We start from the raw sequence: 189557 nt of genomic DNA on the forward strand, positions 1-189557 counted from the left end.
GCATAGAGAGGTGGTCGCCGGTGCGGACCGTTGACGGGCGTACTGATCAGGTAGTGGTTGTCGGTGCCGGTCTCGGCGGGCTGGCCTGCGCGCTGCACCTGGCCGGCAGCGGACGCCAGGTGACCGTGCTGGAACGCGAGCCGGTGCCGGGCGGGCGGGCCGGTCGGCTCAGCGTCGACGGCTACGAGTTCGACACCGGACCCACGGTGCTCACCATGCCCGACCTGATCGCCGAGGCGCTGGCCGCGGTCGGCGAGGAGCTGACCGACTGGCTCGATCTGATGCCGCTCGATCCGGCCTACCGTGCCTACTACCCGGACGGCTCCACGCTCGATGTGCTCACCGACACGGCTGCGATGGCGGCGGAGATCTCCCGGGTCTGCGGGCCTCGGGAGGCCGACGGCTACCTGCGGTTCGTCGACTTCGCCCGGAACCTGTGGCGCCTGGAACGGGCCGATTTCATCGAGCGCAATCTCGACGCCCCGACCGACCTACTCACCGGCAACCTGCTCAAACTGGTCGCCACGGGCGCCTTCCGGCGGCTGCAAACCAAGATCGACCAGTTCTTCCGCGACCCGCGTACCCGGCGGATCTTCTCCTTCCAGGCGATGTACGCCGGGCTCGCCCCGCACGACGCGCTGGCCATCTACGCGGTCATCGCGTACCTCGACTCGGTGGCCGGGGTCTTCTTCCCGCGCGGCGGCATCCACGCGGTCTCCCGAGGACTGGCCGGTGCCGCCGAGAAGCACGGCGTGAAGATCCGGTACGGCACCACGGTCGACCGGGTGGAAACCGCGAACGGCCGGGCGACCGGAGTGGTGACCGCCGACGGGGAGTTCGTACCCGCCGACGCCGTGGTCCTCAATCCGGACCTTCCGGTGGCCTACCGCGACCTGCTGCCGCCAGCCCGGCAGCGCCGGCTCACCTACTCACCCTCGTGTGTCGTGCTGCACGTCGGCTCGACCCAGGGATACCGACGCATCGCCCATCACAACATCCACTTCGGGCGGGCCTGGCAGGGCACCTTCGACGAGGTCATCCGCCAGGGAAACCTGATGTCCGACCCATCCCTGCTGGTCACCAACCCGAGCCGGACGGATCCGGCGGTGGCGCCGACCGATCGGCACACCTACTACGTGCTGGCTCCGGTGCCGAACCTCGAACGGGCGCCGTTCGACTGGCGCGGCGACCTCACCGCCCGGTACACCGATCAGCTCATCACCACTCTGGAGGAGCGCGGCTACGTCGGCTTCGGCGCGGGCGCCGAGGTGCTGCGGGCGATCACCCCGGCGGACTGGGCCGAGCAGGGCATGGCGGCCGGTACGCCGTTCGCCTCCGCACACACCCTGTTCCAGACCGGCCCGTTCCGGCCGTCCAATCTGCACCGCTCGCTGTCCAACGTGGTCTTCGTCGGCTCGGGCACCCAACCCGGCGTCGGCGTACCGATGGTGCTCATCTCTGGCAAGCTTGCCGCGGCCCGGATCACCGGGAAGCAGCAGTGAGCTCGACCAGCGAAGCGGTGCCGAGCCCTGCGGTCAGGAACGGAGGAGCGCGTTGATGCCGCAGTCCCGGGAGAGCCACCTCGTCGAGTTGGTCGACGACAGCGGCCGGCCGGTCGGGGAGGCCACGGTGGCCGCCGCCCACCAGCCGCCTGGTCAACTGCACCGGGCGTTCTCCGTCCTACTCGTCGCGCCCGACGGCCGGGTGCTGCTTCAGCGCCGCGCCGCGACGAAGACCCGCTTCCCGTTGCGCTGGGCGAACTCCTGCTGCGGCCACCCCCAGCCGGGTGAGACCCTGGCCGAGGCCGCCAACCGGCGACTGACGGAGGAGTTGGGTGCCGACCCGGTGCCGCTGCGCGAGATCGGCGTCTACGTCTACCGTGCCGAGGACCCGGCCACCGGGCGGGTCGAGGTGGAGTACGACCACGTCCTGTGCGGCGAGTTCCACACCGACGGGTCACTACGCCCGGAGCCGACCGAGGTGGCGGAGCTGCGCTGGGTCGAGCCGGACCAACTGGCCGCCGCGCTGCACCACGATCCCGACGCCTACGCCCCGTGGCTGAGTGGCGTACTGGATCGACTCCTGCAACTGCCCGGGCAGCCGGACGACGACGCGCCGGAGCGGCCAGGTGGCCGATGAGGCGCTGAGCGCGGGCATCGTCGCCCGCCGCCTGGGGGTCGCGGTGACCACGCTACGTACCTGGCACCAACGGTACGGCCTCGGGCCCAGCCACCATGTTCCGGGCCATCACCGGCGCTACACACCGGCCGACCTGGCCCGGCTAGAGGTGATGCGACGACTCACCGCCGAAGGGGTAAGCCCCGCCGAGGCGGCCCGATGGGCCCGGCAGGCACCCGACAGCCTCGCCTCCGTCGGCACCGCCGACCCGCGCCGGGCACGCGACGGCGGCGGTACGACCATCCCCGTCGGGCGTGCCGGACCGGCGGCCCGGGGGCTGGCCCGTGCCGCGATGCGGCTGGACGCCGACGCCATCAGCGAGGCGGTCGCCCAGGCCCTCGCCGCCGACGGCGTGGTGACGACCTGGGATCGGCTGCTGCGTCCGCTGCTCGTGGGTATCGGCGAGCGGCACGCCGCCACCGGCGCGCTGGTCGAGGTCGAGCATCTGGTGACCCGCTGCGTATCGACGGCGTTGGGCTCGGTGGCATCCGCCAACCCTGCCTGCGGGCCGCCACGCGTGCTGCTCTCCTGCGCCGACGAGGAGCAGCACAGCCTGCCGCTGGAGGCCCTGGCCGCAGCGCTGGCCGAGGCCGGCGTCGGCTACCGGATGCTCGGTGCCCGGGTGCCGGTGGCGGCACTGCTCGCCGCGATCGCCCGGACCGGACCGGCCGCGGTCGTGCTCTGGTCGCACACTCCGGCCACCGCCGATCCGGCCCAACTCACCGCTCTGCTGACCACGCCGAGCCGACCGCTGCTGGTGCTCGCGGCCGGTCCGGGCTGGCAGGCCCGGACCCTGCCGGTCGGGGTAGTCAGCCCGGCCGACCTGACGGAGGCACTATCCCTCACCGTCGCCCTGCTCGACTCGCTGGACCGCCCGGCCGCCTCCTGACCGCTCGTCGGGGACCGGCAGCCTCACCCATCGACGCCGGACCCCGCATCGGCACGGAGGGCGCTCACGTCCTGACCCGCCGTCCATCGACTCAAATCGGGTGAACTAGCGTCGGGGGGTCCGCGTACCCCGAACCCCTCTCGGGAGCGAACGATGCGCCACCCCGCTCTGCTGGCTTTCCTGGTCGTCCTGCTCGTCGCCGGTTGCGGCGGCGACAGCGGCGGCACCCCGGAGGCCACCGCACCCACCAGTCCGCCGCCCTCGGCCGCCCTTCCGCCGGAGGCGTCCCCGTCCCCGTCGCCGACCCGCACCGTGCCGCCGAAGCCACGGCTACGACCGCTGCCGAAGAAGCTGCCGGCCGGCCTGGTCCGCACCACCGGCTCCGAGAAGGTGGCCCTCACCTTCGACGACGGGCCGAGCCCGGCCTGGACGCCGAAGGTGCTCGACCAGTTGAAGGCGGCCAAGGTGAAGGCCACCTTCTGCGTGGTCGGCTCACAGGTCCGTAAGCATCCGGCCCTGCTCCGGCGGATCGTCCGGGAGGGGCACCAGCTCTGCAACCACAGCTGGAACCACGATCTCGACCTGGCCCGACGGCCGGTTGCCGAGATCCGCGCCGACCTGGCCCGCACGAACAAGGAGATCCGGCGGGCGGTGCCGGACGCGGAGGTGCCGTTCTACCGACAGCCCGGCGGCCGGTGGACCGCCGAGGTGGTGAAGGTCGCCAAGCAGCTCGACATGCGCTCACTGCACTGGACCGTCGACCCGCAGGACTGGGCCAAGCCGACCGCGGCCACCATCGCGAAGCGGGTGAAGCGGGCCGCCCGTCCCGGTGCGGTGGTCCTGCTGCACGACGGCGGCGGCGACCGGGCGGCGACCCTCGCGGCCTGCGCCAAATTGATCAAAGGGCTGAAGCGCGACCACGGCGTCGCGAAGATCGCCTAGAGACGGCTTCCAGCTGCGGGTTTCCGGCGCGTTGTGGCTGCCGCCATACCGGTTTGGCCGACCGGTGCGCCATCACGTATGCTTTCGAAGCCTCCGGCGGGGCCGGATGGGAGCAAGACCGTTCAGCGTTGCGAGTATGCAATGATGGCGGGGCCGCCCTCATCGTCTAGCGGCCCAGGACGCCGCCCTTTCAAGGCGGTAGCACGGGTTCGAATCCCGTTGGGGGCACGGTTCGGCTCAGGTCGAATGCAACACCAGCAAGGTCCTGTGGAGCAGTTGGAGTGCTCGCCGCCCTGTCAAGGCGGAGGTCGCGGGTTCAAGTCCCGTCAGGACCGCAAGCGCTGACGCCGCGCCATCGCGCGGCGTTCTGCGTATCGGGCATGTGACCCGTCCCAGCGGTGATCCCGCCGGTTGGGTAGCATGGTCCGAGCACCACGGCCAGGTAGCTCAGTTGGTACGAGCGTCCGACTGAAAATCGGAAGGTCGGCGGTTCGACCCCGCCCCTGGCCACATAGCCTTTCGCCGGGCTATTGCAACGCCGATCAGCGGAAACGCCGGTCGGCGTTTTGCTTTGTGCCCAGAGATCCCGCCTGTCCGGTGCAACCCTCGTTGACCCCGAGATCCCTCTGACGACCGACTCTTGTTGCGCGGGGATTGCACGGACAGACCTTGCTACTCACGCAAGCGTCCATGGTCCCGACGCTGCCCAAGTCCCTCACCCGTCGTCCACGAGGGAAGCCAGTAGTGATGCTGAAACTACTCTCCGTAGCTGACGCTCGCGCTGGCTCGAACTCTCGCTCGCGCTCTGTAGTTACAAACCCAGCCTCCAAATGTAAGTTTTCGCCTCGAGGCTTTAGATGTGACCTCGAGTGCTGGGTAGACTTGCTAGAGGTACGACGGCGGGAGTATCAGGACCACCTGCTGCGGACCAGCATGACCGGCAAGTTCGATCCGTGGATCCGGTTCTTCTCCGAGGCAGTACGAGCACAGGCCGTCCTGGCTGTTGACCGCATCGACGCTCTGCTCGACTGGAAGCAGCACGCGCTTGACCGCCTCAGAGAGGCGAATGTTCGCGGCGTCGCAGCCAGGATCGTCGAGGATCTGATCGGTTACCCCATGCTCACCCCGACCACTGCAGCCCAGATGTACAGCGTCTCCTACCCAGCTGTGAACACTGCCATCCGTCGGCTAGAGCACCTCGGAATCCTCCAAGAGCGGACGGGGCGTCGTTACGCTCGCGTCTTCGCCGCCAAGGACGTACTCCGAATCATCGATGCTCGATAGCCCGCCAGGCAGTCGAGTGAACCCGGCACGCCACCCGCCATCCTGACTCTGCAGGCTGGAGCGGCCTGGTCGCCGCCTTCGAGCTCTCGACCAGTGAGAGGGTTTCGCACCGGCGTCGGAGCAAGAAGTATGGCTTCATGCCGCTGAACATCTGGTGGTCTGATCGTCCTGCCGAGAGGTTCTGGATGGAGATCACCGACCGGGACCTACTCGGAGACGACCTCACAGCCCCCCGCTTCGACGGCAGTGGCAAGGAGAACTGGTCCTACGCCCTGGTTTCGGAGACTCGAACAGGCGACGTCGTCTTTCACTACCACTTGCCGCACGGGAGTCCTCCTGCTGCTCGTTCTTCGCCTTCACCGTCTCCCGACCCGACCCGACGTCACTGACCATGGACGTCCGCGTACCGGCCGGGTACGTCGACGTGCTCGACGGCCTCGCCGACCGGGCCGCCGTCGTGCGGCGGCGACGGGGATGATCAGGTCCTAGCCGTCCTGCTGCCGGTGCGGTGGTGTCACACCGCTCTGGATCGCCTCCCACACGCTGCGGCCCGCCTGGAGCAGCGTCTCGCCCGCCCGCTCGGCGAACTGCCGCCCGGACGTCGGACCGTGGTCAGGCGGCTCGTGCTCCGGCGGCGCAGTCCCGTCGTCCGGCTCCCGGCCCTGGTCCCGGTCGTCGGGCCCGCCTCCGGTCGTCCGGTCGCTGACCGCGCCGATGGCACCCACCTGCTGCCCCAGGTCGTCGGTCGCACCGCCGGGCGGTCCACCCACCGGTCCCGCCCGTTCGGCTGCCCGACCCGACGGCTCGGCCTCCGGCGCACCGACCGGCCCCCCGGGCCGGGCGAGCGGACCACCCGGCGTAGCGGCGGGCCGGGCGAGCGGACCACCCGGCGTAGCGGCGGGCCGGGCGAGCGGACCATCGGCCGGGGCGGCGGTCGGCGGCAGCGGCCCGGTCCGTCGCAGGGCGGGGTCCGGGCGCCCCACCGCCTGACCGGCGGCAGGTCCGACAGCGGCAGCCAGCTGCTCACCCGCGCCGGCCGCCGTTTCCGCCGCGCGGTCCACCTCCTCCAATGCGACGCTCGCGGAACGGGCGAGCGCGTCGATGACCTGCGGGTTCCGGTCGATCGTGGTGAGCGCGCGGTCGAGGATCGTCACCAGCTTCTCCAGGCGTACCTTCAGCAGGGCCTGCGCCTCCACGCCCTCGATGTCGAGTTCGACCCCCTCGACGTGTACGCGGATACCGGCGTCGAGCTGGAGCAGTCCGGCGAGCCGGGCACGCAGCGACAGGTCGGCGTCCAACTGGTCCACGGAGAGCTGGATCGACCTGACCGAGACGTTGGGCACGTCGAGCAGTACGTCCGGCTCGGGCTCGCCACCACCGACTGGACCGGGCGACCGCCCGGCTTCGCTGTCTGTCATGTTCCCGCTCCACCTCACCGTCGCATCACCCGGCGACGTTCCCGCCGCGCATACCCGCTCTGCGGACGGCCATCCCGGTGCGCCGCGCCGCCACCAACCCGAACTAGATCGACATCCGTGAGTACTGCGATCACCAGGCGGGACGTGCATCCGAGAAAGCTGCGCATCCGGGCATGAGCCGGTATGGTCCGGGCCCATGGGACAGGGGATGGCCGAACCTGCCAACATCCAGCAGGATCTTGAGCGGTTCGCACTCCGCAGCACCCTGTTCGTTCCCGTCTCGGCCGAACGTGCGTACGACGTCTTCACCGGCCGGATCGCCGACTGGTGGGTCATGGAGTACACCTGGTCCGGCCCCGCCCTCCTGGCTGAGTTGGGCATGGAGCCCCGCCCCGGCGGGATGCTCTACGAGATCGGCCCCTACGGATTCCGCAACGACTGGGGGCGGGTGCTCACCTGGGATCCGCCGCGCCGCCTGGTGTTCACCTGGCAGATCGGTGCGGATCGCGCACCGGTGCCCGATCCGGCGCGGGCCAGCGAGGTCGAGGTGCTCTTCACGCCCACCGAATCCGGCACCCTCGTCGAGGTGGCGCACCGGCACTTCGACCGGCACGGCACGGCCGCCGAGGGATACCGGCGAGCCCTGACCGCCGGCTGGCACGAGTTGCTCTCCCGCTACGCGGCGACACTGATCCACTCACCGGCATGAGCGCCACACCGGGCACCGCGACCGACCCGTGCGGTCAGGCCGCCCGGTGCCGCAGCGTCGCCACGGTCGAGCCGGCCAAGGTGAGCAGACACTCGGGCAGCAGCCCGTCGGCAGCCGCCGCGCCGAACAGCGCCCGGCCGGTGTCGAGGTCGTCGTTGGCGTACGCGCTGACGAAGCGGGCCACCCACCGGGCGTCGTACCTGGCCTGGTCGATGCCGGGAAAGTCGAGCGCGCAGACGCCGGGCGGCACCGGATCGCCGACCATCGTCGCGGCCAGGCACCACGCCACGTCGTACGCGCCGGCCAGGCCGTCCCGGTCGACCACCTCGTCGAAGGTACCCACCACGGCGTCGGTGTCCCCGGCGAGAGCCGAGTTGAGGATGGCGGTGGCATCCTCGAACATTTGCTGTGGCGAGTCGGTCACGGAACGCACAGTACGAGTACCGGTCAAGGAACCCACGGCGATTACTCTCCGCTCATGGTGGAGGCGACCTGCGGATAGGCCGGGCTCCACGGTCCCGCCGCCGGTCACGGCACGCTAGTCTGCGCAGCGGACCTTCGCCCGAGGAAGGACGACCATGCACATGTCGCGCGGCTCGCGTACGGCCATCCTGGCTGTCTGCGCCACGGTCCTGCTCGCCACCAGCGCCTGCGGGGATGACCAGCCCGAAGAGGCGACCACCCAACAGGTGCGCCTCTACGGCACGGACGGCAACATGCTCAACTCGTACCCGGAAGAGTTGAAGGATCGTGCCAACCTGGTCGACGGGATGAAGGGCACCACGCCGCTCACACCGCTGCCGGACAACTTCAAGAACCGGCTACGGTCCGTGGACCCTGAGCTGACCGACTACCTCTACGCCGCCGAGGCGTACGACGCGGTGGTGATCAGCGCGCTCGCCGCACAGCTCGCCGGGTCGACCGAACCCACGGCCATCGCCAAGCAGATCGTGGGCGTCACCAACGGCGGCACCAGCTGCACCTCGGTGAACCAGTGTCTGCGGCTGGCCCGGCAGGGCACCGACATCGAGTACCGCAGCGTGTCGATCACCCGGGCCGGCTTCACGGACGCGGGCGAACCGGCCACCGCCAGTTACGCCACCCTGCACTTCGACGGTCAGCAGCTCAACGACGCCAAGACGGAGTTCGTCGGCGCCGGTGACGAGTCGGCGGCCAGCAAGAAGTCCCCGCCGAAGCCCAAGAAGCAGACCGGCGTTTCCAGCGCGGAGACCGGCGCACCCCTGGTCCTCGGTGGCCTGTTGCCCAAGACCGGTGACCTGGCGCTGGCCAACCCGCCGCTCGCGGCCGGTGCGGCGCTGGCGCTCAAGGAGGTCAACGCCGCTGGCGGGGTGCTCGGCGAGGACGTGGTGTGGATCGACGGTGACGACGGCACCAACCCGGCCGTGGCCAAGGCGACGGTGGCCAGCCACGTCGAGGCGGGCGTACACGTGATCATCGGTGCTGGCGGTTCGGGTATCTCCGCGGCCGTGCTGCCGGACGTGGTGGAGGCCGGGCTGATCCTGTTCTCGCCGTCGAACACGGCGGCCAGCCTGACCGACGCCGACGACAAGGGTCTCTACTTCCGCACCGCGCCGCCGGACAGCCTCCAGGGGCGGGCGCTGGCCGACGTCATCCTCCGGGACGGCCCGCAGAAGATCGCGCTCGTGGCGCGTCAGGACTCCTACGGCGAGGGTCTCCGGGAGGTCGTCCGGGCCGAGCTGGAGCGGGCCGGATTCGGCGGCGACAAGGTCAAGCTGCTCGGCTACGAGCCGGTCGAGGACGCCGAGGCCACTCCGATCAACTTCGCCGAGGGCGCCAAGCAGATCAAGGAGTTCGGTGCCGACGCGGTGCTGATCATCGGCTTCAGCGAGTCCGCCGCGGTGATCCGGGCGCTCGCCGACGCAGAGGTGCCGCTGGCGGCGCTGGCCGCCTCCTGAGCCACCCCTGACGCGGACGGCCGCACCGTGTGACGGTGCGGCCGTCGCTGCTGTGCGGGGGTAGCTCAGCGCCCGCGTCGCCGTTCCAGGAACTCGGTCATCCGGCGCTGCTTCTCCTCGTCGGTGAAGAGGACCGCCTGACTGACCAGGTCCAGCTGCGGATGCGCGCTGGCCGGAGCGTCGACGGCGAGCTTGGTGAGCCGCAGCGCCAAGGCCGACCCCTTGGCCATCTCGTCGATCAGGGCGTGGGCCGTCGGCAGCAGTTCCTCCGGTGCGGCCACCACCCGGTTGACCAGCCCGATCCGCAGCGCCTCCGCCGCGTCCACCCGCCGGCCGGTGAACAGCAGTTCCTTGGCCAGGGTCTCGCCGACCAGCGCGGGCAGCCGGTGCGTGGCGCCAGCGCCGGCCAGGATGCCGAGCCGCACCTCCGGCTGGCCGAAGACCGCCCGCTCCGAGCAGACCCGAAGATCACAGGCGTACGCCAGTTCGGCACCGCCGCCCAGCGCCGGGCCGTCGATCGCCGCCACGGTGGGCATCGGCAGCGCCCGGATCCGGGCGAAGGCGGCCGAGTTGATCGCGGCCAGTGCGTCCAGCCGCCCGCGTTCCCGCAGTTGGGCGATGTCGGCCCCACCGGCGAAGATCCCGTCGGTGCCACCGGTCAGCAACAGCATCCGGGGGCGGGCCTCCAACTCGGCGCAGACCTCGTGCAGGGCCGCGATCAGGTCCGCGTCGATGGCGTTGCGTTTCTCCGGCCGATCCAGCGTGACCACCAGCCGGTCCGGCTGTTCCTCGACCCGCAGCCCGCTCATCGGGTCACCGCCGACGCAGAGCCCTCGGTCGGCGTGTCGCCAGCGGGCACGACCGGTTCGGTGCCGCCGGAGCGCACCCCGTCGGTCCAGCGGTAGAAGCCGTGCCCGGACTTCTTCCCCAGCCGCCCGGCGGCGACCAGTTCCGTCAGCAGCGGCGGCGGAGCGAAGCGATCGCCGTACGCGGCCTGCAACGTACGCGCGATGTCCAGGCGCACGTCCAGCCCGACCAGGTCGGTCAACTCCAACGGGCCGATGGGGTGCCGGTAGCCGAGCACCATCGCCTTGTCGATGTCGGCGGGGCTGGCGACCCCGTCGGCGACCATCCGGATCGCCTCCAGGCCGAGGGTCACGCCGAGCCGCGACGTGGCGAAACCGGGCATGTCGCGTACCACGACGGGATCCTTGCCCAGCCGACCGGCGAGCGTGACGGCCGCGTCCGTGGTCTGTACGGCGGTGGCCGGCCCGACCACGATCTCCAGCAGGGCCATCGCCCAGACCGGGTTGAAGAAGTGCAGCCCACAGAACCGTTCCGGCCGGGTCAGTCCGGCCGCGAGGTCGGCGATCGGGATGCTGGAGGTGTTGCTGCCCAGCAGCGCCGGACGCAGCGCCTCCGCCTCGGCGAGCACGGCCCGCTTGAGGTCGGCCCGTTCCGGTACCGCCTCCACGACGACGTCCGGTTCCGGTGCGACCTCGGCCAGCCCGGCCCGTAGCGTGATCCGGGCCTGGTTTGCTGCGGCCTGCTCCGCGGTGAGCTTGCCGCGTTGCGCGGCCCGCTCCCAGAGATCGGCGAGCCGCCGCAGGGCCGCGTCACCGCGCGCCCGGTCGACCTCGACCAGCTCCACGTCGTGACCGCTGCCGGCGGCCACGTACGCGATGCCGAGTCCCATCGTGCCGGCACCTACCACCACGAACCGTTCAGTCATCGCGACACCACCGCACAGTGAGAATGGGCCCTTCGCTGACGCCGCTGGCACACGGGGTAGCCGCTACGCCGGGTGCCAGCCCGTACGCTCGCTCAGTCATGCTGCGACCCTATGCAGCACCGACCCTGGTCTCATGCGTGGGGGCGGACGGGATCGGGTAAGACGCCGACAGCCAAGGGAAGGACGAGCAGATGAGCCAGGCACCGGAGACCGCGAGCGGCGCGGGCGCCCAGGAGATAGTCGAGACGCGTGGCGACGAGCGCGTCGAACTGCTGCGTGCCGACACCAACAACGACGGCCGCACCGACGTGTGGGTGGTCGACACGGACGGGGACGGCAAGGCCGACCTGTTCCAGTTCGACACCGACGGGGACGGCAAGGTGGACGTGACGATGGTCGACATCCACCAGGACGGCCAGCCGAACGGGGTGGTCGACGGCGACGGAGGGCTCCCCCCGGAGCAGCTTCCGCCAACCATCCGAGTCTGAGCAGTAAGGAAGGGCCCCCTGTTATCGCCTCCGGTATAGCAGGGGGCCCCTGTTAACCGCCCGAGCCGCGTTAACCGCCGAGCAGCCTTAACGCCCAGCTGGCTCAGGCGGTCATCCGCAAGGTGGCGAGATAGTACGGGGCGTCGCGGTCGTCCACGTCGACCAACCGCCACGGGGAACCGTGCACCAGTTCGGCGAGTTCCTCCGGCGAGCAGACCAGGTAGTCGAACCAGGGGGTACCCAGTTCGCGGTAGCGCAGCCGCAGCCGCAGTTGCCCGCCCAGGCGGCCCCGTTGCCGGTTGTGCTCGTGGTATGTGGTGTGCACCGGGTCCCGGGTGCCGTACGGATTGGTGCCGTGGGCGATCACCTGCGCGCCGGGGCGGGCCAGCTCCGCCAGCGCGGCGAGGAACGCCGGGGCCCGTTCCCGTCCCTCGATCAGCCCCAGGTTGTTGCCGAGCAGCAGGAAGGTGTCGTAGCGCCGCCCGCTGGTGGCGTGCTCGTCGACGGTGGCGTGCACCAGGTCGCGTACGCCCCGGCGGCGGCACACCTGCAACGCGCCGACCGACGTGTCCAGCCCGGTGACCGGTACGCCCCGTTCCTGGAGCAGCAGCGCGATCCGTCCGGCCCCGACCCCGACATCCAGTGTCGCGCCGCGTACCCGGTCCACCGCCCGATGATCGTGCGGCTGCCAGTGCTCCGGCCCGTCGAGGTAGTGAGCGGCCGGTGCGCCGTTGACCAGCCCGTCGTCGCGCTCGATGATCTCGATGACCGGGCGGGGCAGGCGCCCACCGGCCAGCGGCCGGGGACCGATCCCGGTCGCCACCGCCAGCGCGTCGCGCAGCAGTTCCCCGAAGACGTCACCGATCCGTGGCTCTGCCGTCACGTCCTTCACGCTATCCGGCCACTCAGCTGGCCGCACCGCCCGTATCCTGTCGGCGTGACCATGTTGGACCGCCTATCAGCGGAGAAGTACATCCTCCTGACGACGTTCCGCAAGGACGGTCGCGCGGTGCCGACCCCGGTCTGGGCGGTTCGTGACGGTGACGCCCTGGCGGTGTGGTCGGCGGCCGACGCCGGCAAGGTGAAGCGGATCCGCCGCAGCGGGAACGTCACGGTGGCCCCCTGCGACGTACGCGGCAGGCCGCACGGCGAGGCGGTGCCCGCCCGCGCGACCCTCTACGATCCCGGCGCGACCAACCGCATCCGTGGCCTGATCAAGCAGAAGTACCGGGTGATCGGTCGGCTGACCCTGCTCGGCAGTCGGCTGCGCCGGGGCGAGGGCGGCACGGTGGGCATCCGGGTTGAGTTGACCGATTGAGAACGCCCGGTCCGGGCATGACAAAGGGCGGCGGATTTCTCCGCCGCCCTTTGTTTGAAGCTCTGCTATCCGACGTGGTCAGTCCCCCTGGCGCTGCTGCGGGATCTGCCCCTGCAGTAGCGCCCTGACCTCAGACTCGCGGTATCGGCGGTGGCCGCCGAGCGTCCGGATGGCGCTCAACTTGCCTGCCTTTGCCCAACGGGTCACCGTCTTCGGGTCGACACGGAACATCGACGCCACCTCGGCCGGTGTGAGTAGCGGCTCTGGTTCGTGCGTTCGCGATGCCATCGGTCACTCCTCCACATGTATAGACATCGGCCGGGGTCCCGCCGGCCGACGCGTCTCCCATGGTCCGGCTAGTCCCCGATGTCCGACATGGGCCGAACGGCCGAACGTCCGTAGACGGACGGATGAACCATGCCCGATTTATACGACTTTTCTATCCCAGACAGTAACTTATTCGGACTCATGATCACGGTTCGTGATGCGTCAACTACGAGTTCATCTCGTGTTGAGCATGAGGATTCAGGACACTCATGTCCCAGGCGTCAGTTACAACGCTCCAGGAGCTGTACCGCACGCCAGCGGGCAACGAGCTTGTCGTACGCCGCTGACGCCTCCTCCGCCTCACCGCGGGACAACCCGGCCAGTCCGGCCGCGACCAGTTCCGGCGAGTCGTCCTCGGCCAGTGTCTCGTCCGAGAGCAAGTCGACCAGCCCGCCGTAGTCCAGCTCCACCACCGAACGCGGGTGGAACTCCTCAAGCCACCGGGCGGCCTCCTCGACCGCCTCGGTGATCGGCGCGTCGCCGACCGACTTGCGCAGCACCGCCAGCGCCCGCGACGAGCGACGGCGAGCCTTGGAGATCTCCGTCCGGAAACGCAGCGAGCGCCGGTCCGGCGCGGTCACGTGGTTGCGCTCGTCCGCCTCGAAGAGCACGAACCAGCGCAACGGCACGCCCCAGGTCGCGATCTGCTCGTGCACCCGGGGAACCCCGTGCTCCAGCACCCGGGCGCCACTACGCCAGTCCTCCACCACCGCCTTGGCCTGCCCGGCGAGCACCGGCGGCACGAAGGCGTCGGCCAACACCGGGGGTACGCCGTCCCGCGCGCTCAGCGCCGCCTCAGCCACCCGGATGCGCAGGTTCCACGGGCACACCAGCAGGGTTTCGTCGGTCTCCAGCACGTACGCCTCGTCCGGCAAGTCAGGCAGCCGGGTCCAGCCGGCGCCCAACGCCTCGATGACGGAGTTCCGCTGCCGGCCGGGCCCCTCGACCGGCGCGATCGCCCGCCCCTGTTCGACGTAACGCCGCCAGTAGGTCTGGCGATCTCGGTCGAAGGCGGTCAGCGGCTCGTACACGCGCAGGTATGAAGCGAAGAGCGACGGCACGGCGCGATCCTCCCACGAGCGGCAAGCCGAGCGGTGCTCGGCGTCGCCGAGCCACGCGGCGCGGCGCGTGATCAAGCTGGGCGAAGCCCGCCGACGGACCCTCGACCGACGACCCTCGCGGGGGCGGAACGGACCGCCCGCAGGGCGGGACGGCGACTACTCGGGAGAGCGGCGCGACGGGCTCCAATACTAGGCTCGCAACACCGGCAGCATCCCCGCCGACGTTGACCAGGTCCGCGCCCCACAAGGGTGCCCACCGACACAGGAGCCAGTCATGGGCGTATTCGCCACCACGGACGACCCGGAGTCCACGGGTCACGAACAGGTCGTGTTCTGCCAGGACAAGCAGACCGGTCTGAAGGCGATCATAGGCATCTACTCCACCGCGCTGGGCCCCGCGCTCGGCGGTACCCGTTTCTACCCGTACGACAGCGAGGAGGCCGCCCTCGCCGACGTGCTCGACCTGTCCCGCGGCATGGCGTACAAGAACGCCCTCGCTGGCCTGGACCTGGGCGGCGGTAAGGCGGTCATCTGGGGCGACCCCGAGCAGATCAAGAGCGAGGCGCTGCTGCGCGCCTACGGCCGCTTCGTGGAGTCGCTCGGCGGGCGCTACTACACCGCCTGCGACGTCGGCACCTACGTGCCGGACATGGACGTGATCGCTCGGGAGACCCGGTACGTCACCGGCCGCAGTGTCGAGCACGGCGGGGCGGGTGACTCCTCCATCCTCACCGCCTGGGGCGTGTTCCAGGGGATGCGGGCGGCGGCCGAGCATGTCTGGGGCGTACCGACCCTGCACGGCCGCCGGGTCGGCGTCGCCGGGCTGGGCAAGGTCGGCAAGTACCTCGTCGGCCACCTGTTGGAGGACGGGGCCGAGGTGGTCGCCACCGACGTCAACCCCCGGGCGCTGGAGTGGGCGCGCACCACCCACCCGCAGATCCACCTCGTCGACGACGTCACCGCGCTGGTCTCCGCCGACATCGACGTGTACGCGCCGTGCGCCCTCGGCGGCGCGCTGGACGACGACACGGTGGTGACTCTGCGGGCCAAGGTGGTGGCCGGGGCGGCCAACAACCAGCTCGCCCACTCCGGCGTGGAGAAGCTGCTCGCCGACCGGGGCATCCTCTACGCCCCCGACTACGTGGTGAACGCCGGCGGCGTGATCCAGGTCGCGGACGAGATCGAGGGCTTCGACTTCGAGCGGGCCAAGCTGCGCGCCACCCGGATCTACGACACCACGCGCGAGATCCTCCGGCTCGCCGACACCGACGGCGTACCACCGGCCGTGGCAGCGGACCGGCTGGCCGAACGGCGGATGGCCGAGATCGGCCGACTGCGCACGATTCACCTTCGCTGACGACGCGCCTCGGGGGCGGGCCGATAGTCCCGCCCCCGGCGACAGCCGGTGCGGTGATACGGCGTTTTGTGGCGCTTCGCCCTATGTCACGACCGTTCTCCGTGTCGTCCCTTACCCGGTACAATGGGTGACGACCCGACGACCGCAACGCGCGGTCATGGTCATAGGTAACCCGAGGTGCCGAACGATGGCATCCCCATGTACCGTAAGAGCCACGAGAGATGCCTGACGTCATCGGGGCCCGCCTTCGGGCTGCCCCGCATTCTGTGCGAGGGGGTCGAGCCATGGGGCGCGGCCGTGCTAAGGCCAAGCAGACAAAGGTGGCGCGGGAGTTGAAGTACCACTCCCCGAACACCGACCTCGCCGCCTTGCAGCGAGAACTCGGCGGCGGCGGCAAGTCGGACCGCAACTTCGACGACGACTACAAAGAGTACGTCGACGACGACGAGGACCACTCCGACGACGACCCGGACAACTGGGTCCGCCCGACCCGCTGACCCCCGGTCACATCTGAGCACGCGGTGACATCCGCGTGCTCACGTATGTGCCCGCTACGCAGCGGTGTCGCAGCACCTGGCGAGTCGAGGGCCCACCATGGCCGGACGATGCTCCGGCGGTGTGGCGGGCCCTCGACACCGACTGGTCAGCGGGGACGGTTGTTCCAGTTGTAGAACGTCGGGATGTTCTCGAAGTGGTTCCAGGCGCAGACCGCGGTGGCCCCGTCGCCACCCGCCACCTCCGCCCGGAGCTGACGCGCCACCTCGGCCTCGTGGAGCAGGGCGTTGAGCCCGGCAGCGGCCTCCCGCACCCGGTCGGCGACCCGTTCGGGGCCGTCTCCCGTCACGATCTCAGGCTCCCGACGACTGGTGATCTCGGGCATGCTCCAACACTCCCTCCAGTAGGCGGATCTTGCTGTTGCGGCAGTGCTCGGTCTCCGTACCGTCAAAGCGCCCCAGCTCGAAGTAGCGGTTGGCCGCGTGGCCGCCGCCACAGAAACCGAAATACGGGCAGGAGGCGCGACACGCCTCCACGCCGTCGATGAACTCGCCGACCCAGCCGGTGCCCTGCGCGTTCGCCAGGATGGTGTGCAGCGGGGTAGTGAGCACGTTTCCGCTGGAGAAGTCGCCGTACCGGGGATCGGTGAAGCCGGCCAGCTCGGGTGAGAGCACCACGACCGAGCCGTCGTAGGCCACCGTCGGTATCGGGTCGAGCCGATCGGGCAGCAGGTCGCCCGCCGTGCCGTCCAGCACCGCTGCGGCGTACCGCAACGACCATTCCACCTCCCGCAGGTGGATCCGGGGATTCCGCCGCCAGGCCGCGACCAGCTCGGCCCAGAACCCGGTCACCACCGGGGCGTCGTGGGCGTTGTCCCGGGTGTTGACTCCCTCGGTCTCCTCGATGTTGACACCGAGCACCTCACACCCGAGGTCGAGGAAGTAGTCGTACAACTCGGTGGCCCGGCCCGGTGACGGGTCGCCGACCACCGCGAGGGCTGAGAACGGCAGCCCGTGCCGACGCAACGCGGTCACCCCCCGGACGATCCGGTCGTACGCCGGTTGGCCCGCCCGGGTGACCCGCTCGCCGTTGCGTTCCCGTGGCCCGTCCACGCTCACGCTCACCCGCATCCGGTGCCGGGCGAAGAACTCACACCAGGCGTCGTCGATCAGGGTGGCGTTGGTTTGGACGTGGTGCTCCACCTCGGGCCCGAAGGGTGCCATCAACGCCGCCAGCCGCTCCCGACCGGCGGCCAGCGGCTCCCCACCGTGCCAGACCACGGAGAACCGGTCGCTGACCGCCCAGCGGTTCACCGACGCGGCCACCGCCTCGGCCACCGCGACCGGCATCTGTCGGTCCGCCGCCCGAAACGGCAGATAGCAGTACGCGCAGTCGAGGTTGCAGAGGGTGGTGGGCTGCATCACGACGTACGACGGGACGGTGGCCAGGCCGCGCATCCCGTCCAATGACCGTCCCCGCGCAGCCATCGCCCTCCTCCGTGCGGTCTTGGGCTGCCAGGCGCGACCCGGCACGGGCGCGCCCCACAGCTTTCGAGGGTGCCCTTCAGGCTAGGCGGCAACGGCCACTCGGGTGAAGCCCTGATCAGGTAATCGGACAATCACGGCAAAGTGATCAGCCTCGGGTGTGCTGGCCGACCATCTGCACCTCGCCCGTGCCCTCGATGACCTCGCCGGCCTGCCAGGCGTCGACGCCCCGGCCGGTGAGCGTGGCCAGCGCGCGGTCGGCGTCCTCCGCCGACACGATCGCGAACATGCCGACGCCCATGTTGAACGTCGCCTCCATCTCCGGGTCCTCGATCCGGCCCTTGGACTGGATCAGGTCGAAGATGGGCTGCGGCTTCCACGTCGACCGGTTGACCACGGCATCCACGTGCTCCGGCAGGATCCGCACCAGGTTGCCGGGGATGCCGCCACCGGTGACGTGGGCGAAGGCGCGCACGTCGGCCTCGGCGATCAGCTTGAGGCAGTCCTGTGCGTAGATCTTGGTTGGGGTGAGCAGCTCCTCGCCGAGGGTGCGCTGCCGACCGAAGTCGTCGATCACCACGTCCAGTCGCATCCGCCCCGCGCCGAGCAGCACGTGGCGGACCAGGGAGTACCCGTTCGAGTGCAGGCCGGAGGAACGCATCGCGATCACCACGTCGCCGACCTCAACCCGCCCGGAGCTGAGGATCTCGCTCTCCTCCACCACGCCGACGCCGGTGGCGGAGATGTCGTACTCGTCGGGACGCAGCACGCCCGGGTGCTCGGCGGTCTCCCCGCCCAGCAACGCGCAGCCCGCGTACCGGCAGCCGTCGGCGATGCCGGCGCCGATCTCGGCGACCTTGTCCGGCACCACCTCGCCGGTGGCGATGTAGTCCAGCAGGAACAGCGGCTCCGCCCCGCAGGCCACCAGGTCGTCGACGACCATCGCGACCAGGTCGATGCCGACCGTGTCGTGGATGTCCATCTGCTGGGCGATCACCAGCTTGGTGCCGACGCCGTCGGTGGAGGAGGCCAGGATCGGGTTCTTGTACTTCGAGGTGTCCAGCCGGAACAGGCCGGCGAAGCCACCGAGGTCACCCATCACCTCCGGCCTGCGGGTCTGCTTCACCTTCGACTTGAGCAGCTCCACGGCACGGTCGCCCGCCTCGATGGACACTCCGGCGTCCGCGTACGAGACCGAGCGTTTGCGCGCCGGGCGGCCGGAACCGGCCGTCCAGGGCTGACGGTCCCCGCCAGCGCCGCTCGGGCTGCTTCCTGCGCCGCTGCGCTCGGACACGTGCGTCACGGTTCTCCCCTTAGTGGTTCTCGGCTGTCGCGTCGACGGTGACCGACGCCGCAGCCGGGTGGTGCTACGGGCGGTGTGTGGTCGCCGACGGTGTGAGGTCGCCGAAACTGCTGTCGAGTGGCGGGACGAGTTGCTCGGCCGGTTCGATGTCGTCGGCCGTACCGTTGGCGACCCGGCGGCCGATTCCTTCGAGCACGTGCTTGCCGATCGAGTTGCCGACGGGCAGCTCGATCGGATACTCCCCGTCGAAACAGGCCCGGCAGAGCCGGGTCTTCGGCTGCTCGGTCGCGGCGATCAGACCGGGCAGCGAGACGTAGCCCAGCGTGTCCGCCCCGATGGAGCGCCGGATGCCGTCGTTGTCGAGGCCGTTGGCGAGCAGTTCGGCACGGGTGGCGAAGTCGATGCCGTAGAAGCAGGGCCAGGAGACCGGTGGCGAGGAGATGCGTACGTGCACCTCCACCGCACCCGCCTCGCGCAGCATCCGAACGATCGCCCGCTGGGTGTTGCCACGGACGATGGAGTCGTCGACCACCACCAGGCGCTTGCCCCGTACGTTCTCCCGCAGCGGGTTGAGCTTGAGCCGGATGCCGAGCTGACGCAGGGTCTGCGACGGCTGGATGAAGGTACGCCCGACGTACGGGTTCTTCATCAGGCCGGCGCCGTAGGTGATGCCGGACTCCTCGGCGTAGCCGATAGCTGCCGGCGTGCCCGATTCGGGCACCGGGATCACCAGGTCGGCGTCGACCGGGTGCTCCTTGGCCAGTTGACGCCCGATCTGCATCCGGGCGGCGTGCACGTTGCGACCGGCGATGGTGGCGTCCGGCCGCGCGATGTAGACGTATTCGAAGAGGCAGCCCTTGGGCTCAGGGGCCCCGAACCGGCTGGACCTCAGCCCTTCCGCGTCGATCGCGATCAGCTCACCCGGCTCGACCTCGCGGACCACGCTGGCGCCGACGATGTCCAACGCCGCCGTCTCACTGGCCACCACCCAGCCGCGCTCCAGCCGGCCGAGCACCAGCGGGCGTACGCCATGCGAGTCACGGGCGGCGTAGAGGGTCGACTCGTCCATGAAGACGAAGCTGAACGCGCCGCGCAGTCGCGGCAGGACCTCCAGCGCGGCGGCCTCGACCGACAGATCGGGCCGGCTGGCCAGCAACGTGGTGACGAGTGAGGTGTCGTTGGTGGACCCGTCGGAGCTCAGCCCACGCTCGGCCACCTCACGCTGCAACTCGGTGGTGTTGACCAGGTTTCCGTTGTGGGCCAGCGCGATCGTCGTGCCCGACGTGGTCGCCCGGATGGTCGGCTGGGCGTTCTCCCAGGTCGAGGCGCCGGTCGTGGAGTAACGCGTGTGCCCGATGGCGACATGCCCGCGCAGGCTGGCCAAGGTCGGCTCGTCGAACACCTGGGCCACCAGGCCGAGGTCCTTGTAGACCACCACGCCGGAGCCGTCGCTGACCGCGATGCCGGCCGCCTCCTGACCTCGGTGCTGCAAGGCGTAGAGACCGAAGTAGGTCAGGTTGGCGACCTCCTCCCCGGGGGCCCAGACGCCGAAGACACCGCAGGCGTCCTGGGGACCGGGTCGTTGGGGATCAAGGTCGTGGCTCAGCCGGCCGTCGCCTCGGGGCACCTGCCGCTCCCTCTTGCTGGTCTGGACTGGCCTGACGGACCCACGGGGTTGTTCCGCACTCCTCGGCCGGGACCACACTGTCGTCGCCTGACAGTGTACGCGAATCCATGTCGCCACATACAGTCACACTGTCACCGCTTTGTGTCATCCAGTCTCACCTGTCACTCCAGTTCGAGCGGCAGATACCCGGACAGGTCCGCACGCGTACCGCTCGCCTTGACGCGACCCTCCGTGACCGCCCGCGCCCAATCGAGTCGCCCCGTCGCCAACCTGAGCCAGGTTTCCGGATCCATCTCCACCGTGTTCGCCGGAGTACCGCGGGTGTGTCGCGGCCCCGGAACGCACTGAACTGCACCGTAAGGTGGGACACGCACCTCCACCGATCGGCCGGGCACACGGTCCGCGAGGAGGGTCAACATGGCCCTGACCGCCGCGCGGAGCACCGTCCGTTCGGGCGTACGCCCCTCATCGAACGCCGACAGCGCCGCCGAGATCGAGGCGGACTTAATGTACGGAGAGGACACGACGGGACGATACGGCGTGACCGCTCTGGCCGTCACGCTGGCCCTGGGTCGCGCCGATCCAGCCAGACAAGGCATAGTTGCCGACGGCGTATTCGTACCGTGATGTTCCCGCCCGACAACCGCCGGGTCAGGGGAGGTCAGTCCGGAAGGCGGTGGACGTGTCAACACACCGACGAGCCTGGCACAAGCGGGCCGGTGTGGTCGTGGCGCTGACGATCAGCGCCCTGCTCGCCGTCCCAGCCACACCCGCCATCGCCGCCCCCAGCGTGAACAACGTGTCCGCCTCCCCGAGCAGGGTCGAGGCCGGTAAGACCACAGTCGTTCGCTACTCGATCCGCGTCACAGACGATAATCCCGCCGACGTCACGGTGAGCTCCAACAACCCCAAGCTCACCTGCGTCGACGGATGCAGCCAGGGTGGCCTGAACGAGAACGGCAACTTCCAGGCGACCTTCCAGCTGGCGGGGGACGCGGCCGACGGGCAGGCCACGATCACGGTCAAGGCCGTGGACGCCACCGGCGAACAGAGCCGGAGCACGAATGTCACCCTGGTCGGCGCGGCAGCCCCGCCGCCACCGCCGACGACGCAGGCACCGCAGACGGTGCGGTCGATCTCCGGCAAGGTCGTCAACCAGGGTGGCGAGGCGGTCTCCGGCGCGTACGTCCTGCTCAAGGACAGCGCCGGCAAGCAACGCGAGACCAACACCAACGGGGACGGCAACTTCCGGTTCACCGGCAGCACCGACAACCCGATCGCTCCCGGGCGGATCGACATCGGCGCGAGCGCGAACAACCAGACGGGACTCGTGAGCTTCACCGCCAACGCCGGGCAGAGCATCACCGGACGACGGATCACCCTCCCGATCGCGGCCGCCTCGGAGAGCCCGAGCGCCAGCCCGTCGGCGAGCGAGTCGGCGGTGCCGACCGAGGACCCCTTCGAGGAAGAGGTCGGCGACGAGGAGGAGACTCCCGCCGACAGCCCCATCGCCCAGGCGCCCACGTCCAATGAGGACTCCGGCGGCTTCGGCAACTGGCTGCTGATCCTGCTGGGCGGCCTGTTCGTGGCCGTCGGTGTCGGCACGATCGTGCTGCTCTGGATGAAGCGCAAGGAGAACGAGGACGGCGAGCCCGACGGTGATGTTCCCGCCGGTGCTCCGGCCGGCGCGGTCCCGGCGGCCCGCGGCTCCTTCGCCGGTGCGGACGACCAGACCAGGGTGGTGAACCGGGTGGGCGCCGCGCCGGACCCGACAATGGTCGGCGGCCCCGGACTGGCAAACGCGCCGACGATGATGCACCAGCCGGTCGTGGACGACGTGCCGCCGGACCCGTACGGCGCACCGCCGCAGCCCTACGGTGCCGCGAGTGGGCCGGGCGGCTGGTCCGGTGCTGGTGGCGGCTACGGCGACGAGCCGGGCGGTTACGGCGCATCCGGCTACGGCAACGCCCCCTCGTCGGGTGGCGGCTACGGCAACGCTCCGTCCTCCGGCAGCGGGTACGGAACCGGCCCGTCGTCCGGCGGTGGCTACGGCAGCCGCGACTACGGCGCCGGCAACGCCGGCCCGGACTACCCCCCGGCCGGTGGAGCCGCCGGCTACGGCGACCGGTACGACGAGCCGACCGGCCGCTACAAGGGCGAGGAGACCACCTACCCGGCTCCCGCCGACCCGTACGCCACCGGCATGTACCAGCCGGAGGCCGCGCCGGGCTACGGCCAGGGCGAGCCGGGCGGATACGGGCGAGGTGAGGCCGGCTACGGCCAGAGTGATCCGACCCGGGGCTACGGCCAAGGCGAGCCGGCCGGCTACGGCCAGAGCGAACCGACCCGCGGCTACGGCGATGGTGAGCCGGGCGGCGGCTACGGACAGGCCGACCCGAACCACGGCTACCCTCCGGCTCAGTCCGGCGGTGGCTACGGCGCGGCACCGGGCGGCGGATACGGCCAGGAGTCCGGGCATCAGCGCGGCGGCTACGACAACACCAGCTACGACAGCTCGTACGGTCAGGGCGGGTACGGCGGCCCGGCCGGCGGGTACGGCCAGGACGCGCCCGGACATGGTGGCTACGACCAGGGCGGTTACGGAACCGACCCGGCCGGAGGCGGCTACGGCCAGGAGCCGCCACGCCAGCGCGGCTACGACGGTGGCTACGACCAGGGTGGCTACGGCCAGGGCGGCGGATACGGCGACCCGGCACAGGCCGGCCATGCTCGGCCCGACGCCGCACCCCAGGACCGCAGCGGTCGTCGCCTGGACTGGCTGGACGACTAGTCGGACGCAAGGCGGCAGTGGGTGAACGCCCGCTGCCGCACATCGCGCCGGGCGCGACAGTCGGCTGTGGACAGCAGTGGTCAGGCTGCGGTGAAGACGCCCTGACGGAGCAGCGGAACGACGGTGGAGGCGTCGAGGCGTACCGCGATCTCGACGTCCTCGGCGAAGCCGCCCTCGATCAGCTCCCGACCGGAGACACAGCCACGGATCGCCGCCGGTACGTCCGGAATGCTGGCCAGCGCGGCCAGTGCCACGGCCGCCTCCACGGAGAGACCACCGGGTGCACCGGAGAGGGCGTCGAGCACGCTGGCCGCACCGAGCTGGTCCTCCACCGACGGGCGCAACGAGCCGTCCGCCCACCGCTCACCGGCGGCCACCACGCCGATCGGGGCGGTCGTCGAGCCGTACCCCTGGTCGATCAGCCAACGCCCGACGGCGCGGGCGTTGCGCAGGTTGGCCGCGACCACCGGTAGCCCGGTGGCGCTGGCGGCGGCGCTGATGGCCGACCCGTTGGGCGACGGCAGCACCAGGTCAAGCACCACCGGTGCCTGGCTCAGCGCGGCTGGCGACAGCGACCACGGGTGTTCGCGGGTGACCTGTCGGCGGCCGGTCGCGGCCACCGCACCGACCCGACGCGCGTAGGCGGCGGCCTGCTCACCCCAGGGAAAGGGGTGTACGCGCATGCCCCGCCCCACCGCGACCTCGACGGTGGTGGTGAACGACAACACGTCCACCACCACCAGTGCCGCGCAGACCCGGCCGAGTTCGGCCGCGCCCGCCAGCCCCCAGTCGAACCGGACGCCCGATCCGGGTTGGGCGAACACGGCCGCGGCCAACGCCTCAGCGCTCGTCGGGCTGCTCGGTGTCACCGTGCTGCGGAGCCTCCACCCCGGCGGAGCTGACCGGCGGGGCCGGGTCGGCGGTCTCGGCCGACTCGACACGTTCGGTACGCACCGGCGGGACGGCCCGACCAGCCGACCGGTCCGGCGTCTGCTCGGTCGTCTCCGGGGCCGACTCGGCCTGCTCGCCGTCGACGGCCTGCTCGCCGTCGACGGCCTGCTCGTCGTCGGTGGCTGGCTCGTCGGTCGGTGCCAGTCCGGTCGACTCGACGGCGAAGCCGGTCGGCTCGACGGCACTGTCGGTCGGCGAGTCGGCGTCCAGGTCGGTGGTCGGCACGTCGACGACGTCCTCGACCTCCGCCGGTGCGGTCACCTCGAACGGCTGCACGCCGCCGAAGAGGGCCGGCAGCGTGCCGGTGTGCGCCTCGCGCAACTCGTCCAGGCCGATCCGGAACTGACCGTGCACCTCCAGCGCACCGCCCGTCGGGTCGGTGACGCCGATCAGCTCCCACGGCACGCCGTGCTCACCGCAGAGCGCGGTGAACGCCTTCTCGTGGCCGCGTGGCACCGAGACGAGCACCCGACCGGCGGACTCGCTGAACAGGAACACGAACGGCATCGAGGTGCCCTCGAAACGCTCCGGCACCGCGATCCGGGCCCCGACGCCGTGCCGCAGGCAGGACTCCACCAGGCTCTGGGCGAGACCGCCGTCGGAGAGGTCGTGCGCGGAGCTGAGGTGCCCGACCCGGGCGGCGTCGGCCAGCAGACCGGCGAGTTGCTTCTCCCGCGCCAGGTCGACCTGCGGGGGTACCCCACCGAGGTGCTGGTGGGTCACCCAGGCCCACTCCGAGCCGGAGAGTTCCACGTGCGTCTCGCCGAGCAGGAAGATCTGATCGTGGTCGCCGCCGGGACGCGGCACGAAGCCGGACGCCACCCGGTCGGCCACGTTGTCCAGCACGCCGAGCACACCGACGACCGGCGTCGGGTGGATGGCCGCCGCCCCGGTCTGGTTGTAGAAGCTGACGTTGCCGCCGGTCACCGGGATGCCCAGTTCGGCGCAGCCGTCGGCCAGGCCGCGTACGGCCTCGGCGAACTGCCACATCACGCCCGGGTCCTCCGGCGAGCCGAAGTTCAGGCAGTCGGTGACCGCGATCGGGGTCGCGCCGGTGACCGCCACGTTCCGGTACGCCTCGGCCAGCGCCAGCTTGGCGCCCTGGTACGGGTCGAGCCGGGCGTACCGGCCGTTGCCGTCCACCGACAGCGCCACGCCCAGCCCGGTGCGCTCGTCGATGCGGATCACGCCCGAGTCCTCCGGCTGGGCGAGCACGGTGTTGCCCAGCACGTAGCGGTCGTACTGCTCGGTCACCCAGGTCTTGTCGCAGAGGTTGGGTGACGCGATCATGCGCAGCACGGTCTCGCGCAGCGTGTCCGGGTCGTTCGGCCGGGGCAGCGTCTCCGCCCGGTCGGCCTGGAGCAGGATCAGGTCCGCCGGCTCGCGCATCGGACGGGCGTAGACCGGCCCGTCGTCCACCAGCGAGCCCGGCGGTACGTCCACCACCAGGTGGTCCCGCCAGGTGATGCGCAGCCGACCCGGCGCACCGTCCGGCTCCGGGGCGGTCACCTCGCCGATCGCGGTGGCCCAGACGCCCCACTTCTCGGCCGTCTTGAGCACCGCCTCCAGCTTCTCCGGCGCGACGACCAGCAGCATCCGCTCCTGGGACTCGCTGGCCAGGATCTCGTGCGGCTCCATCGAGGGCTCGCGCAGCGGTACCCGCTCCAGCCACACCCGCATGCCGGTGCCGGCGGAGGCCGCCGTCTCGGTCAGGGCGCAGGTCAGACCGGCGCCACCGAGGTCCTGGATGCCGACGACCAGCTCGGCGTCGTACAGCTCCAGGCATGCCTCGATCAGCAGCTTCTCCATGAACGGGTCGCCCACCTGCACCGACGGGCGGCGCTTCTCGCTGCCCTCGGTGAAGGTCGCGCTGGCGAGCACCGACACGCCGCCGATGCCGTCCCGGCCGGTCTTGGCGCCCATCAGCACCACCACGTTGCCGGGGCCGGTGGCGTCCTTCTTCTGGAGCCGCTCGACCGGCAGCACGCCGAGGCAGAGCGCGTTGACCAGCGGGTTGCCCTGGTAGCAGGGGTCGAAGACCACCTCACCACCGATGTTGGGCAGGCCGAGGCAGTTGCCGTAACCACCGACACCGGCGACCACACCGGGCAGCACCCGGGCGGTGTCGGGGTGGTCGGCGGCACCGAAGCGCAGCGGGTCCATCACCGCCACCGGACGCGCGCCCATGGCGAGGATGTCGCGGACGATGCCGCCGACACCGGTCGCCGCACCCTGGTACGGCTCGACGAAGCTCGGGTGGTTGTGCGACTCGACCTTGAAGGTCACGGCGAGTTCGTCGGAGATCCGTACGACACCGGCGTTCTCGCCGATGCCGGCGAGCAGCCGGTCGCTCGGTGGCGCCTTCTCGCCGAACTGCCGCAGGTGCACCTTGCTGGACTTGTAGGAGCAGTGCTCGCTCCACATGATCGAGTACATCGCCAGCTCGGACTGGGTCGGCCGGCGGCCCAGGATCTGCCGGATGCGGTCGTACTCGTCGTCGCGGAGCCCCAGTTCGGCGTACGGCTGGAGTTCTTCCGGGGTGCTGGCGGCACGGGGCACGGTGTCTGTCCCATCGGCCCAGTCGGTGGCCTCCGCGACGGCGGCGTGCCGGGCCGGGGCGGCCGACGGAACGGCAGCCGCCTGCGACTGCGCCGGGACCGCCTCCGGGTCCTCCCGTACCGGGTCCGGATGCGTGGTCATGACGTCTCCTTGTTGCGCTCGCCGCCCGACGGGCGGGTGAGCCGACCGATGATCCCGCCGCGGACGGTCACGCCGGGGCCCCCACCAGGTGCTTCAGCACCGAGGTGAAGAAGCCGAGGCCGTCGAGGGAGGGGCCGGTGAGCGCCTCCACCGCGTGCTCGGGATGCGGCATGATGCCGACCACGTTGCCGGCCTGGTTGGTGATCGCGGCGATGTCCCGCTGCGACCCGTTGGGGTTGCCGCCGACGTAGCGCGCGACGACCCGACCCTCGGCCTCAAGCGCGTCCAGCGTGGCCGGGTCGGCGACGTAGCAACCCTCGCCGTTCTTGACCGGGATCAGCACCTCCTGACCCGGCTGGAACGCGTTCGTCCAGGCGGTGCCGGTCGCCTCGATGCGCAGGATCTGATCGCGGTTACGGAAGTGCAGGTGCTGGTTGCGGGTGAGCGCCCCGGGCAGCAGGTGGGCCTCGCAGAGGATCTGGAAGCCGTTGCAGATGCCCAGCACGGGCATACCCGCACCGGCGGCGTCGACCACCTTCTCCATCACCGGCGCGAACCGGGCGATGGCACCGCAACGCAGGTAGTCGCCGTAGGAGAAGCCACCGGGCAGGACGACCGCGTCCACCCCGTGCAACTCCGGCTCACCGTGCCAGAGGCGGACCGGTTCGGCACCGGCGATCCGTACGGCTCGGGCCGCGTCCCCGTCGTCCAGCGAACCGGGGAACGTCACCACACCGATCCGGGCGGTCACGGCCGGGCTTCCACGGGCTCGTCGGCCTCGACCAGGCGGACCGTGAAGTCCTCGATGACCGGGTTCGCGAGCAGCTTGTCGGCGATCTCCCGGGCCCGGTCCAGGTCCGGTTCACCGGTGAAGTCGATCTCGATCCGCCTGCCGATCCGTACCGAGGCGACGTCGTTGACGCCGAGCCGGGGCAGCGCGTTTGCGACGGCCTGGCCCTGAGGATCGAGGATCTCGGGCTTGAGCATGACGTCGACGACGACGCGAGGCACTGGGCACTCCTGACTGTGTACGCAGTTGGGTGCCGACCCACAACGGGCGAGCGCAGCCAGCCTACCTGGCAGATGCCGCGCCAGCCGCACCGGCCGGACGCCGCCGGAGTGCCGCTCGACCCTACCCGCACGGGCCGAACGCCACCGATACGGGTTCGTTGCGATCTCGATACGGCTTCGTTGCCGGCTGACCCCGGTCGGCCCGGTTCACGACCAGCGCAGCGGGACGCGCCACCGGTCGCGCGTCCGACCGGCCACGGGAAATCCAACTGTTACATCGAGTTGTTCCAATGAACCTCTTGTGAAACACCCCACCGGGCCCTACCGTACATCGTCAGATGTCGATTTGACGACGTCACTGGTGGCGGATAACCCCCGTCCGCCACCACAGGTCGGCCCGGCGAACCCGGGTCCTGTGCACCCCGAAGGAGCCCTCCGATGCGCATCAGATCTCTGATCGCGGTCTTCGCCACCGCCATGGCCGGCGTGCTCGGCGCCAGCTCCGGCGCCGTCGCCTCGCCCGTCACCCCCTACATCATCGGCGGCGGCACCGTCTCCTCCGCGCCATGGGCCGCTGCGGTCTTCAGCAACGGCTCGTTCACCTGCTCCGGCACGATCATCGCGCCGCAGTGGGTGCTCACCGCGCGGCACTGCCTCGGCGGCACGATGTCGGTGCGGGTCGGCAGCGTCTACCGCTCCTCCGGCGGCGTCACCCGCACGGTCAGCGCCACCTACGGTCGGTACGACCTGGCGCTGATGCGGCTGTCCAGTTCCGTGAGCACCAGTTACGTCACGCTGGCCTCCAGCAACCCGCCGGTCAACTCGACGAACTCGATCTACGGCTGGGGCATGACCTGCTACAGCGGCTGCTCGGCGTCGACCCAGCTCAAGACCGCGAGCGTCCGGGTCACCAGCACGAACGTGAGCGACGCGTACGGCGGGCAGGCGATCCGGAGCACCCGGATCAACGGCAACGCGTGGCGCGGCGACTCGGGCGGCCCGCAGTTCTACAACGGTCAGCAGGTCGGGGTGGCCTCCACCGCCGACGGCCAGAGCATCCAGAACTACGGCAGCGTCGCATACAACCGTGCCTGGATCCGCTCCGTTTCCGGCGTCTGACGGTTAGCGCCCCCGGCGGCGCGGATGGTGGGCCCTGCGCCCGCCGTCCGCGCCGCGCGGTTTTTCATCATCCGAGTAGGTGAACAGGGCTCACGATGTGTCGTAGCTGCGCCTGCCAGCATCGGAAACGTGCTGGTCGTGACGACGGATCTACTTCCCGGCTATGAGATCCGCCAGATCCTCGGCGAGGTGGTCTCCTCCATGGCCAGGACGCGCAACCCGTACCGCGAAGGGGTGAAGAACCTGCGCGGTGGCGCGTACGACCCGATGGCGCCGGACAACCTCACCCGCTGGCGTACCGACTCGGTCGCCCGCCTCGGCGAGGAGGCCCGGCGGCTCGGCGCGAACGCCGTGGTGGGGATGCGGTTCGACAGCCGCGACTGCGGCGAGATGTGGATGGAGATCTGCGCCTACGGCACCGCCGTGATCGTGGTGCCCAAAGTGCCCGACGTCATGCCTCCCGACCAGCCCCTGGTGGCCGCGGAAACCGCCCAGGACCCGGCCTTCGCCGAGGAACCCGGCGCCATCGCCGAACCGGCGAGCGCACCCAACCTCTCCACCGCCGCCGAGACCCCCACCCGCGACTAACCCCCCACCACCACCCCCATTGCCGTGTTGATCAAGAAGTTTTCGCCTTCTCACCCGGCGTGGCGCGACCAAAACTTCTTGATCAACGCGGCAATGGGGGTGGGGTGGGGTGGGGTTAGAGGATGGGGGGTGGGGAGTAGGTGGCGGCGTGGGGGTGGGACTGGACGATCTTGGCGATTCTCGCGGTGACTGCCTGGATCTGGGCGGGGGCGGCGCCGACGAAGGCGGCCCGGTCGGCGACCAGGGCGTCGATCTCGGCGCGGGTGAGGTTGAGGCGGGTGTCGGCGGCGAGGCGGTCGAAGAGGTCGTTGTCGGGGGTGCCCTTCTCGCGCATGGCCAGCGCCACCGCGACCGCGTGCTCCTTGATCGCCTCGTGGGCGGTTTCCCGGCCCACCCCCCGACGGACGGCTGCCACCAGGATCTTCGTGGTGGCCAGGAACGGTAGGAACCGCTCCAACTCCCGGTTGATCACCGCCGGGTACGCGCCGAACTCGTCCAGCACGGTGAGGAACGTCTGGAACAGCCCGTCGGCGGCGAAGAAGGCGTCCGGCAGGGCCACCCGGCGCACCACCGAGCACGAGACGTCCCCCTCGTTCCACTGGTCACCGGCCAGCTCGCCGACCATCGACAGGTAGCCCCGGATGATCACCGCGAAGCCGTTGACCCGCTCGGACGAGCGGGTGTTCATCTTGTGCGGCATCGCGCTGGAGCCGACCTGGCCCGGCTTGAACCCTTCGGTCGCCAGCTCCTGACCGACCATCAACCGGATCGTGGTGGCCAGCGACGACGGTGCCGCGGCGGTCTGCGCCAACGCGGCGAGCACGTCGAAGTCGAGCGACCGGGGGTAAACCTGCCCGACGCTGCTCAGCACCCGACTGAAGCCCAGGTGCTCGGCGACCCGACGCTCCAACTCGGCGACCTTGTCCGCGTCACCGTCGAACAGGTCGAGCTGGTCGGCGGCGGTACCCACCGGCCCCTTGATGCCCCGCAGCGGGTACCGGGCGATCAGGTCCTCCAACCGCTCGTACGCGATCATCAGCTCCTCGGCGGCCGACGCGAAGCGCTTGCCCAGCGTGGTGGCCTGCGCCGCCACGTTGTGCGACCGCCCGGCCATCACCACGTCGGCGTACTCGTGGGCGTGCCCGGCCAGCCGGGCCAGCGTCGCCACCACCCGGTCCCGGATCAGCTCCAACGAGCGGCGCACCTGGAGCTGCTCGACGTTCTCGGTGAGGTCCCGGGAGGTCATCCCCTTGTGCACGTGCTCGTGCCCGGCGAGCGCGCTGAACTCCTCGATCCGGGCCTTCACGTCGTGCCGGGTGACCCGCTCCCGCTGCGCGATCGAGGCCAGGTCCACCTCGTCGAGCACCCGCTCGTACGCCTCGACCACCCCGTCCGGCACCGGCACCCCGAGGTCACGCTGGGCCCGGAGCACAGCCAGCCAGAGCCGGCGTTCCAGGCGTACCTTCTCCTCCGGCGACCAGAGGGCGACCAGCTCGGGCGAGGCGTACCGGTGGGCGAGCACGTTCGGGATCGTCGTCACGGGCACATTCTTCCGTACGCGCCCACGGCCGGGCACATCGTGGGTTCCGCGCCAGGGCGCCTCCATCGCCGGGGTCAGGACCGTCTCGTTGTTGCGATCCTCGCCCGCTCCGGAGAGCGGGTGCAGCCCCGTCGCATAGCGGCGGGTTTGCGCGCGTAGAGCGACTCGTTGCGATCCTCACCCGCTCCGGAGAGCGGGTGCAGCGGTTTCCGACCTGGAAATATAGCTTGTGGTCGCTGACGAACGAGTCCACTCGCCAACCCATATGCCCGCTTTGCCGACAAATTTCATGTCGGGACCTCCCAGGGGTTCGTGCACACCGGAGGTTCCTAGATCATTAAGGACCCGGTGTCGCGCTACTGATCAATGCGTCGTGCGCATGTTGAAGCAGAGCAAAGGGCCCGAAGCGAAGACAGCAGACCCCGGCCGCATGACGGAGCGTGAACAAGCCCCTGCCACCGCTTCCGCAGAGCTACCCGCCGGCCGGAAGGGGAAGCGGTGCACCGGCGGGAAAAGGTTTACGGCTGGTGGTCAGCGTTCCAGGATGGCGGTGACGCCCTGGCCACCGGCGGCGCAGATGGAGATGAGGCCGCGTCCGCTGCCCTTGGTGGCGAGCAGCTTGGCCAGGGTGGCGACGATCCGACCGCCGGTGGCCGCGAACGGGTGACCGGCGGCCAGCGAGGAGCCGTTCACGTTGAGCTTGTCGGTGTCGATGGCACCGAGCGGGGCGTCCAGGCCGAGCCGCTCCTTGCAGAACTCCGGTGACTCCCAGGCCGCCAGGGTCGCCAGCACCTGGGAGGCGAACGCCTCGTGGATCTCGTAGTAGTCGAAGTCCTGGAGGGTGAGCCCGGCCCGGGTGAGCAGCCGGGGCACCGCGTACGCGGGTGCCATCAGCAGACCCTCGTCGCCGTGCACGAAGTCCACCGCGCCCGTCTCCGACCAGGAGAACCAGGCCAGCACCGGCAGGTTGTGCTCCCGTGCCCACTCCTCGCTGGCCAGCAGCACGGTGGAGGCGCCGTCGGTCAACGGTGACGAGTTGCCGGCGGTCATGGTGGCGCGCTCGGCGTCCGGCCCCTTCGCGCCGAAGACCGGACGCAGCGCGCCCAACTTCTCCAGGGTGGTGTCCGGCCGGAGGTTCTGGTCGCGGGTCAGCCCCAGGTAGGGGGTCATCAGGTCGTCGAAGAACCCCCGGTCGTACGCGGCGGCGAGCCGCTGGTGCGAGCGCAGGGCCAGTTCGTCCTGCGCCTGCCGGTCGATGTTCCAGCGCAGCGCGGTCTGGGCGGCGTGCTCACCCATGGACAGGCCGGTGCGCGGCTCGGCGTTACGGGGGATCTCCGGCTTGAACGGCTGGGCCGGGCGCAGCTTCGCGGCGATTTTCAGCCGCTCGCCGAGGGTCCGGGCCGAGTTGAGCTTGAGCAGCGTGCGACGCATGTCCTCGTTGACGGCGAGCGGCGCGTCGGAGGTGGTGTCGACGCCACCGGCGATGCCGACGTCGAGCTGCCCGAGGGCGATCTTGTTGGCGACGAGGATGACCGCCTCCAGGCCGGTGCCGCAGGCCTGCTGGATGTCGTACGCCGGGGTACGCGGGTCGAGCTTCGAGCCGAGCACCACCTCGCGGGTCAGGTTGAAGTCCTTCGAGTGCTTGAGCACGGCCCCGGCGACGACCTCGCCGACCCGCTGCCCGGCCAGGCCGAACCGGGCGATCAGCCCGTCCAGTGCCGCGCCGAGCATGTCGGCGTTGGAGGCGCTGGCGTAACGCGAGTTGGAGCGGGCGAAGGGGATCCGGTTGCCGCCGATGACCGCGACCCGTCGAACGTTCTGCACGATCCGTCTCCTCGAAGTCTCGCCCGCAGTTTCACCTGGTTGGCACCAGGATGGGCGGGAGATGGTTCGCCGCCCTACTGCCAGTCTCTCTTACTCGCCAGTAGGCTACGCCTATGACCGACAGGTATGCGAGCTTCGTCCAGTCAAGTGCCGGGCGGGCGCTGGTCAAGCGCCTCGGGCTGCCCGATCCGCCGCGACTGCGCCGGCACACGCCCGGCGAGCCGATCCTGCCCGGGCTGGTCCTGCTCGGTGCCGCCGAGGGCGGGCGGCTCACCGAACCGGTCGGAAAGGCGCTGGCCGCCGCCGGGCTCGCCCTGCGCGATCCGGCCACCGCCGTGCCCGATCCGGCCACCGGTCGTACGCCGGAGAGCGCCGCCCTCGTCTTCGACGCTACCGGCATCACCGACTCGACCCAGCTGCGTCAGCTGTACGACTTCTTCCACCCGCAGGCTCGGGCCGTGCAGCCCAGCGGCCGGGTGATCGTGCTGGGCACGCCACCGGCGGAGTGCGGCACGCCGCGTGAGGCGACCGCCCAGCGGGCGTTGGAGGGGCTGACCCGCAGCATCGGCAAGGAGTTCGGCCGGGGCATCACCGCGCAGCTGGTGTACGTCACCCGGGAGGCGGACGCGGGCACCTGGACCAGCCTGGAGGCGACCCTGCGGTTCCTGCTGTCCGGTCGCTCCGCGTACGTATCGGGGCAGGTGATCCGGGTCGGTGCCGGCCAGGCCACCGCACCGGCCGACTGGGAACGCCCGCTGGACGGGCAGGTGGTGCTGGTCACCGGCGCCGCCCGGGGCATCGGCGCGGCGTTGGCCCGGGTGCTGGCCCGCGACGGCGCGACGGTGCTGGCGCTGGACATCCCGGCCGCCGGGGACGCGCTGGCCGCGGTGGCCAACGAGATCGGCGGCAGCGCCATCCAGCTCGACCTGACCGCCGCCGACGCGCCGAGCCGCCTCGCCGAGCACCTGGCCAGTCGGCACGGCCGGGTGGACGTGGTGGTGCACAACGCCGGCATCACCCGGGACAAGACCCTCGGCCGGATGGACGCCGACCGGTGGGACCAGGTCATCGACGTCAACCTGTCCAGCCAGGAGCGGATCAACGACCTGCTGCTGGAGCGGGGGCTGATCCCGGCGGGTGGACGGCTCATCGGTGTCTCCTCGATCGCCGGGATCGCCGGCAACCGGGGCCAGACCAACTACGCCACCAGTAAGGCCGGGGTCATCGGGCTGGTCGAATCGCTCGCCCCGGCGCTGCGGGAGCGGCAGATCAGCGTCAACGCGGTCGCGCCCGGATTCATCGAGACCCGGCTGACCGCCCGGATCCCGTTGATGCTGCGGGAGGCCGGACGCCGGATGAACAGCCTCGCGCAGGGCGGGCTGCCGGTGGACGTCGCGGAGACCATCGGTTGGCTGGCCTGGCCGGCGTCCGGCGCGGTCAGCGGCAACGTGGTCCGGGTCTGCGGCCAGAGCCTGCTGGGGGCGTGATGGCCGGACGCAGGAACGGCGAGGAACCGGCCGACGACCTGTCGGTCGGCGAGCTGATCGACGGTCCGACCGAGCCCCTGACACCCGAGATGTTGAACGCCGCCCGGCTTCAGGAGCCGGCCGAGCGGGCCCGGGTGGAGCTGCCGAGGCTGCCAGCGGCCGGTCCGTTGTACCGTCGTGCGCTGCTGAACGCGCTGCCCGGGGTGCGTGGCCGACGTGCTGTCGGGGTGCCGGCGGTCGAGTTGGCCGTGGGCGCGGTGGCGGTGGATCCGGAGCGGCTGGCCGACTACGACCGGGTCTGCGGGTTCCGGCTGGCCGACCGGCTGCCCGCCACCTTCCCCCACGTCATGGGCTTTCCGTTGGCGTTGCGCCTGATCACCATGCCGGAGTTCCCGATCCCGCTGACCGGGGTGGTGCACGTCGGCAACCGGATCACAGTGCGTCGGCCGGTCACCGTCACCGACCGGCTGGACTTCACCACCTGGGCGGAGAACCTGCGCCCACACGACCGGGGTCGGCAGGTGGACGTCGTACTCGTCGGGTCGATCGACGGCGAGGAGGTGTGGCGCGGCGTCTCGACGTACCTCGGGCGGGAGCGCACCTCTGGCGGCGGTGAGCGGCGCGACCCGGCCGACCGCCCCGCGCCACCGGCCGTCACCGCCCGCTGGCAGGTCACGCCCCGGGTGGGTACGGACTACGCGAGGGTCTCCGGCGACCACAACCCGATCCACACCTCACGGCTGGGGGCCCGGCTGCTCGGTTTTCCCCGGCCCATCGCCCACGGCATGTGGAGCAAGGCGCGGTGTCTCGCGGCGTTGGAGAGCCGCCTGCCGGACAGCTACACGGTGGACGTGGCGTTCAAGCTGCCGGTGCCGCTGCCCAGCACGGTGGCTTTCGGCGCCACGGCGGCCCCACCCGGCTGGGATTTCCACCTGCATGACCGGCGTGGTCGCCCACATCTGGTGGGCACCATCAGGTGAGCGGGGCCGGGCACTTGCCCGGCCCTCTCTTTTGGGCTAGGTTCTTCTCAGCTTGAGATGTTCTCTGAATGAGAGTGATTGAACGTGAACGAGCAGGAGTTCCTCGCCGCCTACGACCCGGGTGCCTACCCGTCGGTCGCGGTCACCGTCGACGTCGTCGCCCTGACCATTCGCGACGGCGTTCTGCACCTGCTGCTGATCCGGCGCGGCGAGCAGCCGTACGCCGGGCGCTGGGCGCTCCCCGGCGGATTCGTCCGGCCGGACGAGGACCTGTCCGCAGCCGCCCGGCGGGAGCTGGCCGAGGAGACCGGTCTCGACGGCGAGCCACTGCGCCGCGTCCACGTCGAGCAACTGGCCTCCTACGGTGCGCCCGACCGTGACCCCCGGATGCGGGTCGTCTCGGTCGCCCACCTCGCCTTCGCTCCCGACCTGCCGGACGCGACGGCCGGCACCGACGCCGCCGAGGCGACCTGGGTGCCGGTCACCGAGCTGGACAACCGCCAACTCGCCTTCGACCACGGCCAGATCGTCACCGACGGGCTGGAGCGGGCCCGTTCCAAGCTGGAGTACACCCCGCTGGCCACCCGGTTCCTCGCACCCGAGTTCACCATCGCCGAGCTGCGGGCGGTCTACGAGACGGTCTGGGGGGATCAGCTGCACGCCGGCAACTTCCACCGCAAGGTGCTCTCGGTGCCGGGGTTCGTGGAGAGCACCGGCGCCAGCACCGAGCGCGGCGGCAGCCGGGGCGGCCCCCGGTCCCGGCTCTACCGCGCCGGGGACGCCCGGCTGCTGCACCCCGCGCTGCTGCGCCCGGCGCGGGAGGAGGCGGTGCGATGACCACCGACGAGGCGATCCGCCTGGTCACCACCGCCCGCGACGACGACGAGCTGTTCGGCGTCGACGCGCCGGAGCGGCGCTACCGGGAACTCGTCGTCGCCCTGCACCCCGACCGGCTGGGTTGGGTGGGTCCGGGGATCCGAGCCGCCGCGATCGACGCGTTCCACCGGGTCACCACCCGCTGGCGGGCCCGGCGGGTGACCGTGCTGCGCGGTTACCGGTGCACTCGGCCCGCGTACTCCGGTGATCTCGCCGACCTGTACGACGTCGGCGCGGACCGGCTACTCAAGCTGCCCCGGGACGCGGCCGACAACGACCTGATGGCCCGCGAGCAACGTGCCCTGCGCACGCTCGCCGAGCGGGCGGACCCGCGCTGGCTGCCGTATGTGCCCCGGCTGGTCGACACCTTCACCCACCGCGACGCCGACACCGGGGCGGAGCGACGGGTCACCGTGCTCGGCACCGCGCCCGGTCTGCACAGCCTGGTCGAGGTGAAACAGGCGTACCCGGAAGGGCTCGACGCCCGTGACGTGGCGTGGATGTGGCGACGGCTGCTGGTCGCCCTCGGCCTGGCACACCGGGCGGGCCTGGTGCACGGTGCGGTGCTGCCGTCGCACGTGCTCATCGACCCCGACGCCCACGGCCTGGTGCTGGTCGACTGGTGCTTCTCCACCGAGCCCGGCGACACCGTGCCGGCGATGGTGCCCGATCACGACACCTGGTATCCGCAGGAGGTCCTCGACCGTGGCCCGGCCGGGCCGGGCACCGACATCTTCATGGCCACCCGCTGCATGACCTGGCTGATGAGCCGCCGCGCGCCGCGTCAACTGCTCGACTTCGCCCAGGGCTGTCGGCAGCGGTTCCTGCGGTTCCGCCCCGACGACGCCTGGCTGCTGCTGCGCGAACTCGACGAGGTGCTGCACCGGCTCTACGGACCGCGCACCTTCCGACCCTTCACCCTCAACCCCTAAGGAGGCTGCCATGGGCAGCGGAGCATGGTCCACCGATGTGTACGACGCCGCCGACCGGTACCGCCGGGCCACCGGCACCAGTGCCTTCTCCTACAGCGACAGCGGAGCCCGGGTGGTGCACCCCGCGCTGGATCCGCGCGGCGTGGTGCGGGAGAGCCGGGACAGCGCGGAACACCCGCACGCCACCCCCGTCGCGGTCCTCTTCGACGTGACCGGCTCGATGGGGCACGTACCCCGCGTTCTCCAGGCCAAGCTGCCGCAGCTGCTGGGGCTGCTGCTCCGACAGGGGTACGCCCGCGACCCGCAGATCATGTTCGGCGCGATCGGGGACGCCACCTGTGACCGGGTGCCGTTGCAGGTGGGGCAGTTCGAATCCGACAACCGGATGGACGACGACCTCGGCCGGATCGTGTTGGAGGGCGGCGGTGGCGGCCAGATGCAGGAGTCGTACGAGTTGGCGCTCTACTTCATGGCTCGGCACACGGTCACCGACAGCTGGGAGAAGCGCGGCCGGCGCGGCTACCTCTTCGTCATCGGCGACGAGCTGGCGTACCCGAAGGTGAAGTCCGGCGAGGTGGCCCGGCTCATCGACGACGACCTGCGCGAGGACGTGCCGTTGCGGCGGATCGTCGACGAGGTCACCCGCCGGTGGGACACCTACTACCTGCTGCCCAGCGGCAGCCACTACTCGGGCAACCGCAAGGTGCTCGACTTCTGGCGCGACCTGCTCGGCCAGCAGGCGCTGGAACTGGACGACCTGAACGCGGTCTGCGAGACCATCGCGCTCACCATCGGTCTCGGCGAGCAGGCCATCGATCTCGACCAGGGTCTGCGGGACCTGGACCGGGCCGGTTCGGCCGCCACCGGCACCGTCTCGAAGGCGCTCGCCCGGTTGACCGGACGGTCCCGGACCGAGGTGTCGAGGCTGCCCGCCAACCGGACCAGCGGTCGCGGAGTCATCCGGCTGTGAACGGCGTACGGGTGACCCCGCGGCACGTGATCGTGGTCGACCTCGGGTACGGCGACGCGGGTAAGGGCACGGTCGTGGACTGGCTCTGCGCCACCCGGCCGGTGCGGACGGTGGTGCGGTTCAACGGGGGTGCGCAGGCGGCACACAACGTCGTGCTGCGCGACGGCCGACACCACACGTTCGCCCAGTTCGGGGCCGGCACCTTCCATCCCGGGGTGCGGACCCACCTGTCCCGGCACGTGGTGGTGGACCCGCTGGCGCTGGCCGTCGAGGCGGACCACCTCGCCACCGTCGGGGTGCCCGACGCGTTCGACCGGTTGACCGTGGCCGGGGAGGCCCTGCTGGCCACCCCGTACCACCGGGCCGCGAACCGGGCCCGGGAGCTGGCCCGTGGAGCCGACCGGCACGGTTCCTGCGGGCTGGGGGTGGGCGAGGCCGTCGCGTACGGTCTCGCCCACCCCGACCAGGCGCCCCGGGTGGCGGACTGCCGCGACCCGGAGCTGTTGCGCCGTCGGCTGACCGCGCTACGCGACCGGCTCAGCGCCGAACTCGGCCCGCTGGACGCCCCGCCGGTCGCCGACTGCCTGCCCGCGTACCTGGCCTTCGCCGAACGGGTGGAGATCGTCGACCGGAGTTGGCTCGCCGGGGAACTGCGGGCCGGGACGTGCGTCTTCGAGGGCGCGCAGGGGGTGCTGCTGGACGAGTGGCACGGCTTCCACCCGTACACGACGTGGAGCACCACCACCACCGCGAACGCCGAAGGGCTGCTGGCCGAGGCCGGTCTGGCGGGGTCGGCGACCCGGCTCGGCGTGCTCCGGACGGTCACCCCCCGACACGGCCCGGGACCGTTGGTCACCGAGGACCCGACGCTCGGGCTGGCCGAACCGCACAACGCGACGAACCCGTGGCAGGGCCGCTTCCGGTTCGGTCACTTCGACGCCGTGGCCCACGGGTACGCCCTGGCGGCCACCGGTGGGGTCGACGGCCTCGCGCTGACCCACCTCGATCTCGTCGACCAGGGTCTCGACCTGCGGATCTGCCGCCGCTACACCGATCTGGACACGCTGCTGCCGGGCCCACCCGGAGACCTTGACCGGCAGGCCGCGCTCACCGCCCGCCTACTGCGGACCAGACCGGTGTACGACGATCCGCCGCCCGCCGACTGGCCCACGGCCGTGGCGCAGGCGTTGGGCGTGCCCGTCGTGCTCACCTCCCACGGGCCGACGGCACAGGACAAGCGGGTACGCGGCGGCCTGCTCGACTCCGTGCACCCAGCCGACGGTGCGGCGGCCCGACCGACCAGGGCAATAGGCGTAAGACCCCATTAGCGGCGATCCGTCCGTCCCGCCCCGACGTGTCCGCCCGACCGCGAGCATGGATCCATGGAGGCCGCCCTCGACCTGCTCCGGCACACGCTCACCTCACCGTGGGTGTATCTGCTGCTGCTCGGGCTCACCGCGGTCGACGCGGTCCTTCCGCTGGTGCCGGCCGAGGCGGCGGTCATCACCGTCACCGTCCTCGCCACCGGAGGGGAGCCCAACCTGGTGATGGTGCTCGTGGCGACCACGCTCGGCGCGGTGCTCGGTGACCATGCCTCCTACGCCATCGGGCGAGGCGGCGGATCGCGGCCGCTCGACCGCTCCCCGGCCGACAGCCGACGTCGGGCCGGATCGCAGTGGGCGCGACGGGCGGTGTGCCGACACGGCGGCGTCATCCTGACCTCCGCCCGGTTCCTGCCCGGCGGGCGGACGGCGGTCACCCTGACCATGGGCGCGGTGCGCTACCCACTGCGCCCGTTCCTGCTGTACGACCTGGTCGGTGCCGCGACGTGGGCGCTCTACTGCGTGCTGCTCGGCCTCTTCGGCGGGCTCGCCTTCGAACGCGAACCCCTGTACGGGATCCTGACCGGGATCGGCCTGTCGATCGTGGTCACCGTGCTGTTGCAGGTGGCACGCCACCTGCGGCGTCGCGCCAACCGACCCTGAGGCTCGGGTGTGGTCACCGCTCGGGCGGGTGCCAGGTGACGCCGTGCAGCAGTTGCTCCGCGCCGAGCCAGGCGACGTTCATCATCCGGGTGGCGGTCTTCTCCGGGTCGGCCTCCGGATGAGCGGCCAGCCAGTCGGCCAGTGACTCGCTGGCACCGACCAACGCGTACGCGACGAGCTCCAGTTCGCCACCGGTCACCTCGTGCCCCTCGGCTCGCAGCGCGTGGTCGAGCATCCCGGCGACCACCTCCACCAGTCGGGCCCGCATCACGGCCAACTCCTGGGCGAAGGGCTGCTCGGCTCGGGCCTGCCGGTAGAGCACCGCCCAGCCGTCCCGGTGCGCGCCGACGAAGCCGAAGAACGCCCGCAACGCGCGCCAGAGCCGCTCGTCGGCGGGTAGATCCGGGGCGGCGGCACCGGCGATGGCCTCCATCATCCGGGTGCTCTCCCGGTGCAGGCAGGCGACGAAGAGTTCCTCCTTGGTGCCCAGGTACGCGTACACCATGGGTTTGGAGATGCCGGCCACCTCGGCGATCTCGTCCATGCTGGCGCCGTGGTAGCCGCGTCGGGAGAAGACCCGCACCGCGGAGTCGAGCATCTGTTGCTCCCGTACGGCACGCGGGAGGCGCTTGAAGGCGGGACCGGTGGACACCTTGCGAGCATACCTACCCATGCGTAGGGTTACGCACGAGTAGCCATTGTCCGAGAGGTGCTTTGCCATGACTGACTTCGACCCGGCCAACTTCGCCGACCTCGGCCCGAAGGAGTTCGCCCAGCTCGTCAAGAAGACTCCGGATAGCAAGTTGGCCGAGGTGATGTCGGGCGACCTGCGCGGCAAGATCCTCGACGAGATCTTCGGGCGGATGCCGCAGTTGTTCCGCGCCGACCGGGCCGGCTCCACCAACGCGGTGATCCACTGGAACATCACCGGTGCTCCCGACGGCGGCAACGACACCTACGAAGAGGTCATCGCCGACGGCACCTGCACGGTCAACCAGCCCCCGCAGCACGACCCCCGGCTGAGCCTGACCCTGGGCCCGGTCGAGTTCCTGAAGATCGTCTCCGGCAGCGCCAACCCGGTCATGATGTTCATGACCGGCAAGCTCAAGGCCAAGGGTGACCTGGGCCTGGCCGCCAACATCGCGAACCTCTTCGACATCCCCAAGGCCTGACATGGTCGAGTTCTCGCTCGACCTGAACGAGGAACAGCGGGATCTGCGTGACTGGGTGCACGGCTTCGCCCGCGAGGTCGTGCGCCCGGCCGCGGCCGAGTGGGACACCCGTGAGGAGACGCCCTGGCCGATCATCCAGGAGGCGGCGAAGGTCGGGCTCTACGGCTTCGAGTTCCTCGCCACCTGCTGGGCCGACCCCACCGGGCTGTCCCTGCCGATCGCCAGCGAGGAACTGTTCTGGGGCGACGCCGGCATCGGGTTGAGCATCTTCGGCACCTCCCTCGCGGTCGCCGCCATCTACGGCTCGGGCACCCCGGACCAACTCGTCGAATGGGTGCCGCAGTGCTTCGGTGACGCCGACTCCCCGGCCGTCGCCGCCTTCTGCACCACCGAGCCGGAGGCCGGCTCCGACGTCGCCGCCATGCGTACCCGGGCCACCTACGACGAGGCCACCGACGAGTGGGTGTTGCGCGGGCAGAAGGCGTACGCCACCAACGGTGGGATCGCCGGGGTGCACGTGGTGACCGCCTCGGTCGAACCCGAACTGGGCTCGCGCGGACAGGCCGCGTTCGTCGTACCGCCGGGCACCCAGGGGCTCAACGCCACCCGCAAGCTGCGCAAGCTCGGCCTGCGCGCCTCGCACACCGCCGACGTCTTCCTCGACGACGTCCGGGTGCCGGGCCGCTGCCTGCTCGGCGGCAAGGAGGCGCTGGACGAACGCCTGGCCCGCGCCCGCTCCGGGCAGCGCGCCTCCGGGCAGGCCGCGATGCGTACGTTCGAGCTGTCCCGACCCACCGTCGGCGCGCAGGCGCTCGGCGTGGCCCGAGCCGCCTACGAGTACGCCCTGGACTACGCGAAGGAGCGGGTCCAGTTCGGTCGGCCGATCATCACCAACCAGGCCGTCGCGTTCACGCTGGCCGACATGCGGATGGAGATCGACGCCGCTCGCCTGCTGGTGTGGCGGGCCTCCTGGATGGGCCGCAACAACCGGCCGTTCACCGCCGGTGAGGGCTCGATGTCCAAGCTCAAGGCGGGCGAGGTGGCCGTCTCGGTGACCGAGAAGGCGGTCCAGATGCTCGGTGGTGCCGGTTTCCTGCGGGACCACCCGGTCGAGCGCTGGTACCGCGACGCCAAGATCTACACCATCTTCGAGGGCACCTCGGAGATCCAGCGACTGGTCATCTCCCGGGCGATCTCCGGGATGCAGATCCGCTGACCGCCGGGAGGTACGCGGGCATGGACCTGCCGTTCATCGTCACCACGCTGACTCGGCGGGGCCTGCTCGCCCCGGGCCGCCCCATCCGCGTCGCCTCCCAGCTCAACGCATTGCGGAAATGGGGCTGGAGCCTCGCCGGTGAGCTGCGCCAGGCGGCGGCCCGGGATCCGGGCCGGGTCGCGGTGATCGACGACCGGGGCAACGAGCTGACGTACGCCGAACTGCTCGACCGGTCCATGCGGCTGGCCCGCGCGCTGCGCGCCGGACTCGGCGTCCAGCCCGGCGACCGGGTCGCCGTGCTCTGCCGCAACCACCCCGGCCTGATCGAGACCGTCGTCGCCGCCACCCTGCTGGGCGCCGACGCCGTGCTGGCCAACACCGGGCTCTCCCCGGCGCAGTTGGAGACCGTGGCGCAGGAACAACGGCTGCGGGTTCTGGTGCACGACGACGAGTTCACCGAACAGACCCTCGGGCTGCCGGCGGAGCTGCACCGTCTCGACGAGCAGGCCCGCGAGGACCTGATCGCCACCGCCCTCCCCGGCGAACTCCACCCGCCCGAGCGGGACGGCAGGATCATCGTGCTCACCTCGGGCACCACCGGTGCGCCGAAGGGTGCCCGACGGCCCACCCCGAACGGCTTCGGCCCGCTGGTGTCCATCATCGACCGCATCCCGCTGCACGTACGGGACCGGGTGCTGATCGCCGCGCCCATCTTCCACACCTGGGGGTACGCCGCCCTCCAGGTCTGCTTCGCCCTGCGGGCCACCATCGTGCTGCACCGTCGCTTCGACCCGGCCGCCACGCTGCGCGACCTGACCCGGCACCGCTGTCAGGCACTGTTCGCGGTGCCGGTGATGCTGCAACGGCTGATGGAGACGCCACCACCGGAACCCCGGCCGCCGCTGAAGGTGGTCGCCGTGAGCGGCTCCGCGCTGCCCGGCGGTCTACCGGCGGCGTTCATGGACACCTACGGTGACGTGCTCTACAACCTGTACGGCTCGACCGAGGCATCCTGGGCCTCCATCGCCACCCCGGCCGACCTGCGCCAGGCGCCCACCACCGCCGGGCGGCCACCACACGGCACCCGACTGGAGATCCGCGACGACGACGGTCGACCGGTCACCGTCGGCCGGGTCGGTCGGATCCTCGTCGGCAACGAGATGCTCTTCGAGGGCTACACCTCCGGAGCCGACCGGGAACGCCACGACGGCCTGCTGGACACCGGCGACCTCGGCCGGATCAACCCCGACGGGCTGCTCTTCGTCGACGGCCGGGCGGACGACATGATCGTCTCCGGCGGCGAGAACGTCTTCCCCGCCGAAGTGGAACAGCTGCTCACCCAGCTCCCCCAGGTACGCGAGGCCGCCGTCATCGGCGTACCGGACGCCGACTACGGCCAACGCCTCGCCGCGTTCGTCGGGCTGTATCCCGGCGAGAGACTCGACGCCGAGGCGATCCGCGAGTACGTCCGGCGTTATCTCGCCCGGTTCTCCGTGCCCCGCGACATCGTCTTCGTCAAGTACCTGCCCCGTAACGCCACCGGCAAGGTGCTCACCCGCGAGCTGCGCCGCTACATCGGCTGAGTACCGCGCTGGTGGTAGGCGGCCGTCGGGACTACCGCGACGGGTTGACCCGAGGATCAAACCCGCACCGGATGATTCGCCGCGCCACCGTCCCTAGCGTGTTGGTCGGTGTCCCGGTACGTCGGCGGTGTCGCGGCGAGGTCCAAGCGGCGATCTGGCAAGACGGAATCGGGCCTGGATACCGGTTCGCCGTCTCCCGGCCCGATCCGCCCGCCGCTGTCGCCGGTGGGCGGCCCGGACGACGTTTCCGGACACCGCATCAGGTGGCACCCTGCCCTGCCCGGTGCTACACGGGGGCACCGGGCAGGGTGCCGCATCCGTCGCATCGAGAAGGGTCTGTGCGTGTCAACGGGGAACTGGCTGGACGCCAGGGCGGGCGGAGCACGGTTGTCGAGGCGGGGCGTACTGGTCGGGGGTGGCCTGCTGGTCGGGGGTGGCCTGCTGCTCGCCGGTTGTGGCGGCCGGGAGCGTCCGTCCATCGAGAGCAGGGACGTCGGCTCCGACAGGGACCGGAACAAGCGCCGGCTACGGGAGATCCTCGACCGGCAGACCGAGGCGGTGAAGAACAAGGACGAGAAGGCGTACCTCGCCGACCTGGACAGCTCCAACAGCGACCTGGTCGAGCACGAGCGGATGGTGTTCGCCAACCTGCGCCAGTTCGAGTTCGCCGAGTTCGGCTACAACACCCGTCGGGTGGCCGCCCACGGCGACTACACCTTCGGGCCGGTGTTCCGGATCACCCAGTTGACCGCAGACGAGAGCCCGGTGGGTGCGGCACCGGCAGAGACCTTCCGGTACCGGCTTGCGCCGAAGGACGGCCGGCTGGTGATCGCCGAGATCACGCCGGCGAGCCCGGGTGACCAGAAGGACGCGCTGCTCAGCGGTCCGCCGGCCGACGAGGCGTGGAACATGACCCCGCTGCGGGTGGTGCAGGCCGCCGACAACGTCTGGTTGGTCGGCGACGACAGCGTGCCGGATCTGGAAAAGTTCGCCGCAGCCGCAGCCGCCGAAGCGGCCATCGTGAGAAGGCTGTGGGAGGGCCGGGCCCGCTTCCCCGGCGACGTGATGTACCTGACCCGGGACGACGACAACTATCGGCGGTGGTTCAGCCTCGGCAAGTCGTCGAACTTCCTGCCGGAGATCAGCGGCTTCCAGACGTCACGGACAGGTGTCCGCCAGAACGGCCAGGTCTACTCGGACCAACGCGCCGGCGCCGCCATCTTGATCAATCTGAAGAACATCAGGGACTACTACTCGGGTGAGGACCCCCGGGTCACCATGCACCACGAACTGGCGCACTCGGTGACCGCTCAGCTGCGGGCCACGCCCTCCATCATCTCGGACCTGGGTTCGCCGACCTGGGCGGTCGAGGGCTTCGCCACCTGGGCGACCGGCGTGCGATGGCCGTCGGAGGCGAGCAGATACCGCAGCCAGCTGAGGAACGGCCTGGGCTCGTTCAAGGGCCTGCCGTCCTCGAAGGACTTCTACGGCGCGAAGCGCAGCTTGAACTACCTGTTGGGCTGGTCGGTCTTCGCCTACATCGCCCAGATCAAGGGGCGGGAGGCGGCCGTCGAGTTCTACGCCCAGGTCATCCCGCTCAATGACACGCTGGAGCCGTTCGTGGAGCTACCGATCTTCGACGGCATCTGCGAACGGACGCTCGGCACCTCGGCGGGCGCCTTCCTGGAGGGTTGGCAGCGTTTCGTGCGCAGGGGGGCAGGGGCATGACCGGTCCCGCCGTCTCGCCACCCGGTGGCACCACACCGTCCGACCCGCCACCCGGTTCGCCGGCTGGCCTCCCCGCGACGACGCGGGTACGGAGCTGGCGCCGGGTGCTCATGGTCGCGGCGATCGTCGGTTTGCTCGGCGCACTGGTCGCCGGGGTCGGTGCCTACCTGCCCAGCAACCGGTATCAGGCCACCGCGACCACCGTGCCCTGCCGCCGCGTCGTCTGTATCCCGGTCCTCAAGGCCAGTGCCGTGATCGACGCGCTGAAGGCCAAGGGACACCCCTGTGAGCAGGAGCGGGACCACCACTGGAAATGCGAACTGATGGTCGGCACCCTCACCTTCGAGACCACGATCGAGGAGGTCGAGGGGTTGATCTCCGACGTGAGCGTGCTGGTCGTACGCCCGCCCGACGAGGAGCCGACGGAGGCGGTCATGGACTACCTGCTGTGGCTCGCGGCACTGCCCTACACCGCCGACGAGGCGCTGACCGAGGAGATCAACGACTGGGTGGTCGATCGGATCGAGGCCGACGAGGACGCCGAGGCGGAGATCGGTGGCTACAACTATTACGTCGTCACGAGCAATCCGGGGTCCATCCGCCTCCGGGTCATCGGAGCCCTGCGATGAACCAACGACCACCCGTGCACTACTCACCCGACGGCAGGTACTGGTGGGACGGCATCGCCTGGCGTCCGGTCGCCTCCGGCATTCCGGCTCCGCCTGCGCCACCGGCCGCCGGCCCGTCCACCCAGTCTGTTCCGCCCGCGCCACCGGCCGCCGGCCCGTCCAGTCAATCTGTTCAGCCCGCACCGCCCGTGCCGCCGGTCCCACCTCCCCCGCCGGTCCAGCCCGCGATGCCGGTTCCCGGGCCCCCGATGCCGATTTGGCCTCCGGTCCGGTCCACCGGCCCAGGCAAAGCGGTGACCGTGCTGGTGACCGTCGCCGCGCTGCTGGCCGGCATGCTCGGTGGCGGCGCCGTCGGGGCGCTGGCTGGCACAGTCACCGGCACACCGCCGGGCAGCAGCGAGCCACCGCCGATGCCCGAGAACTTCCCCGAGGGGGACAACCGTTACCTGCCGGGCGTCACCGTCACGCTGATCGCGAAGCAGTGGCTGGAGCGGGCAAACTCGTGGACCTGCGCGGCGGAACCGGACCCCGACCTGGAGCGCGGCAAGTACGAGACCCGGTGCGAGGCACCGGGCGCGGACATCTCTGTTTACGCCGTCATCAATCATGACGACGACGCGAAGGTGACGGGCATCTGGGTCGCCTGCCGCTACCGCACCGGCTCGCGGATGTGCCGCAGCCTCTTCGAGAAGTTCGCCGACGCACTCCTGCAGTCGCAGCGAGAGTTGATCAAGCCGGCCACCGAATGGGCGAAGAAGAACGTCGACCGGGACAGCGCAGCCGTCTTCGGTGGCATCCGGATGGAGATATCCCTGTCGCCGCACGAGATGCAGGCCACCCCGTGGGTGTGAGTCCGGCCGACCGGCGCACCCCCGGCATCAGCCTGGCCGATGCTGGGGTGTCACCAGGCCGGTCTCGTACGCGAGCACGACCGCCTGCGCCCGGCTCGCCAGGTCGAGCTTGCCCATGGTCCGGTTCAGATGGGTCTTCACCGTGGCCTCGGAGATGACGAGATGCTCGGCGATCTCGGTGTTCGACATGCCGCGGCCCACCATCTGGAGCACCTCGCGTTCCCGCGCGGTCAACGCGCGCAGCTCCCGCTTCGGCGCGGGCACCGGGCCGGGCTCGGGCAGCGGCCGGTTCACGTACGTCTCGACCAGCCGCCGCAGGATGCTCGGCGCGAACAGCATCGTTCCGGTCGCCACCGCGTTCACCGCGTCGACCAGCCGCTCCGGTGGCGTGTCCTTCAACAGGAAACCGGACGCCCCGGCGCGCAGCGCCTCGTAGACGTACTCGTCCAAATCGAACGTGGTCAGGATGAGCACCTTCGGAGCCCGATCGGCCGCCGACGTGACGATCCGTTCGGTGGCGGCGATGCCGCCCATCCCCGGCATCCGCACGTCCATCAGGACGACATCTGGTGCGGTGCTCGCGGCCAGCCGGACCGCCTCCTCCCCACTGCCGGCCTCGCCCACCACGGCGATTCCGGGCGTTGCCCGCAACAGTGCGGCGAGCCCGCTGCGGATGAGGACCTGGTCGTCCACCACGAGCACCCGAGTCATCCGCTCATTGTGGACGACGGTGCGAACCGGCATCGTCACCGCCGGTCGGCACCTCGGCGTGGGACTCCGGCGGCGACGGCGTGGGCAGGGTCAGCTGGACGGTGAAGCCGCGCTCGTCCTGCTCGACCCGCACCGTGCCGCCGTACTGCCGGGCGCGCTCGGCCATCCCGAGCAGACCGCGACCCCCGCCGGTCGTCGCCGGGCGCGGCAACCGGCGGGGCCGGTGCCGGGGCCCCTCGTCGGCCACGGTGGCGACGAACCGGTCAGCCTGGTGGTCGAGGGTGACGGTGGTCGCGCCACCCGAGTGGTTCAGGACGTTCGTCAGCGCCTCCTGGAGGAACCGGAACGCGCACAGGTCGGGGCCGGGCGGCAGGGCGCGGGGGATGCCGGTCACCACGGTCCGGACGGGCACCCCGGCGGCCCGGATCCGGGCGATCAGGTCGTCGAGGCGGGCCAGCCCCGGCGCGGGCTGCTCCGGCTCGGGCCGGTCGGTCATCTCGGGCTGCCCCGGGCGCAGGACACCCAGCATGCCGCGCATCTCGGTGAGTGCCTCGCCGACGGTGTCCACCACGGTACGCAACGCCGAACGCGCGGTCGGCGGGTCGGAGGTCAGGACGTACCAGGCGAGCCCCGCCTGGACTGACACCACCGACAGGTGATGCGCGACGACGTCGTGCAGGTCCCGGGCGATCCGCAGCCGCTCGTCGCTCACCGCCCGCCGGGCCAGTTCCTGCCGGTCACGGCGCAACTCCTCGGTCAACGCCGCGAGTTGCTGACCACGCTCGTTGAGACGCCGGGCCGCGCTGCCCAGATAGCAGACGACCGCCGGCCACACCAGACTCTGCGTGAGCGCGGCGAGGAGCGAGCCCTGCCGGTCGAGCAGACCGCCGTACATCCAGACCACGGCTGGCGCCGACGCGGCGGCGACGGTCGGGCCGGTCGGCCGGACGGCGGCGACCGTGTAGAGCGCCAGCAGAGCACCGGAGCTGTTCACCACCGGGTGGTAGCCCAGGGTGATGTATCCCGCCCAGACCGTGCAGAACAGCAACAGTACGGTCACCGGCGCCCGGCGGCGACCCACCAGGGTCAGGGTCGCCAGGCAGGTCAGCGTCCACGCCAGGACGTCGAAGTCGCGGTACAGCCCGGTGGAGTCACCGGCTCCGATACCGAGGCTGACCGCGCCGGTGGCCGCCGCGAGCGTGCCGTCGAGCAGCCACGGATGGCGGCCACCGAGCCTCCGCAGGCGCGCGTACGCCGTCGACCACCGCCCCCCGGCCGACGGCGGGTGCGGTGGTCCGCCCTCCACCGGGTCGCCTGGAAACCCCTCGTGGCGCTGCCGCATCCGGGCACGGTAACCGGTTCCGGTCACCTGCTCGCCTACACCGGTCACCCGGCGGGAGGGGGCCGGGTTGCTCGGTACGCCGGGCCACGCGTTTGTTAGGAAGGGCCCCCTGCTCTACCGGAGGCGTTAATAAGGTGCCCTTCCTTTCCCGATGGCGGCGGCTACGCCGCTGACGCGGTCGGCGAGGAGGCCCAGGGCGCCGACGGCCCGGTCGACCGGGTCGTCGCCGGATCCGCCGAGCGCCTTCGAGCGCTGGAAGGCCGCTTTGACCTCGGCCCAGCGGGCGGCCTGCTCCGGGGTCAGCCGGCCGCGCAGCTCGGCGAGCTTGAGCAGGTTCGCCTCCGCGCCCGCTGCCAAGGTCTGCGCCTCACCCAGGTAGTGGTCGTCGATGATCGCCTCCAGTTCCTCGTCGGTGAGCACCGGGACGATCCGCTCGGCGAGCTTGTTCATGTTCCGGTACGACCCCTGGAGCTGGAACGGCGGTTCGGTGCGGGCATCGTCGGACTGCGCCGCCGAGGCGATGTACGCCTGGTTGTTGGCCAGCACCACCTGCTGCACCCGCAGCAGCTTGCGCAGCACCGAGACGACCTGCTCCAGTTCCACCGGCTCGTACGGATGGGACAGCTGGTCGGCGCGGGCCGACTCGTCGCCACGGGCCATCCGCACCAGCAGCTCCAGGTCGGCGCGGTCCCGGCCGGAGAGCGGTGCCAGCAGCGGATTCGAGGTCAACGCGTTCTCGATGTAGCTGAGCGCGAAGACCTCCTCCCGGCCGGAGAGCACGTCGCCGAGGTTCCACACGTCGGCCCGGTTGGCCAGCATGTCCGGCACCCGGAAACGTCGCCCCGACTCGGTGTAGGGGTTGCCCGCCATGCAGACCGCGAACCGCTTGCCGCGCAGGTCGTACGTGCGGGTGCGGCCCTCCCACACCCCCTCCATCCGGCGCTGCCCGTCGCAGAGCGAGATGAACTTCTGCAACAGCTCCGGGTTGGTGTGCTGGATGTCGTCCAGGTAGAGCAGCACGTTGTTGCCCAGTTCCAGCGCGAAGGAGATCTTCTCGACCTCCTGCCGCGCGGTGGCGTCGGGCGCTTCCGCCGGGTCCAGCGAGGTGACCTTCGAGCCCAGAGCCGGCCCGTTGACCTTGACGAAGACGAGGCCGAGCCGACTGGCCACGTACTCCATCAGGGTGGTCTTGCCGTAGCCGGGCGGTGAGATCAACAGCAGCAGGCCCGACTGGTCGACCCGCTTGCCGTCGCCGGTCGCGCCGAGCTGACGGGCCAGGTTGTCACCGATCAGCGGCAGGTACACCTCGTCGAGCAGCCGGTTGCGGACGAAGGCGTTCATCACCTTCGGCCGGTACTCGTCCAGCCGCAGCCGGTCCCGTTCGACCTCGACCAGCGCGTTGCGTCGCCGCTGGTAGTCCCGGTACGCCGGCACCAGTTCGGTGCGGAACGCCCGGGTCCGGGACAGCGTCTCGTCGAGTCGTACGTCCAGCGTGGAGCCCTCGATGCGCGGGTGGGCGCCGAGCAGGCCGCCGACCGTCTCCGTCATCGTCGCCGCGCTGTCCTCACGGGCCAGGTCGGGGCCGCACAGCTCGACGGCGATCGCCTCCGGCAGGTCGTAACCGGACAGGTCACCCTCGGCGGTGGCCAGGAAGGCGGTCAGCCACGCCTCGATCAGCTGGTACCGACCGGCCAGGTCGTCACCGAGCGCCCGGAGATCCTCGTCGAACTCCCGCGAGGAGCGCGACTGCGGGCCGCCCAGCGCCCGGCGGAACCGGTCCAGCAGCGTACGCGCGCCGCTGCCGGTGACGAACCGTACCGGCGGTGCGGCGAGTTCCTGGAACAGGTACTCACCGGCGAGCGCGGTGCCACCGGGCGGCACCGGAATCCCGGCGTCGCGCAGGAACACCTCGATCGCCTCACCCAGCTGGCGGCAGAGCAGGTCGGCGGCGTCCGCGCCGTCCGGACGACCGAACCGGGCCCGAGCCCGGGCCAGCGAGGCGGCCCGCGCCGTCCACGTCGACCGGGCCGGCTCGTCGGTGGCGTACCGCCAGAAGAGCTGGGCGGCAGCGCGGTCAGCGGGCGGGTAGCGCAGCAGCCCGGCACCGGCGTGCAGGCGAAGCAGCACCCGCAGGATCTCCGCCGCGTCGTGATCGTGCACGCCGCGCTCGTAGCCCTCGTCGTAGCGGGTCTCGGCGATGCCCCGGACCAGGTTCCGCAACCCGTCGCCGTCGACCGCCACCGCGTGCAGCGTGTCCAGGTCCAGCCCGTCGCGGCCCGCCTCAGCGGCAGCGAGGATCGCAGTGGCCAGGTACTCGGCGCGGTAAACCTGCGCCGACTCGGAGACCAGCAGCTGGTCCCAGAACCGTCGGGTCTGCTGGAACTCCTCGTCGCGTACCGGGGCGCGGTAGTCGGTGCCGGTCACCGCCACCACCATCCGGCCCTCGGCCGGCACCACCGCCACGTCGATCGGCTGGGTGTTCACCGCGAAGCGGTGCCGACCCAGCCGGATCGTCTCGCCGCCGTCGGCGTACAGGTCGAGACGGTCGCGCAGGCCACGCCCGGCCTCCTGGCGGGCCGCCCGCACCCGGCCGTCCAGCTCCTCGGCCCGCACCGTGTCGCCGAGGGTACGCAGCTCCTCGACCACCGCGCGCAGCTTGTCCACCATCGGATCGGCGGCGAAGTAGGTGTTGATCTCGTCGAGCGACCCGAGGGTGCCGGCCCGCCGATGCACACTGACCAGGATCCGTTCGGCGGAGGTGACGAGCCGGTCGGCGCGGCGGGCCCGCTCGTCCAACAACGCCTGCTTGCGGGAGGAGAACGCCTCGTAGATGTCGGTCCGCCGGGTGGCCAGTTCGGCGAGGAAGTCGTCGAACTCGCCGAACCGGGACTCCAGCTCCTCCACCCGCAGCAGCAGCCGACCCAGTTGCTCGTCGCAGCGCTCGGCGGTGTCCGCAGCGGCCAACGCGCCGGTCACCGCCTGCCCGAGCAGGGCGAACTCGGCGGCGAAACCGGCCCGGCCCTCGGCGGCGGCCAACTCCTGGCGGCGCTTGTCCAGCACGGCGCGAGCCCGGTTGACCGCGCCCAACACCTCACCGACGCGGCCCAGGATGCCGGTCCGGACGGTCGCGTCGGCGATGTCCAACCCGCCGACCACGTCGGTGATGGTCTGCAACCCGTCGGTACGGGCGGCCAGCTCGTCGCGGACGGTGGCCGCCTCGGCGACCGTGCCGATCGTGGCCGCCTTGGTGGAGAGCTGCTCCACCTCCTGCTGGTATCCGCTGAGTGCCTCGTCGCGCCGCAGGAACTCCACCGCCCGGCGGCCGGCCACCGCCAGTTCCTCGTCCAGCCGCTCGGCCAGCTCGTCGATCCGGCCGTGGTCGACGTACCGCAGCTCACGCAGCGTCTCCAGGTGCCCCCGGGCGCGCCGCAGCCCGCCCAGCTGGTTGACCCAGTCGTCGGCGGTCAGCGGTGCCTCACCCCGGGCCCGGCGGGCCAGCGAGGCGATCTGCTCGGCGCTGTCGTCCAGGGCGGCGCGGGCCCGCTCGGTGAGCGTACGAACCTTCTCGTGCTCCTCCAGCACGGCGGCTGCGGTGCGGCGCAGCCCGGTCAGCGGCGTGGCCAGGTCACCGAGTTCGTCCTCGCCGAGCCAGTGGTAGTGGTCGACGATCCGGGCACAGGCGGCGATCAACGCCTCGTACACCCCGGCGGTGGCGGTGCCGTCGACCATCCGGGCCGCCGACAGGCAGTCCGAGATGCCGCGTACCAGGTCGGCGTTGCCGACTCGCTCCAGCGGCCCGGTGCCGGCCGGCTGCGCCGCCGCGTACGCGTCCGAGACGTACGGCGTCTGCCAGACCTGCATCGGGTGCACCCGGGTCGGTTCCTCGGAGACCGCCCGGAACACCACCAACGTGCCGTCGTCGAACAGCGAGAAGCCGTGGCACGGAATCGGTGCGGCGACCTCCTTGCGGATCGCGTTGTACGGCAGCAGCAGGGTGCGCCCGTCGGCGCGGGCGTGGAAGACGTAGAGCACGTCCTCGCCGTTGGGCGAGCGGACCAGCCGCTCGAACTCCAGGTCCGACACGTCGGTGTCGAAGGTCCTGGTGACGCCGGTCGCCAGGTGGTAGCCGCCCGGGAAGATGATGCCGTGGTCCTCCGGCAACCGCTGGCAGGCGACACCGATGCCGTCGAGCCGGACCACCTCCCGGGTGAGCGTGTTGAACACCAGGTGCCGCCACTGCGTCTCCTTGTACGGCCGCAGCCGCAGCAGGATCAGCGGCCCCACCCGGGCCCAGTGGACGTCGGCGTCGGCGAGGCTCTGCAACGGCTCGTCCACCGGCTCGCTGTAGATGCCCTCGCCGACCTCGGTGTTGTTCTCCACCTTCACGGTCAGCGTGCCGCCGACCGTCTCCACGAAGACCTCGCCGTCGATGGAGATGTGCGGGTGCCGGCCGAGGACGTGGTCCTCGCGGGTCGTCTCGATCCACTCGAAGTCGTGCGACGGCGGAAAGACGTGGTCCCGCTCGCCCCGGCTGTCCAGGTACTCGGGTGTGCCGTCGACGCCGACCCGCCACCGCAGCACCCGGATGTCCTCGGTGCGCGGCCCGGTCTGGAACACCGCCAGCAGCCGCCCGTCGACCCGCCGCAGCTGCAACAGGCGGGCCTGGCGGTAGTAGCGGTACAGCTCACCGAAGTCCCGGACGAACTGCGGGTGGCGGAGCAGCCCGGGCAGCTCGTCGTGGCCCGCCGGGTCGAACCGGAACCCGGCCGTCTGCGTCCCATCCGACTCACCGGACTGGCCCGGCTCCCGGCTGAACCGGTGCAGGGAGAAGACGTCATCGACGGAGGTCTCCGGCTTCAACCCGATGAAGACGTTGTAGCCGAACAGCATCAACCCGCCCACCGAGACGATGTCCCGGGGTACGCAGTTGTGCTCCGTACGGATCCGCTCGGTGCTCAGCAGCCGCAGTTCGGTGCTGCCGAAGACCTCCAGTCGGCGGGCGTTGAGCGCCTCCGCCCGCCGGGCCAGTTCGGCCGCCTGGGTGGCGAGCCGTCGGCGCAGCACCTCATAGCTACCGTCGTCCGGTCCCGGCCGGGTACCGACGTCCGCCGCTCCCGGCCCGGTCGGATCCGGGGCGGCCGGCGCCGGTCCGGCGTCGCCGGGCGTACGCCCGACAGCGGCCGGACCGGCGGTCGGCTCACTCACCGGCGGACTGCCGTGGGCCGGCCAGCGCGGCTACCGGGGTTTCCGCCACCCCGAGGCGCTGCGCCGCCTTCAGCAGTTCCTGGAGCTTGCCCTTGTCCGCGCTACCGGAGCGCATCTGCTGCATCAGGAAGGCCGACAGGGTGAGGTTCTGCAGGCCGGCGGTGTCGATCGAGCCGACCATGCGGGCCAGGTCGTCGGTGAAGCTGGCGCTGCCGTCCAGCCACGGCTGGGCCAGGCTCTTCGCCACGTCCGAGTGGGCCACGAACCCGTCCACGCTCTTGCCGAACGAGATGGAGCTGAGCAGCCTGTCGAAGAAGACGCTGTCCCCGCCGACGATGTCGATGTTCGCCTTCTCCAGGCCGGTGGCGACCAGCTTGGCCTGCGCCTCGGCGACCTGACGCTGGGTGTCCAGCCCGGCCAGCCGGACCTCCTTCTCCAGCTCCAGGCGCAGCCGGTACTCCTCGTGCTCCCGGGTCGCCTCGTCCAGCGCGGCCATCGCGGCGGCCTTCTCGGTGAGACCCTCGGCCTCGCCCTTCAGCTTCTCGCGCACCGCCTCGGCGGCGGCCACGGCCTTCTCCCGCTCGACCGCAGCCTCTGCGCGGCCGACCTTCTCGATCGCCTCGGCGCTGCGCTCCTGGACCTGCACGTCGGCCAGACCGGCCGCTGCCGCCTCGGCCTGGGCGCCCTCGGCCAGCCGGATCTTCGCCCGGGTGTCCAGCTCGGCGGCCTGCTGCCGGGCCTCGGCCAGCACCAGTTCCTCGCGGGCCCGGTGCTTCGCCGCCGCCTCGGCGGCCTCCGCGGCCTTGATGTCCTTGACCAGGTTCTCCTGCGCCTCGGCCTCGGCCTGGATGACCAGCGCCTGGCGGGTCCGCTCGGCCTCCTCGACCACCCGCAGCCGCTTGATGTTCTCCTCCTGCTCGGCCACGGTCTTCTCCACCGCGATCCGCTCCCGGACCACCTCGGCGATGGCCCGCTTCTCGGCCTCGACCTCCTTGTCCTTGGCGATCGTGCTCAGCTCGGTCTCCCGGTCCCGGCTGATGACCTCCAGCAGGCGGTCCTTCTCGATCCGCTCGGTCTCGATGGCGATGACCCGCTCGCGGTTCTTCTCCGCGACCGCGATCTCCCGCGCCCGGTTCTCGTGCTGGATACCGAGCTGCTCGTCGGTACGGATGTTCGCGGTCTCGGCGCGCAGCCGCTCCTCGGCACGTACCCGGGTGATCTCGGCTTCCTCGCGGGCCCGCACGGTCTCGATCTCGCGCTGCTGCTTGGCCTCGGCGTCCGCCTGCCGCCGCTCAAGCTCCAGGATCGCCTCCCGGGCGTCGACGTTCTGCCGGGTGATCTCCTTCTCCTCGCTGCGGCGGAACTCGTTGGTCCGCACGTGCTCCAGCGCGGTCAGCTCGGTGATCTTCCGGATGCCCTGGGCGTCGAGGATGTTCTTCGGGTCGAGCTGCGACATCGGCGTCTGCTCCAGGAAGTCGATCGCCGCGTCTTCCAGGCTGTAGCCGTTGAGGTCGGTGCCGATCACCCGGATGATCTGGTCCCGGAACTCGTCGCGCTTGGTGTAGAGGTCCACGAAGTCGAGCTGCTTGCCGACCGTCTTGAGCGCCTCGGAGAACTTCGCGTTGAACAGCTCCTGGAGCGTCTCCCGGTCGCTGGCCCGCGCGGTGCCGATCGCCTGCGCCACCTTGATGACGTCCTCGACGGTCTTGTTGACCCGGACGAAGAAGGTGATCCGGATGTCGGCCCGGATGTTGTCGCGGCAGATCAGACCCTCGTTGCCGGTCCGTTCGATGTCGATCGTCTTGACCGAGATGTCCATGATCTCGGCCTTGTGCAGGACCGGCAGCACGACCGCGCCGGTGAAGGTCACGTCTACCCGTCGGACCTTCGAGACGATCAGGGCCTTGCCCTGCTCGACCTTGCGGAACAGCCGACTGATCATGAACACCACGCCGAGCGCGACGAGTAGGACGACGGCGAGGAGTACGCCTATACCGGTGGTGATGACATCCATGGGTTGGGCGCGCGTGCGGTGACGACCGGCCAGCGGGCCGGGCGGGACGCCGCGCATCCTCCTTTCGGGGGGCGGCAAGGGGCGGACCGACGGAAGGGGTTTGACCGGCAGCCCGTAGCGGGTCGGTGGTGAGCTATTCGGGGATGTGTCTCATCGGGTCGAAGGCGGGTCCGGCGGGCATCACCCAGAAGAACTCACCGTCGGTGTCGTAGTCGTAGATCAGCGCGGAGCTGCCGGCCGGCATCTTTTCGTCACCCGGTTGTCGGATCTGCACCACGGCCGAAGAACCATCGGCCGCGGTCACCTCCGCCTGACCGAAGTCGGCGGTCACCGTACCGGTCCGCACGACGCAGAGGCGACCGACGAAGGCGTGCCGAGTGGCGTCCGTCTCAGTCGGAAAGAGCCGGCTCAACGGCGCGGCGACCAGGCGGGTCACCAGCCACGCGCAGGCGGCGGCGGCCAGCAGGACACCGACCGACACGGCGATGCGGGTGCCGGAGCCCAGGCCGAGGCCGTCGAGCAGGACGGTGCCGGCCAGGCTGACGAACCAGGCCACCGCCACGAGCAGGGAGAAGATGATCGCACTGGGCACTCCGCCCAGGCCGAGACCGGCCAGCACGGTGCCCGGCACCCCGTCGACGTCGAGGTCGTCGCCGAGATCCAGGACACCCGTCAGCACCAGCAGCCAGTAACCGACGACGACCACCAGAAGGAAGCTGAACAGGACGGTGGGGAAACTGAGCGCCGCACCGAGGAAACCGATCACCGCGTTCTCCTCCCCGTCCCGATGGGTCCTGACCAGCCAACGGCACGATGATCGTGACATGGGCTGTCAATGCCCGTGGGTGGCCGATCGGTTGGTCCGGGCGACCTGACCAGCCAAGATCGAACACGATACCCTCAGCGGAGGTTGGCCTTGATCAGGGCATCCAGCGCCGCCGCCCGGACCTCGGCCTCGGTCGCTGTCACCGCCATGAACCAGCTGCACCCGTCCGGTGCCCACGCCGACAGGTAGGCGGTGGACGTCGCCGGTTCGTCGGTGGCCAGGATCTGCGCACCGGACGGCACGCTCACCTCGCGCGGCGTGCCGGGCAGGCCCTGCGGTGCTTCGAAGTCGAACACCACCACCACCCGGGTCACCGGGCCGGTTCCCTCGTACGCCGACCGGATGCCCGCCGGAACGACCTCGGGCCGAGGCATCCGCAGCACCGCCTCCGTAGCGTCGACCCGCCGCAGACCGGGCGGCAGGCCCCGCAGCTCGGGCATGACCGGGCTGGCCGACGGCTCGGCGACAGTGCGCGGGGGATCGCCGTACCACTCGGTCACGGCCATGAACACCGCCAGCCCGACGACCGCGCACGAGGCGAGCGCGGCGGCGGTGGCCCAAACCCGTCGGCGACGACGCAGCCGGGCCCGCACCGCCGGCAGCGGATCCCCGGTGGGCGGCCCGGTGTCGGCCGTCCAGAACTCGCGCAACGTGTCCCGGATGTCGGTCACCCCGCCACCTCCCGTTCCGCACGTACCCGGGTGACCGGCAGCTCGGCCCGCAGGGTGCCGAGGGCGCGATCGCGCAGCGACCGGACGGTCGCCGGGCGACGCCCCGTCGCCGCCGCGATCGACTCGTCGTCCAAGTTGTCGAGGTAGGTCATGACCAGCACCACCCGCTGCATCGGGGGAAGCCCGGCGAGCAGCCCGCGTAGGTGATCGTGGTCTGCCTGGCCGTACTCCCCGGCCGCCGCCGACGGTGGAGCGGCCCCGGCCGACCGCAGCCGGCGGACGACCGCCCGCAGCCGGCTCACCTGCAGCCGGACCATCGTGACCTTCGCGTACGCGAGCAGACCGCCCTCGGCCACGAGCCGGTGCCACCTGGTCGCCATCCGCACGTACGCCTGGTGGAGGAGCGCCTCGGCCTGCTCCGGGTCTGCGGTGACCGCGCGTGCGTACCGCCTCAGCACCGGTGCGGAATCGCGTACGAACGTCTCGAACTCGTCGGCGTCCATGCCACCTCCTCACCGGTAAGTAACGCCACCACCGGTGCGTCGAGTTGCAGTCCGGCCCGACGGGATTTCCCCGACGGGCGGTACAACTCGCGACAGTGCGGAGATGAGCACCATCAGCGCCGAGCGGACGGACCCTGCGGCCTCCCCCTCGACCCGGGCAGACCGTAGCAACGATCAGGGTCGGCCCATCACCCCGAAAGGCATACGAGTCAATGTCGGCATGCGACGCCTATGTACGCACAGCACGGCCACCCCACCGATTCGTGGTGAAGCAACCAAAGTGGACCGTCGGGCACCGGCTTCGGCCGAACCGGCCGGCACCCGTCCTGGTCAGCGGGGAACGGTGATCCGGCCGTCGACCGCGGCGGCGGCGATGTCCCGGCGGTAGTGCGAACCGTCGAGGGTGATTCCGGAGACGATCCGGTAGGCGGAGGCCCGGGCGGCGGCCAGGTCTCCGCCGGTGGCCGTACCACAGAGGACCCGGCCTCCGGCGGAGATCAGGGCACCGTCGGCGGCCCGGCGCGCGGTGCCGGCGTGGATCACGCCAGGCTGCTCGCCCCCGCTGATCACATCACCGGTACGCGGCCCAGCCGGGTAACCCTCGGCCGCGACCACCACCGTCACCGCGGCACCGGAACGCCAGCGCAGCGGTGGGTGGTCGGCCAGCGTGCCGGTGGCGGCGGCATGCAGCAGCCCGCCCAACGGCGTCTCCAGCAACGCGAGCACCACCTGGGTCTCCGGGTCGCCGAAGCGGGCATTGAACTCGATCACCCGGGGGCCGTCGGCGGTGATCGCCAGCCCGACGTAGAGCAGCCCGGCGAAGGGGTTGCCACGACGGCGCATCTCGGCCAGCGTCGGGTGCACCGTGTCGCGCATGACCTCGTCCACCAGACCGGGCGGTGCCCACGGCAGTGGCGCGTACGCCCCCATGCCGCCGGTGTTCGGCCCGCTGTCGCCGTCGCCGACCCGCTTGAAGTCCTGCGCCGGCAGCAGCGGCACCGCCGATTCGCCGTCGGTCACCACGAACAGCGACACCTCGGGACCGGCGAGGTACTCCTCGACGACGACTCGGCCGCAGGCGCGGGCGTGCGCCTCAGCCGTCGCGCGGTCGTCGGTGACCACCACGCCCTTCCCGGCGGCGAGTCCGTCGTTCTTCACCACGTACGGCGGGACGAATTCGTCCAGGGCGGCGGCCGTGCTCGCCTCGTCGGTGCAGGTGTGGGCGCGTGCCGTGGGGACACCGGCGGCGGTCATCACCTCCTTGGCGAAGGTCTTCGAGCCCTCCAGCCGGGCGGCCTCAGCCGACGGGCCGAAGACCGCGATGCCCTTGGCTCGGATCGCGTCGGCCACCCCGGCGACCAGCGGCGCCTCGGGCCCGACGACCACCAGGTCCGCGCTCACGTCGACGGCGAGCCCTGCCACCGCCACCGGATCCACCAGGTCGACGGCTCGCAGTTCCGCCACCGCCGCGATCCCCGGGTTACCCGGTGCCGCGATCAACGCCTCGACGGACGGATCGTCGGCCAACCTCAGCGCGAGCGCATGCTCCCGCCCGCCGCTACCAAGAAGAAGAACCCGCACGCCGAGTCATCCTACCGACCGCCCCGCCAACCCTGTTGATCAAGAAGTTTTCGTCTCGAAAAGGGCGTCCGCGCGACCAAAAGCTCTTGGTCATCTACGCAGGGCGCGGCGTACGGTTTCCGGCACGTAATCGGGTCGGAGCGTGTCGGACCAGGTGAACCGGAGGATCCGCCAACCGGCGTTGACCAGGCGGTTCTGCCTGACCCGGTCCTCGAAGACCGCCTGCGGCGTGCCATGCGGGGCCGCGCCGTCCGCCTCGGCGATCACCCTGGGTCCACGCCAGCCCAGATCGCCGATGCCGAGCAGGTACCCGTCGTCGTCGCGCACCTCCAACTGGAGGACATCGGGCGGGACACCTCCGTCGACGCACCGCAGACGGGTACGGGTCTCCAGCGGGGACTGCGCCCGACCGTCGGCCTCGGTCAGCCGCTGCCGCGCCGCCACCGCTCCCCGGCGGCCGGTGAGCAGCGCCGGGATCGCCGCGAGGTCGGCCTCGGTGAGAAGCCGCCGGTTGAGCGCCGAATCCAGGACACATACCGCCGGGTACCGGCCCACCCGGAGGATGACGTCGGCGACTGTTCGTACGGCACTGGTGGCCGGGATCCCGGCGACCGTGCCCACGTCAGCCGGCCCGAGCGTGAGCTGGTGCACCACCAGATCGGGATCGCTGCGGCGCTGCGGTCGAGGGTGGTCCGGCGGTACTGACACGTGGATCGTGGACGTGACCCTGAGGCCGGCGATGCCGTGCAGTTCGGCGGCCGTGTCGAGGACCGCCACCGCCTCGGGGCCCAGGCTGTCCACCGCCGCGCCGATCCGTGCCCGACGATGACGGAGCACGTCCTGCACCGGCCCTGGTACGAAGCGCCCACGCGCCATTCTCGTCCAGCGGCCCGACCTGAGCAGATGCCGGATCTGCTCACGGGTGTAGCCGGCGGACAACGCCTGCGCCGCCGTCACCACCCCGCCTTGGTCGGACGCCAGCCGACCCAACACCTCAGACGCATTCATCCACCCACTCTGTCCACCACCGCCCCCACCCCGCAGCCCCTGTGGACAACCACCCACCCCGCCGCAACCCCGCCGTGTTGATCAAGAAGTTTTGGTCAGATCAGCGCGATTTCTAGACCAAAACTTCTTGATCAACAAGGAGGTGGGGGTGGGTGGGGGCTGTTAGGGGAGGAGGGGGTGGCGGGTTACGTTTTCTTCGCGGCCGGGGCCTACGCCCACGACGCTGACCCGGGTGCCGGTGAGTTCCTCGATGCGGGCGATGTAGCGGCGGGCGTTCTCGGGGAGGTCCGCGTCGGTCCGCGCCTTGGTGATGTCCTCCCACCAGCCGGGGTGCTCCTCGTAGACCGGCACGGCGTGGTGGAAATCCGTCTGGGTCATCGGCATGTCGTCGACCCGCTTGCCGTTGATCTCGTAACCGACGCAGATCGGCACGGTCGGCAGCCCGGTGAGCACGTCCAGCTTGGTGATCACGAGATCGGTGACGCCGTTGAGCCGGCAGGCGTACCTGGCGACGACCGCGTCGAACCAGCCGCACCGGCGTTCCCGCCCGGTGGTCGTGCCGTACTCGTGGCCGACCTTGCGCAGGTGCTGACCGTTGTCGTCGAACAGCTCGGTGGGGAACGGCCCGGAACCGACCCGCGTGGTGTACGCCTTGCTCACCGCGATCACCTTCGTGATCGCGGTCGGCGGGATGCCGGCACCCACACACGCCCCACCGGCCGTCGGGTTCGACGAGGTGACGAAGGGATAGGTGCCGTGGTCCATGTCGAGCATGGTGGCCTGGGCACCCTCCAGCAGCACGATGTCGCCACGGTCCAGCGCGTCCCAGAGCAGCGCTCGGGTCTCCGCGATGTACGGCCGCAGCCGCTCCGCGTACGCCAGGTACTCCTCGATGGTGGCGTCGACGTCGATCGCCTTGCGGTTGTAGACCTTGAACAGCACCTGGTTCTTCTCGCGCAGTGCGAGTTCCAGCTTCTTGCGCAGGATGCCCGGGTCCAGCAGGTCCTGCACCCGGATGCCCATCCGGGCCACCTTGTCGCCGTACGCGGGACCGATGCCCCGGCCGGTGGTGCCGATCCGGGCGCTGCCCAGATACCGCTCGACCACCCGGTCCAGCGCCCGGTGGTGCGGCATGATCAGGTGCGCGTCGCCGGAGATCCGCAGCCGGGAGACGTCCACGCCCCGCTCGGCCAGGCCGTCGATCTCACTGAGCAGCACCTTCGGGTCGACCACCACGCCGTTGCCGATGACGATCACGGCGTTCGGGGAGAGCGCCCCCGACGGCATCAGGTGCAGGGCGTACTTCTGCCCGTCCGGGGTGATCACCGTGTGGCCGGCGTTGTTGCCGCCGGAGAAGCGGACGACGTAGTCGACCCGCTCACCGAGCTGGTCGGTAACCTTGCCCTTGCCCTCGTCGCCCCACTGAGCACCGATGAGCACGATCGCTGGCATCTTCTCGCCTCCAGAAGGCTCGGGTGCCAGATGGCGACCGGTCAGCGAGCCCGGGGTGTCAGGTTAACAAGTAGTGACGGCACGACCGGCAGGGGTCGTGTCAGGAACAGCAGGAGGAGCTACCCGTGTACGACGTGGTGCTGCTCACCCTCGGCTCCGAGCGGGACGCTCCGGGGGCCGGGTGTGGCAGCGGCGGAGCCTGCTGTGGGGGTGGCACGGACACCGCCACAGATCGCGAGGAACGCTGCGAGACTCCGCGCGTACCGGTGCTGACCTGCTCCGATGCGCTGACCGCCCGAGGGGCCCGGGTCGAGACGGTGACCGCCCGCTCGGACGCGGAGATCGACGAGGTGCTGACCCGGCTGGACGGGCCGCCTCGACCGGACGGCCTCACCTGGCCCGACGCCGACGCCAAGACCCGGCTCGTGGTCGCCGTGGCCGGTGACGCACAGTTGCGCGCCGTATTACGCCGCATGGTCCGGCGGTACGCTCCGCCGCCCAGCCGCCGCCCGACCGACCTGGCCGACAACCGGACAGTGCCGGACCTGCCGGCGGTCGGCGTACTGCCACTCGACCCGGCGCGCGGCACGACGCACCGCGATCTCGCCGCCCAGCTCGGGCTGCCCCGCGACCCGGCGGCCGTGGCCGCCGCCGTGCTGGACGGCACACCGCGCCGGTTGGATCTGCTGCGTCACGACGGCGGCTCGGTGACGTTGGACGGCGCGCTGCTCGGCGCCGCCGGTGAGGACGGCACCCCGCTGCCCTGGCGTGGCCGGGTGGAGGTGGACGACGCCGTGTTGTCGCACGGTGACGAACCGCTGCTCGCCTGCGCGATCGGCAACGCGGGCGGATACGCCCGGCTCGACGACGTGACGTTGCTGGCCGGACCCGACCCGACCGACGGGCTGGTGGAGGTGGCGGTGGCGGTGCCGGTGGTCACCCGGTCACGGTTGGGTCGACGCCGGGTACGCCTGGAGGTCCGGCGGGCCCGGGGCCGGGCCGCGTCGGTGCTACCTCGCGACGAGGCGGCGCTGCCGTACCTGGACGACGGGGTGACGGGACAGCTGACGCGTAAGCGGTCCTGGTGGACCGAGCCGGGCGCCTGGGCGGTCTGGGCGGCCTGACCTGCCCCGGCCGGCGCACCCCGGGCCCCGGGTCGGCCCCGGGGCCTATCCTCGTCAGGAGGAATGGGGAGGACACCGTGGTGGACGACAACGCCGACCGGGTGCACGTGCCCGGTCAGCCAGGGATGCCGGAACGGGACATCGAACCCCTCTGGCCACCGGAGCAGATCGACGGCTTCGGCGCGCCCGGGTGGGATGCTCCGCCACCGGTTCCACCGACCGTGCCGCCTCCGCCGGCACAGCCGTCGCCCGGCCAGCCGACCGCTCCGTCACCGAGCCCAGGACCGGCCTATCCGCCCCCGGCAGCCGGGCCCACGCAGCCACCGGAACGGCCGACACACGCGCCCGGTGCTGCCCGGCCGCCCTCGGCCACGGACTATCCGTCGTTGACCGCGCCGAACGCCGCCGGTTGGGAACCGGCACCGCAGCCCGGGCCCGCCCAGGTCGACCTGGACCTGCCCTTCACCCTGGACCGGCCGACGGCCGCCCCGCCCGCCCGCGACGGCGGGTCGGTCGACCCGCAGGACCGGCCGGACGATGCGGCGACCACCGCCGAAACCGATGCCGGTACGGCACCTGGGCACCGCCCGCAGACGGAGTCGCCGTGGGCGCATCCGCCGCAGCGTTCCGGCTCCGAGCCTGCCGCTGCGGCGGAAAACCCTCAGCAGCAGGCGCCCCCGCCTGCCGAGACCGCGACCGGGACGGCCCGCCCCACCTGGGCCGCACCGGCCCAGCCGCTACCTCCGATTCCGCAGCCACTGCCGCCGACGCCCCAGCAGTCCGGCCCGTACCCGTTCGCGGCATCGCCGTCACCGCACGGCAGCGCGCCGGTGCCACAACCCGGCGCTCCGCTGCCGCCCGTGAGGCCCGAGCCGGTGCCGCCCGTCTCCCCGCCCGCCGGCCCACCACCGGCGGACGCCCAGCCCGCCACACCGCCCCAGAGCGAGTCGGCTGCCGCGCCGCCGGACCTGGCAGCGCCGCCCGGCCCGTTCCCGCCACAGCCGGCCTGGAACCCCGCGCCCTGGCAGCAGAGCCCGCCGCCGGCCGTGCCACCGGCACCTCCGCAGCCCTACCCGGCGACGAACCCCGTGTCCCGGGTGCCACCGGCGTACGCGGACCCGGCCTGGACCCCGGAGGCCGGTACCGCGCCCACCGCCGAGGACTTCGCCCGCCGTCGGCAGGTGCGCCCGGCCGAGCCGGTCGCGACGACAGGGATCCGTGCCGTGGTCAACAAGACCGGCCTGGTGAAGCTGCCGCCCGGGCGGCAGGAGTTGGAACGCAAGCGGGACATCGAGATGGTGCGCCGCAACTTCGGCGGGCTGCGGCAGGTGACCGTGGTCAACCCGAAGGGCGGCGCCGGCAAGACCGTCGCCATCCTGCTGCTCGCCATGACCTTCGGTCAGAACCGTGGCGGATACGTGCTGGCCTGGGACAACAACGAGACCCAGGGCACCCTGGGGATGCGCGCCCAGCAGGACTTCCACTCCCGTACGGTGCGCGACCTGCTACGGGATCTCGGCCAGTTCCACGGTGCCCAGGGGCGGGTCGGTGACCTGTCCCAGTACGTCCGCTCGCAGGGCGAGGGAATGTTCGACGTGCTCGCCTCCGACGAGTCGGCCACCGGCGGTGAGATGCTCACCGCCGCCGCCTTCGGTGAGATCCGCGAGGTGGTCAGCCGGTTCTACAAGCTGATCTTCGTGGACACCGGGAACAACGTCCGGGCGCAGAACTGGCAGGCCGCCATGGATGCCACCGACCAACTGGTGGTCACCATGTCCGCCCGTAACGACTCGGCGGAGACGGCCGCCCGGATGCTCGACCACCTGGAGCAGAGCGGGCGGCAACGGCTGGTCCGGCAGGCGGTCACGGTGGTCTCCATGCCGCCGTCGCGCAAGGAGATCGACCTGCCCGCGATCCAGGAGCACTTCGCCGCCCGCACCCGCGCGGTGCTGCTCGCCCCGTACGAACGCCTCATCGACACCGGCGAGCCACTGCGGTACGCGCAGCTCTCCACCGCCACCCGCGACGCCTGGCTGAAGATCGCCGCCTCGGTGGCCGAGGGCCTCTGAGCGTCAGTTGCTGGCCAACGCGTCGGCGGCGGCGGGATCGCAGTCACGCAGGAACTGCGCGCAACGGGCTGCCTCGTCCGCCTCGGCGATCGCGTCCGCCGCCCGGGACAGCACGTAGAGGCAGCGCAGGAAGCCACGGTTCGGTTCGTGCGACCACGGCACCGGCCCGTGCCCCTTCCAACCGTTGCGCCGAAGCTGGTCCAGACCACGGTGGTAGCCGGTGCGGGCGTACGCGTACGCCGGCACGACCTGGCCCTGCTCGAACGCTCGGGCGGCCAGCGCCGCCCACGCCGCGCTGTGCGTCGGGAACCGGGCCGCCACCTCGGCGAAAGCCTCGTCGCTGCCGGTCTGCTCGGCGCCGGCCAGGGCGGAGTCGGCCTCGACGTGCGCGGGCAGGAGCGTGGCGGGCGGCTCAGGTAGGAGGTTCTGCATCGCCCCATTCAACCCGCTTCGCACAGCGGACCGCGAGGGGGCCCCGCCGAGCCGGTCGGCTGAACGGCCGAGAGGTCGCTCACGCCTGCGGCCCATGCCGTCCTCCGGCCCCATCCACTACAACTATGGATCCGGAGCCTCCCCAGGAACCGGAACGCGGGAGCCCGGCCAGGCCGCCGGGCTCCCGCGCCAAGATCGGCGTCGCCCGGGGTCCGCTCCACGGCGGTTGCGGCGGCCCGGCAGGATGGCCCGATGCCGACTCCACCCCCCGCGGACGTCATCGAGCCGCACACCTGGACAGACGAGATCCAGACCCGGGCGGAGTTCGACCGGCGGCTGGCCACCGGCAGCTTGGTCGGGCTCACCGTGCAGGGGCTCCGCCTGGATCTGGCACCGGTACCCGACCTCACCGAGGTCGAGGTGGCCGGGACACTCTTCGTCGGCTGCCGCTTCGCCTCCCGGCAGGTCGGCGCCGACCTGGTCCGCCGGGGCGCCAACGTGGTGCCGCCGTTCTCCAAACTGCCGTACCCGACCCAGCCGTCCCACCTCTACACCCCGGAGGACCTCGCCGCCGGCTTCGCCGAGGGCGGTTTCGCGGCGATGTACGACAGCCGGGTGTACGCGCACTTCCGCGCGCACGGCGGGGCGATGCCCGATGTCCGGGAGGCGCTCGGCCAGCGGCTGCACGACCACGGGGTGGACAACGCCCTCGCCGACGCCACTCGCGCCTGGCTGGCCACCCACGGGCCGCAGTCGGTCGTCGGGGTGATGGGTGGGCACGCGGTCCGCCGTGGCAGTGAGGCGTACCGGATGGCCGCGGTGCTGGGCTGGGAACTCGCCCGGGCGCACCGGCTGGTGGTCACCGGCGGCGGGCCGGGCGTGATGGAGGCCGCCAACCTGGGCGCGTACCTGTCGACCCGGCCGACCGAAGACCTCACCGCCGCCATCGACCTGCTCGCCACCGCGCCGGACTACACCGATCACGACCGCTACACCGCCGTGGCGCTGCGAGTACGGGAACGGTACGGGCGGTCGGTCACGCCGCCGGTGAACGGCACCGAGCCGGTGACCGCCTACCGGGCGGACTCGGCCGCGCTGGCCACCGGCGACCTGGACTGGGCGGGCTGCGGAGGACTCGCCGTGCCGACCTGGCTGTACGGCCACGAGCCGGCGAACCTGTTCGCGGGCCGGATCGCCAAGTACTTCTCCAACGCCATCCGGGAGGACACCATCCTGCGGCTGGCCCGGGGCGGCATCGTCTTCGCCCCCGGCCGGGCGGGAACCGTGCAGGAGGTGTTTCAGGCCGCCACCAAGACCTTCTACGGCACCGACGGGGCGAGTGGCGCGTACGTCTTCCTGGACCGCGCGTACTGGACCGAGGAACTGCCGGTGGAGTCGCTGCTGCGTCCACTGTTGGCCAGCTCGCCGTTCGGCGACCTGTCGGACACCGTGCACCTGACCGACGACGTCCACGAGGCCGTCCGCCTGCTGACGGCGTAAGGAAGGGCACCTTGTTAACGCCTGGTGTATAGGAAGGGCCCCCTATTAGCAAGAACGCGACGGGCGGCCGGCCCAAGTCGGGCCGGCCGCCCGTCCGGGCGACGTCAGTACGTCACTTGGTCATCGTGGTGCCGGTGGAGCGCAGGTGCTCGCAGGCCTCCGCCACGCGGGCGGCCATGCCTGCCTCGGCGGCCTTACCCCACACCCGGGGGTCGTACATCTTCTTGTTGCCGACCTCGCCGTCGACCTTGAGCACGCCGTCGTAGTTGCGGAACATGTGGTCCGCCGCCGGACGGGTGAAGGCGTACTGGGTGTCGGTGTCGATGTTCATCTTCACCACGCCGTAGTCGAGCGCCTCGCGGATCTCCGAGAGCAGCGAGCCCGAACCGCCGTGGAAGACCAGGCTGAGCGGCTTCTCCTTGCCGTACTTGGCGCCGACCGCCTCCTGGATGTTGTTCAGGATCTCGGGGCGGAGCTTGACATTGCCCGGCTTGTAGACGCCGTGCACGTTGCCGAAGGTCAGCGCCGCCATGTAGCGGCCCTTCTCGCCCAGGCCGAGCGCCTCGACCATGGCCAGACCGTCCTCGACGGTGGTGTAGAGCTTGTCGTTGATGGCGTTCTCGACGCCATCCTCCTCACCGCCGACGACACCGACCTCGATCTCCAGGACGATCTTGCCCTTGGCGGCCTCGTCGAGCAGCTGGGCCGCGATCTCCAGGTTCTCCGCCACCGGCACGGCCGAGCCGTCCCACATGTGCGACTGGAACAGCGGCTCCTCGCCCCGCTTGACCCGCTCCTGGGAGATGGCCATCAGCGGACGGACGAACTTGTCCAGCTTGTCCTTCGGGCAGTGGTCGGTGTGCAGGGCGATGTTGACCGGGTACTTCTTGGCCACCTCGTGCGCGTACGCCGCGAAGGCCACCGCGCCGGTGACCATGTCCTTGACCGAGGGGCCCGAAAGGTACTCCGCACCACCGGTGGAGACCTGGATGATGCCGTCGCTCTCCGCGTCGGCGAAGCCCTTGAGCGCCGCGTTCAGCGTCTGCGAGGACGTCACGTTGATCGCCGGGTACGCGTACCGGCCGGCCTTGGCGCGATCCAGCATCTCGGCGTAAGCCTCGGGGGAAGCGATGGGCATGTCGAACGCTCCTTACTTGCCGCTGTCGGCCGTACGGCCGCTGTTCTCCGTAGGGGCACGGCCGTGCGGGCCGCCTGTTCTACCTTGATGCGCCGGACCGCGCTGTCCTCCGCGGGGAAGTATCCCGTAGCGGAGCCGGACGGACACAACCGGGCCGGTTCACCGCCGGTCCGCGGTATCCGGCACCACCACACTGATCAGCCAGGTGGCCACCGCCATCACGATGGCGCCCCAGAAGGCCGCCCAGAAGCCGCGCACGTCGAAGGGCAGCCCGATCGCCCCGGCGATCCAGTCCGTCAGCAGGAACAACAGGGCGTTGACCACCAACGCGAACAGGCCGAGAGTCAGCAGGTAGAAGACGCAGCCCACGACCCTGATGACCGGCTTGAGTACCGCGTTGACCAGGCCAAAGATCAACGCCACGACGAGCAGGGTGAACGCCGTGTCGTAACCGGTGCGGCCGGTCACCTCGACCCCGGGCACGACCAGCGTGGTGATCCACAGTGCGATGGCGGTCGTCGCCAGTCGGATGAGGAAGCCCACGGCACCATCCTGGCACCGGTGACGCTCGCCGGTGGGCCGATTCGGCCGACTCGCTCACCGCGACGGCGTACCCTCGGCGGCTGCGTGGCGGCCGGTTCCCAGCACCGCGCCAGCACACCCCGTACGGTGGATGGGTACCTGTACGCCGACATCCCGGAGGCATCGAATGGGCCAGCCAGACGAGGACTTCGCCCCCGGCGACCACCTCAGCCCGGAGGAACGTGATCTGGAGGCCGAGCCGGCGGACGCCGTCGAGCAGGCCGCCGTGGTCGACCCGAGCCAGGTCGAGGTCGAGCCGCACCGCGGCCTGGAGGTCGACGACTGGGACGCCATGGAGCAGGCTCGCGTGGTCGGCGCCGACGAGGACGACTACCGCTGACGCACCGATAGATCAACCTTTCGGTCGGAGTTCGTCCCCTACGGCTGGCATGGACAGCGAAGATCTTAAAGGTTTCTTAATATCCGGGGGCTTCACCCGCACCCTTTCGGGAGGAACCCCTTCATGCTCGACCACTCCGCTCGGCGTCGGCTGGCCGGGCTGGCTGTGGCAGGCGCGCTGATCGCCGCCGTCGCCACCCCTGCCGCCCCCGCCGCTGCCGAGGAGTCCCAGGTTTCACTGGGCGTCTACTTCGGCGACACCACCATCGCCGCCGGCTCGGCTGGGAAGATCGACAGCCCGATCCTGTTCGCCTCGTCCACGGTGGTGGTGCACGACCTGACCGTGCGCTACGACTTCACCAGCCTCGCCGGCAAGGCAACGGTCACGCCCGAGAGCGACTTCAGCTTCTGCTCGACGCCCGAGCCGAACGTCCTGGTCTGCGCGGATCCGTTCGAGGTCGAGCTGTACGAGGGTGGCTTCGGCGGTCGCTACTCGGTGGTCATCGCACCGACCAAGGACGCGAAGGACGGCGACGAGGGCACCGTCAAGGTGAGCCTCAGCGCCACCGGCTACTCGCCCGTCACCCACGAGGCGCGGGTGCGGATCGGCGAGGGCGTCGACCTGGCCGCCGGCCCGTCGACGAAGCGCTCCGGCAAGCCGGGCTCGACGTTCACCGTGCCGCTGCGGATCGGCAACCCCGGGAACACCGTCGTCGAGGGCGCCGTCGCCGTCTTCCACAACGACTACGGGATCCAGCCCGCCAAGCAGTACTCCAACTGCACCTACGAGGGCACCTTCCTGCGCGCCTGTCACTTCGACCGGCCGCTTGAGCCCCGCACCAGCTATGTCGCCACCCTCGCCTACCGGATCGCCAAGGACTCGTTCGCGCCGGGCTCCCACTACGGCGAGATCCTCTGGCTGACCCCGGCCGAATTCGAGGACTACGAGGCGTACGTGACGCGTCGCGGTGCCACGTTCGGCAAGCCGGGCACCGGCGGCCGGCTCGGGCTGGACGAGGCCGGGCCGAGCCTGGCCGCGCGTACCTTCCAGGCGGACACCGAGCCGGACAACAACTGGTCGCACCTGTCGGTGACGGTCACCGGCAAGAACAGCACCGACCTCGAAGCGATCGGTGCCGAGATCTCCGGCGCGCAGGGCGACGAGGTCGAGGCCGTCGTCGGGTTCCGCAACAACGGCCCGGCCACCCTGGACAACGGCCGCTCCGGCTCCTCGGTCACCAACCTGGCCGTCGAGGTGCCGAACGGCACCAGCGCGGTACGGGTGCCGGAGAACTGTTTCCCGGTGCGCGGTGAGAACGACTGGGGTGCGCCGGGAGAGCCGGGCGGACGCACGTACCGCTGCTACACCAGTTGGTTCATCAAGGCCGGTGACGAGGAGGCCCTGACGTTCGGGTTCCGGATCGACAAGGTCATCCCGGACGCCACCGGCGAAGTCAAGGTCAACGTCCCGTGCCACTGCGACGGCGGCTTCTACGCCGACCTGAAGCCGGCCAACGACGTCGCCAAGCTCGTCGTCAACCCGAGTGGCGGCCAGGGCGGCGACGGCGGCAGCGACGACGACGGTGGTGAGCTGCCGATCACCGGCGCCAACACCGCCCTGATCGCGGGCGTCGGTGCCGTGCTGCTCGCCGCCGGTGCCGCGGGCTTCCTGCTGGCCCGCCGCCGTACCCACTTCACCGCGTAGCCCGTACGACAACCGACAGCACGACCGGTGCCCCGCCGACACCCTCGGCGGGGCACCACCCTTTTCGACACCCCACGCCACTTTCCCACTCGCCGCCGTTTCCAGACCCGCCGCAGACCTGACGCCACCGCCGCCAGCCGGACCTCGACAGGTCTGCGGGGCAGCACCACCCGCGCAGGGATCAAGCCTGACCGCCCGGAGCGGGTGGTGCTGCCCCGCAGACCCCGCCGCAACCGTCGAAAAACAGGACGGCGCAAGATCGAAAGAGCTGACACCATGGGCGGGTGCTGCTCACCCTCACCACCACGCACCAGCCGGCGACGGATCTCGGTCACCTGCTGATCAAGCACCCCGACCGGGTGCACACCTTCGACGTGCCCGTCGGCACCGCGCACGTCTTCTATCCGGAGGCAGACGAGCAGCGCTGCACGGCCGCGCTCCTGCTCGACGTCGACCCGCTGAAACTGGCCGCCGCCCGGGGTCGCGGCCGGAAGCCGACCACGACGCCGGAGAGTTTCACTCTCGGGCGGTACGTCAACGACCGGCCGTACGCCGCGTCCAGCCTGCTCGCCTCGGCGCTGTCGAAGGTGTACCGCTCGGCGCTGCGGGGTGCGTCCAAGGAGCGTCCCGAGCTGGCCGCCCGAGGCATCCCGCTGGAGGTCCGGGTTCCGGTGCTGCGCTGCCGTGGCGGCACCGACGTGGCCACCCGGGTGTTCGGCCCGCTCGGTTGGGCGGTCACCGCCACCGCCATCCCGCTCGATGAGCTGCACCCGCAGTGGGGCGACAGCCGCTACATCGACCTGACCCTCACCGGCACGCTGCGGGTGGCCGACGCGCTCAACCATCTGTACGTGCTGCTGCCCGTGCTGGACGACGCGAAGCACTACTGGGTGGCCCCGGACGAGGTGGACAAGCTGCTGCGGGCCGGCTCAGGCTGGTTGGCCGACCATCCCGAGCGTGGACTGATCATCCGCCGCTACCTGGCGCACCGGCGGGCGTTGGCAGGTCAGGCACTCCAGCGGCTGGACGCTCAGCGACCCACCGACGAGCCGACCGTCGACGACGCGGTGGCGGACCCGGCACCGGCCGAGTCGACACCCCGGGCTCCGCTGGCCGCCCTGCGTCGGGAGGCGGTACACGCCGCGCTTGTCGACGCGGGCGCCCACCGGGTGCTGGACCTGGGCTGCGGTGGCGGTGCGCTGCTGGCCACGCTGATCGGTGACCGCCGGTTCACCGAGATCGTCGGCACCGATGTCTCCACCCAGGCCCTCTCCATGGCCGCCCGGCGGCTGCGGTTGGACCGGCTGCCGGAACGCCAACGCACCCGCGTCACGCTCCAGCAGTCCGCCCTCACCTATCGCGACGATCGGTTGCGCGGGTACGACGCGGCGGTGCTGATGGAGGTCATTGAGCACGTCGACCCGCCCCGGCTGCCGGCTCTGGAGGACGCTGTCTTCGGCTACGCCCGACCTACGACGGTCGTGGTGACCACGCCGAACGTGGAGCACAACGTGCGCTACGAGGGGTTGCCGGCGGGCACGTTCCGACATGCCGACCACCGCTTCGAGTGGACCCGCGCCGAATTCGGCGAATGGGTCCGGCGGGTGGGCGCCACATACGGCTACTCGGCCGTGGTGCACGGCGTCGGTACGGACGACCCGGAGGTCGGAGCCCCCACCCAGCTGGCCGTGTTCACCCGTGCGGAGGCACCCCGATGACCGTCCTCGACATTCCCGAACTGGCGCTGGTGGCACTGGTTGGCATCTCCGGCTCCGGCAAGTCGACGTTCGCCAGCCGCCATTTCATGCCCAGCCAGGTCCTCTCCTCCGACGCCTTCCGGGCGATGGTCGCCGACGACGAGAACGACCAGTCCGCCTCGGCGGAGGCCTTCGACGCACTGCACTACATCGCGGGCAAGCGGCTGCGCGCTGGACGGCTCACCGTGGTCGACGCGACCAATCTCCAGCCACACGCCCGAGCCGCCCTGGTCCGGGTGGCCCGCGAACACGACGTGCTGCCGGTGGCGATCGTGCTGGACGTGCCGGAGACGCTGGCCTGGGAGCGTACCGAGGCCCGGTCCGACCGCACCTTCGGCCGGCAGGTGCTGACCCGGATGTCCCGGGACCTGCGGCGCACCTACTCCCAGCTGGCGCGGGAGGGCTTCCGCAAGGTGCACGTGCTGCGCGGTGTCGACGAGATCGAGGCCGCCGAGATCCGCTACGAGCGGCTGTTCAACGACCGGCGCGAGCTGACCGGTCCGTTCGACATCGTCGGTGACGTGCACGGTTGCCGGGCCGAACTCGAGGCGCTGTTGACCCGGTTGGGCTGGCAGCTGCACCACGACGACGCCGGACGGGCGGTGGACGCGACGCATCCGTCGGGGCGTACCGCCGTGTTCGTCGGCGACCTGGTGGACCGCGGACCGGACTCGCCCGGGGTACTTCGCCTGGTGATGGGCATGGTCACCGCCGGGCACGCGCTCTGCGTGCCCGGTAACCACGAGCAGAAGCTGCTGCGGAAGCTGCGCGGCCGCAACGTGAAGGTGGCCCACGGTCTGGCCGAGACGTTGGCGCAGCTGGCGGCGGAGCCGACCGAGTTCACCGCCGAGGTGGCCACCTTCGTCGACGGACTGGTCAGCCACTACGTGCTCGACGGCGGCCGGCTGGTGGTGGCGCACGCCGGGTTGAAGGAGGAGTACCAGGGCCGGGCGTCCGGGCGGGTGCGCGCGTTCGCGTTGTACGGCGAGACCACCGGCGAGACCGACGAGTACGGCCTGCCGGTGCGCTACCCGTGGGCCCGGGAGTACCGCGGTTCGGCCATGGTCGTCTACGGCCACACCCCCACTCCGGAGCCGGAATGGGTGAACAACACCATCTGCATCGACACCGGCTGCGTCTTCGGCGGTCAGCTGACCGCCCTGCGCTACCCGGAGCGGGAACTGGTGGCGGTGCCGGCGGAGCGCGAGTGGTACGCCCCGGTCCGGCCGCTGACCGCCGCGCCGACCCGGCCCGACGAGGTGCTGGAGCTGACCGACGTGTCCGGTCGGCGGCACGTGGAGCACGCGTACGGTTCGCTGACCGTGCCGGCGGAGAACGCCGCAGCGGCGCTGGAGGTGATGAGCCGCTTCGCGGTCGACCCGCGTCGGCTGGTGTGGCTGCCGCCGACCATGGCGCCCTGCTCGACGTCCGAGTTGGACGGCTACCTGGAGCATCCGGCGGAGGCGTTCGCCGACTACCGGGCGGCCGGCGTGGACCGGGTCGTCTGCGAGGAGAAGCACATGGGCTCCCGGGCCGTGGTGCTGGTCTGCCGGGAGCGGGACGGTGGCCCGTTCGGGCCGGGCGGCGGGGTGGTGCACACCCGGACCGGTCGGCCGTTCTTCGGTGAGCCGCTCGACACCGAGCTGCTGGACCGGGTACGCGCGGCGGTGACAGGTGCCGGGCTCTGGGACGAGCTGGCCACCGACTGGCTGCTGCTCGACTGTGAGCTGCTGCCGTGGTCGGCGAAGGCCGCCGGCCTGATCCGCGAGCAGTACGCGGGGGTCGGCGCGGCTGGCCGGGCCGTCCTGCCGGTGGCATTGGCGACGCTGGACGCGGCCATCGGTCGCGGGCTGGACGTGACCGAACTACGGGACCGGACCGCGCGCCGCCACGACAACGTGTCGGCCTACACAGCGGCGTACCGGGCGTACGTGGGACCGACCGATGGGCTGCGCGGCGTGCGACTCGCGCCGTTCGCGGTGCTCGCCGGGGCGAAAGCCAGCCACAGCGACCGGGATCACGGCTGGCACCTGGCGTTGGCCGATCGGCTCTGCGCGGCCGACCCTGAGTTCTTCACGCCTACCCGGCGTCGGATCGTCGAACTGTCCGACGACGGCTCGGTACGGGAGGCGACCGACTGGTGGCTGGCGCTGACCGCAGCCGGCGGCGAGGGCATGGTCGTCAAGCCGTACGCGGGCCCGGCCGCCCGTAGCGAGCGTGGCTCGCTGCTCCAGCCGGGGATCAAGTGCCGGGGCCGGGAGTACCTGCGGATCATCTACGGTCCGGAGTACACCGAACCGGAGCAACTGGCCGCCCTGCGGCGCCGTTCCCTGGGCCGCAAGCGGGGCCTGGCGCTGCGCGAACACGCGCTCGGCCTGGCCGCCCTGGACGCTCTGGTCGACGGTGCCCCGCTGTGGCGTCGGCACGAGCTGGTCTTCGCCATCCTGGCCTGCGAATCGGAGCCGGTCGACCCGCGGCTGTGACCTGGCCGGGCGGGCGGAGACGACCCCGGTAGCCTGAGTGACCGTGGCGGTCGCCACACGGGCCAGCGATCGAGCGATTCACGGAACGGAATCTTCATGGCATTGGGCGAACGAGTAGGCCACGTCCTGCGCGGCACGGCCATCGGTGTGGCCGAGGCCGTGCCGGGCATCAGCGGCGGCACGATCGCGCTGGTGACCGGCGTCTACGAGCGGCTCATCGCGTCCGCCGGGCATGTGGTGAACACGGTGCGGTACGCGGTCTCCGACATCCCGCGTGGACGCGGCTGGACGCGGGCGGGACACCAGCTACGGCAGGTGCACTGGGAGGTGGTGATCCCGCTGCTGATCGGTATGCTGCCCGGCCTGCTGATCGCGGCGAAGGTGCTCGAACCGCTGCTGGTCGACTATCCGGAGCAGACCAGGGGGCTCTTCTTCGGGCTGGTCCTCGCCTCGGTGCTGGTGCCGATCTCGATGATCGGCAAGCCGTGGCGCGGGCTGGAGGTGGCCGCGCTGGTCACCGCCGGAGTGGCGGCGTTCCTGATGACCGGGTTGCCACAGGCCACCATCGAGCCGCACCCGCTGGTCGTGCTCGTCGCGGCGGCGGTCGCGGTCTGCGCCCTGGTGCTGCCCGGGATCTCCGGGTCGTTCCTGCTGCTGACCGTCGGCCTGTACGAACCGACCATCAGTGCCGTCAACGACCGCGACTTCGGTTACCTGGCCATCTTCGCGACCGGCATGGTCATCGGGCTGTCCCTCTTCGTCAAGCTGCTTCAGTGGCTGCTTGAGCGCCACCGCCGGATGACCCTGGCGGTGATGACCGGCGTGATCCTGGGCAGCCTGCGGGCCCTGTGGCCGTGGCAGTCCGAGGACCGCGACCTGCACGCACCGGGCGACCACGTCGTGTCCATCGTGGCCCTGGCGCTGCTGGGCGTCGCGGTGGTCTCGGCAATGATCATCGCCGAGCGTCGCCGGTTGCGCCGGGCCACCCGGGACCTCACCGAGGAGACGTACGAGACGCCGCACGTCGGCTGACACCCACCGCTTGGTGGCTGCCCTGCCGGGCGGCCACCAAGCGGTTCTGGTTCAGCGAGCCTTCTTGGTGGCCCGCTTACGCGGCGGAGTCAGCAGGTCGGCGATCGTGGCGATCGCACTCGGTACCAGGCGGTAGTAGGCCCACACACCGCGCTTCTCCCGCTCCAGCAAGCCGGCCTCGGTGAGGATGCGGAGGTGGTGGCTGACCGTCGGCTGGGAGAGTCCGAGCGGCGCGGTGAGGTCACACACGCACGCCTCCCCCTCGGGTGCCGACTGGATCAGGCTGAGCAGCCGCAGCCGAGCGGGATCGGCAAGGGCCTTGAGGACCCCCGCCAGACGCTCGGCGTCGGCGCGTTCGATCGGCTCGCCGGCAAGCGGCGAGATCTGAGGCATAGTCATTTCGGCCAACGCAGTTCCCACGTATTCCATCCTTCCACCAGCAGCATCGATCCGCCTGCATATCAGCAGATCCGAATAGGCAGACTTTTACGCCACAAGGCCGAGGTCAGCCAACGTATAGGCCGCCCGATAGGGCAATCCGGCGGCTCGCACCGCGTCGCCGGCGCCACGATCAACGATAACCGCCACCCCCACGACCTCGGCTCCCGCCTCGCGAAGGGCCTCGACCGCGGTCAACACGCTTTCCCCGGTTGTGGAGGTGTCCTCTACCGCGAGCACTCGACGCCCCGCCACCTCAGGGCCTTCGATTCGACGTTGCAGCCCGTGTGTCTTGCCCGCCTTGCGGACCACGAACGCGTCCAGCGAACGCCCGGCGGCGTGCAACATCGCGCAGGCGATCGGGTCGGCCCCCAGGGTCAGGCCACCCACCGCGTCGTACGACCAGTCGGCGGTCAGCTCCCGCATCACCCGTCCCACCAACGGTGCCGCCCGGTGATGCAGCGTGACGCGACGCAGATCTACATACCAGTCGGCCTCCCGCCCCGAGGAGAGCACCACCCGCCCATGGACCACAGCCAGGTCGGAGATGAATTTACGCAGGTCGTCGTGGTCCCCCATGGCGATAGAGGGTACTGCGCAAGTCTGTGTGCCGGGTGTGCGGGCCACCCCGGTCAACCCTTCCGGGGGACAGATGAGTGGCGATGTCCGGTTACGCTACGTCGATCATATTGGCGGATCGAGTGACGTCACCGCCACCGTCGCGTCGGAGCCGCCTCAGCGACGGTCGCGGCCGATGCGTCCACGGGTGTCCCGGGAGACCACCTCCAGCAGCCGACGCGGAGCGTGCCGCATCCCCGCCACCGCCAGCTTGTACTTCCACGACGGAACGCTCACCAACTTGCCTTTGCGCAGGTCACGCAGGGCTTCATCGACCACATCGGTCGCGTCGAGCCACATCCAGTCGGGGGTTTTCGACATGTCGATGCCGGCTCGTTGGTGGAATTCGGTACGGGTGTAGCCCGGGCAGAGCGCCATCACGCGTACGCCGAACGGGCGGGCGGACTGCCCGACGGACTCGCTGAAGTTGGTGACCCACGCCTTGCTGGCCGAGTACGTCGAGCCGGGCATCACCGCGCCGAAGCCGGCCACGGAAGAGACATTAATCACTGCCCCGCTGCGCCGTTCGGTCATCGTGGCCAGCGCGGCGAGGGTCAGCCGCAGCACCGCCTGCACCTTCAACCGCAGCAGCCGGGTCTCGTCCTCGACGGTCGAGCGGAGGAACGGCTTGTTCAGGCTGATGCCGGCGTTGTTGACCAGAAGCTCGACGGGCGGCCCATCGGCCAGCCGTCGTTCGACAGCGGCGCAACCGTCGTCGGTGGACAGATCGGCGCTGACGATCTCGGTCTGTACGCCGTGCCGGCCGGTCAGCTCGGCGGCCTGGTCCGCCAGCCGCGCCGAGTCCCGGGCGACCAACACCAGATGCCATCCGTCGGAGGCGAGCCGGGTGGCGAACGCCGCCCCGATGCCGGCCGTCGCGCCGGTGATCAGCGCCCATCGATCGCTGGTCGTCCGGTCGGGCGTCACGGGCGTCATCACCTCGGTGGTACGGGGGCGGGTGCGCCCCGGAGCAGCGGTCACGGTTGGTACGGCGGCGGCTGGTGCGGCGGCGTCGCCGGTGGGTCTCCGAAGGGTGGGTTGGGTGGCTGGTACGCGAATACCGGTGGCCGGGGTGCGGGCGGTCGCCGGAACCAGGCGTTGGCCGCAGGCATCGCCACCAGCACGGCTACCACAAGGTAACCGAGCACCTGGGCGATCGAAAGGGCGACGGTGAGCGGAATCCACCAGGACGGGTGGGCGTCCGACGAGAGGTTGAGCAACTCGGCGGTGTCGTGGTCGCCCTGGAACTCCAGGGGCACTGCGCGCTGCACGATGAGCATGACCAGCCCACCACACCCACAGAACACGCCCAACCCGGCGACCACCCAGGTCACCACCCGTGCGGCAGGCCGACCGGCGGCCACTCCCAACGCCAGGCTGACCAGGAGCAGGCCGGCGAAGATGCTCAGCACCGCCGACACCACGACCGAGGCCCGCAGCAACGCGGCCAACGCGTCGACCTGGCCGGAGTCGACATCGGTACCGGCCGTCGAGCGGAACCGGTCCACCGTGCCCTGGACGGACGCGAGCCCGAGCACCGCGTACGTGAGTGCGCCGAGCCCCATCACCGCCAGAGTCGCCGCAGCCAACGTGACCGCAACCGGCCGGCGGGCCGGTGCCTGTTCGGGGTACGACACGACGAGTCCCTCCGGTAGGCGTCGGAAGCAACCTACTCGGAGGGACCGTCGCGGTCGTGTCTGACGCGGGTGTCGACGTCCGTCGGCCTGGACACCGGCACCCGCCGCCGGACCGAGTCAGCTGGGGCGATCGGTGGGCGGCTGCCCGCCGGGCTGGTCCGGGCCGCCGGACGGCGGCGTCTGACCACCCTGGTCACCGGCCGGAGGCTGACCCCCGGTGGCCGGGTACCCGGGATCGGCCGGCTGCTGCGGGGTGCCCGGGTAGCCAGGGGCCGGCGGGTAGCCGGGCTGGCTCGGGTACGCGGCGCCGGGAGTCGGCGGCTCCCACTGCTGCGTCGGCTTACGGAAGAACTCGTTGGCCTTCGGCAGCGCCAGCAGGATCAGCGCGACCAGCAGCGCGATCAGGCTGATCACCCCGAGGAGGATGCTGACCGGCGTCATCCAACTCGGCAGCGCGTCCTCCAGTCGGCGCTGGATCTCCTCGCCACTGGGCATGTCACCACTGCTGTCACCGGGCGTGCTGAGGTTGCCGGCGAGTCCGCTGAGCAGGTTCAAGCCGGTGCAGCAGAACAGGATGCCACCGACGATCCAGGTCGCGATCCGGGAGCCGTTCTTGCCCCGCAGGTTCAGCAGTCCCAGGCCGGCCGTCGCGAAGGCCATCACCAGCAGGAAGACGACGGTGACGACGGTGATCACGACGGTGATGTCGGCGACGTTCTGCGCGCCCTCGACGGTGGAGTCCCGGTAGGCGTCCTCCATCACCTCGCGCACGGTGCCGATGGTGGACAGCGAGATGATCACGCTGATCAGTTGACAGAGCGCGAACAGCAACAGCAGGTAGGTGGATATCGTCACCACGCCCGGCCGTGGCCGGGTCGGGGTGTTCTGAGGGTCGACCATGGTTCTCCCTTCCTGGAACGCGCTTCACCGTATCGGCAACCAGCCAATCCGGCACGGTGCGACGCCGAGTGGTGGGCGCATCACAGCTACCCGGTCGATTGGGATCGATCGGGACGTCAGTGTCGGCTCTGCGGGTGGACGGTCACCTCGTCGCTGTCGAGCCGCTCCCCTCGGGCCATCTCCCAGCCCGCCTCGCCGTACGCCTCGAAGGTGAGCCGCGCCCCGCCCGGGCCCCGGTAGTCGTGGTAGCGCATGGTGCCGCTCGGTGCCAGCTCAGCGACCTCGGACGCGGTGTACCGGGCCTGACCGGACTCGTGCCAGCTGTAGCGCAGGTCGCCGAACTCCACCACCGGCGCGCCCGGCGTGACGGTGGCGTCGCGTGGTGCCGTCTCCCACAACACCAACTCGAACCCGGGGCTCTCCGCCACCGAGAGTCGCCGCCGGCCACCATGCTCGTCCAGGTCGTCGAGGAGGTGTTGGGCCCACCGCCACTCGCCCTCCACCAGGCGGATGGAGCCCCGCACGGCGTACGTGGTGTCGCCGATCTCGACGATGTCGCCGACCTCGATCCGGCGCGGATCGGGTCGAGGCCCGCCACCGTGGCGCTGCCGCCCGGCCACCGACGCTCCTGACCGGTTGCGCCACCAGCGCAGCGCGAACCCGACCACGGCCAACCCGACCAGGCAGCCGGCCGCCAGGTACGCCGATGTGCCGTCCACCAGGTCACCTCCCGAACAGTTCAGCGGGGACGTCGACCATGATCCGGGCAGGTCACGCCGTTCGCCAACCGGCTACCGGTCCGCCTGATCCGGTCCGCCGGAGGTGGCACCCCCCGGCTCGCCACCGTCGGTGGCAGTCGGACCGTCGGACGCCGGTGGAGCCGCCGGTGCCGGCGGTGTGTCCTGGGCGGTCGGCGCAGCCGCCGGGGGATACCCGGCCGGATCCGGGCCGCCCACGGCACCGGGCGCGACATACCCGGGCACCGCATACCCCGCGCCGGGCACCCCATACCCCGGCGGCGGATAACCCGGCGGATACCCCGGCGGCGACGGATAAGCCGACGGCGACGGGAAGCCAGGCGGTGGGTAGGCCGACGGTGCTGGGTAGCCGGGCGGCATCGGGTAGCCGGGAGTGGGAGCAACGGGAGGGGCCATGGGCATGGGGTAGCCGACCAGGTAGGCGTTCGGGATGTCGCCGCCGGTGGGCCAGGCCGCCACCGGCCCGGTGCGGGGCACGAACCAGCGGTGGGCCGGAGGCAGCGCCAACAGCAGCACCACCGCGGCCGTGAGCAGGAACACCAGCAGCACGCCGAGTCCCGCCAGCGGCAAGAGGACGTCGAACGAGTCCCGTTGGCTGTAGAGCGCCTCGGAGAAGTCCGACTCCGGCCAGATGTCGTTGTCCGGCGGCGGCATGCCCTCCGGGTACGACTCGTCGATGTACGGCGCCTCGGCCATCGTGATCATCACGCCGGCCGGGATCAGGAACGCGCCGATGCATCCCTGGGCGACGCAGAGCAGCAGTTGCACGCCACCGGCCACGAAGACCATCGTCCGGGCGGTGTTGCTACCGGCGCGTACCCGGGGTGCGGTCAGGCCCAGCCAGAGCGCCAGCAACAGGGCGGGCAGCCCGAACACCGTCGCCATCACGACGCCGCCCCAGCGCTCTGCGCTTACCTCGTCGGGGTCTGCGGAGGGCACCCGCTGCACGGCGCGGTCGATCGCGGCGTCCCACCGGACCGCCTCGACCACCACCAGGGCGACCAGGCCGAGCAGGATCAGCACGGCGGCGAGTTGCAGCCAGAAGGCCACCGTCACGGTGCCGGGACGGGGCGGACGGGGCGGGGGAACGGCTGCCGACGATTCGGCGGTCGCGGTCATAGCCCGGACGGTACGGTCCGCTGGCAAGCACCGGCAGCACCGTTCGGGCTGACCCGACCGGTGGTCGGATCATGCTCCGGCGAGCCGCTCGGCGGCGTACTCCCCGACGGTGGTGCTGCCCATCACGCATCCGCTGATGTTTCGCACCTGCGCCGGATCCCCGCGCAACGACGTCCAGGCCGCCCGCCCGGTCGCCGGATCCAGCAGTTCCAGCAGTTCCAGCAGGGTGGCGGCGTACACGCGACCGGCGGGACCGCCGGTGGTGAGCAGCCGGTCGAGCAGGTCGCGTACGGACGCCGGGTGGTCGGTCACGGCCGCCGCCACCCGTTGGTACGCCTCGGTCTCGGGCAACAACCGGCCTGCGATTCCGACCCCGCCGAACGCCACCGTGGTGGCCTGACCGAGATCGGTGACCGCCTTCGCCAGCTCCGAATCCTTCTTGCGCCGAGTCCCGAACATGTCTCCATCCTCACCCCGCAGCCCCGCCTCCGCTCGTCGGAGGCGGGGCTGCGGGGGACGGACGGGTCAGCTGGCCGTGACCGACAGGCCGTCCTTGCCGTCCCGGAGGTCGACCCGCACCGTGTCGCCGTCACGGACGTCGCCGGCGAGCAGGGCCCTGGCGAGCTGGTCGCCGATCGCCGACTGGACCAGGCGCCGCAGCGGGCGAGCGCCGTAGATCGGGTCGTACCCGTGCTCGGCGAGCCATCCACGGGCGGCGTCGGTGACCTCCAGCGTCAACCGACGGTCCGCGAGGCGCTGCCGCAACCGCTCCAGCTGAATGTCCACGATGGCCCGCAGGTCGTCACCGTGCAGGGCGGCGAAGACCACGATGTCGTCGAGCCGGTTGAGGAACTCCGGCTTGAAGTGCGACCGGACCACCGCCAGGACCGCCTCGCGGCGCTGCTCCTCGGCCAACGTCAGATCGCTGATCACCGCCGAGCCGAGGTTCGAGGTGAGGATGAGGATGGCGTTACGGAAGTCGACCGTACGCCCCTGACCGTCGGTGAGCCGGCCGTCGTCGAGCACCTGGAGCAGGATGTCGAAGACGTCCGGGTGAGCCTTCTCCACCTCGTCCAGCAGGATCACCGAGTAGGGCCGACGGCGTACCGCCTCGGTGAGCTGGCCGCCCTCCTCGTAGCCCACGTAACCGGGCGGGGCACCGACCAGGCGGGCCACGGAGTGCTTCTCGCCGTACTCGCTCATGTCGATGCGGACCATCGCCCGCTCGTCGTCGAAGAGGAACTCGGCGAGCGCCTTGGCCAGCTCGGTCTTGCCGACACCGGTCGGGCCGAGGAAGAGGAAGCTACCGGTCGGGCGATCCGGGTCGGCGACCCCGGCGCGCGCCCGGCGGACGGCGTCCGAGACCGCGGCGACCGCCTCGCGCTGGCCGACCACCCGACCGGTCAGCGACTCCTCCATGCGCAGCAGCTTGGCGGTCTCTCCCTCCAGCAGCCGACCGGCGGGAATGCCGGTCCAGGAAGCGACCACGGCGGCGATGTCGTCCGCGCCGACCTCCTCCTTCAGCATCGCTCCGGCCGACTGGAGCCGGGCCAGTTCCTCCTCGGCGGTGGCCAGCTCGGCCTTCAGCGCCGGGATCCGGCCGTACCGCAGCTCGGCGGCGCGTTCCAGCTCGCCGTCGCGCTCGGCCCGCTCGGCCTCACCACCGAGCCGCTCCAGCTCCTCCTTGGCGGTGGAGAGCTTGGTGATGTGGCTCTTCTCCAGCTGCCAGCGCTCGGAGAGGGCGGTGAGCTGCTCCCGCTTGTCGGCCAGTTCCCGGCGCAGTCGCTCCAGGCGCTCGGCGGACGCGGCGTCCGGCTCCTTGGCCAGCGCCATCTCCTCGATCTCCAGCCGGCGCACCGCCCGCTCGATCTCGTCCACCTCGACCGGGCGTGAGTCGATCTCCATGCGCAGCCGGGAGGCGGACTCGTCCACCAGGTCGATCGCCTTGTCGGGCAGGAAACGGTCGGTGATGTACCGGTCGGACAGGGCGGCGGCGGCGACCAGGGCGGCATCGGTGATGCGTACGCCGTGGTGCACCTCGTAGCGCTCCTTGAGCCCACGCAGGATGCCGATGGTGTCCTCCACGGTGGGCTCACCGACCAGCACCGGCTGGAAGCGGCGCTCCAGCGCCGGGTCCTTCTCGATGTGCTCGCGGTACTCGTCCAGCGTGGTGGCGCCCACCATGCGCAGCTCACCACGGGCCAGCATCGGCTTGAGCATGTTGCCGGCGTCCATCGAGCCCTCGCCCTTGCCGGCGCCCACGACGGTGTGCAACTCGTCGAGGAAGGTGATGACCTGCCCGTCCGAGTTCTTGATCTCCTCCAGGACGGACTTCAGCCGCTCCTCGAACTGCCCCCGGTACGACGCACCGGCGACCATGGCCCCGAGGTCGAGCGAGACCAGCTTCTTGTCCCGCAGCGACTCCGGCACGTCACCGGCCACGATCCGCTGGGCCAGGCCCTCGACGATCGCGGTCTTACCGACGCCGGGCTCACCGATCAGCACCGGGTTGTTCTTGGTACGCCGGGACAGCACCTGGATCACTCGGCGGATCTCGGAATCCCGGCCGATCACCGGGTCGATCTTGCCGTCGCGGGCGCTCGCGGTCAGGTCGACGCCGTACTTGCTCAGCGCCTGGTAGGTCTGCTCCGGATCGGCGCTGGTCACCCGCCGGTCCCCGCCGCGTACCGTCGGGAAGGCCGCCACCAGGCTCTCCTCGGTGGCGCCGACGGCCTTGAGCGCGGCGGACACGGCACCGCCGACCCGGGCCAGCCCGGCGAGCAGGTGCTCGGTTGAGGTGTACTCGTCGCCCAGCGGACGGGCGATCTGCTCGGCGGCGCCGATGGCGTTGACGAACTCGCGGGCCAGCGTCGGCTCGGCGATGCTGGACCCGCGTGCGGCGGGCAACGCGTCGACGGCCCGCTGTGCGGTCCGGCGCAGTTCGGCCGGGTCGGCCCCGACGGCGCGCAACAGGCCGGCAGCGGTCGAACCCTCGGTGTCCAGCAGCGACAACAGCAGATGCCACGGTTCGACGGTCGCGTGCCCACGCTGGTTCGCCAGGGCGACGGCACCGGTGATGGTCTCGCGGCTGCGGGTGGTGAGGCGTTCGGTGTTCATGGGCTCCCCTGGATCGGTGTGTCCACTGGTACCGACAGAACCAGAGTTGAGTCTATTCCACTCAACTCAACCGGTGTGATCTACACCACCAGTTGACACACTCAGTCGCTCACCAGGTGGATCCCCACCCAGTCCCGCTGGGTGTAGCGACCCGCACCGAGCAGCACACTGCCCGGTGCCGCCGCGAACAGGGTGCCGTCGGCCAGCACCCGGTACCAGTTGGCCATGCCGCTACGCCGCCACAACACCGGGAAGGACCTCGGATCGGGTCGCTCGCCGATCAGCCACATGTCGTCCCGCGTCACCGCCGCGCGCAGCACGCCGATCTCCCCCTCGGGCGGCAGGGTCACCCCCTCCCAGGTGCTGCCGTCCAACGTCGTGGCGACCGCCGGTCCGCCGTCCTCGGTCAGCCCGGTCACGACGACCGGGTGGTAGGTCGAACTCAGCACGTTGGCGCTACTGTCCAGCACCGTCTGCACCACGGGCACCGGCGGCTGGGTGGGCAACGGGCGCAGCTTCCCGGCGTCCCAGCGCCCCACCTTCCCCGTCCCTTCGATGAGCTGGATCGTCCCCTGGGCCTGCCGCCACTCGGCCGGAGCGGCCTCTCCCGGGCTGTGCCGGAAGGTCCACCAGCCGTGCGGCTCGACCCAGAGGGCGAGCATGCCGATCGTGGCGTACAACTGCTGGTTGTCCGCCACCGGCCTGGGATGGCGCAGTCGTTGCCAGGAGCGCCCGCCGTCGCACGGCCGCTGTGACGCCTCGGCCGAAGGTGGCGGACGTCGGCCTGCTCGACCGTCCGGTGGAGCCCGGTCGACCAATAGATGCCGAATTGCTTCCCGCAGGGGCTACCGGTACTCACCAGTACCGCGTTAACGTGTCGCCCCAGCAGCCAGGGTTCGCGGTGGGCGGACGCCCCCGCGGGCGAAATGCGGAAGGTTGGCCGGTGAGCGTGCAGGAGTCAGCGTTCCACGGCTTCGCCAACCCCGTCGACCCGACCCCGGCGGAGTTGCGAGCGTGGGCCTATCACCCTGATTCGGTCCCGTTGACGTCGATGCCACCCGACTGGGACCTGCTCGTCTCCGGTGACCGGTTGGTGATGACGCTGTTCGACCTCGCCATGGACCCGCACTGTCCGGCTCGTCGCTTCGCGCTGCACTGCCTCTACATCTACGCCGCCGACGGAATCCGGACGAACTTCCGGGCACACCCGAAGCGCCGCTTCCGCAAGCTCGTGGACCAGGCCGAGCGCAACGGGGACGAGATGATGCGTACCTGGGCGCACAACAGCCGGGTCCTGCTGACCCGGCCGGAGCTGTTCGTGTACCGGGAGTGGTGCGAGGGCGGCCTGGTGCGGGAGAACCGCCGGCTCTGACCTGCCGAACGGGCCGGGACCCCCCGTGGCTCCCGGCCCGCACGTCGGCGGATCCTCAGCGCGCCCCGCCCCGTTCGGTGGGCAGCCCGTCGGCGTCACAGCCGACCGAACCGCCTTCCGCGGCATCCCGATCGCCGCTGAACCTGCCGACCCGGATCTGGTCGGCGAAGCGTCCCTCGGTGATCCGGTCGAACCGGTTCTGGATGGCCTCCGCCAGGTCGTCGAGGCGTTGCTCCATCTCTTCGGCCACCAACTTCGCCGATTCCGTCATGGCTCCCCCCGCCATCGGAGTCCGGATTGAGATGGTTTGGACCTGATTTCTGAAGGCTAGTCGAGACAACCTGTCCCGCGCTCGGATTCGCCGAAAACACGAAGACGCGAAACGGGTGTGGCTCCCTCGGGCGGGAGCCACACCCGTTTCGACAGTGACGACGTCAGCGTCCGGAGCTGCGTCGGGGACGCCAGACCACCAGGGCGGTCGAGGTCTGGTTGGTGGGCACGAGGTCACGGCCGGGGAAGCGGGCCAGTGACTCCAACTCGGCGATCCGGCGGTACGCGGCGTCGAGTTCGGCCTCCATCTGGGCCACCCGCTGCTGTGCCTGCTCCAGCAGGCGTTCCAGCCCAATGATCCGTTTGATCCCGGCGAGGTTGACGCCGTCTTCCTGGCTGAGCCGCTGCACCTCGCGCAGCAGCACCACGTCCCGGACGCTGTAGCGCCGCCCGCCACCGGCCGCCCGACCGGCCTGCACCAGGCCGAGCCGGTCGTACTGGCGCAACGTCTGTGGATGCATCCCCGCCATCCGCGCCGCAACCGAGATCATCAGCACCTTGGCCTCGTATGCCGGGTCATCCGCTCCGACGGACCCGTCCATCCCGCTCACCTCCGCACCGCTTCACCGCTCAACCGAATCGACGCACCCGCGCGTCGAGATGTTCCCGGGCCGCCGGCGGAGTCTGCTCGGCGAACGTTTCCAGGGCAGCCCGTGCCTCGTCGGAGATCCGCGCCGGCACCACCACGTCGAGGGTGACCAGCAGGTCGCCGCTCTGCCCGTCCCGACGGCTGACGCCCTTGCCCCGGGCACGCAGGACGCGACCGCTCGGCGTACCGGGCGGCACCCGCAGGGTCACCGCGCCGTCCAACGTCGGCACCCGCAGATCGGTGCCGAGGACAGCCTCCGCGAACGTGATCGGCACAGTCAGGGTGAGATCGTCACCGGTGCGTCCGAAGACCTCGTCCGGCCGCACCTTCACGTGCACGAACAGGTCACCCGCCGGCCCGCCGCGTTCACCCGGCTCGCCTCGCCCGGCCAACCTGATCCGCTGGCCGTCGGCCACCCCGGCGGGGAAGCGTACGTTGAGTGTCCGGGTCTTGGTGACCCCGCCGGTGCCCCGGCACTCCGGGCACTTCTCGTCCACCACCGTGCCCACACCCTGGCAGTTGCGGCAGGGCTCGGAGAAGCTGAAGGCACCCTGGTTCCGGGTGGTGACCCCGGCACCGTGGCAGACCGGGCAGGTGCGGGGCGACGTCCCTGGCTTGGCGCCGTTGCCGTGGCAGGTTTCGCAGACACCCGGTGCCCGCAGCGTCAGGGGGAGGGTCACGCCGCGTACCGCGTCGTCGAAGTCGAGCACCACCTCGGTCTCGACATCGCGGCCCCGGGCCGGACCCGGTGCGCCGCCGCCCCCACCGGAGAAGATCGAGCTGAACAGGTCGGAGATGTTGCCACCGGCGAACCGCCCGCCACCCGCCTGTGCACCGCCGAACAGGTCGGAGACGTCGAACGGGGCACCGCCCGGCCGACCCGCCTGGCGGGCACCGCGCCGGAACGCCCCCGAGCCGAACAGGGAGCGCATCTCGTCGTACTCGCGACGCTTCGCGTCGTCGCCGAGCACCGCGTACGCCTCGGACACCGCCTTGAAGCGTTCCTCGGCCTTGGGGTCACCGGGATTGTGGTCCGGGTGTGACTCGCGGGCCAGCTTGCGGTACGCCTTCTTGATCTCATCAGACGGCGCGGTCTTCGACACGCCCAGGACCGCGTAGTAGTCCTTCTCGATCCAGTCCTTCGAACTCACCCGTACACCTCCTCCCCGCCTGCGGGCCCGGTCCGCCCCGCCCACCGGGTATCGGCGAGCGGGGCGGCCGGGTCACTGTCGTGCACTACTCCGGATCGGCGACCGCGACCATCGCGGGCCGCAGCAGTCGTTCACCGACCTGGTAGCCCCGACGCATGACCTGCACGCAGGTCGGCTCGGTCACGTCAGGCGAGGTCTGGTGGGCCACCGCCTCGTGCCGCGTCGGGTCGAACGGGTCGCCCTGCTCACCGAACGGGGTCAACCCGAACTTGCCCAACGTGGTGATCAACTGCTCGGCCACCGAGCCGAACGGGCCGACCAGGTCGCCGTGCTCCCGGGCCCGGTCGAGATCGTCCAGGATCGGCAGCAGAGCGGCGAGGACGGACGCGGTGGCCTGCTCGGTGACCAGGCCACGGTCGCGCTCGACCCGCTTGCGGTAGTTGGCGTACTCGGCCGAGACCCGCTGCACGTCGCGGGTGCGCTCGTCCAACTCGGCGCGGACGGCCGCCAACTCGGCCCCCAGCCCACCGTCGGCCGACGCCTCGCCGACCGGCCGCGCCGGCGAGTCCACCACCGGCGGGCCGTCGGCGGACGGCTCGTTCAGCGCGCTCGCCTCCACCTCGATCGAGTCGACCACGACCTCGGCCTCCTCGACCAGGCCCTCCGCCGACACGTCCGGTCCGGCGTCGGCCGCCGTACCGTCGGGCTCCCGGATCTGGCTGATCTTGCGGTTGTTGCGGATGACGACCTTCGGTGTGTCGTCGGCGGCCGGCTCGGACGCCGAGCCATCCGGCGTCGACCCGGTGTCAGCCGAGTCGGCGTCTCGTGGCTTCTCCGTCATACGACTACCTCATCCCTTTGCCGTGAGCTCGGTGACCAGGACTGTCACTTCTTGTCCTCGTCCACGATCTCCGCATCGACCACGTCGTCCGCACCGGGTCGCGCGCCGCCGGCCTGCGCCCCACCGGCCGCACCGGCCGCTCCGGCACCGGCCTCGCCGCCGGCCTGGGACTGCTCGGCCTGCTGGGCGTAGAGCAGCGAACCGGCCTCCTGGGAGACCTGCGCGAGCTGCTCGTGCGCCGACTTGATCTTCTCGATGTCGCTGCCACCGAGCGCGCCCCGCAGCTCACCGAGGGCCTCGTTGAGCTTCTCGCGGTTCTCGGCCGGGAGCTTCTCGCCGTTCTCGGCGAGGAACTTCTCGGTCTGCCACTGGAGGGCCTCGGCCACGTTGCGGGTCTCGGCCTCCTCGCGGCGGCGCTTGTCCTCCTCCGCGTGCTCCTCGGCGTCGCGGCGCATCCGCTCGATGTCGTCCTTCGGCAGCGAGGAGCCGCCGGTGATCGTCATCTTCTGTTCCTTGCCGGTGCCCAGGTCCTTGGCGTGGACGTTGACGATGCCGTTCGCGTCGATGTCGAAGGTGACCTCGATCTGCGGCACGCCGCGCGGGGCCGGCGGGAGGCCGGTCAGCTCGAAGGTGCCGAGCTTCTTGTTGTACGCGGCGATCTCGCGCTCGCCCTGGAAGACCTGGATCAGCACCGACGGCTGGTTGTCATCGGCGGTGGTGAACACCTCGGACCGCTTGGTCGGGATCGTGGTGTTGCGCTCGATGAGCTTGGTGAAGATGCCGCCCTTGGTCTCGATGCCCAGGCTCAGCGGGGTCACGTCGAGCAGCAGGACGTCCTTGACCTCGCCCTTGAGCACACCGGCCTGGAGAGCGGCGCCCACGGCGACGACCTCGTCCGGGTTGACGCCCTTGTTGGGCTCCCGGCCGGTGAGCTGCTTGACCAGCTCGGTCACGGCCGGCATCCGGGTCGAGCCACCGACGAGGATGACGTGCTCGACGTCGGAGACCTTGATGCCCGCGTCCTTGACGGCCTGCTCGAACGGGCCCTTGCAGCGGTCCAGCAGGTCCTGCGTCATCCGCTGGAACTCGGCCCGGGTGAGCGTCACGTCCAGGTGCAGGGGGCCGGACGCCCCGGCGGTGATGTACGGCAGGTTGATGTTGCTGGTGGTGGCGGCGGACAGCTCGATCTTGGCCTTCTCGGCCGCCTCCTTGAGCCGCTGCATCGCCATCTTGTCCTGCGACAGGTCGATGCCGTGCTCGCCCCGGAAGGTCTTCACCAGGTGGTCGATGATCCGCTGGTCCCAGTCGTCACCACCGAGCAGGTTGTCACCGCTGGTCGACTTGACCTCGATGACACCCTCGGCCAGCTCCAGCAGGGACACGTCGAAGGTACCGCCACCGAGGTCGAAGACCAGGACGGTCTGCTCCTTGGAGCCCTTGTCCAGCCCGTACGCCAGGGCCGCCGCGGTCGGCTCGTTCACGATCCGCAGCACGTTGAAGCCGGCGATCTCACCGGCCTCCTTGGTGGCCTGACGCTGGCCGTCGTTGAAGTAGGCCGGGACGGTGATCACCGCGTCGGTGATCTGCTCGCCCAGGTAGGCCTCGGCGTCCCGCTTGAGCTTCATCAGCGTCCGGGCCGAGATCTCCTGCGGGGTGTACTTCTTCCCGTCGATGTCCACGGACCAGTTGGTGCCGATCTCCCGCTTGACCGAGCGGATCGTCCGGTCCGGGTTCGTCACCGCCTGGCGCTTGGCTACCTCACCGACGAGCACCTCGCCGTTACGGGCGAACGCGACGATCGACGGGGTCGTCCGCGAGCCCTCAGCGTTGGCGATGACGGTAGGCTCACCGCCCTCCAGAACGCTGACGCAGGAGTTCGTCGTGCCGAGGTCGATACCGACCGCACGTGCCATCTTCGCTTCCTCGCTTCGTTACGTTGAGCAGGTGACGGGCCCTCCCGTCGCGCTGCGCGGCAGGTGCCGCCCACAGCGACCCCACCTCAAGTTGAGTGGACTTGACTCAATAGTGCCACGCCCCCGGAAATCGTCAAGTCAAGGTTGAGTCGAACCGACGCAACCCGGCAGTCCTACCGACTGGTTGTCTTACTTGTGTCGGTCGGGCACGCTTTAGCGGTGACGACGCACGGCGATTTCGCCTCACCTCCCGGCGCGCCCGCCGTCGCAGCCCGCACCGGACATACCGGCGCCGGGGAGGACCGACCCGCGGTCACCGGGGACGACACCCTGCCGGACGCCCTGACTGGCCTGCGTGCCGCGATCGGGGCGGCCCGGTTCCCACTGGCCCTGCCCTCGGCCGAGCCCGCGACGCGTACCGTCGCCTCCCTCGCCAACCAGCTCGACGACTACCTCCTGCCCCGCCTGGCCCGCCTCGACGCACCACTGCTCGTGGTGGTCGGCGGGTCCACCGGTGCCGGCAAGTCGACACTGGTCAACAGTCTGGTGCAGGCCCGGGTCAGCGCTGCCGGGGTGCTGCGACCCACCACCCGATCCCCGGTCCTGGTCTGCAACCCGGCCGACTCCGCCTGGTTCCGCCGGGGGGAGTTGCTGCCCGGTCTGACCCGCACCAACCAGCCCGGCGACGATCCCCGCACCCTGCACCTGGTCACCGCCCCGGCGCTTCCCCCCGGGCTGGCGTTCCTGGACGCCCCCGACATCGACTCGGTGGTCGACGCCAACCGGGCGCTGGCCAGCCAACTGCTCGCCGCCGCCGACCTCTGGCTCTTCGTCACCACCGCCGCCCGCTACGCCGACGCCGTCCCCTGGGAACTGCTGCACGGCGCGCGGGCCAGAGGCGCGGTGCTCGCCCTGGTGCTCAACCGGGTGCCCGCCGAGGCGACCGACGAGGTGGCCACCCACCTGGCCGAGATGCTCGCCGAACAGGGCCTCGACTCGGCACCGCTGTTCGTACTGCCGGAGACCTGGGTCGACGGGCAGGGCCTGCTACCGGGCCGGAGCACCGCACCGCTGGCCGACTGGTTCGCCCGGCTCGCCGCCGACGCGGACGCCCGCTCGGCCGTGGTCCGCCAGACGCTGGGTGGCGCGCTGGCCCTCCTGCAACCCACCATCGAGAGCCTCGCCGCCGCAATCGACGAGCAGGTCGCCACCGCCGACGCGATGGACGATCGGGTACGCGCGGCGTACCGGGCCGCGAACCGGACCGTCGAGCAGGGGCTACGCGACGGACGGCTGCTCCGAGGCGAAGTCCTCGCCCGCTGGCAGGAGTTGGTCGGCACCAGCGACATCTTCCGCACCCTCGAGGCGCGCATCGGCCGCCTACGGGACCGCGTGGTGGCCGCGTTCTCCCGCCGCCCGGCCCCCGCCGTGGAGCTGCGGGAGGCACTCGAATCGCAACTGGTCACGCTGTTGCGCGGCGTAGCCGCGGAGGCCGCGGAGCACGCGTACACCGGGTGGAAGGCACACCCGGCGGGCGCTGCCCTGCTCGACCCTGACCTGGCTCACCACTCCGCCGACCTGCCACAACGGGCCGAGCGACTGGTCCGGGACTGGCAGCGCGGCGTGCTGGAGCTGGTCCGGGCCGAGGGCGGCGACCGACGCTTCGTGGCCCGGACGGCGGCGTACGCGGTCAACGCGACCGGGCTCGCCGTGATGATCGCGGTCTTCGCCGCCACCGCCTTCATCCCGACCGGGCTGGAGGTCGCCACCGGGGCCGGCACCACCCTCGCCGGACAGGCGGTGCTCCAGGCGATCTTCGGCGACCAGGCCGTACGTACTCTCGCTCGGAAGGCCCGGGAGGACCTGCTGGGGCGGGTGGCGGTGCTGCTGGACGAGGAGGCCACCCGCTACCTCGCGCGGACCAGACAGGCCCGACCGGCGGCCGACACCGCCACAGCCCTGCGCCAGGCGGCCGGACGGGTGGAGGCGGCCCGATTGCACAGCGGCTTCGCCGAAGCCGCTGGCGCGCTCAGCGTCCAGACCACGGGTCTCGACGCACCGGCGACCGACGGGGAGCAGCCTTGACCGGCATGGGCGGACGCCTCCGGGAGGCGTTGCGGATCGCCGACGGGCGGGTGGACGCGGACCAGCTGGTCGCCCGGCTGGAGGCGGTACGGCGGTTCCTCGGCATCGTCGACGGCCACCTGCCGGACACTCCGCTGGTGCCGGCACGCACCCTGGTCGAACGGGCCGGCACCCGACTGGCGCTGTCGCGCGATCACACCGTGGTGGCGTTGGCCGGCTCCACCGGCAGCGGCAAGTCGAGCCTGTTCAACGCCATGGCCCGGATGGACCTCTCACCCGTCGGGGTACGCCGACCCACCACCGGCGTCACCCACGCCTGCGTCTGGGGCCCGCTCGACGGCGGCAACCGACTGCTCGACTGGCTCGGCGTGCTGCCCCGCCACCGATTCATCCGGGAGAGCCTGCTCGACGGCGACGACGAGTCGACCCTGCACGGGCTGATCCTGCTCGACCTGCCGGACTTCGACTCCGTCCAGCACGCGCACCGGCTGGAGGTGGACCGGCTACTCGGCCTGGTGGACCTGGTGGTCTGGGTGGTCGACCCGCAGAAGTACGCCGACCGGGTGATGCACCGCGGCTACCTCCGCGATTTCCACCGGCATCGGGACGTGACCGTCGTCGTGCTCAACCAGACCGACCGGCTGCCCCCCGCCGAGGTGCCCCGGGTGCTGGCCGACCTGCGCCGCCTGCTCGACGCGGACGGGCTCGACGGGGTGCCCCTGGTGGCGACCAACATCGCCGAGCCGGACGGCCCGGAGGGGTTGCGACGAGCACTGGAACGCACCGTCGCCGAACGGCAGGCGGCGCTGCGTCGTCTCTCCGGTGACGTGGACGCCGTCGTCGCCGCGCTGGACGAGATGGTCGGTGAGCCCCGCACCGCGCTCGCCGCAGACGATCCCGCAGTCGCCGCGCTGGAACGTGCGCTGGGTGCGGCGGCAGGGGTGCCCACCGTCGTCGAGGCGGTCGAGCAGGCGTACCGGCACCGCGCGGCGGCGGCCACCGACTGGCCGCTGCTGCGGCTCTGGCGGCGGCTACGCGCCGACCCGCTGCGCCGCCTGCACCTGCCCGAACGACGGGCGGGCACAGATCCGGAGGAGAGCCTGGTGGCCGCGACCTCCGTACCGGAGCCCAGCGCGGCCGACAAATCGGCGCTGGCGCTGGCCCTGCGGACGGTGGCGGAGCAGGCCGGTGCCGGACTGCCGAACGCCTGGCCGGACGCGATGGCCGCAGCGGCCCGGTCCCGCCTCGGCGACCTGCCGGACGCCCTGGACGGCGCGCTCGCCACCACCGACCTCGGGATGGATCGCCCTCGCACCTGGTGGCGGCTGGTCGGCGGGGTGCAGTGGCTGGTGACGCTTGCCTCGGTGGTCGGGTTGGGCTGGCTGCTCCTCGGCTACCTGGTACGCGCGCTGGGCCTACCGGAACTGCGCCACCCGATGGTCGGTGAGGTGCCGGTACCGACCCTGCTGCTGCTCGGCGGAGTGTTGACCGGGTTGCTCCTCGCCGCGCTGACCCGTCCGTTGGTGCGCTGGGCCGCCCGGCAGGCCCGCCGACGAGCCGAGGCGCAACTGGTCCGAGCCATCGCGAGCGTCGGCGAACAGTACGTGCTCAACCCGGTTCGTGCCGTGATCGCCGCGCACGCTGACGCGCGTACCGTCCTGGAGGTCGCCCGACACCGCTGAACCGGCCCGCTGAACGTTCCTGGACGCCACGCGATCGGCGTAGGGTCGGGTCATGGCCACGCCAGAAACCCCTTACGACGCGGTGCTGCACGCCGCCCGCGACGTGACCAAGCTCGACTCGGCCTTCGATGCCGAGATGCTCGGCGCGGCACTGCTGGGCAGCGTGTACGAGGTCGCCGAGACGGATCGGGAGGGGGCGGTCCGGGACTTCGTCGGCGGCTTCCTCGCCGCCACCTCGCGACGGCGGGCGGTCGCCGCGACGACCGTCCGGGCCATCTTCGCCGCCCTGGTGCCCGACGCGGTCGGCGCGGACCGGGTCCGACCCGGCGCGACCGCACCGGCCTGGTCCGGACAGCTCGGCAAGGTGCACCTCACCGGCACCTGGGCGTACGGCGACGTGTACGGAGACCAGACCTCCTACCTGGCCACATTCGCCTACGACGACGCCACGGGAGGGCCGGAACACGCCCTCGTGGCCTTGATCGACCACAACATCGGCATCACCAAGGACGTCTTCGTCGGCGGGCCGGCAGACCGGATCCTGGACCAGGTCCGGCAGTTGTGCGCCGAGGACGAGCTGACCTGGTTCCGGGAGGAGAGCCCGACCCGGATGCGTGGCGAGGTGAGCCGGCACCTGGCCGTCACCGATCACCTGGGGCAGCTGCCCGGTGCCGCCTCGCTGGCCACCGACCGGGCGCTGGTCGGGGCCCGGCTGGCGATCCTGCCGGCCGCGACCGCGCCACCGCCCCGGCGGGCCGACGACCCGCTGCCCGACGCCGAACGAGCTGCGGAGATCCGCCGCTTCCTGGCCTCACCGGACGCGGCTCGGGCCGGACTGGACGCGGTCGAGGACGCCGAGCTGGCCTCCCTGCACTTCTGTCTGGGTCTGCTGCTCGACCACGCGGCCACCTTCCCCGACGCCGATCCGCTGCGGTGGAGCCCGACCGTCGCCGGCCTCTTCCTGCTCGACTGGGTGCACCGCCGGGCGGTGCTCGACATGGACGACGCGGCGATGCTGCCCCGGGTGCTGCGCGCCTGGGCCGGGTACGCGGCACATCGACGCGGGCTGCCCGAGTCGGCCGCCACCGCCACGGACTCCGCGATCGAGGAGATGGTGCCGGAGTTCGTCCGGCTCTACGCGACCGGCGAGCGGCGCAGCCCGGCCACCGCCGCAGTGGCGCAGTTGATGGCGGACGGCGTCGACCCGGACGACCCGGCTGCCCTGGACGCCTGGATCGAGGCCAACCGACACCGCCTCGCCGACGACGGCTGAGCAGGCTACGGGTCAGCCGTCGGTATCGGTCGCACCAGGGTCAGCGATCGGTGTCGGTCGAACCGGTGGCGGGCAGGCACCGGTCGCGCAGCCGGATCCGGGCCCGGAGACGGGCGCTGCCGTTGCGTTCCGGCGCGCCGGGCAGCACCGGCTCGGTGATCGCGCTGGTCGGCGAGGCGTCCGACGTGGGATCGACGTCAGCCGGGGCCGTCGGACTCACCGAAGCGGTCGGCACGGCAGGCCCGGACGGTGAACTCGACGCGGTCGGGTCGCTCGTCGGGGACGGGTCACTCGACGCGGTCGGGTCGACGGACGCCGAGGGATCGCCGGACGGGCTCGGCTCCGTGGTCGGCGGTTCGCTCGACGGAACCGGATCGGCGGCGTCGCTCGGATCGGCCGAGGCGGTCGGCGGGTCCGGGTCGTCGGTCGGCGAAGGCGGACCGCTCGTCGGGGTCGGATCGCCGGTCGGCGAGGGTGAGCCGCTCGTCGGGTTCGGCGACGGCGTCGGGGTGCGGGTCGGGGTCGGTGCCGGACGCGGGGCCGGGGTGCTGCTCGGTGGCCGGGGAGCCGGTACGGTCGTCGGCGCGCCGGGACGGCGGACCGGAGCGTGTTCGACAGGTGTGCCGGCGGTCGTCAGCCGTGGCGCCGGCACCACCGGGCTGACCGGCGACGCGGCCGGCTCGACCGAGGGCACCGAGGTCGTGGTGGCGGGCACAGCGGTGGGCGGCGGCGGAAGCACCACCGGACCGACGGAGGGGGTCGGGATGAACGGCGTACCGCTGTCCGGCAACGCCGTGCTGCCGACCGTCGCGGAGCCGGTGCTGATCGCGGCGAGGACCGGCATCGAGGCCGTGCCGGCGAGCAGCGCCACCGTCAGCAGATAGCCCCGGCTGGGTCCGGCGGTACGCACCGCCCGGTGCGCGCCCACCACGCGGCGGTAGCCGGATGCCCGGTGCCGTCCGAGGAACGGAGTCCCGGGACCTTCACCTGGTTCGGACACCACGCACTCCTCGTCGTCGCCCTGGACCGGGGAAACCGACGGAGACCCCGGCGGGCCGACCGACAGCCGACTCAGGCCCGCGCGATCAGCCTGGGGCAGTTACTCTGCGTCAGCCAACCCCACACCGCGTGTCGACACGCGTATCTGGCCGAATGGTGACGAACCATCACCGGATCGGTCGCGCGTCGCTCGACCCGACACTCCGGCATTTCAGGTAACGAAGCGGGCCGCCACCAGGACGCGGGGCAGGCAGGGTGTGGGACGCCTCACCTCTGATGCGAGACTGGACGGTACGGCGGCAGCGCAGCCGCGACCTCCGCGCACCCACGCGGTAGGCGCGACTGGGCGCCGGCGCTCCCGAACCGGGTTCGGCCAGAATCCGGCTCATGCCGCGCGGCAACCCCTACCGGGGTCAGGCGCGGCCGCCAGGAACCATCCCGGCACCAGCCGGGGCGGGCGCACGAGTCGCGCGGCCGGGTAACCCCCCGGTGCCGACGCAGACACGACAGGGAGAGACGGATGGCAAAGGGCGACCCCGGGGCACCGGCCCGCGGCCGACGAGCCGCGCCCCGATCCAGGAAGGCCACGACCGGCGATCCGGAGTTGGTGCAGCTGCTCACGCCGTCGGGCGAGCGGATCGAGAGCGTCACCGGTCCGGACGGCACCGAGTACCGTGTCGACTTCACCGACGAGGAGTACCGCGGCCTCTACCGCGACCTGGTTCTCGTCCGGAAGTTGGATGCCGAGGCGACCGCCCTGCAACGGCAGGGCGAACTGGGCCTGTGGGCCAGCCTGCTGGGCCAGGAGGCCGCGCAGGTCGGTTCCGGTCGGGCGCTGCGCGCACAGGACATGGCCTTCCCGACCTACCGGGAGCACGGCGTGCTCTACTGCCGTGGCATCGACCCGATCATGCCGTTGGGCCTGTTCCGCGGCGTCGACCAGGGCGGCTGGGACCCGAACGAGTTCAAGTTCAACATGTACACGATCGTGATCGGGGCGCAGACCCTGCACGCGACCGGGTACGCCATGGGCGTCGCGATGGACGGCAAGACCGGCACCGACGACGGCGAGGCGGTCATCGCCTACTTCGGTGACGGTGCCACCAGCCAGGGCGACGTCAACGAGGCCTTCGTCTGGGCCAGCGTCTTCAACGCCCCGCTGGTGTTCTTCTGCCAGAACAACCAGTACGCCATCTCCGAGCCACTGGAGCGGCAGACCCGGGTTCCGCTGTACCGGCGGGCCGCCGGCTTCGGCTTCCCCGGCGTACGGGTGGACGGCAACGACGTGCTGGCCACGTACGCGGTGGCCCGGCACGCCCTGGACAACGCCCGGCAAGGGCAGGGCCCCAGCCTGATCGAGGCGTACACCTACCGGATGGGGGCACACACCACCTCCGACGACCCGACCCGCTACCGCATCGCCAGCGAGGTCGAGGCCTGGCAGGCCAAGGACCCGATCGCCCGGATGAAGGTGTTCCTGGAGCGCGAGCAACTCGCCGATGCCGATTTCTTCGCCGACGTCGACGAGCAGGCCCGCCGGGAGGCGCTCGACCTGCGCGAGCGGGTGCTGGCCATGCCGAACCCGGCACCGGTCACCATGTTCGACCACGTCTACCCCAACGGGTCGCCGCTGCTCGATGAGCAGCGCGCACAGTTCACCAAGTACTTCGACTCGTTCGAGGGGAGCGCGCACTGATGGCCACGGAGACGCTCACCCTCGGCAAGGCCCTCAACATCGGCCTGCGTAAGGCCCTGGAGAACGACCCCAAGGTCGTCATCATGGGCGAGGACGTCGGCAAGCTCGGCGGGGTCTTCCGGATCACCGACGGGTTGCAGAAGGACTTCGGTGACCAGCGGGTGATCGACACCCCGCTGGCCGAGTCCGGCATCATCGGCACCGCGGTCGGCCTGGCCATCCGGGGCTACCGGCCGATCTGCGAGATCCAGTTCGACGGCTTCGTCTACCCGGCGTACGACCAGATCGTGTCGCAGGTGGCGAAGATGCACTACCGCTCGGGCGGCAAGCTGCGCATCCCGTTGGTCATCCGGATTCCCTTCGGTGGCGGCATCGGCGCGGTGGAGCACCACTCGGAGTCACCCGAGGCGTACTTCGCGCACACCGCCGGGCTCAAGGTGGTCTCCTGCGCCAGCCCGCAGGACGCCTACGTGATGATCCAGCAGGCCATCGCCTCCGACGACCCGATCGTGTTCCTGGAGCCCAAGCGGCGCTACTGGGAGAAGGGGCCGGTCGACCTCGACGCTCCGCTGTCCGAGGCGTACCCGCTGCACGCCGCCCGGATCGCGCGGGCCGGTACCGACGCCACCCTGCTCGCGTACGGCCCGATGGTGCGTACCTGCCTCGACGCGGCGACCGCCGCCGCCGAGGACGGGCGGAACCTGGAGGTCATCGACCTGCGTACGCTCTCCCCACTGGACCTGGGTGTGGTGTACGAGTCGGTGCGGCGTACCGGCCGCGCGGTGGTGGTGCACGAGGCACCGTCCAACGTGGGTCTGGGCGCGGAGATCGCGGCCCGGGTCACCGAGGAGTGCTTCTACTCCCTGGAGTCGCCGGTGCTGCGAGTGACCGGCTTCGACACCCCCTACCCGGCCGCCCGGGTGGAGGAGGAGTACCTTCCCGACCTCGATCGGGTGCTGGACGCTGTCGACCGCACCTTCGGCTGGTGAGCGGCATGTCGCGGATCAAGGAGTTCAACCTGCCCGACCTGGGCGAGGGCCTGACCGAGGGCGAGATCCTCGCCTGGCTGGTCAAGGTGGGCGACACGATCGAGTTGAACCAGCCGATCGTCGAGGTGGAGACGGCCAAGGCGGCCGTGGAGATTCCGGCGAAGTGGGCCGGCCAGGTCCAGGCGATCTTCCATCCGGAGGGCGCCACAGTCGAGGTCGGTACCCCGATCATCGCGATCGACACCGACCCGGGCGCCGGTCCGGTCGAGCAGTCCACCACCGGTGCATCCGCCACCGACCTGCCCACCCCGTCGGCGGCGTCGTTGGCCGCCGTGGAGGTCGCGCCGACCGAGGGCGCGGTCGAGCCGGGCCTGATCGGCGGTCCCGCCCCGGGTGGCCGCACCGCCGTTCTCGTCGGCTACGGGCCGCGTACCACGGCGGCGAAGCGTCGCCCCCGCAAGAGCTCCGCCCCGGCCGCACCGGCACCGACCGCACCGGTGCGGGTCGTGCCGGCACCGGTCCAGGCCACCGTGCCCGGCAACGGCCGAAGCAACGGGGTGCTGGCCAAGCCGCCGGTGCGCAAGCTCGCCAAGGACCTCGGCGTCGACCTGAGCACGCTGACCGGCTCCGGCCCGTCGGGCTCGATCACCCGGGAGGACGTCCAGCGGGCGGCGGCCCCTGCGGCCACCGCCCCGGCGACGGTCACCACCGTGGCCGGTTCGACCGCGAGCTTCGGCGCGGACCGCGAGCAACGCATTCCGGTCAAGGGAGTACGCAGGCTCACCGCCGAGAACATGTCCCGCTCGGCCTTCACCGCTCCGCACGTCACCGAGTTCCTGACCGTGGACGTGACCCGGGCGATGAAGGCGCTGGACCGGCTGCGCGAGCGGCGGGAGTGGCGTGACGTACGGGTCTCGCCACTGCTGCTGGTCGCCAAGGCGGTGCTGCTGGCGGTCCGGCGGCACCCGATGGTCAACTCCAGCTGGGCCGGCGACGAGATCATCGTCAAGGACTACGTCAACCTGGGCATCGCGGCGGCCACCGAACGTGGCCTGATCGTGCCGAACATCAAGGACGCCGGCCGGTTGACCCTGCGCGAGCTGGCGGACGCGATGACCGACCTGGTGCAGACGGCCAAGGCCGGGAAGACCTCACCGGCCGACATGTCCGGTGGCACCCTGACGATCACGAACGTCGGGGTGTTCGGAGTCGACACCGGAACTCCGATCCTGCCGCCGGGTGAGTCGGCGATCCTGGCCTTCGGCGCGGTCCGCCAACAGCCCTGGGTCCACAAGGGCAGGGTCAAGCCGCGCCTGGTCACCACGCTCGGTCTCTCCTTCGACCACCGGATCATCGACGGCGAGTTGGGGTCGAAGTTCCTGCGCGACGTGGGTGACTTCCTCACCGATCCGGAGGCGGCGCTGCTCGCCTGGACCTGACACCTCACGACGGCGACGGCCGGTGTGCAGGGGGTTACTCCCCGGCACACCGGCCGTTTCCGTTGGTCGAAGAAAAGTGTGGCCACTGCCACCGCTGGCCGAAGATTCGTAGGCTGGTGGCCCAACTCACCTACTAATCGGTGGCAATCCACGGTGCGCTGCGCTTCAATGGAGAGGACGACGGGACGACAACCGAATAGTCCAGGAGGAGAACCCCCATGAGCATGATCGAGCGAATCCGCAACCGCCGCGACGCCAACCGCCGCGCCCGCGCCATCGAGCGGGCCCTGCGTTCCGCCAGTTCGCCTGCGGTCCGTGACGAGATCCTCGCCATCGCCCAGCGTCACATGCACTGACGCCACACGACGTTATCCGCCTCCTCCAGATCGACGACCCGCCCGGTGTACCGGGCGGGTCGTCGGCGTTACGACCGGGCGTTGACTACCGGGATACCGCCCCGCCGCAGCGCCCGGTACGGTGGGGCTCGGTCGTCGTCCGTGCTCGGGGACAGACCGAGGCGACAGAAGCACCTCGACACCGCCCGGCGACGGACAGTGACAATCGAGCTCCCCGGAAGCCCACCAGCGGCTACCGGGTTACGGTGCGGGGAGCCGGCACGGCCGGTACGCCGGCACCGCCGGCTGTCCTGCCGAGACCATCGGCAACGGCGGCCGACATGTGATGGAGGAGGCGCACACATGACGTCCGAGGGCCCGCACCGCCCCGGCCAGGAGCCGGACGAGGTGCCGCCGGGCGGCAGCGGACCGGCACCGTACGGCGACCGACCAGCTCAGCAGGGCAACGGGTACGACGCATCCGCCCCCGACCTCGGTTGGGCCCCACCGCCACCCGCCCGGCCGGACACATCCGCACCAGCCTGGGCGAACCAGCCGGGCAACGCGTGGGGCAGCGCCCAGGCGACCCGGCAGGCAGAAGCCACGCCCGGCGGTTGGGACCAGCCCGCCGGTAACCAACCGGCCTGGGCGTCCCCCGGCGACCAGCCGCAGCAGCCCGGCCCGGGATGGGCCCCGGGCGCACCGCCCACATCGGATCAACCTGCCTGGGCAAACGGCGCCCAGGCCGGGCCTGCCTGGGCCAACGGTCCCGCCACTGGAGACAACGGGCAGTCTCCGGACTGGTCGTCGAACCAGCCCGCCGCGAGTCAGCCCGACTGGGCTGCCAACCAGCCCGCCGCGCGACAGCCCGACTGGAACGGCGGACAGTCCGCACCGGAGCAGTCGGCACCCAACGGGTGGGCCGGTGCGCAGCAGCCGGACTGGGCCAACCCACCGCGCCCCGACCAGCAGGCTCCCGACTGGGCTTCGGCCCCAGGGCAACCCGAGCCCGCCCAGCCCGCCTGGGCACAGGCCGACCAGCCGATGCCCACCCGCGAGCCGGTGGCCCGGGCCAGTGCCCAGGTGCCGATTCCCGACGCGGGTCAGCAGCAGCGGCCCACCGACGGGCCGTCCCGTACCGAGGCATGGCCGTCCGAGCAACCGGAACAGCCCGGCTGGGCGACCGGCCAGCGCCGAGAGCCCGCCGCCGGTGGCTGGGGCGGCGAGCAGCAGGCCGAGGGCTGGCAGCCGGGCGGTGACCGACCGGCACAGCCCGAGTGGGCCACGCCGCCACGGGAGGAGCCGACCGGCTGGGCCGGTGGCAACCCGGCGCAGCCGTCCTGGACTCCGTCGGCCGAGCCGCTCCCCTCCCGCAACGCCGCCGACCGGCCCTCCACGCCCGACATTCAGCCGTGGGCGCCAGGTGAGGCGTGGGGCCAGGCAGCGGCGGAGCCTGGCACGCCTCGGACCAACCCCGAGGCCGACGCCGGTCGGTCCGATGCTGCCCCGGTCTACCAGCCCGCACCGGCACCGGGCATCTCTCCGGCGAACAAGGTGCCGTTGCCGCCGCAAGAGCCACGAGTGCCGGGTGCCAGCCTGGCCGCCACACCACCGGCGGATTTCGCCCCGCCCGCGCCGCACACCGACGAACCCGCCAGCCCAGCGGCCGACCAGGCGGCTGGCTGGGGCCAGCCGGAGACCCGGTCCGACGATCCGCAGTCCCCGGCCATCCCGGCGCCGCGCACCTCACCGGAGGCCGAGGGCCGAGCCACCCCGGGCGCTGGCAGCGGCGTCGCGGCGAGCGCCTCCGTGCCGCTGTCCAGTCGGGTCATGCCCCCGGCGGACCACGCGGTTCGGCCGACCGGCTCACCCGCACCACAACCCCGGGTGTACGGCCGACCGGCCCGGACCGAGCACACCGAGGAGCCACCCCAGGAGCACGGCGAACAGCCGCTGGTGCCCCGCTTCGACCAGAGCCCGGGTCGGTTCGACTTCAACCAGGGTCCGGAGCGCAGCGACCAGGGCCCGGAGCGGTTCGAACCGGCACCGGAGCCCCACTTCCCCGACCGGGAAGCACCAATGGGTGGGCCTAACGCCTTCGCGGGTTCGGCCGCCCCGGCCTCACCGGCCGCCCCACCCGCCTTCCCGCCCGGGATTCCGTCCTTCGTGGACGCCCCGGCCACCAACCGTCCGGTCAACGGGGTACGCCCGCACGCGGACCCGCCGGCCGACCCGTTCGCGGGCACGCCGCGTGACCCGTTCGGCGGCCCGGGTAACGACCCGTTCGGTGGGCCGCCCGAGCACCCGGGCGGCACCTACGGCTCTCCCGTCCGCTCGGAGCCGGGTGGCGAGCACAACCCGGCGTTCCCCCCGCCGCCGCAGTCCGCGCCGCCGTGGAGCCCGGGGCCGGGTGCCGGGGCAGACGATGGGGAGCAGGGCCGCTTCGACGCGTTCAAGCCGGTCGCCGAGCCGACGCCGGAGGCACCGACGCCCAAGGTACGCAACGGCCGGGTGCTCGCCGCGGTGCTGGTCGCCGCCGTGCTCATCCTGGCGATCCCGCTCGGCCTGCTGATGCTCCTCGGCATGATCGGCGGATCGGACGACGCGAACGCCTTCGACCCGCCGGTCGGTTCCTGCGTCAAGCGCTCCGGCAACACCGCCGTGGCCGCCGACTGCGCCGAACCGGAGGCGTTCAGCGTGGTGTCCAAGGTCGAGTCGAAGGACAAGTGCCCCGATCCGGCCATGCCGCACGTCGACCTCCGGGGTGCCACCGCCAACCCGGTGCTCTGCCTCAAGGAGGCGGCCGCCGGCTGAGCCCGTGTGATCGTCGGCGGGGTCATGGGCGACCGTGGCCCCGCCTCGTTCTGTCCGACGAACCGCGACGAGATTCCACGGCGATGTCGGGTACGCCTCTCCGACCTGCCTTCAAGCCGGTTGCCCGCCGCTGGTAGGGCACGATGGGGTCATGAGTGCACGTGTACGGGCTCCCGAGCTTCGAGGTCGGGCCTGGTTGAACACCGGCGGACGAGAGCTGACCCTCGCCGACCTGCGCGGCAAGATCGTCATCGCCGATTTCTGGACCTTCTGCTGCATCAACTGCCTGCACGTCCTGGACGAGCTGCGTCCCCTGGAGCAGAAGTACGCCGACGTGCTGGTGGTGATCGGCGTGCACTCGCCGAAGTTCGAGCACGAGAAGGACCCGGACGCGCTGGCCGCCGCCGTGGAGCGGTACGGCGTACACCACCCCGTGCTCGACGACCCCGAGCTGGACATGTGGCAGCAGTACGCGGCCCGCGCCTGGCCGACCCTCGCGGTGATCGACCCCGAGGGATACGTGGTCGCCACCATGGCGGGCGAGGGCCACGCGGACGGGCTGGCCCGGCTGATCGACGAGCTGATCGCCACGCACGAGGCGAAGGGCACCCTGCACCGGGGAGACGGTCCGTACGTCCCGCCCGCAGAGCCGGAGACCACGCTCCGCTTCCCGGGTAAGGCGGTGGCCCTGCCCGACGGCAACCTGTTGGTCTCCGACTCGACGCGGCACCGCCTGGTCGAGTTGGGCACCGACGGGGACACCGTCGTGCGTACCATCGGCTCCGGCGAGCGGGGTCGGACCGACGGCTCCGCCGCTGCCGCGACCTTCTCCGAGCCTCAGGGGTTGTGCCTGCTGCCGCAACAGGTGGCCGAGGTCGCCGGTTACGACCTGGTGGTCGCCGACACCGTCAACCATCTGTTGCGGGGAGTACGGCTGTCCACCGGCGAGGTGCACACCGTCGCGGGCAGCGGGCGGCAGTGGCGCTCGACGGTCGACGACCACGCGCACGACGCCCTCTCGGTCGACCTCTCCTCGCCCTGGGACCTCGCCTGGTACGACGACAAGATCATCATTGCCATGGCGGGTATCCACCAGCTCTGGTGGTTCGACCCGATCAAGCGCACCGCCGGGATGTACGCCGGCACCACAGTGGAGGCGCTGCGTGACGGGCCGCTGGCGCAGGCGTGGCTGGCCCAGCCGTCCGGGCTCGCCGTCGCCACCGACGGCAGCCGGCTCTGGGTGGCCGACAGCGAGACCAGCGCCATCCGCTACGTCGAGAACGGCGTCCTGGGTACCGCCGTCGGTCAGGGCCTGTTCGACTTCGGCCACGTGGACGGCCCGGCGGCGAACGCTCTGCTTCAGCATCCGCTCGGGGTCTGCGCCCTGCCCGACGGCTCGGTGCTGATCGCCGACACGTACAACGGCGCGGTGCGCCGCTACAACCCGGCCGACGATCAGGTCGCCACCGTCGCCACCGGGCTGGCCGAGCCGAGCGACCTGGTCCTCACCGCCGACGGCGCGGTGCTGGTGGTGGAGTCGGCGGCGCACCGGATCACCCGGCTGGCTCCCGGTGCGCTGTCGGCGGCGGGTGCGGAGACCGTCGACGGTCCCCGGCACCGCACCGAGCGCAAGCCGACGGATCTGGCCGTGGGCGAGGTCGTCCTGGATGTCGTCTTCACCCCGGCACCCGGACAGAAGCTGGACGACACCTTCGGGCCGTCGACTCGGCTCGTCGTCTCGGCGTCCCCGCCGGAGCTGCTGGTCGAGGGTGCCGGCACCGGCACGGAGCTGTCCCGCCGTCTGGTGATCGACGGTTCGGTGTCCGGCGGGGTGCTTCAGGTGACCGCCCAGGCGGCGACCTGTGACGCCGATGTGGAGCACGCGGCCTGCCACCTGACCCGGCAGGACTGGGGCGTACCGGTGCGGGTGGTCGACGGCGGTGCCGCGCGGCTGCCGTTGGTCCTGCGGGGCATGGACGCGGGCTGAGGACCCGCTCTCAGCTGAACGGGGTGGGGGTGACGCCGGCGTCGAGGAGCGCGGCGCGGACGAGTTCCGCGGCGGCCACCGCGCCGGGACTGTCGCCGTGCAGGCACACCGACTCCACCGCGCACGGGACCGTGCTGCCGTCGACGGTCACCACGACCCGCTCGGTGGCCATCCGTACCGCCCGGCGCGCCACCTCCTGCGGGTCGGTGACCAGTGCGTCCGGTGCGGTGCGCGGCACCAGGCGGCCGTTGGGCAGGTAGTTGCGGTCGGCGAACCCCTCGGCCACCACCCGGATGCCGGCGCCCTGAGCGAGCTGGGCCAGCACGGATCCGGGTGGGCAGAGGACCGGCAGCTCCGGGTCGTAGTCGTCGAGCGCGGCCACCAGGGCCGCTGCGGGCATCTCCTCGCTGGCCGCCGCGTGGTAGAGCGCGCCGTGCGGCTTGAGGTAGCGGACCCGGGTCCGGTACGCCCGGCAGAAGGCGTCGAGCGCGCCGAGCTGGTAGAGCACCTCGTCGCGTAGTTCGGCGAACTCGTACGCGATGTGCCGCCGACCGAAGCCGGCCAGGTCCCGATATCCGACCTGGGCTCCGACGGCGACGCCCCGCTCCGCTGCGGCGGCACAGACCCGGCGCATGGTGGCCGGGTCTCCGGCGTGGAAGCCGCAGGCGACGTTGGCGGAGGTGACCAGGTTCAGCAGGGCCTGGTCGTCGCCGAGACGCCAGATGCCGAAACCCTCACCGAGGTCAGCGTTGAGGTCCATGGAACCTGACCGTAGTACCTGGCCCGGCCTGCGCGAGCGGCGTCACGTCGTCCACCACCGCGATGACCGGGTATCCGCCGGTGGTCGGGTGGTCGGCGAGGAAGACCAGTGGCTGACCGTCCGCCGGCACCTGCACCGCCCCGAGGACGAGCCCTTCGCTGGGCAGTTCCCCGGGCACCGCGCGGGGTAGCGGTGCGCCGCTGAGGCGTACGCCGACCCGGTTGCTCAACGGACTCACCTGGTACGCCGTACCGAGCAGCGTCTTCAGCGCCGCCGGGGTGAACCAGTCGTGCCGGGGTCCGAGCCGGACGGTGAGCGACAGCTCTGCGGGGGCTGCCACGGGCACGGTGACGTCGACCGGGGCGGGTGGTCCGGCGGGGGTGCCGAGCGGCAGCAGGTCGCCGTCGCGCAGTGGGGCCGGTCCGATCCCGGCGAGGGTGTCGGTGGCGCGGCTGCCGAGCACCGGCGCGACGGCGATCCCGCCGGCCACCGCGAGCCAGCAGCGCAGGCCCCGTCGGGCGGGACCGATGCGCAGCACCGCCCCGCCCGGTACGGCCAGCGGACGCCCGGTGTCGCCGGGACGGTGGCCGACCCGTACGTCGGCCTCGGCGCCCACCACGGCGACGGTGGTGGCCCGGGTGGGGCGCAGCTCGCAGCCGGTCAGGGTGATTTCCAGTCCGGCGGCGGTCTCCGGGTTGCCGACGAGACGGTTGGCCAGCCGCAGGGCCGCCGGGTCGAGCGCACCGGATCGGGGTACGCCGAGATGCGCCCAACCGGGTCGGCCGAGATCCTGCACGGTGGTCAACGCCCCGGCCCGGAGCACCTCGACCTGGCCGGTCACTGCTGCACCAGCCGGACCCGGGTGCCGGGGCTGAGCAGTGCCGGTGGGTCCGCGGTCACGTCGAACAGGGTTACTTCGGTCCGTCCGACCAGCATCCAGCCGCCGGGGGAGGCGGAGGGGTAGATCCCCGCGTACCGCCCGGCCAGGGCCACCGACCCGGCCGGTACCCGGGGACGGGGCGTCGGCAGCCGAGGCACCGTCAGTTCGGCGGGCAGCCCGGTGAGGTACCCGAAGCCGGGTGCGAAACCGCAGAACGCGACCTGGAACTCGGTCTCCCGTAGGCGGCTCACGACGTGCGGTACGTCTGTGCGCCAGTGTTCCGCCACCCGGGGCAGGTCCGCTCCGTCGAAGGTCACCGGTATCCGGACGAGGTGGGCGGCGGTGGCACCGGGCTCGGCCGCCTCGGTGTCGGCGGACGGTGCGACGGTCCAGCCGGCGATCCGGGCGGCGGTGGCCGACGGATCCGCGACGCCGTCGAGCAGCACGGTGGTGGCCGCCGGCACGATCTCGACGGCGGACAGTTCGCCCAGCTCGCGCCGTCGCCACAGTTCCGCCCGCCACGCCTCGACGATGGCGCTCACGTCGGTGTCACGGCGGGGCGCGGCGGGGGGATCGGTCTCCTCCGGCAGGGTGAGGTCGAGCAGGAGGGCGTGCGTGCCGACCCGTCTGATCCGCATTCCGCTATCTTCTCGTAAACGCCTCCGCTGCCGCGTCGTCCGCTGGTCGCGGGGGCGTGACCAGATGCACTACCCGAAAGTAACCTACGCTGCCGTAACCTATTGACGTGACCACCTCAGCACGCCCCCGGCTCAAGCCGGTCGACATCGGGAAACCCCGGATGCGCGGCTGGCTGCACACGTACGCCTTCTTCGTCGCCCTGGTCTGCGGCATCGTGCTCTGCTCGATCGCCGCCACCCGTCCCGGCTGGACCCCGCTGATCAGTGCGGCCGTCTACAGCTTCACCGTCTGCGGTCTCTTCGGCACCAGCGCGCTGTACCACCGTCGGGTGTGGTCCCCGCGCGGCTACGCGGTCATGCGCCGGATGGACCACTCGATGATCTTCCTGTTCATCGCCGGCACGTACACGCCGTTCTGCCTGCTGCTGCTGGAGACCCGGGCCGCCGTCATAATGCTGTCGATCGTCTGGGGTGGCGCGCTAGGAGGGGTGGCGCTGAAGCTGATCTGGCCGCACGCCAACCGGTGGGTCTCCGCCCCGCTGTATCTCGCCCTGGGCTGGGTGTCCGTGGCGATGCTGCCCGACATCCTCCGCCAGGGCGGGGTCACCGCGCTGGTGCTGCTCGCCGTCGGTGGCGCGATCTACACCGTGGGGGCGGTCTTCTACGCGCTGCGTCGCCCCAATCCGTGGCCCACCGTCTTCGGACACCACGAGTTCTTCCACGCCTGCACGTTGGTCGCCGCGATCTGCCACCACATCGCCATCTACTTCGCACTCTTCGCCTGACCTGGGTACGACGACAGCGGGGGTGGTGAGCCTCGTTGCTCACCACCCCCGCTGAGTCCGTCGGGTCGGGGTCAGATCGTGGGACCGGGCCGGCGCACCTCGCGGTACTCCTGGACCACCCGGTCCTCCTGGACCGGCACCGCGCGATCGGCCATCACCCGTTCCTCGCGCACCGGCGCGACGACCGGGCGCCGACGCGAGTTCCAGAAGTAGAGGGTCACCAGCAGCCCGGCGACGCCCGCGAGCATCAGCACCCAGCCGACGACGCTCAGGTCGAGCCAGCCCAGGTTCGCCTCCACGGCAAACGCGAAGATCGCACCCAGTGCGATCAGGAAAATACTGCCACCGATGCCCATCTCGTCGTCTCCTTGGCTATCGAAGCTGGTTCCACTCCGCCGCGGCCACGGATGAGGTTGCGGCATCGACCCACTTACCCCGGCACACCGATTGTCAATCGGGCAAGCTGGAACCATGGCGGACGACGCGCACCACGAGCGGACACTGGTGCTGTTGCGGCACGCCAAGGCCGAAGCACCCGCCCCGGGCCGTCCTGACGTCGAACGCCCGCTGGCCGCTCGCGGTCGGGCGGACGCCGCAGCCGCAGGGGTGTGGCTGGTTCAGCACGAGCTGCTGCCCGACGTGGTGCTCTGCTCAGCGGCGGTACGCACCAGACAGACGTGGCACGACGTCCAGGCGGGCATGACCGGCTCATGGTCGGAGAACGGCCCCACTGGTTCGGCCCCGGCGGTCAGCTACGAACCGGATGCCTACGAGGCTCGCCCGGAGGATCTGCTGGGCCTGATCCGCCAGGTGTCGCCGAGCGCGGCGACGGTCCTGCTGATCGCCCACAACCCCGGCATCTCGCTGCTGTCCGAACTGCTCGACCCGCTCCGGGCGGATCCGGAGGGACTGCGCACCAGCGGCCTCGTGGTGCACCGGACGGCCGTGTCCTGGGCGCGCCTGGGCCGTGGCGCGGCCGAGATCGAAACACGGCACACCGCACGCGGTTGACGCGTGCGGTGTGGGCTGAGGCGGACGCTCAGCTCGGTGGCGCGGTCGGCGGAGGTGGATCGGGCGGCGGCGGCATCATCGCGGTCGGATGCGACAGCCGGTTCTCCTCCACGATCAGGGTCCGTGCCCGCTTTCGACGGTCCTGCCAGAACCACAGTGTGGTGAGCAGCACGGCCAGCCCGGCCAGGATGAAGACCCAGCCGACGGCCCGGAGGTCGATCCACCAGACGTTGGCCCGGATGGCGAAGGTCAGGATCGCGCCGATCGCGATCAGGAAGATCCCACTACCAATGCCCATGTGCGCGGCACTCCCCCGTGCGGTTGCTCTGGGCCTACTCGGACTGGTCAGCCACGGATACCCGCCGCCGGGGGATTTACCCACTCCCCGGACGACCACGGCCAGCACGACGACAGCCGGCAGGGCGAACCCTGCCGGCTGTCGGGTACCACGGGCCGCGACGCGCCGCTATCGCGCGTCGCGGTGGGGAATCCCGTGGCTCAGAACGCTTCCTCCGGGACGTCCATGACGTCCAGGTCGGTGTTCTCGATGATCCGTCGGTCCGCGCCGACGCGGGGCAGCACCTCGCGGGCGAAGAACCGGGCGGCGGCCACCTTTCCGGTGTAGAACGCCTTGTCCGCCGCCGTCACCTCACCGGCGAGGGCCTTCAGCGCCACGTCGGCCTGCTTCTGCAACAGCCAGCCGACCACCACGTCGCCGATCGCCAGCAGGAACCGCCGGCTGCTGAGTCCGACCTTGTACAGCGCCCGGGCGTCACCGCCCTGCGCCTCACCCAGCCAACCGGTCATCACGCCGATGATGTTCTGAATCTCGGCGAGTGCCTTGCCGAGCGCCTGCCGCTCCTCCTTGAGCTGGCCGTTGCCCGCCTCGGTGGTGATGAACTCCTGGATCTCGCCGGCCACGGCCATCAGGGCCTTGCCGTTGTCGCGGACGATCTTCCGGAAGATCAGGTCGAGGCTCTGGATCGCCGTGGTGCCCTCGTACAGCGTGTCGATCTTGGCGTCCCGGACGTACTGCTCCAGCGGGTAGTCCTGAAGGAAGCCGGAGCCGCCGAAGGTCTGCAACGCCTCGTGCCCGAGCAGCTCGTACGCCCGCTCCGAGCCGACGCCCTTGACCAGGGGCAGCAGCAGGTCGTTGACCCGCTTGGCCAGCTTGGTGGCCTGCTCGTCACCGGCCGCCTCGGCGATGGCGACCTTGTCCTGCCAGGAGGCGGTGTAGCAGACCAGAGCCCGCAGGCCCTCGGCGTACGACTTCTGCAGCAGCAGCGAGCGCCGCACGTCGGGGTGGTGGGTGATGGTGACCCGGGGCGCGGTCTTGTCCGTCGACTGGAGCAGGTCAGCGCCCTGCACCCGGTTCTTGGCGTACTCCAGGGCGTTCAGGTAGCCGGTGGAGAGGGTGGCGATCGCCTTGGTGCCGACGAGCATCCGGGCGTACTCGATGATCATGAACATCTGCCGGATGCCGTCGTGCTTGTCGCCCATCAGCCAGCCCTTGGCCGGCACACCGTGCTCGCCGAAGGTCAGCTCGCAGGTGTTGGAGACCTTGAGGCCCATCTTGTGTTCGACGTTGGTGGCGTACACGCCGTTGCGCTCGCCCAGCTCGCCGGTCTCCTCGTCGAAGTGGTACTTCGGGACGACGAAGAGCGACAGACCCTTGGTGCCGGGCCCACCGACGCCCTCTACGCCGACCGGACGGGCGAGTACGTAGTGGACGATGTTGTCGGTCAGGTCGTGCTCGCCAGAGGTAATGAAGCGCTTCACGCCCTCGATGTGCCAGGAGCCGTCCGGCTGCGGGATGGCGCGGGCCCGGCCAGCGCCCACGTCCGAGCCGGCGTCCGGCTCGGTGAGCACCATGGTCGAACCCCACTGCTTGTCGACGAAGAGCTTCGCCCACTTCTTCTGCTGCTCGGTGCCCTCGACGCTCAGCACGTGTGCGAAGGACGGGCCGGAGGCGTACATCCAGATGGGCGCGTTCGAGCCGAGCACCAGCTCGGCGAGCGCCCACCACAGCATCCGGGGGGCGTTGCTGCCGTCCAGCTCGTCGGGGAGGTCCAGCCGCCAGAACTCGGAGTCCATGAACGCCTGGTACGACTTCTTGAACGACTCCGGCAGCGGCGCGGTGTGGGTGGCCGGGTCGAAGACCGGTGGGTTGCGGTCGCTGTCGGTGTAACTGGCGGCCAGGTCCTCGCGTGCCAGGCGGTCCATCTCGGCGAGGAAGGTCCGGGCCGTCTCGACGTCGAGGTCGGAGTACGGCTCCTGGCCGAACGCCCGGTCCGCTCCGAACACCTCGAACAGGTTGAATTCGAGGTCCCGAAGGTTGCTCTTGTAGTGGGTCATGTCGCTGGCCCCGCTTCCGGACAGGTGTTACCGATCAGTAACCCTGACTCTATTACTCACGGGTAGGAAGCGACAACCCGGTCTCGATAGTGACAGGCATTACACACCTGCCGTTCAGGTCACGTCACCCTGGTCGCCCCGGATGTTCTCACCCCTCGGCCGCGCCGACCTCCCAGCTCGGCACCGCTGCCGTCGCGTCCCCCGGTGAGCCCGTGTACTCCATCAGGACCAGCGCGATGTCGTCGTCGAGGTGGCCGTGCACCCATTCGACCAGTGCGGTCTCCAGCGAGGCGAGGCCGTCGCCGACCGTACCGTGACCGAGCAACCGCCAGGCCCGGTCAGTGGTGGGGAAGAACTCGCCGTCCCGACGCGCCTCGCCGAGCCCGTCGGTGAACAGCAGCAACCGATCGCCCGGCTCCAGCCGTTCCACCCGTGGCCGGACCACCGGCATGAAGCCCAGCGGAGGCGCCGGCGACGGTGGCTCAAGGGAGATCACCGCACCGCGACGCAGCAGCAGCGGCGCGGGGTGCCCGCAGTTGACGATGGTGAGCGTGCCACCGCGCTCCTCGACCAGCGCAGCGGTGACGAAGTCCTCGTCGCCGACGTTACGCGCCACCGCCCGGTCCAGGTCCGTGACCACGGCCCGCAGATCGGCCCGCTCATAGGCGACGTGCCGGTACGAGCCGAGCACGATGCTGGCCAACCGGACCGCCTCAAGGCCCTTGCCGCGTACGTCACCGATGATCATCCGTACGCCGTACGGCGTCTCGATCGCCTCGTAGAGGTCACCGCCGATCTCGGCCGTGGCGGTCGACGATATGTACCGTCCCGCCACCGACAGGGCACCCACCTGCGGGCCGAGCGGGCGTAACACCGCCTGCTGGGCCACCATGGCGAGCTTCGACAACTCGGCGATCTGCTCCGCCTGCCGTTGGCGTACCGCCGCGACCGCCCCCGCGATGCCGGTGCCCAGCGCGATGCCGGCCACCGCGACCGCCGTGGACAGCGAGACCGGCCACTCCGCCAGGGCGAAGGTCGCCCCCAGCACGGAGGCGGTGATCCCCACGCCGAGTACGACCCGCCACGAGGCCAGCGCCGCGGCCAGGAACGGAGCGGCCACCATCAGCGCGATGTGGTTGGCGGTACGACCATCCGCCAGCTCGACCGCCGAGACGATTCCGAGCAGGCCGAGGGCCGCGCCGAGGCCGGCGCGGGATCCGGGGCTCAGCGGGCCGCGGCCCGGCTGGAGGAGTTGCGTGCGTACATCCGACAGCATGCCCGATGTACGTGTACGAAAGAATGAGCCTGGCCCCTCGAACGAGACTGTTCTGGCCACGAGGACCCCGCGCCGGAGCCGATCGCGGCGCTCCACCGCCTCAGCCGAGCACCTCGTAGCGAACTTCGATGTGGCCGAGGTCGAGCGACGCGATCTCGGCGAACGCGGCGCGCGCCAGGTCCAGGCAGCGTCCTTCGATGAACGGACCACGATCGTTGATCCGGACGGTGACCGACTTACCGTTGGCCGGGTTGATCACCCGGACCTTCGTGTCGAAGGGCAGCGTCTTGTGCGCGGCCGTCATCGCCTCCGGGTTGAACGTCTCGCCGTTGGCGGTCATCTGGCCCTGCCAGTAGAAGGAGGCGCCGCAGGAGCCGGTGTCGACCACCGGGCGGGCCGTCGTCTTCTTGGCCGTCGGCTTCGGCGTCGGGCTGGCCGTACGCGGCTTGCTGCGGGAGGGCGCCTGGGTGGTGCGGCTCGGCGTCGGACGCACCGTCGGGCTCGGCGACGCGGTGACACTGGCGCTGGCGCTCGGCGACGCGCTCGGCGAGCCGGACGGAGCAGCGCTCGTCTCGGTGGTGGGCGCGAGGTCGATCGCGGCCGGTCGTACCGGCTCCGACCCGGCGGTCAGCCGAACCGCACCGACGGTACCGCCGACGGCGAGCGCGACCGCCACCACGGCGCTGGCCGTGAGACCGGCCGGTGAGGTGATCCTGCGGGTACGGGAGTGCTTGCCAGCCACCAGCCCGGTCCTTTCTCAGCGGGTCAAACCGGCTCGGACCATAACGAGAGAAGCACTTCCGAAGTCAACGTGATCATGATGGTATGCCCGCAATTAGGGTGATACGTGAAGCCGATCATCCGATCGGTGGTGGGCCAGGCGGTCCCGTGCGCAACGCGCCTGGCGCAGGATGGAGACATGCCCGCTGAGCTGAGAGAACGCCTCGTCGAGCTGTTCGGATGGGTCGACCCCGGCCCGGGTTCGACCCACCTGGTCAGCGATATCTCCGGATGGTGGCGAGACCCGGCGACGCTCACCGCGCTGGGGCCCGCGCTGGTCGCGCCGTTCCGGGCGGCCCGGCCCACCGTGGTGGTGTCCCCCGCCGTCACCGGATTCCTCCTCGGCCCGCTGGCAGCCACCGCCCTCGGCGTGGGATTCGTGGCCGCGCACAAGCCAGGTGACGGACGGCTGCCCGCCGGGCCGTTGACCTGGGCGCAGAGTCCCCCCGACTTTCGCGGTCGGCGGGTGGACCTCGCGGTCCGTGACCGGCACCTGGGACCGGGCGACCGGGTACTGGTGGTGGACGACTGGGTGGACACCGCCGCCCAGGTACGCGCCGTCTACGAGATCTGCCGCGCCCGAGGAGCCGAACCGGTCGGCACCGCCGCCGTGGTCGCCGACTGCCCATCGACAGTGGCGGCAGAACTGCGCATCACGGCCCTGCTGACCTCCACCGATCTCCCGGCCTGACAGCCGTGGCCCACGACCTCGCCGATCGACGACCTCGCGGCCGACGACCGGGAGGGGTCAGCGGACGAAGTCCTCGACCACGGTGCAGACCTGGCCGAGCGCCTCAGCGGAGCGGGCCAGCGGGCCAGGCACCATCAACGCGTGGTCGGCACCCGGGATCTCCAGCACGTGCGGGGTCAACTGCCGGGCGATCCGACCGTCCCAGGACGAGTCTGCGGTGCCGCCGACCAGGATGAACGGTGCCGAGGCGCGACGCAGCGCGTCGACCACCTCACCCCGGTGCAGCAGCGGGGTGAGCCAGACGGCAGGCAACCCCCGGCTGGCCGCGAGCGGCGCGGCGAGGGTGCCGAGCGACTTGCCGACCAGCAGGTCCGTCCGCTCGTGCAGGGTCGGGGCGACGTGGTCACACACCCACCTGTCGATGGTGTCGATGTCGAAGTTCTCCGGCACCTGCCAGGAGATCCCGTGCAGCCCGAAACCGAGCCGGCGGAGCGCTTCGCCCAGGTAGAGGAAGAGGGGGTACCGGGTGTCGTACCCGCGTCCCGGGATGAGCACCGCACGTCGGCCCGCCATCGGCATCTCCTTGTCGTCGGCCATCGACCGTACCCCCTCAAACCCGGCCGGCACGGTTGAAGCGACACCGGATCCCCGCGAGCGGGCGATAACCTCGGCAGGATGTGGCCACGGATAGGCGGACTCCGCACGTTGGACCTCGGCACCCCGGGTGAACTACGGACCCGCCTCAACACCCTCGTGCTGGCTGGCGTGAAGACCGCCACCGCCGGCCTGCTGCGCGAGTACGTCGACGAGGGTGAGGAACTCGAGCACGTCGGAGAGCACCTGGCCCTCGTCGACGACGCGGACTCACTCCTGGCCGTCGTCCAGGTGACCGGAGTCGAGGTGACCCGGTTCGCCGAGGTGCCGTGGGACTTCGCCCGCGCAGAGGGGGAGGGCGACCGGTCGATCGAGGAGTGGCGGGCCGGGCACGCCGCCTACTGGGCCCGCGCCGGCACACCGGTCACCGACGACAGCGAGATCGTGTGCGTACGCTTCCGCCTGGTCTCCGCCGGAGTCGGCGACATCCCCACCGGCGACCTCGGCACCTGAGTGCCCCAGCGGGTAGTGACCGGCGGGTTCAGCCGCGCAACTCGGGCAGCAGACGGGTGGCGACCTCCGTCAGGACCGCCTCGTCACCGGCGTACCAGCTGCTCTCCCTCGGCCAGTGCGTGATCACGTCGGTGAAACCGAGCTTCGCCGCGCGTTCCACCTGGTCGGCGAAGAACCGTGCGCTACTCAGCGAGAAGACCGGTGCCGAATCCAGCGACAGGTAGCGGTCCAGACTCGCCGGGTCACGCCCCTCGGCCGCCAAGGCCCGGTCCAGACGTGTGGTCACCTGCGCCACTCCCGACCACCAGTCGTCCAGGTCCTCCCCGCCGACACCGGTGGTCACCCACCCCTGACCGAAGCGGACCACGGTCCGCATCGACCGGGGGCCGTTGGCGGCCACCACGAACGGCACCCGGGGCCGTTGCACGCATCCCGGATTGCTCCGCGCGTCCACCGCCGCGAACCAGTCCCCCCGCCAGGTGGCCCCGTCCTGCCGCAGAATCGTGTCGAGCAACTCGGTGAACTCGGCGAACCGGTCGACCCGCTGCCGTGGCGTCAGCGGTTCACCGCCGAGCACAGCCGCGTCGAACCCGATGCCGCCGGCTCCGAGGCCGAGCAACACCCGCCCGCCTGAGATGTCGTCCAGCGCGGTCACCTGCCGGGCGAAGGCCGCCGGGTGCCGGAAGTTCGGCGAGGCGACCAGAGTGCCGAGACGGATCCGGGTGGTCACCGTCGCGGCGGCGGTCAACGTCGTCATCGAGTCGAACCAGGGACCGTCCACGAGATCGCGCCAGCCCAGATGGTCGTACGTCCAGGCGTGCTCGAACCCCCAGTCGTCGGCCTGTCGCCAGCGGTGCCGGGCCACCGACCAGCGCTGGTCGGGCAGGATCACGATGCCAACCCTCATGATCACCAGCGTAGGGGCTCACCTCGGTCGCAACGCGCGTTACCGCAGAGACCCGGCCAGGGGGTGAGCAGTGAGCCGACACTCCGACGGGCAGGGGACAGTTGCCGCTGCACAGCCGCGCGCCAGACCTCTGAAGCATCGAAGGCCCTGGTCAGGACTTACGTCCCGGCCAGGGCCTTTCGCGTTGGAGCGGGTGACGGGAATCGAACCCGCACTGTCAGCTTGGGAAGCTGATGTTCTGCCATTGAACTACACCCGCAGGCGAGGTCACTCTACCCGAGCATCCCCCGCCGGTGCATCCAGGGCTCCACCGCGCCGCACGAGCCCGACCCGAACCACATCCCACACGACGCCGACCCGCGCCACAGGATGCCGTCGCACGGCGTGGTCGCTCCGCGACAGGGCCGCCTAGACGTCGCTACGCCACGATCACCCAGACAGGCCATATGCCCGAAGTTGCCCGATTCGCTTCCAGGGCGGGCGAGGCCAGGGCGGATGCGGGAGAAAGTTTCACCCTCGCGCAACATATGGCCATGTTCAAATGCTTCGATGGGTTGTAACGTCTGCCCCACGTTTTCCGCACGACGCGACACAACCCCGGTCGCGTCGCCAGAAAGAGGTGGGCTTATGGGACCGCGTCCCGTCCTGCTGAACCGGCGCATGGCCGGCATCGCATCGACGTCGTTCGCCCTGCTGCTCGGCGTGGCCATGGTCGGCGTGCTGCCGGCCTCCACCACGACCGCGGCCCCTGCGGCGGCGGCCGTCACCGCCGACGAGGTGTGTGAGGATCACCTGGGCTCCCTGGCGCGGGCCAAGGGTGGCAGCGTCGTCGACCACGATCCGAACCACCTGACCCCCGCGCAGGTGCACCAGCGCGAGGCCGAGTTCGCCGACATCCTGCAGGAGCGCGCCAAGCGAGTTGGCCAACGCACGCTGAGCACCCAGGCCGCAGCAGCCTCTGTCACCATCCCGGTGGTGGTGCACGTGATCCGTCGGGACACGACCCGGGCCGGCGGAAACATCCCCGACTCGATGATCCACTCGCAGATCAACGTGCTGAACCAGTCGTTCAGCGGTGCGACGGGTGGTGCCGCCACCGCCTTCGCGTTCCAGTTGCAGAGCATCAACCGGGTCACCAACTCGTCGTGGTACCCGATCCGGCAGGGCTCGTCGGCCGAGCGGCAGATGAAGACCCAACTGCGTCAGGGCAACAAGTCGACGCTCAACATCTACCTCGGTGCGCTCAGCAACAACCTGCTCGGCTGGGCGACCTTCCCGCAGAACACCCTGAACGTCATGGACGGCGTGGTCGTGCTGAGCGAATCGCTGCCGGGCGGCACCGCCACCAACTACAACCACGGTGACACCGGCACCCACGAGGTCGGCCACTGGTTGAACCTGTACCACACCTTCCAGGGCGGCTGCTCAGGCAGCGGCGACCAGGTCTCGGACACCCCTGCCGAGGCTTCGCCGGCCAGCGGGTGCCCGACCGGTCGGGACACCTGCTCAAGCCCAGGCCTGGACCCGATCACCAACTTCATGGACTACTCGTACGACTCCTGCATGTACCAGTTCACGCCGGGTCAGGCCACCCGCATGATCAACGCCTGGAACGCCTACCGCGCATAGCAGCGCTCGCAGCACCGCGTACTCAGGTGCCGGCTCCGTGGGACGGGCCGGCACCTGCGTGTGCGGGTCAGGCGGCGCAGCGGTGATGCCGCCCGGGGCGGGTCGGCACCGGGCGGGTCGCCTGATGGGCGCCGCCGGCCGGGTCGAGCCAGACCTGAACGGCCGGGCGGGACGCCAGGCCGCTCGTCCCACCCACCGACTGCTCACGACGGGCCAGCATCGCCACGTCGACCGTGAACTCGAAGAGACGCCAGTCGGCGTGCGGGGCGGCCCGCGAGGCGAGCGCCAGCCGGGCGACGGTGGCGTCGTCGGTAACGGGTCGGGCCCGACCAGCGACGTACGCCTCGTCGTCGCTCTCCTCCGGCGGGAACGAGTGCAGTGCGTAACGGCCGTCGCGTTCCAGGTCGCGTCGCTTCGGTGAGTCGATCACGAAGCAGTAGAGACCGTCGTCGGTGATCACCGGGGAGACCGGGTGCACCCGGGGCCCGCCGTCGGCGCGGACCGTGGCCAGATAGCCGAAGCCAGGGCCGTACTGCTGCATGAGAAGGCGGATCCCGTCGGCGAGTCGAGGCTCGTCAGCGGCGAATTCGGACCAGGAAGCCATGGGGACATCCTATCGAACACACGTTCGAAGCGGGTAGTCGAACACGCCGATCGCATACGGACAGCTATGGTGTGGCGATGCTGCTCTCCGACCGCGACCTGGTCTCCGAGATCAAGGCGGGCACCCTGGCCCTCGAACCGTTCGAGCCCACTCTGGTGCAGCCCTCCAGCATCGACGTACGCCTGGACAAGCTGTTCCGGGTCTTCAACAACCACCTCTACACCCACATCGACCCGGCGACCCGGCAGGACGACCTCACCTCTCCCGTCGAGGTGCCCGACGGCCAGGCCTTCGTGCTGCACCCGGGTGAGTTCGTGCTCGCCTCCACGCTGGAGGTCATCTCCCTGGGCGACCAGCTCGCCGGCCGCCTCGAAGGCAAGTCCAGCCTGGGCCGACTCGGCCTGCTCACCCACTCCACCGCCGGCTTCATCGACCCAGGCTTCTCCGGTCACGTCACCCTTGAGCTGTCCAATGTGGCCAACCTGCCGATCACCCTGTGGCCGGGCATGAAGATCGGCCAGCTCTGCATCTTCCGGCTCTCCTCACCGGCCGAGCACCCGTACGGATCGGCCGTCTACGGCTCCCGCTACCAGGGTCAGCGCGGGCCGACGCCGAGCCGCGCCTGGCAGAGCTGGCGCACCTGGCCCACCCGCTGACGCTCGCGCGGGCAGGCCAGGTCCACATTCGGGCGGTACGAGCCCAGCCGGGTCACCGAAGTCGGTGGGCGAGCGGCTAACCGGGTCTACCGAAGCTGTGCACCGGGCTGCTGTCCAGCCGCTTCATCTTGACCGGCTGACCCGCCCGGGAGGCGTGCACCACCCAGCCACCGCCGACGTACATGCCCACGTGGTGCAGGTCGCGGTAGTAGAAGACGAGATCGCCGGGGCGCAGCTCGGCGCGGCTGACCGACGCGGTGACCCGACGCTGCCGCGCGGCGTTGTGCGGCAGCGAGACCCCGGCCCGTGACCACGCGGCCAACGTCAGCCCGGAACAGTCGTACGCGTGCGGGCCCTCGGCACCCCACGAGTACGGCTTGCCGATCTGTGCGCAGGCGAAGGTGACCGCCTCGCCGGCCGCCCCGCCGGGATACCTGGCCGGGCAGGGGGCGGGTCGCAATGGCCCACCGCCTCCCTTGCCGTACGCCCGCAGCCGGAGCCGCTGCAACCGGTCGATCTCGGCGTCGATCTGGTGCCGCTTACGCGCCAGCTCGGCCTCGGTGCGGGTGAGCTGGTCGATGGTGCTGTCCAACCTGGCCTTGGCGGCGGCGAGTTCGTCGCGCAGGTCACTCGCGTGCCGGATGTCCTCCTGCTGGAAGCGGGCGTAGCGGTCGAGCAGGCCGATGTGCTCGACGACCTCACCTGGTGACCGGGCCCCGAGCAGCATGTTGACCGCCCGTACCTGGTCTCCCTTGTACGCCCCGGCGGCGAGCTTGCCGACCCGGTCCAGGGCCTCGTCCACCTGGCGTTGCAGGGGCATGATCCGGGCGTCCAGGGCCTCCGCCTCCCGCCGCCTGCCGGCCAGGTCCTGCCGGGTGGCGTTGTGCTGTTCGATGACGGCTTCGAGCCGGTTCCAGTCCTTGTCGATCCGGCTCTCGATGTCGGCGACCCTCGGGTCGGCCCACGCCACCGCGACCCCGCCGCTCAGCAGCACGGCGGTCGTGGTCAGGGCGGCCAATGTGTAGCGGTACCAGCGGAAACGCGGCGCAGCCGTCGCTCGGCCGGGAATGCCCGGCTGCGGTGACGGTCGCCGAGGGGCATGGTGTGCCACCGGGCTCCGTGCTCCTTCCTCCGTACCGCCTACCGGGTTAGCTGACGGGTTCGGGCGGGAAGGGACGCCCTACCGTGACCCTCACGGATTCACCCCGGGCACCTGGGTCCCCGGCTCGCTCACGAGCGACTCGGCGGTGTCAGACCGTTACCACCCGGGCTGGGCGGATCTGCCAGCGGCCGACGATTGCCCAGCGTAGGGACGATCGCCATCGATACGCAACACAACCGCACCGTCACTGTGGGTGCTGACATCCGACAATGACGAGGGCCCCCGTCGACTTGACCGGGGGCCCTCGGGAGTTCCTGTGCGACCGCTCAACCAGCGCGGCGGTGGCGCCTCAGCCGGGTCGACGGAATCCGGCGATCGGCATGGTGGTGATGGGCGAGACGTTGACCGGCTTGCCAGCCCGTGGCGCGTGCACCATCTGGTTGTTGCCCAGGTAGAGCCCGACGTGGCTGACATCGCTGCGGAAGAAGACCAGGTCGCCGGGGCGTGCCTCGGACCGGGAAACGGCCTTGCCCTCGTTCCACTGGGCACCGGTGAAGTGGGTGAGGTAGATACCGGCGGCCTTGTACGCGTACTGGGTGAGCCCGGAGCAGTCGAACGAGTTCGGCCCGGTGGCACCCCACACGTACGGCTTGCCCACCTGTGCACAGGCGGTCTGGATGGCCGTCCGCGCGGCGGCGCTGACCACGTCCTTGACGGTCGGGCAGTTGGTCGTCTTGACCACGGTCACCGGCAGCGACTTCTCCAGCCGCTTGATCTCGGCGTCGATCTGCTTCTTCTTCGCCGCCAGCTGCTTTTCCTTCGCCTCCTGGTCGGCGATCAGCGCGTCGAGCTTGGCCTTCTGGGCGTCGTACTTCTTGCGGATCTTCATGACGCCCTCAAGTTCGCGGCGCTCCTGCGCGGCGAGCCGGTTGAGGAGGGCCATCTGCTCACCGAGTTCGTCGGGCTTCGCGTTGAGCAGCACGACGCCGATCTCCTGCGACGGCCCGGTGATGTAGTAGCGGGAGGCGAGGTCGGCCACCCGGTTCATCGCCAGCTCGGTTTCGAGGGCCAGCGGCTGGATCTTCTTCTCCAGGCTCTTCGACTTCTGCCGATTGACCCGCAGCTGGGAGCGCACCTTGTTGTACTGCTCGATGGTGGGTTCGAGCTTCTGCCACTGCTTGTCGATCTGTGCCTCGATCTCCTCGACCGAGGGAGCGGCGTACGCGGGGGCGGCGAGTAGGCCGGCACCGACCGCGGCGGCGGCGACGAGGACCACCAGCCCACGCGCGGCCCGGCGCAGCGCGCCCGGACGGGTTCGTCCCGGCGCGTGACGATGGAGGGGCATGGTTGCCACCGGCAGCGTCTCCTTTGCAACCGACCACCCGGGCGTCCCGCGAGCGGTAGAGACGGGAACAGGCGACCCACGGCGGTCGGTGCCCAACATTAGGGAAGGCCCGGCGGGTAAATCAAGGCGACCATCGGCTCATTCACCTTTGTGCGACGGTACGCACACTAAGGGTGTCGACCAATTCGTGACAGTTATGCATGCCAATACAAAACCGGGCCGGACGGCACCGTTGAAGGTGCCGCCCGACCCGATGCGTACGCGCTGGTCAGCCAGCCACGGGCGCGCTCTCCGCAGCGCCTGCCGCCTGGTCGGGCTTGACCGACCGAAGCAGCACGGTAGCCACGTCGATGACCTCGACCTGCTCACCGGCGCCCTTGCCGTTCACCCCGTCGGTGAGCATGGTCGAGCAGAACGGGCAGCCGACGGCGACCGTCTTCGCACCGGTGGACATGGCCTCCTCGACCCGATCCACGTTGATCCGCTTCCCGATTCGCTCCTCCATCCACATGCGGGCACCACCGGCACCGCAGCAGAAGGACCGTTCGCTGTTACGTGGCATCTCGGTCAGCTCACCCTCGATAGCGCTGCCGAGCACCTCGCGTGGCGGGGTGAAGACCCGATTGTGTCGCCCGAGGTAACAGGGGTCGTGGTAGGTCACCCCACCGTCGACCGGCTGGACCGGAGTGAGCTTGCCGGTGGCGACCAGGTGGGCCAGCAACTGGGTGTGGTGCACCACCTCGAACTCACCACCCAGCTGTCCGTACTCGTTGCCCAGGGTGTTGAAGCAGTGCGGGCAGGTCGCGACGATCTTGCGCTTGGCCTTCTCCCGGCCCTCGAACGCCTCGTTCAAGGTCTCGACGTTCTGCTGGGCCAGCATCTGGAAGACGAACTCGTTGCCGATCCGCCGGGCCGGGTCGCCGGAGCAGGTCTCGCCCTCGCCGAGGATGGCGAAGGAGACACCGGCCTCGTTGAGCAGGGTCGCGACGGCCCGGGTGGTCTTCTTCGCCCGGTCCTCGAACGCTCCGGCGCAGCCCACCCAGAAGAGGTACTCGAAGTCGGAGACCTCACCGACCCGGGGAACCTCGAAGTCGAGACCCTTGGTCCAGTCCTCACGGGTGTTCTGCGGTGCGCCCCACGGGTTGCCCTTGTTCTCCAGGTTGCGCAGCATCACCCCGGCCTCGGAGGGGAAGCTGGACTCGATGAGCACCTGGTAGCGGCGCATGTCCACGATGTGGTCGACGTGCTCGATGTCCACCGGGCACTGCTCCACGCAGGCGCCGCAGGTGGTGCAGGACCAGAGCACGTCGGGGTCGATGACGCCGCCGGACTCCGCGTCACCGACCAGCGGCTTCTCCGCCTCGGCGAGGGCCAGCACGTCGACGTGGGCGAGCTGCGCGGCGGTGGCCTTCTCCTCGCCGGTGAGGTCCTTGCCGCCGCCGGCCAACAGATAGGGCGCCTTGGCGTACGCGTGGTCGCGCAGGCTGAGCACCAGCAGCTTCGGCGACAGCGGCTTTCCGGTGTTCCACGCCGGGCACTGCGACTGGCACCGGCCGCACTCGGTGCAGGTGCTGAAGTCCAGCAGGCCCTTCCAGGTGAACTGCTCGACCTGAGCCACCCCGAACTGGTCGGACTCGGGGTCGGCCTCCTCGAAGTCCAGCGGCTTGCCGGCGCTCATCATCGGCCGCAGCGCGCCGAGACCGGAGCCGGCCGCGCCCGGCTTGCGCTTGAAGAAGATGTTCGGGAAGGCGAGGAAGCGGTGCCAGGCGACACCCATCGTCACGTTCAGCGAGATCACGATGACCCAGGCCATCGAGATCGAGATCTTGATGAGCGCGGCCACGCTGACACCGGACTCCCAGCCCGGCAGCAGGGCACCGACCGCGTGACTGAGCGGGGTGGCCCAGGCGGGGTACTCGAAGTGGTCGGTGGCCACCTTGAAGCCACGGATCACAAAGCCCATGACCAGCACGGCGAGGACGACCGCCTCGACGAAGTAGCCCTGCCACATGGTGGAGCCGGTGAACCGCGACCGGCGGCCCGCCCGGTTCGGCCGGTTCGCCAATCGGATCGCGATCAGGACCGCGATACCGATGATGCCCAGAATGCCGATCCACTCGGTGACCAGCCCGTAGAGCGTCCAGGTGCCGATCAGCGGCAGCCCGCCGGTCGACGACACGACCTCGAAGTAGGCTTCGAGCACCAGCAGTGACAGCACGATGAAGCCGACCATCACGAACCAGTGCGCCGCGCCGACCACGCTCCAGCGGAGCATCCGCGTGTGCCCGGCGGTCTCCGCGAGCATGGTCTTGGTACGGCTGACCTTGTCACCGGAGCGGGTCGGATCGGGCTGACCCAACCGGATCACTGCCGTCATCTTCATGACCGCACGTACCGCAAGCCACACCGCAACGGCGGTGATGGCGGCCGCGAGGATCGTGGTGACGATCTGGACGCTGCCCATCGAGTTGGCCTCCCGGTCTGCTGCCTGTCGAGCGGCTCGGCGACCGGGGCGTCGGTGCGATCAGTCGAACCACCGCCGACGCACCTCAACCTGATCGGTCGATGACCTCGCTCCGCTCGGTCATGCAGTGCAGCCTACGCGCAAGGTTACCCAGCAGTAACGTGAGTCATCTCGCACTCGGGGGCCACGCTGCCCTCCGCATACCTTAGGAGGCCGGCGGCACCGCCGCTCGGGCGGGCCGCCGGGGTGCTGGGCAGCCGTGGCGTCGCGCCGTGGATCAGCGCCAGCGGGACAGCACGATCAGCGAGGCGACCATCGCGCCGAAGCCGACCGCCAAGTTCCAGTACCCGAGCTCCATGACCGGGTACTCCTGCTCGGAGAGGTAGTAGACCACCAGCCAGCCGATGCCGAAGACGATCAGCGACACCGCCAGGACCGGCAGCCACACCGGGCTGGGCTTGTTGGCGGCTGCGGTCGTCGCCGTCGGGCGGACGTCCGTAGGCGGGGTGTACACCTTCTTCTTGCGGACCTGAGACTTGGGCACGGCGCTCTCCAGAGGGGTTACGACCTCGTCCGGCCTGACAACCGGGCGCGAAGGCGACGGTCCATGGCCAATAATGTTCGACAGCTAGCGTAGTCCGGAAGACCCGTCCGATCCACGAATGAGGCGAGACCGGTACCGGGCAGCACCGGAAAACAGGGTAGGACGGCTGTCGATCCGGGGCGTACCGGGCGACCCGGAGCACAGTGACGAGGGGGACTGGCCCGTGGAGTACACGTCCGGCGCAGCGTCGTGGCAGAAGGCGCTGCGACGACTCGTCGCCGGGCTGTTGCCCCGGCGGCCCCGTCAGCGCCGTCCGGGCTGGTCGATCGGCGTGCCGCTGATCGCCCTCGCGGCAGGACTGCTCTTCACCACCACGGCCACCACGGCGGGCGGCACCGCGCTGCGCGAGGATCGTCGGCCCCAGCTGACCGAGTTGATCGAGGATCGCCGCGAACAGGTGGCGGCGAACGAGAAACGGGCCGCCACGCTCCGCCGGGAGCTTGAGAACCGGACGGCCGTCCTCGCCAACTCCGACGGCCCGATCAGGGAACAGCAGCAGCGAGCCGACTCCAGTCGGGCCGCTGCCGGCTTCACCGCCCTCACCGGTCCCGGCCTGACCGTCCAGCTCAACGACGCGCCGCAGCTGAGCAACCTGCCCGAAGGTGCCACCAACGACGACCTGGTCGTCCATCAGGGCGATGTGCAGGCGGTGGTCAACGCGCTGTGGGCCGGCGGCGCCGAGGCGATGTCAATCATGAACGTGCGTGTCCTGGCAACCAGCGCGGTACGCTGCGTGGGTAACACCCTGCTGCTACACGGGCGGGTGTACTCCCCACCTTTCAAGATCGTAGCAATTGGCGACCCCGCCGCACTTCGGCAGGCCCTCGCCGCTTCTGAGGGAGTCCGGTGGTTCAGGGACGCGGTCGACAACTACCAACTCGGCTACTCCGAGATTCCTGGCACCGTCACTGTGCCCGCCTTCGAGGACTCCACCACCCTGCGTTCCGCGACGGTGCCAGAGTGAGCCCCCGGTGAGTCCGCAGTCCGACGGTCGACACCGCGACCAGACCGACGAACCCACCGCCTTCCTGCCCAAGGTGGAGCGGGCGGAGCCGGCAGCCGCCCGTACGACGGGTGCCTGGCCGGACCCGGTGCCGCCCACCCGGTCCGGGCCGACCCCGGCCCCGCCACCGCAGGAGCCGCCCACCGCCTCGCGTCCAACCGAGCAGGCACCCGGCAGCGGCTGGTCGCCGCCGGACGGCCAGCGGCCGACCAACTCCGGCCGCTTCGACGGGCCCCCCGAGGTCAATCCGCCCGGCGGCCCCGGCCGGTGGGATGCGCCACCGGTGGCGGACCCGTCCGCCCGGACCCCCGGGGTCTCGACCGGCTGGAACGCGACGCCGGGACCGGAACGGACGGGAACGGCACCCGGACCCGAACGGACGGGCGCGATGCCGGGACCGGACGGGAGAAGCGCGCCGACGGGCGACCGTTGGCGTGCCGGCGGCCAGGAACAACCGACCTCACCTGCCGGACGGTGGGACACCGCGCCGGTCACGGACCAGCGGGCGCACCAGTGGGACGCCGCGACGACCACCGGCCGTACCGCCGACCAGTGGGATCCGGCGCCGGGCCCGCAACGGGCGGCCGAGCCCGCCCGCCCGGCCGACCAGTGGGATCCCGCGCCCGATCCCGGTCGCGCCGCCACGGGCCAGCAGCACGGCACGGGAAACAACGAGCAGTGGCACGGCGTACCCCTGCCGTCGGGTCAACCGGACATCCCGGTGACGACGACACCGTGGCGGGGTGCCTTCCAGCCGACCCGCAGCGCGGGTGACACCGAGCAGTCGAACAGCACCCGGCCCGGCGGCGCGGACGCCGGGGCAGCCCAACCCGCCCCGGTACGACCAGCCGCGCCACCGCCCGGAGCCTCGCCTCAGCCGACCCCCGCTCCGCCGTACGGAGCGCCCTACGGCGAGCACGCGTCGCGCCCCGGGTCCGGGCAGGCAGGCCGCGTACCACCCGCACCGCAACCGCCCCGGCCCGCACCGGGACAGCCCGACGCCCCGGCACCGCAGTTCGGACCGGCGACCACCAGCGGGCCCGCACCGCAGCCGCTGACCTATCCCGGCGATCCGACTGCGCAACCGCAGCGCCAGACACCGACGGGCCAGGACCGGCCACCGGTCTACGGGCCGCGCCCGGCGCAACCAGGCCAGGACCGGTTGGCCGCACAGCCGCCACACCAGGCCGCACAGCCGCCACACCAGGCGCAGACCGGCCAGAACCTGCCGCCAGCGCAACCGCCACAGCACGCGCAAGCCAGCCAGAACCTGCCGCCAGCGCAACCGCCACAGCACGCGCAGACCGGCCAGGACCGGTTGGCAGCGCAGCCGCTCCGGGCCGCGTCGCCTGACCAGGACAGGTCTGCCGGGAACGGCCCGGCATCCGGCCAACCGCCGACGACGCCGTCCTGGTCGCTGGAGGGCCGGGGCACCCCGGGCGTCGAACCACCACGGCAGTCGCCGGAGCAGTCACCGGGCCGGGCTGACTGGTCCGGTGATGGTCCGACCGCGCTGATGCCGAAGATCACCGGTTCGGCAACCGGTGGGCGGGGCACGGAGCCGGGCCAGGCCACCACGCCGGGCCAGGCAGCCACGCCCGGACCGACCAATACGCCCGGACCGGCCAACACGCTGGGACAGGCCGCGCCGGGACAGGCGGCTACGCCCGGATCGGCCACCGCGCCCGGACAGGCCATTACGCCTGGGCAGATGTCCACGCCGAACCGATCGGTCGACCCGGCGGCCACCGCCCTGATCCCGGCGATCACCGGAGCGCGGCCGAGCACACCGCCCGCACTGGACTCGACCGCCCTGATGGGTGCCGTACCTCGGCCACCCAAGGGTGAGGAACCGCCCGCCGACCAGGCAACCGAGGCACCGAAGCCGAGGCGCGGCGACCGGGTGGTGCAGCTGCGCCCGCACCAGACGGGTGAGGGCTACAAGAGCGTCTACTCGGAGCTGACCCGCCCGTCCGTGTGGTCCAGGGTGCGTACCGGTCTGCGGTTCAGCGGCGAGCTGCTGATCACCTTCGGCCTGGTGGTGCTCCTCTTTGCCGGGTACGAGATCTGGGGCAAGTCGGCGATCGTCGACGCCCACCAGGGCGAGCTGAGCGAGCAACTGGCCCAGGCGTGGGCCCCCGAACCGGAGACGGACCCGACGGTGACTGCGTCAGCCAGCCCGTCCGCCAAGCCGAAGCCCGCGGTGCACGGCACCCCGATCGCCGGCCTCTACATTCCGAAATTCGACAAGGAATGGATCGTGGTCGAGGGTGTCGGCCAGAAGGACATCCGGTACGCGCCGGGCCACTACCCGGACAGCGCCGGGCCGGGCGAGGTCGGCAACTTCTCCGTGGCCGGGCACCGGAACCGGGCCACCTTCTGGCGGTTGGACGAGCTGCGCAAAGGCGACCCGATCGTGGTCGAGGGGCGCAACGACTGGCACGTCTACCAGGTCACCGAGAGCCTGATCGTCAAACCAACGCAGGTCGAGGTGGTGGCTCCGGTGCCAGGGAAGCCGGGTGCGAAACCGACCAAGCGGATGCTGACCCTGACCACCTGCAACCCGAAGTTCGACAACTACGAACGGTTGATCATCCACGCCGAGTTGACGCGTACGCAGCCGAAGGCCGAAGGACGCCCGGCGGAGTTGGGGACCTGACGATGTACGCCTGGATCTGGCGCAAACTACCGTTCGGGCTGCCCGGCAAGATCGTCGGCAGCCTGCTACTCGCCACCACCATGGTGGCGTTGCTGTGGTACGTGGTGTTTCCCTGGGCGGAGCCGCTGCTCCCCTTCGACGACGTGCAGGTCACCCAGGAGGACTCCGGCGTGCCGGGCGCGCCCGACGGTGACCTCGATACCGGGGACGATGGCGCGGTCGACGACGCGCCACCCGGTGACGAGCACGACCTGCCGTACGAGACCGACCGGAACAACACTCCGCCACCCGACGAGGACGAGTGATCCCGATGCGTGTCCTGGTGATCGACAACTACGACTCGTTCGTCTTCAACCTCGTGCAGTATCTCGGCCAGCTCGGCGTGGAGTGCGAGGTACGACGCAACGACGAGATCGAGCTGGCCGAGGTCGGCCGGGTCGGCGCGGCCGGCGTGCTGCTCTCACCGGGGCCGGGCACACCCGACCGGGCCGGCATCTGCCTCGACGTGATCCGCGAGTACGCCGGCCAGGTGCCGATCTTCGGCGTGTGCCTGGGTCATCAGGCCATCGGCGAGGCGCTCGGGGCGACCGTCACCCGTGCCCCCGAGCTGCTGCACGGCAAGACCTCGGAGGTGCGGCATGACGGCACCGGTGTCCTCGCCGGCCTGCCCGATCCCTTCACGGCGACCCGTTACCACTCCCTCGCCGTGCTGCGGGAGACGCTGCCGGACGAGTTGGAGGTGACCGGCTGGACCGCCTCCGGCATCGTGATGGCGATGCGGCACCGCACGCTGCCGATCGAGGGCGTCCAGTTCCATCCCGAGTCGGTGCTCACCGAGGGTGGTCACCTGATGCTGGCCAACTGGCTCGCCGCCTGCGGCCACCCGGAAGCGCTGGACCGCGCCCCGGAACTGGCCGCCGAGGTCGACGCCCGCCGCCGGGCTGCCTTCGCCGCCACCTGAGGGTCAGGACTCGGGACGCTCCGCTCCGCTCCGGCGCCGGTCCCGGGTGATCAGGAGCGTCACGGCCAGGACCGTCAACGCCGTTACGCCGACGGCCTGTCCGATCCGGTCGATCCGCTTGGCGGTGCAGGATTGGAAGGCCCGCTCGCGGTAGGGCCCGTCCGCAGAGTCCACCCAACGGTCGAGGTCCATCGCCAGGGTGTTGCCGCAGGTGGTCCCCTCGTGGTTGCCGGCCACCCTGATCTCGATCGGGAAGAGCAGCAGAAGCACCACAACGATGGCGCCGAGCAGCGCGACTCGGGACGGCGTCACCAGGGTCTCGATCCTGGATCTGGTCGGTGCTGCCTCAGTCCCCATCGGGCACATCGTAGGGCATGATCGACGGCTGTTGACCCGTCCCAGCTCCGCCTTCGAGAGAAGACAGTACGCCTCGCCTGCCGCAGACGGTCAGCCGGCGAGTGCGTCCGCGACGGCCGAGTTCGCCGGTGATTCCACGGCGGCCGGCCTACGTCGACTCACGTCCCAGGCCGCCTTGCCGCTGGCAACATAGTCCCGTGCCGCCTTCCGCACGAGCATCGCGTGCCCGCAGCCCGAGCAGCGGGCGGGCACCCCGGCGGCCTCGATGCCGAGATGCCGGCACAGCGTCACCGCCCGGGACAGGTGATAGGACTGCGTGACGATCAGAGCCTGCTCGATCCCGTAGATCTCGCGCGCCCGGCGGCAACTGTCGTATGTGTCCAGGCCGTGCGGGTCGGCGACGACTTGCCGGGAAGGGATGCTGAGTCGCCCGGTCAGATAGGCCGTCATTGCCGTTGGCTCGTCCCCGGACACCCCGTCTCCGTCGCCCGACACGAGCACCACCCGCGCCCGGCCGTCATGGATCAGCGCGGCGGCGGTTTCCAGGCGGCCGGCCAGCCGTGTGCCGGGCCGGCGCCCGTCCTCCGTCACAGCGGTGCCCAGCACGATCACGACGTCGACGGTCGGTGCTTCCGTCTCCGCGTACAGGTGGCCGCGAGCGCTGATCGTCGTCCAGAGCCAGGGAATGCTGACGAGCAGCAAGGTGCCCAGTCCCAGGGCGGCCGTCCGGGCCATGCGTCGGCGCCACCAACTCGCCCGGGCCACCGGCTGGGCCACCCGTCGTAACCACGCGGAGCGCCTGACAACCACCACTGCCCCCTACGCCGGCAAGCCGCCAGCCTAGTGCCGGCGGTGCGGGCGGCTGATTCGACCCCGAGACTTGGCGAATTGGAACAAAGGTCCGAAATGCCTCCCCCCGCCATGAACGGACGTGCCATAGGATCAAGGCATCGATGTGCTGCAATAATAATCGCGTCGATGGTCAATTCTTCATGCGGAAGCCCAGGCAGAACGGGGGGATTTGCTCGGCGGATTGGAGCCGGCACACCGGCGCATCATGAGGCATTCGCTGGCGGAGATGAAGTGCTGTAATTCGCACCCCTGTCGAATCGGTCCATCGGGTGAAACGAGGAGCAATGCTCGTCACTATCCAAAATCGCTCTACCTGGGGAGTCTATGCGCCCGAAGACTTGCGGGCGCATGCAATGGCACCGCCCCGTCCCAACCTGGATAACGCGTGGAATCCGGTCGGCGGCGTATTCATCCACTACCGGGGCGCGGACCGCCCGTGGCACCGCGACTACAACACGGAAGAGGACTGCCGGCGGGACATCGCCGACGTCTACGAGGGCGACTACAACGACTCAACCACCAACAAGGACATCTGGTACAACTTCCTTATCTGCCCGCACGGCAACATCTACGAGGGTCGGGGCTACGAGCGAGGCGAGGCGAACTACGGCGACGGCCCGCTCATCGACGGGCTGGGCCGCAACGCCGGGTTCTACTCCATCTGCGCCCTCCTGCGCGGCGGCCAGATGCCCACCGAGGCGATGCTGCAGTCGTACCGATTGCTCATCCAGCACCTGCGTGAAGAAGCTCCGAGAAGGACCGGCAACCACATCCTGCCGCACTCGCACCAGTACGGCACCGACTGTCCCGGGACGTTGCACGTGTACGCGCAACCCGGCTCGACGATCGACCCGTCCGCACCCTGGACCGGCTTCGCCGACATCCACGTCTATGCGGCTCAGAAGTGGGTGAACGCCACCTACGCGAACGCCCCGGGTTACATTCGGTGCCCTGAACTCGGGCGCACCGGATGGTCCACGGTCCTCTCGCTCACCCAGGCGCTTCAGCACGAACTCGGCATCTCGCCGACGGTACAGAGCTTCGGTCCCGGCACCTTCGACGCCGTCAAGAGGCGAAACCGGCAGCCGAGCCGCGAGGTCAACGGAAACCTGATCCGCATATACAACAGTGCCCTTTTCTGCAAGGGCTACTGGGCGTCCACAGTGTACGACAACTGGGGTGTCGACTCGCAGATCGCACTTGAGCGGCTCTACAGCGATGCCGGTCTGACGTATGTCGACCAGGACAACAACGCGATGTGGCCGCACATCGTCAAGGCGCTGATGCGGATGGACCAGTTCCGTCTCGTGCCACGGGGCGACATCAACATCCAGAACATCCAGAAGCGGCTCAACTCCCGCTACGTCGCAGGCATCGGCATCCCGGCGATGGGCCTGGTGCCCTGCGACGGCATCTACTCGCGGGACGTCCAACAGGGCTTCATGATGGCGATCCAGTACGAGATCGGTATCGCTCTCAACTCGATCAACGGATACTTCGGCCCGGGTACGCAGGCCGGGCTGCGGGGAGTCGGATCCGGAACACTCAGCGGGAACCTGAGATATCTGTTCCGATCGGCCTGCTACTTCAACTCGCCCACCATGTTGCCGGGCGATCCCCAGACACCGCTGATGTACCGCCCGGACGACATCAACACCGACACCGCGACCCCCACCCACCTGGCCTGGGTACGCGCTTTTCAGCAGTTCTCGCAGATCCCGGTCACCGGCACCAACGACTACACCACCTGGGCCCAGTTGTTGGTCTCCTCCGGAGACGTCGATCGGCCAGCGACCGGGTGTGACTGCATCACCGAGATCACCGCTACCCGCGGCGCCCAACTCATGGCTGCCGGTTACCGGATCGTCGGCCGCTACCTGGATGAGCACCTCAGCCCGGGCGATGACGGCTACCTCGGGAAGGCGCTCAAGCCCCACGAGCCACAGACCATCCTCGACGCCGGGCTGCGGTTCTACCCGATCTTCCAGTACAACGGCACCCAGCTCTTCAACTTCACCTACGAGAAGGGCTACGACCAAGGCAGGATCGCCCACCAGAAGGCCGTCGAGTATCGCATCCCTCCCGGTACGTGCATCTACTTCGCGGTCGACTACGACGCACTGGACGTCGACATCGACAGCAACATCCTGCCGTACTTCCAAGGTGTCAAGGCCGGCCTCGCCGAGTTGGGCAACCGCTACATCTGCGGGGTGTACGGCTCCCGCAACGTGTGCAGCCGAATATCGCACGAGGTCGGTGTCCGCTGGTCGTTCGTCTCCGGCATGTCGTGGGGCTTCTCCGGCAACCTCGGCTTCCCGCTGCCGGAGAACTGGTCGTTCAACCAGATTCGGGAGTACACGTTCCAGCCGGGCTGGGGCTTGGATCACAACGTGTGGCGGAACAACTCCGACCCCGGCGTGTCCCGCCTCGTCAGCGAGTAGTGAGGGAACCTGATGTTCAGTAGAAGACAACTCCTCGGTGCCGCCGCTGGTGCCGGCGTACTCGCCCTCGCCCCTCAACTTCCAGCCCACGCTGCCGCAAACGGTGCGGCGAAGTGGACCCGTGCGGTCTCCGCCAACGGCTGGCGGATCGACCGTACCGCCATCACCACGTACCGGATCGAAGGTTCTCTGGCGTCAGTCGCGCTGCGGCAGGGCCCCGCTGCCGCAGTGCTGCTGCACGTCGCCCGCCGCTGGCACTACGAGATCGCACCGCTCGACACCGGCGAGGGTGGCGGCGTCACCGGCTACACCGCCCGCCGGAAGGTCGGGGCCGAATACGAGTCCAACTACCTGTCCGGCACGGCGATCGCACTGCATCCGACCGCGTATCCAGCCGGCGGTAGTGAAGGACTCTGGCCTCATCATGAGCAGATCGTGCGGGACATCCTGGTCGACTGCGAGGGTACGGTCGTCTGGGGCGGTGACCTGCGACCAGCCAAGGTGTCACACTTCCACCTCGCCGCCCGTCCCGGCAGCGAGGAACTTGCCCGCGTTGCCGCGCAACTGGATTCCAGCGGGCAGAGCCTGGTCACCCATCAGAGGGCAGGGGCGGTAGCGGATCCGGCAACTCCCGCACGCCGTGACAAGGCGCGGAGGGTGCCGCGTCCACGCTGACGCCGCACACAGCGACATCCGGGCCCGCCGCGTGAGTCGCGGCGGGCCCGGAATTCTGTCTGCTGATCTCGTGGGCCGAGTGAAGGCTAGTAACGACTGGTGCAGGACCAGATCGAGGGACCGCCGATCTGGGTGTCGTAGCAAGCCTTGTAGGTGTAGCCCGCATCGTCGAGCATCGCGGTCCATACGTTGGTGCCGTTGAACCGGCCGTCGTAGTTGTAGACCGAGAGGCGGAGATTCCCGTTGGCGTAGTACCCGAAGCCAGCGATGGCGGTGTAGCAGCAGCCGCGGCTCCACGCCGTTCTGCAGGTCGGACTGTACCGCAGCTCGACTCGCGATTCGTAGCCGTTGTGCTTGCTGTAGATGGTCACAGCGTCGGTGCTGCAGTAGACGTAGTTGGACGGGCCTCCCGGCATCGGTGCCAGGAACGACGCGGGGTCCTTGCCGTCGCAGGCTGGGCCGCAGGAGCTGGCGACCGCGAGGGTTGAGCGGAGGGCCCGCACGGCGGCGGGGTCTGCGATCGTTTCGACGCTTCCGTCGGCGTGCTTGATGGTGCGGCTGGGCAGCGTGACATCCGCCCGGCCGTCACGCTCCTTGGCGATAGCCTCCTCCCGCTTCGGCATGGCAGGTTCGGCTGACGCAACGACAGGAGAGGCCGCCGCGTCCGACGGCCCGGCCGCCAGCGACTGCCCGGGTGCAACGAGGAGAAGCGGGATCAGTGCGGTGAGCAGCAGGGACGCGCGGACAGGTTTATGCATGAAGAGGATCCCCGTACTGTGATGCGATCGCCACGACTTGCGACGGGGCCAATATCATCACAGGGGGTAATCTCCGTCAAGGTACTTAAATATTTAAGTGCGTCCCGACGTTGCCAGACCGCATCCCGTCACTCTCTCGACAGGCGGAAGGGCGATGTCAGCGAGCCTGAACCTCCGCCACTGCCGCCACCGTCGTCGTCATCCGGCGGCGGGGTGGTCGGCGGCGTGCTAGTCGGCGGGGTCTGGGTCGGCGGGTCCGGGTTCTCCGGCTCCGCCACTGACACGATGATCTTCACCGTGCTGCCCTTGGTGCGCTCGGTGTTGGCGTTCGGGCTCTGGTCGACCACCCGTCCGGCCTCGTCGGCGGGGACCTCCGGACCCAGTTCGGGGTCGACCTTGAAGCCGGCGCGTTCCAACGTCCGCTTCGCCTCTGCCTCGGGCAAACCCACCACCGACGGCACCGGCACGATGTTGCCCTTGGAGATGGTGAGGATGACCTTCGTTCCCTCGGCGACCTTCTCCCCGGAGGGCGGGGAGACGTCGAGCACCTGGCCCGCGCGCTCCGCGCTGTTCTTCTCCTGGATCTCGACTTTGAGATTGAGGTTCTCGAGCTGGGTTTCGGCGCTCTCGCGGGTGCTGCCGACCAGGCCCGGCGGAATGGTCACCTCCGGCTTGCCGCCGCAGATGTTCACAGTCACCGTGCTGTTCGGCGCGACCCGCTCACCTGCGGCTGGGGACTGCCTGGTGACGGTCCCCTCCTTGCAGTCCGAGCTGAACTCTGGCTCTCCCCGCGCCGGCACGAAGCCGGCCTGCTGGATCTGGGCGAACGCGTCAGCCTGGCTCAGCCCGGTGACCGTGGGCACCGCCGCGTTCTGCGGGGTGTCACGTTGGTTCAGCAGCAGGGCGGCGACCAGGGCGATGACCGCGAGCACGCCGAGCGCGGCGAACGTGGCGATCAGCCATGACGACGCCTTCCGCTGGCGCGGATCACCCACCCGGGCGGGAATCTGCCGGGTCTGCGCGGCACCCGCAGGCGGGTAGCCCGGACGACCGGCTGCGGCCATCGCCACGGTCTCGTCCTCGCGCATCACCGGGGTCGCCATCACCGGCCGACCAGCCGCCGCCCGAAGCAGGTCCGCCCGCATCTCCCCGGCGCTCTGGTAACGGTTCAACGGGTTCTTCGACAGTGCCTTGAGCACGATCGCGTCGACCGCCGGATTCACGTCCGGGTTCAGGTCACTCGGGGTCGGCGGAGCCTCCCGCACGTGCTGGTACGCCACACTGACCGGGCTGTCGCCGACGAACGGCGGATGTCCGCAGATCAGCTCGAAGAGCACACAGCCGGCGGCGTACACGTCGGAGCGGGCGTCGACCGCCTCGCCGCGCGCCTGTTCCGGGGAGAGATACTGCGCAGTGCCGATGACCGCGCTGGTCTGGGTCATCGTGGTGGCACCGCTGGCCAGCGCCCGGGCGATGCCGAAGTCCATCACCTTGACTTGGCCGGTCTGGGTGAGCATCACGTTGCCCGGCTTGATGTCGCGGTGGATGATGCCGTGCCGGTGGCTGAAGTCCAACGCGGCGCAGATGTCGGCGGAGATCTCCAGGGCCCGCCGGGGTTGCAACCGGCCCTCGGCGCCGAGCACCTCCTTCAAGGTGCGCCCGTTCACGAACTCCATCACGATGAACGGCAGCGTCTCGCCGGTCGGCGCCTGCTCCTCGCCGGTGTCGTAGACGGCGACGATGGCCGGGTGGTTGAGGGAGGCGGCGTTCTGCGCCTCCCGCCGGAACCGCATCTGGAAGGTGGCGTCCCGGGCCAGGTCGGCCCGCAGCATCTTGATCGCGACGTCCCGCCCGAGCCGCAGGTCACGACCACGATGCACCTCGGCCATGCCGCCATAGCCGAGCAACTCGCCGACCTGGTACCTGCCACCGAGCAGGCGGGCCTGCGCTGTCATCGCGTCTGTCGTCCTTCGCTCGTCGTCGTCTTGTCGCCGCCCGGTCGGGGCTGATCCAGTCGACGGTACGCCGTACCGACCGGATCGTCTCGCCCGTCGAGCCGCAGCGCGTCGGACGTCACCGTTCGCACGGAAACGTAGCCCGGCATGCCCGCACCGAGGTTGTTCCGTATTTGGTAGGAAATCACGCCGGAGCAGATTAGGACCAGCGCGCCCAACATGATGGCCAGGAAGACCATGCCGGATCGTGACCGTCGGGGTACAGGGTGTGACGGTGTGGGCTGCGGAGCGTACCCGGATGGCACGGTCGCCGCGCCACGCGGGTAGCCGGCGGCGGCCGGTGCCACAGTGGTGGGATGCGGCGCCGCTGGCGGGCGGGCCTGCGGGTGGGCTGGCGGCCGGTGCCCCACGGCCTGCGGATGCACCGGAGCCGGGGAGTGCGGAGCCGCGACCGGACGCGGCGGCTGTGGGGGTTGTGGCGGCGGAACCTGCGCCCGAGCCGGTGCCGGCGAGGCGGGCGCGGCTGAGATGGGTGTGGCCTGACCACCGGCTCGGGCCTGCCGGGACAGCGCGCTCTTCAACTGCCGCGCCACACCGGCCAACGCGGCGGCACTCGGCCAACGATCCTTCGGGTCCTTCGCCAACGCCCGCTCGACCACCGCCCGCACCTGGGGCGGGATGTCGGCGGGCAGCGGCCGGGGAATCTCCCGGACGTGCCGCATAGCGATGTCGAGCGGGTTGTCGCCCTCGAAGGGACGCCGGCCGGCGAGGCACTGGTAGGCCACCACGCCGAGCGCGTAGACGTCGGAGGCGGGGGTGGCTACCTGCCCGGTGGCTTGCTCCGGCGAGATGTAGGACGCGGTGCCGAGCACCGATCCCGCCGCGGTGAGCTGCCCGACCAGTTCCGACCGGGCGATGCCGAAGTCGGTCAGCACCAGCGTGCCGTTGGGACGGACCAGCAGGTTGCCGGGCTTGACGTCCCGGTGCACGATGCCCTTCACGTGAGCGGCGTGCAACGCGTCGGCGGCCTGGGCGACCAGTGCCATGGTCCGCGCCGGAGTGAGCCGGCCGACCCGGCTCAGCGTGGCCGAGAGGGGATCGCCCTCGACGTACTCCATCACCAGGAACGCGATGTGCTGGTCGTTGCCGAAGTCGTAGACGTCGACCACGCCCGGGTGGTTGATCGTCGCCATGGTGCGGGCCTCGCCACGGAAGCGCTCGGCGAAGCCGGGCTCGTCCAGCAGCGCCGGGAGCAGGCTCTTGACCGCCACCGTACGCCCGAGAACCTGGTCGGTGCCGCGCCAGACGTCGCCCATGCCTCCGCTGGCGATCCGCTCGTCGAGGCGGTAGCGGTTACCGAGCTGCACACCGGGACTGAGCATGTCAGCGCCCCCCGGGGTCGGCGATGGCGGCTCGCATGATCTGGCCGGCGATCCGGGCGGCCTCGGCGCTGCCCCCGCTACCGGCCTCCTCCAGGACGACGCAGACGGCGGAGACCGGCTTGCCGTCGGAGTCGATCGCGAATCCGATGAACCAGCCGTGGTCGGGGCGGTCCGGCGCGGACTGCGCAGTGCCGGTCTTGCCGCCGACGGTGTAGCCGTTGATCCCGGCGCTGCGGCCCGTGCCGTTCTGCACCACGCTGACCATCATGTCCCGCAGGTCGGCGGCGACCTGGCCGCTCACCGGCCGACGCAGCTCGCGCGGGTTGGCGGTGTCGTAGACGGTGGTGCGGTCCGGTGCCAACAGCTGACGCACCAGGTACGGCCGCATCTGGCTGCCGCCGTTGGCCACCGCCGCAGCGATCAGGGCTCCCTGCAACGGGGTCATCCGCACGTCACGCTGGCCGATGGAGGACTGGGCCAGTGCCGCAGGGTCGGTGCCGCCGTCCGGGTTCGCCATGCTGCCGGTGCGGCTGGCCGCCACGCCCAGGCCGGATTCGCCGAGCCGGCCGACGGTCAGGTCTTCCTGCTCGAACCCGAACTGCCGGGCCTTCTCCTTGATCACGTCGGCACCGAGTTGCACGCCGAGCTTGGCGAACCCGGTGTTGCAGGAGTCGGTGACCGCCTTCATCAGAGTGACCTGTGCCTGCGGGCAGATCGACGGCGCCGCGTTGGTGATCGCCTCGCCGGAGGTGGGCGGGGTGTAGCTGGGCCCGGCCGGGATGTTCGTCTCCGTGCCGATCCCGTTCTCCAGCGCTGCCGCAGCCACCACGATCTTGAACGTGGAGCCGGGTGGCAGCACCTCGCCGAGCGCCCGGTTCCGCAGCGGGCGTGCCGGATCCTTCTCGAGCTTGTTGTACGCCGAGGTGGCCTCGTTGGTGTTGTGGCTGGCCAGCGGGTTCGGGTCGAAGCTGGGGATGGAGACCAACGCCTGCACCGCCCCGGTGGCCGGGTCGAGGGCGATCGCCGCACCCTTGCTCGCCCCACGGTTGTTGTTCCGCAGCTCGTCGTACGCGGTGTCCTGGGCGCGCTTGGACAGGGTCAGCAGCACGTTGCCACCAGCGGTGGTGTCGCCGGTGACCATGTCCCGCAACCGGTTGACGATGAGCTGGTCGCTGGTGCCGGCGAGGAAGTCGTTCTCGGCCCGCTCCAGGCCGGTCGCCGACCCGTTGACCGGCTCGTACCCGAGCACGTGGGCGTACTTGCCGCCGCCCGGGTAGGTGCGCAGGTATTTCAGCTCGCCGTCGGTCTCCTTGCTGACCGCCAGGGCGGTACCGCCGGCCTCGATGTTGCCGCGCTTGCGGTCGTACTTGGCGACCTGGACCCGACCGTTGTAGTCGCTGGTGCGGTACTCGTCTGCCTTGTACGCCTGGATCCAGTTGAGGTTCGCGAAGAGCAGCCCGAACAGGACGATGACGACGACGCCGACCCGGCGCAGGGGTGCGTTCACGGCTTGATCACCTCCGTGGGGGCACCGTGCAGCTGCTCGGGCGGACCGGAGGGCCGAGTCACCCTGCCGCCGACTCCGTCGACCGGGCGACGGCCGGCATCGGAGACCCGCAACAGCACCGCGATGAGCAGCCAGTTCGCCATCAGCGAGGAGCCACCGGCGGAGAGGAACGGCGTGGTCTGGCCGGTCAGCGGGATGAGCTTGCTGATCCCGCCGACGATCACGAAGACCTGGAGCGCCAGGGTGAACGCCAGGCCACCGGCGAGCAGCTTGCCGAAGGAGTCCCGAACCGCCAGGGCGGCCCGCAGACCCCGCTCGACGATGAGCAGGTAGATCACCAGCAGCGCGGAGAGGCCGAAGAGGCCGATCTCCTCACCGATGCCGGCGAAGATGAAGTCGTTCTGCACCTCCGGCAACAACAGCGGCTGGCCACCACCCGGCCCGGCGCCGAACAGCCCGCCCGAGCCGAGGGCGAGCAGTCCCTGGACCAGTTGGTAACCGTCGTCGTAGGGCTGGGCGAAGGGGTCGAGCCAGATCTGCGCCCGCAGGTAGAAGTTCGCGAACGGACCGCCCACCGCGTCGCCGAGGACGTACGCAAGATAGGCACCACCGAAGAAGAGGACCAGGCCGATCAGCAGCCAACTGACCCGCTCGGTGGCGATGTAGACCGTGGCCACGAACATGCCGAAGTAGAGCAGTGAGGTGCCCAGGTCCTTCTCGAAGACGAGGACCAGCAGGCTGATCGCCCAGACCACGAGCACCGGGCCGAGGTCACGCCCACGCGGGAAGTCGATGCCGAGGAACCGGTGGCTCGCCAACGACAGCACCTCGCGCTTGCGCACCAGGTAGTAGGCGAAGAAGACCAGCAGCGCGAGCTTGGCGAACTCGCCGGGCTGGATGGAGAAGCTGCCGATGCGTACCCAGAGCTTCGCGCCGTTGATCTCGGAGATGCTGGGCGGCAGCACCGCCGGCAGCATGACCAGCACGATGCCCGCCAGGCCCAGCGTGTACGCGTACCGGGAGACCGACCGGTGATCGCGCATCAGCGCCAGCAGCCCGGCGGCGAGGACCACCGAGATCAACGTCCAGGCGAGCTGTCGGCCGCCGATGCCGGCGAAGATGGCCAGATCCGCTCGCTCCTCGGGAGCCGCCTTGGCGAGGTCGAGGCGGCGGAGGAAGCCGACGCCCAACCCGTTGAGCAGGGCTACCGCCGGCAGCAGGGCCGGATCGGCGAAGGGTGCCAGGAACCGGATCACCAGGTGCACGCCGAGGAACACGGCGGTGAGCGTCGCCGCCGGCACCCAGAAGCCCGGGGTGACCGTGTCGAGCACCTTCGCCTCGACCATCGCCCCGTACGCGGCGACCAGCGCCATCGCCAACAGCAGCAGCGACAGCTCGGCGTTGCGCCGGGACCGGGCCATGCGTACGCCGGGCCGCTCGCCCGCGGTCGCGGGCGAGGAAGCCGGGGTGGCCGGTGCGGTCACGTTCGTCCTCGGGTCGGAGCCGGTGGCCTACTCGGGCGACCGGCAGGCCGCCGGATCGACCGTGGGCGTGAAGGTGTCGACGGGCGGCGCGTCGGGGGTGCTGTCCGGGGCGGTGGAGGCGTCGACGGGCGGCGAGGCCGTGGCCTCGCCACTCGGTGCGGTACTGCCCACCGGGCTCGGCGAGCCGGCCGGGGCGCTCGGTGGCGGTGACGGCGAATCCACCACCGAGGGGGTGGGGCTCGGAGTCGGCGGGCAGATCGGCTTGAGGTTGACGTTCGTCGGGCTGTCCATCGTCAGCTCCGCCAGCCGCCGTTCCGCGTCCGGCTCGCTCTTGGCCGGGATGCCCTGCTTGACCTGCTCCTGGGCGGCCAGGGTGAGGTCGTCCAGTTGCGCGGTGCTCTCCGAGTGCACCCGGGAGAGATCCACTCCGGCGATCTGGCCCTGGATGCCACGGAACACGGCCACCTGGCCGTTCTCCGTCGCGCCCACGTAGTACTGACGCTGGGTATAACTCCAGCCGGCGAACACCCCGCCACCGACGAGCACCATCAGGGCGGTCGTCATCGCCAGGGCACGCAGCGGACGGCGACGTGCCTCGGGCTCGTCGTCGTTGTTCGCGGCGGACTCTTCGGGGGTCGGTGGCCGGGGCGCAGAGAGCGCCGAGGCACGAGCCGCCGGGGTGGAGACGTCCGCCGAGGTGGCCATCCCCCGGTCCCGGGCCGCGGCACCGCCGACGATCGGCGCCGCCTCGACGATGTCCCGGTCGGTGGCGTCGGCGATGATCACGGTGATGTTGTCCGGACCGCCACCACGCAGGGCGAGCTGGACGAGCCGCTCGACACACTGCTGCGGGTCTGCGTACTCCCGCATGGTCTCGCCGATGGTCTCCGCGCTCACCACGCCGGAGAGGCCGTCGGAGCAGATCAGATAACGGTCGCCGGGCAGCACCTGGCGGACCGAGTACTCCGGGTCGATGTCGCGGCCGTCCAGGGCCCGGGTCAGCAACGAACGCTGCGGGTGGCTGCTCGCCTCCTCCGGGCTGATCCGGCCCTCGTCGACGAGCATCTGGACGTAGGTGTCGTCCTTGGTGATCTGCGCGAACTCTCCGTCACGCAGCAGGTAGGCCCGCGAGTCGCCGATATGGACCATGCCCAGCTTGCTGCCGGAGAAGAGGGTCGCCGTCAGCGTGGTGCCCATCCCCTCCAACTGTGGGTTGGCCTCCACCGTTTCGCGGAGTTGCTGGTTGGCGGTGCCCACGGCGGAGCGGAGCGCGTCGACCAGGGCGTCACCGGGGACGTCCTCGTCCAGCGGCGCCATGGCACCGATGACGATATTGCTGGCGACGTCACCGGCGGCCATGCCGCCCATGCCGTCGGCAACGGCGAGTAGCCGCGGTCCGGCGTAGACGGAATCCTGGTTTCCGTCTCGGATCAGACCGCGGTCGCTGTGGGCCGCATAGCGCAGGGTCAGAGTCATGGCCGTAATTCGAGAGAGGTGCGGCCGATGCGGATCGGCACGCCGAGGGGAACGGGGGTTGGTCCGGTGACCTTAGCGCGATCTAGGTACGTGCCGTTAGTCGAACCGAGGTCCTCGACGAACCACTGCCCGTCACGCGGCACGAGGCGGGCGTGTCGCGCGGACGCGTAGTCGTCGGTGATGACGAGGGTGGAGTCCTCGGCCCGACCGATCGTTATCTGCGCCTCACCCAACGTGATCCGAGTGCCGGCCAACTGGCCTGCGGTCACCACCAGTTGGTGCGCCGCCCGCCCCCGCTTCACCTTCGCCGGCTTCGCCGTCGCCTGACCGGTCGACGCGCCCACCATCCGGGGCGCGGCCACCAGTCGACCCGACCGGGCCCCCGCGAAGAGGTCCCGGCGGATGACGCCGACCACCGTGAACACGAAGATCCACAGCAGGACGAGGAATCCGAACCGGGCAACGGTGATCACGAGTTCCGGCAAGGCGGATCAGCCGTCCACGCGGAAGGTCAGGGTGGTCGTACCGAGCTGGATCATGTCACCGGGGTTCAACGCCACGGCGGAGACCCGCTGGCCGTTGACCATGGTGCCGTTGGTCGAGCCGAGGTCGGTCAGCACGACCTGGCCACCGTCGAAGTCCAGCCGGGCGTGTCGCCGGGAGATGCCGACGTCCGGCAGGCGCAGGTTGGCCTGGTCGCCCCGACCGATCACGGTCGAGCCCATCTGGAGCGGATAGGTGCGGCCGTCGCCGGAGACCAGCCGGATGTTGCGGCCCCCGCCGTGACCCGGAGGCGGACCGTAGCCACCACCCTGGTCGTACGACGGATATCCGGGCGGGCCAGCGTCGTAGCCGGGCGGACCGGCGTCGTAGCCGGGGGCGGAGACCGGGGCCACCTCGCCACCGGTGTAGACCTCCGCGGTGACCCGGAACATACCGGTGTCCAGTCCTTCGCCGCGCTCGATCTCGACGATCACATCCCCGTAGACCGTCCAGGCCTGCTCGCCGATGAACTCCGCCTGCGACTGGGCCAGCTCCTGGGCCAGTGCGGCGGCGTACGGCGCCAGCCGGCTGTGGTCGTACGGGGAGAGATCGATCACGTAGCGGTTGGGCACCAACGTGCGCCCACCAGCCAGGATGGCCTTGTGTGCCTCGGCCTCCCGCTGCATGGCGTTGAGGATCTCAACGGGGTGCACCACCCCTTTGAAGACCTTGGCGAAAGCTCCTTCGACCAGGCCTTCCAGACGCTTCTCGAAGCGTTGCAGCACGCTCACCGGCTCCTCCTCGGGTCCCGAGGACATGATGGTATCCGTCCAGAGCGCACGCAGCTCACACGCCGCTCGGCCGGCAGGCCACGGCCCGTTCGGACGGCCCCTGATTGTCGTGCTACTCTTTCGTCCGCCACGAACGGTAACCGCTGTGAGCAGCGAAAGCCATTCGCGGCAACAGACCAAGGTCACGTAGTATGGCCGAGGCCCGCCGGTGATCGGCGAAGCCCCGGTTCAGACGCACGTTCAACCAGGGTCCAGCCACGGGGAAGTGGCGGAATGGCAGACGCGCACGGTTCAGGTCCGTGTGTCCGAAAGGACGTGGGGGTTCAACTCCCCCCTTCCCCACCACAAGACGAGGGCTCCGCAGCTGCGGGGCCCTCGCTCCGTATCAGGGCATGCCGGACGTCACGCTATGCTCCGATGGTTTCTGCCTCCGACGCACCAGGAGTGGCTCGTGAGTGTCGCATTCGTGACCGGGTCGGGCGGTCTGATCGGCTCTGAGGCGGTCCGCCATTTCGCCGGCCTCGGTCTCGACGTGGTCGGTATCGACAACGACATGCGGCAGGAGTTCTTCGGCGCGGAGGCGTCCACCGCCTGGAACGTCCGCCGGCTGACGGACGAGTTGGGTGGGGCGTACTCCCACCACAGCATCGACATCCGGGACCGGGCGGCGCTCGGCGCGCTGTTCGGGCGGTACGGCCGGGATGTGGCTGTGGTGATCCACACCGCCGCGCAGCCCTCGCACGACTGGGCGGTGCGCGACCCGTTCACGGATTTCGACGTGAACGCCGCCGGCACCCTGAACGTCCTGCAGAGCGTGCGGGAACACTGCATCGACGCCCCGGTCATCCACTGCTCCACCAACAAGGTCTACGGCGACCGGCCGAACAGCCTCCCCCTGGTGGAACTGGAGACCCGCTGGGAGATCGAGCCGGGCCACCCGTACGAGCAGGGCATCCGCGAAGACATGTCGATCGACGCCTGCCTGCACTCGATCTTCGGTGCCTCGAAGGTCGCGGCGGACATCATGGTGCAGGAGTACGGCCGCTACTTCGACATGAAGACGGCCTGTTTCCGGGGCGGCACGCTGACCGGGCCGGCGCACTCCGCGACCGAGTTGCACGGCTTCCTCGGCTACGTGATGCGGGCGAACATGGAGCGCCGCACCTACAAGATCTTCGGCTACCAGGGTAAGCAGGTCCGCGACGCCATCCACAGCTCGGACGTGGTCTCGGCGTTCGAGGCGTTCTTCCGCAGTCCCCGCTCGGCCGCTGTCTACAACCTCGGCGGCGGTCGGCACTCGAACACCTCGAACCGGGAGGCGTTCGCGCTGGCCGAGCAGATCACCGGCCAGGAAATGATCACCGAGTACGTCGAGGCCAACCGGATCGGCGACCACAAGTGGTGGATCGGCTCCAACGAGGCGTTCCAGGCCGACTACCCGGACTGGAAGCAGGTGTACGACGTACCGATGATCATGCGAGAGATCTACGAGGCCAACGTGGACAAGTGGGTGCCGGGGGCATGACCAAGAAGAACGTGCTCGGCGTCCTGGTCGACGCGACCACCTACGCCGAGGCCACCGAACGGGTCGTGGCCGCCGCCCAGGAGCGTCGACCGCTGGCGCTGACCGCGCTGGCCGTGCACGGCGTGATGACCGGCGTGCTGGACCCGGCGCACAACGCCCGGCTCAACTCCTTCGACGTGGTGACCCCGGACGGTCAGCCGGTGCGCTGGGCGCTGAACCTGCTCCACGGTGCCGGGCTCACCGATCGCGTCTACGGTCCGACGCTGACCCTGCACGTACTCTCCCGCTTCGCCGACGAAGGGCTCCCGGTCTACCTGTACGGCTCGACCGAGGAGACGCTCGCCCGGCTGATCCCGGAGCTGGAGCGGATGTTCCCGGCGCTGAAGATCGCCGGAGTGGAGGCGTCCAAGTTCCGTAGCGTGCAGCCGGGCGAGGACGCCGACATCGCCGAACGGATCAAGGCCAGCGGGGCTCGACTGGTCCTGGTCGGGCTCGGCTGCCCCCGGCAGGAGATCTTCACGTACGCGATGCGCCCGCTGTTGGACATGCCGATGATGGCGGTCGGCGCGGCCTTCGACTATCACGCCGGGCTGCTGCGCCAGCCGCCGCCATGGATGCAGCGCGCCGGGTTGGAGTGGTTCTGGCGCCTCGGCCTGGAGCCCAAGCGACTGTGGCGGCGCTACGTGATCCTGAACCCCGCGTACCTGGGCCGGCTGTTGGCGCAGAAGACCGGGCTGTGGAAGGCCCGGCCGCCCGCGCCGGCCACCGAGCGCCCGACCGAGTTCGCGGTCTGACCTGACCCGGCGAAACGGGCCCCGGCGCTGTGCCGGGGCCCGTTCGTCGCTGTCCGGACGTCAGAGGGTCAACGTCCAGGTGTTGATGTAGCCGGTGTCACCGCCGTAGACGTCGCGCACCTGGAGACGCCAGGTGCCGTTCGCCGCCTCGCTGGACAGGTTCACCGTGTAGGTGGTGTTGACGTTGGGGCTCCAGTCGAGGATGTTGTTGCTCTTCAGGCGGTAGGACGAGCCATCCGGGGCGAGCAGGTCGATGACCAGGTCGCCACGGTAGGTGTGCACGATGTTCACCGCGACCTTCGAGGAGGACGAGGCGTTCCGGTTGCAGCCGGAGATCGTGATCGAGCTGGTCACCGCCGAGCCGGCGTCCGGGATCGCCACGTCGGTGCCGTTGGTCCCGGAGCAGCCACCGCCACTGCCGCCGGTCACCGTCAGCGAGTACGTCGCGCTCTTCGAGCCGGAGGCCGCGGTACCGGTGACGGTCACCGAGTACGTGCCGGCCGGGGTGCTGGCCGAGGTGCTGATGGTCAGCGTGGACGACCCGCCGGAGGTGACGGTGGCCGGGCTGAACGAGGCGGTCGCTCCGGACGGCAGACCACTGGCCGAGAGGCTGACCGACTGGGCCGACCCGTTGGTGGTGGCGGTGGCCACCGTCGTGGTCACCGAACCGCCCGGCGCGGTGGAGCCGGAGGTCGGCGACACCGAGACCGAGAAGTCGTTGACCGGCGGCGGGGTGTCGCCGTTGACCACGTAGAGCAGCAGGTTCGGGGTACCGGTGCCCACGTTCGAGATCACGTTCGGGGTGGCGTTGTTGACCAGGTAGTCGCGGACCTGCTGCGGGCTCCACGTCGGGTTGGCCGACAGCACCAGGGCCGCCGCCCCGGCGACGTGCGGCGAAGCCATCGAGGTGCCGCTGATGGTGTTCGTCGCGGTGTCGTTGGAGTGCCAGGCCGAGGTGATGCCCACGCCGGGGGCGAGGATGTCCACACAGGTGCCGTAGTTGGAGAAGCTCGCGGCAGCGTCGTTGCTCTGGGTGGCACCAACGGTGATCGCCGGTTCGGCGCGGGCCGGCGAGTAGTTGCAGGCGTTCTGCCGCTGGCCGAGGGAGTTGCCGTTACCGGCGGCCACCGCGTACGTGATGCCGGAGTTGATCGAGTTGATGATTGCGTTGTCGAGGGCGGTGTTCGCCCCGCCGCCCAGGCTCATGTTGGCGACGGCCGGCTTCACCGCGTTGGCGGTGACCCAGTCGACGCCGGCGATGACACCGGCGTTGGTGCCGCTGCCGGAGCAGTTGAGCACCTTGACCGCCACCAGGCGGGTCGCCTTGGCCACGCCGTACGCCGAGCCACCGACCGTGCCCGCCACGTGCGTGCCGTGACCGTTGCAGTCGGTGTTGTTGGTGTCGACCGTGTTGGTGCCCCAGATCGCCCGACCGCCGAAGTCCGAGTGCGTGGTCCGGATGCCGGTGTCGATGACGTACGAGGTCACGTTGGTGGCCGTGTTGGGGTAGGTGTACGAGTTGTTGAGCGGCAGGTTCCGCTGGTCGATTCGGTCCAGGCCCCAGGACGGGGGGTTCGTCTGGGTGCCCGCGATGGATACGACGTGGTTCTGTTCGACGTACGCGACGGCGGGGTCCGCCGCGATCCGCGCTGCGGCCCGCGCGCTGACGCGCAGCTCGGCGCCCCGGACGGCCGCGCTGTAGGTCCGGGCGGTCTCGCCGCCGTGCCGGCGCAGCAGCCGGTCCACGGAGGAGCCGACGGCGCTACGGCTGACCTCGCTGTCCTTGAACACGACGATGTAGCTGTTTTCGACGGCGGTCGCGCCGCCGGCGCTTCGGATGGTGCCGACCGGCTCGGCCGCCATGGCCGGCGTAGCCGCCGCCACCATGGCCAGCGCGGCCAGCCCGACGAACACGGACCTTTGTGGAAGAGCCATCTTCCTACCTCCCTCCGACCGGCATCGACCGTCCATCTGCTCGTGACAGATTGATCGATGAATGCCGATCACGGTGAGGGTAGTTGGATGTGCGCGGACAGTTAAACATGTCGGATCCCTCATAACATCGACGAGATGGTTCCCCCTACGGGGGCGGTCCAGGGGCGAACGGGGGGTGGGCCCGGATTCGGCGGGCCGGAAATCGGGCAAGGCTGATGGGCATGCAGAGCCATCTCGCCCTCCTGCTTCCGGTCGCCGCCGTCTGGTGGGCTGCTGGCTATCTCGCAGAGGGGCTCCCTCGCCTGAACCACGCTCGCGAGCTGCGCCAGCGCACCGGCTGGCTGCTCGTACTGACGCTGGCCGGGCTCGGTCTGCTGGTGGCTCTGCCGGTCGCCGGGCTGACCACCGTCGGCCCGACGCTCGCCGACCGGGCCGCCGACGGGCTGGCGCTGGCTGCCGTCCCCGCCCTGCTGGTGGCGGTCAGCACGGTGCGGCGGCTACGCCGGCTGTGGGCCGGAGCCGGCACGCTGGCCGTCGCCTCCGGAACGCCCGCCCCGCACGGACTGCGCGCCGCCGCCGCGCACCCGCTGGTGGGACTGCCGTTGCAGGTGACCGGGCTGGCGCTACTGCCGGCTGTGGCCACGGCGGGCGGTGCCGGCCAGTTCCTCGGCCCGGCGGCGACCGGGCCGGTGATCACCGTCGCGGCGCTGGTCGTCGCGGCGATCGGCGTACGACACGCGTTGCGTCACAACCGGCTGGCCGAGCGGGCCATGCCCGAGCGGGTGTCGTCACCGCGCCCGGCTCGCGCCCTGCACATATAGCAGCTCCAGGATCGCCCTGGTCGCCTCGAACCAGCGGTCGAGCCACCCGGGCGGCGGTACGCTGCCCTTCGGTGGCAATTCCATCAACAGACCGCGTAGCAGTGGGTGGTCCACGAGGGATCCGTCGTCCGCCGCCGACCAGCCGCCAGCCGGGAAGGACGGCTCGGTGAGCGGGTTCGGGTCCAACGACGGCAGGGTGAGTGGCGGCGACTGTTCCGTCGCGGCCTGGGTCTCCCGGCCCGTGTGCTCGGTCTCCGTCGAGACCACCTCGGTCAGTACGGTGTCCCGCCGAGCCCCGCGATACTTCCCGCCAAACCGTTCCGGCTTCCCCGGCCCGTTGGTGAGGTTTTCCGAACCGATACTCGTCATCCGTCTCGCCTGCCTCGCTCGGTTACCCGCCCTGCCGGGGGGATGTCGACCAGCGCGTACCGAGAGGTACAACGAGACGGGCACGATGTAGCGACGGCAGCCGGGCGGAGCACCCCTGGGGGACAGGCCACGCGATTCGGCCGACAACAGCAGGATCCCCGTTCGGCCAGTGGCCGAACGGGGATCCGTCGTCACCGTCCCTGGGCGTCAGGCCCGGGAAACGCGCCGTCCCTGGTGCTGGCGACGAAAGCGTGCCAGTTGCCCGGCGCGAAGACCAGGGCCGGTCCGGCCTTGTCCTTCGAGTCCCGGACGCCGACCGCCCCGGTCACGTACGCCACCTCGACGCAGTTGTCACAGTTCGGCCCGCTCTTCGAGCTCTTGAACCATGTCGCCTGCGCCAGGTTCACGGAGAATCCTTGCGTCGCCACTTCCACAACGGCTCCTCTGCCAGTCTCGCGATGTACTCGACAGACTCCTCCGGACGCTTGGCCGCTGCTCGAATGTGATCGAAGATGAAGCTGTACTTCTGTAGTTCGTCGCTCTTCTCCAGGAAGAGCCCACCCGTGGCGTTCTCCGCGTACACGACATCCGGATCACCGGGTTCGGGGAAGCTGAGGATCGTGAAGGTGCCGTCCATGCCGGCGTGCGCCCCCACCTCGAACGGCAGGACCTGAAGCGTCACGTTCGGCAGCTGGGCCACCTCCACCAACCGCAGGAGCTGGTCACGCATGACCGCATCCCCGCCCACCGGACGGCTCAACACCGCCTCATCGAGCACCACCCAAAGATCGACCGGATCGTCCTGGGACAACAACGACTGACGACCGAGTCGGACACGCACCCGTTGCTGCACCTGATCAGCGCTGAAATCGGGGCGGGCCGCGCGGATCATGGCGCTGGCGTAGTCCTCGGTCTCCAGCAGCCCCGGCACCACCTGCTGCTCGTACGCCCGGATCGAACTGGCCGCCGCCTCCAGGCCCACGTACGCCCCGACCAGCACCGTGCTGTACGGGTGCCACCAGCCCTTCTGCCGCGCCTCACGGGCGATCTGCACCAGCTCGTCGCTCTCCGCCCCGACCACTCCGTAGATCCGGAGCATGTCCCGAACGTCGCGGGGAGTCGCCGTGGTGTGGCCGGTCTCGATGCGCGAGATCTTGGAGGCCGAGCATTCCAGTTGCTCCGCCACCGCCTCGATGGTGATCCCGGCGGACTCGCGCTGGCGGCGCAACTCCGCGCCGAGCCGGCGCCGCCGGATGGTCGGGCTGCGCCGCTCGCTCACCGTGTCACCTCTCCGCTTCGACGCGCCCCTGTCACCACTCGCCCGTGGCGCGATCCTCCCCGGCGAGGGTTCGCGGCGTGGGTGGTGCCGGTCCTCGGCCGGCCGCGGCGGCGAAGCCGGCTCTCAGTGTGCCGCCCGGGTGCCAACGCGTTCAAGCGCCGTTTCGCGCGAGCCGCTCACGTATCGGCAAAAGTCGACGTGCAACTTGCATGACGCACGCTCCTCATGCACTCTGTCCCTATGGCCCGGGTTACTGACCGTCTCCGATCCGTCTCCACGAGTGATCAAGCTTGTGGAGCGGTGGGTCATCGGCGTTCCCGGCCGTCAGCTGCCAACACGGCCCTCGGGATCGGGAGCCACTCGCCCAACCCTGTCGGCGACAGCCACGGCGACACCTCCTGATCAGCCGACCGATCGCGTCGGAGCCTCCCACCAGCGGCCCCACACCGACGGTCGAGCCAGCCGACCCCGGTCCCCGAGACACGATCTCGACGCCGGAGCCCGGCGACAACCCCCCCATCGTCCTTCGCCGGCCCCTTCCCCGCCGGCCGACTTTCCAGGAGCCCATGTGCTTCCCCGCTCCGGTGACGTACTGCACGTGACTCGCGCGGCGAGTGTCCAGTTCCGCAAACCCATCCTGTTCCGGGTCATCCGGGTGCTCGACCGGCCCACCTACGACGGCTGGCTCTGGCTCGAAGGCTACGAGTTGAACGCGGCGGGGGACGCGGTCGACCGTCGCTCGATCTTCGTCCAGCGGGCCGGGCTACGGCAGGTCCAGGCCGCTCCGCAGCCGCGTCCACACACGGTGCGTACGGCACGCCGACCGACCGTACGGACTCCGGTTCGGGTGCGCTGAGCAGCGCGACCGCCCAGTTGGTCGGCGGGGCGGGCCGGCGATCCCGGCGGTCCGCCACACGCCGCCTTCGTTCGAGGTGAAAAGGATTCGGGGGGCGTGCCGCCGACATAGAATCGGTGTGCCCACCCCGGCATGTCTCCACCCCGCGCCTCCCGGACCCCGAATCTGGGATGGCCATGGTCAATATGTCCGCGCGGGAGCCTCACCGGTCCCGTATCGCCTACACCCTCGGGCTCCTGGTGCTGCTCGGTGCCGTCACCCTGGTGGTGCTGGGCCGCGATCCCGCCCTGTCGTCCACCCGGCTGGCCGAGCCCGTACCGGCCCCGGAGATCACCGTCGTGGAGAGCGAACCGGTCGAGCCCGACGCACCGGCCGGGGAGGTATGGGACACCTACGCGTACGACGGCCGCTACGAGCGGTCGGTCGACGCACCGGCGGACCCGAACGGCGGCTCCGGGCAGTCCACCTACCGCACCGACCAGGGCGCGCCCGCCCAGGCCACGGATGAGCACCGCCGGGAGGAACTGCGCCGCTCACTCTTCTGGTCCGGAGTGTTCGGACTGGCGATCTCCCTCGCCGGTCTCGGACTGGTGGGCACCAGACGCCGCATGTGTGACGCCAGCGATCACGGGGTGGGGCTCGTCGTGACGGACGGCTCGGTCGTCGGCTCGTCCGGCGTCGGCTCATCCGTCGTCGGCGACGGACTCGGACTGGCCGTGGCGACCACCAGCAGCACCTCGTCACCCGGCTCCACCAGTTCCCCGGCCCCCGGGTCGGTGGAGACGACGGTTCCCGGCGTCTGATCCGACGGGCGGTACTCCACCCGATAGTCGAGATCGAGCCCGTCCAACGCCGCCCGCGCGGCAGCCTCCGGCAACCCGACCAGCGGCGGTACCGGCACCAGCGCCGGGGCGGCGCTCGTCGGCGGCGGTGATGACGCCGACGGGGACGCGGTGGTCGGCGAGGCCGATGCCGTCGTCGGTGTGGCCTGGGTGGTCGGCGATGGCGACTCCGAGGCCGGCCCGTCGTCGTCGAGCAGGCCCTGGCTCGCCAGCCAGAAACCGCCTCCGATCAGGGCGAGCAGGAGCAACAGCAGAATGCCCCAGAGGATCGGTAGCCACCACGCTCGGCCGGGCTGCTCGTCGGCGTACCAGTCGCCGGTCAGTTCCTGGTCCGCTCCCGGCCGTACCGAGGGCACCTCCGCCCGACCGGACCAGGCCGCCGAACGCTGGGTCGGTGGCAGCGGCGCGGTGGCGTCGGGGGGCGGCGTCGGCCCGTCGGTCGCCCGGTCCGGCGGTGCGGTCTCGTCAGCGGTACGCCCCAGCGGCGCGGTCTCGTCCGCCGCCCGCGCCGACTCGTCGGGCGTACGCCCCAACGGCGCGGTCTCGTCTGGACTGTCCGAGGGGATCGGGCGGGTCCGGTCGTCCGGCTGCCCGTCGGTCGGCTCCTGGCGGTCGTCGCTCATGGCACGTCCTTTCCGCCGGTCGGGCGGGCAACAGGCCCCTGACGGCCAACCTAGCGGTTCCGCCGGTCATCGGTCGGCATCAGCGTGTCGGGTCCGCGTCACGGGGCCGGAGCGCTGTCCTCCTCGCTCTGCGGCGCGCCGCACCAGAGCTGGACCACGTCGTTCCACCTGCCGACCGTTCCGCTCACCGGTTGCTGCCTGGTGACCGTGCCGGAGCGGCCGTTGGGATAGCGGGGGGAGAAGCCGTCCTCGACGAGTTCGGCTCCCGCCTCGTTGCACGCCTCACCGACGAGGTCCGGCACCTCGTTCGGTGGGGCCGCCCCAGCCACGTTGACCTTGACGGTGACACCGCGTCGCACCGGCGTGCCCGGGGCCGGGTCGGTGCTGCGTACGCTGGAACTGTCACCGCTGCCGAAGATGAGCTGCCAGCCCAGGCCCAGCTTCCGCAGTTCGTCCCGGGCCTCTTCGAAGTCCAGGCCGACCAGGTCCGGGACGGTGAGTCCGCTCGGCTGCGACTGGCTGGGGCTGCTACTCGGCGAAGCCGAGACGGTCGGCTTGGGCCGCTCCCGTGGTGGCGAGCTGCGAACGGCGGGGGTAGGGGTGGGGGCGTCGATGGCATCGGATGCCACCTTGTCCTGCCGCGCGTGATCGCCGGCGAGCATCCACCCGCCGGTCCCACCGATGATGGCGAGCAGTACGGCAGCGGCCCCACCAGTGATGATCAGTTTCGTCCGATCCGGGCCGGTGTCACCGCGTCCCGGCCGCCCACCCGTGGTCCCGTCCGTCATCCCGCCCACCACCTCATAACCCGCGACCGTAGCGATCCGGGCCAAGCACTGTCCGTAACCGTTGCCGGTCGATGCCCGCGCACAACTCGCCGCACCGACCACAGGACGTTACGCTGCCCGGCATGGCCAGACAGGGCTGGGGAGGATCGATCGCCACCGCGTGCGGCGTGGCAGCCGGTGCCGGGGCCGCCCAACTGGGCTTCGGGTACGGCTTGGGCATTCTCAACTGGGCACCCGACGAGGCGACCGTCGGTACGGCGGCCTGGGTGGCCAGCCTGATCTGGGCCACCTGGATCGCTGCCACCTCGACCATCTTCGGTGCGGTCTGCGCGCAACGGCTGCACGACCGCCGTCAGGCCGCGTCCCCGCCCGACGCCGTGGTCGACGAATCAGCGGCGTCCGATGCGCCGGTCCCGCCCGCCGGTGAACCGCCCGCCGCCATCGTCAAGCCGGCCGGTGGCGGGCTGTGGGGGATCGCCCTGGCCGTGGCCGCCGGGCTCGGCGCACTGATCACGGTGTTGCTGGTCGCCGTACCGGCCCGGGTCGCGGTGGTGCCGGACACCCCGTCTCCCCGGGACATGGCCGCCGGGTACGCAGCGGTCGGCGTGCTGGTCGGGACGCTCGTGGCGGTCTGGACGCTGCGGTGCCGCGCCGCCGCCACCAACGTCATCGCCACCGCTGGCTGGCTCTGGCTGCTCGCGGTCATCGCCGTCGTCGACTCGGTGATCGCCGGTCGTGGGCTGACCACCGCACAGCTCGGCATCTGGCAACTCAGCTCCGGCAGCGACCAGTTCTGGATCCGGGACTACTTCTACTGGCCCGGTGCGGTGCTGTCGCTCGGTTCGGCGCTGATCATCGGCGCACTGGCCGCTCGCAGCGGAGTACGCACGGCCGACCGGCGGGTCGGTGCCACCGCCTCGGGTGCCGCCGGACCGCTGCTGGTGGCCATCGCGTACTTCCTCGCCGTGCCGAGGCTCACGGCGATCAGCCCGGAGCAGGTGTCCGCCCACCTCATCGCCCCGTACGCGGTGATCGTCGGCATCGGCGGGTCGGTCCTGCTGGCGGCGCTCGCCCAACGGTCTGCCCGGCTCGCGCAGAGCCGGTCGAGCAGTCCCGGCGCCGCTCCGGTGCTGCCCCGGCAACGGGTCGGGGACACCGACCGCCTCACCGAGGCGTCCGATCCGGACACCGACCGTTCCGAGCCGGGTACCCGACCCCGGGCCGGGACGACAGCCGGCGAGGTGACCGAGCCCCGGACGGACGCCGCACCGACGCCCGCCGCGTCCAAGCCCGCACCGACGCCCGCCGCGTCCAAGCCCGCACCAACCTCCGGCACATCCAAGTTGGCACCGGCCGAACCGGGAGCAGCCAGGTCATCCGCATCGAAGAAGTCGCCCGCACCGAAGTCCTCGACGACGAAGCCGAGTCCGGTGGAGGCGGGCACGGAGAGCGACCCGTCGCCCTCCGGCGACGACACGACGCCCCAGGGCAGTGGCGGGGGTCGCGGCCGGCAACAGCGCCGGGGCCGCTAATCACCGCCGCGAAAGGTGACTTCGGGACGGGCCCGGCACGGCTGCTCAGTCGAGCGGCCAGGTGTGCACCGGTTCGTTGGTGTACTGCAGCTCCGCGTAACGCTGGAGCATGTGGTGCAGGGCGGCCCGGCGATCCAGACCCAGTTGCCGCTCGGCGGCCCACACCGTGGTGGTCTGCCAGACCGCACCGTTGCGGCCGGTACGACAGCGTTGCTCGATGATGCCGAGCAGCCGGTCCCGGTCGGCCGGGGCGACGCCGAAGCCGTCGAGACCGGCCGCGGCGATCGGCAACAGCGTGTCGAGCACCAACGTGGTCACCGGAACATCGCCCAGCCGGGGCCAGTGCAGGACCGCGTCCATGCCGCGGCGGGCAGCCGCGTGGAAGTTCTCCTCGGCGGAGCTGAAGGTGAGCTGGCTCCAGATCGGCCGATCGGCCTCGGCCATGCCCCGGACCAGCCCGAAGTAGAAGGCCGCGTTGGCCAACATGTCGACCACGGTCGGTCCGGCCGGCAGCACCCGGTTCTCCACCCGCAGGTGCGGGCGACCGTCCATGATGTCGTACACGGGTCGGTTCCACCGGTAGACGGTGCCGTTGTGCAGTCGCAGCTCGGCCAGTTCGGGTACGCCACCGGCGTGCAGGACCTCCACCGGGTCCTCGCTCTCGCAGATCGGCAGCAGTGGCGGGAAGTAGCGGACGTTCTCCTCGAAGAGGTCGAAGATCGAGGTGATCCACCGCTCACCGAACCAGACCCGAGGCCGTACGCCCTGGGTCTTCAACTCGTCCGGCCGGGTGTCGGTGGCCTGTTCGAACAGGGCGATTCGGGTCTCCGACCAGAGCTGGCGGTCGTACAGGAAGGGCGAGTTGGCACCCACCGCCACCTGGGCGGCGGCGATCGCCTGCGAGGCGTTCCAGTAGTCGGCGAAGCTGTCCGGTGCCACCTGGAGGTGGAACTGGAGGCTGGTGCAGGCCGCCTCCGGCGCGATCGAGTCGTTGTGCGTACGCAGTCGCTCGACGCCTCGGATGTCGAGTTCGATGTCCTCGCCCCGGGCCCCGACGATCTGGTCGTTCAGCACCCGGTACCGCTCGTTGGTGGAGAGGTTGTCCGCCACCAGGTGTCGCTCGTTCAACGTGGGCAGGATGCCGACCAGGACGATCCGGGTGTCCGACCGCGCGGCCCGCTCGTTGGCGCGGTTGAGGCTGGCGCACAGGTCGCGTTCGTAGTCCGCGAACCCGTTACCGGAGATCAGCCGGGGGTTGGCGTTGAGTTCCAGGTTGAACTGCCCCAGCTCGGTCTGGAACAACGGGTCGGCGATCGCGGCGAGGATCTCCTCGTTGCGCATGGCTGGTTCGGCCGCCGGGTCGACCAGGTTCAGCTCGATCTCCAGACCGGTCATCGGCCGGTCGGCGTCGAAGCCGAAGTCGTCGAGCATCAGCGCGAACACGTCCAGGCAGCGACGGACCTTCTGCCGGTACCGAATCCGATCCTCACGGGAGAAGGCGGCTCGATCGACGTCCCTGCCCATGTTTCCTCCCGGCGCGCGACGCCCACGAAACGGTGCCGCTTCGGAGCGCACTGTGAACCATACTCGCTGGAAACGTCGAGCCAGGCCACCCCGAAGGCCGGTCTATTGCCGCCGCCCGCCTCGCCGTTGAGGCCGATGGCACCGACACGGACCAGGTCGATCACTCCCGCCCGACTACCTACCCAGCCGCCTCGTCGGGCCCTCGGTATTCGTCGAAGAACAGGTTGTGACAATTCGCACCTGCGAGCGGCCGGGACGAGGAGCCGTACCCGGACAGCCGACAGGCCCGCGCGGTGCGGGCGCGGGCCTGTCGGGGTATGCGGGTCAGGACTGGCGAATCGCCTCGCCCTCGATCTCGATCTTGATCTTCTTGCCGACCAGGACGCCACCCGACTCCAGGGCGACGTTCCAGGTCAGGCCGAACTCCTCCCGGTCGATCTCGGTGCTCGCCGAGAAGCCGAAGATGTCCTGACCGAAGGGGCTGCGGCCGACGCCCTCGAACTCGACCTTGAGGTCGACCGGGCGGGTCACGTCCTTGATGGTCAGCTCACCGGCCAGGACGAACTCGTTGCCCTCGTGGGACTTCACACCGGTGCTGCGGTACTCCAGCGTGGCGAACTTCTCCACGTCGAGGAACTCCGGGCTGCGCAGGTGCGCGTCCCGGTCCGCCTGGGCGGTGTTGATGCTCGCGGCCTGGATGGTGGCGGAGACCGTAGACTCCAGCGGCTCCTCGGCGATCGTGATGGTGGCGCTCGCGTCGGCGAAGTCGCCGCGGACCTTACTTACCATCATGTGTCGGGCGACGAAGCCGACTCGCTTGTGCGCCGCGTCCAGCAGGTAGGTGCCGGCTGCGGGGATCGTGAGGCCGTTCCACTCGCGGGTAACCGGGTCGGTGCTGCTGGTCATGAGAAACTGCCCTCCGGGAAGATATTGTTGAGTAGCACAACAGCTGCTTCAACAACTATACCTTCGGCAATATTCCAGCTGTCAAGGATTGGTACGATGTACCTGTGAACGCGAACGCCTTCGAAGATCCTCGAATCACGGCGGTTGGCCTGCTCTTCGAGGTACACGCCGGGCTGGCCGCGCGATTCGCCGCGCAACTGGAGGAGCACGGTCTGTCACCGGTCGAGTTCGAGGTGCTGACCAGACTCACCCGCTCACCCGCGAACCAGCTGCGGATGACGGATCTCGCCGCCCAGACCTCACTGTCCACCAGCGGCGTGACCCGCGTGGTGGACCGGATGGAACGCGACGGGTTGATCACTCGCCGCGCCTGCCCCTCTGACCGACGCAGTTCGTACGCGGTCGTGACGCCCGCAGGACTGCGCCGCCTCGACGAGAGCCTGCCCGGACACCTGCAGCTCATCGAGGACTGGTTCACCGGGCAACTCGACCCAGCCGCACTCGACGCGCTGCTCAGCGGACTGCGCCGGGTACGCGACGCCGTGCACCCCTGCGCGACCGCCGGCAGTGGCAACGACGAGACGTCGACCGAGTGCGACGAGGGGAGATGAGCGATACCCGCGATGCCGTACGACATCTCGGCCGCCATGCGAACCCTCGGTGTTCGCGCCGACAGCCAAGGGTGACATCACCGGCAGAATGACCGGCAGAACCAAAGGATCAATAGGCGATAGGCCGTCAAACCCGACATCTGGCCTCACTGCTCCTCGCTAATGTCGCACCGGCGGGGGGCAGCGGGGGCACCGGCGCGGGCGATGAGCGAGGGGTGGCAACAAGGGGGCTTCCTCGTCCGCGCCGCCCCCGTCCCCGCCACCGACACCCGCTGGCGTCGGGATCACCGACCGCCTGGCCACCCTAGGCGTTCCGCGTCACCGGCACCGCGTGGAGCAGTTCCTCCTCGTGTTTCAGCAGCCGGATGCCACCCTGGCGGCAGGCCAGTTCCACCCGATCGGCGACCGCCGCGTCGGAGGTGCTCGCCGCCAGACCCACCAGAGCCTCCACCACCGTCCGTCGGTCCCGACCGGCCTCGTCCGGCTCCGCCGCCGCCGCGAACCACTCCGCCGCGGCCTCCCGGTCCCCACGATGCAGCGCCAGGTGGCCCTCGATCAGCGCCCCGGTGCCGTCGAGCGGACGCAGCTCGGCGAGCACCTGCTCGGCTTCGGCCGCCCGCCCGTCCTGGGCGAGCGCCAGACCCAGCGTCCCCAACACCCGCCGCCGACTACGCGGAGTGCCCAACTCGCCGAAGGCCGCCAACACCCGCCTGGCCTCGTCCACCGCCTCGGCGTACCGGCCCTCCAGGCGGAGCACCTCCGCGACGGTGCCCCGGGCCAGCACCCGCAGTCGCTGCTCGGCACACTGCCCACCGAGCCGGTCCACCACGGCCAGCCGACGGCGTGCCGTGGCCAGCTCACCGAGTCTGATCTCGTGCCACGCCAACTGGTGTTGTGCGACTGCCATCTGGCGGGTCAGGCCGTGCTCGGTGGCCAGGGCCAGCACCGCCTCCGACTGCTCCCGCGCCAGGCCGGGCCGACCGGTGGCGGCCAGCAGGACGCCCAGCACCGTACGCGCCTCCAACTCGCCCGACACGTCACCGAGCCGACGGAACTCCGCCAGCGCCGCACGGGCCGTCGGCAGTTCCATCGCCGCCGCACCGTGCTCCCCGGCGAGCATCGCCACCCCGACCGAGGCCCGCGCCCGCAGGGCCCGGTCGGCATCGGCGGTACGCGGATCGGCCAGCAGACGCAGCAGCCACTGCCGCCCGACCACGTCCCGCCCGCGTAACCGCCACCACCGGGGCAGACTCACCGCGAGGCGCAACGCGGTCAGCGGGTCGTCGACCGCCGCGTACGCCAGTGCCGAACTGATGTCGCCGGTGACCTCGTCGAGGCGGTGTGCCGCCGCAACGGCACCGGCACCGGTCATCCCCGCTGCGGTCCGCTCCACCAGTCGGGTCACCAGCCGCGCGTGTCGGCGTCGGATCATCATCGACTCACCGGCGCCGGAAGCCTGCTCGACCGCGTAGTCCCGGACGGCGTCGACGAGTCGGAACCGGAACGAGCCGCCACCTCGTACGCTCAGCAGCCCGAGATCGAGGAAGCGGTTCAGCAGCGGCACCGGGTCGACGCCGGTGCCGGCGAGCATCTCCTCGGCCATCTCGACCGACCACCTGTTGCCGAAGGCGGCGAGGTGGCGCAGCGCCGCCCGCTCCTCGTCGGCGAGCAGCCGGTAACTCGTGGCCACCGCGTCGCGGAGCGTCTCCGCCACTGCGGTGCGGGGCTCGTCGCCCCGGGGCCGCGTCTCCCACCCGCTGTGCGTGGCGGCCGAGGTGTCCAGGTCCAGCACCCGGTCGCCGTACCGGTCGAGAAGTTCGGTCAGGTCGAGCAGCCGACCGCGTGCCGCCATCAGTTCGATGGCCAGCGGCAGCCCACCCAGCCGACGCACCAGTGCGGCCAACGCCGGCAACTCGGCGTCGGTCGGCGGTTCCCGCCGGACCTGCGCCAGCCGCGAGAGGAACAGGGTGACCGCCGGACAGCGGGCGAGCGTCGCCGGATCGGTGGCTCCCGGTGGTGGCACCTCCAACGGCGAGACGGGACGCACCCACTCACCGGGCAACCCGACCGGATGCCGACCGGTGACCACCACCCGCAGCGACGGTACCGCGTCGACCAGCCGTCGCAGGGTGCCGGCCACCGGGTCGGGCGCCCGCTCCACGGCGTCCACCAGCAGTAGCGCCGGCCGGTCACCGAGCCGTGCGGCCAACTCGGTGTCCCGGGCGACGCCGAAGACGGTCAGTGCGGCGGCGAGCACGTCGGCCGCGTCCGATCCGGCTCCGATCAGGACACCCGCGACACCGCCGGCATGGGCGGGTGCGGCGGCGTGGACCGCCGCCAACGCCAGTGCCGTCTTGCCGACGCCGGCCAGCCCCACCAGGCTCACCACCCGGGGGCCGCGCGACTCGCTCAACAGGGTGGCCAGTTCGGTTAGGTCGCGCTCCCGCCCGATGAGTTCCGGCGCGGGCGGCAAACCCAATGGCGTGCCGGTCGCAGGCGGTGGGGTCGTCGGGCCGGTGCCCCGGGCGGCGGCGAGGAAGGCCGCCCGGTCGGGGCCGGTCAGTCCGAGCGCCTTGGCGAGCAGTTCGACAGTGGTGCGCTGCGGCCGGGTGGAACGCGCACGTTCCAGGTCACGGACCGTCCGCACCCCGATACCGGCGCGGGCTGCCAGCTCAGCCTGGGTCGCCCCGGCAGCCAGCCGATGCGCCCGCAACAGCTCCGCTAAGGCGGCGTGCGACGGGATGGATTGACGATCATGACCGGGAGCCATGCGCAGGGACAATACGGGCCAGGACCGACATTGGACACGGGATCGTCGGCCACCCGACGATCCCGTGCCGAAACCTGACTACATCCCCAGGTCACGCGCGATGATCATGCGCTGCACCTCGGAGGTGCCCTCACCGATCTCCAGGATCTTGGAGTCCCGCCAGAACCGGGCCACCGGGTACTCGTTCATGAAGCCGTAGCCACCGTGGATCTGAGTCGCCTCGCGCGCGTTGTCCACCGCGATCGTGCTCGCGTGCAGCTTGGCGATCGCCGCCTGCCGCTTGAACGGCTCGCCGGCCAGCATCCGGGCAGCGGCGTCGTAGTAGGCGAGCCGCGCGGTGTACGCCTTCATCTCCATGTCGGCGATCTTGAACTGGATCGCCTGGTAGTTGCCGATCGGCCGACCGAAGGCGTGCCGCTCCTTCGCGTACTTGATCGACTCGTCGACGCAGCCCTGGGCGAGGCCCACGGCCAACGCGGCAATGGCGATCCGCCCCTCGTCGAGAATGCGCAGGAACTGGGCGAAGCCCCGCCCGCGCTCGCCGAGCAGGTTCTCCGCCGGCACCCGGCAGTCGTCGAAGGTCAACTCGTGCGTGTCCGAGGCGGTCCAGCCGACCTTGGAGTAGCCGGGCGCGACGGTGAAGCCGGGCGTACCGCTCGGCACGATGATCGTGGACAGTTCCTTCGAGCCGTCCGGCCGGGTGCCGGTGACGGCGGTGACGGTGACGAGGGCGGTGATGTCCGTACCCGAGTTCGTGATGAACGCCTTCGAGCCGTTGATGACCCACTCGTCTCCGTCCAGCACCGCCCGGGTCTCGGTGCCCCCGGCGTCCGAGCCGGTGCCCGGCTCGGTGAGCCCGAATCCGGCCAGCGCCTCGCCGCTGAGCAGCTTCGGCAGCCACCGGGCCTGCTGCTCCTCGGTGCCGAACCGGTAGATCGGCATCGCACCCAGCGACACCGCCGCCTCCAGGGTGATCGCCACGCTGGAGTCCACCCGGGCCAACTCCTCCAGGGCCAGGCAGAGGGCGAAGTAGTCCCCGCCCATGCCGCCGTGCTCCTCGGGGAAGGGCAAGCCGAACAGGCCCATCTTGCCCATCTGGCGAATGACCTCGTACGGGAAGGTGTGCTGCTCGTAGTGCTCGGCGATGACCGGGGCGACCACCTCGCGGGCGAAGTCCCGCACGCTGTCGCGAAGCGCCTCGTGCTCCTCGGTGAGCCGGAAGTCCATCGGGTTTCCTCCTGTGTGGACGGTCCGTCGGGCGCTCGTGACGCCGGGACGGGTACGTGCTGGTGCCGGACGGGCGACTCAGACCGGGGTGACGCCGTGCCGTCGCCGGGAGAAGTGCCGCTGCTTGCTACGCGCGGCGGCGAACCGGCGTACCAGTTCGGTGCGCAGCTCCTGTGGCTCAACGATCGCGTCGACCACCAGTTCACTGGCGAGTCGTACCACGTCGATGTCCTGCTCGTACTCCTCGCGCCGGGCGGCGACGAACGCGGCCCGCTCGGCCTCGTCCTCGATCGCCGCGATCTTGTTGGCGTACACGGCGTTCACCGCGGCCTCCGCACCCATCACGGCGATCTTCGCGGTGGGCAGGGCGATGGTGGCGTCCGGCTCGAAGCCCGGCCCGGCCATGGCGTAGAGGCCGGCACCGTATGCCTTGCGGACCACCACGCAGATCTTGGGTACGGTCGCCTCGGAGATCGCGGTGATCATCTTCGCGCCGTGCCGGATGATGCCCTGCTTCTCCACCGCGCTGCCGACCATGAACCCGGGCACGTCACTGAGGAACAGCAGCGGCACGTTGAACGCGTCGCAGAGCTGCACGAAACGGGTCGCCTTGTCGGCCGAGTCGACGAAGAGCACCCCGCCCTTGAACATCGAGTTGTTGCCGACCACGCCGACGACCTCGCCGTTCAGCCGGCCGAAGCCGATGGTCAGCTCCTTGGCCCAGAGGGCCTGGATCTCGAAGAAGCTGCCCTCGTCGAGCAGGCCCTTGACGTACCGCCGCATGTCGAACGCCTGGCGCTCGCTCGCCGGCACCAGCGCGGCGAGGTCGGTCTTGGCCGGTGCCTCGACGGCCGGGGCCACGGGTGGTTGCTGCGTCCAGTTCGCCGGCAGGTAGGACAGGTAGCGTTTCACCACGTCGAGCGCCTCTTCCTCGGACTTGCAGAGGAAATGCCCGACGCCGGACTCGGCACAGTGCACCCGTGCCCCGCCCATCGCTTCCAGGGTGGTCTTCTCGCCGGTGACCATCTCGACCATCCGGTCCGAGCCGAGATACATACTGGCGTTGCCGTCGACCATGGCGACCACGTCGCAGAACGCCGGGATGTATGCCCCACCGGCCGCGCTGGGCCCGAACAGTGCGCAGACCTGGGGGATCGAGCCGGAGGCACGGACCTGGTTCCAGAAGATCTTCCCGGCGCCGCGCCGACCGGGGAACAGCTCGACCTGGTCGGTGATCCGGGCTCCGGCCGAGTCGACCAGGTAGACCATCGGGACTCCGGTGTCGTACGCCCGCTCGATGATCCGGATGATCTTCTCGACGGTGCGGGCACCCCAACTGCCGGCCTTGACCGTGGAGTCGTTGGCCATCAGGCAGACCTGACGACCGTCGATGGAGGCGGTGCCGGTGACCACCCCGTCCGCCGGCAGCCCCTCGGCGAGGGCGTTGGCGTAGAGGCCGTCCTCGACGAAGCTGCCCTCGTCGACGAGGAGCGCGACCCGCTCCCGGGCGAACAGCTTCCCCTTGGCCGCGTTCGCCGCGTGGTACTTCTCCGCGCCACCGGCACGGATCCGCTTGCGCAGCTGCTCCAGTGCCTCACCGTCGAGCGTCACGCCGCCCCCTCGCCGCCTCCCGTCGCCGCCACGGCACGGGCCCCAACCAGCCTGAACGATCGTTAGGGTAACGCATCGCGGCCCACGGCGGCGACCCTACGCCGACGCGCCCGGCTCGTTGTCGGGACACCATCCGGAACGCGGGTACGGATCGATCCGTGTCAGGTGGACGGCCGGTAGCCGGGCACCCGCCGCGCGGCTCGGGTGTCGAGAAGTCAGGCGGGCAGGGCGGTGAGTCGGGATCGTGGCCCGGCGCGCAGCACTCCCGAGGGGAGGCTGCGGCCGGTCAACTCCTCGGCCAGCTCGGCCACCTCGATCAGGGCGTCCAGGTCGATGCCGGTGTCGACGCCCATGTCGTGCAGCATGTGCACCGCTTCCTCGGTGGCCAGGTTCCCGCTGGCCCCGGGCGCGTACGGGCAGCCGCCGAGGCCGCCGACGCTGGCGTCGAACTCGGTCACGCCGAGTTCCAGCGCGGTCAGCAGGTTGGCCAGCGCGGTACCCCGGGTGTTGTGGAAGTGCAGCAGCACCGGAACGTCCGCGTTGCGGTCGCGTACCGCAGTGATCAGGTCACGGACACGTCGGGGCGTACCCATGCCGGTGGTGTCGCCGAACGCGACGCGGTCGGCGCCGTCGCGCACCACCCGGTCCACGATGGCGGCCACCCGCGCCGGATCGATGTCGCCCTCGTAGGGGCAGCCGAAGCTGGTCGCGACGATCACCTCGGCGCGGGCACCGGCCCCGTGCAGCAGGTCGATCAACTCGGCGATGTCGTCCAGCGACTCGTCGGTGGAGCGGTTGACGTTGCGCCGGTTGTGCGTGTCGCTGGCGGAGACGACCACCTCGATCTCGGTGAAACCGGCCGCCAGTGCGCGCTGCGCTCCGCGCGTGTTCGGCACCAGCGCGGAGTACCGCACCCCGTCGACGCGCTTCGCCTGTCGCCACACCTCGTCGGCGTCGGCCATCTGCGGGATGGCCCTGGGGTGCACGAACGACACCGCCTCGATGCGTCGTACCCCGGTCTGGGAGAGCGCGTCGAGCAGCCGCACCTTGGCGTCGGTGGGGATCGGCGCCTCGTTCTGCAAACCGTCGCGCGGCCCGACCTCACGAATGGACACGTACTTCGGCATCTCCGCCATGCGGCCACCTCGCTGTGACACGTCTCTGTCGCTGACACCCCAAGCATGTCACGCCACCCACCCGCCATGTCGATCAAGAAGTTTGGGTCTGGAGCCACGCCGCAGGAGACCCAAACCTCTTGATCAACTGGTCGGTACGGGCGAGGGTCAGCGGAGACGGGAGACGATGGTGGTGTCGTAGTCGCCGGAGAGGAACTGCTGGTCGTCGAGCAAGTCGACGAAGAAGGGAAGGTTGTTCTTGGGGCCGGTCAGCTCGAAGGCGGCCACCGCGGCACGAGCGCGGGCGATGGCCTCGTCCCGGTCCTGGCCGTGCACGATCAGCTTCGCCATCAGGCTGTCGTAGAACGGGGTGACGGTGTTCCCCTCCACATAGCCGGAGTCGACGCGTACCCCCTCGCCGGTCGGCTCCACCCAGGTGGTGATCGTTCCCGGGCCGGGCAGGAACCGCTTCGGGTCCTCGGCGTTGACCCGCAGCTCGATGGCGTGACCCCGGGCGGTCAGCGCGTCCGGGTCGAAGGTCGGCGGCAGACCGGCGGCCACCCGCAGCTGCTCCTCCACCAGGTCGATGCCGTGCACCAGCTCGGTCACCGGGTGCTCCACCTGAAGCCGGGTGTTCATCTCCAGGAAGAAGAACTCGTCGGCGTCGCCCTTGGCGTCCCGCTGACGCGGCACCAACAGGCACTCCACCGTGCCCGCGTTGCGGTAGTCGACCGCCTCGCCCGCACGCACCGCCGCCGCCAGCAGGCGGGCCCGTAGCTCCGGCGAAACCGCAGGCGAGGGCGACTCCTCCACCAGTTTCTGGTTGCGCCGCTGCACCGAGCACTCCCGCTCGCCCAACGCCAGCACCCGACCGTCGGCCAGGCCGAGGATCTGCACCTCGACGTGCCGCACCCGGGGGAAGTACCGCTCCAACAGCACCGAGCCGTCACCGAACATCCGCTCCGCGAAGGTCCGCACCTTGTCGTACTCGGTGCGCAGCGCGGCCTCGTCGACGGCGACGCCCATGCCCATGCCCCCGCCACCGGCGGCGGCCTTCACCATCACCGGGTAGCCGATCTCCGCCGCCGCCGCGACCGCCGCCGCCAGGTCGGCCGCCGGCTCGGTGGTCCCGGCCGCCACCGGCACACCGGCCGCCGCCATCAGGTTCCGGGCATTGATCTTGTCGCCCATCGCGGTGATCGCGTCCGCGCCGGGCCCGACCCAGATCAGGCCGCTGGCCTCGACGGTACGGGCGAAGTCGGCGTTCTCTGACAGGAAGCCGTAGCCGGGGTGGATCGCCTGCGCGCCGGTCGACTGGGCGGCGGCGAGGATCGCCTCGGTGTTGCGGTAGCTCTGGGCCGGGTTGGCCGGGCCGACGCAGACGGCCTCGTCCGCCTCGGCGACGAACGGCAGGTCGGCGTCGGCCTCCGAGTGCACCGCGATCGCTCGGACCCCGAGTCGCCGGGCGGTACGGATGATCCGGCGGGCGATCTCGCCCCGGTTGGCGACCAGCAGCGACTCGATCATGGTTCCTCCGAGCGTTCCATTTTGTGGGACGCGGGCTAGCCAATCACGTCACGCCGAGCGCGAGAAAGACCCCCTACCGACGCCGTGGCCGGTATTCGGCCGTGGGTGTCGAGCCCTGTGACCGGCGGCCTGCCCCCGGCGAGCTGACGCCGGTCAGGCTGGGCGGGTGGGCGCGAGCAGCGCGGCCAGCGTGGCGGCGCGCAGCAGCTCGGCCCGACGCCGATGGTCGACCTCTCCGCCGAGGAACGGGGTGGAGTTCATCAGGCCGAACGCCGCGTGCGCCAACACCCGCGCCTCGCCATCGGGCAGCCCCGGGTGCAGCGCGGTCAACACGGTGACCCACTCCTCGACGTAGAGCCGCTGGAGCCGACGGATACGCCGACGGGGCTCCTCCGGCAGGCGGTCCAGTTCGTGCAGGTGCAGCGCGATGACGGCCGGGTTGGCGAGCGCGAAGTCGACGTGGAAGTCGATCAGAGACTCGAGGGCGGCGCGCGGGTCGCCGGGGTGGGCGGCGGAACGCTGCCGACCACCGTCGAGCAGCCCTTCGCTGACCGGCGTCAGCGCGGCGACCAGCATCGCCTCCTTGCCGGCGAAGTGGTGATAGAGCGCCGGGCCGGTCACCCCGGCAGCCGCGCCGATGTCGTCCATCGACACGCCGTGGTAGCCCCGGGAGGCGAACAGACCTACCGCGATCTCAAGAATCTCGTCCTTGCGGGAGCGGCGTCGTCCCGCACCCGTGGCCCCGCCGCTCGTGCCCCGGGCCTGCTGCTCCACCGTCACCGGGCCAGCGTAGACCCGACTGTCGACAGCGTGGGACCGTGGTTACCCGCCGGTCCGATTGCCGGGACCTGCGCCTGCGCTCAGGCGTTGGTCGAGGCCGGAGCGGGGTCTCGGTGCCGCATCGACGGCAGCACCGAGACCACGCGACGGGTCACTTCGGGTCGGGGCCCTTGACGACGGGGGCGCGCACTAGGTTGCCCCACTCGGTCCAGGAGCCGTCGTAGTTGCGCACCTTCGGGTAGCCGAGCAGGTGCCGCAGGACGAACCAGGTGTGGCTGGACCGTTCGCCGATCCGGCAGTACGCGATGACGTCGTCCTCCGGCGTCAGCCCGAGCTGGTCGGCGTAGATCGCACGTAGCTCGTCGGCCGGCTTGAAGGTGCCGTCGTCGTTGGCGGCGGACTTCCACGGCTTGTTCACCGCGCCCGGGATGTGACCGCCGCGCAGCGCACCCTCCTGCGGGTAGTCCGGCATGTGCAGCATCTCGCCGGTGTACTCGCCCGGCGACCGCACGTCGACCAGCGGTCGGCCGGCGTCGACGTGTGCCGCCACCTCCTCGCGGAACGCCCGCACGGGTGCGTCGTCACGCTGCGGCACCGGGTAGTTCGCCCGGGGTCGGTTCGGCTTGTCGCGGGTCAACTCCCGCCCCTCGGCGATCCACTTCTGCCGGCCACCGTCGAGCAGCCGCACGTCCGGGTGGCCGAAGAGAGTGAAGACCCACAGGGCGTACGCGGCCCACCAGTTGAAGTTGTCGCCGTAGAAGACGACGGTGTCGTCGCGGCCGATGCCCTTGGCGGCGCAGAGCTCGGCGAACCGTTCGGCGTCCAGGTAATCCCGGGTCACCTGGTCGTTCAGCTCCAGGTGCCAGTCGACCTTGACGGCACCAGGGATGTGGCCGCTGTCATAGAGCAGTACGTCCTCGTCGGACTCGACGACCACGAGACCGTCGTCGCCCAGATGCTCGGCCAACCAGTCGGTGGTGACCAGTCGTTGCGGGTCCGCGTACGACTGGAGTCGGGGATCGGGATCGTTCGGCACAGACATGGTCCCCAACGTACGCCGTGCTCCGCCCCCGCCCCGGTGATCAAGAAGTTTTGGTCGGATTCCTCGCCCTCCGAGGACCAAAACTTCTTGATCAACTCGGTGGGGTGAGGGGGGTGAGGGGGGTGAGGGTGGGGCGCTTGGCGGTGCGGGTGTCGCCGGAGGAGCGGCCGGTGAGGCGGCGGGTGATCCAGGGGGCCAGGTGCTGGCCCGCCCAGCGCAGGTCGGCGGTGCGGGCGGAGAGCCAGGGAGTGGGCTCCGGGTGCGGCGGGACCAGCAGCCACTCCTCGTCGCAGCCGACACCGAGGGCGGTGAGCACCTGGCCGGCGACGCGGCGGTGCCCGGCCGGGGAGAGGTGCAACCGGTCGGTGCTCCAGAGCAACGGATTCAGGTACGTGTCGTCGGCGTACAGGTCGACCAGGATGGCCCCGTGTCGCTCGGCGGTCTCCCCGACGGCTCGGTTGAGCAGGGCGACCCGGGGTGCGATCAGCCGTTGGCCGGGCAGCCGCGCCATCACGTCGGCGAACCGGAACAACACCACGTCGGCACCGCCGCCACGCAGTCGACCGACCACCTCGTCGAACCGGCTGACCAGGCTGTCCGGGTCGAAGCTGCGCCGCAGCACGTCGTTGCCGCCAGCCGCGAAGCTGACCAGGTCGGGCTTCATCGCCAGCGCCGCCGGGACCTGCTCGGCCACCACGCTCGGGAAGGTACGTCCCCGGATGGCCAGATTGGCGTACGCGAAGTCGGGCCCGGCCTCGGCGGCGAGCCGGGTGGCCACCAGATCCGCCCAGCCGCGAAAACTGCCGTCCGGGTAGGCGTCGTCCAGGCCCTCGGTGAAGCTGTCCCCGACCGCGACGAAACTGCGCCAGCGCACTGCTCACTCCTCCGACGTGCGAGTAGGGGCGGGCAGGAAGAGCTCCCGCCTACCGCTGGAAGTTTTGCATCGGGCACCCACCTGGCGGTGCCCCGTGCGGCGGAACGTGGCGGACGTCATCGATCCTGCACGAACGCTGGTGCGGCCGGAAGCGCCCCTGGTGGGTGGCGCGCTCCGGCTTAATGGGTCCACGCCACGGGCGCGTCGCGAGTAGTGTCCTCACCCACACACCCCCCCACACTCTCGAAGGAGACCGCTGTGGCTGTTGGTCGTCGTTGGCTGTCCCGGACGGCTGCCACGCTGCTTCTCGTCGGCGGGGTCGCAGTCCCCGCCGGTCCCGCCTCGGCGGTCGACCCGGATCCGAAGTTCACCTTCGAACTGACCGGTACGACGATTCCGGTCGGATTCACGCACAAGACGATGCACCTGAAGGTGACCAATCTGACCGATGAAACCCCGAGCGTCATCGAGTATTCCGTCCGGCCCGACGATGCTGCTTGGGACGACAGAGCCTGGTTCCTCTGGGGGGAGGGTGGTGGTTCCGGCCAGTGTGATGGCGACTCTGCTGGTTGGTACTGCCGCTCCGACGCGGTCAGTGCTCCGCAATTGCGCCCGGCGCCCGGCGGCACGGTGGACTACCCCATCTCCGTCAGTACCGGGTCGGTGAAGGAGCCCTTCGAGGGCAAAATCCAGATCGAGATCTACATGATCTGGGGCGAGAACGGAAAGCGGATCACCGAGACCAGGGAATTCACCGTCAGCCTCGTCGACGACGCCGAAGCCGACCTGTGGGTGGTGGCGCCGGACGTCAAGCAGTCGGTGCGCGTCGGCGCCGGTGGCCGACTCGAAAACACCGGAACGTTGAATCCGGGCGAGACCGGCGCGGTCCGGTACCGGATCGTCAACCACGGCGTGAAGCCGGTCAGCGGTGTCACCGTCACCCTGCGCCTGCCTGAGAACGTGACGTTCACCCGGCCGCCGCAGGAGTGCGTGATCGACGACGACGGACGTTCGGCGGTCTGCACCTACGATTCGCTCGCGCTCGTACCGCCCAATCGGAACAGCGAGCCGGACTGGGACGTCCACTCCGCTGTCGAGCTGTACAACCTGGTGACGGTGCCGGCCGACGTCAAGGCACCGGTCACGCTGGCGGGCGGAAGCGTGCAGGTCGAGGGCCTGTCCGACGGCATCGGTGCCCGCTCCGCCCCGGAGCGGACCGTGCTCCCGGCGAACGCCGTCGCCGTACCGGCAGCCGACGTCGACGCCAGCGACAACAAGGACGGGTACGCCGTGGTGGTCGCCGCCGCCGAGAGCGGAAACGGGGGCGGCGACGGCGGGGGTCTGCCGGTGACCGGGCCGCAGGCCGGGCTGATCGCCGGAGCGGGTCTCGTCATGGTCGCGGGGGGTATCGCGCTGCTGCTCGCTCGACGCCGCCGACCTGTCGCGTTCGTCTCCGGCGAGGACACCACCGCTTCCTGACCTCTCTGCCACCGTCCTGACCCGAAACGGTCCTGACCCCGGACCAGCCCTGACCTGGACCAGCCCCGGGTTGGTCCGGGTCAGGTGGTACGGCAGCGGCCGGTGCAGGTTGGCGGCATAGCGACCGCCGGGCGACGGTACGGGGCCCAGGCCACGAACCGCTGGAACAGCTCACGCGGGGTCGGGCCGCCCTCCGGGTCGAGCCGGAACAGGTCGTGGGTCGCCTCGTAGTAGAGCCCGGACAGGTAAATCGACAGGTCGAGCCAGCGGTCGTCGTACTCGACGCGGAGCAGCAGACGGGCCTCGGCGCACGGCCAGGACAGCCCGCAGGCGCGGCACAACCAGAGCGGGCGCAACGGCAGATGCTTCGGGCTGTTCACCGGATGCCGCCGGGGCCACGCGGCCGCCAGGCCGCGACGCGGCACGGGCATCCCGGCAAGGCGACCACGCGACGGTACGCCCGGTCGCTGAGGCTGTTCCGGGTCGGTCGGAGCGCCGACGACGTCAGGGCGCGGCTCGTTCGGTTCGGGCATCTTCACCTCCGGCGGTGAGCAGGAAGGGGCCGCCCCGACACGGGGGAAGTGAGGGCGGCCCCAGGGCAACCCCACCCCGTCCCCGATGGATGGGAGCAGGACCACCAGGTGACAGTGTGGTGATCGCGTGACTACTCTCGGAAGGCGTTAGCGCTGGCCGTGGCGGGGTCGAAGGCCAGCCGGGAAGCCCACCCGAGCAGCCGAACGATCGTGGAGGCACTGTGGAATCCGAGCCGACCGCCGAACTGATCCGGGCACAATTGCGTCGGCTGCGGCTGGCCGCCAACCTGAGCCAGGAGGAGTTCGGCAAGCAGGTGCATTTCTCCGGCTCGCAGATCTCCGCGATCGAGTTGGGTCAGCGTCCGTTCGACCGGCTCTTCCTCAAGCGGGCCGACGAGGTGTTGAACAGCGACGGCCTGCTGCTGGGCCTGCTGCGCATCGCCGAACTGCACGGCCAACCGAACTTCCTGCGCCCGTGGCTGGACGCCGAACGCGTCGCTCAGCAGTTGCGCTGCTACCATCCGACGCTGGTCCCCGGTCTACTCCAGACCGAGCACTACGCCCGCGCGGTGATCCGCGCCGACGACCTGCTCAGCGACGACGAGGTGGAGCGGCGGCTGGCAGTACGGATGGACCGGCAGGCGGTGCTGACCCGGCCGGACCCGCCGATCCTGGTCGCGGTGATCGAGGAGGCGACGCTACGCCGGGCCGACGAGAGCTTCCGGGGCATCATGGCCCAGCAGATTGGCCACCTGCTCGACTGCGTGCAGCGCGGCGGCGTTCTGGTCCACGTCATCTCGGCCGAAGTCAGCGTGCACGTCGGGCTCATCGGCCCGCTCACCCTGGCCCGTGGAGTCGATGGTGACTGGGTCGGCCACCTGGAGAACCATGTCGGTGGCGCGACCATCGACAAGGACGGTGAAATCGCTACGCTGCTGGCGAGGTGGGAGAGCATCCGCAGCATGGCTCTCCCCAAGGGACAGTCCGAGCTGCTGATGAAGGAAGTGATGGAGTCGTGGTCCACGATCTGACCGGCGCGACCTGGCGTAAGTCCACCCGCAGCGGCAGCGGCGAGTGCATCGAGGTGGCCGACGACCTGCCCGGCGTGGTCGGCGTACGCGACAGCAAGGACGCCACCGGCCCGGTGCTCGCCTTCACTGCGACCGCCTGGCGTCGCTTTGTCGAGCACGCCAAGCTCGGCTGAGCCAGATCCTGGACCGGCAGCGCCTCAGCGGGCGCTGCCGAACCAGGATTTCAGGGGTGCTGGCGATGGTCGGCGCGGGGCGCACCCGGCCGGTCGGCGCGGGAGAGGCCCCAGGCGACCAGGCCCGCGACGACGCCGACGATGACGCCGGTGAAGACGCTGCTGATCGCGGCGAAGATCCGCACGATGACGGCCTGCGCCCCCGGAGCTAGATCGGCCAGGTTGCCGCCGAGGGTCGGCTGCTCGTCGAAGGCCACCTGCCAGAGCAGCTGATGGGTCGCGGCCAGCAGGACGCCGTAGATCAGACCGACGACGAGCAGGGTCAGGAACGGGTTCGGCACCCGCTTCGCCAGCACCACGGCGATCCACACGACCGGCGGTATGACCACCAGCAGCAGGTTGACGAAGGTGCGCTCGTGCACCAGGCCCAGGTCATGCAACACCACTCGGGGCAGGCCGAGCAGTGCCAACCCGAGCAGGGTGAGCAACGGAAGCCCGAGGGCCGGGCGAGGTGACGTGTTCATGCCGGCAACGCTAGGAACGATCGCTGGCCACGCCATCCGTCGACGGACTCGGTCCCGGTACGTCGGAAAGCGACCAACGGTGTCGCCTTCCGACGACTCCGACCCCGCCGACCCCGCCGTACGCTGGGCTGGTGACCAGCCAGTCGACGCCGCGGAGGGTACCCCCCAAGGTCACCGACGCGCTCCTCGCCGTGGGCGTCGCCGTCACCGTGTCGATCGTCATCACGGCGAACGAGGGTGGCCGACACGGTCCTGACCCGGTCGCGTACCTCTGGGCGGTCGGTCTTGGCGCACTGATGCTGGTCCGGCGGCGTTACCCGGTGGTGGTGCTGGCGGTCAGTGTGCTCGGCCTGTTCGCCTACTACGCCGCCGGTTACCCGGCCATCGGCCTGGCCGTGCCGGTCGCCGCCGCGCTCTTCTCGGCGGCCGAACACGGCCGGATCACCGCCTCGGTCGTCGCCGCCCTGCTGGTGACCACGGTTTCGGTGATCTTCCGGCTCGCCGAGGGGCAGGATTTCTCCTTCGTCGTCGGTTACGAGCTGGCCGGTCACGTCCTGCTGATGGGTGCGGCGATCGCCCTCGGTGACAGCCTGCGGTCGCGGCGGGCCGCGCAGGCGGACGCCCGCCGCATCGCCGAGCTGACCGAGGCCAGATACCGGCAGGAGGCCCAGGCCCGGCTGCGGGACGAGCGGATCGCCATCGCCCGGGACCTGCACGACTCCCTCGGCCACACCACCTCGGTGATCGCGCTGCACGCCGACGTCGCCCGGGAGGCGCTGGGCCGTGACGACGACGCCGCCCGGTCGGCGCTTGAGCTGATCCGGTCCACCGCCCGTCGCAGCATGGACGATCTCCGGCGCACCGTGACGCTGCTGCGGTCAGCCGACGATGCGCCCCGCACGGTCGTCTCGCTGGCCAACCTCGACGCGGTCACCCGAGCCGCCTCCGCCGCCGGGTTCGACGTCGACGTGCACGTGGCCGTGGACACGCCGCTACCAGCGCCGGTGGAGGCCGCCGCGTTCCGGATCGTGCAGGAGGCGGTCACCAACGTCGTCCGGCACTCCACCGGCAGCCGCGTCGAGATCCGCGCCGAGCAGGACAGCACCCACCTCACCGTCACCGTCGCCGACTCCGGCTCCGACCCGCTCCCCAGCGCAGAGCCGGCGCACCACGCGGTGTCAGCAGGCGGCGCGGAGCGGGCCGAACCGTCGGCTCGCGGCGCTGCCGCGACCGGCACGGTCGAGCCGCCAGCCAACAGCGGCAGCGGCAGCGGCAGCGGCAGCGGCAGCGGCAGCGGCAGCGGGCACGGTATCGCCGGAATGCGGGAACGGGCCGAGAGCCTCGGTGGCACGCTCACCGCCGAGCAGCGGCGGACAGGTTTCGTGGTGCGGGCGGTACTACCCCTGCGGGAGCCGGTATGACCAGCGTGCTGGTGGTCGACGACCAGGATCTCGTCCGGGCCGGGATAACCACCCTGCTGACGGTCGACCCGCAGCTCACCGTGGTCGGGGAGGCCGCCGACGGCCGTTCCGGTCTGCGCCTGGCCCGCCAGTTGCGGCCGGACGTCGTACTCATGGACATCCGGATGCCGGTGATGGACGGCCTGGCCGCCACCGCGGCGATCCGCGCCGACGAAACCCTGGCGGACACCCGAGTCCTGATCCTGACCACCTTCGACGACGACGAGGACATCATCGAGGCGGTCAGTCTGGGTGCGGCCGGCTACCTGCTCAAGGACACTCCCTCGGACGATCTGCGTCGAGCGGTGCACACCGCTGCGGCCGGCGGAAACCTGCTCTCGCCCACGGTCGCCCGGCGGGTCATGGAACGGCTCGCCGCCGCACCACGACAGCCGCCGCCCGATCCTCGACTGTCCGTGCTCACCGACCGGGAGCGTGCCGTGCTGGCCCGGGTCGGGCTGGGCGAGACGAACGACGAGATCGGCCGGGCGCTGTTCATCAGCCCGGCGACCGCCCGCACGTACGTCAGCCGCCTGCTCACCAAGCTGAACGCCCGCGACCGCACCGCGCTCGCCGTCATCGCCCACCGCGCCGGCCTCACCCACCCACCGCCGCGTTGATCAAGAAGTTTTCGTCGTGGATCCGCGCGATCCACGACGAAAACTTCTTGATCACCCCTGTGGAGACGGGGGTGGGGTATTAGGGTGCGGGGGTGTTGCTGCGGATGTCGATGTCGCTGATCCGGACCCTACGAGAAGATCCGACCGACGCGGAGGTGCCGAGTCATCGGCTGCTGCTGCGGGCCGGATACATCCGACGGGCCGCGCCCGGCGGCTACACCTGGCTGCCGCTGGGCAGGCTGGTGCTGGACCGGGTCACCGAGATCGTGCGCGCCGGGATGACCGCGATCGGCGACCAGGAGGTGCACTTTCCGGCGCTGCTGCCCGCCGAGCCGTACCGGACCAGCGGCCGGTGGACGGAGTACGGCGACGACATCTTCACGCTGGCCGATCGACGCGGCGCCGAACACCTGCTGGCACCGACCCACGAGGAGTTGGCGGCGCTGCTGGTCAAGGATCTGTTCACCTCCTACCGGGACTTCCCGGTGACGTTGTTCCAGATCCAGACCAAGTTCCGCGACGAGGCCCGCCCGCGTGCGGGTCTGCTGCGCGGGCGCGAGTTCCTGATGAAGGACGCGTACTCCTTCGACCTGGACGACGCGGGCCTGCGCGTTGCGTACGACCGGCACCGGGCGGCCTACCAGGAGATCTTCGACCGGCTCGGCCTCGACTACACGACGGTGCACGCGACGTCGGGAGCGATGGGTGGTTCCGCGTCGGAGGAGTTCCTGGCCACCACGCCGGTCGGCGAGGACACCTATGTCGGCTGCACCGACTGCGACTACGCGGCCAACACCGAGGCGGTGACGACACCCGCTCCGGCGGCCGGTGACCCGCACGTACCACCGGCCACCGAAGTGCACGACACCCCGGAGACGCCGACCATCGCCAGCCTGGTCGCGCTGGCCAACGACCGTCGGCTGGCCGGTCGCAGCGACTGGTCCGCCGCCGACACCCTCAAGAACGTCGTGCTGACGGTACGCCGACCGGGCCGCACGGAGACCGAACTGCTCGTGGTCGGGTTGCCCGGCGATCGGGAGGTCGACCTGAAGCGGCTGGCCGCCGCGCTGGCACCGGCCACCGTGGACGTCTTCGACGCCTGGGACGCGTATCCCGAACTGGTCCGGGGCTACCTCGGGCCGCAGATCTTCGCCAAGCTCGGCGTCCGCTACCTGGTCGACCCCCGGGTGGTGCCCGGAACCGCCTGGCTGACCGGCGCGAACGAGCCCGGTCGGCACGCCACCAACGTGGTGTGTGGCCGGGACTTCGTCCCGGACGGCACGGTAGAGGCGGCCGAGGTGCGCGCCGGTGACCCCTGTCCGGCCTGCACGATCGGCCGGTTGACCATGCGCCGGGGGATCGAGATCGGGCACATCTTCCAACTCGGTCGTCGCTACACCGATGCCTTCGCCGTGGATGTCCTCGGTCCACAGGGCAAGCCGGTCCGACCCACCATGGGCTGCTACGGAATCGGTGTCTCCCGGGTCGTGGCGGCGATCGCCGAGCAGCACCACGACGACCGGGGGCTGGTGTGGCCGACGTCGGTCGCGCCCTGTGACGTACACCTGGTCGCCGCCGGTAAGGGACCACAGCTCGACGCCGCGCTCGCGCTCGGCGACCGACTCGCCGAGGCGGGCCTGCGGGTGCTGGTCGACGACCGGACGGCCGTCTCCGCCGGGGTGAAGTTCACCGACGCCGAACTGATCGGTATCCCGCGCACCGTCGTGGTCGGACGCCGACTGGCCGACGGGTACGTCGAGCTGCGTGACCGGGCGACCGGGATGCGCACCGAACTGCCGGTGGCGGACCTGGTGGAGAACCTGTCAGGCGGGTAGGCGGAGTCGGGGTGTAGCGATCGGGGGACGGGGTACCGCAGTCTGATCGGCTCGACGCATCTCTGGAGGCTCTCATGACCGGTTACCGGGTCGTTGACGTGATGACCAGGCAGGTGATCTACCTGCCGGCGGAGACCACCCTGGACGAGGCGGCGAAGGTCATGAAGGAGGCCGACATCGGCGATGTCGTCGTCACCGACGGCGCCAACCTGGCCGGCATCCTCACCGACCGCGACATCGTGGTACGCGCGGTGGCCGAGAACGCCTCCGCCACCGACACCACCATCGGTTCGATCGTCACCCGTGAGGTCGTGATGATCGAGCAGTTCTGCACCGCCAGCGAGGCCGCCTCACTGATGCGGGAGCGCGGCATCCGCCGCGTCCTCGTCTGTGACAACGAGCGCAAGCTGGTCGGCATCGTCTCCCTCGGCGATCTGGCCATGCAGCTCGACCCCACCTCCGCACTCAGCGAAATCACCGAACAGTCCCCCACGGTGTAAGGAAGGGCACCTTATTAACGCCTGCGGTATAGGAAGGGCCCCTTCCTAACACGTGACTCGGTTCCAGACAGCGGCCGGTAACCTGGCGGGATGCCCGAGATGCCGAGCAGGCTGGCCGAGATCGTGGACGAGTTCGTCGCAGCGCCGCGTGACGTGGTGTTGGAGATGCTGCTGGAATACTCCGACGCCGTACCGCCGCTGCCCGCCGGGCATCCCGGGCACGAGGGCATGGAACAGGTCGTGGAGTGCCAGACGCCGTTCTTCCTGCGGGCCGAGGTGACACCCGAGGGCACCGTCGACACCCTGTTCGACTGCCCACCGGAGGCACCGACCACCCGGGCCTTCGCCGGCATCCTCGCCGAAGGGCTGGCCGGCGCCACCGCGGAGCAGGTCCTCGCCGTTCCGGACGACCTCTACCAGCGGATGGGCCTGGCGCAGGCGATCAGCCCGCTGCGGGTACGCGGCGGCACCGCCATCCTGGCCCGGCTCAAGCGACAGGTCCGCGAGCAGACGGCCTGAACGGGTCGACCCGCCCTCGACGCGCCGAGGGCGGAGCCCAGGTCCACCCGGCACGGGAACCACCGACTGCCACCGTGACCTGCGCGGCAGTCGGGAACAGACCCGCCGGTCAGCGGGTTGTCCCCGGGCATGGAGATCGACATTTACGCCGACCTGGTCTGCCCCTGGTGCTGGATCGGTCGACGCCGCCTGACCCAGGCGCTCGCGTCGTACGAGGGAAAGGTGACCATCCGGAACCGGCCCTTCCAGCTGGACCCGTCACCGGTTCCGTCGCCGCGCCCGATGCTCGACGTGCTGGCCGAGAAGTTCGGTGGCCGGGAGCAGGTTCGGCAGATGGTCGACCGGGTCGTCGAGGTCGGGGCGAGCGTCGGTCTGGACCTGCGCTACGACCGGATGATCGCGGCCAACATCTTCGACGCCCACCGACTGACCAACTGGGCTGGCCAGCAGGACCGTGACGGGGAACTGGTCGAGGCGCTGCACCGAGCCCACTTCACCGATGGCGTCGACATCGGCTCCCGGGAGGCGCTGGCCGAGGTGGCCGCCACCGTCGGGCTGGACGGCGACGACGCCCGCCACTTCCTCGACTCCGAGCAAGGGGTGGCCGAGCTGACGGCCGAGTTGGCCGCCGCCCGACAGCTCGGGGTGACCAGCGTGCCGACCTTCGTGCTCGCCGGGAAGTACGCGATCACCGGGGCGCAGGAGGCGGACACCCTGCTCGCGGCGCTCGCCGAGGTCGAACGACGGGAAGCCGCCGCCAGCTGACCGCCAGCCATCGACGTCGTTGATGTTTCACGTGCAACGACATCGACAGATGGCGATCGTCACGCCGGCTTGGCCAGGTCCTCCACCACTCGCGCCCCGGGCAGCGCGGCCAGCGCCGCGCCCGGCAGCACGATCTTGCTGTGTCGTACGCCCGACCCGATCACCACGTGCGGCGTGGCCACCACCCGTGCGTCGACGAGGATCGGCCACTGCAACGGCAGCCCGATCGGCGTGATCCCGCCGTACTCCATGCCGGTCAACTCGACCGCGTCGGCCATCGGCGCGAAGCTCGCCTTGCGGACGTCCAGCGCCCGCCGGGCCACCCCGTTCACGTCCGCCCGAGTGGTGGCCAGCACGAGGCAGGCAGCGTAACGGGTCACCCCCTCACGCTTACCGGCCACGACCACACAGTTGGCCGATTCGTCCAACCCGACGTCGTACGCGGCGCAGAAAGCCGCCGTGTCGGCGAGGTCGGCGTCGATCGGCGCGACCAGCACCGCGTCCACACCCACCGGGGAGTCGGTCGGCCACTGGTCGAGCGCGGCGGCGACCGGCGCAGCCAGCAGATCGGCACGGGTACGCGCGGGCTCGGTCTTCAACGTTCCCATCACGTCTGTGATCGTCGCATCCGACGTCGGCGAGGCGTACGGGGACCAGACCGTCAGCCCTCGTTGGTCAGGAAGCCGTGGCGTTCCAGCAGCGCCCGGTCCCGGGCGGCGGCCATCTCCTCCGCCCGCGCGGCCTGGACGCGGCGCACCTCGATGTCCTCCATGGCGTGCCGCACCGCGAGTCGGATCACCCCGTAGAGGAAGACGAATCCGCAGACGTACAGGAGGCTGGTGACGACGAACGTGAGCATGGCTCGACGGTAGGGCGAACGTGAATCCGGGCAGGTGTCATCAGGTCGGCGTTCGCCCGTACGTGTCGGGTCGGGCCGTACCCAGGACTCACCGCACCAGATTCCCTGCGGTGATCACCACGAACAGCGCGATGACCGCCTCGCTGACCACCCAGGAGTGGCTGTCCGCCCACTGGCGAATTTGCGGCAGCACCACGGCCGCCCGGCTCCCGAGCAACAGCAGGGCCAGCAGCGGAAGGGCGAGCAGGGTCAGGGTGAGCAGTACGAAGGGCAGCAGATGCCACCACGGCTGACCGTGTCGGGCGGCACTGGCACCGACGGCGGCCATGGTCAGGTCGTCGGACGGCATGGCCAGGAAGAGCAGCAGACCCATCTTCAACGCGTACCCGGGGCTCGCGTGCTGGATTTGGCCCATCCAGCGTGGCGGTCCGCCATGCCGCCGCAGGAAGACGACCACCGCCAGCACCACGAGCAGCGCCAGGACCAACCAGTCGAGCCACCGTTCGAGCGCGCCGCGCCCCACCCCGGTGAAATTGATCTTCAAGAGTCGGACCGCCAGCCAAGCCAGGGTCGTACCACCGAACACGACGATCGCCGCGCCCGCCAGATAGCCCAGCGAGGCCGCCCGTGGCCGGTCGGACGAAGCGAGGAAGACCGCCGCCACCAATTGGCTGCCGGCGACCATCACCACCGCCATCGGCAGCAACGTCAGAAAGGTCACGCCAGCTCATCCTGCCGGTCGCACCGGCCACGCGTGGCCGCAACGGCGATCCAGCCACCGCCTGGTCACCAGGCGGTGCTGCGACCGGACCGGCACCCCCTGGCAGGAGGCACCGGGCCCGGTCAGGCCGATCGCGGCATGGGCACGACCCCGGCACGTCACGCTGCTGACCCCCGATGTGCAACAGTGCGACGCTCACCCGCCCCACAGGGCACACCGGTCCGCGCCAGAGCTCTGACAGGACCAGCGGGTCGGGCCCGCGACCGATCGACCGCAGCTCAAGACTCGGCCCTGAACCCACCTTCAAGTCAAGAGTGACGCGGCGCACTCAACCGCCAACGGGGCGTCACCTCAGGCGGACTCCATCGCCTCACCCAGCCCCTTGGCGAGCCCGGACAGGTGCTGGTCGGCCAGCAGGTGCCCGGCCGTGATCACCAGCGCCAGGGGCCACTCGATCACCTGGAGTGCGGCCAACACCCCGATACCGGCGTAGTACGTCAGCTTGTCCGGCGGGGGCACAGCCACCTCACCGAGCCACGGCACGTTCACTCGGCGGGTGAACGCCTGCACCGTCTCATTGGTCCCACTGAGCTGTCGTGTCAACGTACTCATCTCGCCTCCCCATGCCGGACGACGCACCACGGATTCCTCCACCGCCCATCTCCATGCGTGCCCGAGCAGGAAAGTTTTCCCAGCTCCTGGGGGCATAAGGGACGTCCGGCCGGGAAGCCAGGCCGCCGGGCACGAACGGTAGGAGGCGAGAATGCGGTTTGGCGCCGTCGGAGCACCTCCGGTGGTGGGAGCCGCCTCCCGCAGCGTCGGTGCCGCCGCGACCCGCCTCGCCCGAGCGATCGGGCTGACCAGCCGGCGAATATGGTCACGCCCCGGCCGACACCACATCGAGGTCCACGGCGTCTGCCAGGACGGCGGCGACACCCTCGCCCGACAGGTCGAGACGGCGCTGGAACGCATACCGGGCGTGAACTGGGCGCGGGTCAACGCCCCCTCCGGTCGGGTGGTCGTCGCCGTCGACACACCCGGCCCGAAGGTACGTGAGCTGGTCGCCACCATCGCCCGGGTGGAACGCACCTGCCCGCACGAACCGGATCCGGACATCCCGCCGCCGCACCCACCGGAGGAAGGACCGCGCACCCCGCGTACGCTCGGCGCCCTCGCCTCCGACGCGCTCGGCCTGACCATCTCCGCGGCCACCCGGATCCTGCCCATCACGCCGGTCCCCGGTGAGGTCTCCGGACTGCTCAGCGCCATCGACCTGCACCCGAAGCTGCACGCCCTCACCGGTCTGGGACTACGCCGCGACCCACGCGCCGAGGTCCTCTTCCCCCTCGCCGAAGCGGTGGTGCAGGGCCTCACCGGTGGCTGGACGGGAATAGTGCTCGACGGCGCACAGCGGATCGTGCAGTGGGGTGAAGGGCTGGCCCAGCTGCGAGCCTGGGAGAAGGCCGAGTCCCGGCTCACCGGCGAACCGGATCGCGCCATCGCCCGGGTACCCGCCGACGAGCGTCCCTGCCCGAAACCCGACGGCTCCGTCGAGCAGTACATCAACCGAATGCTCGCCGGTGGTGCCGCCGCCTTCGCCGCGGCGACGCCCGTGGTCGGTCCGAAACGGGCCGCCGCACTGGGCCTGTCCGCCCTGCCCAAAGCGCCGGGCAGCGGACGCGAAGGCTACGCGGCCCAACTCGGCCGGATCCTCGCCCGCCGTGGCGTCATCGCGATGGACCGCAGCGTGCTCCGCGAACTCGACCGCATCGACACGCTGGTGCTGGATGCTCGGATCCTCGGCTCCGACCGGGCCGTCCTGGCCGACCTGGCCCCCCTGACCGACGCCGACACCTCCCAGGTGGCCGCCCAGGCGTTCGCCCTCTTCGACCCGACCACACCGAACGAGGTACGCCACCTCGACGGTTGGCGACTCGGTCCGCTCGACCGACTCGACGTGCGGGATCCCGGCGACACCGACGACAGTCGGCAGCTGCGCGAACGCGGCGGCACCCTGCTCGGTCTGGCCCACGGCGACACCCTCACGGCCGTGCTGCGGGTGGAGCCGGAGCCGGCACCCGGCGTCGAAGCCCTGCCGACCGTCGCCCGGCAGGCCGGCCTGCGACTCGTCGTGGCCGGCGGCGACCCGCAACGGCACGCCTCCGCCGACGCGCTGGTGCCCGGCGACGACCAGCTCACCCAGTCGGTACGCACCCTGCAACGCGAGGGCGCGGTGGTGATGCTCGTCTCCGGTGACCGATCCGCGCTGGCCGCGTCCGACTGTGGACTGGGCATCGCCGACCACGACGATCCCCCGCCGTGGGGAGCACACCTGCTGGTCGGCACCGATCTGCGGGTCGTCGCCCTGATCATCGAAGCGGCCGGGGTGGCCCGGCGGATGACCGCGCAGAACATGCGGATCGGGCTGGCCGGCACCGGCCTCGGCGCGCTCTCCGCCTTCACCGCCGACCCGGCCCTGCTGCCCGGCCGGACGCTCGCCTCGGTCAACGGCGCGGCGGCGCTGGCCTTCGCTCACGGCGTGTGGCGGGCCGGTCGCCTGACCGAGACGGCCAACGCGCCCGCACCTGCGATCACCGCCTGGCATCTGATGCCGGTGCCCACCATCATCGACCAACTCGGCACCAGCCACGACGGGTTGACCGAGGCCGAGGCCCAGCGCCGACACGCCACCCGACCAGGTCAGGCGGCGGGCCCGGGTGGGCTGCTCCGCGCCTTCGTCGACGAACTCGCCAACCCGCTCACCCCGGTGCTCGCCGCCGGGGCGGTGCTCTCCGCCAGCTTCGGTTCACTGATCGACGCCGCCCTGGTCGGCGGGGTCGTCGGAGCGTCCGCACTGGTCGGCGCGGTGCACCAGCGCAACACCGAGAAGTCGCTGGCCGAGTTGCTGTCCCGCTCGGCGGTGACCGCCCGGGTCCGCCGCGAGGGCGTCGCCCGGGTGGTACCCGCGGACGACCTGGTCCCCGGTGACGTGATCCTGCTCGAATCCGGCGACGCCGTACCGGCCGACTGCCGGGTCCTGAAATCCGTCGGGCTGGAAGCCGACGAGTCCTCCCTGACCGGTGAGTCGCTGCCGGTCGGCAAGACCGACCAGCCGGTGGTCGCCGCCGCCGTGGCCGAACGTTCCTCCATGGTCTACGAGGGGACCAGCATCGCCGCCGGTTGCGGCGAGGCCGTGGTCGTGGCCACCGGCGCCGACACCGAGGCCGGGCGCAGTCTCGCCCTGGCCGGGCAGGCAACACCGGTCAGCGGGGTCGAAGCCCGACTGGGTCGGTTGACCCGCACCGCGATCCCCCTGGCCGCCGGGTCGGCGGTAGCGGTCGCCGGTGCCGGGCTGCTCCGGGGCGTACCCCTGGCCCAGACGGCCGCGACCGCCGCGAACCTGGCCGTCGCCTCGGTGCCCGAAGGACTGCCGTTCCTGGTCAGCGCCGCCCAACTGGCCGCCGCCCGACGGCTCGCCGAGCACGGCGCGTTGGTGCGCAACCCACGCACCATCGAGGCACTGGGCCGGGTCGACGTGCTCTGCTTCGACAAGACCGGCACCCTCACCGAAGGTCACCTGATGCTGGCCGGAGTGGGCGGCGGCGACTCGTACGCCCCGCTGGAGCAACTCGACGACCGGTTGCGACGCACCCTCGCTGCGGCGCTGCGCGCCACCCCCGCCGCCGACGACCCCGAGGAACTGTCCATGCAGACCGACCGCGCGGTGCTTCGCGGGGCCCGCGCCGCCGGGGTCGACGAACAGGACGGGGCACCCGGCTGGCGGGCGGTCGGCGGTCTGCCGTTCGAACCGTCGCGCGGCTACCACGCCACCGTCGGCGCGACCGACGACGGACTGCTGCTCAGCGTGAAGGGTGCCCCGGAGGCGGTGCTTCCCCGCTGCGCCGCCCGTCGCACCGCCGCACGCGACGAGCCGCTAGACGACGCGGGCCGGGCCGACCTACAGCGGCAACTCGGCGAACGGGCTGGCGCGGGGCACCGGATCCTCGCGGTCGCCGAGTGCACCGTAGCCGACCCGGATATCACCGACGACGGCGTACACGGCCTGGTCTTCACCGGTTTCCTGGCGATCGCCGACGGGGTACGCGACAGCGCCGCGCCGGCTGTCCGCCGGATCCGCCAGGCAGGCGTGCACACGATCATGATCACCGGCGACCATCCGGCGACCGCCGAGGCGATCGCCGCCACCATCAGCGACGGGGAGGCACAACGGGTGGTCACCGCCGCCGAACTCGACCAACTCGACGACAACGCCCTCGCCGAGCGGCTGGCCGGCACCGACGTGGTGGCCCGCTGCACTCCGACGCACAAGGTCCGGATCATCCAGGCGTTGCAGAAATGCGGGCGTACCGTCGCGATGACCGGCGACGGCGCCAACGACGCCCCCGCCATCCGGCTGGCGGACGTGGGCATCGCCCTCGGCCAACGGGGCACCCCGGCGGCTCGCGCCGCAGCCGACCTGGTGGTCACCGACGACCGGTTGGAGACCATCATCGCCACCCTGGTCGAGGGCCGGGCGATGTGGTCCTCGGTCCGCCACGCGCTGAGCATCCTCGTCGGCGGCAACCTCGGCGAGATCGCGTTCAGCGTGCTGACCGCCGCCGCAACCGGGCGGGCCGCGCTCAACGGACGTCAACTGCTGCTGGTCAACCTGCTCACCGACATGGCACCCGCGCTGGCCATCGCCGTCCGGCCACCCGGCGGCGACAACGTCGACGGACTGCTCCGCGAGGGCCCGGACAGCTCACTCGGCCAGACCATGACCCGGGAGATCGGGTTGCGAGCCGCCGGCACGACGCTCGGTGCGACCACCGGCTGGATGCTGGCCCGATACACCGGCACCCGGCGACGCGCCGGCACCGTCGCCCTGGTCTCCCTCGTCGGTACGCAACTCGGCCAGACCGTGCTGGCCGGCGGCACCAGCCCGACCGTGCTCGCCTCCACCGCCGCGTCCTTCGGCGTGCTGGCTGCGGTGGTGCAGACCCCCGGGTTGAGTCAGTTCTTCGGCTGCACCCCGCTGGGGCCGGTCGGCTGGACCATCGCCACCGGGTCCGCGCTCGGCGCGACCCTCGCCAACGGTGCCCTCAGCCGGCTCGTCGCGGGGTTCCCGCAGCTCGAAGGCGACCACACAGACGACAACTGACGGTCAGTCTCCGCTGGCGGGATGCCAGGTGGCGGCGGCGCGGCGCAGCCGGTCGTTGACGGCCCGCCCCACCCCCATCTCCGGCACCGGCTCCGCGACGATCTCGACCACCCCGGCCGCGTCCAGTCGATGCAGCGCGTCGAAGAGGCGGGCCGCCGCCTCGGTCAGATCACCGGCGGCGGAGAGCACCTCCACCGCCGTCCAGGCACCCGCCGGTCGATCCCGGAACGCCAGACAACCACGACCCGCACCGGCGGCATCCGCCAGCTCCGCCCCCGGCACCAGCCGCAACGGCGTACGCGGCGCGTAGTGCGCGGCCAACGTGCCCGGCGCGACCGGCTGCCCCGAGTTGCCGGGTCGCACCGTCACCGGACCGGTCACCTTCTCCAACTCCTCAACCGGCAAGGCACCGAGCCGCAACACCACCGGGCGCTCCCCCCGGGCGTCGACGATCGTCGACTCGATGCCGCACCGGCTCGGACCGCCGTCGAGCACCAGGTCCACCGCCGTACCCAACCCGTGCACCACATGCTCCGCACGGGTGGGACTGAGCTGGCCGAACCGGTTCGCGCTCGGCGCGGCCACCGGAACCCCGGCGGCGGCGATCAACCGGCGAGCGTGCTCCTGATCCGGCACCCGCACCGCCATGCTGTCGAGCCCCGAAGTCACGATCGGCGGGATCTGCTCCGGCCGGTCCACGATCAAGGTCAGCGGCCCGGGCCAGAACCGGGCAGCCAGCGCCGCCACGGCCGGCGACACCGGACCCACCAGCGGCTCCAGGTCCGCCGCGTCGGCGAGGTGAGTGATCAGCGGGTCGAAGCTCGGCCGCTGCTTCGCCTCGAAGATCCGGGCCGTCGCCCGCGCGTCCAACGCGTTCGCGCCCAGCCCGTAGACGGTCTCCGTCGGAAAGGCCACCAACCCACCGGTACGCAGCAGGGCTGCCGCCTCACCGAGGTCACCGTCGGCGGGCAGGACACGAGGAGATCCGATGCTCACGCTCAGACGCTAGCCTGCCGCCCACCGCCCGCCCTAACCGGAGCCACGCCGCCACCAGGACAGGTTCGCCAGCGCGTTGGCCGGTCGCGGGGTTTCGGGGGGACAACCAGCGGACCGCAGGTCGTCGAGGAGGGCGATGCCGAACAGGACGACCGCAGCGGTGATCCCCGCCGCCAACGGCGGGGCAGCCAGTAGCGGCACCCCGGCCACGATCAGCAGGGCGACAGCCCCCCAGCGGCGCGGCGAGACGCGGTCGAAGACCGCCCGTTCGAGGGCGGCTCTGCCGAGCAGAAAGCAGATGGGACCGCCCATGATCACGGCGAGCCAGGTCGGATAGATGCGTCCGAGCGGATGGTTCTGGATCAGTACGTGCCCGGCCGCCACGAACATGATCCCGATAATCATCACCACGTGAGCGGTGCCGATGAAGCGACCCAGCGAAGCCGGGTCGCGGGCGCTGGCAACGGCGACCCCCAGCAGCTGCCCCGCACGATGGAAGTAGATACGCCACAGCAGGATCGCGACGACGAACGCGAGATACAGCCCAACTTTCTGGTAGCCGCCCGGCCGATCCGACTTACTGGCGTAGACGATGCCGACCGCGAGAATCGTCTCGCCGAGAGCGATCAGTAGCAACTGCTGGAACCGATCAGCGAGGTGGTGCGGCGCAAGCGCCCACGCCGTATCCTTCCCACGCCCCAGACGGGGCAGCGGCCAGCCCAGCCGTGCCCCGGCGACGTCGACGGCCACGGCCACGGCCACGATCCACCACGTCACCCGCGCCGATCCGGTGTTCAGCGCACCGATGATCCACAGCAGCGCCACCGGGACGGACCAGATCATCGGCCGGACGAGCAGCCGAGCAAGCTTGTGTCCGCGAACGAGGTAGCCGGTCACCAGAACCCGGCCGACGTGGGTGACGGCGAACGCCAGCGCGAAGGAAAGGCCGCCAGCGTCAAAGGCGTACGGCACGCTCGTACCCATGACCAGCAGCGCGAACGCCGTACCCAGAACCACCAGCTGCGTGTTCGGGGACCGTGGGTCGAACCGCGCCGTGACGTAGGCGGTGAGCATCCACGTCCAGATCAGCGGCGCGAACAGCAGCAGTATCTGCCCGATCGCGATCCATCGTCTGGCCACGTCCGAACTCGTCAGGCCCGGACCTTCAAGAGCGGACTCCGCGTACGCCACCAGCCGGTTGAGCGCGAACACCATCACCAGGTCGAAGAACAGCTCCACGTAGGTGGCCTGCTGCGCGCTCTCCGGGCCCCGGAGCACCCCAGCCCCGAAGCGTCCATCCGAAAACCGCCGACTGCTCGCCACCCTTCCATCGCAGCCGATCCGGGGCGGCCTTGGGGCGACATCGGCCGGATGAACACCGTCTGACCAGCGCAGTCAGACCTTCCGATGAGGTCAGGGTCTGCCGCACCCGAGCGCTCTCGCGCGTCCGCCCTCGCTTGCCTTCATGATCCGCTCACCGGGAACTTGAAGGAGGTACACATGGGCACTATCGGGAAAGCCGGCCAAGGGAGAAGATCAGGGCGATTGCGTAGTCGGCTGACGGGCTGCTGACCAGGGATTTCGAGACGAGTTTGGCCTCTGTGGAGGCGCAAG

170 protein-coding genes, 5 tRNA genes, 1 pseudogene and 1 riboswitch are annotated in these 189557 nt (G+C 70.8%); of the genes and pseudogenes, 79 read left to right on the forward strand and 97 right to left on the reverse strand.

Annotated elements, in window-relative coordinates; translation table 11 throughout:
• The first annotated feature begins 20 nt into the window (after positions 1 to 20).
• The 8 genes from crtI to ACLQ2S_RS07295 all read left to right on the forward strand — a co-directional run bounded on the left by crtI (position 21) and on the right by ACLQ2S_RS07295 (position 5293).
• Entirely contained in the window at positions 21 to 1502 is a 1482-nt protein-coding gene (crtI, locus tag ACLQ2S_RS07260) for a phytoene desaturase family protein (RefSeq protein ID WP_425701371.1), read from the forward strand.
• A 55-nt stretch (positions 1503 to 1557) separates the two neighbouring features.
• On the forward strand, positions 1558 to 2139 hold the full coding sequence (gene idi / locus ACLQ2S_RS07265) for an isopentenyl-diphosphate Delta-isomerase (protein WP_155217212.1): 582 nt from the start codon (positions 1558 to 1560) through the stop codon (positions 2137 to 2139).
• Positions 2129 to 3067 carry a MerR family transcriptional regulator gene (locus ACLQ2S_RS07270; RefSeq protein WP_309223091.1) on the forward strand — a complete coding sequence of 313 codons (939 nt, stop codon included), beginning with the start codon at positions 2129 to 2131 and terminating at the stop codon, positions 3065 to 3067. The genes idi and ACLQ2S_RS07270 overlap by 11 nt, the downstream gene beginning before the upstream one ends.
• 153 nt (positions 3068 to 3220) lie before the next feature.
• On the forward strand, positions 3221 to 4009 hold the full coding sequence (locus ACLQ2S_RS07275) for a polysaccharide deacetylase family protein (protein ID WP_155217210.1): 789 nt from the start codon (positions 3221 to 3223) through the stop codon (positions 4007 to 4009).
• 155 nt (positions 4010 to 4164) lie between these two features.
• Positions 4165 to 4237, forward strand: a tRNA-Glu gene (locus ACLQ2S_RS07280).
• A 33-nt stretch (positions 4238 to 4270) separates the two neighbouring features.
• A tRNA-Asp gene (locus ACLQ2S_RS07285) sits at positions 4271 to 4344 on the forward strand.
• A gap of 101 nt (positions 4345 to 4445) precedes the next feature.
• Positions 4446 to 4519 (forward strand) — tRNA-Phe (locus ACLQ2S_RS07290).
• Between the two features lie 423 nt (positions 4520 to 4942).
• Positions 4943 to 5293 (forward strand): hypothetical protein, encoded by a 351-nt coding sequence (locus ACLQ2S_RS07295; RefSeq protein ID WP_155217208.1) that lies wholly within the window; start codon positions 4943 to 4945, stop codon positions 5291 to 5293.
• A gap of 485 nt (positions 5294 to 5778) precedes the next feature.
• Here ACLQ2S_RS07295 and ACLQ2S_RS07300 read toward each other — a convergent pair whose 3' ends face one another.
• Complete coding sequence (locus tag ACLQ2S_RS07300; RefSeq protein WP_425701372.1) at positions 5779 to 6711, reverse strand: hypothetical protein; 933 nt, start codon at positions 6709 to 6711, stop codon at positions 5779 to 5781.
• 196 nt (positions 6712 to 6907) lie between these two features.
• Here ACLQ2S_RS07300 and ACLQ2S_RS07305 point away from each other — a divergent pair, with 196 nt between their 5' ends.
• Positions 6908 to 7420 (forward strand): SRPBCC family protein, encoded by a 513-nt coding sequence (locus tag ACLQ2S_RS07305; protein WP_155217204.1) that lies wholly within the window; start codon positions 6908 to 6910, stop codon positions 7418 to 7420.
• A gap of 34 nt (positions 7421 to 7454) precedes the next feature.
• On the opposite strand, the gene ACLQ2S_RS07310 is transcribed toward ACLQ2S_RS07305, so the two are convergent.
• Positions 7455 to 7844 carry a hypothetical protein gene (locus tag ACLQ2S_RS07310; RefSeq protein WP_309223090.1) on the reverse strand — a complete coding sequence of 130 codons (390 nt, stop codon included), beginning with the start codon at positions 7842 to 7844 and terminating at the stop codon, positions 7455 to 7457.
• A 154-nt stretch (positions 7845 to 7998) separates the two neighbouring features.
• Between ACLQ2S_RS07310 and ACLQ2S_RS07315 the strand changes: the two genes are divergently transcribed.
• Positions 7999 to 9357 carry an ABC transporter substrate-binding protein gene (locus tag ACLQ2S_RS07315; RefSeq protein WP_155217202.1) on the forward strand — a complete coding sequence of 453 codons (1359 nt, stop codon included), beginning with the start codon at positions 7999 to 8001 and terminating at the stop codon, positions 9355 to 9357.
• A gap of 65 nt (positions 9358 to 9422) precedes the next feature.
• Here the strand turns inward: ACLQ2S_RS07315 and ACLQ2S_RS07320 are convergent, their stop codons facing one another.
• A complete protein-coding gene (locus ACLQ2S_RS07320) occupies positions 9423 to 10166 on the reverse strand; it encodes an enoyl-CoA hydratase/isomerase family protein (RefSeq protein ID WP_155217200.1) in 744 nt (247 codons plus the stop codon).
• Positions 10163 to 11089, reverse strand: a complete 927-nt coding sequence (locus ACLQ2S_RS07325) for a 3-hydroxyacyl-CoA dehydrogenase family protein (RefSeq protein ID WP_425701373.1) — start codon at positions 11087 to 11089, stop codon at positions 10163 to 10165. The genes ACLQ2S_RS07320 and ACLQ2S_RS07325 overlap by 4 nt, the downstream gene beginning before the upstream one ends.
• Positions 11090 to 11280: 191 nt before the next feature.
• Here ACLQ2S_RS07325 and ACLQ2S_RS07330 point away from each other — a divergent pair, with 191 nt between their 5' ends.
• Positions 11281 to 11577 carry a hypothetical protein gene (locus ACLQ2S_RS07330; RefSeq protein ID WP_425701374.1) on the forward strand — a complete coding sequence of 99 codons (297 nt, stop codon included), beginning with the start codon at positions 11281 to 11283 and terminating at the stop codon, positions 11575 to 11577.
• Positions 11578 to 11680: 103 nt separating this feature from the next.
• On the opposite strand, the gene ACLQ2S_RS07335 is transcribed toward ACLQ2S_RS07330, so the two are convergent.
• On the reverse strand, positions 11681 to 12460 hold the full coding sequence (locus ACLQ2S_RS07335) for a class I SAM-dependent methyltransferase (protein ID WP_309223089.1): 780 nt from the start codon (positions 12458 to 12460) through the stop codon (positions 11681 to 11683).
• 54 nt (positions 12461 to 12514) lie between these two features.
• On the opposite strand from ACLQ2S_RS07335, the gene ACLQ2S_RS07340 reads away from it, so the two are divergent.
• The gene (locus tag ACLQ2S_RS07340; RefSeq protein WP_309223088.1) at positions 12515 to 12895 is read left to right on the forward strand and encodes a PPOX class F420-dependent oxidoreductase; all 381 of its coding nucleotides are present in this window, start codon (positions 12515 to 12517) and stop codon (positions 12893 to 12895) included.
• A gap of 78 nt (positions 12896 to 12973) precedes the next feature.
• Here the strand turns inward: ACLQ2S_RS07340 and ACLQ2S_RS07345 are convergent, their stop codons facing one another.
• Positions 12974 to 13183, reverse strand: coding sequence for a BldC family transcriptional regulator (locus ACLQ2S_RS07345; protein WP_007073996.1), 210 nt, complete (start codon positions 13181 to 13183; stop codon positions 12974 to 12976).
• Positions 13184 to 13443: 260 nt separating this feature from the next.
• The gene (locus ACLQ2S_RS07350) at positions 13444 to 14283 is read right to left on the reverse strand and encodes a hypothetical protein (protein ID WP_309223087.1); all 840 of its coding nucleotides are present in this window, start codon (positions 14281 to 14283) and stop codon (positions 13444 to 13446) included.
• Positions 14284 to 14557: 274 nt separating this feature from the next.
• Between ACLQ2S_RS07350 and ACLQ2S_RS07355 the strand changes: the two genes are divergently transcribed.
• The gene (locus tag ACLQ2S_RS07355) at positions 14558 to 15640 is read left to right on the forward strand and encodes a Leu/Phe/Val dehydrogenase (RefSeq protein WP_155217194.1); all 1083 of its coding nucleotides are present in this window, start codon (positions 14558 to 14560) and stop codon (positions 15638 to 15640) included.
• A 284-nt stretch (positions 15641 to 15924) separates the two neighbouring features.
• On the forward strand, positions 15925 to 16137 hold the full coding sequence (locus ACLQ2S_RS07360) for a DUF3073 domain-containing protein (RefSeq protein WP_155217192.1): 213 nt from the start codon (positions 15925 to 15927) through the stop codon (positions 16135 to 16137).
• Between the two features lie 146 nt (positions 16138 to 16283).
• Here the strand turns inward: ACLQ2S_RS07360 and amcA are convergent, their stop codons facing one another.
• The 5 genes from amcA to ACLQ2S_RS07385 all read right to left on the reverse strand — a co-directional run bounded on the left by amcA (position 16284) and on the right by ACLQ2S_RS07385 (position 21043).
• Positions 16284 to 16520, reverse strand: a complete 237-nt coding sequence (gene amcA / locus ACLQ2S_RS07365; protein WP_155217190.1) for a multiple cyclophane-containing RiPP AmcA — start codon at positions 16518 to 16520, stop codon at positions 16284 to 16286.
• A complete protein-coding gene (gene amcB / locus ACLQ2S_RS07370; RefSeq protein ID WP_305070131.1) occupies positions 16489 to 17592 on the reverse strand; it encodes a cyclophane-forming radical SAM peptide maturase AmcB in 1104 nt (367 codons plus the stop codon). Before amcB ends, amcA begins: the two co-directional genes overlap by 32 nt.
• 175 nt (positions 17593 to 17767) lie before the next feature.
• Positions 17768 to 18922: a phosphoribosylformylglycinamidine cyclo-ligase gene (purM, locus tag ACLQ2S_RS07375; protein WP_309223086.1), complete on the reverse strand. Its 1155-nt coding sequence runs from the start codon at positions 18920 to 18922 to the stop codon at positions 17768 to 17770.
• Between the two features lie 64 nt (positions 18923 to 18986).
• Complete coding sequence (gene purF / locus ACLQ2S_RS07380; RefSeq protein ID WP_309223085.1) at positions 18987 to 20549, reverse strand: amidophosphoribosyltransferase; 1563 nt, start codon at positions 20547 to 20549, stop codon at positions 18987 to 18989.
• A gap of 161 nt (positions 20550 to 20710) precedes the next feature.
• Positions 20711 to 21043 (reverse strand): sterol carrier family protein, encoded by a 333-nt coding sequence (locus ACLQ2S_RS07385; protein WP_309223184.1) that lies wholly within the window; start codon positions 21041 to 21043, stop codon positions 20711 to 20713.
• Here ACLQ2S_RS07385 and ACLQ2S_RS07390 point away from each other — a divergent pair.
• Complete coding sequence (locus tag ACLQ2S_RS07390; RefSeq protein ID WP_230462568.1) at positions 20967 to 21176, forward strand: hypothetical protein; 210 nt, start codon at positions 20967 to 20969, stop codon at positions 21174 to 21176. The two genes, ACLQ2S_RS07385 and ACLQ2S_RS07390, sit on opposite strands and share 77 nt — an antisense overlap.
• A 55-nt stretch (positions 21177 to 21231) precedes the next feature.
• A complete protein-coding gene (locus ACLQ2S_RS07395) occupies positions 21232 to 23340 on the forward strand; it encodes a carboxypeptidase-like regulatory domain-containing protein (protein WP_425701375.1) in 2109 nt (702 codons plus the stop codon).
• A gap of 80 nt (positions 23341 to 23420) precedes the next feature.
• Here ACLQ2S_RS07395 and ACLQ2S_RS07400 read toward each other — a convergent pair whose 3' ends face one another.
• The 4 genes from ACLQ2S_RS07400 to purS form a co-directional block, all read right to left on the reverse strand.
• Entirely contained in the window at positions 23421 to 24176 is a 756-nt protein-coding gene (locus tag ACLQ2S_RS07400; RefSeq protein ID WP_425701436.1) for a 2-phosphosulfolactate phosphatase, read from the reverse strand.
• 4 nt (positions 24177 to 24180) lie between these two features.
• Positions 24181 to 26991 (reverse strand): phosphoribosylformylglycinamidine synthase subunit PurL, encoded by a 2811-nt coding sequence (purL, locus tag ACLQ2S_RS07405; protein WP_425701376.1) that lies wholly within the window; start codon positions 26989 to 26991, stop codon positions 24181 to 24183.
• Positions 26992 to 27058: 67 nt separating this feature from the next.
• Positions 27059 to 27742 carry a phosphoribosylformylglycinamidine synthase subunit PurQ gene (gene purQ / locus ACLQ2S_RS07410; RefSeq protein WP_425701377.1) on the reverse strand — a complete coding sequence of 228 codons (684 nt, stop codon included), beginning with the start codon at positions 27740 to 27742 and terminating at the stop codon, positions 27059 to 27061.
• On the reverse strand, positions 27739 to 28002 hold the full coding sequence (gene purS, locus ACLQ2S_RS07415) for a phosphoribosylformylglycinamidine synthase subunit PurS (protein ID WP_309223082.1): 264 nt from the start codon (positions 28000 to 28002) through the stop codon (positions 27739 to 27741). The genes purQ and purS overlap by 4 nt, the downstream gene beginning before the upstream one ends.
• 438 nt (positions 28003 to 28440) lie before the next feature.
• On the opposite strand from purS, the gene ACLQ2S_RS07420 reads away from it, so the two are divergent.
• Together ACLQ2S_RS07420 and ACLQ2S_RS07425 are read left to right on the forward strand one after the other, a co-directional pair.
• Positions 28441 to 29121, forward strand: coding sequence for a S1 family peptidase (locus ACLQ2S_RS07420; protein ID WP_425701378.1), 681 nt, complete (start codon positions 28441 to 28443; stop codon positions 29119 to 29121).
• A 24-nt stretch (positions 29122 to 29145) separates the two neighbouring features.
• Positions 29146 to 29709 carry a YbjQ family protein gene (locus ACLQ2S_RS07425; RefSeq protein WP_425701379.1) on the forward strand — a complete coding sequence of 188 codons (564 nt, stop codon included), beginning with the start codon at positions 29146 to 29148 and terminating at the stop codon, positions 29707 to 29709.
• 115 nt (positions 29710 to 29824) lie between these two features.
• Here the strand turns inward: ACLQ2S_RS07425 and purB are convergent, their stop codons facing one another.
• Positions 29825 to 31249 carry an adenylosuccinate lyase gene (purB, locus tag ACLQ2S_RS07430; protein ID WP_425701380.1) on the reverse strand — a complete coding sequence of 475 codons (1425 nt, stop codon included), beginning with the start codon at positions 31247 to 31249 and terminating at the stop codon, positions 29825 to 29827.
• A gap of 531 nt (positions 31250 to 31780) precedes the next feature.
• Entirely contained in the window at positions 31781 to 33073 is a 1293-nt protein-coding gene (locus tag ACLQ2S_RS07435) for an acetyl-CoA C-acetyltransferase (protein ID WP_425701381.1), read from the reverse strand.
• A 113-nt stretch (positions 33074 to 33186) separates the two neighbouring features.
• Here ACLQ2S_RS07435 and ACLQ2S_RS07440 point away from each other — a divergent pair, with 113 nt between their 5' ends.
• The 7 genes from ACLQ2S_RS07440 to ACLQ2S_RS07470 all read left to right on the forward strand — a co-directional run bounded on the left by ACLQ2S_RS07440 (position 33187) and on the right by ACLQ2S_RS07470 (position 40303).
• Complete coding sequence (locus ACLQ2S_RS07440; protein WP_425701382.1) at positions 33187 to 34560, forward strand: 3-oxoacyl-ACP reductase; 1374 nt, start codon at positions 33187 to 33189, stop codon at positions 34558 to 34560.
• A gap of 89 nt (positions 34561 to 34649) precedes the next feature.
• A complete protein-coding gene (locus ACLQ2S_RS07445; RefSeq protein ID WP_425701437.1) occupies positions 34650 to 35540 on the forward strand; it encodes a MaoC/PaaZ C-terminal domain-containing protein in 891 nt (296 codons plus the stop codon).
• Positions 35541 to 35618: 78 nt separating this feature from the next.
• The gene (locus tag ACLQ2S_RS07450; RefSeq protein ID WP_155217170.1) at positions 35619 to 36377 is read left to right on the forward strand and encodes an NUDIX hydrolase; all 759 of its coding nucleotides are present in this window, start codon (positions 35619 to 35621) and stop codon (positions 36375 to 36377) included.
• Positions 36374 to 37348: a serine/threonine protein kinase gene (locus tag ACLQ2S_RS07455; protein ID WP_155217168.1), complete on the forward strand. Its 975-nt coding sequence runs from the start codon at positions 36374 to 36376 to the stop codon at positions 37346 to 37348. Before ACLQ2S_RS07450 ends, ACLQ2S_RS07455 begins: the two co-directional genes overlap by 4 nt.
• A gap of 10 nt (positions 37349 to 37358) precedes the next feature.
• Positions 37359 to 38318, forward strand: a complete 960-nt coding sequence (locus ACLQ2S_RS07460) for a hypothetical protein (protein ID WP_425701383.1) — start codon at positions 37359 to 37361, stop codon at positions 38316 to 38318.
• An 11-nt stretch (positions 38319 to 38329) separates the two neighbouring features.
• Positions 38330 to 39646 (forward strand): adenylosuccinate synthetase, encoded by a 1317-nt coding sequence (locus ACLQ2S_RS07465; RefSeq protein WP_425701384.1) that lies wholly within the window; start codon positions 38330 to 38332, stop codon positions 39644 to 39646.
• 54 nt (positions 39647 to 39700) lie between these two features.
• A complete protein-coding gene (locus ACLQ2S_RS07470) occupies positions 39701 to 40303 on the forward strand; it encodes a DedA family protein (RefSeq protein WP_425701385.1) in 603 nt (200 codons plus the stop codon).
• A gap of 13 nt (positions 40304 to 40316) precedes the next feature.
• Here ACLQ2S_RS07470 and ACLQ2S_RS07475 read toward each other — a convergent pair whose 3' ends face one another.
• Complete coding sequence (locus ACLQ2S_RS07475) at positions 40317 to 40955, reverse strand: TetR/AcrR family transcriptional regulator (RefSeq protein WP_425701386.1); 639 nt, start codon at positions 40953 to 40955, stop codon at positions 40317 to 40319.
• Positions 40956 to 41022: 67 nt separating this feature from the next.
• On the opposite strand from ACLQ2S_RS07475, the gene ACLQ2S_RS07480 reads away from it, so the two are divergent.
• The 6 genes from ACLQ2S_RS07480 (at position 41023) to ACLQ2S_RS07505 (ending at position 47482) form a co-directional block, all read left to right on the forward strand.
• Positions 41023 to 41475 (forward strand): SCP2 sterol-binding domain-containing protein, encoded by a 453-nt coding sequence (locus ACLQ2S_RS07480; RefSeq protein WP_155217160.1) that lies wholly within the window; start codon positions 41023 to 41025, stop codon positions 41473 to 41475.
• A 1-nt stretch (position 41476) separates the two neighbouring features.
• Positions 41477 to 42691 (forward strand): acyl-CoA dehydrogenase family protein, encoded by a 1215-nt coding sequence (locus ACLQ2S_RS07485; RefSeq protein ID WP_155217158.1) that lies wholly within the window; start codon positions 41477 to 41479, stop codon positions 42689 to 42691.
• Between the two features lie 20 nt (positions 42692 to 42711).
• Positions 42712 to 44274 carry an AMP-binding protein gene (locus ACLQ2S_RS07490; RefSeq protein WP_155217156.1) on the forward strand — a complete coding sequence of 521 codons (1563 nt, stop codon included), beginning with the start codon at positions 42712 to 42714 and terminating at the stop codon, positions 44272 to 44274.
• A gap of 387 nt (positions 44275 to 44661) precedes the next feature.
• On the forward strand, positions 44662 to 46002 hold the full coding sequence (locus ACLQ2S_RS07495; protein WP_425701387.1) for a hypothetical protein: 1341 nt from the start codon (positions 44662 to 44664) through the stop codon (positions 46000 to 46002).
• Complete coding sequence (locus ACLQ2S_RS07500; RefSeq protein WP_425701388.1) at positions 45999 to 46631, forward strand: hypothetical protein; 633 nt, start codon at positions 45999 to 46001, stop codon at positions 46629 to 46631. Before ACLQ2S_RS07495 ends, ACLQ2S_RS07500 begins: the two co-directional genes overlap by 4 nt.
• A gap of 293 nt (positions 46632 to 46924) precedes the next feature.
• Positions 46925 to 47482: a hypothetical protein gene (locus ACLQ2S_RS07505; protein ID WP_155217150.1), complete on the forward strand. Its 558-nt coding sequence runs from the start codon at positions 46925 to 46927 to the stop codon at positions 47480 to 47482.
• Positions 47483 to 47509: 27 nt separating this feature from the next.
• Here the strand turns inward: ACLQ2S_RS07505 and ACLQ2S_RS07510 are convergent, their stop codons facing one another.
• From ACLQ2S_RS07510 to ACLQ2S_RS07555, 10 genes are all read right to left on the reverse strand, one after another.
• Entirely contained in the window at positions 47510 to 48193 is a 684-nt protein-coding gene (locus ACLQ2S_RS07510) for a response regulator transcription factor (RefSeq protein WP_425701389.1), read from the reverse strand.
• Positions 48194 to 48197: 4 nt separating this feature from the next.
• Entirely contained in the window at positions 48198 to 49535 is a 1338-nt protein-coding gene (locus ACLQ2S_RS07515) for a sensor histidine kinase (RefSeq protein ID WP_425701390.1), read from the reverse strand.
• 126 nt (positions 49536 to 49661) lie between these two features.
• Positions 49662 to 54740 carry a DNA repair ATPase gene (locus ACLQ2S_RS07520; protein WP_425701391.1) on the reverse strand — a complete coding sequence of 1693 codons (5079 nt, stop codon included), beginning with the start codon at positions 54738 to 54740 and terminating at the stop codon, positions 49662 to 49664.
• Positions 54733 to 56754, reverse strand: coding sequence for an SPFH domain-containing protein (locus tag ACLQ2S_RS07525; protein WP_155217145.1), 2022 nt, complete (start codon positions 56752 to 56754; stop codon positions 54733 to 54735). Before ACLQ2S_RS07525 ends, ACLQ2S_RS07520 begins: the two co-directional genes overlap by 8 nt.
• Positions 56755 to 56887: 133 nt before the next feature.
• Entirely contained in the window at positions 56888 to 57520 is a 633-nt protein-coding gene (locus tag ACLQ2S_RS07530; protein WP_425701392.1) for a hypothetical protein, read from the reverse strand.
• A gap of 134 nt (positions 57521 to 57654) precedes the next feature.
• Positions 57655 to 58251, reverse strand: coding sequence for a hypothetical protein (locus ACLQ2S_RS07535; protein ID WP_155217141.1), 597 nt, complete (start codon positions 58249 to 58251; stop codon positions 57655 to 57657).
• Entirely contained in the window at positions 58248 to 58754 is a 507-nt protein-coding gene (locus ACLQ2S_RS07540) for a sigma-70 family RNA polymerase sigma factor (RefSeq protein WP_155217139.1), read from the reverse strand. The genes ACLQ2S_RS07535 and ACLQ2S_RS07540 overlap by 4 nt, the downstream gene beginning before the upstream one ends.
• A 330-nt stretch (positions 58755 to 59084) precedes the next feature.
• The gene (gene purD / locus ACLQ2S_RS07545) at positions 59085 to 60335 is read right to left on the reverse strand and encodes a phosphoribosylamine--glycine ligase (protein ID WP_425701393.1); all 1251 of its coding nucleotides are present in this window, start codon (positions 60333 to 60335) and stop codon (positions 59085 to 59087) included.
• Between the two features lie 90 nt (positions 60336 to 60425).
• Positions 60426 to 61343, reverse strand: a complete 918-nt coding sequence (locus ACLQ2S_RS07550) for a type IV toxin-antitoxin system AbiEi family antitoxin domain-containing protein (RefSeq protein WP_425701394.1) — start codon at positions 61341 to 61343, stop codon at positions 60426 to 60428.
• 162 nt (positions 61344 to 61505) lie between these two features.
• Complete coding sequence (locus ACLQ2S_RS07555) at positions 61506 to 62795, reverse strand: adenylosuccinate synthase (RefSeq protein ID WP_155217135.1); 1290 nt, start codon at positions 62793 to 62795, stop codon at positions 61506 to 61508.
• 125 nt (positions 62796 to 62920) lie between these two features.
• On the opposite strand from ACLQ2S_RS07555, the gene ACLQ2S_RS07560 reads away from it, so the two are divergent.
• On the forward strand, positions 62921 to 63919 hold the full coding sequence (locus ACLQ2S_RS07560) for a hypothetical protein (protein WP_425701395.1): 999 nt from the start codon (positions 62921 to 62923) through the stop codon (positions 63917 to 63919).
• 77 nt (positions 63920 to 63996) lie between these two features.
• The gene (locus tag ACLQ2S_RS07565; protein WP_309223073.1) at positions 63997 to 65988 is read left to right on the forward strand and encodes a chromosome partitioning protein; all 1992 of its coding nucleotides are present in this window, start codon (positions 63997 to 63999) and stop codon (positions 65986 to 65988) included.
• Between the two features lie 3 nt (positions 65989 to 65991).
• On the opposite strand, the gene ACLQ2S_RS07570 is transcribed toward ACLQ2S_RS07565, so the two are convergent.
• The gene (locus ACLQ2S_RS07570) at positions 65992 to 66420 is read right to left on the reverse strand and encodes a DUF3151 domain-containing protein (RefSeq protein WP_155217133.1); all 429 of its coding nucleotides are present in this window, start codon (positions 66418 to 66420) and stop codon (positions 65992 to 65994) included.
• 252 nt (positions 66421 to 66672) lie between these two features.
• Here ACLQ2S_RS07570 and ACLQ2S_RS07575 point away from each other — a divergent pair, with 252 nt between their 5' ends.
• Positions 66673 to 67920: an LOG family protein gene (locus ACLQ2S_RS07575; RefSeq protein WP_155217131.1), complete on the forward strand. Its 1248-nt coding sequence runs from the start codon at positions 66673 to 66675 to the stop codon at positions 67918 to 67920.
• A gap of 112 nt (positions 67921 to 68032) precedes the next feature.
• Here ACLQ2S_RS07575 and fbaA read toward each other — a convergent pair whose 3' ends face one another.
• Complete coding sequence (gene fbaA / locus ACLQ2S_RS07580) at positions 68033 to 69058, reverse strand: class II fructose-bisphosphate aldolase (RefSeq protein ID WP_155217129.1); 1026 nt, start codon at positions 69056 to 69058, stop codon at positions 68033 to 68035.
• Between the two features lie 159 nt (positions 69059 to 69217).
• Positions 69218 to 69601 (reverse strand): phage holin family protein, encoded by a 384-nt coding sequence (locus ACLQ2S_RS07585; protein WP_425701396.1) that lies wholly within the window; start codon positions 69599 to 69601, stop codon positions 69218 to 69220.
• A 166-nt stretch (positions 69602 to 69767) separates the two neighbouring features.
• Between ACLQ2S_RS07585 and ACLQ2S_RS07590 the strand changes: the two genes are divergently transcribed.
• The 5 genes from ACLQ2S_RS07590 to ACLQ2S_RS07610 all read left to right on the forward strand — a co-directional run bounded on the left by ACLQ2S_RS07590 (position 69768) and on the right by ACLQ2S_RS07610 (position 76956).
• The gene (locus ACLQ2S_RS07590) at positions 69768 to 69980 is read left to right on the forward strand and encodes a hypothetical protein (RefSeq protein WP_155217127.1); all 213 of its coding nucleotides are present in this window, start codon (positions 69768 to 69770) and stop codon (positions 69978 to 69980) included.
• A gap of 123 nt (positions 69981 to 70103) precedes the next feature.
• Positions 70104 to 71684, forward strand: a complete 1581-nt coding sequence (locus tag ACLQ2S_RS07595; RefSeq protein WP_425701397.1) for an LPXTG cell wall anchor domain-containing protein — start codon at positions 70104 to 70106, stop codon at positions 71682 to 71684.
• Between the two features lie 284 nt (positions 71685 to 71968).
• Positions 71969 to 73402 carry a 3' terminal RNA ribose 2'-O-methyltransferase Hen1 gene (locus ACLQ2S_RS07600; protein ID WP_425701398.1) on the forward strand — a complete coding sequence of 478 codons (1434 nt, stop codon included), beginning with the start codon at positions 71969 to 71971 and terminating at the stop codon, positions 73400 to 73402.
• Entirely contained in the window at positions 73399 to 75924 is a 2526-nt protein-coding gene (locus ACLQ2S_RS07605) for a polynucleotide kinase-phosphatase (protein ID WP_425701399.1), read from the forward strand. Before ACLQ2S_RS07600 ends, ACLQ2S_RS07605 begins: the two co-directional genes overlap by 4 nt.
• Before the next feature lie 96 nt (positions 75925 to 76020).
• Positions 76021 to 76956 (forward strand): DUF368 domain-containing protein, encoded by a 936-nt coding sequence (locus tag ACLQ2S_RS07610; protein ID WP_155217121.1) that lies wholly within the window; start codon positions 76021 to 76023, stop codon positions 76954 to 76956.
• A 51-nt stretch (positions 76957 to 77007) separates the two neighbouring features.
• Here ACLQ2S_RS07610 and ACLQ2S_RS07615 read toward each other — a convergent pair whose 3' ends face one another.
• The 10 genes from ACLQ2S_RS07615 to ACLQ2S_RS07660 form a co-directional block, all read right to left on the reverse strand.
• Positions 77008 to 77385: an ArsR/SmtB family transcription factor gene (locus tag ACLQ2S_RS07615; RefSeq protein WP_007454255.1), complete on the reverse strand. Its 378-nt coding sequence runs from the start codon at positions 77383 to 77385 to the stop codon at positions 77008 to 77010.
• Positions 77386 to 77442: 57 nt separating this feature from the next.
• Entirely contained in the window at positions 77443 to 77973 is a 531-nt protein-coding gene (locus ACLQ2S_RS07620; protein WP_155217119.1) for an orotate phosphoribosyltransferase, read from the reverse strand.
• A gap of 156 nt (positions 77974 to 78129) precedes the next feature.
• A complete protein-coding gene (locus tag ACLQ2S_RS07625) occupies positions 78130 to 78948 on the reverse strand; it encodes an SDR family NAD(P)-dependent oxidoreductase (protein WP_425701400.1) in 819 nt (272 codons plus the stop codon).
• Positions 78949 to 78989: 41 nt separating this feature from the next.
• Positions 78990 to 79649, reverse strand: coding sequence for a hypothetical protein (locus ACLQ2S_RS07630; protein ID WP_425701401.1), 660 nt, complete (start codon positions 79647 to 79649; stop codon positions 78990 to 78992).
• Positions 79650 to 79766: 117 nt separating this feature from the next.
• On the reverse strand, positions 79767 to 80549 hold the full coding sequence (locus tag ACLQ2S_RS07635) for a hypothetical protein (protein ID WP_425701402.1): 783 nt from the start codon (positions 80547 to 80549) through the stop codon (positions 79767 to 79769).
• 116 nt (positions 80550 to 80665) lie between these two features.
• Positions 80666 to 81268, reverse strand: coding sequence for a DUF4178 domain-containing protein (locus ACLQ2S_RS07640; RefSeq protein WP_425701403.1), 603 nt, complete (start codon positions 81266 to 81268; stop codon positions 80666 to 80668).
• A gap of 72 nt (positions 81269 to 81340) precedes the next feature.
• On the reverse strand, positions 81341 to 82426 hold the full coding sequence (locus ACLQ2S_RS07645) for a hypothetical protein (RefSeq protein ID WP_425701404.1): 1086 nt from the start codon (positions 82424 to 82426) through the stop codon (positions 81341 to 81343).
• A 69-nt stretch (positions 82427 to 82495) separates the two neighbouring features.
• Positions 82496 to 82885 (reverse strand): hypothetical protein, encoded by a 390-nt coding sequence (locus tag ACLQ2S_RS07650; RefSeq protein ID WP_425701405.1) that lies wholly within the window; start codon positions 82883 to 82885, stop codon positions 82496 to 82498.
• Positions 82886 to 82951: 66 nt separating this feature from the next.
• Positions 82952 to 85543 carry an ATP-dependent chaperone ClpB gene (gene clpB, locus ACLQ2S_RS07655; protein ID WP_425701406.1) on the reverse strand — a complete coding sequence of 864 codons (2592 nt, stop codon included), beginning with the start codon at positions 85541 to 85543 and terminating at the stop codon, positions 82952 to 82954.
• 101 nt (positions 85544 to 85644) lie between these two features.
• Positions 85645 to 86241, reverse strand: coding sequence for a hypothetical protein (locus ACLQ2S_RS07660; RefSeq protein WP_425701407.1), 597 nt, complete (start codon positions 86239 to 86241; stop codon positions 85645 to 85647).
• Positions 86242 to 86486: 245 nt separating this feature from the next.
• Here ACLQ2S_RS07660 and ACLQ2S_RS07665 point away from each other — a divergent pair, with 245 nt between their 5' ends.
• Positions 86487 to 86915 carry a hypothetical protein gene (locus tag ACLQ2S_RS07665; protein ID WP_309223068.1) on the forward strand — a complete coding sequence of 143 codons (429 nt, stop codon included), beginning with the start codon at positions 86487 to 86489 and terminating at the stop codon, positions 86913 to 86915.
• Between the two features lie 55 nt (positions 86916 to 86970).
• Here ACLQ2S_RS07665 and ACLQ2S_RS07670 read toward each other — a convergent pair whose 3' ends face one another.
• From ACLQ2S_RS07670 to dnaK, 5 genes are all read right to left on the reverse strand, one after another.
• Positions 86971 to 87186, reverse strand: a complete 216-nt coding sequence (locus tag ACLQ2S_RS07670) for a hypothetical protein (RefSeq protein WP_425701408.1) — start codon at positions 87184 to 87186, stop codon at positions 86971 to 86973.
• 163 nt (positions 87187 to 87349) lie between these two features.
• Positions 87350 to 87787, reverse strand: coding sequence for a heat shock protein transcriptional repressor HspR (locus ACLQ2S_RS07675; protein ID WP_425701409.1), 438 nt, complete (start codon positions 87785 to 87787; stop codon positions 87350 to 87352).
• Between the two features lie 28 nt (positions 87788 to 87815).
• Complete coding sequence (gene dnaJ / locus ACLQ2S_RS07680; RefSeq protein ID WP_309223067.1) at positions 87816 to 88985, reverse strand: molecular chaperone DnaJ; 1170 nt, start codon at positions 88983 to 88985, stop codon at positions 87816 to 87818.
• A gap of 85 nt (positions 88986 to 89070) precedes the next feature.
• Complete coding sequence (gene grpE / locus ACLQ2S_RS07685; RefSeq protein ID WP_155217099.1) at positions 89071 to 89826, reverse strand: nucleotide exchange factor GrpE; 756 nt, start codon at positions 89824 to 89826, stop codon at positions 89071 to 89073.
• 44 nt (positions 89827 to 89870) lie between these two features.
• Positions 89871 to 91739, reverse strand: a complete 1869-nt coding sequence (gene dnaK / locus ACLQ2S_RS07690; protein ID WP_155217097.1) for a molecular chaperone DnaK — start codon at positions 91737 to 91739, stop codon at positions 89871 to 89873.
• A gap of 219 nt (positions 91740 to 91958) precedes the next feature.
• Between dnaK and ACLQ2S_RS07695 the strand changes: the two genes are divergently transcribed.
• The 10 genes from ACLQ2S_RS07695 (at position 91959) to ACLQ2S_RS07740 (ending at position 107038) form a co-directional block, all read left to right on the forward strand.
• Positions 91959 to 93824 carry an ABC transporter gene (locus ACLQ2S_RS07695; protein ID WP_425701410.1) on the forward strand — a complete coding sequence of 622 codons (1866 nt, stop codon included), beginning with the start codon at positions 91959 to 91961 and terminating at the stop codon, positions 93822 to 93824.
• 5 nt (positions 93825 to 93829) lie between these two features.
• Positions 93830 to 95506, forward strand: a complete 1677-nt coding sequence (locus ACLQ2S_RS07700; protein WP_425701411.1) for a GTPase — start codon at positions 93830 to 93832, stop codon at positions 95504 to 95506.
• A gap of 52 nt (positions 95507 to 95558) precedes the next feature.
• On the forward strand, positions 95559 to 96779 hold the full coding sequence (locus ACLQ2S_RS07705) for a hypothetical protein (protein ID WP_155217093.1): 1221 nt from the start codon (positions 95559 to 95561) through the stop codon (positions 96777 to 96779).
• 50 nt (positions 96780 to 96829) lie between these two features.
• Entirely contained in the window at positions 96830 to 97663 is an 834-nt protein-coding gene (locus ACLQ2S_RS07710; RefSeq protein ID WP_425701412.1) for a hypothetical protein, read from the forward strand.
• A gap of 635 nt (positions 97664 to 98298) precedes the next feature.
• A complete protein-coding gene (gene pdhA / locus ACLQ2S_RS07715; RefSeq protein ID WP_155217090.1) occupies positions 98299 to 99474 on the forward strand; it encodes a pyruvate dehydrogenase (acetyl-transferring) E1 component subunit alpha in 1176 nt (391 codons plus the stop codon).
• On the forward strand, positions 99474 to 100463 hold the full coding sequence (locus tag ACLQ2S_RS07720; RefSeq protein WP_155217088.1) for an alpha-ketoacid dehydrogenase subunit beta: 990 nt from the start codon (positions 99474 to 99476) through the stop codon (positions 100461 to 100463). Before pdhA ends, ACLQ2S_RS07720 begins: the two co-directional genes overlap by 1 nt.
• A gap of 5 nt (positions 100464 to 100468) precedes the next feature.
• The gene (locus tag ACLQ2S_RS07725) at positions 100469 to 101902 is read left to right on the forward strand and encodes a dihydrolipoamide acetyltransferase family protein (protein WP_425701438.1); all 1434 of its coding nucleotides are present in this window, start codon (positions 100469 to 100471) and stop codon (positions 101900 to 101902) included.
• Between the two features lie 218 nt (positions 101903 to 102120).
• A complete protein-coding gene (locus ACLQ2S_RS07730) occupies positions 102121 to 102258 on the forward strand; it encodes a hypothetical protein (RefSeq protein WP_165521953.1) in 138 nt (45 codons plus the stop codon).
• A 342-nt stretch (positions 102259 to 102600) separates the two neighbouring features.
• The gene (locus tag ACLQ2S_RS07735) at positions 102601 to 105051 is read left to right on the forward strand and encodes an LppU/SCO3897 family protein (protein WP_155217086.1); all 2451 of its coding nucleotides are present in this window, start codon (positions 102601 to 102603) and stop codon (positions 105049 to 105051) included.
• Between the two features lie 151 nt (positions 105052 to 105202).
• The gene (locus ACLQ2S_RS07740; protein ID WP_155217084.1) at positions 105203 to 107038 is read left to right on the forward strand and encodes an NHL domain-containing thioredoxin family protein; all 1836 of its coding nucleotides are present in this window, start codon (positions 105203 to 105205) and stop codon (positions 107036 to 107038) included.
• A 10-nt stretch (positions 107039 to 107048) separates the two neighbouring features.
• Here ACLQ2S_RS07740 and ACLQ2S_RS07745 read toward each other — a convergent pair whose 3' ends face one another.
• From ACLQ2S_RS07745 to ACLQ2S_RS07755, 3 genes are read right to left on the reverse strand one after another with little or no spacing between them, the layout of a single operon-like run.
• Positions 107049 to 107798, reverse strand: coding sequence for a LamB/YcsF family protein (locus ACLQ2S_RS07745; protein ID WP_425701413.1), 750 nt, complete (start codon positions 107796 to 107798; stop codon positions 107049 to 107051).
• A complete protein-coding gene (locus tag ACLQ2S_RS07750; RefSeq protein WP_309223065.1) occupies positions 107782 to 108639 on the reverse strand; it encodes a biotin-dependent carboxyltransferase family protein in 858 nt (285 codons plus the stop codon). Before ACLQ2S_RS07750 ends, ACLQ2S_RS07745 begins: the two co-directional genes overlap by 17 nt.
• On the reverse strand, positions 108636 to 109316 hold the full coding sequence (locus ACLQ2S_RS07755; protein WP_425701414.1) for a 5-oxoprolinase subunit B family protein: 681 nt from the start codon (positions 109314 to 109316) through the stop codon (positions 108636 to 108638). The genes ACLQ2S_RS07750 and ACLQ2S_RS07755 overlap by 4 nt, the downstream gene beginning before the upstream one ends.
• A 107-nt stretch (positions 109317 to 109423) precedes the next feature.
• On the opposite strand from ACLQ2S_RS07755, the gene trhA reads away from it, so the two are divergent.
• On the forward strand, positions 109424 to 110101 hold the full coding sequence (gene trhA / locus ACLQ2S_RS07760) for a PAQR family membrane homeostasis protein TrhA (protein WP_309223064.1): 678 nt from the start codon (positions 109424 to 109426) through the stop codon (positions 110099 to 110101).
• Between the two features lie 71 nt (positions 110102 to 110172).
• On the opposite strand, the gene ACLQ2S_RS07765 is transcribed toward trhA, so the two are convergent.
• Positions 110173 to 110457, reverse strand: a complete 285-nt coding sequence (locus tag ACLQ2S_RS07765; RefSeq protein ID WP_155217078.1) for a DUF6458 family protein — start codon at positions 110455 to 110457, stop codon at positions 110173 to 110175.
• Positions 110458 to 110572: 115 nt separating this feature from the next.
• Here ACLQ2S_RS07765 and ACLQ2S_RS07770 point away from each other — a divergent pair, with 115 nt between their 5' ends.
• Entirely contained in the window at positions 110573 to 111112 is a 540-nt protein-coding gene (locus ACLQ2S_RS07770; RefSeq protein WP_425701415.1) for a SixA phosphatase family protein, read from the forward strand.
• 28 nt (positions 111113 to 111140) lie between these two features.
• Here the strand turns inward: ACLQ2S_RS07770 and ACLQ2S_RS07775 are convergent, their stop codons facing one another.
• The 4 genes from ACLQ2S_RS07775 to ACLQ2S_RS07790 form a co-directional block, all read right to left on the reverse strand.
• Entirely contained in the window at positions 111141 to 111410 is a 270-nt protein-coding gene (locus ACLQ2S_RS07775) for a DUF6458 family protein (RefSeq protein WP_088996804.1), read from the reverse strand.
• A 200-nt stretch (positions 111411 to 111610) separates the two neighbouring features.
• Positions 111611 to 113467, reverse strand: a complete 1857-nt coding sequence (locus ACLQ2S_RS07780) for an acyl-CoA dehydrogenase (RefSeq protein ID WP_425701416.1) — start codon at positions 113465 to 113467, stop codon at positions 111611 to 111613.
• A 148-nt stretch (positions 113468 to 113615) separates the two neighbouring features.
• The gene (locus tag ACLQ2S_RS07785) at positions 113616 to 114743 is read right to left on the reverse strand and encodes a PP2C family protein-serine/threonine phosphatase (protein ID WP_425701417.1); all 1128 of its coding nucleotides are present in this window, start codon (positions 114741 to 114743) and stop codon (positions 113616 to 113618) included.
• 100 nt (positions 114744 to 114843) lie between these two features.
• Complete coding sequence (locus ACLQ2S_RS07790; RefSeq protein ID WP_309223063.1) at positions 114844 to 115485, reverse strand: septal ring lytic transglycosylase RlpA family protein; 642 nt, start codon at positions 115483 to 115485, stop codon at positions 114844 to 114846.
• A gap of 177 nt (positions 115486 to 115662) precedes the next feature.
• On the opposite strand from ACLQ2S_RS07790, the gene ACLQ2S_RS07795 reads away from it, so the two are divergent.
• Entirely contained in the window at positions 115663 to 116214 is a 552-nt protein-coding gene (locus ACLQ2S_RS07795; protein ID WP_425701418.1) for a phosphoribosyltransferase family protein, read from the forward strand.
• 57 nt (positions 116215 to 116271) lie between these two features.
• Here the strand turns inward: ACLQ2S_RS07795 and ACLQ2S_RS07800 are convergent, their stop codons facing one another.
• Positions 116272 to 116787: an alpha/beta hydrolase gene (locus ACLQ2S_RS07800; protein ID WP_155217547.1), complete on the reverse strand. Its 516-nt coding sequence runs from the start codon at positions 116785 to 116787 to the stop codon at positions 116272 to 116274.
• 102 nt (positions 116788 to 116889) lie between these two features.
• Between ACLQ2S_RS07800 and ACLQ2S_RS07805 the strand changes: the two genes are divergently transcribed.
• Positions 116890 to 117321: an ASCH domain-containing protein gene (locus ACLQ2S_RS07805; RefSeq protein WP_155217067.1), complete on the forward strand. Its 432-nt coding sequence runs from the start codon at positions 116890 to 116892 to the stop codon at positions 117319 to 117321.
• Between the two features lie 28 nt (positions 117322 to 117349).
• Here ACLQ2S_RS07805 and ACLQ2S_RS07810 read toward each other — a convergent pair whose 3' ends face one another.
• Both ACLQ2S_RS07810 and ACLQ2S_RS07815 read right to left on the reverse strand, forming a co-directional pair.
• Entirely contained in the window at positions 117350 to 118234 is an 885-nt protein-coding gene (locus ACLQ2S_RS07810) for an LLM class flavin-dependent oxidoreductase (protein ID WP_309223062.1), read from the reverse strand.
• A 179-nt stretch (positions 118235 to 118413) separates the two neighbouring features.
• Positions 118414 to 118487 (reverse strand) — tRNA-Gly (locus ACLQ2S_RS07815).
• Between the two features lie 368 nt (positions 118488 to 118855).
• Here ACLQ2S_RS07815 and ACLQ2S_RS07820 point away from each other — a divergent pair.
• Positions 118856 to 119857 (forward strand): zinc metalloprotease, encoded by a 1002-nt coding sequence (locus tag ACLQ2S_RS07820; protein ID WP_155217063.1) that lies wholly within the window; start codon positions 118856 to 118858, stop codon positions 119855 to 119857.
• Positions 119858 to 119924: 67 nt separating this feature from the next.
• On the opposite strand, the gene ACLQ2S_RS07825 is transcribed toward ACLQ2S_RS07820, so the two are convergent.
• Entirely contained in the window at positions 119925 to 120461 is a 537-nt protein-coding gene (locus ACLQ2S_RS07825) for a pyridoxamine 5'-phosphate oxidase family protein (RefSeq protein WP_155217061.1), read from the reverse strand.
• 77 nt (positions 120462 to 120538) lie between these two features.
• On the opposite strand from ACLQ2S_RS07825, the gene dcd reads away from it, so the two are divergent.
• Positions 120539 to 121117, forward strand: coding sequence for a dCTP deaminase (dcd, locus tag ACLQ2S_RS07830; protein WP_155217059.1), 579 nt, complete (start codon positions 120539 to 120541; stop codon positions 121115 to 121117).
• A 76-nt stretch (positions 121118 to 121193) separates the two neighbouring features.
• Here the strand turns inward: dcd and ACLQ2S_RS07835 are convergent, their stop codons facing one another.
• From ACLQ2S_RS07835 to ACLQ2S_RS07850, 4 genes are all read right to left on the reverse strand, one after another.
• Entirely contained in the window at positions 121194 to 122135 is a 942-nt protein-coding gene (locus ACLQ2S_RS07835) for an NlpC/P60 family protein (RefSeq protein WP_155217057.1), read from the reverse strand.
• 104 nt (positions 122136 to 122239) lie between these two features.
• A riboswitch (cyclic di-AMP (ydaO/yuaA leader) is annotated at positions 122240 to 122374 on the reverse strand.
• Positions 122375 to 122568: 194 nt separating this feature from the next.
• Entirely contained in the window at positions 122569 to 123579 is a 1011-nt protein-coding gene (locus tag ACLQ2S_RS07840; RefSeq protein ID WP_230462532.1) for a C40 family peptidase, read from the reverse strand.
• Positions 123580 to 123832: 253 nt separating this feature from the next.
• Positions 123833 to 126028 (reverse strand): (Fe-S)-binding protein, encoded by a 2196-nt coding sequence (locus ACLQ2S_RS07845; protein ID WP_425701419.1) that lies wholly within the window; start codon positions 126026 to 126028, stop codon positions 123833 to 123835.
• A gap of 277 nt (positions 126029 to 126305) precedes the next feature.
• Complete coding sequence (locus ACLQ2S_RS07850) at positions 126306 to 126572, reverse strand: cell division protein CrgA (protein ID WP_203998879.1); 267 nt, start codon at positions 126570 to 126572, stop codon at positions 126306 to 126308.
• Between the two features lie 223 nt (positions 126573 to 126795).
• On the opposite strand from ACLQ2S_RS07850, the gene ACLQ2S_RS07855 reads away from it, so the two are divergent.
• The 4 genes and pseudogenes from ACLQ2S_RS07855 (at position 126796) to ACLQ2S_RS07870 (ending at position 131255) form a co-directional block, all read left to right on the forward strand.
• Positions 126796 to 127596, forward strand: a complete 801-nt coding sequence (locus ACLQ2S_RS07855; RefSeq protein ID WP_425701420.1) for a DUF881 domain-containing protein — start codon at positions 126796 to 126798, stop codon at positions 127594 to 127596.
• 1531 nt (positions 127597 to 129127) lie between these two features.
• Positions 129128 to 130294: pseudogene (locus ACLQ2S_RS07860) on the forward strand (class E sortase); the annotation flags it as partial.
• A 2-nt stretch (positions 130295 to 130296) separates the two neighbouring features.
• On the forward strand, positions 130297 to 130599 hold the full coding sequence (locus ACLQ2S_RS07865) for a hypothetical protein (RefSeq protein ID WP_155217049.1): 303 nt from the start codon (positions 130297 to 130299) through the stop codon (positions 130597 to 130599).
• A 5-nt stretch (positions 130600 to 130604) separates the two neighbouring features.
• Positions 130605 to 131255, forward strand: a complete 651-nt coding sequence (locus tag ACLQ2S_RS07870; RefSeq protein ID WP_425701421.1) for an aminodeoxychorismate/anthranilate synthase component II — start codon at positions 130605 to 130607, stop codon at positions 131253 to 131255.
• Positions 131256 to 131258: 3 nt separating this feature from the next.
• Here the strand turns inward: ACLQ2S_RS07870 and ACLQ2S_RS07875 are convergent, their stop codons facing one another.
• Both ACLQ2S_RS07875 and ACLQ2S_RS07880 read right to left on the reverse strand, forming a co-directional pair.
• Positions 131259 to 131612, reverse strand: coding sequence for a hypothetical protein (locus ACLQ2S_RS07875; RefSeq protein WP_155217045.1), 354 nt, complete (start codon positions 131610 to 131612; stop codon positions 131259 to 131261).
• Between the two features lie 90 nt (positions 131613 to 131702).
• Entirely contained in the window at positions 131703 to 132347 is a 645-nt protein-coding gene (locus ACLQ2S_RS07880; RefSeq protein ID WP_155217043.1) for a SanA/YdcF family protein, read from the reverse strand.
• A gap of 470 nt (positions 132348 to 132817) precedes the next feature.
• On the opposite strand from ACLQ2S_RS07880, the gene ACLQ2S_RS07885 reads away from it, so the two are divergent.
• Complete coding sequence (locus tag ACLQ2S_RS07885; protein ID WP_425701422.1) at positions 132818 to 134905, forward strand: glycoside hydrolase domain-containing protein; 2088 nt, start codon at positions 132818 to 132820, stop codon at positions 134903 to 134905.
• 12 nt (positions 134906 to 134917) lie between these two features.
• On the forward strand, positions 134918 to 135580 hold the full coding sequence (locus ACLQ2S_RS07890; protein ID WP_155221752.1) for a hypothetical protein: 663 nt from the start codon (positions 134918 to 134920) through the stop codon (positions 135578 to 135580).
• 86 nt (positions 135581 to 135666) lie between these two features.
• On the opposite strand, the gene ACLQ2S_RS07895 is transcribed toward ACLQ2S_RS07890, so the two are convergent.
• The 8 genes from ACLQ2S_RS07895 to ACLQ2S_RS07930 all read right to left on the reverse strand — a co-directional run bounded on the left by ACLQ2S_RS07895 (position 135667) and on the right by ACLQ2S_RS07930 (position 145443).
• Positions 135667 to 136338 (reverse strand): DUF2690 domain-containing protein, encoded by a 672-nt coding sequence (locus ACLQ2S_RS07895; RefSeq protein ID WP_155221753.1) that lies wholly within the window; start codon positions 136336 to 136338, stop codon positions 135667 to 135669.
• A gap of 128 nt (positions 136339 to 136466) precedes the next feature.
• Entirely contained in the window at positions 136467 to 138293 is a 1827-nt protein-coding gene (gene pknB, locus ACLQ2S_RS07900) for a Stk1 family PASTA domain-containing Ser/Thr kinase (protein WP_425701423.1), read from the reverse strand.
• Entirely contained in the window at positions 138290 to 139675 is a 1386-nt protein-coding gene (locus tag ACLQ2S_RS07905) for a serine/threonine-protein kinase (RefSeq protein WP_155221755.1), read from the reverse strand. The genes pknB and ACLQ2S_RS07905 overlap by 4 nt, the downstream gene beginning before the upstream one ends.
• A gap of 1 nt (position 139676) precedes the next feature.
• A complete protein-coding gene (locus ACLQ2S_RS07910) occupies positions 139677 to 141182 on the reverse strand; it encodes a peptidoglycan D,D-transpeptidase FtsI family protein (protein WP_425701424.1) in 1506 nt (501 codons plus the stop codon).
• The gene (locus ACLQ2S_RS07915) at positions 141179 to 142666 is read right to left on the reverse strand and encodes an FtsW/RodA/SpoVE family cell cycle protein (protein WP_375335383.1); all 1488 of its coding nucleotides are present in this window, start codon (positions 142664 to 142666) and stop codon (positions 141179 to 141181) included. Before ACLQ2S_RS07915 ends, ACLQ2S_RS07910 begins: the two co-directional genes overlap by 4 nt.
• A gap of 27 nt (positions 142667 to 142693) precedes the next feature.
• The gene (locus ACLQ2S_RS07920) at positions 142694 to 144142 is read right to left on the reverse strand and encodes a PP2C family protein-serine/threonine phosphatase (protein WP_155221756.1); all 1449 of its coding nucleotides are present in this window, start codon (positions 144140 to 144142) and stop codon (positions 142694 to 142696) included.
• On the reverse strand, positions 144139 to 144627 hold the full coding sequence (locus ACLQ2S_RS07925) for an FHA domain-containing protein FhaB/FipA (protein WP_155221757.1): 489 nt from the start codon (positions 144625 to 144627) through the stop codon (positions 144139 to 144141). The genes ACLQ2S_RS07920 and ACLQ2S_RS07925 overlap by 4 nt, the downstream gene beginning before the upstream one ends.
• A 6-nt stretch (positions 144628 to 144633) precedes the next feature.
• Positions 144634 to 145443, reverse strand: coding sequence for an FhaA domain-containing protein (locus ACLQ2S_RS07930; RefSeq protein ID WP_093409193.1), 810 nt, complete (start codon positions 145441 to 145443; stop codon positions 144634 to 144636).
• 232 nt (positions 145444 to 145675) lie between these two features.
• On the opposite strand from ACLQ2S_RS07930, the gene ACLQ2S_RS07935 reads away from it, so the two are divergent.
• The 3 genes from ACLQ2S_RS07935 (at position 145676) to ACLQ2S_RS07945 (ending at position 147735) form a co-directional block, all read left to right on the forward strand.
• Positions 145676 to 145761 (forward strand) — tRNA-Leu (locus tag ACLQ2S_RS07935).
• A 64-nt stretch (positions 145762 to 145825) separates the two neighbouring features.
• A complete protein-coding gene (locus ACLQ2S_RS07940; protein ID WP_155221758.1) occupies positions 145826 to 146941 on the forward strand; it encodes an NAD-dependent epimerase/dehydratase family protein in 1116 nt (371 codons plus the stop codon).
• Positions 146938 to 147735: a WecB/TagA/CpsF family glycosyltransferase gene (locus ACLQ2S_RS07945; protein ID WP_155221759.1), complete on the forward strand. Its 798-nt coding sequence runs from the start codon at positions 146938 to 146940 to the stop codon at positions 147733 to 147735. Before ACLQ2S_RS07940 ends, ACLQ2S_RS07945 begins: the two co-directional genes overlap by 4 nt.
• Positions 147736 to 147795: 60 nt before the next feature.
• Here ACLQ2S_RS07945 and ACLQ2S_RS07950 read toward each other — a convergent pair whose 3' ends face one another.
• A complete protein-coding gene (locus ACLQ2S_RS07950; protein WP_155221760.1) occupies positions 147796 to 149670 on the reverse strand; it encodes a S8 family peptidase in 1875 nt (624 codons plus the stop codon).
• Between the two features lie 221 nt (positions 149671 to 149891).
• Between ACLQ2S_RS07950 and ACLQ2S_RS07955 the strand changes: the two genes are divergently transcribed.
• The gene (locus tag ACLQ2S_RS07955) at positions 149892 to 150491 is read left to right on the forward strand and encodes a hypothetical protein (RefSeq protein ID WP_155221761.1); all 600 of its coding nucleotides are present in this window, start codon (positions 149892 to 149894) and stop codon (positions 150489 to 150491) included.
• Here the strand turns inward: ACLQ2S_RS07955 and ACLQ2S_RS07960 are convergent.
• The 3 genes from ACLQ2S_RS07960 to ACLQ2S_RS07970 all read right to left on the reverse strand — a co-directional run bounded on the left by ACLQ2S_RS07960 (position 150459) and on the right by ACLQ2S_RS07970 (position 152139).
• A complete protein-coding gene (locus ACLQ2S_RS07960) occupies positions 150459 to 150860 on the reverse strand; it encodes a hypothetical protein (RefSeq protein WP_155221762.1) in 402 nt (133 codons plus the stop codon). The genes ACLQ2S_RS07955 and ACLQ2S_RS07960 overlap by 33 nt on opposite strands.
• Before the next feature lie 191 nt (positions 150861 to 151051).
• Positions 151052 to 151288, reverse strand: coding sequence for a DUF397 domain-containing protein (locus ACLQ2S_RS07965; RefSeq protein WP_309223838.1), 237 nt, complete (start codon positions 151286 to 151288; stop codon positions 151052 to 151054).
• The gene (locus ACLQ2S_RS07970) at positions 151264 to 152139 is read right to left on the reverse strand and encodes a helix-turn-helix domain-containing protein (protein ID WP_309223839.1); all 876 of its coding nucleotides are present in this window, start codon (positions 152137 to 152139) and stop codon (positions 151264 to 151266) included. Before ACLQ2S_RS07970 ends, ACLQ2S_RS07965 begins: the two co-directional genes overlap by 25 nt.
• Positions 152140 to 152707: 568 nt before the next feature.
• On the opposite strand from ACLQ2S_RS07970, the gene ACLQ2S_RS07975 reads away from it, so the two are divergent.
• On the forward strand, positions 152708 to 152995 hold the full coding sequence (locus ACLQ2S_RS07975; RefSeq protein WP_309223840.1) for a hypothetical protein: 288 nt from the start codon (positions 152708 to 152710) through the stop codon (positions 152993 to 152995).
• A 625-nt stretch (positions 152996 to 153620) separates the two neighbouring features.
• Here ACLQ2S_RS07975 and ACLQ2S_RS07980 read toward each other — a convergent pair.
• Together ACLQ2S_RS07980 and ACLQ2S_RS07985 are read right to left on the reverse strand one after the other, a co-directional pair.
• Positions 153621 to 154460, reverse strand: a complete 840-nt coding sequence (locus ACLQ2S_RS07980) for a PASTA domain-containing protein (RefSeq protein WP_155221764.1) — start codon at positions 154458 to 154460, stop codon at positions 153621 to 153623.
• Positions 154461 to 154558: 98 nt separating this feature from the next.
• The gene (locus ACLQ2S_RS07985) at positions 154559 to 155248 is read right to left on the reverse strand and encodes a PASTA domain-containing protein (protein ID WP_155221765.1); all 690 of its coding nucleotides are present in this window, start codon (positions 155246 to 155248) and stop codon (positions 154559 to 154561) included.
• A 122-nt stretch (positions 155249 to 155370) separates the two neighbouring features.
• On the opposite strand from ACLQ2S_RS07985, the gene ACLQ2S_RS07990 reads away from it, so the two are divergent.
• Positions 155371 to 156780, forward strand: coding sequence for a hypothetical protein (locus ACLQ2S_RS07990; protein ID WP_230462897.1), 1410 nt, complete (start codon positions 155371 to 155373; stop codon positions 156778 to 156780).
• A 45-nt stretch (positions 156781 to 156825) separates the two neighbouring features.
• Here the strand turns inward: ACLQ2S_RS07990 and ACLQ2S_RS07995 are convergent, their stop codons facing one another.
• Positions 156826 to 158304 (reverse strand): glutamate--cysteine ligase, encoded by a 1479-nt coding sequence (locus ACLQ2S_RS07995; protein WP_155221766.1) that lies wholly within the window; start codon positions 158302 to 158304, stop codon positions 156826 to 156828.
• A gap of 324 nt (positions 158305 to 158628) precedes the next feature.
• Positions 158629 to 159210, reverse strand: coding sequence for a YceI family protein (locus ACLQ2S_RS08000; RefSeq protein WP_155221767.1), 582 nt, complete (start codon positions 159208 to 159210; stop codon positions 158629 to 158631).
• A 104-nt stretch (positions 159211 to 159314) separates the two neighbouring features.
• On the opposite strand from ACLQ2S_RS08000, the gene ACLQ2S_RS08005 reads away from it, so the two are divergent.
• A complete protein-coding gene (locus ACLQ2S_RS08005) occupies positions 159315 to 159821 on the forward strand; it encodes a MarR family winged helix-turn-helix transcriptional regulator (RefSeq protein ID WP_425701425.1) in 507 nt (168 codons plus the stop codon).
• Positions 159822 to 160125: 304 nt separating this feature from the next.
• On the opposite strand, the gene ACLQ2S_RS08010 is transcribed toward ACLQ2S_RS08005, so the two are convergent.
• The 8 genes from ACLQ2S_RS08010 to ACLQ2S_RS08045 all read right to left on the reverse strand — a co-directional run bounded on the left by ACLQ2S_RS08010 (position 160126) and on the right by ACLQ2S_RS08045 (position 170767).
• Positions 160126 to 162591: an ATP-binding protein gene (locus ACLQ2S_RS08010; RefSeq protein WP_425701426.1), complete on the reverse strand. Its 2466-nt coding sequence runs from the start codon at positions 162589 to 162591 to the stop codon at positions 160126 to 160128.
• A 78-nt stretch (positions 162592 to 162669) separates the two neighbouring features.
• Complete coding sequence (locus tag ACLQ2S_RS08015; RefSeq protein WP_155221769.1) at positions 162670 to 163818, reverse strand: acyl-CoA dehydrogenase family protein; 1149 nt, start codon at positions 163816 to 163818, stop codon at positions 162670 to 162672.
• A 78-nt stretch (positions 163819 to 163896) separates the two neighbouring features.
• Positions 163897 to 165429 carry an acyl-CoA carboxylase subunit beta gene (locus ACLQ2S_RS08020; RefSeq protein WP_309223842.1) on the reverse strand — a complete coding sequence of 511 codons (1533 nt, stop codon included), beginning with the start codon at positions 165427 to 165429 and terminating at the stop codon, positions 163897 to 163899.
• A gap of 215 nt (positions 165430 to 165644) precedes the next feature.
• The gene (locus ACLQ2S_RS08025) at positions 165645 to 166565 is read right to left on the reverse strand and encodes a hydroxymethylglutaryl-CoA lyase (protein WP_425701427.1); all 921 of its coding nucleotides are present in this window, start codon (positions 166563 to 166565) and stop codon (positions 165645 to 165647) included.
• A 147-nt stretch (positions 166566 to 166712) separates the two neighbouring features.
• On the reverse strand, positions 166713 to 168071 hold the full coding sequence (locus ACLQ2S_RS08030; protein ID WP_155221771.1) for an acetyl-CoA carboxylase biotin carboxylase subunit: 1359 nt from the start codon (positions 168069 to 168071) through the stop codon (positions 166713 to 166715).
• Between the two features lie 153 nt (positions 168072 to 168224).
• On the reverse strand, positions 168225 to 168851 hold the full coding sequence (locus ACLQ2S_RS08035) for a TetR/AcrR family transcriptional regulator (protein ID WP_309223843.1): 627 nt from the start codon (positions 168849 to 168851) through the stop codon (positions 168225 to 168227).
• Between the two features lie 151 nt (positions 168852 to 169002).
• The gene (locus tag ACLQ2S_RS08040; RefSeq protein ID WP_155221772.1) at positions 169003 to 169893 is read right to left on the reverse strand and encodes a sulfurtransferase; all 891 of its coding nucleotides are present in this window, start codon (positions 169891 to 169893) and stop codon (positions 169003 to 169005) included.
• Positions 169894 to 169984: 91 nt separating this feature from the next.
• Positions 169985 to 170767 carry an SGNH/GDSL hydrolase family protein gene (locus ACLQ2S_RS08045; protein ID WP_425701428.1) on the reverse strand — a complete coding sequence of 261 codons (783 nt, stop codon included), beginning with the start codon at positions 170765 to 170767 and terminating at the stop codon, positions 169985 to 169987.
• 258 nt (positions 170768 to 171025) lie between these two features.
• Here ACLQ2S_RS08045 and ACLQ2S_RS08050 point away from each other — a divergent pair, with 258 nt between their 5' ends.
• Positions 171026 to 172246: a hypothetical protein gene (locus ACLQ2S_RS08050; RefSeq protein WP_155221773.1), complete on the forward strand. Its 1221-nt coding sequence runs from the start codon at positions 171026 to 171028 to the stop codon at positions 172244 to 172246.
• 80 nt (positions 172247 to 172326) lie between these two features.
• On the opposite strand, the gene ACLQ2S_RS08055 is transcribed toward ACLQ2S_RS08050, so the two are convergent.
• Complete coding sequence (locus tag ACLQ2S_RS08055) at positions 172327 to 172677, reverse strand: hypothetical protein (protein ID WP_155221796.1); 351 nt, start codon at positions 172675 to 172677, stop codon at positions 172327 to 172329.
• Between the two features lie 323 nt (positions 172678 to 173000).
• Between ACLQ2S_RS08055 and ACLQ2S_RS08060 the strand changes: the two genes are divergently transcribed.
• On the forward strand, positions 173001 to 173810 hold the full coding sequence (locus ACLQ2S_RS08060; RefSeq protein ID WP_309223845.1) for a helix-turn-helix domain-containing protein: 810 nt from the start codon (positions 173001 to 173003) through the stop codon (positions 173808 to 173810).
• On the forward strand, positions 173795 to 173983 hold the full coding sequence (locus ACLQ2S_RS08065) for a DUF397 domain-containing protein (protein WP_309223846.1): 189 nt from the start codon (positions 173795 to 173797) through the stop codon (positions 173981 to 173983). Before ACLQ2S_RS08060 ends, ACLQ2S_RS08065 begins: the two co-directional genes overlap by 16 nt.
• A gap of 50 nt (positions 173984 to 174033) precedes the next feature.
• Here the strand turns inward: ACLQ2S_RS08065 and ACLQ2S_RS08070 are convergent, their stop codons facing one another.
• The gene (locus tag ACLQ2S_RS08070) at positions 174034 to 174507 is read right to left on the reverse strand and encodes a hypothetical protein (protein ID WP_155221774.1); all 474 of its coding nucleotides are present in this window, start codon (positions 174505 to 174507) and stop codon (positions 174034 to 174036) included.
• Positions 174508 to 174638: 131 nt separating this feature from the next.
• Between ACLQ2S_RS08070 and ACLQ2S_RS08075 the strand changes: the two genes are divergently transcribed.
• The 6 genes from ACLQ2S_RS08075 (at position 174639) to ACLQ2S_RS08100 (ending at position 180206) form a co-directional block, all read left to right on the forward strand.
• Positions 174639 to 175928, forward strand: coding sequence for a sensor histidine kinase (locus ACLQ2S_RS08075; protein WP_425701429.1), 1290 nt, complete (start codon positions 174639 to 174641; stop codon positions 175926 to 175928).
• A complete protein-coding gene (locus ACLQ2S_RS08080) occupies positions 175925 to 176587 on the forward strand; it encodes a response regulator (RefSeq protein WP_155221776.1) in 663 nt (220 codons plus the stop codon). Before ACLQ2S_RS08075 ends, ACLQ2S_RS08080 begins: the two co-directional genes overlap by 4 nt.
• 92 nt (positions 176588 to 176679) lie before the next feature.
• The gene (locus ACLQ2S_RS08085) at positions 176680 to 178422 is read left to right on the forward strand and encodes a proline--tRNA ligase (protein ID WP_309223848.1); all 1743 of its coding nucleotides are present in this window, start codon (positions 176680 to 176682) and stop codon (positions 178420 to 178422) included.
• Between the two features lie 74 nt (positions 178423 to 178496).
• Positions 178497 to 178922 (forward strand): CBS domain-containing protein, encoded by a 426-nt coding sequence (locus tag ACLQ2S_RS08090; RefSeq protein WP_155221777.1) that lies wholly within the window; start codon positions 178497 to 178499, stop codon positions 178920 to 178922.
• Positions 178923 to 179012: 90 nt separating this feature from the next.
• Positions 179013 to 179441 carry a SufE family protein gene (locus ACLQ2S_RS08095; protein WP_155221778.1) on the forward strand — a complete coding sequence of 143 codons (429 nt, stop codon included), beginning with the start codon at positions 179013 to 179015 and terminating at the stop codon, positions 179439 to 179441.
• Between the two features lie 129 nt (positions 179442 to 179570).
• Positions 179571 to 180206: a DsbA family oxidoreductase gene (locus ACLQ2S_RS08100; protein WP_425701430.1), complete on the forward strand. Its 636-nt coding sequence runs from the start codon at positions 179571 to 179573 to the stop codon at positions 180204 to 180206.
• A gap of 59 nt (positions 180207 to 180265) precedes the next feature.
• Here ACLQ2S_RS08100 and ACLQ2S_RS08105 read toward each other — a convergent pair whose 3' ends face one another.
• The 4 genes from ACLQ2S_RS08105 to ACLQ2S_RS08120 form a co-directional block, all read right to left on the reverse strand.
• Entirely contained in the window at positions 180266 to 180814 is a 549-nt protein-coding gene (locus ACLQ2S_RS08105; protein ID WP_155221800.1) for a YbaK/EbsC family protein, read from the reverse strand.
• A gap of 53 nt (positions 180815 to 180867) precedes the next feature.
• A complete protein-coding gene (locus ACLQ2S_RS08110; protein ID WP_155221780.1) occupies positions 180868 to 181065 on the reverse strand; it encodes a hypothetical protein in 198 nt (65 codons plus the stop codon).
• Between the two features lie 88 nt (positions 181066 to 181153).
• Positions 181154 to 181786: a GAP family protein gene (locus tag ACLQ2S_RS08115; RefSeq protein WP_309223849.1), complete on the reverse strand. Its 633-nt coding sequence runs from the start codon at positions 181784 to 181786 to the stop codon at positions 181154 to 181156.
• A gap of 351 nt (positions 181787 to 182137) precedes the next feature.
• Positions 182138 to 182398, reverse strand: a complete 261-nt coding sequence (locus ACLQ2S_RS08120) for a hypothetical protein (RefSeq protein ID WP_155221781.1) — start codon at positions 182396 to 182398, stop codon at positions 182138 to 182140.
• A 151-nt stretch (positions 182399 to 182549) separates the two neighbouring features.
• On the opposite strand from ACLQ2S_RS08120, the gene ACLQ2S_RS08125 reads away from it, so the two are divergent.
• Entirely contained in the window at positions 182550 to 186947 is a 4398-nt protein-coding gene (locus ACLQ2S_RS08125) for an HAD-IC family P-type ATPase (protein ID WP_425701431.1), read from the forward strand.
• 3 nt (positions 186948 to 186950) lie between these two features.
• Here the strand turns inward: ACLQ2S_RS08125 and ACLQ2S_RS08130 are convergent, their stop codons facing one another.
• The gene (locus ACLQ2S_RS08130; RefSeq protein ID WP_425701439.1) at positions 186951 to 187919 is read right to left on the reverse strand and encodes an L-threonylcarbamoyladenylate synthase; all 969 of its coding nucleotides are present in this window, start codon (positions 187917 to 187919) and stop codon (positions 186951 to 186953) included.
• 57 nt (positions 187920 to 187976) lie between these two features.
• Positions 187977 to 189221 (reverse strand): low temperature requirement protein A, encoded by a 1245-nt coding sequence (locus tag ACLQ2S_RS08135; RefSeq protein ID WP_425701432.1) that lies wholly within the window; start codon positions 189219 to 189221, stop codon positions 187977 to 187979.
• Positions 189222 to 189557 lie beyond the last annotated feature (336 nt).

Origin of the sequence: Micromonospora sp. DT48, assembly GCF_049844495.1 — a bacterium.
Classification (GTDB): domain Bacteria; phylum Actinomycetota; class Actinomycetes; order Mycobacteriales; family Micromonosporaceae; genus Micromonospora.

Bases quoted from the DNA above. Each gene is read 5' to 3' on its own strand.
- amcA (WP_155217190.1), bottom strand. From the start codon at position 16,520: ATGCCCGAGATCACCAGTCGTCGGGAGCCTGAGATCGTGACGGGAGAC.
- ACLQ2S_RS08100 (WP_425701430.1), top strand. From the start codon at position 179,571: ATGGAGATCGACATTTACGCCGACCTGGTCTGCCCCTGGTGCTGGATC.
- ACLQ2S_RS07420 (WP_425701378.1), top strand. From the start codon at position 28,441: ATGCGCATCAGATCTCTGATCGCGGTCTTCGCCACCGCCATGGCCGGC.
- ACLQ2S_RS07555 (WP_155217135.1), bottom strand. From the start codon at position 62,795: ATGCCAGCGATCGTGCTCATCGGTGCTCAGTGGGGCGACGAGGGCAAG.
- ACLQ2S_RS07645 (WP_425701404.1), bottom strand. From the start codon at position 82,426: ATGACCGCGACCGCCGAATCGTCGGCAGCCGTTCCCCCGCCCCGTCCG.
- ACLQ2S_RS07745 (WP_425701413.1), bottom strand. From the start codon at position 107,798: ATGGACCTCAACGCTGACCTCGGTGAGGGTTTCGGCATCTGGCGTCTC.
- ACLQ2S_RS07605 (WP_425701399.1), top strand. From the start codon at position 73,399: ATGACCGTCCTCGACATTCCCGAACTGGCGCTGGTGGCACTGGTTGGC.
- ACLQ2S_RS07875 (WP_155217045.1), bottom strand. From the start codon at position 131,612: ATGGGGACTGAGGCAGCACCGACCAGATCCAGGATCGAGACCCTGGTG.
- ACLQ2S_RS07345 (WP_007073996.1), bottom strand. From the start codon at position 13,183: ATGGCATCGCGAACGCACGAACCAGAGCCGCTACTCACACCGGCCGAG.
- ACLQ2S_RS07865 (WP_155217049.1), top strand. From the start codon at position 130,297: ATGTACGCCTGGATCTGGCGCAAACTACCGTTCGGGCTGCCCGGCAAG.
- ACLQ2S_RS08105 (WP_155221800.1), bottom strand. From the start codon at position 180,814: ATGGGAACGTTGAAGACCGAGCCCGCGCGTACCCGTGCCGATCTGCTG.
- ACLQ2S_RS07730 (WP_165521953.1), top strand. From the start codon at position 102,121: ATGAGCATGATCGAGCGAATCCGCAACCGCCGCGACGCCAACCGCCGC.
- ACLQ2S_RS07440 (WP_425701382.1), top strand. From the start codon at position 33,187: ATGACCGACAGGTATGCGAGCTTCGTCCAGTCAAGTGCCGGGCGGGCG.
- ACLQ2S_RS07725 (WP_425701438.1), top strand. From the start codon at position 100,469: ATGTCGCGGATCAAGGAGTTCAACCTGCCCGACCTGGGCGAGGGCCTG.
- ACLQ2S_RS07955 (WP_155221761.1), top strand. From the start codon at position 149,892: ATGCAGAGCCATCTCGCCCTCCTGCTTCCGGTCGCCGCCGTCTGGTGG.
- ACLQ2S_RS07460 (WP_425701383.1), top strand. From the start codon at position 37,359: ATGGGCAGCGGAGCATGGTCCACCGATGTGTACGACGCCGCCGACCGG.
- ACLQ2S_RS07635 (WP_425701402.1), bottom strand. From the start codon at position 80,549: ATGGTCGACCCTCAGAACACCCCGACCCGGCCACGGCCGGGCGTGGTG.
- fbaA (WP_155217129.1), bottom strand. From the start codon at position 69,058: ATGCCCATCGCTTCCCCCGAGGCTTACGCCGAGATGCTGGATCGCGCC.
- pdhA (WP_155217090.1), top strand. From the start codon at position 98,299: ATGGCAAAGGGCGACCCCGGGGCACCGGCCCGCGGCCGACGAGCCGCG.
- ACLQ2S_RS08010 (WP_425701426.1), bottom strand. From the start codon at position 162,591: ATGGCTCCCGGTCATGATCGTCAATCCATCCCGTCGCACGCCGCCTTA.
- ACLQ2S_RS07720 (WP_155217088.1), top strand. From the start codon at position 99,474: ATGGCCACGGAGACGCTCACCCTCGGCAAGGCCCTCAACATCGGCCTG.
- ACLQ2S_RS07880 (WP_155217043.1), bottom strand. From the start codon at position 132,347: ATGGCCCGGACGGCCGCCCTGGGACTGGGCACCTTGCTGCTCGTCAGC.
- ACLQ2S_RS08040 (WP_155221772.1), bottom strand. From the start codon at position 169,893: ATGTCTGTGCCGAACGATCCCGATCCCCGACTCCAGTCGTACGCGGAC.
- ACLQ2S_RS07805 (WP_155217067.1), top strand. From the start codon at position 116,890: ATGTGGCCACGGATAGGCGGACTCCGCACGTTGGACCTCGGCACCCCG.
- ACLQ2S_RS07765 (WP_155217078.1), bottom strand. From the start codon at position 110,457: ATGGGCATCGGTGGCAGTATTTTCCTGATCGCACTGGGTGCGATCTTC.
- amcB (WP_305070131.1), bottom strand. From the start codon at position 17,592: ATGCGCGGCCTGGCCACCGTCCCGTCGTACGTCGTGATGCAGCCCACC.
- ACLQ2S_RS07320 (WP_155217200.1), bottom strand. From the start codon at position 10,166: ATGAGCGGGCTGCGGGTCGAGGAACAGCCGGACCGGCTGGTGGTCACG.
- ACLQ2S_RS07360 (WP_155217192.1), top strand. From the start codon at position 15,925: ATGGGGCGCGGCCGTGCTAAGGCCAAGCAGACAAAGGTGGCGCGGGAG.
- ACLQ2S_RS07515 (WP_425701390.1), bottom strand. From the start codon at position 49,535: ATGCGGCAGCGCCACGAGGGGTTTCCAGGCGACCCGGTGGAGGGCGGA.
- ACLQ2S_RS07920 (WP_155221756.1), bottom strand. From the start codon at position 144,142: ATGACTCTGACCCTGCGCTATGCGGCCCACAGCGACCGCGGTCTGATC.
- ACLQ2S_RS07770 (WP_425701415.1), top strand. From the start codon at position 110,573: ATGGCGGACGACGCGCACCACGAGCGGACACTGGTGCTGTTGCGGCAC.
- ACLQ2S_RS07570 (WP_155217133.1), bottom strand. From the start codon at position 66,420: ATGCAGAACCTCCTACCTGAGCCGCCCGCCACGCTCCTGCCCGCGCAC.
- ACLQ2S_RS07620 (WP_155217119.1), bottom strand. From the start codon at position 77,973: ATGGGGGACCACGACGACCTGCGTAAATTCATCTCCGACCTGGCTGTG.
- ACLQ2S_RS08125 (WP_425701431.1), top strand. From the start codon at position 182,550: ATGCGGTTTGGCGCCGTCGGAGCACCTCCGGTGGTGGGAGCCGCCTCC.
- clpB (WP_425701406.1), bottom strand. From the start codon at position 85,543: ATGAACACCGAACGCCTCACCACCCGCAGCCGCGAGACCATCACCGGT.
- ACLQ2S_RS08090 (WP_155221777.1), top strand. From the start codon at position 178,497: ATGACCGGTTACCGGGTCGTTGACGTGATGACCAGGCAGGTGATCTAC.
- grpE (WP_155217099.1), bottom strand. From the start codon at position 89,826: ATGACGGAGAAGCCACGAGACGCCGACTCGGCTGACACCGGGTCGACG.
- ACLQ2S_RS07675 (WP_425701409.1), bottom strand. From the start codon at position 87,787: ATGGACGGGTCCGTCGGAGCGGATGACCCGGCATACGAGGCCAAGGTG.
- dnaK (WP_155217097.1), bottom strand. From the start codon at position 91,739: ATGGCACGTGCGGTCGGTATCGACCTCGGCACGACGAACTCCTGCGTC.
- ACLQ2S_RS07615 (WP_007454255.1), bottom strand. From the start codon at position 77,385: ATGGAATACGTGGGAACTGCGTTGGCCGAAATGACTATGCCTCAGATC.
- ACLQ2S_RS07480 (WP_155217160.1), top strand. From the start codon at position 41,023: ATGACTGACTTCGACCCGGCCAACTTCGCCGACCTCGGCCCGAAGGAG.
- ACLQ2S_RS07325 (WP_425701373.1), bottom strand. From the start codon at position 11,089: ATGACTGAACGGTTCGTGGTGGTAGGTGCCGGCACGATGGGACTCGGC.
- ACLQ2S_RS07945 (WP_155221759.1), top strand. From the start codon at position 146,938: ATGACCAAGAAGAACGTGCTCGGCGTCCTGGTCGACGCGACCACCTAC.
- ACLQ2S_RS07775 (WP_088996804.1), bottom strand. From the start codon at position 111,410: ATGGGCATTGGTAGTGGGATCTTCCTGATCGCGATCGGCGCGATCCTG.
- ACLQ2S_RS07525 (WP_155217145.1), bottom strand. From the start codon at position 56,754: ATGGATGTCATCACCACCGGTATAGGCGTACTCCTCGCCGTCGTCCTA.
- ACLQ2S_RS07825 (WP_155217061.1), bottom strand. From the start codon at position 120,461: ATGGCTTCCTGGTCCGAATTCGCCGCTGACGAGCCTCGACTCGCCGAC.
- ACLQ2S_RS07275 (WP_155217210.1), top strand. From the start codon at position 3,221: ATGCGCCACCCCGCTCTGCTGGCTTTCCTGGTCGTCCTGCTCGTCGCC.
- ACLQ2S_RS07960 (WP_155221762.1), bottom strand. From the start codon at position 150,860: ATGACGAGTATCGGTTCGGAAAACCTCACCAACGGGCCGGGGAAGCCG.
- ACLQ2S_RS07990 (WP_230462897.1), top strand. From the start codon at position 155,371: ATGGCCAGACAGGGCTGGGGAGGATCGATCGCCACCGCGTGCGGCGTG.
- ACLQ2S_RS07820 (WP_155217063.1), top strand. From the start codon at position 118,856: ATGGGACCGCGTCCCGTCCTGCTGAACCGGCGCATGGCCGGCATCGCA.
- ACLQ2S_RS07625 (WP_425701400.1), bottom strand. From the start codon at position 78,948: ATGACGCCCGTGACGCCCGACCGGACGACCAGCGATCGATGGGCGCTG.
- ACLQ2S_RS07425 (WP_425701379.1), top strand. From the start codon at position 29,146: ATGGTGGGCCCTGCGCCCGCCGTCCGCGCCGCGCGGTTTTTCATCATC.
- pknB (WP_425701423.1), bottom strand. From the start codon at position 138,293: ATGACAGCGCAGGCCCGCCTGCTCGGTGGCAGGTACCAGGTCGGCGAG.
- ACLQ2S_RS07890 (WP_155221752.1), top strand. From the start codon at position 134,918: ATGTTCAGTAGAAGACAACTCCTCGGTGCCGCCGCTGGTGCCGGCGTA.
- ACLQ2S_RS07590 (WP_155217127.1), top strand. From the start codon at position 69,768: ATGGGCCAGCCAGACGAGGACTTCGCCCCCGGCGACCACCTCAGCCCG.
- ACLQ2S_RS07785 (WP_425701417.1), bottom strand. From the start codon at position 114,743: ATGCTGTCGGATGTACGCACGCAACTCCTCCAGCCGGGCCGCGGCCCG.
- ACLQ2S_RS07315 (WP_155217202.1), top strand. From the start codon at position 7,999: ATGCACATGTCGCGCGGCTCGCGTACGGCCATCCTGGCTGTCTGCGCC.
- ACLQ2S_RS07595 (WP_425701397.1), top strand. From the start codon at position 70,104: ATGCTCGACCACTCCGCTCGGCGTCGGCTGGCCGGGCTGGCTGTGGCA.
- ACLQ2S_RS07940 (WP_155221758.1), top strand. From the start codon at position 145,826: ATGCTCCGATGGTTTCTGCCTCCGACGCACCAGGAGTGGCTCGTGAGT.
- ACLQ2S_RS07950 (WP_155221760.1), bottom strand. From the start codon at position 149,670: ATGGCTCTTCCACAAAGGTCCGTGTTCGTCGGGCTGGCCGCGCTGGCC.
- purL (WP_425701376.1), bottom strand. From the start codon at position 26,991: ATGACCACGCATCCGGACCCGGTACGGGAGGACCCGGAGGCGGTCCCG.
- ACLQ2S_RS08000 (WP_155221767.1), bottom strand. From the start codon at position 159,210: ATGACCAGCAGCACCGACCCGGTTACCCGCGAGTGGAACGGCCTCACG.
- ACLQ2S_RS07995 (WP_155221766.1), bottom strand. From the start codon at position 158,304: ATGGGCAGGGACGTCGATCGAGCCGCCTTCTCCCGTGAGGATCGGATT.
- ACLQ2S_RS08015 (WP_155221769.1), bottom strand. From the start codon at position 163,818: ATGGACTTCCGGCTCACCGAGGAGCACGAGGCGCTTCGCGACAGCGTG.
- ACLQ2S_RS08080 (WP_155221776.1), top strand. From the start codon at position 175,925: ATGACCAGCGTGCTGGTGGTCGACGACCAGGATCTCGTCCGGGCCGGG.
- ACLQ2S_RS07650 (WP_425701405.1), bottom strand. From the start codon at position 82,885: ATGTTCGGGACTCGGCGCAAGAAGGATTCGGAGCTGGCGAAGGCGGTC.
- ACLQ2S_RS07905 (WP_155221755.1), bottom strand. From the start codon at position 139,675: ATGCTCAGTCCCGGTGTGCAGCTCGGTAACCGCTACCGCCTCGACGAG.
- ACLQ2S_RS07735 (WP_155217086.1), top strand. From the start codon at position 102,601: ATGACGTCCGAGGGCCCGCACCGCCCCGGCCAGGAGCCGGACGAGGTG.
- ACLQ2S_RS07445 (WP_425701437.1), top strand. From the start codon at position 34,650: ATGTTGAACGCCGCCCGGCTTCAGGAGCCGGCCGAGCGGGCCCGGGTG.
- ACLQ2S_RS08120 (WP_155221781.1), bottom strand. From the start codon at position 182,398: ATGAGTACGTTGACACGACAGCTCAGTGGGACCAATGAGACGGTGCAG.
- ACLQ2S_RS07470 (WP_425701385.1), top strand. From the start codon at position 39,701: ATGGAGGCCGCCCTCGACCTGCTCCGGCACACGCTCACCTCACCGTGG.
- dcd (WP_155217059.1), top strand. From the start codon at position 120,539: ATGCTGCTCTCCGACCGCGACCTGGTCTCCGAGATCAAGGCGGGCACC.
- ACLQ2S_RS07300 (WP_425701372.1), bottom strand. From the start codon at position 6,711: ATGACAGACAGCGAAGCCGGGCGGTCGCCCGGTCCAGTCGGTGGTGGC.
- ACLQ2S_RS07845 (WP_425701419.1), bottom strand. From the start codon at position 126,028: ATGGGCAGCGTCCAGATCGTCACCACGATCCTCGCGGCCGCCATCACC.
- ACLQ2S_RS07295 (WP_155217208.1), top strand. From the start codon at position 4,943: ATGACCGGCAAGTTCGATCCGTGGATCCGGTTCTTCTCCGAGGCAGTA.
- idi (WP_155217212.1), top strand. From the start codon at position 1,558: ATGCCGCAGTCCCGGGAGAGCCACCTCGTCGAGTTGGTCGACGACAGC.
- ACLQ2S_RS07795 (WP_425701418.1), top strand. From the start codon at position 115,663: ATGCCCGCTGAGCTGAGAGAACGCCTCGTCGAGCTGTTCGGATGGGTC.
- ACLQ2S_RS07870 (WP_425701421.1), top strand. From the start codon at position 130,605: ATGCGTGTCCTGGTGATCGACAACTACGACTCGTTCGTCTTCAACCTC.
- ACLQ2S_RS07485 (WP_155217158.1), top strand. From the start codon at position 41,477: ATGGTCGAGTTCTCGCTCGACCTGAACGAGGAACAGCGGGATCTGCGT.
- ACLQ2S_RS08110 (WP_155221780.1), bottom strand. From the start codon at position 181,065: ATGCTCACGTTCGTCGTCACCAGCCTCCTGTACGTCTGCGGATTCGTC.
- ACLQ2S_RS07885 (WP_425701422.1), top strand. From the start codon at position 132,818: ATGGCACCGCCCCGTCCCAACCTGGATAACGCGTGGAATCCGGTCGGC.
- ACLQ2S_RS07510 (WP_425701389.1), bottom strand. From the start codon at position 48,193: ATGACTCGGGTGCTCGTGGTGGACGACCAGGTCCTCATCCGCAGCGGG.
- ACLQ2S_RS07330 (WP_425701374.1), top strand. From the start codon at position 11,281: ATGAGCCAGGCACCGGAGACCGCGAGCGGCGCGGGCGCCCAGGAGATA.
- ACLQ2S_RS07575 (WP_155217131.1), top strand. From the start codon at position 66,673: ATGCCGACTCCACCCCCCGCGGACGTCATCGAGCCGCACACCTGGACA.
- ACLQ2S_RS07705 (WP_155217093.1), top strand. From the start codon at position 95,559: ATGGCCACGCCAGAAACCCCTTACGACGCGGTGCTGCACGCCGCCCGC.
- ACLQ2S_RS07550 (WP_425701394.1), bottom strand. From the start codon at position 61,343: ATGAATGCGTCTGAGGTGTTGGGTCGGCTGGCGTCCGACCAAGGCGGG.
- ACLQ2S_RS07740 (WP_155217084.1), top strand. From the start codon at position 105,203: ATGAGTGCACGTGTACGGGCTCCCGAGCTTCGAGGTCGGGCCTGGTTG.
- ACLQ2S_RS07670 (WP_425701408.1), bottom strand. From the start codon at position 87,186: ATGACGGAATCGGCGAAGTTGGTGGCCGAAGAGATGGAGCAACGCCTC.
- ACLQ2S_RS08055 (WP_155221796.1), bottom strand. From the start codon at position 172,677: ATGCCCGTGCCGCGTCGCGGCCTGGCGGCCGCGTGGCCCCGGCGGCAT.
- ACLQ2S_RS07490 (WP_155217156.1), top strand. From the start codon at position 42,712: ATGGACCTGCCGTTCATCGTCACCACGCTGACTCGGCGGGGCCTGCTC.
- ACLQ2S_RS07610 (WP_155217121.1), top strand. From the start codon at position 76,021: ATGGCATTGGGCGAACGAGTAGGCCACGTCCTGCGCGGCACGGCCATC.
- ACLQ2S_RS07390 (WP_230462568.1), top strand. From the start codon at position 20,967: ATGGCCCTGACCGCCGCGCGGAGCACCGTCCGTTCGGGCGTACGCCCC.
- ACLQ2S_RS07800 (WP_155217547.1), bottom strand. From the start codon at position 116,787: ATGGCGGGCCGACGTGCGGTGCTCATCCCGGGACGCGGGTACGACACC.
- ACLQ2S_RS07930 (WP_093409193.1), bottom strand. From the start codon at position 145,443: ATGTCCTCGGGACCCGAGGAGGAGCCGGTGAGCGTGCTGCAACGCTTC.
- ACLQ2S_RS07700 (WP_425701411.1), top strand. From the start codon at position 93,830: ATGGGCGGACGCCTCCGGGAGGCGTTGCGGATCGCCGACGGGCGGGTG.
- ACLQ2S_RS08025 (WP_425701427.1), bottom strand. From the start codon at position 166,565: ATGGCGGAGATGCCGAAGTACGTGTCCATTCGTGAGGTCGGGCCGCGC.
- ACLQ2S_RS07755 (WP_425701414.1), bottom strand. From the start codon at position 109,316: ATGCGGATCAGACGGGTCGGCACGCACGCCCTCCTGCTCGACCTCACC.
- ACLQ2S_RS08070 (WP_155221774.1), bottom strand. From the start codon at position 174,507: ATGAACACGTCACCTCGCCCGGCCCTCGGGCTTCCGTTGCTCACCCTG.
- ACLQ2S_RS07985 (WP_155221765.1), bottom strand. From the start codon at position 155,248: ATGACGGACGGGACCACGGGTGGGCGGCCGGGACGCGGTGACACCGGC.
- ACLQ2S_RS07895 (WP_155221753.1), bottom strand. From the start codon at position 136,338: ATGCATAAACCTGTCCGCGCGTCCCTGCTGCTCACCGCACTGATCCCG.
- ACLQ2S_RS07355 (WP_155217194.1), top strand. From the start codon at position 14,558: ATGGGCGTATTCGCCACCACGGACGACCCGGAGTCCACGGGTCACGAA.
- ACLQ2S_RS07455 (WP_155217168.1), top strand. From the start codon at position 36,374: ATGACCACCGACGAGGCGATCCGCCTGGTCACCACCGCCCGCGACGAC.
- ACLQ2S_RS07540 (WP_155217139.1), bottom strand. From the start codon at position 58,754: ATGGACGCCGACGAGTTCGAGACGTTCGTACGCGATTCCGCACCGGTG.
- ACLQ2S_RS07780 (WP_425701416.1), bottom strand. From the start codon at position 113,467: ATGACCCACTACAAGAGCAACCTTCGGGACCTCGAATTCAACCTGTTC.
- ACLQ2S_RS07980 (WP_155221764.1), bottom strand. From the start codon at position 154,460: ATGAGCGACGACCGCCAGGAGCCGACCGACGGGCAGCCGGACGACCGG.
- ACLQ2S_RS07500 (WP_425701388.1), top strand. From the start codon at position 45,999: ATGACCGGTCCCGCCGTCTCGCCACCCGGTGGCACCACACCGTCCGAC.
- ACLQ2S_RS08030 (WP_155221771.1), bottom strand. From the start codon at position 168,071: ATGATCGAGTCGCTGCTGGTCGCCAACCGGGGCGAGATCGCCCGCCGG.
- ACLQ2S_RS08095 (WP_155221778.1), top strand. From the start codon at position 179,013: ATGCCCGAGATGCCGAGCAGGCTGGCCGAGATCGTGGACGAGTTCGTC.
- ACLQ2S_RS07305 (WP_155217204.1), top strand. From the start codon at position 6,908: ATGGGACAGGGGATGGCCGAACCTGCCAACATCCAGCAGGATCTTGAG.